Source organism: Mammaliicoccus sp. G-M28 (assembly GCF_022386595.1).
Lineage (GTDB): Bacteria > Bacillota > Bacilli > Staphylococcales > Staphylococcaceae > Mammaliicoccus > Mammaliicoccus fleurettii.
This window is the reverse complement of sequence record NZ_JAJNIF010000004.1, coordinates 1-171161: the sequence shown is the minus strand read 5'-3', so window position 1 is coordinate 171161 and position 171161 is coordinate 1. Positions and strand designations below refer to the sequence as shown.

General features: G+C 31.7%; 189 protein-coding genes. 139 read left to right on the top strand and 50 right to left on the bottom strand.

Translation table 11 applies throughout. From position 1 onward, the window contains the following. Nucleotides 1-134: 134 nt before the first annotated feature. Nucleotides 135-1079, bottom strand: coding sequence for a cation diffusion facilitator family transporter (locus LQ609_RS06360; protein ID WP_078357090.1), 945 nt, complete (start codon nt 1077-1079; stop codon nt 135-137). A 21-nt stretch (nt 1080-1100) separates the two neighbouring features. Beyond that, on the bottom strand, nt 1101-1400 hold the full coding sequence (locus LQ609_RS06355; protein ID WP_078357089.1) for an ArsR/SmtB family transcription factor: 300 nt from the start codon (nt 1398-1400) through the stop codon (nt 1101-1103). 137 nt (nt 1401-1537) lie between these two features. Here LQ609_RS06355 and LQ609_RS06350 point away from each other — a divergent pair, with 137 nt between their 5' ends. The 5 genes from LQ609_RS06350 to LQ609_RS06330 all read left to right on the top strand — a co-directional run bounded on the left by LQ609_RS06350 (nt 1538) and on the right by LQ609_RS06330 (nt 6231). Further along, complete coding sequence (locus LQ609_RS06350; protein ID WP_078357088.1) at nt 1538-1852, top strand: CHY zinc finger protein; 315 nt, start codon at nt 1538-1540, stop codon at nt 1850-1852. 107 nt (nt 1853-1959) lie between these two features. Then, entirely contained in the window at nt 1960-2457 is a 498-nt protein-coding gene (locus tag LQ609_RS06345; RefSeq protein ID WP_078357087.1) for a hypothetical protein, read from the top strand. A gap of 74 nt (nt 2458-2531) precedes the next feature. After that, a complete protein-coding gene (locus tag LQ609_RS06340) occupies nt 2532-3962 on the top strand; it encodes an MDR family MFS transporter (RefSeq protein WP_078357086.1) in 1431 nt (476 codons plus the stop codon). 122 nt (nt 3963-4084) lie between these two features. After that, nucleotides 4085-5149, top strand: coding sequence for a YkvI family membrane protein (locus tag LQ609_RS06335; RefSeq protein ID WP_078357085.1), 1065 nt, complete (start codon nt 4085-4087; stop codon nt 5147-5149). Between the two features lie 47 nt (nt 5150-5196). Beyond that, a complete protein-coding gene (locus tag LQ609_RS06330) occupies nt 5197-6231 on the top strand; it encodes an alpha/beta hydrolase (protein ID WP_078357084.1) in 1035 nt (344 codons plus the stop codon). A gap of 45 nt (nt 6232-6276) precedes the next feature. Here the strand turns inward: LQ609_RS06330 and LQ609_RS06325 are convergent, their stop codons facing one another. Further along, nucleotides 6277-6780, bottom strand: coding sequence for a GNAT family N-acetyltransferase (locus tag LQ609_RS06325; RefSeq protein ID WP_078357083.1), 504 nt, complete (start codon nt 6778-6780; stop codon nt 6277-6279). 118 nt (nt 6781-6898) lie between these two features. Here LQ609_RS06325 and LQ609_RS06320 point away from each other — a divergent pair, with 118 nt between their 5' ends. From LQ609_RS06320 to LQ609_RS06290, 7 genes are all read left to right on the top strand, one after another. Continuing rightward, on the top strand, nt 6899-7822 hold the full coding sequence (locus tag LQ609_RS06320; RefSeq protein WP_239734453.1) for an NAD-dependent epimerase/dehydratase family protein: 924 nt from the start codon (nt 6899-6901) through the stop codon (nt 7820-7822). A 12-nt stretch (nt 7823-7834) separates the two neighbouring features. Further along, the gene (locus LQ609_RS06315; protein WP_107509168.1) at nt 7835-8518 is read left to right on the top strand and encodes a response regulator transcription factor; all 684 of its coding nucleotides are present in this window, start codon (nt 7835-7837) and stop codon (nt 8516-8518) included. 1 nt (nt 8519) lies between these two features. Further along, nucleotides 8520-9581: a sensor histidine kinase gene (locus LQ609_RS06310; RefSeq protein ID WP_115337143.1), complete on the top strand. Its 1062-nt coding sequence runs from the start codon at nt 8520-8522 to the stop codon at nt 9579-9581. A 49-nt stretch (nt 9582-9630) separates the two neighbouring features. Beyond that, the gene (locus tag LQ609_RS06305; protein ID WP_107509170.1) at nt 9631-10392 is read left to right on the top strand and encodes an ABC transporter ATP-binding protein; all 762 of its coding nucleotides are present in this window, start codon (nt 9631-9633) and stop codon (nt 10390-10392) included. Beyond that, nucleotides 10382-12316: an ABC transporter permease gene (locus LQ609_RS06300; protein ID WP_208143585.1), complete on the top strand. Its 1935-nt coding sequence runs from the start codon at nt 10382-10384 to the stop codon at nt 12314-12316. The genes LQ609_RS06305 and LQ609_RS06300 overlap by 11 nt, the downstream gene beginning before the upstream one ends. A 195-nt stretch (nt 12317-12511) precedes the next feature. Next, the gene (locus LQ609_RS06295; RefSeq protein WP_078357077.1) at nt 12512-13129 is read left to right on the top strand and encodes a DUF47 domain-containing protein; all 618 of its coding nucleotides are present in this window, start codon (nt 12512-12514) and stop codon (nt 13127-13129) included. 13 nt (nt 13130-13142) lie between these two features. Then, the gene (locus LQ609_RS06290) at nt 13143-14141 is read left to right on the top strand and encodes an inorganic phosphate transporter (protein ID WP_078357076.1); all 999 of its coding nucleotides are present in this window, start codon (nt 13143-13145) and stop codon (nt 14139-14141) included. A 174-nt stretch (nt 14142-14315) separates the two neighbouring features. Here the strand turns inward: LQ609_RS06290 and LQ609_RS06285 are convergent, their stop codons facing one another. After that, nucleotides 14316-15128: a LysM peptidoglycan-binding domain-containing protein gene (locus LQ609_RS06285; RefSeq protein WP_078357075.1), complete on the bottom strand. Its 813-nt coding sequence runs from the start codon at nt 15126-15128 to the stop codon at nt 14316-14318. 318 nt (nt 15129-15446) lie between these two features. Between LQ609_RS06285 and LQ609_RS06280 the strand changes: the two genes are divergently transcribed. The 3 genes from LQ609_RS06280 to LQ609_RS06270 all read left to right on the top strand — a co-directional run bounded on the left by LQ609_RS06280 (nt 15447) and on the right by LQ609_RS06270 (nt 17439). Next, nucleotides 15447-16094: a Bax inhibitor-1/YccA family protein gene (locus LQ609_RS06280; protein ID WP_239734452.1), complete on the top strand. Its 648-nt coding sequence runs from the start codon at nt 15447-15449 to the stop codon at nt 16092-16094. Between the two features lie 136 nt (nt 16095-16230). Then, nucleotides 16231-16944, top strand: coding sequence for a YebC/PmpR family DNA-binding transcriptional regulator (locus tag LQ609_RS06275; protein WP_078357073.1), 714 nt, complete (start codon nt 16231-16233; stop codon nt 16942-16944). A gap of 12 nt (nt 16945-16956) precedes the next feature. After that, nucleotides 16957-17439: a cupin domain-containing protein gene (locus tag LQ609_RS06270; protein ID WP_078357072.1), complete on the top strand. Its 483-nt coding sequence runs from the start codon at nt 16957-16959 to the stop codon at nt 17437-17439. 64 nt (nt 17440-17503) lie between these two features. Here the strand turns inward: LQ609_RS06270 and LQ609_RS06265 are convergent, their stop codons facing one another. Beyond that, nucleotides 17504-18613 (bottom strand): 5-methyltetrahydropteroyltriglutamate--homocysteine S-methyltransferase, encoded by a 1110-nt coding sequence (locus LQ609_RS06265; protein ID WP_239734451.1) that lies wholly within the window; start codon nt 18611-18613, stop codon nt 17504-17506. A 128-nt stretch (nt 18614-18741) separates the two neighbouring features. Between LQ609_RS06265 and LQ609_RS06260 the strand changes: the two genes are divergently transcribed. Then, the gene (locus LQ609_RS06260; protein WP_239734450.1) at nt 18742-20259 is read left to right on the top strand and encodes a phospholipase D-like domain-containing protein; all 1518 of its coding nucleotides are present in this window, start codon (nt 18742-18744) and stop codon (nt 20257-20259) included. A 153-nt stretch (nt 20260-20412) separates the two neighbouring features. Here LQ609_RS06260 and LQ609_RS06255 read toward each other — a convergent pair whose 3' ends face one another. Next, a complete protein-coding gene (locus LQ609_RS06255) occupies nt 20413-20964 on the bottom strand; it encodes a TetR/AcrR family transcriptional regulator (protein WP_078357069.1) in 552 nt (183 codons plus the stop codon). A 209-nt stretch (nt 20965-21173) separates the two neighbouring features. Here LQ609_RS06255 and LQ609_RS06250 point away from each other — a divergent pair, with 209 nt between their 5' ends. The 3 genes from LQ609_RS06250 to LQ609_RS06240 all read left to right on the top strand — a co-directional run bounded on the left by LQ609_RS06250 (nt 21174) and on the right by LQ609_RS06240 (nt 24460). After that, nucleotides 21174-21821 carry an HlyD family secretion protein gene (locus LQ609_RS06250; RefSeq protein ID WP_078357068.1) on the top strand — a complete coding sequence of 216 codons (648 nt, stop codon included), beginning with the start codon at nt 21174-21176 and terminating at the stop codon, nt 21819-21821. A 12-nt stretch (nt 21822-21833) separates the two neighbouring features. After that, nucleotides 21834-23717 (top strand): DHA2 family efflux MFS transporter permease subunit, encoded by a 1884-nt coding sequence (locus LQ609_RS06245; protein WP_078357067.1) that lies wholly within the window; start codon nt 21834-21836, stop codon nt 23715-23717. 203 nt (nt 23718-23920) lie between these two features. Continuing rightward, entirely contained in the window at nt 23921-24460 is a 540-nt protein-coding gene (locus LQ609_RS06240; protein WP_078357066.1) for a ribonuclease FAU-1 family protein, read from the top strand. Nucleotides 24461-24541: 81 nt separating this feature from the next. Here the strand turns inward: LQ609_RS06240 and LQ609_RS06235 are convergent, their stop codons facing one another. Continuing rightward, nucleotides 24542-25363, bottom strand: a complete 822-nt coding sequence (locus tag LQ609_RS06235; RefSeq protein WP_078357065.1) for an undecaprenyl-diphosphate phosphatase — start codon at nt 25361-25363, stop codon at nt 24542-24544. A gap of 160 nt (nt 25364-25523) precedes the next feature. Here LQ609_RS06235 and LQ609_RS06230 point away from each other — a divergent pair, with 160 nt between their 5' ends. Further along, nucleotides 25524-26399, top strand: a complete 876-nt coding sequence (locus tag LQ609_RS06230; protein ID WP_078357064.1) for a LysR family transcriptional regulator — start codon at nt 25524-25526, stop codon at nt 26397-26399. Nucleotides 26400-26456: 57 nt separating this feature from the next. On the opposite strand, the gene LQ609_RS06225 is transcribed toward LQ609_RS06230, so the two are convergent. Beyond that, nucleotides 26457-27104 carry an MOSC domain-containing protein gene (locus tag LQ609_RS06225; protein WP_239734449.1) on the bottom strand — a complete coding sequence of 216 codons (648 nt, stop codon included), beginning with the start codon at nt 27102-27104 and terminating at the stop codon, nt 26457-26459. Between the two features lie 134 nt (nt 27105-27238). On the opposite strand from LQ609_RS06225, the gene LQ609_RS06220 reads away from it, so the two are divergent. Together LQ609_RS06220 and LQ609_RS06215 are read left to right on the top strand one after the other, a co-directional pair. Continuing rightward, nucleotides 27239-28450 (top strand): sugar efflux transporter, encoded by a 1212-nt coding sequence (locus LQ609_RS06220; RefSeq protein WP_078357062.1) that lies wholly within the window; start codon nt 27239-27241, stop codon nt 28448-28450. 10 nt (nt 28451-28460) lie between these two features. Then, complete coding sequence (locus LQ609_RS06215; protein WP_078357061.1) at nt 28461-28943, top strand: DUF456 domain-containing protein; 483 nt, start codon at nt 28461-28463, stop codon at nt 28941-28943. A gap of 320 nt (nt 28944-29263) precedes the next feature. Here LQ609_RS06215 and LQ609_RS06210 read toward each other — a convergent pair whose 3' ends face one another. Continuing rightward, the gene (locus LQ609_RS06210) at nt 29264-30556 is read right to left on the bottom strand and encodes a PTS sugar transporter subunit IIC (protein WP_107509176.1); all 1293 of its coding nucleotides are present in this window, start codon (nt 30554-30556) and stop codon (nt 29264-29266) included. A 111-nt stretch (nt 30557-30667) separates the two neighbouring features. On the opposite strand from LQ609_RS06210, the gene LQ609_RS06205 reads away from it, so the two are divergent. The 8 genes from LQ609_RS06205 (at nt 30668) to LQ609_RS06170 (ending at nt 36815) form a co-directional block, all read left to right on the top strand. Then, entirely contained in the window at nt 30668-31765 is a 1098-nt protein-coding gene (locus LQ609_RS06205; protein ID WP_239734456.1) for a DUF871 domain-containing protein, read from the top strand. Further along, a complete protein-coding gene (locus LQ609_RS06200; protein WP_078357058.1) occupies nt 31766-32068 on the top strand; it encodes a PTS sugar transporter subunit IIB in 303 nt (100 codons plus the stop codon). A 9-nt stretch (nt 32069-32077) separates the two neighbouring features. After that, on the top strand, nt 32078-32392 hold the full coding sequence (locus LQ609_RS06195; RefSeq protein ID WP_078357057.1) for a PTS sugar transporter subunit IIA: 315 nt from the start codon (nt 32078-32080) through the stop codon (nt 32390-32392). 64 nt (nt 32393-32456) lie between these two features. Further along, complete coding sequence (locus LQ609_RS06190; protein WP_208143589.1) at nt 32457-33320, top strand: SDR family NAD(P)-dependent oxidoreductase; 864 nt, start codon at nt 32457-32459, stop codon at nt 33318-33320. A 117-nt stretch (nt 33321-33437) separates the two neighbouring features. Continuing rightward, nucleotides 33438-34280 (top strand): formyltetrahydrofolate deformylase, encoded by an 843-nt coding sequence (gene purU, locus LQ609_RS06185; RefSeq protein WP_078357055.1) that lies wholly within the window; start codon nt 33438-33440, stop codon nt 34278-34280. 86 nt (nt 34281-34366) lie between these two features. Beyond that, nucleotides 34367-35311, top strand: a complete 945-nt coding sequence (gene corA, locus LQ609_RS06180; protein WP_078357054.1) for a magnesium/cobalt transporter CorA — start codon at nt 34367-34369, stop codon at nt 35309-35311. A 54-nt stretch (nt 35312-35365) separates the two neighbouring features. Beyond that, nucleotides 35366-36235, top strand: a complete 870-nt coding sequence (gene scrK, locus LQ609_RS06175; protein ID WP_078357053.1) for a fructokinase ScrK — start codon at nt 35366-35368, stop codon at nt 36233-36235. Between the two features lie 13 nt (nt 36236-36248). Then, nucleotides 36249-36815, top strand: a complete 567-nt coding sequence (locus LQ609_RS06170; RefSeq protein WP_078357052.1) for a GNAT family N-acetyltransferase — start codon at nt 36249-36251, stop codon at nt 36813-36815. On the opposite strand, the gene LQ609_RS06165 is transcribed toward LQ609_RS06170, so the two are convergent. After that, complete coding sequence (locus LQ609_RS06165) at nt 36812-36994, bottom strand: hypothetical protein (RefSeq protein ID WP_078357051.1); 183 nt, start codon at nt 36992-36994, stop codon at nt 36812-36814. The genes LQ609_RS06170 and LQ609_RS06165 overlap by 4 nt on opposite strands. Before the next feature lie 84 nt (nt 36995-37078). Continuing rightward, complete coding sequence (locus tag LQ609_RS06160; RefSeq protein ID WP_107509180.1) at nt 37079-37681, bottom strand: nitroreductase family protein; 603 nt, start codon at nt 37679-37681, stop codon at nt 37079-37081. A gap of 191 nt (nt 37682-37872) precedes the next feature. Between LQ609_RS06160 and LQ609_RS06155 the strand changes: the two genes are divergently transcribed. Then, on the top strand, nt 37873-38589 hold the full coding sequence (locus LQ609_RS06155) for a tyrosine-protein phosphatase (protein ID WP_239734448.1): 717 nt from the start codon (nt 37873-37875) through the stop codon (nt 38587-38589). A gap of 47 nt (nt 38590-38636) precedes the next feature. Here the strand turns inward: LQ609_RS06155 and LQ609_RS06150 are convergent, their stop codons facing one another. Further along, nucleotides 38637-39830 carry an MFS transporter gene (locus LQ609_RS06150; protein ID WP_078357048.1) on the bottom strand — a complete coding sequence of 398 codons (1194 nt, stop codon included), beginning with the start codon at nt 39828-39830 and terminating at the stop codon, nt 38637-38639. 119 nt (nt 39831-39949) lie between these two features. Between LQ609_RS06150 and LQ609_RS06145 the strand changes: the two genes are divergently transcribed. Together LQ609_RS06145 and LQ609_RS06140 are read left to right on the top strand one after the other, a co-directional pair. After that, complete coding sequence (locus tag LQ609_RS06145; RefSeq protein ID WP_078357047.1) at nt 39950-40315, top strand: winged helix-turn-helix transcriptional regulator; 366 nt, start codon at nt 39950-39952, stop codon at nt 40313-40315. 278 nt (nt 40316-40593) lie between these two features. Continuing rightward, nucleotides 40594-41433: a helix-turn-helix domain-containing protein gene (locus tag LQ609_RS06140; protein WP_078357046.1), complete on the top strand. Its 840-nt coding sequence runs from the start codon at nt 40594-40596 to the stop codon at nt 41431-41433. Between the two features lie 112 nt (nt 41434-41545). On the opposite strand, the gene LQ609_RS06135 is transcribed toward LQ609_RS06140, so the two are convergent. Next, the gene (locus LQ609_RS06135) at nt 41546-42178 is read right to left on the bottom strand and encodes a hypothetical protein (protein ID WP_078357045.1); all 633 of its coding nucleotides are present in this window, start codon (nt 42176-42178) and stop codon (nt 41546-41548) included. A 169-nt stretch (nt 42179-42347) separates the two neighbouring features. On the opposite strand from LQ609_RS06135, the gene LQ609_RS06130 reads away from it, so the two are divergent. Next, nucleotides 42348-43655 (top strand): Na+/H+ antiporter NhaC family protein, encoded by a 1308-nt coding sequence (locus LQ609_RS06130; RefSeq protein ID WP_239734447.1) that lies wholly within the window; start codon nt 42348-42350, stop codon nt 43653-43655. Between the two features lie 67 nt (nt 43656-43722). On the opposite strand, the gene LQ609_RS06125 is transcribed toward LQ609_RS06130, so the two are convergent. Together LQ609_RS06125 and LQ609_RS06120 are read right to left on the bottom strand one after the other, a co-directional pair. Next, nucleotides 43723-44958 carry an ammonium transporter gene (locus LQ609_RS06125; protein WP_078357043.1) on the bottom strand — a complete coding sequence of 412 codons (1236 nt, stop codon included), beginning with the start codon at nt 44956-44958 and terminating at the stop codon, nt 43723-43725. A 115-nt stretch (nt 44959-45073) separates the two neighbouring features. After that, on the bottom strand, nt 45074-46264 hold the full coding sequence (locus LQ609_RS06120; protein WP_078357042.1) for a M20 family metallopeptidase: 1191 nt from the start codon (nt 46262-46264) through the stop codon (nt 45074-45076). 165 nt (nt 46265-46429) lie between these two features. Here LQ609_RS06120 and LQ609_RS06115 point away from each other — a divergent pair, with 165 nt between their 5' ends. Together LQ609_RS06115 and LQ609_RS06110 are read left to right on the top strand one after the other, a co-directional pair. Further along, nucleotides 46430-46867: a MarR family winged helix-turn-helix transcriptional regulator gene (locus LQ609_RS06115; protein WP_078357041.1), complete on the top strand. Its 438-nt coding sequence runs from the start codon at nt 46430-46432 to the stop codon at nt 46865-46867. Next, the gene (locus LQ609_RS06110) at nt 46860-48062 is read left to right on the top strand and encodes an MFS transporter (RefSeq protein ID WP_239734446.1); all 1203 of its coding nucleotides are present in this window, start codon (nt 46860-46862) and stop codon (nt 48060-48062) included. The genes LQ609_RS06115 and LQ609_RS06110 overlap by 8 nt, the downstream gene beginning before the upstream one ends. Nucleotides 48063-48456: 394 nt before the next feature. Here LQ609_RS06110 and LQ609_RS06105 read toward each other — a convergent pair whose 3' ends face one another. The 5 genes from LQ609_RS06105 to LQ609_RS06085 all read right to left on the bottom strand — a co-directional run bounded on the left by LQ609_RS06105 (nt 48457) and on the right by LQ609_RS06085 (nt 54575). Further along, entirely contained in the window at nt 48457-49929 is a 1473-nt protein-coding gene (locus LQ609_RS06105) for a catalase (RefSeq protein ID WP_078357039.1), read from the bottom strand. 334 nt (nt 49930-50263) lie between these two features. Then, nucleotides 50264-50725, bottom strand: coding sequence for an NUDIX domain-containing protein (locus LQ609_RS06100; protein ID WP_078357038.1), 462 nt, complete (start codon nt 50723-50725; stop codon nt 50264-50266). A gap of 24 nt (nt 50726-50749) precedes the next feature. Beyond that, a complete protein-coding gene (locus LQ609_RS06095) occupies nt 50750-51682 on the bottom strand; it encodes a DMT family transporter (protein WP_107509904.1) in 933 nt (310 codons plus the stop codon). A gap of 2 nt (nt 51683-51684) precedes the next feature. Beyond that, nucleotides 51685-52977: a D-serine ammonia-lyase gene (locus tag LQ609_RS06090; RefSeq protein WP_078357036.1), complete on the bottom strand. Its 1293-nt coding sequence runs from the start codon at nt 52975-52977 to the stop codon at nt 51685-51687. A gap of 152 nt (nt 52978-53129) precedes the next feature. Further along, nucleotides 53130-54575: a carbon starvation CstA family protein gene (locus tag LQ609_RS06085; protein WP_119634567.1), complete on the bottom strand. Its 1446-nt coding sequence runs from the start codon at nt 54573-54575 to the stop codon at nt 53130-53132. 204 nt (nt 54576-54779) lie between these two features. Between LQ609_RS06085 and fdhF the strand changes: the two genes are divergently transcribed. From fdhF to LQ609_RS06065, 4 genes are all read left to right on the top strand, one after another. After that, nucleotides 54780-57719, top strand: a complete 2940-nt coding sequence (fdhF, locus tag LQ609_RS06080) for a formate dehydrogenase subunit alpha (protein WP_239734445.1) — start codon at nt 54780-54782, stop codon at nt 57717-57719. Beyond that, the gene (locus LQ609_RS06075) at nt 57719-58189 is read left to right on the top strand and encodes a helical membrane plugin domain-containing protein (protein WP_078357033.1); all 471 of its coding nucleotides are present in this window, start codon (nt 57719-57721) and stop codon (nt 58187-58189) included. Before fdhF ends, LQ609_RS06075 begins: the two co-directional genes overlap by 1 nt. A gap of 139 nt (nt 58190-58328) precedes the next feature. Further along, complete coding sequence (locus LQ609_RS06070) at nt 58329-59096, top strand: N-acetylglucosaminidase (RefSeq protein WP_078357032.1); 768 nt, start codon at nt 58329-58331, stop codon at nt 59094-59096. Between the two features lie 316 nt (nt 59097-59412). Next, nucleotides 59413-60540: an FAD-dependent monooxygenase gene (locus tag LQ609_RS06065; protein ID WP_239734455.1), complete on the top strand. Its 1128-nt coding sequence runs from the start codon at nt 59413-59415 to the stop codon at nt 60538-60540. A gap of 614 nt (nt 60541-61154) precedes the next feature. Here the strand turns inward: LQ609_RS06065 and LQ609_RS06060 are convergent. Then, nucleotides 61155-62702, bottom strand: coding sequence for a solute symporter family protein (locus tag LQ609_RS06060; protein WP_078357030.1), 1548 nt, complete (start codon nt 62700-62702; stop codon nt 61155-61157). Then, nucleotides 62699-63010: a DUF485 domain-containing protein gene (locus LQ609_RS06055; protein ID WP_078357029.1), complete on the bottom strand. Its 312-nt coding sequence runs from the start codon at nt 63008-63010 to the stop codon at nt 62699-62701. Before LQ609_RS06055 ends, LQ609_RS06060 begins: the two co-directional genes overlap by 4 nt. 261 nt (nt 63011-63271) lie before the next feature. Between LQ609_RS06055 and LQ609_RS06050 the strand changes: the two genes are divergently transcribed. Genes LQ609_RS06050 through gmpC form a run of 3 tightly spaced genes read left to right on the top strand, consistent with a single transcriptional unit; the run spans nt 63272 to nt 65830 of the window. Further along, complete coding sequence (locus LQ609_RS06050) at nt 63272-64291, top strand: methionine ABC transporter ATP-binding protein (protein ID WP_078357028.1); 1020 nt, start codon at nt 63272-63274, stop codon at nt 64289-64291. Further along, entirely contained in the window at nt 64291-64950 is a 660-nt protein-coding gene (locus LQ609_RS06045; protein ID WP_078357027.1) for a methionine ABC transporter permease, read from the top strand. Before LQ609_RS06050 ends, LQ609_RS06045 begins: the two co-directional genes overlap by 1 nt. A gap of 37 nt (nt 64951-64987) precedes the next feature. Further along, complete coding sequence (gene gmpC, locus LQ609_RS06040) at nt 64988-65830, top strand: dipeptide ABC transporter glycylmethionine-binding lipoprotein (RefSeq protein ID WP_107509911.1); 843 nt, start codon at nt 64988-64990, stop codon at nt 65828-65830. Between the two features lie 44 nt (nt 65831-65874). Here the strand turns inward: gmpC and LQ609_RS06035 are convergent, their stop codons facing one another. The 3 genes from LQ609_RS06035 to LQ609_RS06025 form a co-directional block, all read right to left on the bottom strand. Next, a complete protein-coding gene (locus tag LQ609_RS06035) occupies nt 65875-67164 on the bottom strand; it encodes a cation:dicarboxylate symporter family transporter (protein WP_078357095.1) in 1290 nt (429 codons plus the stop codon). A 241-nt stretch (nt 67165-67405) separates the two neighbouring features. Next, nucleotides 67406-67804, bottom strand: coding sequence for a DUF4870 domain-containing protein (locus tag LQ609_RS06030; protein ID WP_078357025.1), 399 nt, complete (start codon nt 67802-67804; stop codon nt 67406-67408). 491 nt (nt 67805-68295) lie between these two features. Continuing rightward, nucleotides 68296-68859: a CHAP domain-containing protein gene (locus LQ609_RS06025; RefSeq protein ID WP_078357024.1), complete on the bottom strand. Its 564-nt coding sequence runs from the start codon at nt 68857-68859 to the stop codon at nt 68296-68298. 376 nt (nt 68860-69235) lie between these two features. Between LQ609_RS06025 and nhaC the strand changes: the two genes are divergently transcribed. Continuing rightward, entirely contained in the window at nt 69236-70630 is a 1395-nt protein-coding gene (gene nhaC / locus LQ609_RS06020) for a Na+/H+ antiporter NhaC (RefSeq protein WP_078357023.1), read from the top strand. A gap of 42 nt (nt 70631-70672) precedes the next feature. Here nhaC and LQ609_RS06015 read toward each other — a convergent pair whose 3' ends face one another. After that, entirely contained in the window at nt 70673-71467 is a 795-nt protein-coding gene (locus tag LQ609_RS06015) for a CHAP domain-containing protein (protein WP_107509915.1), read from the bottom strand. A gap of 489 nt (nt 71468-71956) precedes the next feature. On the opposite strand from LQ609_RS06015, the gene LQ609_RS06010 reads away from it, so the two are divergent. The 14 genes from LQ609_RS06010 to LQ609_RS05945 all read left to right on the top strand — a co-directional run bounded on the left by LQ609_RS06010 (nt 71957) and on the right by LQ609_RS05945 (nt 86002). Further along, on the top strand, nt 71957-73975 hold the full coding sequence (locus tag LQ609_RS06010; protein ID WP_208143598.1) for a helix-turn-helix transcriptional regulator: 2019 nt from the start codon (nt 71957-71959) through the stop codon (nt 73973-73975). A gap of 12 nt (nt 73976-73987) precedes the next feature. Next, nucleotides 73988-74734, top strand: coding sequence for a transcriptional regulator, SarA/Rot family (locus LQ609_RS06005; RefSeq protein ID WP_115337160.1), 747 nt, complete (start codon nt 73988-73990; stop codon nt 74732-74734). Nucleotides 74735-74767: 33 nt separating this feature from the next. Next, nucleotides 74768-75316 (top strand): tubby C-terminal domain-like protein, encoded by a 549-nt coding sequence (locus LQ609_RS06000; protein ID WP_239734444.1) that lies wholly within the window; start codon nt 74768-74770, stop codon nt 75314-75316. 25 nt (nt 75317-75341) lie between these two features. Continuing rightward, nucleotides 75342-75707, top strand: a complete 366-nt coding sequence (locus LQ609_RS05995) for a hypothetical protein (RefSeq protein WP_107510004.1) — start codon at nt 75342-75344, stop codon at nt 75705-75707. Nucleotides 75708-75836: 129 nt separating this feature from the next. Beyond that, nucleotides 75837-76889 (top strand): LLM class flavin-dependent oxidoreductase, encoded by a 1053-nt coding sequence (locus LQ609_RS05990; protein ID WP_218703067.1) that lies wholly within the window; start codon nt 75837-75839, stop codon nt 76887-76889. Beyond that, nucleotides 76889-77242, top strand: a complete 354-nt coding sequence (locus LQ609_RS05985; protein ID WP_088368994.1) for a hypothetical protein — start codon at nt 76889-76891, stop codon at nt 77240-77242. The genes LQ609_RS05990 and LQ609_RS05985 overlap by 1 nt, the downstream gene beginning before the upstream one ends. 340 nt (nt 77243-77582) lie before the next feature. Further along, the gene (locus LQ609_RS05980; RefSeq protein ID WP_078357014.1) at nt 77583-77939 is read left to right on the top strand and encodes a transcriptional regulator, SarA/Rot family; all 357 of its coding nucleotides are present in this window, start codon (nt 77583-77585) and stop codon (nt 77937-77939) included. Between the two features lie 82 nt (nt 77940-78021). Next, the gene (locus LQ609_RS05975) at nt 78022-78630 is read left to right on the top strand and encodes a C39 family peptidase (RefSeq protein ID WP_078357013.1); all 609 of its coding nucleotides are present in this window, start codon (nt 78022-78024) and stop codon (nt 78628-78630) included. A gap of 80 nt (nt 78631-78710) precedes the next feature. Next, nucleotides 78711-80210 carry a DUF6583 family protein gene (locus tag LQ609_RS05970; protein ID WP_239734443.1) on the top strand — a complete coding sequence of 500 codons (1500 nt, stop codon included), beginning with the start codon at nt 78711-78713 and terminating at the stop codon, nt 80208-80210. A gap of 19 nt (nt 80211-80229) precedes the next feature. Beyond that, nucleotides 80230-81396 (top strand): ABC transporter permease, encoded by a 1167-nt coding sequence (locus tag LQ609_RS05965; RefSeq protein WP_239734442.1) that lies wholly within the window; start codon nt 80230-80232, stop codon nt 81394-81396. Continuing rightward, complete coding sequence (locus tag LQ609_RS05960) at nt 81393-82313, top strand: ABC transporter permease (protein ID WP_107510007.1); 921 nt, start codon at nt 81393-81395, stop codon at nt 82311-82313. Before LQ609_RS05965 ends, LQ609_RS05960 begins: the two co-directional genes overlap by 4 nt. An 11-nt stretch (nt 82314-82324) precedes the next feature. Then, nucleotides 82325-82993: an ABC transporter ATP-binding protein gene (locus tag LQ609_RS05955; protein ID WP_107510008.1), complete on the top strand. Its 669-nt coding sequence runs from the start codon at nt 82325-82327 to the stop codon at nt 82991-82993. Between the two features lie 258 nt (nt 82994-83251). After that, nucleotides 83252-84643, top strand: coding sequence for an L-cystine transporter (locus LQ609_RS05950; protein ID WP_078357008.1), 1392 nt, complete (start codon nt 83252-83254; stop codon nt 84641-84643). Between the two features lie 189 nt (nt 84644-84832). After that, a complete protein-coding gene (locus LQ609_RS05945) occupies nt 84833-86002 on the top strand; it encodes an acyl-CoA dehydrogenase family protein (protein WP_239734441.1) in 1170 nt (389 codons plus the stop codon). A gap of 49 nt (nt 86003-86051) precedes the next feature. On the opposite strand, the gene LQ609_RS05940 is transcribed toward LQ609_RS05945, so the two are convergent. Continuing rightward, nucleotides 86052-86990, bottom strand: a complete 939-nt coding sequence (locus LQ609_RS05940; RefSeq protein ID WP_078357006.1) for a DMT family transporter — start codon at nt 86988-86990, stop codon at nt 86052-86054. A gap of 145 nt (nt 86991-87135) precedes the next feature. Between LQ609_RS05940 and LQ609_RS05935 the strand changes: the two genes are divergently transcribed. Next, the gene (locus LQ609_RS05935; RefSeq protein WP_078357005.1) at nt 87136-87507 is read left to right on the top strand and encodes a YbaN family protein; all 372 of its coding nucleotides are present in this window, start codon (nt 87136-87138) and stop codon (nt 87505-87507) included. Between the two features lie 172 nt (nt 87508-87679). Then, nucleotides 87680-88615, top strand: coding sequence for an ABC transporter substrate-binding protein (locus LQ609_RS05930; protein ID WP_239734440.1), 936 nt, complete (start codon nt 87680-87682; stop codon nt 88613-88615). 776 nt (nt 88616-89391) lie between these two features. Here LQ609_RS05930 and LQ609_RS05925 read toward each other — a convergent pair. Next, nucleotides 89392-90900: a sodium:solute symporter family protein gene (locus tag LQ609_RS05925; protein ID WP_078357003.1), complete on the bottom strand. Its 1509-nt coding sequence runs from the start codon at nt 90898-90900 to the stop codon at nt 89392-89394. Nucleotides 90901-90930: 30 nt separating this feature from the next. Beyond that, nucleotides 90931-91800, bottom strand: coding sequence for an N-acetylneuraminate lyase (locus tag LQ609_RS05920; protein WP_078357002.1), 870 nt, complete (start codon nt 91798-91800; stop codon nt 90931-90933). A 152-nt stretch (nt 91801-91952) separates the two neighbouring features. Between LQ609_RS05920 and LQ609_RS05915 the strand changes: the two genes are divergently transcribed. From LQ609_RS05915 to LQ609_RS05895, 5 genes are all read left to right on the top strand, one after another. Then, nucleotides 91953-92636: a FadR/GntR family transcriptional regulator gene (locus LQ609_RS05915; RefSeq protein ID WP_218702852.1), complete on the top strand. Its 684-nt coding sequence runs from the start codon at nt 91953-91955 to the stop codon at nt 92634-92636. Beyond that, a complete protein-coding gene (locus tag LQ609_RS05910) occupies nt 92609-93274 on the top strand; it encodes a FadR/GntR family transcriptional regulator (protein ID WP_239710564.1) in 666 nt (221 codons plus the stop codon). The genes LQ609_RS05915 and LQ609_RS05910 overlap by 28 nt, the downstream gene beginning before the upstream one ends. Nucleotides 93275-93283: 9 nt before the next feature. Beyond that, complete coding sequence (locus tag LQ609_RS05905) at nt 93284-94144, top strand: ROK family protein (protein WP_115337166.1); 861 nt, start codon at nt 93284-93286, stop codon at nt 94142-94144. 71 nt (nt 94145-94215) lie between these two features. Then, on the top strand, nt 94216-94767 hold the full coding sequence (locus LQ609_RS05900; RefSeq protein ID WP_078356998.1) for a biotin transporter BioY: 552 nt from the start codon (nt 94216-94218) through the stop codon (nt 94765-94767). A gap of 14 nt (nt 94768-94781) precedes the next feature. Further along, nucleotides 94782-95528, top strand: coding sequence for a GNAT family N-acetyltransferase (locus LQ609_RS05895; protein ID WP_078356997.1), 747 nt, complete (start codon nt 94782-94784; stop codon nt 95526-95528). A gap of 92 nt (nt 95529-95620) precedes the next feature. Here the strand turns inward: LQ609_RS05895 and fdhD are convergent, their stop codons facing one another. Continuing rightward, entirely contained in the window at nt 95621-96421 is an 801-nt protein-coding gene (gene fdhD, locus LQ609_RS05890) for a formate dehydrogenase accessory sulfurtransferase FdhD (protein ID WP_239734439.1), read from the bottom strand. Nucleotides 96422-96684: 263 nt separating this feature from the next. On the opposite strand from fdhD, the gene modA reads away from it, so the two are divergent. The 13 genes from modA to LQ609_RS05825 all read left to right on the top strand — a co-directional run bounded on the left by modA (nt 96685) and on the right by LQ609_RS05825 (nt 111292). Further along, nucleotides 96685-97452 (top strand): molybdate ABC transporter substrate-binding protein, encoded by a 768-nt coding sequence (gene modA / locus LQ609_RS05885; RefSeq protein WP_239734438.1) that lies wholly within the window; start codon nt 96685-96687, stop codon nt 97450-97452. Between the two features lie 11 nt (nt 97453-97463). Continuing rightward, nucleotides 97464-98132, top strand: a complete 669-nt coding sequence (gene modB / locus LQ609_RS05880; RefSeq protein ID WP_078356994.1) for a molybdate ABC transporter permease subunit — start codon at nt 97464-97466, stop codon at nt 98130-98132. Between the two features lie 6 nt (nt 98133-98138). After that, nucleotides 98139-98738 carry an ATP-binding cassette domain-containing protein gene (locus LQ609_RS05875; RefSeq protein WP_078356993.1) on the top strand — a complete coding sequence of 200 codons (600 nt, stop codon included), beginning with the start codon at nt 98139-98141 and terminating at the stop codon, nt 98736-98738. Between the two features lie 824 nt (nt 98739-99562). Then, nucleotides 99563-103234: a nitrate reductase subunit alpha gene (locus LQ609_RS05870; RefSeq protein WP_239734437.1), complete on the top strand. Its 3672-nt coding sequence runs from the start codon at nt 99563-99565 to the stop codon at nt 103232-103234. Next, complete coding sequence (gene narH / locus LQ609_RS05865) at nt 103224-104780, top strand: nitrate reductase subunit beta (RefSeq protein WP_239734436.1); 1557 nt, start codon at nt 103224-103226, stop codon at nt 104778-104780. Before LQ609_RS05870 ends, narH begins: the two co-directional genes overlap by 11 nt. Beyond that, nucleotides 104773-105348 carry a nitrate reductase molybdenum cofactor assembly chaperone gene (gene narJ / locus LQ609_RS05860; protein WP_078356990.1) on the top strand — a complete coding sequence of 192 codons (576 nt, stop codon included), beginning with the start codon at nt 104773-104775 and terminating at the stop codon, nt 105346-105348. The genes narH and narJ overlap by 8 nt, the downstream gene beginning before the upstream one ends. Further along, a complete protein-coding gene (gene narI, locus LQ609_RS05855; protein WP_239734435.1) occupies nt 105341-106021 on the top strand; it encodes a respiratory nitrate reductase subunit gamma in 681 nt (226 codons plus the stop codon). Before narJ ends, narI begins: the two co-directional genes overlap by 8 nt. A 32-nt stretch (nt 106022-106053) precedes the next feature. After that, nucleotides 106054-106497: a nitrate respiration regulation accessory nitrate sensor NreA gene (gene nreA, locus LQ609_RS05850; protein WP_078356988.1), complete on the top strand. Its 444-nt coding sequence runs from the start codon at nt 106054-106056 to the stop codon at nt 106495-106497. Beyond that, nucleotides 106494-107528, top strand: coding sequence for a sensor histidine kinase (locus LQ609_RS05845; RefSeq protein ID WP_239734434.1), 1035 nt, complete (start codon nt 106494-106496; stop codon nt 107526-107528). Before nreA ends, LQ609_RS05845 begins: the two co-directional genes overlap by 4 nt. 16 nt (nt 107529-107544) lie before the next feature. Continuing rightward, a complete protein-coding gene (gene nreC / locus LQ609_RS05840) occupies nt 107545-108195 on the top strand; it encodes a nitrate respiration regulation response regulator NreC (protein WP_239734433.1) in 651 nt (216 codons plus the stop codon). A gap of 317 nt (nt 108196-108512) precedes the next feature. Further along, nucleotides 108513-109673, top strand: coding sequence for a nitrate/nitrite transporter (locus tag LQ609_RS05835; protein WP_078356985.1), 1161 nt, complete (start codon nt 108513-108515; stop codon nt 109671-109673). A 105-nt stretch (nt 109674-109778) separates the two neighbouring features. After that, a complete protein-coding gene (locus tag LQ609_RS05830) occupies nt 109779-110780 on the top strand; it encodes a ThiF family adenylyltransferase (protein WP_239734432.1) in 1002 nt (333 codons plus the stop codon). Between the two features lie 11 nt (nt 110781-110791). Then, nucleotides 110792-111292, top strand: a complete 501-nt coding sequence (locus LQ609_RS05825; RefSeq protein ID WP_078356983.1) for a MogA/MoaB family molybdenum cofactor biosynthesis protein — start codon at nt 110792-110794, stop codon at nt 111290-111292. Here the strand turns inward: LQ609_RS05825 and moaC are convergent, their stop codons facing one another. Beyond that, complete coding sequence (gene moaC / locus LQ609_RS05820) at nt 111293-111772, bottom strand: cyclic pyranopterin monophosphate synthase MoaC (RefSeq protein ID WP_078356982.1); 480 nt, start codon at nt 111770-111772, stop codon at nt 111293-111295. A 69-nt stretch (nt 111773-111841) separates the two neighbouring features. Here moaC and LQ609_RS05815 point away from each other — a divergent pair, with 69 nt between their 5' ends. Genes LQ609_RS05815 through moaA form a run of 6 tightly spaced genes read left to right on the top strand, consistent with a single transcriptional unit; the run spans nt 111842 to nt 115901 of the window. Then, nucleotides 111842-113101, top strand: coding sequence for a molybdopterin molybdotransferase MoeA (locus LQ609_RS05815; RefSeq protein ID WP_239734431.1), 1260 nt, complete (start codon nt 111842-111844; stop codon nt 113099-113101). Further along, nucleotides 113098-113559, top strand: a complete 462-nt coding sequence (gene mobB, locus LQ609_RS05810; protein WP_078356980.1) for a molybdopterin-guanine dinucleotide biosynthesis protein B — start codon at nt 113098-113100, stop codon at nt 113557-113559. Before LQ609_RS05815 ends, mobB begins: the two co-directional genes overlap by 4 nt. Before the next feature lie 8 nt (nt 113560-113567). Continuing rightward, nucleotides 113568-114017: a molybdenum cofactor biosynthesis protein MoaE gene (locus tag LQ609_RS05805; protein ID WP_078356979.1), complete on the top strand. Its 450-nt coding sequence runs from the start codon at nt 113568-113570 to the stop codon at nt 114015-114017. Continuing rightward, nucleotides 114017-114250, top strand: coding sequence for a molybdopterin converting factor subunit 1 (gene moaD / locus LQ609_RS05800; RefSeq protein ID WP_078356978.1), 234 nt, complete (start codon nt 114017-114019; stop codon nt 114248-114250). Before LQ609_RS05805 ends, moaD begins: the two co-directional genes overlap by 1 nt. A 7-nt stretch (nt 114251-114257) precedes the next feature. Next, nucleotides 114258-114851, top strand: a complete 594-nt coding sequence (gene mobA / locus LQ609_RS05795) for a molybdenum cofactor guanylyltransferase MobA (protein ID WP_239734430.1) — start codon at nt 114258-114260, stop codon at nt 114849-114851. A gap of 27 nt (nt 114852-114878) precedes the next feature. Beyond that, on the top strand, nt 114879-115901 hold the full coding sequence (gene moaA / locus LQ609_RS05790; RefSeq protein WP_078356976.1) for a GTP 3',8-cyclase MoaA: 1023 nt from the start codon (nt 114879-114881) through the stop codon (nt 115899-115901). 111 nt (nt 115902-116012) lie between these two features. Here the strand turns inward: moaA and LQ609_RS05785 are convergent, their stop codons facing one another. Next, nucleotides 116013-117053 carry an SDR family oxidoreductase gene (locus LQ609_RS05785; protein ID WP_107509243.1) on the bottom strand — a complete coding sequence of 347 codons (1041 nt, stop codon included), beginning with the start codon at nt 117051-117053 and terminating at the stop codon, nt 116013-116015. A gap of 149 nt (nt 117054-117202) precedes the next feature. Between LQ609_RS05785 and LQ609_RS05780 the strand changes: the two genes are divergently transcribed. Further along, a complete protein-coding gene (locus tag LQ609_RS05780) occupies nt 117203-118402 on the top strand; it encodes a putative multidrug effflux MFS transporter TcaB (protein WP_078356974.1) in 1200 nt (399 codons plus the stop codon). Nucleotides 118403-118453: 51 nt separating this feature from the next. On the opposite strand, the gene LQ609_RS05775 is transcribed toward LQ609_RS05780, so the two are convergent. Then, nucleotides 118454-118711: a hypothetical protein gene (locus tag LQ609_RS05775; RefSeq protein ID WP_107509244.1), complete on the bottom strand. Its 258-nt coding sequence runs from the start codon at nt 118709-118711 to the stop codon at nt 118454-118456. A 128-nt stretch (nt 118712-118839) separates the two neighbouring features. Here LQ609_RS05775 and LQ609_RS05770 point away from each other — a divergent pair, with 128 nt between their 5' ends. The 3 genes from LQ609_RS05770 (at nt 118840) to LQ609_RS05760 (ending at nt 124682) form a co-directional block, all read left to right on the top strand. After that, nucleotides 118840-120090, top strand: a complete 1251-nt coding sequence (locus LQ609_RS05770; protein WP_078357094.1) for a lipid II:glycine glycyltransferase FemX — start codon at nt 118840-118842, stop codon at nt 120088-120090. 114 nt (nt 120091-120204) lie between these two features. After that, on the top strand, nt 120205-123357 hold the full coding sequence (locus tag LQ609_RS05765; protein WP_078356972.1) for an efflux RND transporter permease subunit: 3153 nt from the start codon (nt 120205-120207) through the stop codon (nt 123355-123357). Between the two features lie 164 nt (nt 123358-123521). Then, entirely contained in the window at nt 123522-124682 is a 1161-nt protein-coding gene (locus tag LQ609_RS05760) for an aminotransferase class I/II-fold pyridoxal phosphate-dependent enzyme (RefSeq protein WP_239734429.1), read from the top strand. Between the two features lie 65 nt (nt 124683-124747). On the opposite strand, the gene mspA is transcribed toward LQ609_RS05760, so the two are convergent. Beyond that, complete coding sequence (gene mspA / locus LQ609_RS05755) at nt 124748-125068, bottom strand: membrane stabilizing protein MspA (protein WP_078356970.1); 321 nt, start codon at nt 125066-125068, stop codon at nt 124748-124750. Nucleotides 125069-125083: 15 nt separating this feature from the next. After that, nucleotides 125084-125251, bottom strand: coding sequence for an SE1832 family protein (locus LQ609_RS05750; protein ID WP_016911506.1), 168 nt, complete (start codon nt 125249-125251; stop codon nt 125084-125086). Nucleotides 125252-125299: 48 nt separating this feature from the next. On the opposite strand from LQ609_RS05750, the gene ybaK reads away from it, so the two are divergent. Next, nucleotides 125300-125782, top strand: coding sequence for a Cys-tRNA(Pro) deacylase (gene ybaK, locus LQ609_RS05745; RefSeq protein ID WP_239734428.1), 483 nt, complete (start codon nt 125300-125302; stop codon nt 125780-125782). Nucleotides 125783-125886: 104 nt separating this feature from the next. Continuing rightward, entirely contained in the window at nt 125887-126798 is a 912-nt protein-coding gene (locus tag LQ609_RS05740) for an AEC family transporter (RefSeq protein WP_078356968.1), read from the top strand. Nucleotides 126799-127474: 676 nt separating this feature from the next. Here the strand turns inward: LQ609_RS05740 and LQ609_RS05735 are convergent. From LQ609_RS05735 to LQ609_RS05725, 3 genes are all read right to left on the bottom strand, one after another. Then, a complete protein-coding gene (locus tag LQ609_RS05735) occupies nt 127475-128260 on the bottom strand; it encodes a glucose 1-dehydrogenase (protein WP_078356967.1) in 786 nt (261 codons plus the stop codon). A gap of 29 nt (nt 128261-128289) precedes the next feature. Continuing rightward, complete coding sequence (locus tag LQ609_RS05730; protein WP_107509248.1) at nt 128290-129147, bottom strand: GRP family sugar transporter; 858 nt, start codon at nt 129145-129147, stop codon at nt 128290-128292. A 156-nt stretch (nt 129148-129303) separates the two neighbouring features. After that, nucleotides 129304-130170, bottom strand: a complete 867-nt coding sequence (locus tag LQ609_RS05725) for a GNAT family N-acetyltransferase (protein ID WP_078356965.1) — start codon at nt 130168-130170, stop codon at nt 129304-129306. 142 nt (nt 130171-130312) lie between these two features. Between LQ609_RS05725 and LQ609_RS05720 the strand changes: the two genes are divergently transcribed. After that, nucleotides 130313-132448 (top strand): DNA topoisomerase III, encoded by a 2136-nt coding sequence (locus LQ609_RS05720; protein ID WP_239734427.1) that lies wholly within the window; start codon nt 130313-130315, stop codon nt 132446-132448. A 192-nt stretch (nt 132449-132640) separates the two neighbouring features. After that, nucleotides 132641-133975, top strand: a complete 1335-nt coding sequence (locus LQ609_RS05715) for an NCS2 family permease (protein ID WP_107509251.1) — start codon at nt 132641-132643, stop codon at nt 133973-133975. 526 nt (nt 133976-134501) lie between these two features. Here LQ609_RS05715 and LQ609_RS05710 read toward each other — a convergent pair. Continuing rightward, nucleotides 134502-134870: a hypothetical protein gene (locus tag LQ609_RS05710; RefSeq protein WP_107509252.1), complete on the bottom strand. Its 369-nt coding sequence runs from the start codon at nt 134868-134870 to the stop codon at nt 134502-134504. A gap of 316 nt (nt 134871-135186) precedes the next feature. Between LQ609_RS05710 and rpsJ the strand changes: the two genes are divergently transcribed. The 35 genes from rpsJ to rpsI all read left to right on the top strand — a co-directional run bounded on the left by rpsJ (nt 135187) and on the right by rpsI (nt 153952). Next, nucleotides 135187-135495, top strand: coding sequence for a 30S ribosomal protein S10 (gene rpsJ / locus LQ609_RS05705; protein ID WP_016998799.1), 309 nt, complete (start codon nt 135187-135189; stop codon nt 135493-135495). Nucleotides 135496-135526: 31 nt separating this feature from the next. Further along, complete coding sequence (gene rplC, locus LQ609_RS05700) at nt 135527-136189, top strand: 50S ribosomal protein L3 (protein WP_078356961.1); 663 nt, start codon at nt 135527-135529, stop codon at nt 136187-136189. A 29-nt stretch (nt 136190-136218) separates the two neighbouring features. Continuing rightward, nucleotides 136219-136842 carry a 50S ribosomal protein L4 gene (gene rplD / locus LQ609_RS05695; RefSeq protein WP_078356960.1) on the top strand — a complete coding sequence of 208 codons (624 nt, stop codon included), beginning with the start codon at nt 136219-136221 and terminating at the stop codon, nt 136840-136842. Beyond that, the gene (gene rplW, locus LQ609_RS05690) at nt 136842-137120 is read left to right on the top strand and encodes a 50S ribosomal protein L23 (RefSeq protein WP_025906794.1); all 279 of its coding nucleotides are present in this window, start codon (nt 136842-136844) and stop codon (nt 137118-137120) included. The genes rplD and rplW overlap by 1 nt, the downstream gene beginning before the upstream one ends. A gap of 31 nt (nt 137121-137151) precedes the next feature. Next, nucleotides 137152-137985: a 50S ribosomal protein L2 gene (gene rplB, locus LQ609_RS05685; protein WP_078356959.1), complete on the top strand. Its 834-nt coding sequence runs from the start codon at nt 137152-137154 to the stop codon at nt 137983-137985. A 64-nt stretch (nt 137986-138049) separates the two neighbouring features. Continuing rightward, nucleotides 138050-138328, top strand: coding sequence for a 30S ribosomal protein S19 (gene rpsS, locus LQ609_RS05680; RefSeq protein ID WP_078356958.1), 279 nt, complete (start codon nt 138050-138052; stop codon nt 138326-138328). A 25-nt stretch (nt 138329-138353) separates the two neighbouring features. Further along, nucleotides 138354-138713 carry a 50S ribosomal protein L22 gene (rplV, locus tag LQ609_RS05675; RefSeq protein WP_078356957.1) on the top strand — a complete coding sequence of 120 codons (360 nt, stop codon included), beginning with the start codon at nt 138354-138356 and terminating at the stop codon, nt 138711-138713. A gap of 28 nt (nt 138714-138741) precedes the next feature. Next, nucleotides 138742-139395, top strand: a complete 654-nt coding sequence (gene rpsC, locus LQ609_RS05670) for a 30S ribosomal protein S3 (protein WP_025906790.1) — start codon at nt 138742-138744, stop codon at nt 139393-139395. Nucleotides 139396-139397: 2 nt separating this feature from the next. Next, complete coding sequence (rplP, locus tag LQ609_RS05665; RefSeq protein ID WP_016911099.1) at nt 139398-139832, top strand: 50S ribosomal protein L16; 435 nt, start codon at nt 139398-139400, stop codon at nt 139830-139832. Further along, nucleotides 139822-140037 (top strand): 50S ribosomal protein L29, encoded by a 216-nt coding sequence (gene rpmC, locus LQ609_RS05660; protein ID WP_016998808.1) that lies wholly within the window; start codon nt 139822-139824, stop codon nt 140035-140037. The genes rplP and rpmC overlap by 11 nt, the downstream gene beginning before the upstream one ends. 23 nt (nt 140038-140060) lie before the next feature. Beyond that, nucleotides 140061-140324: a 30S ribosomal protein S17 gene (gene rpsQ / locus LQ609_RS05655; RefSeq protein WP_016911101.1), complete on the top strand. Its 264-nt coding sequence runs from the start codon at nt 140061-140063 to the stop codon at nt 140322-140324. Between the two features lie 33 nt (nt 140325-140357). Continuing rightward, nucleotides 140358-140726: a 50S ribosomal protein L14 gene (gene rplN, locus LQ609_RS05650; protein WP_016911102.1), complete on the top strand. Its 369-nt coding sequence runs from the start codon at nt 140358-140360 to the stop codon at nt 140724-140726. A 43-nt stretch (nt 140727-140769) separates the two neighbouring features. Then, nucleotides 140770-141090 (top strand): 50S ribosomal protein L24, encoded by a 321-nt coding sequence (gene rplX / locus LQ609_RS05645; protein ID WP_078356956.1) that lies wholly within the window; start codon nt 140770-140772, stop codon nt 141088-141090. A gap of 25 nt (nt 141091-141115) precedes the next feature. Next, nucleotides 141116-141655: a 50S ribosomal protein L5 gene (gene rplE, locus LQ609_RS05640; RefSeq protein ID WP_078356955.1), complete on the top strand. Its 540-nt coding sequence runs from the start codon at nt 141116-141118 to the stop codon at nt 141653-141655. 27 nt (nt 141656-141682) lie between these two features. Continuing rightward, nucleotides 141683-141868: a type Z 30S ribosomal protein S14 gene (locus LQ609_RS05635; RefSeq protein WP_016998812.1), complete on the top strand. Its 186-nt coding sequence runs from the start codon at nt 141683-141685 to the stop codon at nt 141866-141868. A gap of 29 nt (nt 141869-141897) precedes the next feature. Then, nucleotides 141898-142296, top strand: coding sequence for a 30S ribosomal protein S8 (gene rpsH / locus LQ609_RS05630; RefSeq protein ID WP_078356954.1), 399 nt, complete (start codon nt 141898-141900; stop codon nt 142294-142296). Nucleotides 142297-142325: 29 nt separating this feature from the next. After that, on the top strand, nt 142326-142862 hold the full coding sequence (rplF, locus tag LQ609_RS05625; RefSeq protein WP_078356953.1) for a 50S ribosomal protein L6: 537 nt from the start codon (nt 142326-142328) through the stop codon (nt 142860-142862). Nucleotides 142863-142890: 28 nt separating this feature from the next. Continuing rightward, the gene (gene rplR, locus LQ609_RS05620; RefSeq protein WP_078356952.1) at nt 142891-143253 is read left to right on the top strand and encodes a 50S ribosomal protein L18; all 363 of its coding nucleotides are present in this window, start codon (nt 142891-142893) and stop codon (nt 143251-143253) included. Nucleotides 143254-143271: 18 nt separating this feature from the next. Further along, nucleotides 143272-143772 (top strand): 30S ribosomal protein S5, encoded by a 501-nt coding sequence (gene rpsE / locus LQ609_RS05615; RefSeq protein WP_078356951.1) that lies wholly within the window; start codon nt 143272-143274, stop codon nt 143770-143772. 16 nt (nt 143773-143788) lie between these two features. Continuing rightward, nucleotides 143789-143968, top strand: coding sequence for a 50S ribosomal protein L30 (gene rpmD / locus LQ609_RS05610; RefSeq protein WP_078356950.1), 180 nt, complete (start codon nt 143789-143791; stop codon nt 143966-143968). 30 nt (nt 143969-143998) lie between these two features. Then, nucleotides 143999-144439, top strand: a complete 441-nt coding sequence (gene rplO, locus LQ609_RS05605; protein WP_107509253.1) for a 50S ribosomal protein L15 — start codon at nt 143999-144001, stop codon at nt 144437-144439. Beyond that, nucleotides 144439-145740 carry a preprotein translocase subunit SecY gene (gene secY, locus LQ609_RS05600; RefSeq protein ID WP_078356948.1) on the top strand — a complete coding sequence of 434 codons (1302 nt, stop codon included), beginning with the start codon at nt 144439-144441 and terminating at the stop codon, nt 145738-145740. Before rplO ends, secY begins: the two co-directional genes overlap by 1 nt. A gap of 18 nt (nt 145741-145758) precedes the next feature. Further along, a complete protein-coding gene (locus LQ609_RS05595) occupies nt 145759-146406 on the top strand; it encodes an adenylate kinase (RefSeq protein ID WP_078356947.1) in 648 nt (215 codons plus the stop codon). Nucleotides 146407-146713: 307 nt separating this feature from the next. Next, the gene (infA, locus tag LQ609_RS05590; RefSeq protein WP_001118443.1) at nt 146714-146932 is read left to right on the top strand and encodes a translation initiation factor IF-1; all 219 of its coding nucleotides are present in this window, start codon (nt 146714-146716) and stop codon (nt 146930-146932) included. Nucleotides 146933-146964: 32 nt separating this feature from the next. Next, nucleotides 146965-147078 carry a 50S ribosomal protein L36 gene (gene rpmJ / locus LQ609_RS05585; RefSeq protein WP_003156543.1) on the top strand — a complete coding sequence of 38 codons (114 nt, stop codon included), beginning with the start codon at nt 146965-146967 and terminating at the stop codon, nt 147076-147078. A 20-nt stretch (nt 147079-147098) separates the two neighbouring features. Next, a complete protein-coding gene (gene rpsM, locus LQ609_RS05580) occupies nt 147099-147464 on the top strand; it encodes a 30S ribosomal protein S13 (RefSeq protein WP_078356946.1) in 366 nt (121 codons plus the stop codon). Between the two features lie 22 nt (nt 147465-147486). Continuing rightward, the gene (rpsK, locus tag LQ609_RS05575; protein WP_078356945.1) at nt 147487-147876 is read left to right on the top strand and encodes a 30S ribosomal protein S11; all 390 of its coding nucleotides are present in this window, start codon (nt 147487-147489) and stop codon (nt 147874-147876) included. An 82-nt stretch (nt 147877-147958) separates the two neighbouring features. Then, nucleotides 147959-148903 carry a DNA-directed RNA polymerase subunit alpha gene (locus tag LQ609_RS05570; RefSeq protein ID WP_078356944.1) on the top strand — a complete coding sequence of 315 codons (945 nt, stop codon included), beginning with the start codon at nt 147959-147961 and terminating at the stop codon, nt 148901-148903. A 16-nt stretch (nt 148904-148919) separates the two neighbouring features. Continuing rightward, on the top strand, nt 148920-149285 hold the full coding sequence (gene rplQ / locus LQ609_RS05565) for a 50S ribosomal protein L17 (RefSeq protein ID WP_078356943.1): 366 nt from the start codon (nt 148920-148922) through the stop codon (nt 149283-149285). Nucleotides 149286-149620: 335 nt separating this feature from the next. Continuing rightward, complete coding sequence (locus tag LQ609_RS05560) at nt 149621-150427, top strand: energy-coupling factor transporter ATPase (RefSeq protein ID WP_078356942.1); 807 nt, start codon at nt 149621-149623, stop codon at nt 150425-150427. Next, on the top strand, nt 150424-151287 hold the full coding sequence (locus LQ609_RS05555) for an energy-coupling factor transporter ATPase (RefSeq protein ID WP_078356941.1): 864 nt from the start codon (nt 150424-150426) through the stop codon (nt 151285-151287). Before LQ609_RS05560 ends, LQ609_RS05555 begins: the two co-directional genes overlap by 4 nt. Beyond that, nucleotides 151280-152077, top strand: a complete 798-nt coding sequence (locus LQ609_RS05550; RefSeq protein WP_239734426.1) for an energy-coupling factor transporter transmembrane component T family protein — start codon at nt 151280-151282, stop codon at nt 152075-152077. Before LQ609_RS05555 ends, LQ609_RS05550 begins: the two co-directional genes overlap by 8 nt. Nucleotides 152078-152087: 10 nt before the next feature. Next, nucleotides 152088-152891, top strand: coding sequence for a tRNA pseudouridine(38-40) synthase TruA (gene truA, locus LQ609_RS05545; protein WP_078356939.1), 804 nt, complete (start codon nt 152088-152090; stop codon nt 152889-152891). 211 nt (nt 152892-153102) lie between these two features. Continuing rightward, on the top strand, nt 153103-153540 hold the full coding sequence (gene rplM, locus LQ609_RS05540; RefSeq protein ID WP_078356938.1) for a 50S ribosomal protein L13: 438 nt from the start codon (nt 153103-153105) through the stop codon (nt 153538-153540). 19 nt (nt 153541-153559) lie between these two features. Next, nucleotides 153560-153952, top strand: a complete 393-nt coding sequence (gene rpsI, locus LQ609_RS05535) for a 30S ribosomal protein S9 (protein WP_078356937.1) — start codon at nt 153560-153562, stop codon at nt 153950-153952. A gap of 161 nt (nt 153953-154113) precedes the next feature. Here the strand turns inward: rpsI and LQ609_RS05530 are convergent, their stop codons facing one another. From LQ609_RS05530 to LQ609_RS05495, 8 genes are all read right to left on the bottom strand, one after another. Beyond that, complete coding sequence (locus LQ609_RS05530) at nt 154114-154527, bottom strand: hypothetical protein (protein ID WP_239734425.1); 414 nt, start codon at nt 154525-154527, stop codon at nt 154114-154116. Nucleotides 154528-154549: 22 nt separating this feature from the next. Continuing rightward, nucleotides 154550-155593: a tyrosine-type recombinase/integrase gene (locus tag LQ609_RS05525; protein ID WP_239734424.1), complete on the bottom strand. Its 1044-nt coding sequence runs from the start codon at nt 155591-155593 to the stop codon at nt 154550-154552. 16 nt (nt 155594-155609) lie between these two features. Next, the gene (locus LQ609_RS05520) at nt 155610-155798 is read right to left on the bottom strand and encodes a helix-turn-helix domain-containing protein (protein ID WP_239734423.1); all 189 of its coding nucleotides are present in this window, start codon (nt 155796-155798) and stop codon (nt 155610-155612) included. Nucleotides 155799-155803: 5 nt separating this feature from the next. Beyond that, the gene (locus LQ609_RS05515) at nt 155804-156568 is read right to left on the bottom strand and encodes a rolling circle replication-associated protein (RefSeq protein ID WP_239734422.1); all 765 of its coding nucleotides are present in this window, start codon (nt 156566-156568) and stop codon (nt 155804-155806) included. Between the two features lie 184 nt (nt 156569-156752). Continuing rightward, a complete protein-coding gene (locus LQ609_RS05510) occupies nt 156753-157079 on the bottom strand; it encodes a hypothetical protein (RefSeq protein WP_239734421.1) in 327 nt (108 codons plus the stop codon). Between the two features lie 137 nt (nt 157080-157216). Continuing rightward, complete coding sequence (locus LQ609_RS05505; protein ID WP_239734454.1) at nt 157217-158152, bottom strand: FtsK/SpoIIIE domain-containing protein; 936 nt, start codon at nt 158150-158152, stop codon at nt 157217-157219. A 916-nt stretch (nt 158153-159068) separates the two neighbouring features. Next, nucleotides 159069-159863 carry an endonuclease/exonuclease/phosphatase family protein gene (locus LQ609_RS05500; protein ID WP_204168983.1) on the bottom strand — a complete coding sequence of 265 codons (795 nt, stop codon included), beginning with the start codon at nt 159861-159863 and terminating at the stop codon, nt 159069-159071. 216 nt (nt 159864-160079) lie between these two features. Then, complete coding sequence (locus LQ609_RS05495; protein WP_239734420.1) at nt 160080-160463, bottom strand: hypothetical protein; 384 nt, start codon at nt 160461-160463, stop codon at nt 160080-160082. A 440-nt stretch (nt 160464-160903) separates the two neighbouring features. Here LQ609_RS05495 and LQ609_RS05490 point away from each other — a divergent pair, with 440 nt between their 5' ends. The 5 genes from LQ609_RS05490 (at nt 160904) to LQ609_RS05470 (ending at nt 163467) form a co-directional block, all read left to right on the top strand. Continuing rightward, on the top strand, nt 160904-161728 hold the full coding sequence (locus tag LQ609_RS05490; RefSeq protein WP_239734419.1) for a PhzF family phenazine biosynthesis protein: 825 nt from the start codon (nt 160904-160906) through the stop codon (nt 161726-161728). Nucleotides 161729-161836: 108 nt separating this feature from the next. After that, nucleotides 161837-162316, top strand: a complete 480-nt coding sequence (locus LQ609_RS05485; RefSeq protein ID WP_239734418.1) for a hypothetical protein — start codon at nt 161837-161839, stop codon at nt 162314-162316. 10 nt (nt 162317-162326) lie between these two features. Beyond that, nucleotides 162327-162536: a helix-turn-helix domain-containing protein gene (locus tag LQ609_RS05480; protein ID WP_078356926.1), complete on the top strand. Its 210-nt coding sequence runs from the start codon at nt 162327-162329 to the stop codon at nt 162534-162536. 81 nt (nt 162537-162617) lie between these two features. Further along, entirely contained in the window at nt 162618-162989 is a 372-nt protein-coding gene (locus tag LQ609_RS05475; protein WP_078357091.1) for a VOC family protein, read from the top strand. A gap of 16 nt (nt 162990-163005) precedes the next feature. Continuing rightward, nucleotides 163006-163467: a DinB family protein gene (locus tag LQ609_RS05470; RefSeq protein ID WP_239734417.1), complete on the top strand. Its 462-nt coding sequence runs from the start codon at nt 163006-163008 to the stop codon at nt 163465-163467. Nucleotides 163468-164063: 596 nt separating this feature from the next. On the opposite strand, the gene LQ609_RS05465 is transcribed toward LQ609_RS05470, so the two are convergent. After that, the gene (locus LQ609_RS05465) at nt 164064-164213 is read right to left on the bottom strand and encodes a hypothetical protein (RefSeq protein ID WP_198644277.1); all 150 of its coding nucleotides are present in this window, start codon (nt 164211-164213) and stop codon (nt 164064-164066) included. Between the two features lie 89 nt (nt 164214-164302). On the opposite strand from LQ609_RS05465, the gene LQ609_RS05460 reads away from it, so the two are divergent. The 3 genes from LQ609_RS05460 to LQ609_RS05450 are packed head-to-tail and all read left to right on the top strand — an operon-like array spanning nt 164303 to nt 165997. Continuing rightward, nucleotides 164303-164506, top strand: coding sequence for a DUF1272 domain-containing protein (locus LQ609_RS05460; RefSeq protein ID WP_115337197.1), 204 nt, complete (start codon nt 164303-164305; stop codon nt 164504-164506). A gap of 20 nt (nt 164507-164526) precedes the next feature. Beyond that, a complete protein-coding gene (locus LQ609_RS05455) occupies nt 164527-164967 on the top strand; it encodes a GNAT family N-acetyltransferase (protein ID WP_239734416.1) in 441 nt (146 codons plus the stop codon). A 25-nt stretch (nt 164968-164992) separates the two neighbouring features. Then, nucleotides 164993-165997, top strand: a complete 1005-nt coding sequence (locus tag LQ609_RS05450) for a zinc-binding alcohol dehydrogenase family protein (RefSeq protein WP_239734415.1) — start codon at nt 164993-164995, stop codon at nt 165995-165997. Nucleotides 165998-166257: 260 nt separating this feature from the next. Here LQ609_RS05450 and LQ609_RS05445 read toward each other — a convergent pair whose 3' ends face one another. Both LQ609_RS05445 and LQ609_RS05440 read right to left on the bottom strand, forming a co-directional pair. Next, complete coding sequence (locus LQ609_RS05445; RefSeq protein WP_203154213.1) at nt 166258-167694, bottom strand: YhgE/Pip domain-containing protein; 1437 nt, start codon at nt 167692-167694, stop codon at nt 166258-166260. Then, entirely contained in the window at nt 167687-168145 is a 459-nt protein-coding gene (locus LQ609_RS05440) for a MarR family winged helix-turn-helix transcriptional regulator (RefSeq protein WP_078356920.1), read from the bottom strand. The genes LQ609_RS05445 and LQ609_RS05440 overlap by 8 nt, the downstream gene beginning before the upstream one ends. A 176-nt stretch (nt 168146-168321) precedes the next feature. Between LQ609_RS05440 and dhaK the strand changes: the two genes are divergently transcribed. The 4 genes from dhaK (at nt 168322) to LQ609_RS05420 (ending at nt 171031) form a co-directional block, all read left to right on the top strand. Next, nucleotides 168322-169287, top strand: a complete 966-nt coding sequence (dhaK, locus tag LQ609_RS05435) for a dihydroxyacetone kinase subunit DhaK (protein WP_239734414.1) — start codon at nt 168322-168324, stop codon at nt 169285-169287. A gap of 12 nt (nt 169288-169299) precedes the next feature. After that, nucleotides 169300-169875 (top strand): dihydroxyacetone kinase subunit DhaL, encoded by a 576-nt coding sequence (gene dhaL / locus LQ609_RS05430; protein ID WP_078356918.1) that lies wholly within the window; start codon nt 169300-169302, stop codon nt 169873-169875. 2 nt (nt 169876-169877) lie between these two features. After that, complete coding sequence (gene dhaM, locus LQ609_RS05425) at nt 169878-170243, top strand: dihydroxyacetone kinase phosphoryl donor subunit DhaM (protein WP_239734413.1); 366 nt, start codon at nt 169878-169880, stop codon at nt 170241-170243. Nucleotides 170244-170326: 83 nt separating this feature from the next. Then, a complete protein-coding gene (locus LQ609_RS05420) occupies nt 170327-171031 on the top strand; it encodes a FadR/GntR family transcriptional regulator (RefSeq protein ID WP_078356916.1) in 705 nt (234 codons plus the stop codon). Nucleotides 171032-171161 lie beyond the last annotated feature (130 nt).

Genomic DNA, 171161 nt, shown 5'->3' with positions numbered 1-171161 from the left:
TATATATTAACACCTTATTAAAAAAAATAAAATCATAAGGTCTATTTTAGTATGCCATTTTTTAATACTAGTACTTGACTAATCGTAGGAATGAGAGGCTGGGACAAATTAAATGTTCCAGCCTTTCTACTTGTTTAATGAACATGTTCTGTTTGATCCATACAACATAATAAAGAATTATCGTGCTGATGGTCTGATGTTTCTAATTGGATAGTAGCATGTTGTATGGATTTATGGTTTAGTTTATGGTTAATTTCTTCTATTATACTGTCGCATTCTAATACTGTTTTTTCTCTATCTACAACTGCATGACAACTTAATGCTGTTAGATCACTTGTGATAGACCAAATGTGCAAATCATGTACATCGATTATTTCTGGATGTGATGTGATTGTTTCTGAAATTTCGTGTATATCGATATTTGATGGTGTTCCTTCCATTAATACGTTTAATGCTGATTTTGTAACACCATATCCGCTTCTTATAATTAGCATAGCAACAATAACACTTGCTATTGGATCGGCTAATTTCCAACCGAAAATTATCATGATTATTGCTGCTACTATTGCACCGACTGACCCTAATAAATCTCCGAGTACATGTATAAAAGCACCACGCATATTTAAATTGTTTTTTGTGTCAGATCCTTTAAACATTAACCAGGCAATAACAAGATTAACGATTAATCCAATTGTACTAATGATGAGCATACCTGTTGAAGCTACTTCAGGTGGATTTATAAATCGTGAGATTGCTTCATAAAAAATGTATAAGCTAATAGCAATTAATAAAATTCCATTTATAAAAGCAGCGAGTATTTCAAAACGGCGATAGCCATAAGTTTTATGTTGATTTGCAACACGTTCACCGAATTTAAAAGCCATGAGTGCAATAAATAAAGAAATTGCATCACTAAGCATATGACCTGCATCTGATAATAAGGCTAAGCTATTTGTAACATATCCTCCAATTACTTCTACAATCATAAATAAAGTAATGATTATGAAAGAAATCAGTAATATTTTTTTATTATTTGTATGAACATGGTTGTGGTCATGTCCGTGATGTTCATGTCCCATATAAACACCTCTCAATTTAAATTAATGTTTAGCGTGTTCGATTGCTTGTTTTAAAAATAGAATAACGTGGTCATCATCAATTGAGTAGAATATGCTCTTTCCTTCTCTTTCAAATTTAACAAGTCGAAGATTCTTTAAAAATCTCAATTGATGGGAAACTGAAGATTGACTAAGTGACAGTGTTTCTGCTATACATCCGACTGAGTGTCTGCCTGTACAAAGTAAATGTAAAATCTTTACTCGAGTTGGATCACTTAATGCTTTAAAGGTTTGTGACACTAGTAACAATGTTTCATCATCTAATATATTATAAGTACTCATTTTATTCTCCTAACATATGAATATATGTTCATATGTTAATTCTATAAAAAATCGTCATCTATGTCAAATGATTATAAATTGACAAAATAGATGCTATTGTGAGATGTTTTGTTTTATTAAAATGTTTGGAGGATATTATGGTAACTATATATGGACTAACAGTAGATGATGAATCTAGATGTGAGCATTATCAAACACCTCTAGATATCATTGCAATTAAATTTAAATGTTGTAACAAATTTTATCCTTGCTATAAATGTCATGAAGAATGTGAAAAACATGAACTTAAAAGATGGGATAAAAGTGAATTTGATGAACATGCTATATTGTGTGGTGTATGTAAACAAACAATTTCAATAAATGATTATATGCTAAAAGAAGTATGCCCACATTGTGCATCAAGGTTTAATCATCGATGTAAATATCATCACCATTTATATTTTAAAATTTAATTTGGTTTAATGTTTTAAAGGTAATTTATTACAAAACGTGTTATAATATTTTTAACTATAAAAATGAGCATACAGTGAATGTTGAAAAGAGAGAAGGAGGACATTAAATGAAAGATTTAATAAAAGGTCATATATTAAGTGGCGAATTTGATACTGCATATAGATTGATGTCCGAAGTGGATTTCTTAGAATTTGAAGAACACTTCATTTCAGCAGCTCACGAAGAAGAAAGTACAATGTTTTATACTTTTATATTAGATTCTATTAAGAAGGAAGAAACAAGTGAACTTCATGACTTAGCATTTTTGTTACATGTCTATCCATATAGTGAGCATGATGGTGCATTCTACTCAGCTTATTATCATGCTGAAAGATCGATGATATTAACAGAATATAAAGAAGTGAAGAGTTTATTGCAAATGCTTTTATTACATGCAATTCCAGAACCTTTGCTATCCGATAAGCAAGCATTTGACATTAGTAAACAAATACTTAAAATAGATCCCGATAATAAAGTTGCTAGAAATATAATGAAAGAAACTGCTAAGAGAATGGATAAAGTTGTAGTAGATTTTTCACAATTATCTAATTCTCAAAATGCATAAACCTAGTCGTTTGACTAGGTTTATTTTTTATGGGATTATAGGAAAGTTACAAAAACAAATATTAGGAGAAACAAATGGATAATCAAGTTAAAAGAAAAATCATCATGATTGTATTTTTGGTTGGTACATTCTTCATGATTTTAAACGAGACGCTTTTAAATATTGCATTAAAAGAATTGATGTCAGTATTTAATGTTGATGCGCCAACTGTTCAATGGATGGCGACTGGTTTTATGTTAGTAATGGGTGTACTGACGCCACTGTCTGCCGTTGTAAATCAATGGTTTACAACGAGAAGGTTATTTTTAGGGTTAGTAACAGTCTTCACAATCGGGACATTAACAGCAGGTTTAGCAATTAATTTCCCTATGTTATTAGTTGGTAGAATGATTCAAGCAGCAGGAACTGGACTTATGATTCCGACAGTTATGAATGCAATGCTTTTGTTATATAATGAGCATGAACGTGGGAAAATAATGGGGCAATTTGGTTTAGTGATTATGTTTGCACCAGCACTAGGACCCACATTATCAGGTGTTATTGTAGACTATATGGGTTGGAGATGGTTATTTTTAATTGTCATTCCATTCATGATGTTCACCTTTATTTTTGCCTATAGATATTTACAAAATGTAGGAGAAATAACGAGACCAAAAATTGATGTTTTCTCAATTATTTTATCTACAATAGGTATATCAACAATCATTTACAGTGTATCTTCAGTTAGTAGTACAGAAGGTGGATTCTCAAATCCATCAATCTTTATAACGTTAATTGTTGGTATAATTATGATGACTTTATTTGTATTTAGACAACTTAAATTAGACGAACCGCTACTGGACCTAAAAGTGTTTAAATACCATAACTATACTAAAGGTGTCATTATATTTGTTGTAGTTATTATGACAATGTTTGCATCTGAAATAGTTATGCCTATGTATTTACAAGGTCCTATGGGATTCAGTGCTAAAATAGCTGGTCTTATTTTATTACCTGGCGCTCTACTTAATGGTTTCTTATCACCATTTATGGGGGCAATATTTGATAAAATTGGACCGAGAAAACTCGTTGTACCAGGTTTGATTGTATTATTATGTGTTTCAATATTTTATTCAACAATTCACCCGGGTATATCCGTTTGGGTATTTGTCGTTGTGTATATTATTTTAATGATCAGTATTTCTGCAGTGTTAATGCCTGCAAATACAAATGCTTTAAATGCTATACCTAAAGAAATGTATCCACATGGAACAGCTGTTTCAAATATGTTACAACCAATTGGTGGTGCATTAGGTATCGCTGTATTTGTGAGTATTATGAATAGTGGTCAAACTACAGCACTTCAAGGTATTAAAAATCCAACAACAGAACAAATTAATAATGCTATGACAGTGGGTATACATCATTCTTATTGGTTTGGTATTGTGTTATTAGTTCTAGCAATAATTGTAGGATTTACAGTTACAAGAGCGAACTATAGCAAATCATTGGAAGAAAAATCGTAACTAAATTTGTGTTTTTACAAAACCACTTACTTTTGTAAGAGGTTTTTTTTAATTACTGGAATAGTTTTTATGATAGTGGGTATATGTCACTATATTGAACAAGTAAATGAGGAGGAAGATTTGTGTCAAATGTTAAAGAAGCAACAAAAATAGGGTTTGCTTATGTCGGAGTCGTAGTGGGAGCTGGATTTTCAACAGGACAAGAAGTAATGAAATTCTTTACACACTATGGTTTGTATGGCTATCTAGGTGTAATCATCTCAGGGATTATGCTAGCGTTCTTTGGCCGACAAGTAGCAAAAATTGGTACTGCGTTAGATGCTGATGATCACAGCTCTACTATCAACTATTTGTTTGGTAAAGCAGGTATTGTTATAGACTATGTATTAATATTCTTCTTATTTGGAATATCTGTCACGATGATAGCTGGTGCAGGTTCTGCATTTCAAGAAAGTTTTGGTGTGCCAACATGGCTAGGAGCTTTAATTATGTGTGTGGTTATTTATATCACACTATTATTAGATTTTGATAAAATTGTTAAAGCTTTAGGTGTAGTAACACCATTCTTAATAATTATTATTCTTATCATTGCAGGTTATTTCTTTATAAATGGACATGTTGGTATTTCTGAAATAAATAGTACAGTAGAAGAGCCAAGTCTATTTTGGGGTATTGCTCAAGGATTCATTTATGGAGGATTAGCTTTCTCTGTAGGATTTAGTACGTTAATTGCAATAGGTGGAGACGCTGATAAACGTCGTATTTCAGGTTTAGGTGGAATTATTGGCGGTGTTATTTATTTAGTATTATTAGCACTGATTAACTCAGGACTATTAGCAGAATATCCTAATATTAAAGATGTAGAAATCCCTACATTAGCATTGGCTAGAACTATATCACCAATAGTTGGTTTAGCACTGTCGGTTATTATGCTAATGGTAATGTACAATACAATTTTAGGGTTAATGTATTCATTTACCGCTAGATTTACGGTACCATTTTCAAAAAAATATGTATTGTTATTAACGATCGCAATGTTATTGGCATATGGATTAAGCTTTGTAGGTTTCTCTGCATTAATAGATAAACTTTATCCAGCAATGGGTGTAATTGGTTTAGTTATATGCGGTGCAATACTCGTTAAATATATATTGAGAAAAAAAGATAATAAAAAACATATCGCATAAAATAAATGAATATGTTAAACTGTCTTCTTACATGAGGAAGTGAACATATGAAAAGGAAAAAACGACGGTTGTTTATTTTGATTGTGGCGATCATCGTTGTTGTAAGTGGTTTTTATATTTTTAATAAATATCAAGAACATAAACAACAAGAAAAACAATTGCAAGCGCAAAGAGCAAATCAATTACTTCTTAATAATAAAAAAGTGAAATTGATTCGGGATGTAAGTTATGGACATTCTGCACCAAAAAGTCAAATGGATATTATTGTGCCTTCAAAAATGAAAAAAGGTGAAAAATTGCCTGTCATATTTTGGACGCATGGTGGTGGATTTATCGCAGGGGATAAAAGACAAAAAAATCCATATTTGGCTCAAATTGCTGAAAAAGGATATGTTATAGTGAATGTTAATTACGCTTTAGCACCAGATTCGCAATATCCTACACCTATACATCAATTAGATCAAGCAACTAAATATACATTGAAATATAAAAATAAATTTAATATTGACCATAAACAAATTCTTTATGGTGGTGATTCAGCGGGAGCTCAAATAGCTAGTCAATATGTCGCTATTCAAACAAATCCAAAGTTACAACAGCAAATGGATATGAAAGCTAGTATCAAACAAGAGTATTTAAGAGGCGCAATTCTATTTGGTGGCCTTTATAATATGCAAACCGTAAGAAGTACTGATTTTCCTAGAATTGATTTATTTATGACAAGTTATACGGGTTCGAAAAAATGGGAAAGAAACTTTGCCCAGATTAATCAATTATCTACTGTAGATCAAGTAACGAAGTATTATCCACCTACATTTTTAACGGTTGGAGATGCTGACCCATTTGATCCACAAAATAGAGAATTTGATAAAGTGTTGAACGAACAAGGTATAGAAACAACAACTTCATTCTTTGATGGTACACATGGTTTGCGTCACCAATATCAATTTCACATGAATTTAAAAGAGTCTAAAACGACTTATAATAGTGTGATGATGTTTCTAGGTGCGAATACGAAACAGTCACCTTATGAGAATAATGCAACTCAAGAATCAGAAACGGTATTAAAGAAAGACAAATAAAAAAGACAAACTAAGCGAGCTTTTGCTTGATTAGTTTGTCTTTTTTTATAATAATTTAGCCATTACAAATTCATCATAAAATTTTTCATTAAAATATAACGTTTCTTCTTTTTTGCCTTCTACTTTGAAACCAAATTTCTCATATAAACGATAAGCAGGTTCATTCTCGGTAACAACGTTTAGTTCTAGTCGATGAAGTTGTCTTCTTACCGCCCATGCTTCTGTTTCTTGTAACAATTTATAGCCGATACCTTTGTTTCTAAAAGATGGAAGTAATCCCATAGCAATTTTAGCAGCGTGACTATTTCTTTTTGTTCTTCCACCTTGAAGTGTCACATAACCAATTAAAGCATCATTTAATTCGGCAACAATTATAGTAGAATTACTTGTTGTAATCATTTCTTCTAGAAATAAAGTTTGATTTTGTATTGAAATTTGATGTTCACCTGGATTAAATAATAGATATTCTGATTGATTAATCACGCTATCTAATAATTTATTAAAGTTTTCAACATCATTTATTCGAATTTCTCGTATGATTTCTTTCATAAAATATCTCCTATTTCTATTTATAAATTACAAACAATGTTATATTTATTGTAAATATGCAATAAGTTATAAATATTATAACACATATATAAAGTCCGAATGCAAAGGAGTGCTTAAAATGAAAGCGAATGTATTAATTTCCGGTGGTTCAGGATACATAGGTAAGCATTTAATAAGTACATTAAAAGATGTTGGTAATCTATATACGATTACAAAGTATGAAGCTGATATGATTGACATGGATATCACTTGGAGAAAATGTGATATTTATGTATTAAAGGATATGATTGATGCTTTGGAAGGTATAGACATTGCAATTTATTATTTAGATCCTAATAAAAAATCTGCAAAATTAACACAAAGTACAGCTCGGAATTTGAATTTACTTGCTAGTGATAATATGGCAAAAGCATGTAAAGAAAACAATGTGAAGAAAATCATCTATATTACCGGTTCTCCATTTGATCAAGAAACGATAGATACATTAAAATCAACAGGAATTGAAGTTCAAGCTACAGAGCAATCTATTAAACGACCAGCTGTTTCTATAGAATTACAAAAGTCTAAATTTGATGATGTAAGAAGTGTAGATAGAATGCCCATACCATATGAATGGGACATGGAACAAGTTGTGAAATATTACTTTGAATGGTTACAAGAAACAAGTGGTACCCTTGTCACTACAGAACTAATCGGTGATACGTATAATGTGTACTTTAAACATAGAAGTAATCCGTTATTAAAATTACAACGAATTACCCCAAGTATTCACGAGGATCTCATTCAGTTTAAAGTTGTTGGAGGCGCACTGGCAGTCAATTTGTATGAAGACAATGGTGTATTGGAATTTAGAAAGCTAAGACTGACGAATGAATTCATCGTACATTTATATAACTATATACCAAGAATACCATGGAGTATTTATTATTTATCTCAAGCACCTATTCATAATGTTACGATGAAAGGCTTTGAAGTGGATTGTAGAATAAAAGACTTTCAGTTACGAACAACGGCTGGAGAAATAAAAAAATATACAAAGTAAGAGGGATAGTATATGAAACTATTAATTATTGAGGATGATGAAACTTTATTTAAAGCTATGAAAAGCCAATTAGAAAAATGGGATTGGTCCGTACATGGTATAAATGATTTTGGCTTAGTGTTTGAAGAATATAAAGCATTACAGCCTGATATGGTTATCATCGATATTCAATTGCCACAATATGATGGATTCTATTGGTGTCGAGCAATTAGAAAACAATCTAACATTCCTATCGTGTTTCTTTCTTCAAGAGATCACCCAATGGATCAAGTGATGAGTATGGAACTGGGTGCAGATGATTTTATTCAAAAACCATTTCATACAGAAGTACTTGTTGCTAAATTACAGGCAATTTATAGAAGAGTTTATCAATATAATAAAGAGGAACCTAGAATTAAATTATGGAATAAAGCACGAGTAGATTATGGCAAACATGTTATAGAGAAAGATGATAATGAAATCTCTCTAACTAAAAATGAAATGTTTATTTTAGAAATATTGCTTAATCATAAGAATGAAGTCGTTAGTAGAGATACAATTATTACAGCATTATGGGATGATGAACAATTTGTTAGTGATAATACTTTAACTGTTAATGTGAATCGTTTAAGGAAAAAACTAACAGACATTGGACTTAATGATTTGATAGAAACGAAAGTAGGCAAAGGTTATATAGCGCATGAGCTGGAGGGATAAAATGATAAAATGGTTTGTTAAGGAAAAATGGACTTGGATATTATTATTTATTCTTATGCAGCTTATTATAATTTTGACAAGTTGGTTAGATGTAGCATTTTCAACAAGAAGTGCATTGTATTTAATAGGTATCAATTTTATTATTTTTATTGTATTTCTATGGTTAATTTATACAAGAGAAACGCGATTTTATATGGCGTTAAAGCATGACATTCCTATAAAAGAAATTGAGCATAAAGCATTAAATCAATCGGCATATGAGAAAATAATTTTCGACTATATTCAAAGTTATGATGAAAGTGTACGACATACTATACATGACCAAAATAAAGAAATTCAGCTTACTAAAAATGACTTACTCGATTGGATACATGAAGTCAAAACGCCTATTACAGCAATGAAGTTATTATTAGATCAAATAGAGGAAACAAAATTAAAACAAGACTTATTATATGAGTGGAGTAGAATAGACTATTTGCTCGATCAACAGCTATATATTAGAAGATTATCTTCAAAGAGTAATGATTTTTATTTTGGACATTATTCATTAAAAGATATGATTATTAAAGAAATTCAACATGCGCGAAATATTAGTATTGCAAAAGGGATAGGCTATGATATTCAAATAGATGACGAAAAAGTTTATACAGATGAAAAATGGTGTCGTACCATTATTAGACAACTGATTAGCAATGCGTTGAAATATACTAAAAATAGTGACATAACTATTTCTACTTATGAACAAAACAATCAATTGCATTTAAAAATCCAAGATAATGGTAGAGGAATAAAAACACGAGATTTGCCAAGAGTATTTGAAAGGGGATTTACTTCAACTACAAATCAAAGAGAGTCCACTGCTACAGGAATGGGACTTTATTTGGTTAGAGAAATTGCTGAAGGTTTAAGTATAAATGTAAATATAAAATCTACATATGGAGAAGGTACGACTGTGTTACTTATTTTCCCACATCCTAACTGTTTTACTGCTCTTGAACAATCAAGTGACAATAATGTCACTTCAAACCTCAAAATGTACGATGATTCAAAGGAGATTAATTAAAAAAGCCTTTAATATTGAATCATAGACAAATTTCAAAGGAGTTTTGAGGATGAGTATTTTAAAAACTGAACAATTAGTAAAAGTGTATGGTTCTAAAAAAAATCAACAAGAAGTATTAAAACAAATAGATATGACTGTAGAGAAAGGTGAATTCATTAGTATAATGGGGCCATCAGGTTCTGGTAAAACGACCCTTTTGAATGTTTTAAGTTCAATTGATTATGCTACGACAGGTCAAATTGAAATAAATGGCCATCTATTACAAAACATGAATAATAGACAAATGTCTAACTTCAGAAAAAAAGAATTAGGCTTTATATTTCAAGAGTATAATTTATTAAATACACTCACTGTACAAGAGAATATTATGTTGCCTTTAACGATTCAAAAAGTATCAAAAAAAGAGGCACAAATAAGATACGAAGAAATCAGTAAAGCGTTAGGTATATTAGATATCAAAGATAAATATCCAAGTGAAATTTCTGGTGGACAAAAACAAAGAACATCTGCAGCAAGAGCATTTATAGGACAACCATCGATTATATTTGCAGATGAGCCGACTGGTGCTTTAGATTCTAAATCTGCATCTGATTTATTGAATAAATTAAATCAAATGAATCAATCAACTCAATCTACAATCATTATGGTTACACATGATTCTGCAGCAGCTAGTTATTCAAATAGAGTTATTTTCTTGAAAGATGGAAAAGTATATTCTGAACTTTATAAAGGAGACGATGATAGAGAGACATTCTATAAAGAAATCATCAAAACACAAAGCGTGTTAGGTGGTGTTGTAAATGAGCTTTAATCAAATCGTTATTAAAAATTTAAGACGTAACATCCGTCATTATGGAATGTATCTCTTTTCAATAACGATGAGTGTAATGTTATTCTTTGGATTTGTTACGTTAAAGTATTCAGAAGATTTGAATGGTGTACAATCAGGTGTTAAGCCAGAAGCGGCTATAAAAGTTGGTATAACAATATTAACGGTGATTATCGTTATATTCCTACTTTATGCAAATAAATTATTTATTAAAAGAAGATCGAGAGAAATAGGCTTATATCAATTAATTGGTATGACAAAGCGTGAAGTTTTTAAAATATTTGCTTTAGAAAATTTTGTACTATATATGTTAACAGTCGTATTTGGTTCGTTTTTAGGTTTCTTCACTTCAAAAATATTATTAATGATTTTATATAAAATCATCGGCATTCAGCAAGAAGCACATTTAAACTTTAGTGGTGAAGCCTTTATCCAAACCATTATATTAATGGTTGTCATTTATTTAATAATTTCTCTTCAAAACATGATATTTATCAAAAGAAAAACAATTCTTAGCTTAATGAATGAATTTAATGCTACAGACACAAAAATTAAAAGAATTAAACTTTATGAATTAATTTTTGGAGCAATTGGTATTTTAATGATTATCGGAGGATATTATTTATCTAGCGTGATGTTTGATCAAATCGGAACAAAAGGTATGATGGGACTTTATGTGAACATGTTGGCGGTATTGTTCTTAACGATAGTAGGTGCTTACCTATTGTTTAGATGTTCAATATCACTCATATTCAATACAATACGCAAATATAAAAAAGGTATGCTCAGTGTTACAGATGTCGTTTCAACGTCATCAATCATGCATAAAATGAAAATAAATGCACTATCACTAACAATTATCGCAACGGTTTCAGCTATGGCGGTCGGACTATTAGCATTGAGCTATATCTCATATTACAATGTTGAAGAAACAGCTAGAACTACAGCACCAGATGATTATATTTTTGTAAATAAAGATGCAAATAATCAATTTAAAAAAGCTCTAAATGAAAATAATATACAATTTAAAGAGAAAAATTATAATGTAACACGATATGTAATTGATGATACTAAAGTGTTTGCAGGTGCTAACGATACGACAGGTAAATCATCTGACTTTCCAGCAACGGTTGCAAAATCTTCAGAATTTAAAGATATAGATTTAAAAAATAATGAAGTAGCTGTAGTAGGTTATAGTGATATTCTCGATAAAGTGATTAAAGTTAATGATGATGAACATATGTCATATAAATTGAATAATAAAACTAAGCAACTTAAAGTGAAGTCCATAAGTAAAGAATCTTATCTAGCCTCTATCATCACATTTAATTCACCAATCTATGTAGTTTCAGATGATACATTTGATCAAATGAAACAAAATGAAGTGAAAAATGATGATTATAATGAGCAATATGGACTTAATTTGAGTAACGATAAAGATATCAAAAAAGCTGAACAAATATTTGATAAACAAACAAATGATAACGATACTGCACTTTCATATCAAAAAATATATAAAGATTCAAAAAGTGGAATTGGCGTGATGCTATTCATTTTAGGGTTCTTAGGTATAGCATTTCTACTTTCAACTGGTTGTATCATTTACATTAAGCAAATCGATGAAACAGAGGATGAAACTTCAAATTATATAATCTTAAGAAAATTAGGTTATACATCTCAAGATATGTCTAAAGGTATCGCGTTGAAAATAGGGTTTAACTTTGCATTACCATTAGTAATTGGCTTAAGTCATGGCTATTTTGCAGCTAAATCAGCATGGTTCTTTATGGGGCAATCATTCTATACACCAGTGCTTATAGTAATGTCTCTATATTCTTTAATTTATATTTTGTTTGCTATCTTAGGTTATGTACATTCTAAACGAGTTATACAACGTGTATTATAAAAAAATCAGACTAATGCTTGCCATTAGTCTTTTTTTATGTTATAAAATACCAGTGTAAATAAACTGTTACAGAATGTTTACATATAAGATAAAAGATTAAAATTAAATTAATAAATAGTGGTCGAATTGATTTTGAAAGAGTACAATGAAAGAGTAATTACGTAAATTAAGATGTAAATTTTGGGAGGATTACTAATGTTTAATAAGAAAAAGGATAAGTTTGGTATTCAGTTAGAAGCTATAGCTGAGAATTTAAGCCGCGCATCAGTTGAATTTGGAGAAATGGATTTTGACTCAGAGTTCGACTTAAAAGCTTATTCAGATAAAATAAAAGCCTATGAGTCTAATGGTGATGATCTTATGCACCAAATGATCACTGATTTGAATCAGACATTCATTACACCGATAGAAAGAGAAGATATTTTAGAATTATGTGATGCATTAGATGATGTATTAGATGAAATGGAAGAAACTTCAGCGATGTTTGAAATGTACTCTATTAGTTATTCAGACGACTACATGGCAGAATTCGTTAAGAACATACAAGCCGCAATCAAAGAAATTGAAATAGCTGTAACTTTAGTAGCTGAAAAGAAATTCTCACATATTCGTGTTCATTCAATCAACATTAAAGAATATGAAACGAATTGTGATGTTATTTTAAGAGAATCTATCAAATACATTTTCAACAGTGAAACAGATCCAGTAACATTAATTAAAATTAAAGATATTTATGAATCATTAGAAGATGTAGCAGATAAATGTCAATTAGTAGCAAACAAATTAGAACAAATTATTATGAAAAATAGCTAAGGAGTTTTAAAAAATGGATAGTTTACTCATTATTACTGTAGCTATTGTTGTATGTGCATTACTTTTTGACTTTATTAATGGTTTTCATGACACAGCCAATGCAATCGCAACAGCAGTATCTACAAAAGCACTAAAGCCAAGACATGCAATTATATTAGCAGCGGTTATGAACTTTATCGGTGCGTTAGTCGCTACTGGTGTTGCTCAAACAATTGCCAAAGATATTGTAGATCCATTTAAATTAGAAAATGGTTCAATTGTGATATTAGCAGCTTTAATTTCGGCAATAGCATGGAATCTTATTACTTGGTACTTCGGGATCCCAAGTTCATCTTCACACGCATTAATAGGTTCAATTGCAGGGGCAGCTATTGCATCTGCAGGATTTGGAGTATTACATTACCAAGGATTTTCTAAAATTATACTAGCTTTAATCGCATCACCACTATTAGCATTTATAGTTGGTTTTACAGTATATTCTATATTCAAAGTAGTGTTTAAAAATAATAATTTGACTAAAACAAATAGAAACTTTAGATTTATACAAATTGGTACTGCAGCTTTACAAGCATTTTCTCATGGTACAAATGATGCTCAAAAAGCAATGGGTATTATTACAATGGCGCTTATTTCAGCAAATATGCAATCAACAACAGACATTGAGCTATGGGTTAAAGTAAGTTGTGCTACTGCAATGGGGCTTGGAACTGCAGTAGGTGGTTGGAAAATAATTAAAACTGTTGGTGGAAATATTATGAAAATACGTCCAGCTAACGGTGTAGCAGCAGATTTATCATCAGCATTTATTATATTTGGTGCTACTTTCATTCACTTACCAGTATCAACTACACATGTTGTATCTTCATCTATATTAGGTGTAGGTTCATCACAGCGCGTAAAAGGTGTGAAATGGACAACAGCACAAAGAATGATTATTACATGGATTATAACGTTACCAGTATCAATCTTACTTGCGTTTGTTATTTATCATATTTGTATGTTATTTGTATAAGAAATAAAATGATAAGAGGCTGGGACAATATATTTGTCTCAGCCTCATTTTGCTATTTTAAATCCGGTAAAAACGCACGAAGACTATTGAGATATCATGCGATTCACCCATATGATACTGTACCTACATACAAACAAAAAAGCCAGTTCACAATGTGAACTGGCTTTTTAAATATTAATGAATATATGAATAGTTATAAACTTGAGAAGCTGGTATTGTTCTATAATCAGTAACACCAGGTGCTGTATTGTAGTTAGTTTCTGAAACTAGTAAACTACCATCTGAATTAATAGATTCAACGTATGACACGTGACCATATTGTCCAGTTGTAGATTGCATAATTGAACCAACTGCAGGTGTGCTATCTACACGGAACCCGTCAGCTTGTGCAGCGCCAGCCCAATATTTTGCATCTCCCCAGTAAGTGCTAATTGCACTACCAGCTTGTGATCTACGGTCAAATACGTAATATGTACATTGTCCCCAGTCATATAAGTTTTGGTCATTGAACGATTGGCTACCACCAGTTTGAGATGGTTGCGTATTGTTAGATGGGGCAGTTGCTGTATCGCTACCACTTCCACCAGCAATTTTTAAGTTTTGACCTGGATAGATAATATAACCTTTTAAATTATTTGATTTCATAAGTTGGTCAACTGAAACACCGTGTTGTTGAGCGATTACATCTAATGAATCACCATTTTTAACTGTGTATGTAGAACCTGAAGTTGCTGTACTTTCTTGAGAGCCACTTCCTCCAGCTGAACTACTTCCGTTTACAGTAATGACTTGTCCTGGGAAAATCATGTTTCCTGAAATATTGTTACTAGATTTCAGTTGATCAACAGACACACCATATTCGTCTGCAATAATCCATAAAGATTCACCATTTTTTACAGTGTGTTGAGTTGATGCTTCTGCATCGTTGTGAGCTGCTATAGCTGCAACACCTGAAACTGCTGTTACTGCGAATGCAAATTTTTTCAAAGGCTTATCCTCCTCGTTATCTAAAAAATATAAAAACAGAATACTAATATATATAAATCCTTCGATAGATTTAATGGTAACAAAAATAACATTACATGTACTGTCTGTAATCACTTTGTAATAAAAACACAATAATTAGAACACGCTTTTATAATAAAAATTTAACTCACTAAAACGTGTTGTGAGCGTATCCAAATGCAATATGGTAAATTATGTATGTGAACTAAATGTTACAATTATGTAGAGACCTCACAATTGATATATAGCGTTATAACATGTAAAATGTTGGTATTACTTATAAAAAAGGAATGATTATGGATGAGTTATGAACATAATTATGGATCATATCAAGCTGATGACACACATGGTTCAGCAATTAGAAAAACTTGGCTATATTTCTTATACTATTGGGTGATTTTTGGTATTGGAACTTATTTAGGTCAATTTGTACCACCGGCATTACATCTTCCAATAACGATAGGATTATTTGTACTTATAATGCTCACACTATTTGTAAAATCATCTAGAAAATTTAGCGGTCTTATATCAAATGTCTTTGCTTTCTTAATAGGTATTATTTCATATACTTCCTTTATGTATTATTTAGGCACATTAGGAACTCAAGCATTTTATGGAAATATTGCATTAGCTATTGGTGCATTCGCAGCATTCGGAATTTTAGGTTATTTTATGATTGATGATGCATCAGGTTTAGGTGAATATTTATTCGTTACATTAATTGCACTTATTTTTGCGAGTCTTTTAGGTTTATTTTTGAATAACCCAATTTTTCATACAGTATTATCAGTAATTGGTATAGGTTTATTCTTACTATATACTGTTTACGACTTTAACCGTATGAAGTTAGGCAATTTTTCTCCAAGGGAAATGGGATTCAATTTATTTATCAATCTTCTTAATATCATTATGCACATATTACGACTCGCAAGTATTATTAAAGATTAAAATAGTTACTAAAGCGGCTGAAACAAATTAAATGTCTCAGTCGCTTATTATTTTTTGACCTGTAAACTTTGCCAGATTAGATCAATATTGTATAATAAGTATGTTAAATAACTCACTTTGAAAGAGAGATGGAATTATGGGACGTAAATGGAATAATATTAAAGATAAAAAAGCCCAAAAAGATAAAAATACAAGTAGAATTTATGCTAAATTTGGCCGTGAAATTTATGTAGCTGCTAAATCAGGTGAACCAGATCCTGAATCAAACCAAAATCTTAAATTTGTATTAGAAAAAGCTAAAACTTATTCTGTTCCAAAACATATTATTGATAAAGCCATTGAAAAAGCTAAAGGTGGATCAGAAGAAAATTATGATGAGCTAAGATATGAAGGATTTGGGCCAAGTGGTTCAATGCTAATTGTTGATGCATTAACTAATAATGTAAACCGTACAGCTAGTGATGTTCGTGCAGCATTCGGTAAAAATGGCGGCAATATGGGTGTGTCTGGATCAGTTGCATACATGTTTAATCATACTGCTGTATTTGCATTTAAAGGAAAATCTGTTGATGAAATTTTTGAACTTTTATTAGAAGAAGATTTAGATGTAAGAGATGTTGTTGAAGAAGAAGAGTTAACAATTGTCTATGCAGAACCTGATCAATTTTCACAAGTTCAAAATGTTCTTAAAGAAAATGGCGTAGAAGATTTTGAAGTTGCTGAACTATCAATGCTTGCTCAATCGGAAGTAACTTTATCAGAAGAAGATCAAGATACTTTTGAAAAGTTAGTAGATGCTATTGAAGATTTAGAAGATGTTCAACAAGTATTTCATAATGTAGATTTATAATAAGGAGTGCTTATGAATAAAGATAAATGGATTAATATGCTTGATTTAATGCCTCATCCTGAAGGTGGATATTATAAAGAAGTCATTAAATCAGAACAAACACTAAGTGATCATAACGCTTTATATACAAGTATTTACTTCTTATTAGAAAAGAACAATATATCTCATTTTCACAGAATACAATCAGATGAAGTGTGGTATTATCATGCAGGTCAAACGTTGACAGTGCATATGATACATCCAGATGGAAAGTATGAACAAGTTAACGTCGGACCTCATGTTGATAAAGGCGATGTATTGCAAGCGTTAGTACCTAAAGGCGTTATATTCGCTTCTACAGTTGAAGGAGACAATGACTATGCACTAGTAGGGTGTATGTGTTCACCAGGCTTTCAGTTTGAGAAATTCGAACTTTTCACACAAGATGAATTGTTAGAACAGTATCCACAACATGAAGAAGCAATTAAAAAATATGCATTTGAATCTATTAAGTAATCTATTATTAATAAAATGAAAAACGTTCAATTCGTATAATACGAATTGGACGTTTTTATGATTATTATAGTTCTCCATACACTTCTTTTGCAGTTTCAATAACGTAAGATAATTTTTTCCATTGATCTTCTTCAGAAAGGATATTACCTTCTTCTGTTGAAGCGAATCCACATTGTGGACTCAAACACAATTGTTCTTTTGAAACATATTTAGTAGCTTCATCTAATCTGTCTAAAATATTTTGCTTATTTTCTAATTCGCCTGTCTTAGAAGTGAAAAGACCTAAAACGATATAAGCATCATCTCTATTGAAATGTCTTAATGGTTCAAAGTCACCAGAGCGGTTATCGTCATATTCTAGGAAGAAACCTTGTAATTTCTCAGTGAATAAATCTTTAGCGATTGGCTCGTAACCACCTGTTATTGCCCACGATGATTGATAGTTACCACGACAAATATGAGTTGTGATAAGTAAATCTTCCGGCAAGTCTGCTAATGCATCATTGACTACTTTTGCTGCTAGTTTAATAGCTTCTTCTTTTTCTTCTGCAGTACGTTCTCTATTCTTAATTAGTTGTGTTGTTGCAGCTAACCCAGCCCAATATACATCGTCAATTTGTAAATAACGGCAGCCTAGGTCATAGAACTTAAGTATAGATTGGCGATAAGCTTCTGATACATCTTTAGCATATTCATAAATATCTGGATAAATTTCCTGATTTAAAATGTTTGGATGGAATAATTGATTAGGACTTGGAATAGAAACTTTGCTTGCAGCTCTACCATTTACTTTTTTGTGTAAATAATCAAAATGTTCAAAGTGTGGGTGTTCTGGATTAAATTTCACTTTACCTACAACTTTTACATCATGCTTTTTAGTTTCTACACCATTAAAAGTTAGCCCGATTTCTGGTTCGTAATCTTCAATACCTGTTAAATTCTCTAAGAAATCAAAATGCCAGTAAGAACGACGAAACTCTCCGTCAGTTATACTTTTTAATCCGACTTCTAATTGTTTTTCGATGATTTTATCAATTTCTTGGTCTTCAACTTTTTTTAATTCAGTTCCCGGAATTTCACCTTCTAAATATTGTTGACGTGCTTTTTTTAATGGTTCTGTTCTTAATAAACTGCCTACATGATCAGCACGGAAAGGTCTTAATGGTTCTGTCAATTTACTTCACTCCTATGTATATACTCTAAAAATTCTGAAAAATTTGATATTAATTAAAATTAACAAAGTAATACATCGGTGTCAATTAAATTTTGGTATAATTAGAATAAAAGGGGTGAATTAAACACTTGGCTAATAAAATAAAAAAAAATCAAAAGAAAAAAAGTAATTCAGTAAAAAGGAAAAAGAAAAATAATAAAAAGAAAAATAAATTTCAAAAAAAGCATTTATTATGGCTTGTATGCTTATTAGTGGTGCTTGTTATTGTCGTAAGTATTTTTCATGTGTTTAAAACTTTACCTCACGGAGTTTCCAAAATAAGTTCTGAAACTAAAACGAATCATGTTGAATTATTAACAGATGTCACTTATAAATCTGATAATAAAATGCATTATGAACATGAAATATTTGATAAAGTTAATGAAACAATAAATGAAGCTAATGACTTTATTATTATGGACATGTTTTTATTTAATAATTACAAAACTGGAGATAAAACATATCCAAATATAACGCATCGATTAACTCAATCACTCATTGCTAAAAAGAAAGAGAATCCAAATATTAGAATTATTGTCATTACGGATCCGATTAATTCATTCTATGGTTCTTATACACCGAGAAATATTAAGGCTTTAAAAGCAAACAACATAGATGTCCATTACACTGATCTAAGTAAATTGAGGGATTCTAATCCAATCTATTCAGGAACTTATAGAACGTTCTTTCAATGGTTTGGAAATAGTGAAAATGGTAAATTAAATAATCCTTTAAGCAGTGAAGGTCCTGATGTTACAGTAAGAGGCTATTTAAAAATACTAAATATGAAAGCAAACCATAGAAAGACACTTGTAACTGAAAAGCACGGTATGGTCTTATCAAGTAATCCACATGATCCGAGTGGATATCATCAAAATGTTGGTGTAAGAGTAACAGGACCCATTCAAAATGCAATCATTAAATCCGAAATAGCCGTAGCAAATATGAGCGGTGCACAATATTCAGCGAGTGACTTTAAGATTAACAATAATAGTTGGCGTGATGATGCAACATACTCAGTGCAACTAGCTACTGAAGGAAAAATTAAAGAACAAATTCTTAAAAATATAAAAAAATCACAATCTAAAGATCGAATTTCGATAGGCATGTTTTATTTATCCGATAGAGATGTAATCAACGAACTTATTAAAGCATCAAAAAGAAATGTGCAAATAAAGCTTATTTTAGATATTAATAAAGAAGCTTTTGGCAAAGAAAAACCAGGCGTACCAAATAAACCTGTAGCAAGTGAATTAGTAAATCGTTCAAAAGGGAATATTAAAGTAAAATGGGCATTAAGTAATGGCGAGCAATTTCATTCAAAATATTCATTGTTTGAACAACATGAAAACAAGAATGCTGCGATGATTTTAGGATCATCTAATCTAACACGTAGAAATATAGAAGATTATAACTTAGAAACAGACATCATAATTAAAGGTAAACAAGATGACGAAGCATTTACGAAACTATCTCAAAACTTTAATAAAGCATGGGATAATAAAAAATACACAATCACAGCACAATATGATGAATTTAAAGATGAATCATTGTGGAAGAGAGTATTGTATAGAATTCAAGAAAAAACTGGATTATCTAGTTTTTAATAGTTGGAAAGATAGAGACATCTATATTTACAAAAGTTGAAAGAAGTGTGAGCAAGGACATCCATATTCACACAAGTGGGAAGAAGTGTAAATGATTTTATAACAAAAAAGAGCAGAAATTCAATTTTAACAATGAATTTCTACTCTTTTTTATTATCTATTGATTTTAATAATATTACGATACATAATATCGGCCATCTTTTCTGGTGTTTCTTCACAACCATTTTTCAACCAGCTATATATAGAAGCTATTTGTCCGCCGACTGTGTAATCAAGAAAGTAGTTTACCTCTTCTAGTGTACCAAGACTATGAATCAACTTAGCAAATCTAGTTTTTAAGAGTGAAATAAAACTAATAATTAGTTCTCGCTCAGGATGTGTAACAAATACACTTGTAAAAAATCTTTGATGTTTAGCAATATAATAAAATACATTTGTAAAATATTGTTTTACGTATTTTCTTCTGTCATCAGGATTGTCTATAATAGAGCGTTCTATATTATCCATTAAAGTTTCATAATTCATCATATGGAATCTTTTTATTTCTTCGTAAGTTTCATATTTATCTTTAAAATGTGCATAAAAAGTAGAACGGTTAATACCACATTCTGCACACAACATTTTTATTGTTATTTCTTCAAAATGATAATGTTCTAATAAGTAAACCATATTACTCGTGATTAATTGCCTTGCATGTTTTTTCATATTTCACCTCGAATAATTACATAACTTATATTTTAACAAAAAGAGACGAAAATATACATTAATATTCCTTTTAAATATGAATATATTATGAATATTTATCTAACTTTTCTGTCATTTTAACCCGACAAATTTTTGGAATTTGTTGGTTTAATTTATTTTCATAGAGACGTATAATAAACAAATCATTGAAATATGGAGGAAATAGAGTAATGAAAAAAATAGTGCTTGTAAATGTTATCACTATAGTAATTTTAGTAGCAATCGGACTAGTAGGATTCCATTATTATAGTGAAGCAACAGATTATGTAAAGACAGAAAATGCAAAAGTAGACGGTGAGCAAATTAAGATTGCTAGCCCAGTTTCAGGTAACTTGGACAGCTTCGATGCTGAAGAAGGTAAAGAGTACGGTAAAGGCGATAAACTAGGAGAAGTTTCTGGTAAAGGTGAAGATGGACAATCTCAAACTATGGACATTAAAGCACCTTCAAAAAGTACTATCGTTAAAACTTCTGCAACAGAAGATAGTTTAGTTCAAGCAGGATCACCAATTGCATATGCATATAATTTTGATGATTTATATGTTACAGCAAATATTGATGATACAGACGTTGAAGATGTTGAAAAAGGACAGGCTGTTGACGTTTATATTGATGGCCAAGAAGCTAGTGTTAAAGGTAAAGTGTCTCAAGTTGGATTAGCAACAGCATCAAGTTTCTCAATGATGCCTTCATCAAATAGTAATGGAAACTATACAAAGGTGACACAAGTTGTTCCAGTGAAAATCACATTTGATTCTAAGCCATCAACAAATGTTGTTCCAGGAATGAATGTTGAAGTTCGAATCCATAAGAATTAAGGAGGGTGTATTATGACATCAACCTTTACGGTGGCTTATATAATTATTGCAATCCTTTTATGGGTTGGAATTAATGCATTTGTAGTAAAACGAAAAAAAAGCAAATCAGTTGCTAAAGATGTTTCAGATAATTCAAAAGTGAATGATGAAACTCAATTGAAATCAAAAGATGAAGACAACATCGATAAAAACAAACACACTCATATTGAAAAGATGGAAGAAGATAATGAACCGGCTAAAACAGAGACGGAGAAAACGACTTCTAACGATATGAAAACTGATGAACAAAATGATTCTAATGAAGAACATGAAGATTTATCAGACCGTGGTATGGAATTAAAAGATGATGAACCAATTAATGAACAAATTAAGAAAAATCATGTTAACTTCGTATACGGTAAAGGCATTTCAAGAAATAAAATTTTAGTTGCGATGATGTTTGGTATGTTTATCGCAATACTAAACCAAACATTATTAAACGTAGCTTTGCCTGTAATTAATAATGAATTTAGTATTTCTGCATCTACTGGTCAATGGTTAATGACAGGGTTCATGCTTGTAAATGGTATTTTAATTCCTATAAGTGCATTCTTAATTAGTAAGTATTCATATAGAAAATTATTCCTTATCGCAATGGTTCTATTTACGATTGGGTCAATAGTATGTGCCATTTCATTTAACTTCCCAATGATGATGACAGGTCGTGTCGTTCAAGCAATTGGTGCTGGTATATTAATGCCATTAGGTTCAAATGTATTTATGACAATTTTCCCACCAGAAAAACGTGGTGCTGCAATGGGTACTTTAGGTATCGCGTTTATTTTAGCACCTGCAATTGGTCCAACGTTATCAGGTTGGATCGTTCAGAACTATCATTGGAACATAATGTTCTATGGTATGTTTGCTATCGGATTAGTATCTATAATCATTAGTTTCTTCTGGTTCAAGATTTATCAACAAACATCTAATCCTAAACCTGATGTGCCAGGTATTGTATTCAGTACACTCGGCTTTGGTTTACTATTATACGGATTTAGTGAAGCGGGTAACGATGGTTGGACTTCATTAACAGTTTCTTTATCATTAGTTATCGGTCTAATCTTTACAATATTATTTGTTGTTCGTGAAGTTAGAATGAAAAATCCAATGCTTGATATGTCTGCACTGAAATATTCAGGGTTTACATTGACAACATTAATCAATGTGATTGTAACGATGAGTTTATTTGGTGGTATGATTTTATTACCTATATACTTACAAAATTTACGTGGCTTTTCTCCTTTAGATTCAGGTCTATTATTATTACCAGGATCACTTATTATGGGATTCATGGGTCCAATTGCTGGTAAAATGTTAGACTCATTTGGTATTAAACCATTAGCTTTAATTGGTTTAACAATAATGACAATCGCAACTTGGGAACTGACACAATTAAATATGGATACACCATATACAACAATATTAGTTATATATATCGTACGTTCATTCGGTATGAGTTTTATAATGATGCCGATTATGACTGCAGGTATGAATTCATTGCCTCAAAGACTTATTCCGCATGGTAATGCAATAAGTAATACTGTTAGACAACTAGCAGGGTCAATTGGTACAGCAATACTTGTAACAGTTATGACTCAAAATACGACTTCTCATTTAGCTAACATGTCAGATAACTTAGACTCAACTAATCCTATGATTCAAGAACAAGTTAAAGCACTTTCTGATTCAGTTGGTGGAGATGATGCTGGTAAATCTGTACTTATCGAATATTTAAATAAATTAGCAACTGTACAAGGTATCAACGATGCTTTCTGGATTGCTACATTATTTAGTGTTATTGCATTAATCTTAAGTTTATTCTTAAAAGATAAATCTCATTATTTATCTAAGGAATAGCAATGATTTCTAGAATTAAAAATATAAATTGGCTTTGTATTTTTAAATTATATATTAAAAATTAATTGTTAAAATACTACAAGTAAACGTCATGTTTCTTGTAGTATTTTTTTATAAATAAAAATTTAATTTAGAAAACCTATCTTGAATGCTTTGAATCGGGGCGAGTTTTTTATATAATGTAAAAAAGGAGTTGGTAACTTGTGAAAGTTAAGTATATTGACAAACGTCATTGGCGACGTCTCCTTAATCGCGAATATAAAGAAGTTGTACTGGATACGAATCACTTTAAAGGACTTGTTGGCTTAGTTACAATGGTACAGGTGAAGGAACCTTTAAAGGTTAATGTTGTAGGGAAAGAAATTACAGCTGCGGATAATGGTTATAAATGGATGCAGATCTTGCCAGAGAAAAAGCCGTATAGTATAACTGTAATGTATGACAAACAAAACAGACCAGTACAATACTATTTTGATGTGAATTTGAGGAATATCACTCAACTCGGTAATGCTAGAACGCTAGATTTATGTTTGGATGTGTTAGTAATACCGAAGACAGGTGAATATGAACTTGTTGATGAAGATGATTTAGAAAGAATGTTAAAAGAGAAAAAAATATCTAAAGCTCAATTTCATAAAGCATATGTAACGGCACATGAGATTATGTTTAAATTAGAAACTGACTTCAAGGGAATTGAAAAGAGAATCAGATATTGTTTTCATGAAATTATGAACGCAAAGTAATGAAACAACTATTTAATTGGATATATCTATAAATAAAAACGAGGATGCCTTTTATTAATGGCAATCCCCGTTTTTTAATTTTTATAAGAATATTAATGCTAATATTATTGCAACTGGTCCGACAACGAAACAATATTTACTAAAGATGCCGAGTTGACCACGTTCCATAATACCTTGTAACCATTTCAATGAGAAATAACTCGCTACAAGTGAAGCTACAAATGCAAATGCATATGAAATCATTAGTGATGTATCTGGAGGTGTTTCAATAATATCTTTAACGCCAAGTAAAGCCGTCCCAAGACTTACAGGTATATAAAGTAAGAATGAGAATTTAAACGCTGTTTTTTGATTCATCCCAACACCTAAAGCACCAACGATAGTGGCACCACTACGACTAATTCCAGGTATTAAAGCAACAGCTTGGAATAAACCTACAATTATGGCATCTTTAAGCGTTAAATCACCTTCTAATTTTTGGCCACGTTTATTTTTAATAAACCATAAGGCAATACCTGTTACGATAAGCATAAATCCTACCATGATTACACTTTTAGTATCACCAATTATATCCTTAAAGATAATGCCTAATACACCAGCTGGTATAGTGGCAATTACTAAATACATAGCAAGTTGAAAATTCTTTTTAACAGTTTCAGTACGATTGCCTTTAATATATTTTAATGTGTCGACAATTAATTCGATAATGTCTTTGCGGAATAATATAAGTACAGCAATCAATGAAGCGGTATTAACTACAATTTCAAATGTTAATCCTTCAGTATGTAATCCTAAAAATTCTTGTGCCATTACTAAGTGTCCGCTTGAAGAAATGGGTATGGGTTCTGTTATTCCTTGAAGTAAGCCAAGGAATATATATTTTATAATTTCTAAAAAGTTCATGATTTTATCCTTCCTATTTTATGTACATTCTCAACTATAACGAATTATAATTAGAGTTTCAATTTTAGAATTAAAAAAATTAATATTTCGGTCTAAAGTTGTAGTCGTGGTGCTTGAATTAAATCATGGTATAATAAAATGAAAGTAAGGAGTGTGTCATTTGAAAGTAGATGATTATAAGTTATTAGTAACATTAGAAGATGTAAAGACTTTGCGAAAAGCTGCAGACATTCTCTACATATCGCAGCCAGCAGTCAGTCAGAGATTGAAATCTATAGAAACCTTTTTTGGTATAGACATTTTTATAAGAACAAAAAAGCAGCTTATTACAACTAATGAAGGATCCTTAGTCATAGAACATGCAAGAAAAATGTTGAAAGAAGAACGTTTACTATTAGATAAAATTAGTTCGAAATTAGGAGAAGTAAACGGAAGCATTTCAATAGGTGTTTCTTCGTTGATTGGGCAAACAATTCTTCCACAAGTTATGGGGGAATATACGCATTTATATCCAAATGTAGATATACAATTACAAATTGGCTCTAGTGAACATATAAAACAATATCAAAATGACTTTCACATCATGGTAGTTAGAGGAAACGAAGTGATGAATGTTCAAAATGACCTTTTACTAAATGAACAACATTATTTTATTTATCCGAAAAGTAAAAAACAGGATTTACATCTATTACCAATGATTGAGTTTCAAGCAGAACCAATTTACTTAAAACAAATTGAAGAGTGGTATTCCGATTATTTACAACAAGAATACCACGCACTAATTAAAGTAGACCAAATAGCTACATGCAAAGAACTCTTATTAAATGGAGTAGGCGTAACAGTATTGCCAGAATTGGTAATAGGTGACATAGATACAGATAAATTTGAAATCAAGAAGTTAAATGTTATGCGTAAACCACTTACACGATCAACTTATATTTGTTATGAACATAATGTCTTACAGTTACCACAAGTTAAATCATTCATTGAAGTACTGAAAAATTATATTAATCAACTTGAAATAGGTAAGAAATAAAAGAAAGGCTGAGACAATTAATTTGTCCCAGCCTATTTATTTCTGAAGCCTTTATGTTTATGAAAGGCGCTTATATAATTTATTGAAAATATCACGTGTTTCTTCATTGATACCTTTGTGATTTAATATATATTCTATGCGCTCACGATTGCTACTATCTTTATAACGTGTTTCATTAAGCTCATAAATGGAAAGTTGTGGTTTACATGTATTTAATAATTTCATGTTATCATTCTGGGATACATAGCCTTCTTTGATTACTCGAAAATAGCATCCTGTTTTTAAATTGTCTGCCATACGTTTGACTAAATCTTTTATTCCATATCTTAAAGCGATTGTAGCACAAGGTTGTCTTGGACAAGAAACTTGAATGATGGCTTCACCAAGTTGATAAGTATCTCCAATATTTAAATCTTTTTCGGTTAAGCCAGACACTGTAATATTTTCACCAAAAATCGCATATTTGGGTAGTCGATCTATAATGTCATTCCAATAGGCATAGTTATCTTTACTGTAAAAACAAATAGCTTTTTCTGGACCACCATGACCTTTATATTGTTGTTGATCTTCAACGAATCCTGTTTTTGAAAGATACATTTTACTTTCGAAGGGTTCTTTAAAAATAGCAGTTTTTTTAGTCTTTTGATTGTTAAAAGTCACATCTTCGACTTTTCCAATTGAAATATAGTTCACTTTGTATTCCACTACAATATCCCCTTTAATTATATTTAGTAATGATTTTACATGTTTGTGATAAATATATCAATTAAGCGTTGACGTAATAGGTGTTTAGCATTAAAGTACAAACATATAATAAAAATATAGGAAGTTGTGAATTCATGTTTTTGAAATTATTTCAAATAAAAAATTATAAGCTCTTTACAGTTAATATGGGCTTATTAGGAATGGCTATTGCTATAACGGTTCCTTTTTTAGTATTGTATGCGACTCAGCAATTAGGGATGTCTAAAGGACAGTACGGTTTATTAATGGCGCTTGCAGCTAGTGCATCATTTACTGTGAACTCTATTGTTGCAAGATTCTCTGATAGTGGAAAAATTAATCGTAAATATCTCATCATCACCGCTTTAATAATGGGGGCGTTATGTTTCTCGATTTATTTCTACATACATACTATATGGCTGTTCATCGCTTTATATGCGATGTTTCAAGGGCTTGCTGCACCTGCAATGCCTCAAATGTATGCCTCAGCACGTGAATCTATAAATGAATCTGCTTATAAAGATAGAAGTATATTTGCCAATACTGTTCTACGTTCTACATTTTCATTAGGGTTTTTATTTGGTCCATTAATCGGAACATTATTACTTAGCATATTTGGGTATGATGGTTTATTTGGTGGAACGATGACATTATTTTTAACAGTTTTAGTTTTATTAATTATTTTTTATAAAGAACCTAAGAAAATTATCAATAATGCAATTGGAAACTTTCCTGAAAAGAAAGCTCCAAACTTAGTAAAAGAACCTACATTATTGATACCATTTTTAGCATTTATTTTATTACATGTTGGACAATGGATGTATACTTTAAATATGCCTTTATATGTAACGGAATATTTGAAAGATGATGAGTCGCATGTAGGGTATTTAGCAAGTCTATGTGCAGGTTTAGAAGTACCTTTCATGATTATATTAGGTATTATAGCAAGTAAATTTAAAACTAAGACACTACTTATGGTCGGAGCAATATTCGGATTCGGTTATTACTTTAGTATAGGTGTGTTTGATAGTTTCCAAGCAATGTTAATTGGTCAATTAGCATTAGCATTTTTCTTAGCAATTTTACTTGGATTAGGAATCAGTTATTTCCAAGACATTTTACCAGAGTTTCCTGGATATGCATCAACATTGTTTGCTAACGCTATGGTAATAGGTCAGCTAGGCGGAAATTTACTCGGTGGTGTGATGAGTGATATAGTAGGTCTAGGAAATGTGTTCTTCGTTTCAAGTTTATCAATAGGATTAGCATTTATATTATTAATTTTTACAGTAGAACATGTAACACATAATAACGTTAAAACAAGTTAGGAGTAAAATAATGACAGCAATAAGTTGGATATTAATTATACTAATGTTTGTAATTGCCTTTGTTGGTTTAATCAAACCAATTATTCCATCAGTACTATTTTTATGGGTAGGCTATTTTATATATCATTTTGCAATTGATTCAAGTAAATTATCGTGGATCTTCTGGACTGTAATGGTAGTACTTACTATATTTATGATACTTTCAGATATCATAATGAATAGCTATTTCGTTAAGAAATTCGGTGGATCTAAACTAGGAGAAACAATGGCAGCAGTCGGTGTAATAATAGGTTGTTTCGTGTTTCCACCATTTGGTATCATCATCGTACCTTTCGTATTAGTATTTGTTACTGAGATGATTCAAAAAAATGATATTTCAGCAGCTACGAATGCAAGTATCGGTTCATTACTTGGTTTCTTAACCAGTTCTATAGCCAAAGCCTTAATCATGCTCGTTATGGTTGTATGGTTCTTTATTGATATAATCTTTTAAAGAGAATCCCCCGATTCGTTGGAATGCCAACAAATCGGGGGATTTTTAATAGTTATATTTAAGTTGAAGGATTATTTTTTAGGGACAAAATTCAGAGAAATGTCCGTAAGAGGTAGTGTTAGGGACATAATTCCGAGAATTGTCCGTAAGAATTAGTCGCTAAGGAGCACAATTCAGAATTATGCCAGTAAGAACAATCTAAGGAGCACAATTCGTAATTCTGCCAGTTAGCGCAATCTAAGGAACACAACCTAAGAATCATACATAAAGAACAGAGCAAACACCAGGATGCCAGGTGTTTGCTCTGTTCTTACTATTTACTATTTTTCCATATCATGTTCTATTTCTTCTTTAGTTTCTCCGCTTTCTTCTAGTACCATTTTGCGATCGTACATTTTAAAGAATGGGAAATAAATTATTACGGATACTGTTATATTAATTAGGACGAGTACGATTGCTCGCCAGTCTCCTCCTGTTGCTAAGTATGCACCGATTGGAGCTGGCAGTGTCCATGGTGCCATTACGCTTGTTGCATTGACGAGTCCGAGTAATGTTGCGAAATAAGTTATGATGGTTAAAACGATAGGGATTATGATAAATGGAATAACCATTATTGGGTTTAGTACTATTGGCAATCCAAATATTACGGGTTCGTTTATATTAAATAAAGATGGTATAGAAACGGCTTTACCAAATTTTTTCAAGAACTGAGATTTCGCAAATAATAATATACATATAACAAGTCCTAATGTTGCTCCTGCTCCTCCAATCCATACAAACCACTGGAAGAATGTTTCTGGTGCTATATGTGGTAATGGTTCTCCTGCTGCATGTGCTTCTGCGTTTTTAGCTAAATATACTTCCCACAACGGACGTTCAATCGTACCTACAATTGACATACCGTGAATACCAAATGCCCAAAAGAATGTTGTTAAGAATACTGGTACTAATACACCAGGTAATGTATCACCTGCAAATACGAGAGGCCCTACAATTTTATCTACAAGTGTATGTAAATCGAGTTGAAATACAACTGTAATCACACTCATTGCACCGAGTACGATGACTACTGGTATTAACGACTCAAAAGAGCGACTAACGGATGGCGGTACTTGAGGTGGCATTTTAATGGTGATGTTTTTATTTTTACACAATCTGTATGTTTCTACTGAAAAAATTGCTACAAACATCGCGACGAATAATCCATGGCCACCTAAGTTGGTCATTGGTAAGACGAATCCTAATTCTTTATCCATTGTTGGCGCAATAGTTAATAAAAATGCTGCTGTAGAAAGCTGTGCTGCTGACAATGGATCTAAATCATAGGACTTTGCGAGATTGTAACCTATCCCAAAGACAATGTATAAACTCATAATGAACATGGTCATTCTATAAGGAATTAAAATTTGTTCTGCATGTTCAGTTGCCCACTGAGTTACTGCCCATGATTCAGGTAACGGTGGAGTTGCAAATATTAAAAAGAATGAACCGAAAATAATGAATGGGAGTGCCGAAATAACCCCGTCACGTATAGCGAGTAAATGACGTTGATTTGAAAGCTTTGTCATTGGACCAGAAAGTTTTCCTTCTATCCAAGTAGCAAAGTTATTCATAAAATTCCCCCTTTGTTTGTAAGCGCTTCGATTTTGTTATAGTATAAACTAAATAGATTAAATATTCAAAATAATATAAAAATAAATATATTACGAATGGAAGTGATTTCTATGAGGCGTTTAGGTATATCTTTGTATCCTGGAAAATCTAAAGAATCTGAGGATTTAAATTATATTGATAAAGCACATGAGCATGGTTTTACACGAATTTTTACGAATTTATTGCAATTAACTGATGATAATAAATCGACTTTATTACCTATCATTGAAAAAACGATTCGTTATGCTAAAAGTTTAGACTTTGAAATATTTATAGATGTAGCACCAAGAACTTTTAAAGTCCTCGGTATTGAACCTAATGACTTATCTTTTTTTAATGATCTAGGTGTTGATGGAATAAGGCTTGATGAAGGTGTAGGCGCAAAATTAACAAGTGATATGACGTATAATCCATATGACATAATGATTGAATTGAACATGAGTGTCATGAATCACTATATAGATAATGTAATGGACTTTGAACCAAATCGAGCTCATTTAGTAGGATGCCATAATTTTTATCCTCATCGATATGCTGGTATATCTGAAGCATTCTTTTTAGAAGGTAGTAAAAAATTCAAAAAATATGGTCTTAGAACAGCAGCATTCGTTTCAAGTGAAGAAGCTGACTTTGGACCATGGCCAGTTACAGAAGGATTGCCAACTTTAGAAGAACATAGAGGAATCCCCGTTTCTACACAAGCACAATACTTATGGGCAACTGATCTCATTGATGATGTGATTATAAGTAATTGTTATCCATCAGAAGAAGAATTAAAAAGACTGAGTTATTTAAAAAATGAAGCAATCACGTTTGATGTAAAGATATTTGATGATATTACGGAATTAGAAAGAAAAATAGTTATCGAAGAACCACATTTTTATAGAGGTGATGTAAGTGACTATATGATTCGTTCAACTCAAAGTCGTGTGAAATATAAAGCAGAATCATTTCCCGTTCATCATACAACCGCTATTAAAAGAGGTGACATCTTAATAGATAACGAAGAATATGGACAATATAAAGGGGAACTACAAATTGCTTTAAAGCCTATGATAAATACAGGTAAAGTAAATGTAATTGGTAGAATTGCACCTCATGACTTACAATTGCTCAATTATTTGAAACCATGGGCGTTCTTTAAATTTAATATTCAGGAGATGAAATAAATGAAAAAAATATTATTAGTTTGTTCAGCAGGTATGTCGACAAGTATGTTAGTGAAAAAGATGCAAGAGGCAGCAGAAAATGAAGGTAAAGATTATGAAGTCGAAGCTTTAGCCTTATCAGAAGCGGAAACAAAGGTTGATGATGTAGATGTTATTCTACTTGGACCACAAGTGAGATTTCAAAAAGCACAAGTTGAAAAAGTAGCTAATGGTAAAGTGCCGGTAGACGTTATAGATATGCAACAATATGGCATGATGGATGGAGAGCGTGTCTTAAAACATGCTGAAAGCTTAATGAAGTAAGGTGATATTATGGAAAAATACGAACAAATTGCTTTTCAAATCATAACTAATGTTGGTATGGCAAAGAGTAGTTATATGCAAGCAATTAATGAAGCTAAATCTGGAAAATTTAAAGAATCCGAAGATTTAATTAGTGAAGGTAATCAATTTTTAATTGATGGTCATAAAGTGCATAAAGATTTAATACAAGCAGAAGCTAGTGGTGAAACAGTACCGATGACGCTCTTATTAATGCATGCTGAAGATCAGCTTATTTCAACTGAAATTATTAAAGAAATGGCAAAAGAATTAATATATGTACATCAAAATTATGTAAAAAAATAAATGTCATAGTTAAAATATATATTTCAGGGTAAAAGAACGGTAATAAAATAAAGGAGTATATACAATGGCGAATAGAATACTAGCAATTACAGGTCCAACATCAGGAATAGGTGAATCAACAGTTAAAGAGTTAGCCAATGACTATGACATTATTATTTTATTGTGTAGAAATATAGACAAAGGTGAACATTTAAAATCACTTTTAATAGCAGAACATAAAAAAATAAATGTAGAAGTAATAAAATGTGACTTATCTAATTTAGCCAATGTAATGAAAGCCGCTACTCAAATACTAGATCAATATCCATACATTGATTGTTTAATTAATAATGCAGGTGTCGTTTCATTAACAAGACAAAAAACTGTAGATGGTTTTGAATTAATGTTTGGTACAAATTATTTAGGTCACTTTTTATTAACACATATTTTATTTGAATCTATAATGAGAAGCCATGATAAACAAATTATAATTGTATCTTCTGGGGCATATAAATATGCTCATATAGGACGTCATAATTTCAAATATCCATTGAGATTTAATCCGATTAAATCTTATAGCAGATCTAAGCTAGCTACATTGTATTTCATGCAAGAATTATACGAGCAGTTTCATCATCGTGGATTGAATGTAACAGCTGTCCATCCAGGCGCTGTCTCCACTAACTTAGGAAAAACTAAATATAATCATAGATTTGGGGATTTAATTTATAAAATGTTTGACTCTATGTTTATTTCACCTAGAGAAGGTGCAATGTCTACAATTAAAGTAACGAAAGATAAATCTTTATTTAATGGAGCATATGTATATGAAGGAAAAGTCACTGAATTAGAAAATCAAGGGCTTAATTATTATGACCGTAAAAGATTGATTAGAGAGACTTTAGAAGCATTGCAATTAGACCAATTTATGTATTTGAGCACAAATTAATAGTGAATGCGTTTACATTGAATATATGCTACTCAATTCATTGTTTTATTGCAAATTAAATTTTATAATAGTTGTTATTGTTAGAATATTTCCAATATTAATAAAGGGATGAGATACATGAGTAAGCATTATATTTTATTAGCGGATTGCAAAGATGAAATTGGTATTACATCACTAATATCAACAATTATAAAAGAAACAAATTCAAATATATTTCATTTAGATCATTATACTGATGTTCAAGAAAATGAGAATCACTTATATCTACGCATTGAATTTGATAAAAATGATGAAGTGAAATCAATTTTAGAAAAAGAACTAACAACAAGAAATATTAATTTTCAAATTTTTGACGCTGAAGAAAAAGTGAAAACGGCGGTATTAGTTTCTAAAGAAGATCACGCGTTAAGTGAAATTATATTACGCGCAAATCGTCAAGAATTCCCAATAGAAATAAGCTGTGTTATTAGTAATCATGAAAATAACCGTAAATTTGTTGAAGATATGGGAATACCTTTCCACCATGTAAAAGTGACTAAAGAAACAAAACGTGAAAGTGAAGATGAAATTTCGAGAATAAGTGATAGTTACGGAGTGGATTTACTCGTACTAGCTAAGTATATGCAGATTTTATCAGAAGTCTTTGTTGAAAGGCATCATCTAAAAATTATTAATATTCACCATTCATTCTTGCCATCATTTATTGGTGCAAATCCTTATAAACAGGCTTATACAAGAGGTGTCAAATTAATAGGAGCTACAAGTCATTATGTTACAGAAGATTTAGATGCTGGTCCAATCATTGAACAAGATGTTGTAAGAGTTAATCATCGATATTCAGCACAAGATATGAAAAATACTGGTAGACATGTGGAGTCTCAAGTATTAGCAAGAGCAGTACAGTGGCATTGTGAACACAAAGTGATTGTAAACGGAAATAAAACAGTCGTATTTACCTAAATACTTGTTAGCAGTGAGTATATTTGCTCACTGCTTTTTAAATTGTATAATATAGATAAAGTAAAATGAAAATTGGTGTGAATATAATGATTAAAACTTATTATTGTAATTCAAATAATGAACTAAAAGAAACGACATCACCAAAAGATATTGCAGAAGACAAAAAATGGTTATGGGTTGATTTAAACGAACCTACAGAAGAAGAGGCAAAAGTATTAGTAGATTATTTTGATTTTCATGAATTATCCATTGAAGATGCGACGCTTGTTCAACAAAGACCCAAATTCAAACAATATGATGATTATCAGTTTGTTGTGTTCCATGCGTTAGATTTAAAAACACTTGAAGCTGAAGAAGTTGATATTTTTATTGGCGATGATTTTATTGTGACTTATCATAAAGAACGCTTTGAAGAAATAGATACTGTTAAAAGAAAGTTGTTTAATCAAACAATCAATTTGGAAGAGCCAAAAGATATTTTGTTAAATTTGCTAGATGATATAGTAGATAATTATTTCCCATTTATTTACGATATTGAAGATAAAGTATTTAATTTTGAGGATCGTCATAATATAGATATTTCAACGAAGTCTTTAATAGATGATACTTTTGATTTAAGGCAAGAGTTGTTAATTATTAAACGAACTGTTCAACCAATGAGAGATTTGGTATATCGAATGAGAGAAGGTAAAGTATTACATCTAAATGAACAGCAATTTCTATATATTACACATATTAATGATCATCTTATCAAGCAAATGGAAATGGTTGATTCTTCGAGAGAAATGACAAGTGACATACGTGATAATTACATTTCTCTAAACTCATTTAAAATGAACAATATTATGAAAATCTTAACGATATATTCAGTAGTGTTTATGCCTTTAACTTTGATTGCAGGGATATACGGAATGAACTTTACAAATATGCCTGAGCTTAGTTGGCACGACGGATATTATATCGTTCTAATTATTATGGTCATCATTGCGTTTATAATGTTAACTGTTTTTAAAAGAAAGAAATGGTTTTAGGTATAGTAGTTATGTTGTATAAAAAAATATAATCATAGAAAGTGAGTGGGATTATTGAAACTTTATGGAGCGATTGAAGCAGGAGGAACAAAATTTGTATGTGCAGTAGGTGATGATAACTTAACTGTTATAGAAAGTGTTTCGATACCAACTACGGAACCAACTGAAACGATGCCAAAAGTTATAGAATTCTTTAAAGAGCATGACATTATAAGTATTGGTATTGGTTCATTTGGTCCAATAGATATTAATAAAGAATCTGATACATATGGTTATATAACTTCCACACCAAAGACAGCATGGAAAAATTTTGATTTCATTGGGGCTATTAAAGAGCATTTTGATATTCCGGTCGCTTTTACAACTGATGTAAACACTTCATTATATGGTGAGTTTAAAAAAGGTATCGCAAAAGATATTAATTCAGCAGTATATTATACAGTTGGTACAGGTATCGGTGGAGGAGCTATGGTCGGTGGTAAATTTGTTCAAGGATATAGTCATCCAGAGATGGGACATATGACAGTAAAGATACATGAAGATGACCAAAGCTTTGAAGGTAAATGTCCATTTCATGGTAACTGTTTAGAAGGGGTTGCATCAGGACCTGCTATTGAAAAAAGAGCTGGTATATCAGCGAAAGAGATTAAAGAAGATTCGAAAGATTGGGATATAGTAGCTTATTATATTGCTCAGGCAGCATTGAATACAACGTTAATGTTATCACCAGAAAAAATCATTTTTGGTGGAGGCGTAATGCATCAAAATCATTTGTTGAGTAAAATTCATAAGCAATTTGAGTTATTAAATAATGACTATATTGCACTTCCACCGGTAGAAGAGTACATCGTTTCTCCAAGTTTGAATGATGAACAAGGAATAATTGGCTGTTTAGCTTTAGCACAAAATGAAAATAAAGCATAAGAAGGTGTGAATTATGGAATTATTAGTAACATTAGGTGAGAATCAAACATTAGAAACAGACAGACTTATATTGAGACCTGTAAGTTTAGATGATACAGAATCACTTTATGAATATTCATCTAATATAGAAAATACTTCTCATGTATTTCCAACACATTTGTCAAAAGAAGAAACAAAAGAAGTCATCGCAAATTACTATTTGAAATCACCATTAGGCAAATATGGAATAGTCTTAAAAGAAGAACATAAATTAATTGGCACAATAGATTTAAGAGTAGATACAGAACATAAAAGAGGCGAGATAGGATATGTGCTCAATTTAAATTATTCTAAAAATGGCTATATGACAGAAGCGGGATTAGAGATATTGTCATTGGCGTTTGATAAGTTAAAATTAAACCAAGTAAATGCAATGCATAGCACTATTAATCCTAAATCTGGACAAGTTATGGAAAGATTAGGAATGAAAAAAATTGGTGTTATGCCAAAAAATAGAATTCATAAAGAAAAAATTGTAGATGATGCTATTTATGTTATAACGAATGATGAATATAAAGAAATGAAAAAAGCAGCTAATTAAGCTGCTTTTTTCATTTTAGTTAGTGCCTTTAGCCCATATGCAAATATACCATAACCAATTAAAGAGCTAGGTAACCATCTCTTTGTTAAAGAGATGTCCTTATTCTTATTGATAAATATATAAGGTACTAACGTTGATATTAAGTAAAGTACTAGAACTTTTTGATAACGTTTGTTCATCTTAAACACCTCACTTCATTACCTATATTATAATCTTTTTTTGAGGTGTAGTATTATCATATTATTACAAAATTAGTACATTCTTTATTCAAATTTTGCAAATGATGAAGCTGGTAAGCGTGATGCTCTATCATTCGTCATTTCACCTTTACCAATTGAAATAAGCATAGCGGGTACTAAGTTATCGTCAATATTAAATGCGTCAATTACAGATTGTTTGTCAAAGCCAATCATAGGGCAAGTTGCATAACCAGCATCCTCACTGACTAACATTAAACTCATCGCAAATAATGATGCGCCACGTACAGCTTCGTCTCTTTTATTGAGATCACTTTCAAAGAATCGATTCACACTTTCGATTAAGCCTTCTCTTTTATTAGCTGGAATATGTTCGTGTTCAATCCAGTCATCAGCTATATCTCCAATTGTTTCATGTGCATTTAAATCACCTAAAATGATAAATGTTGCACTTGCTTCTTTTATTTTAACTTGTTTGTTAGCTGCGTTATATAACTTTTCTTTAGCTTCATCAGTGTCAGCTACTATTACTTTCCACTGTTGTAAATTCCAAGCAGATGGTGATAGTGCTGCTTTGTCTAATAAATCATAAATTGTTTCTCTATCTAAATCATATTGCTCATAAGATTTTACTGAGCGTCTTCTTTCAAGTGCTTTGGTTAATTCCATTATCTTCCCACTCCTTATATTTCGATATTTTTATGTTCATATAAAAAAGGAATAATTACAAACTTTCTGCTTATTTGAAATATAAAATTGAAGGCTTATTAATATAATTTATAAACAGATATTTGTTACAATATAAGTAATAAGAAAACTTATTGATATTTGATAGTTCAATGACTAAAGGAGCGATGCACATGATTGATATTCATAATCATTTATTATATGGATTAGATGATGGTCCAATAGATGCAGAAAGCATGCTTGAATTAGCAAGAGAAGCCGAAAAAATTGGGATTACTGATATTGTAGCAACACCTCATTATATAGAACATCGTTTTAAAAATAGTGCGGACATAGTTAAAGCAAGAACTGAAGAAGTACAATCGTTATTAAAAGAACATCATATTAATATAAAAGTGTATCCTAGCCAAGAAATTCATATGTTTGGAAATGAGTTAGCAGGATTGGAATCAGGAGAATTGTTACCTATAACTGAAGGCTCAAGATATGTATTAATTGAATTTCCATTCTTTACAGTTCCAGACTTTGCGAATAACACGTTTGACCAATTATTCGATGCAGGGTATCGTCCTTTATTAGCTCATCCAGAACGTATCATTCCTATACAAGATAAACCTCAAATTTTATTTGATTTAATTAAAAGGGGTGCTCTTTGTCAAGTAACTGCTGGTTCATTAGTAGGTAAATATGGTGAAGATGCAAAAAGAGTTGCTGATTATTTATTGGATCAAGAAAGTATTCATATCGTTGGAAGTGACGCACATAATACATCTAACAGAAATTTTCATATAAAAGAAGCATATGATTATATTGAAGAAACTAATGGAATTGACACAGTTAATCAAATGAAAGATAATGCTCAAAAAATACTAAATAATGATGAAATATAAAAGAAGAAGGATGGGACAAATTAATTGTCTCATCCTTCTTCTTATTATTAACACGTTGTTTGCAGTGGTTCCGAAGTTTCATTTCTATTAACGGCAAACATTAATAAGCTTGCCATAATAACCATGATAAAACCAAAATATGGTGTGAACGATAATGATATATGATTTAATATAAATCCACCAATAACTGATCCAAGTGTTATACCAATATTAAAAGCAGATATATTTAGACTAGATGCAAAGTTGACTGTTTCTTTACTATTTCTCTCTGCGAATAATACGACGATAAGTTGGAGACCAGGTACATTCATAAATGCAAATAGGCCCATTAATAAAATACTTACTAATCCTACTACATGAAAATGTAACGTAAGTCCTACCAGTAATAAAGTTAAAGCTTGTAGTAAGAAAATGATCGTTAATGATTTTGTAGGAGCGTGATTTGTAAGTTTTCCTCCTAAAGTATTACCAATCGCAACCATTACACCATATAATATCAAAATAGTAACGATACTGTTTGATTCATAGCCTAAAATATGAGTAAGAATCTCAGTTAAATATGTGTAGACTACAAACGTACCTCCATAACCGAGGGCAGTTATTAAATATATTGTCATAAGGGGTTTGTTTTTTAAGACTGCAAGTTGCTTAACAATTGGTGCTTGTTTGTATTCAGTTAAATTTTTAGGAACAAATGCTATATTGGCAATAAGACTAATAATACCTATTATAGCAATTGTGTAAAATGACATTTCATATCCGAAATGTTGACCAACCCATGTACCAAAGGGAACGCCTGTTATAGTAGCAACTGTTAAACCAGTGAACATAAGTGCGATTGCGCTAGAACGTTTATGTGGTGGCACTAAATCTGCAGCAATAGTTGTGGCAATTGACATAAACACACCATGAGAAAAAGCACTGAGCACTCTCATTAATAATAATAAAGTGAATGAAGTAGCCATTCCTGCGAATATGTTAGCAATTATAAAGATGACCATTATAAGAATAAGCACAGTCTTTCTTTTCATGTTATTTGTTAAAGGTGTCAAAATAGGTGCACCTACAGTAACACCAATTGCATACAAAGATACAGTTAATCCTGCGAGAGGAATTGTGATATTAAAAGCATCTTTGATTAATGGTAATAAGCCAACGCTGATGAATTCTGTTGAACCGATGGCGAAAGCAGATATAGCTAGTGAAATAAGTGCAAGTTGATTAGAAAATTTATTTTTCAATTTGATAGTTCCTTCCTTTGTTATAAGATATGTGTTATTTTAAAACGTAACAATACAAATAGGAAGTACGCACTTTAAAGTCATATAGGTACCAAAAAGTACCTTAAGGAGGAAATGTAATGGAAGTAACAGAATATAATATAGGTGTAGAAGCAACAATAGACGTGATTGGTGGTAAATGGAAACCTGTTATCCTTTGTCATTTAAAGCATGGAACAATGAGAACATCAGAACTAAAAAAAGCTATTCCACACATTACACAAAAAATGTTAACTCAACAATTAAGAGAATTAGAGAAAGACGGAATTATTAATCGAATTGTATATCAACAAGTACCTCCGAAAGTAGAATATGAAATATCTGATTACGGTAGTTCATTAAATGAACTATTAGAAAACCTATGTAAGTGGGGAGAATTTCACATTAAAAAAAGACAAGAAGATGGTGAGTTAATACAGCTTGAAACAGCAGAATTTGTTGATTAAGCTTAATACTTCTAAATTTAGACAGCTGTTTAAAGAGAAAATACAGTCTTCGTATAAGGATAAAATAATTGTATTTTCACACAATGAGCCTTAAAATAAAGAAGAGAATTATAACATGACATGAATTATTTCTAATACAAGTTAATATGTGCCCTTAGGTGCTTAAATGATATATTTGGTGGGACAAATATATCATTTAATGACGACACTTGAAGATATAGATGTATTAGATAATATAAATATGTTAATTCGATTAAAGAATTTGGGGAGCGCTATATATGAAATTAGGAGAACGTGTAAAACAAAGGAGAATAGATTTAAAGCTTTCTCAACAAGCATTAGCTAAGGGAATCGCTACACAAAGTCAAATTTCTAAAATTGAAAAGAATGAATTGCAACCGGGATCGCAACTCCTTTTTAATATTTCTAGAAGACTAAATTGTAGTATGGATTTCTTGTATATAGGTGATGAATTAGATACACAACTAGAACAAAAATTAAAAGTCATAGAAAGATTGTTAGAAGATCGTGATTACGATGCTTTAATTCCTATTATTGATGGTAATTATTTATCTAATGGATCTGTTGATGAAATTGCAGCGTCTAAGTGGGTAAGATCAATTATAGGTTACTATAAATATGGCGAGGTAGAACAATCACTTCAGATGATTGAAGAAGCATATCAATTAATAGATAGTAATATGTATGTCAAATTACAAGTGTCTATCTGTAATACAAGAGCAGTCTTTTATTATAGTCAAAATGAAAATGAAAAAGCGAAATCTTCATTAGAACAAGGATTAGAAATTGCTAAACGTTTAAATGTAGATGATAGTTATCAAATTAAACTACTATATACATTATCAAATATTTATGCTAGCGAAAGAGCATATGACAGATGTTTAGCATATGCACAAACTGCCTTAGATATTACAATTAATTCAAGTAGATATAAGTTATATAGTGAGCTAATATATAACATCGTGCATTCAAAAATAGAAATGAAGATCAGTAATGACAGTGATAAAAAACAATTAGAAGTCGCACTATTTTTAAGTGAACAGTCTAAAAAACATAACATTACAATATTAATTAGAGATTTAATGAAATTACTATAATTAATTAAGAGGTTGGGGCAAATTAATTGTCTCAACCTCTTATTATTATATTGTCAGTAATAATACCGATAGATTTGAGCAAATATTGAAAGTATTGTCCATATAGCTCTATTTATGAATATCTTTTTAGTATTTCTGAATGTTCGTTTTCAGTAAATAATTTAATTATAGAGTCAGTTTGTAATTGCTCATTTAGTTTGGTTTCTAAATTTTGAATAGCCTTGTATTTATTATTATTTGTATATGGATATGTATAGTTTAATTTGTTCATGATATGTGAGGTAACTGCCTCTTCTAAAATAGAATTTTCAGATGTTGAATTTAATTGCCTTAAAAGTAACTTTGTAAAATAGTATGCGATTATGTCATATAGATCATCATAATGTTCGCACAATGACTCTATGAAAAAGTATATATGAGGTGTGTCTTCAATTTTAAGAAAACCGTCTTTTCTGTAAGCACCAATTAAAAAATATATATCGGGTCTTAAATAAGTATTAAATTGTTTGAGTATTTGTAGTCTAACTTCAAAAATAATATGAACTAATTTGGTGTTTATTTTCAAAATTTGAGCAGTATCTGTTTCTAACTTGGATAAAGTTGTTGATATGTCATCCTCTAAAAATATTAAATTTTCTTCGGCATGTTGAAATTCAGAGCGATATTTTGCGTAATATGTTTTAAGTGAAGTATCGGTTAAATGAAAGTTATTAAAAAAATCATTTATTGTATTACTAATAATCATAATATTACCCCTTAATTTCTTCTTTTTCTTATTATACGTTATATTACCTAATTTTTATTATTTAATCATTCAAGGATTCATAAATGCTTATTACGAAATTTATATTTGACGAGAACAAAATTGTCCTGTACCCTTTTAAAGTATTCAAGATATAAATAAGGAGATAACAATGGAACAAATAGATAAAAAAGGGTCTTTCATAGCTTTATTACCATTAATCGTGTTTGTGACACTTTTCATTGGTACAGGATTAATTAAGCATGACTTTAATTTCTTACCACTAAATGTAGCTATACTTATTGCGGCAGTGTTTGCATGTGCAATGTATCCAAAGACACCTTTAGCAAAAAAACTAGATATTTTTACAAAAGGTGCTGGACATCCTAATATTTTATTAATGGTGTTTGTATTCTTAATGGCAGGTGCTTTCAGTGAAACTGCTAAAAGTATGGGTGCTGTTAGTTCAACAGTTAATTTAGGATTATCATTAATACCTGGTCAGTTTTTATTAGCAGGATTATTTATAGTAGGTGCTTTTATTTCTGTAGCAATGGGTACTTCAATGGGTACTGTAGCTGCACTAGCCCCTGTGGGAGTTGGCATATCTGAAGCAACTGATATTTCACTAGCTTTAACAATAGCAACTGTAGTAGGTGGGGCAATGTTTGGTGATAACTTGTCTATGATTTCTGACACTACAATAGCTTCTGTAAGAACACAAAAAACAAAAATGAGCGATAAATTTAAGATGAACTTCTTAATTGTATTACCAGGTGCAATTTTGACAGTGGTTATTTTATGGTTTATGACTAAAGATGCAGGGATGGCGGATGCTAGTCAAGGCAGTTACAATTTAGTCAAAGTTATACCATATTTATTTGTACTAATTAGTGCATTGTGTGGAATGAATGTTCTCTTGGTATTAGTGCTAGGTGTAATCGTTGCAAGTTTAATTGGTCTAATTGATGGATCGTTTACTTTAGGCGATAACTTAAAAGCAATATCTGATGGATTAATTGGTATGCAAGATATCTCAATGATCGCACTTCTAATTGGTGGTATGATTGGTTTGATTGAATATCACGGTGGTATAAAATGGTTGTTAAATATTGTTACAAAACGAGTGAATTCTAAACGAGGTGCAGAGTTTGGAATAGCTGGTTTAGTAAGTGTTACAAATTTAGCAACAGCTAATAACACAATATCTATCATTACTACTGGTCCATTAGCAAAAGAAATAGCAGACGATTTTCAAATTGATCGAAGAAAGTCTGCAAGTATTCTAGATATATTTGCAAGTACGATACAAGGTATTATTCCATATGGAGCACAAGTACTAGCTGCTACTAGTGTAGCTGGTATTTCGACAGTATCATTATTACCATATTCATTTTACCCATTTTTACTAGGAATATGTGGTATCGTATCTATATTGATAGGATATCCAAGAAATAAAAAGCTCAAAGCAGATCATTAGAACGCAAGTTGAATATATAAAAACAATACGCCCCTAATCCAAAATAATTGGATTAGGGGCGTATTGTTTAGGCTCTTTTTTCTTTAAGTTCATATCGATAAGCAGTTTCACCATGGAAAGCTACATCTAAGCCTTCTAGTTCTGCTTTTTCATCTGTTCTTAAAGTTGTAAAGATACTTATTGCTTTAGCTATAATATATGTGACAACTCCACTGAATGCAATCGTTACAATTACTGCTACGATTTGCACTATTACTGGCATAAATCCGCCACCGAAGAAAACACCGTCAGAGATACTTGAATTTACATTTGAATTTTGAAATAATCCAGTTCCTATTGCACCGACAATTCCACCAAAACCGTGTAATCCAAATGCATCTAATGCATCATCGTAATTAAGTAATACTTTTAAATGTGTTATAACGTAGTAACATACAAATCCACCTAATATCCCTAGTATCATTGAACTACCATATCCAACAAAGCCAGCTGCTGGTGTGATTGTGACAAGCCCTGCTAACATTCCTGATAAAGTACCAATTAAAGTCACTTTTTTCTTTTGCATATATTCCAAAATAGACCAACCGGCTATACCAGCACAAGAAGCTAAAATCGTATTTACAAAGGCTAACATAGCAACGGAATCAAATGTTAGCGCGGAACCCGTATTAAAACCGAACCACCCAAACCATACTAGTATACCGCCGATTAGCGTGATAACTAAATTATGTGGAGGCTTTTTGTTACTAGGTTTTCTTGAACCAAGTAATAGGGCAAGAACAAGGCCAGATACACCAGATGAAATATGGACGACTGTACCGCCAGCAAAATCTATCGCACCTAATTTATGAATCCAGCCGCCTCCCCAAACCCAGTGTGCTACAGGACTGTAGACTAATAATACCCATAAAGCCATGAATATTAAAAAAGGACCAAATTTCATTCTTTCTGCAACTGATCCTGTAAGAATGGATACCGCAATCGTGCAAAATGTTAATTGGAAAAGCATAAATAAGGCAAATGGTATGGTTTCACTAAAATTACCGTTTGGTTCAAAACCTACACCATTTAGGAATACATGGGAGAAATCACCTATAAATAAGTTGTTTCCTCCGAAACTCATTGAAAATCCAATTAATACCCAAGTGAATGTAACAACTACAATTGCTGAAATACTATGCATCGACGTATTTAATACATTTTTTGATTGAACTAATCCTCCATAGAATAGTGCTAAACCAGGTGTCATTAACCAAACTAATAAAGTACATCCAAATAATAAAAGTGTATCTGTCTGACTCATCTTCCATCATCTCCTTATTTTTTTAAAGTATAAAATATAAAATAAGAAAAAAGAAATATGAGTCAGGTAAATTTACACTATGTGTAATGTTAGTTAACACACTTTTGTAGTTGAACTATTTTACACCTAAATAATCGAATGTAACTGCAGCGACTGACTTAGCTGCAATTAGTAAAGAACCTTCATCAATATCAAATTTAGGATGATGATGTGGGTAAGTTTTTTTGTCTTTAGGACTTGCACCTACATAGAAGAAAGTACTAGGTAATTCTTTAGCATAATATGCAAAGTCTTCTGAAGGTGGTTGTGGTTCACAACGTTCAACACTTTTAACTTCAGAAATATTTGCTTCCTCAATCGCTTTAGCGACTTGCTTCGTTAATTCTGGATCATTATATAGTACAGGATAATCTCTAGTATATTCTAAGTCACATTGAACACCATACGTTGATTCTAAACCTTTAGATAGACGTTTAACTTCATCTTCTATTAGATGTAAAGTTTCTTCGTTCATACCTCTAACGTCGCCTTCAAGCGTAACTTCATTTTTAATAATATTAAATTGTCCTTTTCCGTCGAATGAACCGATTGAAACGACGCCCATATCAAACGGATTAAGTCTTCGTGAAACAATCGTTTGTAGAGACATGACAAAGCTACTCGCTGCAACGATTGGATCGTTTGCTAAATGAGGAGATGATCCGTGTCCACCGCTACCTGTTACTTTTAATTTAAATATATTTCGACCAGATTGAACATTGCCTTCTCTGTAATAAACATGATCACTTTCTAAAGCGCTCATTACATGAACGCCGATTACATTATCGACACCATCAAGAATACCGTCTTTAATTAAATATTGTGAGCCACCAGGAGGTTTTTCTTCAGCAGGTTGGTGGATAATGACAATTTTTCCTTTAAGTTGATCTTTAACTTCTATTAAAGTTTCTGCAAGAACTAATAAATAAGCTGTATGAGCATCGTGACCACATGCGTGCATAACACCTTCATTTTTAGAACTGAATTCCAAACCTGTATCTTCTTTAATTGGTAAAGCATCAAAGTCAGCTCTTAGTGCCAAAGTCTTACCTGGCTTTCCTGAGTCAATTGTTACTTTGATACCATAAATTCCTTCTCCGCCAATATGTGTTTGGAGTGAAACATCTTTATCCTTATAAAAATCTTCAATATATTGTGCTGTTTCTTTTTCTTCAAAAGATAGTTCAGGATGTTCATGTAAATATCTTCTAATCTCAATCATTTTGTCTTCTTTTTTTGATAATTTTTCATAGAAATCATTTAACATATTACGTTCCTCCTTAATAATACTTAACTTAATTATAATAGAAAAAGTCAAAAATATCTTGTTTCAAGAATGAATTTGATATTGACACTACATATAAACGAGAGTAGAATGGTCAAGTATTAGTTAGCAAAGCTAACTTTATTTCATGAGAAAAGGTGACAAAAAATGGAGAGCTTTTTATTTACATATACTAATTTGTATAGACCGTATATTCATCATATTAATGCCATATTAGAGCCCTATGATTTATATGCTGCTCAGTATAAAGTGTTACATGATATTGCAAACAACGAGCCTACAACACTTGTGCAAGTGTCTAAACGTTCTTTTATTGAAAAACCTACTGCTCGTAAAATTATCAAAAAATTGATTGATCTTGAACTTGTTCAAGCTGTTAATAGTAAAGAAGATAAAAGAGAAAAGTTTCTTACATTAACAGAAAAAGGCCAACAGCAATTTAATGAAATACATGAATCCATTGTAATATTTCAAAATAATTGTCTTCAAGCTGTTGAAGCAGATGATGCAGAGCTTGAAAAAGCACAGAAATTATTAGAAAAACTTAGAAATCATTTAATAGAGGAGGTAACAAATAATGGCTGATCAATTAAAAAAGCCAATTTGGACAAAAGACTTTATATTTAACTTTGTCATTAGCTTTTTCATATTTTTATCTATGTACTTATTATTAGTAACAGTAGGTGGATATAGTAAAGAAACATTTGGTGTTTCTGATAGTCTGGCTGGTTTAGCTTCAGGACTTTTCATCGTAGGATCTTTAGTCGGAAGATTTTTAACAGGTAAATATATCAATATAGTAGGGACTAAGAAAGTGTTAATTATTGGTGGAATCTTACTTGTAATTACGAATGGATTATATCTAGTATCAGCATCATCATTTGCATTATTACTTATCGTACGAATTTTAAATGGGGTAGCAAGTGGGGTAGCAAGTACAGCTACAGGAACAATTGCTGCATTTATAACGCCAGCACAACGCCGTAGCGAAGGAATAAGTATGTATAGTTTAAGTATGGTTCTAGGGACTGCTATCGGACCATTTATCGGCTTATTATTATATCAACATATTCCAATGACTGGACTATTTACAATTTGTACGATATTAATCGTTATCGCATTTGTAATGTCACTATTTATGAAAGTTGAAACACCAGTAATGCCAAGTGCACAAACTGAAGAGAAAAAAGGATTTAGATTATCTGACTTTTACTCAGTACAAGCTTTACCAATTGCAATTGTAGTAGTGATTGTAAGTATTGCATATTCATCAGTATTGTCATTTATACAATTCTTTGCTCAAGAAAATCATTTAGTTGATGCAGCAAGTTTCTTCTTTGTTGTATACGCAATTGCAGTATTGCTAACAAGACCATTTACAGGAAGAATCATGGATCAACGTGGAGAAAATATTGTTACAATACCAGCATTTATTTGTTTAGTAATAGGTTTGTTCTTAATTAGTATAGCAAGTAATGGAGTAGTATTACTTATAGCAGGTGCATTTGTAGGACTAGGATTTGGTAACTTACAATCTATCTTCCAAGCACTCGTAGTTAAAGTATCACCAGTAGAAGCCATGGGATTAGCTACATCTACTTATTTCATAGGTTTAGACTTTGGATTAGGATTTGGACCATATGTATTAGGTAATTTCACAAATTCTATCGGCTATTCTGGGTTATACATGGCAATGGCAGTAGTTGCATTATTAGGTTTAGTCGCATTCTACTTCTTGCATATGATTAAAGCTAAAAAAGAAGCAAACTATAATTCATAAAATAAAGTGCTAATAAGTGATAAAGTAAAATGCAAAAAATGAATTAAGTTGTAGATTAACTCAGTAGTTAATCGAAGAGATGTTGTAAGTTGTAGATTAACTCGGTAGTTAATGGAAGAGATGTTGTAAGTTGTAGATTAACTCAGTAGTTAATCGAAGAGATTGGTTAAGTTGTAGATTAACTCGGCAGTTAATCTAAGAGATTGATTAAGTTGTAGATTAACTCGGCAGTTAATCGAAGAGATTGGTTAAGTTGTAGATTAAGTCGAAAGTTAATCTAAGAGATTGGCTAAGTTGTAGATTAACTCGAAAGTTAATCTAAGACAAATTCACAATAAACACCATAAAGAAAAGATCCTAGGACATTTATGTCCTAGGATCTTTTCTTTATATATTATCCTTCTAAATCAACTGAATTAATGTCGATGCCTAATGCGTCTGCTACACCTTTACCATAATCTGGGTCAGCTTTGTAACAGTTACGGATATGACGGTGTTTTACTTCATCAGTAGTTCCTTGCATTTCGTTAGCAGTATTTTGGAATATACGTTGTTGTCCTTCTGGTGATTGTAGACGGAATAATTTACCTGGTTGTTCATAGTAATTATCGTCATCTTCACGGTAGTCGTGTTCGTATAATTCACCTTCTACTGGTAAACCTGGCTTCTTATATTCTGGTTGAGATTCATGTGCTTCGTAACTATTTGGATAATAGTTAATACCTCCACCTAAGTTGCCATCAACTCTCATTTGACCATCTCTAGAGAATGGACAAACTTCTGCAGCACCTTTAGCTGAGTTTACTGGAATTTGCCAATGGTTTACGCCTAAACGATAACGTTGAGCATCTCCATAAGAGAATAAACGTCCTTGTAACATTTTATCTGGTGAGAAGTCTATACCAGGAATGATGTTTGTAGGTGCGAATGCAGCTTGTTCAACATCTTGGAAATAGTTCTCTGGGTTACGGTTTAATTCGAATTCACCAACTGGAATTAATGGATAATCACCTTTGAACCAAACTTTAGTTAAGTCAAATGGGTTATCTTTATGATTTCTTGCTTGTTCTTCAGTCATAACTTGAATGTACATCTTCCATTTAGGGAAGTTGCCTTCTTCAATAGCATTGAATAAGTCTCTTTGACTTGATTCACGGTCTTTAGCTATTACTTGTTCAGCTTCTTCAGCACTAAAGTTCTCAATTCCTTGTTGAGTTCTGAAATGGAATTTCACCCATACACGTTCACCAGCATCATTATACATAGAATAAGTGTGTGAACCGAAACCATGCATGTTACGGAAACCTTTTGGAATACCTCTGTCAGTCATTAATATTGTGACTTGGTGTAATGCTTCAGGTAAAAGTGTCCAGAAGTCCCAGTTAGATTGAGGGTTATGCATATTCGTTTTAGGATCACGTTTAACGACGTGATTTAAACTTGCGAATAATTTAGGATCACGGAAGAAGAATACAGGTGTGTTGTTACCAACTAAGTCCCAGTTACCTTCTTCAGTGTAGAATTTAAGTGCGAAACCACGAATATCACGTTCAGCTTCAGCAGCACCACGTTCACCAGCTACTGTAGAGAAACGAGCAAACATTTCTGTTTGTTTACCAATTTCAGAAAATATTTTAGCATTTGTATATTGTGTAATATCATGCGTTACTGTAAAAGTACCGAATGCACCAGAACCTTTAGCGTGCATACGTCGTTCAGGAATAACTTCTCTATCGAAATGTGCCATTTGTTCTAAGAAATATACGTCTTGCATTGATACAGGACCACGTTTGCCAGCAGTCATTGTATTTTCACGATCAGATACAGGAGCACCAAATAGTCCTGTAAGTTTTGATTTATTACTCATATCATAATCCTCCTCAAGAATTCTTAATTATAATAATTCTAATTTCATACTTATTATAATTTAAAGTGAGCAAAGTGACAAGTAAAAGAACAATCAATCATCAAAGATTATTTTTAATACTTCGCGCTATATTTAAACTAAATATCCGAAAAGTGTAATTTATAAACATATAATAGCTAATTTATTATACTTTAACCATTATACATGCTGAAAAATCTCGAGGATTTATTTTAATTATTTTACTGTAAAATGAGAATTTAAGTGATTAATTGATTATAAGAACTATAATTAACAAAAAAAGAACGCTAAAATATGCGTTCTTTTTTTGTTAATTTTATTTCGGATTATCTCTATTTATAAATAAGGGTTGGACATCAATTTTCTTTAAAATAATTTCTTTTGCTTTTCTAGGATGAAGATTAATTTCTGGAATATTTGAAATCCCGACTGAAACGTAATCTATTTTTGGGTTGTTTGGAATGTTTAAATCATTTAAAGATTCTTTTAATGTGACATGATAAATAAATAAAATTTCATGGTATGACGTACTTTCATATTCAAAAAAGTTTTGTATAGTTGATACAAAATAAATATCATCACATTCTATGCCTAATTCTTCTTTGATTTCACGTTTAATAGCAGAATCTGAGCTTTCATAATATTTCACTCTGCCACCAATTAATGTGTAGTATTCATGTTTTTTATCATAGTGAAAACAGTAACCGTGCTTATCTTTAATAATAGCACCAACGCGTATGTTCAGCATGCCGTCTCCAGATTTTATTGAAAGATCCATTCAGAGTCCTCCTTTATAAATAGATTAGAATAACTTAAGTATTACAATACCTATGAAAACTAATGTCGCACCTATTAGTCTTCTTGCTGTAATTTTAAACTTAGGTGTATTGAATAAACCGAAGTGGTCAATCAATAATCCCATTAACATTTGTCCGAAAATAACAACCATTAGTGTTAAAGCTGCACCAAGCTCAGGCATTAAAAGAATATTAGTTGTAACAAATACTACTCCTAATACGCCTCCTATAAAGTAAAGAGGCTTAATTGTCCCTTGATCAGGGTGATGAAAGCTAAAACGAATTCTTCTAACAAGTAATAATGAAAGTATGAATAAAGCGATAGTCCCTATAGCAAATGAAATTAATGCAGAAAAATAGAATGACTGAACTTCATATCTGAGTGCACTATTGATTGCAGTTTGAATAGGGGGAAGACAACCAGTAAAGATACCTAATACCATCCAATAATTTGTATGTTGTGATTTAGTCGTAATAATTCGGTCAGATGATTTTTTGTAATTCATTAATAATATACCCAGTAACATAATAATTACGCCAGCAATTCTTTCTAAATTTATTGGATGTATATCAGCATTAAATAAGCCGAATTGGTCAATGAATATTCCCATAATAATTTGACCTGATACAGTCATGACAACTGTTAAAGCTGCACCAATTCTAGGTAACAATAGTAAATTACCTGTTAAGAATACAACACCAAGTAATCCTCCAGTAAACCATACATAAGAAAAATCTTGATTCATCATAAATGATGGTGATAACTTTTGTGGATTCATTATTAAATTGACTATTATTAGAACGATGGTTCCAATTAGAAATGAATAAAAAGATGAAAGGATTGGTGATTTAGTATAGCTGCCTAATTTAGTGTTTATCGATGTTTGTAACGGTACACATAATCCAGCTACAACACCTAATATAATAAGTAGTATCAATCTTAATAACTCCTTCTTTCTATATCAATTGCTTGTTGATAGTAAATAGATTGTTCTTTATCTGGAACCATATTTCCTCCTGTAGACCAGACGATATGTGTAGCATGTTGTGAATCATAATTTAAATCATGAATATATTTCAAGCCATGAAATCCGGAAGTAGCTGAAGGTTCGATAAATATATTTTCAGTATCTTTTAAAGCTTTTAAGTAACGGTATAATTGATTATCTTCGACTGTACAAGAGCCAAATAAAAGTGTGGACATTATAGTACCTACTAATTTTGAAGGACGGCTAACTGCTAACCCATCAGCAATAGTTTTACCAGATAATCCGACATCTTGAACGGATATACCGTCATGTAACTTTGTAATCATACCTAATGCCATACAAGGCGCTTCTGTAGGTTCTATAAAGACAGGGTGTACATTATCACCAAAGATTAACTTCAAACCGAATGCAACACCGCCAGGACCTCCGCCGACACCACATGGTAAATATACGAATAGAGGATGGTCTTGATCAACTTTAATATTTGCTTCTTTAAGTTGTTTTTCCAACCTTAAAGCACTCACTGAATAACCTAAAAACAAATCTTTAGAAGCTTCGTCATCAACAAAGTGGCAGTATGGATCATTCATAGCGATTTTTCTGCCTTCTTTTACAGCATAACCATAATCTTGAATGTGTTCTACAACTTCAACACCTTTTGATTTTAAGAGGTCCTTTTTCCATTCTTTTGCGTCTTGTGACATATGTACTGTAACTTTGAAACCTAATTGTGCACTCATAATACCAATACTTAAACCTAAGTTACCTGTAGATCCAACAGCAATACGGTATTTAGAAAATATATCTTGATAGTAATCTGTTGCTAAAAGGCTATAATCACTATTTACAGTGAAATCAGTTTCTTTAATGGCAGTTTCTTCAGCAAATTTCAACACTTCATAAATACCACCACGTGCTTTAATAGAACCTGAAATAGGTAACGCATGGTCACCTTTTAATAAAAGATTGCCCTTTAAATGTGGAAATTGAGTCTTTTTAAAATGGTTTAATTGAAAAATTTGAGATTCAATTTTCCCTTGGTTATTTTGAGTTTCAGGAAAGACTTTTGCAATATATGGTGCAAAACGAGTCAATCTTTGTTCAGCATCAATCACATCGTCCAATGTAAATGGAAAAGACTGTTTGTTTAGATAGTCTGGATTTTTCCAAAACATTTCTTCGCCACGAGCAATATTTGAAATAATAGGGGATATATTTTTTAATGATTGAACATCTATAGTCATAAGTATCTCTCCTTATTTAAAAGTGCTTTACTTTATAATAGTACAATTGTTTTGATTTTATTGATAGATTAATGACTGGAAAGGCTATACTAATAAGCTTTATAACCAGATAAGAGGCTGGGACGAATTAATTGTCTCAGCCTCTTATCTATTTATGATGTATATAAGTCGCTAGTTGGTGAAGGGATTGTACTTGGATTTGTTTGTTTTAAAATAGCTCTAACATATAATGATGCGATGACTAAGAATACAATTGCTCCGCCTATTATTGAAGTTTGGTAAGGAAGTGAAAGTCCTTCTGGAGCATATAATACATATACACTTATGGCACCAGTCATAAATAAGGCGGGTATTCCTGCTACTAAATGATTTTTACTGTATCTCAACAAGTAACTAACACTAACCCAGAGCATCACGGTAGCTACTATTTGATTAGTAAATCCTACATATCTCCATAAGAATGAATAATCAATAGTTGAGAGGAAGAATGCGGGTATACCTACTGCAAAGCTTGCTGAAATCATGAGTACTTTTGGTTTGATAGTTACTTTATCTTTCACAAAATCTTCTATAATCATTCTTGAGCTTCTAAGTGCTGTGTCACCAGTAGTAATTGGGAGTATAATGATACCTAAAAGTGCAAGTATACTACCGAATGGTCCTAATAGTTCTACTGAAATCTGATCGACTACTCCAGCTGGTCCGACTGATTGTAATTTTGCAGCTAATCCTTCTGTGCCACCAAAGAAAGTCATCCCTGCAGCAGCCCAAATCAATGCAATTACACCTTCAGAAATCATAGCACCATAGAAAACTTTTCTACCTTCTGATTCATTTTTAATTGTTCTAGAAATAATTGGACTTTGAGTACAATGGAATCCAGATATAGCACCACATGATATAGTCACCATAAGTAATGGCCATACAGGAATACCACTTGGATGTAAATTATGAACTGTAATTTCTGGTATATGTTTTCCACTGAATATTAAGGCAACAACTACACTTACAGCCATTACTATTAAAATAACTCCAAAAATAGGATAAATTCTACCTATAATTTTATTTATAGGCAAAATTGCAGCAAGTATAAAGTATGTAAATATAATAATTAAAGCTACCAAAAATGATATTGGTGTTTTACTAGCTAAAAGTTGTGCTGGTCCAGCAACGAATGCTGCAGCAACTAATACCATCAATACTACTGAAACGACATCAGTAAATGCTCTTGTAACTTTTCCTAAATAATGTTGCACAAGCATTGGGAATTGTGCACCGCCATGACGTAAACTTAGCATACCTGAGAAGTAATCATGTACACCTCCAGCGACGATACATCCTACTACAATCCATATGAATGCTACAGGTCCATATAAAGCGCCTGCAACAGCTCCAAAGATTGGACCTAGGCCAGCAATATTAAGTAATTGAATCATCCATCCTTTCCAAGCTGGCAATGGAGTGAAGTCCATATTATCTTGCTTACTATATGCAGGTGTTTCTTTTTGAGGATATATTTCGAATACACGTTCTATGTATTTTCCATAAAAAACATAACCTAAAATCAGTATGATGATGCTCGTGATTAAAGTAATCATATGTAAACCTTCTTTCAAGATGAGAATATTGATAGATTATCAAAAAACGGGGAATCAATCAATAAGAATTTAGAAATTTCTGATAATTTAAAAAATGATAACCCTTAGTATTATTTGCAATTGTAAAATTACAAAATTATAATCAAAGATAAGTCGTATGAATATGACTTTTATGGGCAGAATTAAATAAAGGGGGAAATCAATATGCAAGAGCATCAAATAGTAACTATTGATGGTAAAGATTTTCTTAAAGAAGAAGGGATGCGACTTTTAGATTTTATAAAAGCAGAGAAACTATCTTTTGTTCCTTCTATTTGTTATAACGAGTCACTTGGACCAGTAGAAACTTGTGATTCTTGTATTGTTGAAGTGAATGGGCAGCTTCAACGTGCATGTAGTACTATGATTGAAAATGGTATGGTTGTGAATACACAAATTGAGAAAGTGAAATCGGCTCAAAAGCAAGCATTGGACAGAGTGCTTGAAAACCATGAATTATATTGTACAGTTTGTGATTATAATAATGGTGATTGTGAAATTCATAATACTATGGGTGAATTTGGTTTAGAACATCAATCTACGCCTTTTACTTCAAAAGGCTACGAAAAGGACTATGGTGCATTTTATAGATATGATCCTGATCAATGTATTTTATGTGGTAGATGTGTTGAAGTATGCCAAGATGTGCAAGTCAATGAAACTTTAACAATTGATTGGAAGAGAAATGAGCCAAGAGTAATTTGGGATAACGATAAAGCGATTGATGAATCAAGTTGTGTGAATTGTGGTCAATGTGTAACAGTATGTCCTTGTAATGCTTTAATGGAAAATAACATGTTAGGTAAAACTGGTTATATGACCGACCAAAAACCTGGACTGCTAAGATCTATGATTGAACTCACTAAAAAAGCTGAAACGGGTTATGGACCATTGTTTGCTATATCTGATTCTGAAGCGGCAATGAGAGAAGAAACGATTAAGAAAACTAAAACAGTATGTACATATTGTGGTGTAGGATGTTCGTTTGATGTTTGGACGAAAGATAGAGAGATTTTAAGAGTTTTACCTCATGAAGATTCACCTGCAAATCATATTTCAACATGTGTTAAAGGGAAATTTGCATGGGACTATGTGAATTCTGAAGAAAGATTAAAAAAACCACTCGTAAGAAAAGAAGGATATTTCCAAGAAGTTGAATGGGATGAGGCATTAAGCGTAATTAGCAATAGATTTTCTCAAATAAAAAATCAACATGGTAAAGATGCTTTAGCATTTATATCTTCATCTAAATGTACAAATGAAGAATCGTATTTAATGCAAAAGTTATCTAGACAAGTTATAGGTACGCATAATGTAGATAATTGTTCTAGATATTGCCAATCACCTGCAACACAAGGTTTATTCAGAACAGTAGGCTATGGTGGAGATTCTGGATCAATAGAAGATTTAGAAAAAGCAGAGATGGTTATTACAGTAGGTACGAATACTGCAGAGGCACATCCAGTAATAGCAAGTAAAATTAAGCGTGCACATAAACTATTAGGTCAAAAGCTCTATGTATTTGATATTAGAAAGCATGAAATGGCTGAACGTGCAGATAAATTTTACAAGCCTACACCAGGTACAGACTTAATATGGCTTTCAGCAGTGACGAAATATATAATCGACCAAGGTTGGCATAATAAAGCATTTATTTCAAAATGGGTAAATGACTTTGAATCATATTATGAAAGTTTAGATTCATTTACTTTAGAATATGCTGAAAATAAAACGGGTATTAGCCAAGATGAATTAAAACATATTGCCAAACAAATTACTGACGTTAATTCGGTAGCGATATGTTGGGCAATGGGTGTGACTCAACATCGTGTTGGAAGTGATACAAGTACAGCTATTTCTAATCTATTGTTAATTACAGGAAATTACATGAGACCAGGTACAGGTGCGTATCCATTGAGAGGACATAATAATGTTCAAGGATGTAGTGATATGGGAAGTATGCCAAATACATTCCCTGGATATCAAGATGTATCAGATGATGAAATTAGACATAAATTTGAAGAGGCTTGGAATGTTTCCTTAGACTCTGAAAGAGGATTAGATAACCATCAAATGATAGATAGTATTCATGAAGGAAAGCTGCACTCACTGTATATTAAAGGTGAAGATACAGGCGTAGTCGATGCAAATATCAATTACGTAAGATCTGCTTTTGAAAAAATTGATTTCTTAGTCGTTCAAGATTTATTTTTATCAAAAACTGCAGAATTTGCTGATGTTGTATTACCAGCCTCTCCATCATTAGAAAAAGATGGTACTTTTACGAATACAGAACGTCGTATTCAAAGAATTAACAAAGCATTAGAACCGCTTGGGGATTCTAAACCTGACTGGGAGATTATACAATTAATTGCTCAATCACTTGGTGCAGATTGGAATTATAAGCATCCAAGTGAAATATGGAATGAAGCACAAGAATTAATGCCATTAGTTAAAGGTGTAACTTATGATCGATTAGAAGGCTTTGATAGTTTACAATGGCCAATGAATGATGATGGTACAGATACACCATTGTTATATACAGAAAGATTTAATTTCCCAGATGGAAAAGCAAGACTTTATCCATTAGAATTTAATGTTGAATCTAAACAAACAGAAGAAATGTCATTACATGTGAATAATGGACGAGTGCTTGAACACTTCCACGAAGGCAATATGACTTACCAAGTACCAGGATTAAAATATAAATTACCAAGAAACTTCTGTGAAATTTCGAAAGAACTGGCTGAAGAACATGGTATAGAAAATGGTGCAAGAGTAAAAATAACTTCTAAAGTAGGTACTACTGAAGTGAATGTTCAAGTAACGGATAGAGTGACAGGAAATTACATTTATATTCCATTAAATGACCAAAATGAAGGTGCTCCAAACTTTGTAACAGACAGTGATGTAGATAAAGATACGAATACACCAGCATACAAAGATAATTACGCTAAACTAGAAGTCATTACTAAAAAAGGGGAATCACCAATTCCTAAGCATAATTCACGATTTGGTCATAGACAACCACAAATTAGTGTAAGAGTCCAAGATAAATGGGAACAATCAAGATACACTTTCCCAGGTAAAGGTGGCGATAAATAATGGGTGAAAGAGTAAAAGTCATAAAACGTATGAATAAGCGTAAAGAATATATAATAGAAGAAAATATGAATGAACTAAAAGAACGATTAGCTGATCGTAAATTAGCAATCGAAAAAGGGATAGATATCCTTGATGCACTTGAAGAAGCTCAAGCACTAGATGCATTTCATGCCGCAATTGTACAAAGAAAAGTTATAACAGGTAACTTAGTAAGTGAACTAAATAAAGAACAATACGAAGGAATTGTAGGTAATCTCGGGCAAATGTTATTTTTACTAGGAGAATTAGATATAGAAGAGACTTCTACATTCGTAAACAAAATTAATAATGGCATGAAAGTAGCCAACAGAGCAAATCCAAATAAGAAAACATCTATAACTGATTTACTAGGTGCATTAAAAGATCCTGAAATTAATCAAAGTGTAACATTACTACTTAACTTCTTAAGAGGTATGAGTAGAAGTGAATAATTAGTAGGCTGAGACAATTAATTGTTTCAGCCTCTTTTTATCTTAAATATTATTTGATTGAAATTTGAGAAAATATAAGATAAGTTTAAACAGTAACATTGCTTATATAAATAGAAAAGGTGTGAGTATCATTAACTTTTTGAAAGATAGGTTCTCTTTAATATTAGGGCTCATTATTATTATTATATTTATTGTTTTACTATTTATTTTTGAGTCTCCTTTTTTTAAAGATCACCAAACACATACTTATGAAGAAGCGCTTGAAATTCAAGTACAGAGTGACGCGCCTGCTGTAACGCAAGAAGATAATAAATTTGTGTATGCTGATAAAAAAGAGATAGATAAATATATGGATGTTGAAAAAAGTAAAACTGATTTTCAATTCATTGATATTTCAGAGAAAGTCGATATATCTGAAAAACAAGTTAAAGATATTTTGAAAGATAAGGGTGTACTTAAAGGTAAAGAAAAAGCTTTTATGAATGCTCAAGAAAAATATGATGTGAATATAATTTATTTACTTAGCCATGCTTTTATAGAAACTGGTAACGGTAATTCAGAATTAGCAAGTGGCGTTAAAATGTCTAACGGAAAGAAATTTTATAACTTTTATGGTATTGGTGCTTTTGACCAAGATGCAGTTGAAACAGGTAGTAGTTATGCTCGTAAAAAAGGATGGACTTCACCTGAGAAAGCAATACTTGGTGGAGCTGAATTTGTGAAGAAAGACTATATCAGTAATGGTCAGAATACATTATATAAAATGAGATGGAACCCATATAATCCAGGGCAACATCTATATGCAACTGATGTAAGCTGGGCAACTAGTATAGGTAAAATTATGGAAAGTTATTATGATGACCATAATTTAAAAAAATCAAAAGTATATAAAGATTACTACAAATAACATTAGGGTTGGGACAAATTTATGTCTCAGCCTTTATTTTGTATTCAAATCTACTTTTATGACTATTCTTATAAGCAATTTTGCTGAAAATTGCTTATACTGCATTACTTAAAAGCACACTTGGGTAAAGCATGTGCATAACAATTAAAGTGACAGGAAAAAGCTTGATATAATCAAACTTTCAATCCAGTTATCTACTGCTAATATAATGATCAGAGGCTGGGATAAATTTATGTCTTAGCCTCATTTATATACTTGTTCATGTTAAAATGTAGTTATATAATTAATTTTTATTTCAAAGAAAGTAGTGAACAAAATGAAAATTGCTGTAATTGGAGCAGGTATTGGTGGACTGACTGCTGCTGGATTACTTTGCCAAACTGGGCATGATGTTTCAGTATATGAAAAACGAAATAGTTTAGATCAAGTAGGTGCAGGTTTAGGAATTGGAAGCAATGTACTAAAAACACTGAAACAATACAAAATGGCTTATGCTATTGAACAAGAAGGCGCATCTTTAAGAAAAATAGAAATTAGATCTGACTTAGATGTGTTTTTAAATTCATTAATAATGAATCAAGATGAGCATGAAAATATAACGATTCATAGAAATGTACTCCATGAAATTTTAAAAACTTATGTACCATCAGATCGTATATATTTAAATCATGAATTAAAAGAATTTAAACAAACAGCAGACACGGTTCGTCTATATTTTGAGAATGGCGTTGAAGAAAAGTTCGATTTAGTCGTTGCTGCTGATGGTATTCACTCGAAAGTTAGAACGAATATTTATCCGAAAGCAATACCTAAATATGCTGGATACACTTGCTTTAGAGGTGTTGTAAATGAAAATTTAGATATTGAGCAAGAAGTAGCATTAGAATATTGGGGTCATAAAGGGAGATTTGGAATTGTTCCTCTAAAAGATAATGAACTTTATTGGTTCTGTACAATGAATGCTAAAGAAAATGACTTGAAATTTAAATCATTTGAAAAACCACACTTACAAGCTTACTTTAACCAATTCCCTAATGAAGTAAGGAAAGTATTAGATGCTCAAGAAGAATTAGGTATATTGCAACATGATATGTATGATTTAGCACCATTAAAATCATTTATATCAGGAAGAGTTGTTCTAATAGGTGATGCTGCACATGCTACTACACCTAACATGGGACAAGGGGCAGGACAATCTATAGAAGATGCAGTGACATTAACTAATTTAATAAATGATAGAGATATTGAATCAGCACTGAAACGTTACGATAAATTAAGAACGAAGCATACTAAAAAGGTGATTTTAAAATCAAGAAAGATTGGTAAATCAGCACAAACTTCAAGTACATTGAAGATTAAAATAAGAAATAATATGCTAAAAAGATTATCATCAAAATCATTAAGTAAAAAAGTGAAATTTCTGCAGAAAGCTAAATTAGAATAAAATCTGCTCTGAAGCTATTTGTTTAAATATAGTTATAGAGAGAACACTTCGATATAGAATTGTAATTAAAACAGACGATTTTGGGACATAAATTCTAACTCAAAATAAATAAGCATATCACTTAACTGATTTTTTAAAAGTTTATAGTGATATGCTTATTTTTTATAATACTTTACGATTTTGTACGTGCATGCTTGCCTAGGGGTATGGATCGAGCCTGTAGTCTCTCACGCATACGATTCCCTCAGGCGTCCGCACTTACAAAATCGTTACTAATGATCTATTTTTATATGCATTTTTTCTACGATTATACTTATAAGTGATGCGTTAAAAGCAGATTTAGGTAAAATTGCTGATAAGAAGTCCATTAAAAGCAGATTTAGGTAAAATTGCTGATAAGAAGTCCATTAAAAGCAATACTAGGTAAAATAGCTGATAAGGGGTGCGTTAAAAGCAGATTTAGGTAAAATTGCTGATAAGAAGTCCATTAAAAGCAATTCTAGGTAAAATTGCTGATAAGAGATACAGTAAAAGCGGATTTGACTACAAAATGGAGGCTGAGACAATTTAATTGTCCCAGCCTCGTCTGTTTTTTGATAAAAATCATTTCTATCTTAATGTGAAATATCTGAAGTAGATATACCTGTAGCTGCCTTAACTTGTACTTCTCTGAATTTATCATGAGATTCAGTCTTGCCTAAGAAGGTACCTAGGAATGCTCCTAAGAAACCTGCTGGTACTGAAATAATAGCAGGATTAGATAACGGGAAGATAGGTGACATTGTAATAAATGCTGTTCCATCAGGATTCATGACATTAGGGCTTAGTATAACAAGTACTAATGAAACAATTAGACCAACAGCTATACCGACAATTGCACCTTGAGTATTAAATCTCTTCCAGAATATTGTAAATACGATTACTGGTAAGTTTGCACTAGCTGCAACACAGAATGCTAGTGATACTAAAAATGCAACGTTTAAGTTTTGAGCAAATAGTGCTAATACAATTGATATTACTGAAACAGCTAAAGAAGCTAATTTAGCGGCTTTCATTTGTTCACGTTCTGTTATTTTCCCTTTTTTAATAACTTGCCCATAAATATCATGTGCAAATGCAGATGCCCCAGTCAGTACAAGACCTGCAACTACAGCTAAGATAGTGGCAAATGCAACTGCTGAAACAAATGACATTAAGAAATCTCCACCTAATTTAGCAGCTAATAACGGTGCGGCCATATTACCTGCAGGGTTAGCAGCAATGATTTCTTCACGAGTTAATAAAGCTGCAGCACCGAACCCTAAGAATATAGTTAATATATAAAAAATACCGATAATCCAAGTTGCCCACATTACAGAGGATCTAGCTGTTTTTGCATCTTTAACTGTAAAGAAACGCATAAGAATATGTGGTAAGCCTGCTGTACCAAATAATAAAGCTATAATTAGCGATATATTATCTAATGGAGGTTTACCTTGTGAACCTGGATTAATAAAATCTCCTTTAAAGTCGGCGGATTTGATGTTTTGCATCTCTCCGAACATTGTAGATATGTTGAAATTAAAATGAAGTAAAACTAAAAACGTGATAATAACTGTACCAATCATCAATAACACAGCTTTAACCATTTGTACCCAACTTGTTGCAGTCATACCTCCAAAAAGTACATATATAGTCATCATAATTCCAACTAATATGACAGCTAGTATATAAGGAATACCAAACAGTAATTGAATAAGCGCGCCAGCACCAACTAACTGTGCCAACATATAAAAAATAACGATTGTGATTGATGAAACTGCAGCCATTGCTCTAACTTTCTTAAGTTCAAACCTTGCTGCGATCATATCAGCTAATGTATATTTACCTAAGTTTCTTAATGGTTCAGCAACAATATACAATACGATTAGATAAGCTGTTAAATAACCGATACTATAGAAGAAACCATCAAAGCCCCATAATGCAATTGCACCTGCGATACCTAGAAATGATGCTGCTGATAAGTAATCACCAGCAATAGCTAAACCGTTTTGCCATCCTGTAAGGCCTCCACCTGCTGTATAAAAGTCATTAGTCGATTGAGTTCTTTTAGATGCAAAATATGTAATAAATAATGTAATGCTGACAAATATTAAAAACATTATAACTACTATTGGATTCATCTTTGTTGCTCCTCTCTATATGTCTTTAATAATGCTTCAGCATCTTTATCAAAAGATTTAGCTTTACGCATATATAAAGTTACAAGTGTCCAAACCATAATAAAAAGCAATAGTGCATAAATCCATGCCCATGAAATATTCCAAAATGCGATGTTATTTAAGAATGTTGTATAACCGGTTAATACTGGGAAAAGAAGTGTAGCAATAATAAAGAAGATAGAAATAGGAAAAATAAAAGCATTTCTTTTTTTAACAAGTTCTTTAAATTTCGGATCATTCGCTAAACGTTTATAATCATGCTCTGCCATTAAAATAACCCCCTTTTATTTAAATGTAAAAATACATCTTAGGTTTCATTTTATTAATATGTCACAAAATTGTCAATAAAATATTGTTAACGCTTACATTAATTAAAAAGTATATAGTAATTGGATTTCAATAAATTATGAGTAAAAATACTATCTTAAAATAAGAATATTTAGAAAAATTTGAAATTTAGTGTTGACGATAATGATAAACATCAATATAATTCTTATCATATTAATAAGAATTCGAAGGGATAATTGCATATGATAGAGTTTAAAAATGTTAATAAGGTTTTCCAACAAAAGAATTCTAAAATACAAGCATTAGAAGATGTAAGTTTTAAAGTTGAAGAACAAGATATATTTGGTGTTATAGGATATAGTGGCGCCGGTAAAAGTACTTTAGTAAGGCTTGTAAACGTGTTAGAAGAAAAAACATCAGGAGAAGTTATTGTAAATGGGCATGACATCAATCAATATTCAAAAAAAGAATTACAAAGTGTAAAAAAGAATATTGGTATGATATTTCAACATTTTAACTTATTAAATTCTAAAACTGTATTTAATAATGTTGCGATGCCATTAGTTTTACAAGGAACAAATAAAAGCAAAATTAAAGAAAAAGTTGATGAGTTATTAAAATTTGTTGGATTAGAGGATAAAGGAAAGCAGTATCCAAATGAATTATCAGGAGGACAAAAACAAAGAGTAGCAATTGCTAGAGCACTGGTAACGGATCCAAAAATACTATTATGTGATGAGGCAACTAGTGCGCTTGATCCAGCAACTACGGATTCCATTTTGAAATTGTTAAAAAGAGTCAATGAACAATTTGGCGTTACGATACTATTAATCACTCACGAAATGAGTGTTATTCAAAAAATATGTAATAAAGTTGCAGTAATGGAAAATGGGAAAGTGATAGAAATAGGACCGGTATTAGACGTCTTCAGTCATCCTCAGACACTAACTGCAAAGAACTTTGTCTCGACAGTAATTACAACAGATATTTCGCCGAATTTACGTAAATTAATTCCAGAGAATCAGAATGCAACAGATATTAAGTTATATATAGATGGAGAGCAAGTCACACAATCTATAATTAATGATTTAATTACTAAGTATCACGTTCAAATTAATGTCTTATTTGCCTCAATGTCTGATATTCAAGGTATTCCAGTTGGGTATTTAACATTACGCTTAAATGGAGAGCAAAAAGCAATTCAAAATAGTTTTCAATATTTAAATGAATTAAATATTGAGTTTGAGGAGGTTGAAGCATAATGTTTGGCTCATCATTAGATTCATCCCAATTATTAGATTCGATATATCAAACGTTATATATGGTAACAGTATCTTTAGTGATTGGTGCTTTGATAGGTATTCCATTAGGTATATTACTCGTTATAACAAGAAAGAATGGTATTTGGGAGAACAGTATTATCTATTATGTTCTCAATCCAATTATAAATATTTTTAGATCTTTACCTTTTATTATTTTATTAATTGCAATCGTACCATTCACAAAATTAATTGTAGGTACATCCATAGGTACATCGGCTGCGATTGTACCATTAACAATATATGTAGCACCATACATAGCTAGACTAGTGGAGAATTCATTATTAGAAGTAAATGCTGGTGTTATTGAAGCGGCTCATTCTATGGGGGCATCACCAATTCAAATAATTAGATATTTTTTATTACCAGAAGCTTTAGGTTCATTGATTTTAGCATTAACAACATCAATTATAGGATTGATTGGTGCTACAGCAATGGCAGGAGCTGTTGGAGGTGGCGGTATAGGTGATTTAGCACTTGCATACGGCTATCAAAGGTTTGATACGATCGTTATCATAATTACAGTTATCATACTAGTTATTATGGTACAGCTCATCCAATCTTTAGGTAATGTGTTATCTAGACTTGTTAGAAGAAGTTAAGTTATTAATTATTCATAAATTTAAAGGAGTGCTTAGAATGAAAAAGGTTTTAACATTGATAGTGGCATTAGTATTGATATTGGCAGCTTGTGGAGACAAAAAAGACGATAAAAAAGTAACAATTGGTATTGCCTCAAATGATACAGCAGTGTGGGATAAAGTGAAGGAACTTGCTAAAGAAGATGGAATAGATATAGAAATCAAACAATTCTCCGATTACAATGTTCCAAATAAAGCTTTATCTGATGGAGATATTGATTTAAACTCATTCCAGCACTTTGCCTTTTTAGATCAATTTGAAAAAGCAAATAAAGGAACGGATATTACACCGATTAGAACCACAGTCTTTGCGCCATTAGGGATTTATTCTAAAGAAATTAAAGACATCAAGAAGTTGAAGAACGGAGCTAAAGTCGTTATTCCAAATGACGTATCAAACCAAGCTAGAGCTTTAAAGCTACTCGAAAAAGCAGGGTACATTAAACTTGATAAGAATTTTGGTTTAGATGGAGGTCCTAAAGATATTGTTGAAAATAAAAAGAACTTAGATATTAAAGCTGTAGATGCTCAACAAACAGCAAGAGCAATAGACGAAGTAGATATATCTATCATTAATAATGGTGTTGCTTCAAAAGCAGGGCTAGATCCTAAGGAAGATCCAATATACTTAGAAGATCCTGATGCAAATGCAGCTAAACCATACATTAACTTTATTGCAGCAAATACTAAAGATAAAGACAACAAAACTTACAAAAAAATAGCGGACTTATATCATTCTGAAGAAGCTAAAGATGCTTTAAAAGAAGATACTAAGGATGGAGAAATTATTGTAGATTTAAAACAAGATGAAATTAAAAAAATTCAAGATTCATTAAAATAAAACAAAATAAAAAAGATTCGGCTCCCCTTAGCCGAATCTTTTTTTTAAGCTTTTTTAAATGTTTTAAGATATTCTTGTCCTTTTTTAGCGTCATATTTATTTTCCCATTTAGAGATAACGACTGTTGAAAGTGCATTGCCGACAACATTAACACATGTTCTCATCATATCTAATAATCTGTCTATACCTATAATTAATGCTAAACCTTCAGGATTAAGGCCCATAGATCCTAAAGTTGTGATTAAAACAACTATTGAAGTACCAGGAACTGCTGCCATCCCTTTAGAAGTAATCATTAAAGTAAACATTAATATCAATTGTTCTACAAGTGTTAAATGCACACCATACATCTGTGCAACAAACAATGCTGCTATTGATTGGTATAATGCAGAACCATCTAAATTAAACGTGTATCCAGTTGGTACAACAAATGATACAACATCTTTTGGTGCACCGAACTTTTCCATTTTTTCCATAACAGATGGAAGTACTGTCTCTGAACTTGAAGTAGAGAATGCTAATAATAAATCATCTTTTAATATACGAATAATAGAGAATATATTAATTCCACAAATTTTTGCTACTATTCCTAATACGACAATAATAAAGAAAGCCATAGCTCCAACTACAACTGCCATTAATTTTATAAGTGGAATTAACGCAGATAAACCGAATGTCATGATAGTTACACAAATAAAAGCAAAGACACCATAAGGCGCTAATCTTAAAATTCTATGTATCATCCAGAACACTGCTTCTAAAGTACCACTTAAAACATCTTTGACAGGTTGACCTTTTTCTCCTATAGCTGCTATTGCTAATCCAAAGAATACAGCAAAGAAAATAATAGGAAGTAATTCTCCTGCAGTTAACGCTTCGAATATATTTGTAGGGATAATTCCAACAATAGTATCAATCATATGATTCCCATAAGTAGATTTCTCTGCTGCATCAGCAGTTTGTTCATATTTAGAAATATCACCTTTAGGAAGTTTGTTTGCGTCTATTCCTAAACCAGGTTTAAACAGGTTTCCAAACAGGATACCTAATCCAATTGCGATAGTAGTGATAATTTCGAAATACAAAATCGTCTTCCAACCATATCTACCAACTGTATGCATGTCACCAACATTAGATATTGATAATGCTAGTGAACAGAATACGATAGGTATCACAATCATTTTAATAAGATTTAAAAATATATCACCAACAGGTTGTATAAATTTAATTAATTGATCTTGTCCATTTAAAAAATAACCTACAACAACACCTAATATTAAAGCAATTAATATTTGTGTAGGTAAGCTTATATATCTTCTTCTTGGTTTTTTCAATTTTTGATCCAAAAAAACTCCTCCTTTAAAGCACTGTAGTATAAAATGCAAAAAAAAATTATGCCTTCCTTCTATGGAAGTGCACAAAGAACGTTTGAAAAGGGGATTTACAAATTTAGTACTCTCTTTTGAGTATAAGAGTATACGTAATTTTATCATCATTAGTTATTATAGTAATTAATCAGTTTTTCTCTAAAAAAGAAAAAGAACACTTTTATGGATAAAAGTGTTCTTAAGAATATTACTTTATGAATCTAATTGAAAACGGTGGTAAATAAGTTTCACCATTATAAGACTTCATAGCACCTATAATCGTAAATACGAATAGTAAAACAGTTAAAATAGGTATTAAAATAAAGCCAATTAAAATTAAGCATAATAATCCAGCAACAATACTCCAAATAGTATATGAAATAAAGAAGTTTAAGAAATCTTTACCAACTCTATCGACAAAAGGTGAACCATCTCTTTTAATTAACCATATAATAAGTGGTCCAAATAGAGATGTAAAGAAACTTGTAAGATATATCAACATACCGAATAATCTATCATCATCAGTGGTATTTGTATTTTGATGCAATTGAGCATTATCTTCATTTAAAGTTGACTGTTGAAATGGATTTTGTTCATTATTATTCATAACTTTTCCCTCCTTGATTAATTTAAGTATACAATTTTCAAAGCAAATAGCCAATTATAAAAAATGGTGGTAAGAGTGTGTGTAAGAGACATAATTCCGAGAAATGTCCGTAAGAAGTGTTGTTAGGGACAAAATTCCGAGAAAAGTCCGTAAGAGGTGTTGTAAGGGACAAAATTCTGAGAAATGTCCGTAAGAAGGGTGCTTAGGGACAAAATTCTGAGAAATGTCCGTAAGAAGTGCTGTTAGGGACAAAATTCTGAGAAATGTCCGTAAGAAGTAGGATCTAAGGAGCACAATTCGGAATTCTGCCAGTAAGAACAGTCTAAGGAGCATAATTCAGAATTCTGCCAGTAAGCGCAGTCTAAGAAGCATAATCCAGAATTATGCCACTAACCACAACCGAAATCTACATTATAAAAACGCACATAAAAAAACTCTCCCTATCCTAAAGTATATCTAAAGGATTGGGAGAGTTTATAATTCATTATTTCTTAGTGAATGTAGTTGTAAGATCCAGCTTCTGATGCTGAGATTGTACGAGATGATACTACGCCTTCACCTTGGTAGTTCATTTCTGAAACTTCGATACTACCGTCTGAGTTTACATTTTCAACGTAAGCTACGTGACCGAATGCTCCAGCTGATGATTGTAAGATTGAACCTTCTTTAGGTGTATTGTTTACTGTATGGCCGTCAGCTGCTGCATTTGAAGCCCATTGGTTAGCGTTACCCCAAGTTGCACTGATTGGGTCTCCGTCAGCTTGTTTTTTGTCAAATACATAATAAGTACATTGTCCAGCTGTGTATAAGTTAGCTGATGAACCTGATGTTTGAGTTGCAGTTTGAGTTACTGATGAAGAAAATGACTGACTCATGTTTGAAGTGTTGTAATTTTGGCTATAGTTATTAGTATAGTTAGAACTAAAGTTTTGAGTTTGAGTTTGTTGAGAAGCTTGAGTGTTATTATAAGTATCTGCTGAAGCTTCTTCTCCACTTCCTATAACTGTTGTTGCTAATCCCGTAGTTAGTACTGCTAATGTTGTTAATTTTTTCATTTTAAATATTCCTCCGTGAATTTCGTATATGTTTTAATTTATAATTTGAGTTTTAGTTATGTCGTTTTCCGACGACAAATATTACTTTAACAGATGAATTTAGCTTTGTGTTGATTTTCATACAGTTGTTACTTAATCATAATGCTATTCAATCTTTTAGTAATATTCTTGAGAAATTATGACAACTAGTAATATGGGGTTAGCATTATCATTATAGGGTTTTGGTTAAATTGTGAGAAAACGACTGTCATTTTCTTGTAATATTATATTTACGTTATTAATAATTTGATGATGAGTAGTTAGCATAAATTGCAACTGCTTTTTTACTATATAAAATGAAGTTTTTGTCTGTTTTTATAAGTAGAGGGGGAATTATATGAAGAGACTACCTACTTTGTTTGAAGCGATTTCCAGTATTGTAGTAATGGGACTAGTAGTATTGGTTGGTTTTGGTATATTGCATTATCCAATTCAACCATTATTAATTATTGCAGCGGTATACGCGAGTTTTATAGCATTTAGAGTAGGTTTATCATGGGAAGATTTACAAGATGGCATTACAAAAAGACTCGCTACAGCTATGCCAGCTATATACATAATTTTTTCAGTAGGTATTTTAATAGGGACATGGATGTTTTCCGGCACTGTTCCAGCATTAATTTATTATGGATTAGAATTGATTAATCCGACATATTTTTTAGTAACAGCATTTATTATTACAGCAGTTACATCTGTAGCAACAGGAACTGCATGGGGATCGGTTGGAACTGCAGGGATTGCTTTAATTGCAATTGCTAGTGAAATGAATATTCCAACAGGTATGGTTGCAGGTGTTGTAATAGCTGGTGGTGTTTTTGGAGATAAAATGTCACCACTTTCTGATACAACTAATTTAGCAGCCTTAGTAACTAAAGTTAATATATTTAAACATATTCAACATATGATGTGGACAACCATACCTGCATCAATAATTGGATTAATTGTATGGTTTATTGCAGGATTGCAATTTAGCTCTGAAAATATTGAAAATAAACGTATGAATATTTTATTAAATAATATAGGTGAGGCTTTTAATTTAAATTTTTGGGTATGGTTACCAGTAATCGTTATTGTTGCCGGTATTAGTATTGGAAAACCAACAGTACCAATGATGTTGTTATCAAGTTTAGTAGCCATGTTTGTAGGTGTTATAAACAATGGATTTGAAATAGTTGATGCGTTTAATGTGACAATGAACGGATTCGATATAGGTATGACGAGTTTATCAAGTAATGAAGTATCGAATTCAATGCTAGATCTCGTTAAACGTGGTGGCATTATGAGTATGACTGAAATAGTTGTTACTATTTTTTGTGGTTATGCATTTGCAGGGATAGTTGAAGCTTCTGGTAGTTTGAAGGTTATATTAACAACTATATCTAGCAAAGTTTCAAAAGATTCACATCTTATATTAGTGACAATAGCTGGAAGTTTAATACTTGTATTTGCTGCCGGTGTTGCATCAGTTGTGATTATTATGATTGGTGTATTATTGATGGATATGTACAATGAGAGAAAGTTGGATCGTGTAAATCTATCTCGAACATTAGAAGATTGTGGAACGATGGTATTACCATTTATTCCGTGGGGGACATCAGGTATTTATTACCGTGATTTATTACATGTTTCGTTAGGAGATTTTTTCTGGTGGGCAGTGCCATGCTATTTATGTGTATTCTTCGCAGCATTTTATGGTATCACAGGTATAGGTATTAAAAAAATAAAAGCATAAAAAAAGAGCAATCATATGATTGCTCTTTTTTATATATTATTCTTAGTGAATGTAGTTGTAAGAACCAGCTGCTGAAGCTGAGATAGTACGACTTGAAACAACACCAACACCTTGGTAGTTCATTTCAGAAACTTGGATAGAACCGTCAGAGTTTACTTTATCAACGTAAGCTACGTGACCATATCCACCAGCTGTAGATTGTAAAACTGAACCTGAAGCTGGTTTGTTGTTTACAGTGTAACCTGATTGAGCTGCTGCGCTAGCCCAGTTATTTGCGTTACCCCAAGTGCTACCTAAGTCAGGACGTTTGCTGAATGCATAATAAGTACATTGACCTGAAGTGTATAAGTTAGCTCCTCCGCCAGTTGATGGGCGTGAAGTTGATGTAGATGTAGTGCTAACGTTTGAACTTGAGTTTGATGTAGTAGTTGCATTGTTACTTGATGATGGTGCTTGTGTAGTAGTAACATGTACGTTATTTTGGTTTGAAGAAGAATTATTTGAATCTCCTAAACCACCACCATTTGGTGCAGCATTGAATGCTGGTTGTGAATAATTTGTATTTGAAGCTGCTTCGTTATTTGAAGAAGCTGTATTGTTTGATGATGTAGTGTTAGCTACTTGTTGTTGAGCTTGGTTACCATATTGTGATGAAGGATTCCAGTTACCTTCCCAAGTGTAATGGTAGTTACCTTGTTGGTCGATTGTATAATTGTAAGAATAAGAATAAGGATCGTTTGGGTTATATCCTTGGTTGTTTTCTGCTGCGTCTGCGTCATGTGCCATAAATGTTGCGATTCCCGCTGTTGCGATTGCTGCTGTTGCTAATTTTTTCATAATTTGTAAATCCTCCTAGATAATTTAAAAATATTTTTTTCGTATATGTTTTATGTTTTTTTCTAATAAGTTTTTTTCTCTGCTGTTTATCAACAAAATCTACTTTATCAGAAATGAATTACTTTGTGTTGAATGTTAAAGCTTTGTAATTTAATTTAAATATCTAATGATTTCATGTAATAATTCCGAACATTTCGCAATGATTAAGAAATGCTGTAGCAACGGTGTTTCTAGGTGTAAAATCGAAGAAAGTCTATTTCTTTGTTACACGTTTGTAATATTTAAGACATAATAAAATATTTGACTTTGCTAATTAATAATATTATTTATATTTGATTTATATAAAAGTTATAGCTTTTAAGGAAATAAAATAAGTACAAAATTTCATAATAAAAAGTCAAGAATAAAGTATTTTTAATATTATTTGTTGAATTATAATTATCCTTACTTATAAATAAAGATGTTTCAAGTTGAATAGAGGTGTTTAAAATGCTGATTGATTGTAATTTGAAATTTTATCAAACCTTAAATGTTCAATCAGAATTTAATATAGGTTTACTAATACTATATATAATAGAAGGAAGTAGTAATATTTCTATAAATGGTAAAACTAAAAAATATAAATCGAAAGACTTCATTATTATAAATGACTTAGATCATTACCGTATTTTATCGGCTAAGAAAAATGTCATTGCAAGTTTGTGTTTATCAAGAGTAGAACTTGATTATTTCTTTCAATTTAATAAAAGGTACTACATTAACAAAGATAAACTTGATTCGAGTATGCTCAGATTCTATATGAATAAGTTGATTGTAAATTACTTAAATAATAAACGTAAAAAAGAAAAGAGAAATAAAGTATTTGAACATCTTAACCAGTTAGTTATGACACTACGTTTATATAGAGAGTTAGATGAAACAGTTGAATATAGCATGACTAATGACATAAATACAGCTATAGATTATATGTATCATAATTATAAAAATAAGTTGTATATTGGGGAAGTAGCGACAAAATCATTATTATCTGTAAGGTGGTTTTCTGACAGGCTTGTAGAAGTAACGAGTATGCGTTATCGGGATTTAATAAGTGCTATTCGTTTATCTTACAGTACATTTGATTTAATGTATTCTAAAAAATTAATATCTGAAATAGCGAATGATAATGGGTTTACAAATGAATCAGGATTTATTGGCCATTTTAAAAATAAATATGGAATTACCCCAGGGAAATTTAGAAAACAACTTGAAAATGATCAATACTATCCATTTCATAATAAAAACACGACACTATTTCAAAATTTTGAGCAGTTAAATGAACAGATCAAATATTTAACAGATAGTGATATTGACTATGTCAATATGGATATAAATTTTAAAAATAAACTAAGTTCAAAAATTACAACTCCAAACTTACTAATTTATATTAGAAATATAGAATCACTTACTAATAATTTTCAACAATCAAAGTTGTTATCTATGAGAAGGGAAATTGGTTTATATGGATTGTTATTTTCAAATCAGCTATTTTATGAGCTATTTCAGTCGAATTTTGAAAATAATAAACTTGTACATCAAATGTTTTCTTTTTCATTAGAACACCAATTTGATATTTCATTCGAGGTAAAGTTAACAAGAAACGAAAATTTAGAAGAAATTATAATGTTTTTTAAGAGATTATTAAATTATTTAACAGATTGCACATATTTTTATGGACAACGCAGTTTTCAATTCTATATCGATGCATCGTATCACCAATATAATCGTATTTCTAAAATCATAAAAGAATACTTAAAAGAATCTAATGTGATATTGATACTTAACAAACAAAACAACTATTTAGCAAAGCGAATGTCTCATAAAATGGGTGACAAAAACCAAATAGCATGTAAAGTACATCATGAAATAGACTCCGACAAAGATATAACATCTATATTGAAAAATAATCCCTCGTTAAATATCTTCTATCAACCTAAAATCCCTAATCGAATTGAGTCACTAATATCAATATTTAAATGGAGTATCGAATTTAATCAAAATATTTCAATGATTATTGATGATACATGGATAGATAGTATGATTCCTTCACAAAGCAGCCATCTCATGATTAAAGAATTACAATTAAATAAGGAAAGTCAGTATCAACTATTTGAATTGATACTAACTTTAAAACGTTTGCGAGGAGATATTGTTTACTTCAATGGTTTGATACTGATGACACATTATCTTAATGAATATCAAATTATTATTTTCCCAAATATGAAAGTTTTTAATAGATTGCATCAAAGGCTAAATATCAATGGTTTTAAGTTAGGTGAAATTGAATATAGACATCATGACATCTTTATCAAAAATAATCGAATTTTAATTAATCAAAATAGCGAAAGTGAAGGTAACAATAAGGATACCGAAGTAAGTTTTAAAAAAGAAACTGGGAAGTTAATTGTTCAGTTTTATACTTCTCCAGATGTTATTAAGCATATTTATATAAAACAAAAAATAAACTAAGGTGGTATTACAATGGAAAAACAAATTAAAAATTTACTAAACTTACATTATTTAAATATTCAAGCGAAGAAAATTTTAAAAAAAGAATATGCATTAAATATTTACCATTTAAAAGTTTTGAAATATATAGATGATAACAAAAAGAAAACTGAGTTTAACTCATCAGAAATCAAGGAAGTACTTGCTATTAATCAAACAATGTTAACTCATGTTCTTTCATATCTACATAACTTGGACTATTTTAAAAAAGAGAGATCAAAGATCGATGAGAGAAAAGTCCTTATAATAGTAGAAACTCGTCACAAAAACAAAATTAATCAATTAATTCACCATATAGAAATGAGTATGCATAATGATTTAAGGACAATCGATTTTAACATTACAGAAAATAATTTGTTAGATTATATTTTGAGATTAAATGCGTGTATTGCATTAATGCATAATACCATTAGTAATAAATACAAAATAAATATAGATCACTTTATGATTTTGTTATTTATTCAACAAAGAAATCAACGAACATGTACATTAAAAGATATAAAAAATAAATTTGGATGGGACTTAGTTAAAATTAACAAATCTATAAAGACACTTGTTCAATTAAAATATGTCAGTAAAAAAAGAAATGAAAAAGATGAAAGGGTTGTATTAGTGGATATTTATAAAAATGTTGAATTAGAAGTAAACAAAATTATTGAGGAAGTGCTAGCAGAGTATATCAATAATTATGGTGAACAAAATTTAGCTATGGTAAAATGAAGTTATTAAATAAGTGTAATTTTGGAGGCTATTATGACTCATTTTCATTTTAAGGAAAATTTTTGGGGAGCATCAACAAAGCCAATTGAAATTTACGACGAACAAAATAATCCAGCTTTTGTTTTGAGTTTGTACTATACATCTAGTAGACAAGAAACATTTGCATTACTAGGACGAAAAAAGCATAATTTCAAAATCGAATTTGACGGTGGATTGTATAAAGTTTTGCAAGAGCGATCATTAGAAGGTAAGTTTAAGACGCCTTTTAAAAACGTATGGGAAGTTTTTAAAAATGATACTAAGATAGGTACGTTTGAAACGCGATTTGGATTTAAGCCAAAAATCATTTTTAATGGAACAAAAAATGATTCTTTAATATTTGAGTCTGGATTTATCTCTCGCTCAGTTAAAGTTACGGATCAAGATGGTAAAGATGTTATGGAAACAAAGTCTGAAAGGTTTAAAGTGGCTTCTAATCATGGTATTAATGTTATAAGTAACCAATACCATCCTGCAATGTTGATTATGTTGTTCCAAGTATTCTTTGAATATCAAGAATATCAAAGAAGTAAATCAAATTAAATTTCTGTGATAGGGGATATTGGCGATGTTTAAATTTTTTAAAAAAGAACATCATTTAAAAAATATTAATAAAAATGAACCTATTAATATAGATGGTATGACCATTGTAGATGCATATTATATTCAAGATAGCCAAGTAGAAGCATATAAAAGAGATAGAGAACGATATAGTGATGCATTAATTTATATTTTGGGTCAGTTCTTTTCAGATGTAGATAGAATGTTTGAAGGTACAGATGATGGTGAAGCCATAGTTGCTTTTAATAATGATGAACCAGTTAAATATATTTATTTAAATCCTGAAACAATTGATCAGATTAGAATATATGAACAAGAAATGCCATTAAAATCTGCAATCATGAGGTTTTGTGAATTAGAAAATGATATTTAATATGTAGCAGTGATAAAAGCTAAAGACAATAGCTTTTACCACTGCTACTTTTTTAGAATTTAAATGTTGACATTTTTTATTTTAGTACTATAATTATACCTAGTATAATAATTATATCGAGGTGAGAATATGAAATTCGAATTAGGATTATCCTCTTTTGCTGAAATATCACCTATTGATGGTGTGAAAGAACCATTTTCTGCACATGAAAGAATAAATCAAGTAGTTGAAGAAATTAAACTAGCAGATAAAGTTGGTCTTGATATATATGGGTTAGGCGAGCACCATAGAGAAGATTATGCGGTCTCTGATCCAGTTACTGTACTAGCTGCAGCAGCAAGTCAGACAAGTAATATTAGATTATCTTCGGCAGTAACCGTATTATCTTCTGATGATCCTGTAAGAGTATATCAAAGATTTGCTACATTAGATGCTATAAGTAATGGTAGAGCAGAAATAATGGCTGGTAGAGGATCGTTCATAGAATCGTTTCCGTTATTTGGTTACGACTTAAAAGATTACGATTTACTTTATAAAGAAAAACTGGACTTATTACTAGAAATCAATGAAAATGAAACAGTGAACTGGCAAGGTCAAACTAGAGCTGCAATTGATAATTTACAAGTGTTTCCTAGAGCTGTACAAGATAAATTACCAATTTGGTTAGCTACAGGTGGCAATCCAGAATCATCGATGAGAGCAGGAAAATTGGGATTGCCAATTACTTATGCTATTATTGGGGGTGCGCCAAGTCGCTTTAAGCGTAATGTAGCAATGTATAAAGCTGTAGCAGAGTCTAATGGCTTTGATACATCACAATTACCTATCGCGACTCACTCATGGGGTTATGTTTCCGATACTGATGAATTAGCTAAAGAAGAATATTATCCATCTAGTTCATATGTTATTAATCAATTAGGTAAAGAACGTGGATGGCCACCTTATTCAATGGAGAAATTCGAACAAGAAATTGTCCACGGTGCATTGTTTGTAGGTAGTCCTGAAACAGTTGCAGCAAAAATTATTAAACTGCATGAAGATCTTGGTGTTAATCGATTTATGTTACATTTACCAGTAGGTTCAATGTCACATGAAAAAGTATTAAAGTCTATTCAACTATTAGGAGAAAAGGTAAAACCGATAGTAGATGAATATATGAAAAATAAGGAGGAAATTAAGTAATGTTAAGATATTTATTAAATGTATATGTAGGTAAACAAATTTTTGATGCAAGTAAACCAAAAGTAAAAGATGATGACGGTATGGCTCAACAATTTGAAGAAGGATTTGGTCTTTCAAGAAACTCAATGAAAATAGCAGGTGGACTTGAATTAGTAGGATCAATTTTCTTATTCTTAAGTACATGCAGCAAATCATTATCTAGATTAGGTTCAGTTATTGTAGGTTCAGTTATGGGCGTAGCTGCATACAAACATTATGAAGCTGGTCATGGCTTTAAAGGTGCTAAACATGCATTAACACTATTAGGTTTATCAGCATTAAGTTTTGTTGATACACTTGGTAAGAAAAAATAATAGCAATATAAAAAGAGCGTACATTTAGATCTTAAATGTACGCTCTTTTTATATTTGGAAAGTAATAAACTTTTAAAATATAATAAAAACCAATATTGAACATAGGTAATCATTTTAAAGATTGAACGCTTTAACCCTTGATACTAAAGCGTTTATTCTAAAAATATGAATGTTGAAAAGTCAATTATTGAAAATTTATTGAATATTTTTATAACTCATTATAAAATAATAAATATTATTAATTCATTGTGTTGAAAAGGAAAAATATGCTATAGACTCTAAAGATTGCACAATATACCAATTCAACAACTAGCTATTTTAACTTGAGGAGTTGCTTGCAATGGAAACAGTATCAGTATCAATCAGAAATATTGTTGAGTTAGTACTTATTAGTAAAAAGGCGAAAGACCACCTTTCTAAAATTAAGAGTGAGTTTGTATTGTCTTTTGAAGAAATATATATACTTGTGTATATATATAAAGGAGAGAAAGATTGTTATAATGTAAAAGACATTATTAAACAATCTAAATTCAAGCCTTATTATATTTCAAAAGCAGTACAAAATTTAAAAGAAAAAGGTCTTATCTCTAAAAAAAGAAATGATAAAGATGAGCGAACAGTAGCCATCCAAGTATCAAAAATACAACATAAAAAGATAAAGAATTTATTGATGGAAATCGAAGCCGAAATATTATAAATTTATTGTGTAAAGTGCATCATTATGGTGCACTTTAATTTTATTTATACTATATAGTTATTTATAAATAAGGAGTCCTGTTATGAAAGTACTATTAAATGTAAAACCTAAAAGTCAGTTGTTTCCTATTCCGATGATGATGGGATGTGAAGGTACTTCATGTTCAATGTTGTTAAATTACTATAATAAAAAGGTTGATGCGACGACCATTATGAGAGATTGGCCAACTCATCCTTATGATCCAAAGAAAGGATATGTAGGGAATCATTTTTTTATTAAGTTTGGTCACCATCAAACGATATTTCCTAATGTATTAGCCTCATTTTTAAATAGATATGATACTGATATAGTAGATGGCACTGGAACAGAACTTAAAGATTTAGAGAAAATAATTAAAAGTGGTAACCCTGTTGTTATTTATCATACAACTTTAGGACAGACTCCGATAAATAAAACATTCAAGTTAGGAAATAAAGAAAAAGAGTTTGTGACGAATATACATGTTACATTGTTAATAGGCTTTGACGATAATCATTATTACTATATAGATCCATTATGGAAAAGTATCAAAAATAAAATGGTCGTTCCAGCATTGTGGCCATCAAAATTACAAATTATCAAAATAAATAAAAATAAAATGATTGAAAGTTATAATAAACCAGGAAAAATGTGTATTTTCAAAAAAATATAAATATTTAAAAATTATTATGCCATATAGTTGTAATATTTGTTATGATATTATTATAAATATAAAAAAAAAGAGGTGTTTATATGTCTACTAAAATAAAGTTACTCATAGTAGGAATTGTAGTAGCATTTATTGCAATAGTGGGAATTGGTGGAGCAGCAACATATTACTTTTTAACAAATACGCCGAAGAATACATACTTATTAAGTGAACAAGAATCTGCAAAATCATTGAAAGAATATTTCAATGATAGATTTGAAAATGAAGCTGAATTTCAAGAAAAAATGCAAGATGAGTCATATGAAACTTCATTAAAATTTGGAGCGGAACTACCTGAATCGTTAATTTCACAGTTAGGTGTTCCAAAATCAGTAGTTGATTCTACTAATTTAGTGTTAAATGTAGGGCATGATCCTAAAAAAGAAAATTCAAAATTAGGTATTGAACCAACAATTGCAGATAATAAAATTGGAAACTTCCAATGGAGTGCTGATAAAAATAATCAATATGTAGAATCACCATTATTTAACGATGTTTACAAAGTGAAAAATAATGAAATTAAAAAAGGTGTTGAAAAAGCATCAGGTCAACCTTTAGAAACTACTGAAGGACAAAAGATCACAAATGATTCTTTAAATTTAAATACAATCTTATCTGGTTCACAAATATCTCAAGATGATATTGATAAAATATCTAAACGTTATAGCGATTTGTTCGTTGATCAGTTAGATGATGATAACTTTAAAAAAGATAAAGAAAAAGTTAAAATTTTCGATGATGAAAAAGAATTGAAAAAATTAACAATGAAATTAAGTTCTAAAGATACTAAAAAAATCACTGTAGCAATGCTTGAAGAAGCTAAAAAAGATGAAGATATCAAAAATATTGCTGAAAAACAAGGTAACATCAAAGATTACGACAAAGAAATTAATGATTTACTAAAAGACGCTAAGGATGAAAAGGAATCAAAATATCCTAAAGTCAATTCTATTATTTATGTAGATGGTAAAGAAATATTAAAACGTGATTTAACAATTACAAATCAAGATAATAAAAAAGTTAATATCAAAGGTACAAACGTTATTGATGATGGTGTTCAAGTAGATTACAAAATTTCAATGCCAGGAGAAGATGGTGGACTTTCATTAAAAGGTAAATCAACTGATGGTGATGAAATTAAAGATAAATATGATTTAGTAATTGAAGAAAATTCATACAGTAAGACAACTGCAAAATTAGATAACACATCTAAAGTAGATGGAGATAAACGTACTGACAAAGGTAAATTAACGTTCAGTGATGCAACTAGTCAACCGTTTGATCTTAACTACGACCATAATTTGACAACTGACACTAAAAATAATCAGCAAAAGCAAAAATTAAATGTCGATTTCGATGTTAATGGAGAGAATATCAAGTTAATTATGGATGGTAATACTGAACTGAAAAAAGACATTAAATTCAAAAAAGATGGCGCAATTGATTTTAATAGTTTATCAGATTCAGAAGTTGAGGATTTAACAAAAGAAATGCAAGATAAAACTGAAAAAATTGGTGAAGATCTTGCTAAAGAACTTCAATAGTTAAGAGAGGAGTGGTAATATGTCGACAATCAAATTGTTCAACATATACCACTCTTTTTTAATTAAAAAGTGGTATTTAATTGTCTATATTTTATTGTTATTTATAGCTGTGTTAGCGATTATGATTGGTGTTAACCAGATGAATCAAAAAGATGACAACTTTACAATTGGAATAGTTGATAAAGATCAGTCTAAAGAAACAAAATTGATTTTAAATGCTATTGGAGATGGTCAATCATTAGGTAATGATCTTTCAATAAAGCATTATAATGAGAAACGAGCACATAATTTATTAGAAAAAAAGAAAATTGATGGGTATTTTATATTTAAGGACGGAATGACAAAAGCTTTTTATCAAAATGGAGAGTTACCAATTGTAGTTAATACTTTTGATACACAATCAGTGGAAAGTATTATCATATTACAGCTAACAGATTCTGTATACAGTCGGTTAATGTTATCTATGGGTGGGGCAATGTCTTATGCTTCACTTTATCCAAATGCTACAGAGAATGAATTATTAACAATGATGACGGATATGTTATTTACAGGGCTAAATAGAAGTGGTTCTTTTGATGAAGAACCGGTAAAAGTATTTGATACATTAAGTTATTATACGATTTCAATTTATTTTGTATCTATATTTTTATTCTTCTTTTCTATTTTTAGTATTTTAAAAATGAATCAAAAGGATGCATTGAAAGAAAGATTAAGCATGTTCCATTTCTCGTATGAAAAGCTCACAATCGTAAGAGGTATATTTAGTTTAGGTTATACAATTTTATGGAGTGTAGTGGGTTTATGGATAATAATTAAATTCCTTAAACCGGAGTTTGAAATGTATAATTTAAATGCACTTATTATGAGCTTATCATATTATTTATTCTTTTTAACTTGTTCATTTATCTTTATAGATATTGCGTTTAGAAATGCAATCAACTATATATTGAAGATAGGATTAACGTTAGTAATTTTGCTTTTTTCAGGTGCGATCATTCCTATTATTTATTTAAAAGGTTTAAGTGGGGGTTTGATTGAAAGTTTACCTTTTACAATTGTGTATAATCAATTGCTTGAGCTACTTTTAAATAATTACATTATTGATCTGCACCCAATGTTTTATTGGAATATTTTAATTATGATAGGCTTACTGACAACCTCGATATATTGGAGGTATCGCCAATGAAACCAATGTTCAATCTAGTTGTTTTGAAACAATGGAAACAATATGTGGTATTACTGTTAATATTGGTTCTGACAATTTCTGTAGTTTTAATGGCTCAAACAACATCAAACAAATTATTCAAAATGCCTATTGCTGTTCAAGATATGGATCAATCTGCATCTTCCAAAGAGTTGATTCATAATTTAGAACAAACAAAGTATTTAGAAGTGATCCATATTTCGAAAGATGAAGCATATATTGAAGATTTTATTGAAAAGAAAGAAGCAATTGTAAGTTTACAAATTCCAAAAGATTTCAGTGATAGATTAAAAGAAAATCGATTAAAAGATGCCTTATTGCTATATTATAAAGATGATTTTATTGGTGAAATTGCTTTAGAAGTTACTAGTAAATCTTTGTATAAACAACAGATACCCGTTATTATTCAAGATCACTTAAAAAAAGCTGACCATAAAGTAAGCATGGATAAAATTAAACAAGAATATAAAAAAGATACACCTCACTCGAAAATGGAGCACCATGCTGTTAAAAAGAATGCGGATGTTTCTATTAGTGCTGGCGCAATAATTGCACTTTTATTATTAGTGAGTTGTAGCCAAGTGGTATTGCATCAACGTCTTAAGCAAAATGCAGCATTAGACAGATTAATGATGTTTAATGGTACAAAATTAAAGCTATATACTTTTTATGTCATGACACATGTTATTTTGTTATTTTTAATCATTTTGTCTGTAAGTTTAATACTGTCATGGTCACTTAGTATTTTATTTTATGTAACAACACTATGTATCCTTATAGCATATGAGTTTGGCTTAAGTATATTGTTATTTAAAATTAATACACTTAGCCACAAGTTATTTATGGCTATTATGTGGTCAATTGCGATTAGTTGTCTGTATTTATATATCCAAATATAGGAGGTGTCTTGATGATTACAATAGAAAATTTATCAAAAAGCTATAAGGATAAACAAATCTTTCAAAATTTTAATACGACTTTTAAAGACAAGACACTAACTGTATTACTCGGTGAAAATGGTGCTGGTAAATCAACACTTTTAAGAATCGTAACTGCTCTAGAAAAAGCAAATGGTGGTACAGTTAAGTACTTTGGAGAACGATTAAGTAATAGAGAAATTAAAGAAAAAATTGGATATATTCCTCAAGACATAGCTTTGTTTGAGCATCTGACTGTAAATGAAAATATTGAATTTTTTAAAGCGCTTAGTAAACAATCAATTTCTTCTAATCTTATAGAAGACTACTGTGAAAAACTTAATTTATTTGAAAGAAAAGCTAAAATTTCTGCACTATCTGGTGGGACGAAAAGGAAGGTCAATTTATTAATTGGATTATTAAGTAATCCTAGTATATTAATTTTAGATGAACCAACAGTAGGGATAGATTTAAAATCTAGGTATGACATTCACCAATTATTAAATAGTTTAAAAGAATCGAGACTTATTATTTTGACTACGCATCATTTGGATGAAGTTGAAAGTTTAGCAGATGAAATTAAACTAATAGGAAAAGATTCTTTTTATCGAAATATTTTATCTGAAAAAGGATGGGAATTTGAAGATAGTTTGCATAATTGAATATGATATACTCACGTTCTGAAAAGTACTCCTAAGCCGTAATTCATAATTACGAATTGGGAGTATTTTATTTTTTGTATTTTAAAATTGTATGCTTAAATTTGATTTATTATTTCAGTTCAGATTTAAGGATAAGAAATCGTGAGTCTTTAATGAATTATCTAAAAATTTAGAAATATAAAAACGTATTGCAAATAAAATTTTTAACGTGTATTCTTATTTAATGTATCGGAATTAAAAGGATTGGGAGGTCAAGTAATGGAAACGTTTTGGATTGTTATAAATATTATTGTTTTCTTACTATTTATAGGTTTATTAGGTTATTTAACAAAGAAACATGTGAAGTTCTCTAAACGTGTACTTATCGGTTTAGGAATCGGTATTGTATTTGGTTTAGCATTACACTTGATATATGGTGTGGATTCTAAAATTACTGAAACAACAGCGTCTTGGTTTGATATTGTTGGTACTGGTTACGTGAAACTATTACAAATGATTGTAATGCCACTTATATTTATTTCAATAGTATCTGCGTTTACAAAGATAACGATTGGACAAAATTTTGCTAAAGTTGGAGCTTGGATATTTACTTTCTTAATAGGAACAGTAGCTATTGCTGCTTTAGTAGGTATTATATACGCAATGCTATTCAATTTGGATGCTTCACAAATTGATTTAGGCGATGTAGAAAATAGTCGTGGACAAGAAATCGAACAAACATCTAAAGATATGGAAGCAAATAATTTACCAAGCCAAATTATAGAATTATTACCAGCAAATCCATTTTTAGATTTCACTGGAGCTAGAGGCACTTCAACGATAGCTGTAGTGATATTCGCAGGATTTGTAGGATTTAGTTTCTTACGTGTAATGAGAAAAGAACCTGAAAAAGGTAGCTTGCTTAAAAGAGGGATTGATGCGATTTATGCATTAGTTATGGGTATTGTTACTTTTGTATTAAGATTAACGCCTTATGGTATTTTAGCGATTATGACTAAAACTGTAATGACAAGTAACTTTGAAGCAGTATGGACATTAGGTAAGTTCGTTCTTGCTTCTTATGCCGCATTAATTACAATGTATATTATTCATTTAATATTAGTGTCAGTTGTTGGGTTGAACCCTGTGACATACGTTAAAAAGACAAGTGAAGCATTGTTGTTTGCATTTACATCTAGATCAAGTGCAGGAACTTTACCAATAAATGTACAAACTCAAACGACTCGTTTAGGTGTTCCAGAAGGCGTAGCAAACTTTGCCGGCTCATTTGGTTTATCTATAGGGCAAAATGGATGTGCAGGTATTTATCCAGCTATGTTAGCAATGATGATTGCACCAAGTGTTGGTATAGATATAGATTTACCATTTATCCTATCAGTTATAGGTGTAGTTGTAATTAGTTCATTTGGTGTAGCCGGTGTAGGTGGTGGCGCGACATTTGCTGCTATACTTGTCCTATCTACATTGAATTTACCTATTGCATTAGCAGGTGTGTTAATATCTGTTGAACCACTTATAGATATGGGTAGAACAGCATTGAATGTCAATGATTCCATGTTAGCTGGTACAGCAACTGCTAAAATGACAGGTCAATTAGATGAAGATGTATATAATGATCAAGACTTTAATGAATTAGGCGAGTCTTATTAATATTTAATCACTTAAAATAAAGCGCAAAGTCTGATAATCACATGAATCATCAGCTTTGTTTTAAACTGTCGACAAAGTCTCCGATTTAGTTGGCAGTTTTTCTTTTGTTAAAAACTTATCAATATAGTCGGATTAATATTGAAAGCAATTAAGTACAATGATAAAGTGTTATTAAGGAGTGTGGACACAATGAGTAGAGATTTATTTATTAAAAATGAATTCCAGAAAAAATGGATAGATAAAATAGAAGATCATAAAGAATCATTGCAAAAGTATGCAGAGAAAAATGATTTAAATTCAGAATTTCCATATGAAAATATTAATTGGTTAATTGAAGAAGGATATACTAAAACTGTACTTCCAAAATCTTACGGCGGAGAAGGTGCAACTCCAGAAGATGTCGTATTATTTCAAGAAACATTAGGTAAAATAGACGGCGCAACAGCTTTAGCAATTGGATGGCATATGGGAGTAGTTGGCCAAATCTATCAAGAAAAATTATGGACTAAAGAATTATTAGACGAATTTGCAAAAGAAGTTGTGAATGGTGCGATTGTAAATAGAGCCGTAAGTGAAGCGGAGACAGGTAGCCCTACAAGAGGTGCGAGACCAAGTACAAACGCTGAACATAAAGGAGACCATTATATTATAAATGGTGTTAAAACTTTTACTACAATGAGTCAAAGATTAACACACTTTTTAGTAGGAGCATATGTCCCAGAAAAAGAAGCGCTTGGATTTTTCTTGATTCCTAGAGATACAGAAGGCTTATCTATTGCTGAAAATTGGAATATGGTAGGTATGCGTGCTACTGAAAGCCATGATTTAGTGTTAGACGATGTTAAAATTCATGAAAAATATTTAGTAGAAGTTGCTAATGCACCGAGAGGAAATAATATAAATCCGTGGAATCTTCATATTCCTGCAGTTTATTTAGGTATCGGTCAAGCGGCTCGTGATTATGCAATCGATTTTGCAAATGAATATAGCCCTGGAAGTATTGAAGGTGTTATAGCTGATATTCCAGCAGTACAACAAAATATCGGAAATATGGAATTAGAGCTTACTACAGCAAGACATTATATTTATAGTGTGATAGATAAGTATTTAAATCCTTCAATAACTGATGCGCAAATAGATGTTGAACTCGGTGTAGCTAAACATGTTGTCGTAAATCATTCAATCAAAATTATAGATATTGCAATGAGAATCGTTGGTGCGAAAAGCTTACAAATGGAAAGACCATTACAAAGATATTATAGAGATATTCGTGCTGGATTACATAATCCGCCAATGGATGATGTCACTATTACAAAATTAGCTAAGAAAGCACGAGAAGAAAGAAATAACATTCAATAATAAAAAAGACGAAAAATTAACATTAGATAATTTTTCGTCTTTTTTATTATTAAAAGTCACTATTTTGTTGTGCTTTTATCCTTTTTTTACGTCTAGGTTTCATTCCAATTGACATATAAAGAACGACAGCGAGAATTACAATCATACCGGCAAGTTGATATATCCCGAATGGAACCTTTAACCAAAGAACAGAAGAAATAACAGCTGTTACAGGTTCAAGTACACCAAATAATGCAGTAGTTTGAGGGCTTATATACTTTACACTTTCTAAATACATCCAAAATGCAAACATCGTTCCGAAAGTAATTACAAAAGCAAAGTAAATAGCACCTCTCAAATCTAGTAAATGCCATGGAAAAGAAAAATCTAAGTTGATTAAAGATAACGCAATTCCACCTATAAACATTGACCAGCCAATAACAACAAGTGATGGCCAATTTAAAAATAATTTCACTGCGTAAACAGTGTAAAAAGCAGCAGCACAAGCTGTTAACAATCCCCACACAATTGCATTTGGTGGAACAGATAATGTAGAATAATCACCATTCGTTAAAAGTAAGCTAGTACCGAATAAAGAACATACAATTATAATAATATCTGCCCATCTAAATTTACTTTTTCTAGTTATTAGTAAATAAAGTAATATAACAACTGGCGCTAAAAACTGTAATAGTGTGGCAATAGCAACATTTCCCTTATCAATCGTAGCCATGAATGTGTATTGTACCCCTAACATGCCAAATAATGCATATATGATGAGTTGTAATAATGAATGTTTAACTTTAAAAATATGTGTTAAATGCTGTTTTTGAATAAATTTAGCAATTAATAATAAGAAAAAGCCACTCAAAATTAAACGCTCTGCTACAAATAAAGAAATAGGTAAGCCATATTCAGTAAATAGTTTCTCTGTAACAGTGCCACCTAACCCCCAAAATGTAGCACCAAACATAACGAGCATGGTACCTTTTAACTGATTATTTTGCAATTATGGTCCCTCAATTCTGAATGATGTTAATTAACTAATTTTAGCATTTGGGATATTAATAAACAATAAGTTGCGATTTTTTTACTTGCAATTATAGATACCACATTCTTATAATGAAGGTATCAGTTTGAAGAGAGGTTACCACATGAAGTACGTGTTAATATCGGTAGGTACAATTGCAACAGTTTTAGGTTTTATAGGTGCAGTTATGCCTTTATTACCAACAACACCATTCATATTATTGGCAGTATTTTGCTTTGCAAAAAGTTCAGATAGATTCCATAAATGGCTTGTAAGTACGAAAGTATATAAAGAATATGTAGAAGATTTTCAAAAATATAAAGGGTATACATTAAAGAAAAAATTCGAACTACTAATAAGTGTATATATCGTAGTAGGCTTTTCAATTTGGATGATTGATCATTTATATATAAGAATTGGTTTGTGCATTATGCTGTTTTTCCAAACAGTTGTATTATTTACATTTGTTAAAACATTGCCAGCTAAAAATAAATAATTTTTATTATCTGTCGTTGAAGCGGTGTAACTTAACTTTACGATAGATTTTTTTTGAAAATTTTTAGTAAATAAGTTTTATAAAAATTGAAAAATGTTATTGCTATAACATAATAACAGTTATATAATAAACAAAGATGCGAATGATATTCATTATCAATTGGAGGACAATTATGAGAAAACTTTTAACGTTAGTTATGGCTTTAGCATTGATAGTTGCTGCTTGTGGTAACAAATCAGATGATAAAGAAAGCAATAGCAAAACTAAATCAAGTAAAGAAACAGTAAGTTATAAATTAGACGACGGGAAAAAAATAGATATACCGAAAGAACCTAAACGTATTGTAGTTTTGGCACCATCATATGTAGGTGGATTATTACATTTAGGAGTTAAACCAGTAGGCGTACCAGCTTCAACAGATCAAACACCAATTCTTAAAGATAGAATCAAAGGCATTAAGAAAGTTGGTGAAGACAATGTTGAGCAAGTAGCAGAATTGAAACCAGATTTAATCATTACATACAATTCAGATAAGAACTTGAAGAAATACGAAAAAATAGCACCAACAATTCCATACGATTACGTAAAACATAATTACCTAGATATGCAAGTAGAACTTGGTAAATTAGTAGGTAAAGAAGACAAGGCTAAAGAATGGGTAGAAAAATGGAAAAAAGAAACAGCAAAAGATGGAAAAGAAATTAGAGAAAAAATCGGTGAAGATACAACAGTTTCAGTTATAGAAGCATTTGAAAAAGATATATATACTTATGGTGAAAACTGGGGTAGAGGAACTGAAGTATTATACCAAGCATTTGATTTAAAAATGCCTGAAAGTGTAGATAAAGATGTTAAGAAAGACGGATGGAAAAAAATATCTCAAGAAGAAATTGAAAAATATTCAGGAGATTATCTATTCTTACCTTTATCAAAAGGACAACCTAAACCAGAATTCACAAAAACAGAAGCTTGGAAATCTATACCAGCAGTTAAAAATGATAAAGTAATTGAAATAGATGCAGAAACATTCTGGTATAACGATCCATATTCATTAGAAATGCAACGTAAATACTTGAAAGAACAGTTACTTAAAAAAGCTGATAAATAAAAAATATAAGTTAGAATTGAGATGCTTATAAATAAATTAACGCGCATTCATTAGTTAAGCCTAATGAATGCGCGTTTTTGTATTATGTAAGGGACATAATTCCGAGAAATGTCCGTAATACGTAGTGTAAGGGACATAATTCCGAGAAATGTCCGTAAGGGGTAATGTTAGGGACATAATTCCGAGAAATGTCCGTAAGGGGTAATGTTAGGGACATAATTCTGAGAAATGTCCGTAAGAGGTAGTGTTAGGGACATAATTCTGAGAAATGTCCGTAAGAGGTAGTGTCTAAGGAGCAAAATCCAGAATTCTGCTAGTAAGAACTTTCTAAGGAGCACAATTCAGAATTCTGCCAGTAAGAACACTCTAAGGAGCACAATTCAGAATTCTGCTAGTAAGAGCTTTCTAAGGAGCACAATTCAGAATTCTGCCAGTAAGAACAATCTAAGGAGCACAATTCAGAATTCTGCTAGTAAGAACTTTCTAAAGAGCACAATTCAGAATTCTGCCAGTAAGAACAATCTAAAGAGCACAATCCAGAATTCTGCCAGTAAGAACAATCTAAAGAGCACAATTCAGAATTCTGCCAGTAAGAACAATCTAAGGAGCACAATTCAGAATTCTGCCAGTAAGCGCAGTCTAAGGAGCACAATTCGGAATTGTGCTAGTAAGAACTTTCTAAGGAGCACAATTCTTCTTACTCCCAATATTAGAAAAGAACAAAACAGAGAAAACCCTAGGATTTTCTCTGTTTTGTTCTATTTATTAATAAAAATTTATTTAGTGTCTTTTACATACTGATCGTTAATTGTATAGATTGTTAAACCTACGATATTCTTATTGTGTTTTGAGAATGGTAAGCTTGCTAAATATCCTACGATAAATGCTATGAAGAAACCAATAACTGATACTGTAAATGGTGTGATTTCTGTTTTACCGATAAAGTAAGATACGATTGCTGCTACGATTAAGCCGATAATAACGCCATACGAATTTGCTCTTTTAGTAAAGATACCTACTGCAAACACACCGGCTATCGGTACACCGAATAATCCTGTTACAAGCAAGAATAAGTCCCATGTTTCATTTGTTTCTTGATTGATTAAATATAATGAAGCTATTGTACCAAAAATACCTGCAATGATAATAACGATTCTTGCAAATAATACATCATGTTCAGAGTTATTATTTTTAGAAAAACGTTGCTTTAAATCGACAATGACACACGCTGAAATTGAATTCAAACTTGATGAAATTGTTGATTGTGCTGCTGCAAATATTGCTGCTATTAATAATCCACCAACAAATGGAGGGATTTGTGTAAGTATGAAATATGGTACGATTGCTGATGTGTTAAATCCTTCTGGTAATGTTGATACATTATTATAGAAGGAATACAATACTGTTCCCATTCCATAGAAAATAGGAATTGTTATAAATGCTAATATCCCATTTGTCCATAATGATTTATTTGTTGATGATACTGAACCTGTTGTTTGATAACGTTGAACGATATCTTGACTGGCAGTATATTGATGTAAGTTATTAAATATAGAACCAATGAATATAATTGGAATTGCAGCCGCTGCTGTTCCGAATTTCCAGTTGTCTACAGAAATTAATTTTTTGTCTTGCATCGCTTCTTGAGCTACAGTTGCAAAGTTTCCATCGATTTGAAATGCACCAAGGAAGATAACAGCAACTGCACCACCAATTAAAATAATACCTTGTATAACATCGCTCCAGATAACCCCTTCGATACCACCCAAAAATGTATAGACCATACATAATAATCCTACTAATGCAGCGATTAAATATGGGTTAATATCTGAAACAGATGTAATGGCTAGTGTTGGCAAATAAATAACGATTGCAACACGACCAATGTGAAATAAAGTAAATGCTAATGATCCAATGACACGTAATACTATACCAAATCTTGCTTCTAAATATTCATAAGCTGTTGTAACATCAAGCTTTCTGAAAAATGGAATATAGAAATATATAAGCAAAGGTATGATAGCGATAATAGCTATGTTCCCAGCTGCGTAAGACCAATCCGTATTGAATGCTCTTTCAGGTGTTCCCATATATGTTATAGCACTTAAAGTAGTGGCATATATTGAGAAACCTACAGCCCAAGCAGGGATCCTTCCTTTTGCTTTAAAGAATGATTCTGTATCTTGTCCGGCTCTCTTTGTGAAGTATACGCCGACTAATAATGTTGCTAATAAATAAATGATTAATGCTATCCAGTTTCCAGTACCAAAACCTACTTCATTCATAGTATGACATCCCCTTTGTTCATCAATAAATTATAAGTTGTATTTTGAAACGAGTTCTTTAACTTTTTCTAATGAAGCATCATCTAGAGGTGCTAATGGACGTTTAACAGCTCCAGCTTCAATTCCTTTAGTTGAAAGAACAGCTTTTAATGTTGGATAGATACCTAATGCAAGTACTTGTTCTATAATGTCGTTTGTTTCATGTTGAATTTTGTATGCTTCTTGGATTTTGCCTTCTTTTGCCAAATTAAAAATTTGTCTCGCGCGTTGACCGTTAATATTGTATGTAGATCCAATTGCACCATCAACACCTGAAACAGCTGCTTGGATAAGCATTTCATCAAATCCAGAAAGTATCAGTTTATCAGGGAAAGCTTTTCTAATTCTTTCTAATAAGAAGAAATCAGCTGCAGTGTATTTGATTCCAATAACTTTTTCATTTTCGAATAACTCTTCAAATTGTTGAATGGATAAGTTAACACCTGTTAAAGCAGGTATTGAATAAATAATCATATCGTTTCCAGTAGCTTCAATTATTGCATTGTAATAGTATTTAATTTCTTCAAAGCTAAATGGATAATAGAACGGTGTCACTGCAGATAAAGCATCATAACCAAGTTCAGTTGCATATTTACCTAACTCAATTGATTCATTTAAATCTATTGCACCAACTTGAGCAATAAGTGTTATTTCATTGCCAACTTCATCTTTAACGATTTCAAAGACTTTCTTTTTTTGAGTAGTATTCATTAAGAAATTCTCTCCAGAACTACCATTAACGTATAATCCATCAATTTTTTGTTCTTCAATATTTTGACGGATGATTTGTCTTAAACCAGATTCTAAAATATTTCCCTCTTCATCAAACGGTACTAGTAAAGCAGAATATAAACCTTTCATTTTAAAAACTCCTTTTTATTTATATATTGATAATATTGTCAGACCAATTTATAATCATATTGTAAGCGAATACAATTACGTATGTCAATCGTTTTTATTATTTGTAGAGTTAATTATGATAAAATAAATTATTAAAGAGGAGGTAGTAAATCATGATGAATAGAACATCGTTAGTTGATGTAGCAGTTGAAAATTTAAAAGAATATATAACTGAACATCAATTTAAAAATGGAGATAAACTGCCTTCAGAGAAAATGCTAATCGAGCAACTTGGTGTTAGTAGAACTGTAGTGAGAGAAGCAATTAGTCGATTGCAACAAAGTGGGCTTATACAAGTTAAGTCAGGAAGTGGAATGTTCATTACTGACAAAAACAACCATTTATCTATGCTATTTGAATCTCATATGAAAGTACATGGCTTCAAAATAAAAGAATTATTAGAAGTCCGTAAAATATTAGAGTTAGGTGCGATACGATTAATTATCGAGAATAAAATTCCAATCGATGCAACGAAACTAAGAAATATAAACGAAATTTACTATAATGCACTTGAGCAATCTCAAAAATTAGCTCAATATGATTCTGCCTTTCATGAAACGATTATTTTATTTACTGACAACCAGACTTTAATTACGATGAGTAAAGTAATTAAAGAGTACTTCGATAAAAATCAGTTTAATCAAATTGTTGATAAAGAGGATATTGAAAAGTCTTATAAAGAGCATGGTGAAATTATACAAGCGATAGAATCAAGAGATTTATCTTTAGCACATGCAATTATTAATAGGCATCTGTCTCGAGTTATTGAATGGATAGAAGAATTGGAGCAAAAATGATGAGTAAATTAAATAAAATAGAAGTTCAAAGTTTAAAATCTCAAGTCTTACAAGAAATTAAGCAATATATTTTAGATAAAGGTTTAACTGAAGGAGATCGATTGCCAACAGAAAGGGCATTTACAGAAATGTATGGCGTAAGTCGATCAGTTGTGAGAGAAGCTTTGAGTTATCTTGAACATACAGGTGTAACAGAAACAGTACAAGGAAGAGGAACTTTAATTAAAGCACCAGATGTTTCGAGTTTAGTAGAAGGTTTCTTGTTTAGCTTTCAAGTCGCTAATGGTTCAAAACAAGATTTACTTTCCTTAAGAATTATATTTGAATGTGCTGCTATCGAAGAGATTGTTAAATTAGATAAAGATATAAGTCAGATGAAAGCTATCGTTAAAGAAGAAGTAAAAAATCATTATGAAAACGATAAAGCATTCCATCAATCTATCTTGCATTCAACAGGCAATATATTATTTGAACAACTGAGCTCAGTTATACAATCGTATTTCTATCATATTGAAGAAGAAGGGCAAGATATAGACTATATCAAAACGAGTGAAACACATAAACAAATTGTAGACGCCATCTCAAATAAAGATGTTAAATTGGCGAAAGAGTTGATGACACAACATTTGTCAAAATAGGAGGATACTATGAAAATTGCAATAGATATTGGAGGCACTTTTATAAAAGCTGGAGTTATTGATTCAGAACAAAATTTATATAGCTATCAAAAAGTAAAGACCCCAAATAATAAAGATAGAGGCATTGTTAAAGAGGTTATAAGAATTATCGAAACTTATAAACAAGAGTTCAACTTAAATAATCCTGATGTTGGTATATCTACTGCTGGTGTTGTAGATTCAAAAAAAGGGGAAATCACATATGCTGGCCCGACAATTCCGTACTATAATGGTACTAATTTTAAAAAAGCATTAACAGATATCGCTGGAAATGTTGAGATTAACAATGATGTTTCCAGTGCATTATTAGGTGAGTTAATTGATTACAATACTGATGTCAAATCTATATTTTTATTAACGATAGGTACAGGAATTGGTGGAGCGTATTACGAGGATAAATTATTAGAAGGTAAACAATATAGAGCATGTGAGATCGGGTATTTATTATATGATAAAAATACGGGTAAGACATATGAAGATAGAGGATCAACTACAGCATTGAAAACTTCCATTCAAGAACAATATAAGGAAGTTATTACTGTTGAAAAATTATTTAATAAAGCACACGCAAATGATGAAAAAGCTATGAAAATATTAAAAGAATGGGCGAATCACGTTGCGGAAGGTATTGCTCAAATTCAAATCATGTTTGATCCTGAACTAATTTTAATTGGTGGGGGAATATCTAAACAAGAAGAAAGACTAATTGGATTAATTGAACCGTTTATAGACGATTATCTTCCTGAAAATTATGGTCATGCAATTATTGAAACAACATCTAAAGGTAATGATTCAGCATTGTATGGAGCAGTCTCAACATTTTACAACTAATCGTTAACCTATATTTAAATGAAGTTAACAATGTGGTATAATATCGATATCTAATATTAGGAGTGAAGAAATTGAAGACTAAAGATATCGTTATGATAGCAATGTTTACAGCATTTATTTCAGTATTGGCATTTATACCACCAATACCACTACCATTTATGCCAGTTCCTATTGTATTACAAAATATTGGTATTATTTTGGCAGGTTGTTTACTTGGATATAAAAGAGGTACAACAAGTGTTGTTATATTCTTATTACTTGTTGCTACAGGTCTACCATTGTTATCTGGTGGAAGAGGTGGTTTAGGTGTATTCTTCGGACCATCTGCCGGATATTTATTTGGTTACCCAGTTGTTGCATTTTTAATTGGCTTATTTATAGATTTTAAGTGGAAGAAGTTAACATTTGCATATGCATTAACAGTTAATATTATTATCGGGGTAATATTACTAAACTTAATTGGTGGATTTTTCATGGGTGAATTTATGAACATATCAATTTCAAAAAGATACATATTAGCAGCTACATTTCTTCCTGGAGATATTGTTAAAGCAATACTAGCAACTATGTTATTATTTAGTTTAAAGAACATACCGGAAATTAAAAGGTTAAGAAATAATTAACGAGGTGAAATAACATGGTTTCATTTATAGATATAGTAACAGATGGAGATGTATTGAATGAAACAGATCGATATATCCAATATCATACTTTAGATAAGCATATTCAATATGATTCAAATAAAATAGTATACAAACTCATGCCTGATTTGGAAACATTCAAAAAAGATGAACAGATGTTAAAAAAATTACATGATCAACATGAACAACCGTTTCTAAAATTTGTCTTCCCTGAAAATCATAAGATAGATGATTCTTTAGGAGCGTATTTAAAAGAAACAGGTTATGAATATAGTTGGATCGAATTATATATTAATACTGATAAGCAATTTATAAGTAAAAATCATAATGATATTGATGTTGTAACAACTAATGAAGATAATCTTGTTGATTTTTTAAATCTTTCTTATGAGTATGATAAAAAATACGGTACAGATTATGCAAATTTAAAAATTGAAGTCAGTAAAGAACAATTAAATAAAGATAATCCTGTTCAAGTATTAGCATATTATAAAGGTAAACCAGCTGGTACATTACTTATTTGGAATCATGAAACTTATGTAGAGTTAGATAGCTTTGCTGTAAGAGAATCCTATAGAAAGTTAGGTATAGGTACAAAGATGCAAGCTTTTGTTGCAGACTTTGCTAAAGAAAAGCCAATTATATTAGTGGCGGATGGTGAAGATACTGCTAAAGATATGTACGTCAAACAAGGTTATATATATAGTGGTTATCAATATGAAGCGCTTAAAGAATATGAATAAAGATTAGAGGCTCGGACACATGAATTGTCCGAGCCTCTAATCTTTATATTGGGAGTAGATGACAGATTAAAATATGCTTATATCAAGCTTTTTCAATCTTGATTATCTGTAATGATTCTCTCTGAATGACTATAAACATTAAAGCTATCGTCTCTAATAAAACCTACTGCTGTTATATTTAAGTCCTCTGCTAAGTTAATTGCTAAATTAGTAGGAGCTGATTTTGATAAAATAATACCTACACCAATTTTTGCTGCTTTAATTAATATTTCCGAGGAAATACGACCACTAAATATAAGTACTTTATTACGTATAGGAATATCATGTTCTATACAATAACCGAATAACTTATCAAGAGCATTATGTCTACCGATATCAGAACGGTGTTCATAAAAATAATGTCCATCACTTATAGCTGCATTGTGCAATCCACCCGTTTCTTTAAATATCTTGCTTTCTGTATGTAGCTTATCCATCATGTTTATAATTTGTTCAGGACTAATGGTTAAGTTTGATTGAGATACTTTAGCAGTTACGGCATCGTTATTAAAATAAAACGCTCTACTTTTACCACAACAAGAGGAAATCATTCGTTGTGTATACTTTTTATTATCAGGATTGATTTCTTTAGTTAGTTCTACGTGGGCAAAGCCTTTAGAATCATCTATTAAGATCTGTTTAATTTCATCTTTTTTTATGATGACACCTTCTGATGCAATAAATCCAATAACGAGTTCTTTTAAATTATTTGGTGAACAAATAATAGTAGCAAACTCTTCGCCATTAATCATGATTGTGAGAGGGAATTCACTTACGTAACAATCTGTTGTATCTATAAATTTATTGTTTTTAAATTTTAAAATTGGTTGATTATAAGTCATATTATTTTTCATATATATTCCCCATTTATATATTTCTCGATAAGTTAATATTACTTATAAATGGTTGATAGTTAAAGAAAAAGAACTTTTAGCAAATTTTTATAAAATAACAAAGTAAGGGAGTGTCCTTAAAAATCAATGAGAAATGCCTATTTATAAAAATTAAGATAGATTTTAAGGAGTATTTGTGAAAAAATATACACAAGGGTTTCATAAACATATTGAAAGGTGTAAATTAAGTTTATATATTCTTTACTATAGAGAGGAACAAAATAATGAAAAGATTATTAATGTTAGTAATAGCTTTACTATTAGTATTAGCTGGCTGTAACACAGAGTCTAATCAAGATAAAGTTAAAAAGGAATCTGAAAGTAAGACATTAACTGTGTCAGCTGCAGCAAGTTTAACTGATGTAACGAAAGCACTGGAAAAAGAATTTAACAAAAAACATCCTAATACAAATATCAAATTCAACTATGGTGGTTCAGGTAGTTTACGTAAACAAGTAGAAGCTGGAGCAGATGTAGACGTCATGATGTCTGCTAATACTTCAGATATTGATAAACTACAAGATGAAAATAAAGTTTCTAAAGTTTATGATTATGCTAAAAACAAACTCATTATCATAAAATATAAGAATTCTACTGTTAAAGAATTAAGAGACGTTAGCTCACCAGATAAAGTAGCTATCGGAGAAGCGAAAAGCGTACCAGCAGGTCGTTATGCGATAGATTATATGAAAAAAGAAGATTTATATGAAGGTATGACAAGTACTTTTGTATTTGCAAAAGATGTAAAACAAGTATTGAATTACGTCCAAAAAGAAAATGCTGAAGCTGGATTTGTATATGCTACTGATATGTATAAAGGAAAAGATAAAAAAGTAGATAATGTAGTTAAGTTAGCAGATGCACCATTAGATGAACCAATTATATATAGAGCAGGACTTGTTACAGATAAGAAAGAAGCAAAAGCATGGTTTGAATTTTTAAAATCTAAAGAAGCAAAAGAAATATTTAAAGCATATCACTTTGAAGGTTAGGGGATAAGACTATGCCAGATTTAACGCCATTATGGATATCGATAAAAGTAACATTAATAAGTACAATCATCGTATGTATCTTAGGTATAATTCTGGCTAAATTGATGTTCAACTATAAAGGTAAATTAAAGCCAATTATTGAAAGTGTAATTATGCTACCAATTGTCTTACCTCCAACTGTTATGGGATTTGTATTATTAATTGTATTCTCTAAAAATAAGATTTTTGGACAGTTTTTAGATGATGTATTTCATATTAATGTCATTTTTACATGGGTTGGTGCTGTAATTGCAGCAGTGATCGTAAGTTTACCTTTAATGTATCAACATGTTATAAATGGCTTTCAATCAATTAACCCGAAAATGCTCAACTCAGCAAGAACAATGGGAGCGAGTGAAGGTAAAATATTTAGAACAATTATCTTACCTTTATCAAAACGGTCTATCTTCTCAGGAATTGTAATGAGCTTTGCTAGAGGATTAGGAGAATTTGGTGCAACACTTATGGTGGCAGGTTACATACCAGGATTAACCAACACACTTCCTTTAGAAATATATTTCTTAGTACAAGCTGGTGAAGAACATAAAGCTTGGTTATGGGTTATTGTACTCATAGCATTTGCGGTATGCGTAATCAGTTCACTCAATTTATTAAATCAAAAGAGTCATAAGTGGGAGTAGGTATTTATGATTAAAATTTTTATAAAAAAGCTAATTAAAAATAGAACAATCACATTAAATATCCAATCTACAGAACCTAAAATTTATGCCATAGTAGGGAAATCAGGTATAGGTAAATCTACGTTATTAAATATTATTGCTGGTTTAGAAGAAGCGGAAGAATATAATATTGAAATTCAAAAAGAAAAATTAAGCTACCAACAACATCTTATAAAAGTTCAAGATAGAAAAATTGGATATTTATTTCAAGATTATCAACTATTTCCCCATATGACCGTACAAGAAAATATACATTATATGAAGTCGCCAAATAAAGAAACAGAGCAGTTAATCAATCATTTACGTATAGCAAATTGCTTAAACCAATATCCATCAACGTTGTCAGGTGGAGAATCACAAAGAGTTGCATTATGTAGAGTGCTCAGCGTAAAGCCAAACTTACTTTTATTAGACGAGCCATTTTCAAGTTTAGATGATGAAACTAAAGAAGAAGGCATGGAACTTATAAAATATATATTTAAAACATGGCAAATTCCAATTATACTTGTATCTCATTCAAAAAAAGAAGTTCAAACACTAGCAGACGAAGTAATTGAAATAAAATAGTATAGATCAGTATATATCTAATTAAGCAAATCCCCCAATCCGAAACGATATTTCGGGTTGGGGATTTTTATTTTTGAATATAAATAGTGTTCCTAAGACTGCGCTAACTAGCAGAATTCTGAATAGTGTTCCTTAGAAAGATCCAACTGGCAGAATTCTGAATAATGCTCCTTAGGAAGTTCTAACTGGCAGAATTCCGAATAGTGCTCCTTAGAAAGATCTAACTGGCAGAATTCTGAATAATGCTCCTTAGGAAGTTCTAACTGGCAGAATTCCGAATAGTGCTCCTTAGACTGAGCTAACTGGCAAAATTCTGAATAATGCTCCTTAGAAAGTTCTAACTGGCAGAATTCCGAATAGTGCTCCTTAGCGACAGTACCTCTTACGGACAATACTCGTAATTATGTCCTTAACGACACCTCTTACGGACATTACTTAGAATTATGTCCCTAACACTACCTCTTACGGACAATACTCGTAATTATGTCCCTAACACTACCTCTTACGGACATTACTCAGAATTATGTCCCTTACAGCACCTCTTACGCACATTTCTCAGAATTATGTCCCTAACAACACCTCTTACGGACATTACTCGGAATTATGTCTCTAACACTACCTCTTACGGACATTACTCGTAATTATGTCCCTAACGAGACCTCTTACGGACATTACTCAGAATTATGTCCCTCTTTACAAAATGTCATAACTAACACAATAGGGATTTCGTAACAATGTATAGGTAATCCCCTAATATAAAAAGTTTGTGAAAAAAATTACAATTTAAGTAGTTTATAAAGGGCAAATATTAGGAGGTACTATCTATGTCTAAGTTAGGTTTGAAATTCTTTAAGCCAACAGAGAAATTTAATGGTAACTGGTCGATTTTAGAAGAGAAAAGTAGAGAATGGGAAAAGATGTATAGAGAGCGTTGGAGTCATGACAAAGTGGTCAGAACTACTCATGGTGTTAACTGTACGGGTTCGTGTTCATGGAAAGTTTTTGTGAAAAATGGTGTTATAACTTGGGAAAACCAACAGATTGATTATCCATCTTGTGGACCTGATATGCCAGAGTTCGAACCTAGGGGATGTCCTCGTGGTGCTTCTTTTTCATGGTATGAATATAGTCCATTACGTGTGAAATTTCCTTATGTTAGGGGAAAACTATGGAAATTATGGAAAGCTGCTTTAAGTGAATATGGTGATCCTGTCGTTGCTTGGTCATCTATTGTAGAAGATGAAACTAAAGCTGAAATGTATAAAAGTGCTAGAGGTAAAGGTGGACACGTAAGAGTTAATTGGAGAGATGTCACACAACTTATTGCTGCACAACTTATATATACTATTAAAAAGTTTGGGCCAGATAGAATTGCTGGATTTACACCTATACCTGCAATGTCTATGATTAGCTATGCCTCTGGTGCACGTTTCATTTCTTTATTGGGTGGAGAAATGTTGAGCTTTTATGATTGGTATGCAGATTTACCTCCAGCCTCTCCACAAATTTGGGGTGAACAGACAGATGTACCTGAATCAAGTGATTGGTATAACGCTGGATATATTATTATGTGGGGTTCAAATGTTCCTTTAACAAGAACACCTGATGCGCATTTTATGACTGAAGTACGTTATAAAGGTACGAAAGTTGTTTCAGTAGCACCAGATTATGCGGAAAATGTGAAATTTGCTGATAATTGGTTAGCACCAAATCCTGGTACTGATGCAGCATTGGCTCAAGCTATGACGCACGTAATACTTCAAGAATATTACGAAGATAATAAAGAAGAAATGTTTATAAATTATTCTAAACAATATACAGATATGCCATTTGTTATTCAATTAGAAAAACATGGTGATGGTTATAAAGCAGGTAGATTTTTAAGATCAAGTGATATTGGTATGGAAACAGAACATGCTGAATGGAAACCTGTTGTTTATGATGAAAATACAGAGAAACTTGTGATACCTAATGGAACTATGGGTCAACGTTATGAAGAAGGTGCTAAGTGGAATCTAAATTTAGAAAATGAAGATGGCACATTTATTGATCCAGCTCTAACGTTAAAAGATTATAATTCAAAAATTATGACTGTACAATTCCCATATTTTGATAACTCAGGAAATGGTATTTTTGAAAGACCTATTTTAGCTAAAGAAATTGAAAATCAACATGGAGAAAAAGTTTATATAGCGACTATATATGATTTAATGACAAGTCAATATGGTATCAAAAGGTTTGATCATCCACTTGAAGCGTCAAGTTATGAAGATGAAAATTCAATGTATTCTCCTAAATGGCAAGAAAAAATAACAGGAGTTAAATCATCAGTAGTTACACAAGTTGCTAGAGAATTTGCTCAAAATGCAATTGATACTAATGGACGCTCGATGATTATTATGGGTGCTGGAATAAATCATTGGTTTAACTCTGATACAATATACCGTTCGATTTTAAATCTTGTGATGTTATGCGGATGTCAAGGAGTAAACGGCGGCGGATGGGCACACTATGTTGGCCAAGAAAAATGTAGACCTATTGAAGGTTGGTCAACGATTGCTTTTGCAAAAGACTGGCAAGGTCCTCCTAGATTACAGAATGCAACCAGCTGGTTCTATTTTGCTACTGATCAATGGAAATATGAAGAATCAGGTGTAGATAAATTACAATCACCTTTATCTAACGAACTCAAACATCAACATCCTGCTGATTACAATGTATTGGCTGCAAGATTAGGGTGGTTGCCTTCATATCCACAATTTGATTGTAATAGTTTATTGTTTGGTGAAGAAGCAAAAGAATCAGGAGATTATTCAAACGAAACAATCATTAAAAATGCTGTAGATTCAGTGAAAAATAAAAAGACTAAGTTTGCTATAGAAGATCCAGATGCTAAACAAAATCATCCTAAGACATTATTCGTTTGGCGCTCAAATTTAATTTCAAGTTCTGCTAAGGGACAAGAATATTTTATGAAACATTTATTAGGAGCTAAATCAGGTTTGTTAGCAAATCCTAATGAAATAGAAAAGCCAGAAGAAATTATTTGGAGAGAAGAAACAAACGGTAAGTTAGACTTATTAGTCGCTATAGACTTCAGAATGACGTCTACACCTTTATATGCAGATATCGTTTTACCTGCTGCAACATGGTATGAAAAGCATGATATTTCATCAACAGATATGCATCCATTTATTCATCCATTTAATCCAGCAGTAGATCCATTATGGGAATCTAAGACGGATTGGGATATCTTTAAAACATTGTCTAAATCCGTTTCAGAATTATCTAAGACGCATATGAAAGGCACATTTAAAGATGTTGTTACAACACCTTTAGCACACGATTCTAAACAAGAGATTTCAACGCCATACGGTATTGTAAAAGACTGGTCAAAAGGTGAAATAGAATCGATACCAGGCAAAACGATGCCAGGATTTGCAGTAGTAGAAAGAGACTATACAGCAATTTATGATAAGTACGTTTCAGTGGGACCATTATTAGAAAAAGGAAAAATAGGTGCTCATGGCGTAAGCTTTTCAGTTAAAGAACAATATGATGAATTAAAAATTATGTTAGATACGTGGGAAGATGACACAGTTAAGAATGGTTTACCAAGAATGGATACAGCAAGAAAAGTAGCAGATGTTATATTAAACGTTTCATCAGCTTCGAATGGTAAAGTATCGCAAAAATCATATGATGACTTGGAAGAACAAACTGGTATGCCTTTAAAAGATATTTCAGCAGAACGAGCTTCTGAAAAAATCACATTCCAAAATATTACGGCTCAACCAAGAGAAGTTATACCAACAGCAGTCTTTCCGGGGTCTAATAAACTAGGCAGAAGATATTCTCCTTTTACAACTAATATTGAACGATATGTACCATTTAGAACATTAACTGGTAGACAAAGTTACTATATTGATCACGAAGTATTTTTACAGTTTGGTGAGAACTTACCAGTTTATAAACCGACATTACCGCCAATGGTATTCGGAACGAAAGACAAACAAATAAAAGGTGGCGTGGATACACTTGTATTAAGATACTTAACACCTCACGGGAAGTGGAATATACATTCAACTTATCAAGATAACTTGCATATGTTGACATTATTTAGAGGTGGTCCAACAGTTTGGATTTCTAAAGAAGACGCAATAGCAAATGACATTAATGATAATGATTGGCTTGAAGTATATAACAGAAATGGTGTTGTAACAGCAAGAGCAGTTGTATCACATAGAATGCCTAGAGGAACAATGTTTATGTATCATGCACAAGACAAACATATTGAAACACCAGGTTCAGAAATAACTGATACTCGTGGTGGATCACATAATGCACCAACCCGCATACATTTAAAACCAACGCAATTAGTCGGTGGTTACGCTCAAATTAGTTACGGTTTTAATTACTATGGTCCTATCGGTAACCAAAGAGATGTATATGTTGCAGTTAGAAAAATGAAGGAGGTAGATTGGCTTGAAGATTAAAGCTCAAGTAGCTATGGTTATGAATTTAGATAAATGTATAGGGTGTCATACATGTAGTGTAACGTGTAAAAGTACATGGACGAACAGACCTGGTGCTGAATATATTTGGTTTAATAATGTTGAAACGAAACCGGGAATAGGTTATCCAAAAAGATGGGAAGACCAAGAAACATATAAAGGCGGTTGGACGCTTAATAAAAAAGGGAAATTAGAATTAAAATCAGGTAGCAAATTGTCTAAAATGGCACTTGGTAAAATATTTTATAACCCAGATATGCCAGAAATGAAAGATTATTACGAACCTTGGACATACAATTATAATCATTTAACAACAGCTAAAGAAAGTAAACATTCACCAGTTGCAAAAGCAGAATCAGTTATTTCAGGTAAAAAATTAGATATTAAATGGGGTCCTAACTGGGAAGATGATTTAGCAGGTGGACATGTAACTGGCCCTACTGATCCTAACATTCAAAAAATAGAAGAAGAAATTAAATTTAATTTTGATCAAACTTTTATGATGTATTTACCTAGATTATGTGAACACTGTTTAAATCCGAGTTGTGTTGCATCATGTCCTTCAGGCGCAATGTATAAAAGAGATGAAGATGGAATTGTATTGGTAGACCAAGATGCATGTCGAGGTTGGAGACATTGTATGACAGGCTGTCCATATAAAAAAGTGTATTTTAATTGGAAGACAAATAAAGCTGAAAAATGTACATTCTGTTTCCCTAGAGTTGAAGCTGGCTTACCAACTGTATGTTCTGAAACTTGTACTGGACGTATGCGTTATTTAGGTGTGCTACTTTATGATGCAGATAAAGTTCAAGAAGCGGCTTCAGCTGAGAATGAACAAGATTTATATCAAAACCAACTTGATTTATTTTTAGATCCATATGATGAAGATATTATACAACAAGCTGAAAAAGATGGCATATCTCAAGATTGGATTGAAGCGGCTCAAAATTCACCAGTATATAAATTAGCTATTGAATATAAATTAGCGTTTCCTTTACATCCAGAATATAGAACGTTGCCAATGGTTTGGTATTGCCCACCATTAAGTCCTATTATGAATTACTTTGAAGGTAAAGATTCTATTAGAAATCCAGATATGATCTTCCCTGCAATTGAAGAAATGAGATTGCCAGTTCAGTATTTAGCTAATATGTTAACTGCTGGAGATACGAAAACAGTTAAAAATGCATTGCAAAAAATGGCAATGATGCGTAGCTATATGAGAGCTAAATCAAGTGGTAAAGAATTCGATACTTCTAGATTAAGTCGTGTTGGCCTATCAGAAAGACAAACGAATGATATGTATCGATTGCTTGCTATTGCGAAACATGAAGACCGTTTCGTAGTTCCGACTTCTCATAAAGAGGGATACATGGATACGTATAGAGCGCAAGGAAATCAAGGGTATGGAGACGAAATGTTCGGTTCTAATTGTGATGGTTGTGGTGTTCAGAGCTTACCAGAAAATAAATCTGGACAAGAGATTTATAACGAAAACTTCTATGGAGGGATTTTCCGTGATTAATTTAAATGCCTTATATCAATTAAAAGAAAGCTTTGGATTCTTCAGTAATCAATTAACTTATCCAGAAAAATTAGATTTCCATCCTAAAGCATTTGAAAAAGCATTTAATGAACAACATCCAGGATATGAAGAAGTTCAACAATATTGGACAAACATGCACGATATATCGTTAGATGATATTCAAGAAGTGTATACAAGAACTTTTGATTTTGAAAAGAAGACAACTTTATATATGACATATAATAAATTAACTGAACAAAAAGAAAGAGGTCAGATGTTAGCGAGATTGAAAGTTTTGTATGAAATGTTTGGCTTAGAAATGCCTAAAAGTGAACTGTCAGACTTTTTGCCTCTTATGCTGGAGTTTTTATATGCTGCAGAATGGAGAGGTGACAGTAGAGCACAAGAAAGTTTAACACTTGTAGTGATGGTAATAGAGGATGGTACTTTTGAATTATTAAAAGCATTAGGAGAACAAAATAGTCCATATTTCCACCTTATAAAAGCATTACGAGAAACTTTAAAATCATGTGTGGTAGAACAAGAGAAGGTGACAAATTGTGATTAATCAATTTATATGGGTTATATTTCCTTATTTATGTGTTGCGATATTTATTGTAGGTCATATCTTTAGGTTTAAATATGATCAATTTTCTTGGACAGCAAAATCAAGTGAATTTATAGAGAAAAAACATTTAATGTGGGGAAGTATTCTGTTTCATCTAGGTATCATTCCTGTCATTTGTGGTCATATTGTTGGATTGGGTATACCTGCTGAATGGTTAAATGCTATTGGTGTAAGTGACCATATGTATCATATTGGTGCAGTATATATCGGAAGTTTATTCGGAATTGCAACTTTAATTGGAATGTTTCTGTTAACTTCTAGAAGAATAACAAAAGATAATGTAAGAAGGTTAAGCTCAGCATCAGATATTATTGTAAATATATTATTGTTAGTAATCGTAATTATGGGATGTGTTGCAACACTATGGACAAATGCAACAACGCCTGAATTTGATTACAGACAAACGATATCAGTGTGGTTTAGAGGATTATTAATTTTTAATCCTGATGCTTCATTAATGACAAATGTACCGTTGACATTTAAAGCGCATATTATTTTAGGTTTATTAATTACAAGTATTTGGCCATTCACTAGATTGGTACATGTTTGGAGTGTGCCTTTAAACTACTTTAGTAGAAGCTATATCATTTACAGAAAACATAAAACGAATTAAAATATACTTAAAATGGATAGAGGTGTGATAATATGTCTAATGATTTTAATTTTCAGGAACAACTTAATCAAATTCGTAATACATATGATTTTGATTTTGTAGGATTAGCCATGTCTTCAGAACAGTCTGCGCTATGTCACATAAAGTGGCAATATGTGTCTGGAAATCTGAATCATAGATATAAAAACATCGAATTAAGAACGGGCAGAGGCATAGCGGGAATAGTAATGAAAAGTGGGAAACCAATCATTATTAATAATATAGAAGAAAGTCCATATAACGATCAATTGTTCAACTATCCAATAATTCAAAGTGAACAACTAACAGCACTTATAGCCATGCCTTTATGGAAACACAATAGAGTGTGTGGTGTCCTCTTATCTGGGCAACGAGACAACAAACCATTACCTGAAATTGATATTGACCAGTTCACACGTTTTGGACCATTTTATGGAAAGGATATGATTAATTCATGAGTTCACAAGATTCATCCATCTTGACGAATATATTAAAACAGTACTACGAGAAAACGAGCGAGATGATCGTGTTTTTAAATAGTAATGGCCAAATTATAAATATGAATCAAGCTGCTAGAAGAGTGATCTCAGAAGATAATCAACCATCGTTAACGCATGCGATATGTAGTCGTTGTGAAGGTTATTCTAATGAGTATGCGCTTCAATCATGTAAAGATTGTTTTTTAGAATCTTCAAAAATTGGTAACACGAGTTTCCAAGTATTTATGCAAACAAATAGCGGCACAGTTGAACCATTTACAGCAACTTACCAAACAATTAGCCAAGAAGATGATGTTAAAGTTTATACTTTACAAAATGTGTCACCACAAATTGAGAGACAACAAAAACTTCATCAACAAACAATGATGCAAAAAACAATTTCAGCACAAGAAAATGAACGTAAACGTATTTCAAGAGAATTACACGATGGAGTTGTCCAAGAATTATTAAATGTTAGTGTTGAATTAAGATTACTCAAGTATCAAGATGACATTGACCAATTAAAGTTACAGTCACAACAAATTGAAAGTTTAATGTCTAGATTGATTGATGACATTCGAAATTTATCATTAGAATTAAGACCATCGTCTCTAGATGATTTAGGCTTAAATGCAGCATTTAAATCATACTTTAAACAGCTTGAGAAAAATTTTGGATTTTCGGTTCTTTATCATTATGATTCATCAATTAAACGCTTTAATCCAGAAATAGAGACTGTCGTTTATAGAATTGTGCAAGAAGCCGTATTTAATTCATTAAAATATGCTAATGTAGATAGTGTGGATGTCCATATGACATGTGATGGTCAAATGATTGAAGTTGAAATTGCAGATCAAGGCAATGGCTTTGTATTGGGTAGTGAGCCAAAAGGTTCAGGACTTGGCATTTATGGCATGAAAGAACGTGCTGAAATTGTTGGTGGTAAAATTAATATCGAGAGTAAACTGGGAAAAGGCACGAATGTAAAATTAAATGTGCCAATAGGATAACAGTGGGGGAAGAAACATGAAACTCGTAATTGCAGATGATCATGCAGTAGTGAGAACTGGTTTTTCAATGATATTAAATTATCAAGAAGATATGGAAGTAGTAGCTACAGCTGCTGACGGGATAGAAGCATATCAAATGGTGGCAAAACATGAACCAGACGTCCTAATAATGGATTTGAGTATGCCTCCAGGAGAATCAGGTCTAATAGCGACAGGAAAGATTTCGGATGATTTTAAAAATACAAAAATATTAATCTTAACGATGTTTGATGATGAAGAATATTTATTCTATGTTCTAAGAAGTGGTGCAAAAGGCTATATATTAAAAAATGCGCCAGATGAAGAATTAATAAATGCAGTCAGAACAATTCATAGAGGAAACATGTATATAGATTCAAAAGTAACAAGTTCATTAGTAAATGAATTAGTTAATCCTAAACAAGATGGCGTGCATCATTCTGATCCATTTAAAATATTATCTCAAAGAGAATTAGAGATTCTTCCTTTAATTGCAAAAGGATTTGGTAATAAAGAAATTGCTGAAAAACTATTTGTTTCAGTCAAAACGATAGAAGCACACAAAGCACGCATTATGGACAAACTAGATTTAAAATCTCGTCCTGAACTCGTTGAATATGCTATGAAGAAAAAATTATTAGACTTTTAAAAAGTATTGAATAAGCCAGACAACTAACGATTTAATATCGTCATAGTCGTCTGGCTTTTTTTATTAATAAATTATGTAGTTTTATAATTAACAAATCTAGACAAAATTGCAGATAAGCACGCAGGCCATATAATATAAACTCAAAAGAAGTTATGAATTTAACCTTGCTTAAATTACGAAATTTACCTCATTTGTAATATAGGGATTTTACTTATTTTTCTAAGGGTATATCCTTATGTGCATCTTTTCACAAATAGCCTACAATTAGCATGAAATGAACGTTAATAAAGTTCAAATGAAAAAAAGGGTGAAAAGAGATGAGAAACAACATAGGCAAAGTTCAGTTACCGCTTCAAACTTTGAGTTTAATGGCAGGTTTTATGGTTTGGAGTATATTAGCACCTTTAATGCCTTACATTACGCAAGACATTAATGTGCAAGAAGGACAAAAAGCAATTATTTTAGCGATACCAGTTATATTAGGTTCCTTTTTGAGAATACCAATTGGATACTATACAAATTTATTAGGTTCTAGACTAGTCTTTTTAATCAGTTTTGTTATTTTATTATTTCCAGTATTTTATTTGAGTCAAGCGCAATCAACAGCTGGTTTAATGGTGGCTGGTTTCTTCATCGGTCTTGGTGGAGCAGTATTTTCAGTTGGTGTAACTTCTATTCCTAAATATTATCCTAAAGAAAAACATGGTTTTGCGAATGGTATATATGGAATGGGGAATTTAGGAACAGCTGTTTCTTCATTTTTAGCACCACCTATTGCTGGTACGATAGGTTGGCAACATACTGTGCAATTATATTTAATCATTATGGCTCTATTTGCAGTGTTAATGTTTATTTTTGGTGATAAAGATGAACCTAAAGTTAAAATACCAATGGTGTCACAAACTAAACAAGTTATAAATAATTATAAGCTTCATTACTTTAGTTTCTGGTACTTTATCACTTTTGGTTCGTTTGTAGCATTTGGATTATTTTTACCAAACTTTTTAGTTGATCATTTTGAAATAGATAAAGTAGACGCAGGTATTAGAACAGGTGTATTCATAGCTATAGCAACTTTATTAAGACCAATAGGGGGAATGTTAGGCGATAAATTTAACGCTTTAAATGTTCTTAAAATTTTCTTCATTGGAATGATCTCAGGAGCTTTAATACTTTCGATAGCACATAATATTTTACTATTTACGATTGGATGTTTAACTATCAGTATTTGTGCCGGTATTGGAAATGGTTTGATTTTCAAACTTGTACCTACATATTTCAATAAAGAAGCAGGCGTTGTTAATGGTGTCGTATCTATGATGGGAGGGCTTGGTGGATTCTTCCCGCCTTTAATCATTTCGTTCGTTACAAGCTTTATGGGTTCAAATCATTTAGCATTTTTCTTGTTAGCTTTAACTGGAATAATTGCACTTATCTCAATGATGCATATGACAAAAATAGAAAAAAGGATATTATAATAGTATAACCTGCTCTTTTAAGTAAGAGTAGGTTCTCTATTAATTGAGGATAAAGTGCTTTCATTCTATAATAGAGTTAAAGAGATTCGTGAAAGGTTGATAAAAATGAACGAACGTTATTCTCGTCAAATTTTATTCGATAAAATTGGAGAACAAGGACAGGAAAAAATAGAAAAGAGTAATGTCACTATAGTAGGAATGGGTGCTTTAGGCACACATGTTGCGGAACAATTTGCAAGATCAGGCGTAAATAGATTAAACATTATCGATCGAGATTATGTAGAATCATCTAATTTACAAAGACAAACTTTATTTGTCGAAAAAGATATTAAAGAAATGTTACCTAAAGTTGTTGCTGCAGAAAGACATTTAAAAAAGATACGTGAAGACATTCAAATAAAAGCTTATATCGCTCAATGTGATGCAAAGTTATTACAAGAAGTAGCGAGATATTCTGACATCATTATCGATGCAACAGATAATTTTAATACTAGACTGATAATCAATGACTTTGCTTATAAAATGAACATACCTTGGATATACGGTGCATGTTTAGAATCAACATATGTTCAAGCTACATTTATACCAGGCGTTACACCTTGCTTTGATTGTGTACTCCCTCAATTACCTGTTATCAATAGAACATGCGACACAGTGGGCGTAATAAATCCTGCTGTAACGATGGCTACGAGCTTACAAGTCGCAGATGGTTTAAAAATATTATCAGGATTTGAATTTACACCTAAAATCACATACGGAGACGTATGGTATGGAGAGCATCAAACATTTGGTTTTGATCAAATGAGACGGAATGATTGTGAAACTTGTGGTGATCATCCGACATATTCTAAACTTTCTGCATCAGAACAACAAATTACTGAATTATGTGGACGTCATACGGTTCAATATATTAATGAAAAGCTAAACCGTCCAGCAATTGAGAAATTTATAGCAAAGAATGGATTATTGCATAGATCAAATGCATATATGATTCAATATTTATATGATGATCATAGAGTAGTCGCTTTTAATAATGGGAGATTATTAATTCATGATATTGATTCAGTAGAAGAAGGAAGACAATTTGTAGAGAATATGTTTGGTTAGGAGATGTTGGGATGAGTGTCATTGATAGAATAGACGGAAATATAAATGTAGCTATTTTGACTGTGAGTGATACGAGAACGAAAGAGACTGATAAAGGTGGCCAGCTTGTTCAGCAACATTTGAAAAATTTAAACGTTGAGGTTCATAACGATCATTATAAAATTGTTAAAGATGATATCATACAAATTCAAAATCAAATTAATAAGTGGTTGAATACAGATGTTGATGTCATCATAACTACTGGTGGAACTGGTATAAGTCAAAGAGATGTAACGATAGAAGCGGTTAAACCATTATTAGATAAAGAAATTGAAGGTTTTGGAGAAATATTTAGATACTTAAGTTATACAGAAGATGTAGGATCTAGAGCATTGCTTTCGAGAGCAATTGCTGGAACTAAAGGAAGACAAGTCATTATATCCATCCCAGGATCAACAGGTGCTGTCAAGTTGGCAATGGAAAAGCTCATCACTAAAGAAATCAATCATTTAGTACATGAGCTTAATAAGTAATTATTGTCGGTTGAAGTCACCATTAACGCCACCAGATTTATGTGATAGATATGTTTCGCCGATTATCATACCTTTATCAACAGCTTTACACATATCATAAATTGTTAAAGCAGTAACACTAGCAGCAGTTAATGCTTCCATTTCTACACCTGTTTGGCCTTTGGTCTTAACAGTAGCAGAGATGTTTAATGTGTATGTCTTATCATTATCCCAGTCAAATGAAATATCAATGCCGGTTAATTGGAGTGGATGGCACATCGGTATAAGTTGGCTCGTATTTTTAGCAGCCATAATACCTGCAATTTGTGCAGTACCGAGTACATCGCCCTTTTTATTTGTTGCGTTTTGTATTTGGTTATAAATTGTTTGATTAACTTTAATACTAGTGTTTGCAATTGCAATACGCGTGCTTGTTTCTTTATTAGAGACATCAACCATTTTTGCATGGCCTTGCTCATTAAAATGTGTAAAATCAGACACTATAATCATCCTTTCTTAAAAAATATTATAACATGTAAGCAAAGAAAAAATGACAAGGAGTGCTAATAAATGGCTGTTGAAATGCGAACACCAATACCTGTTAAAGAAGCGATAGAACGTGTTATAAAAATAGTGAAACATAAAGAAGTAAGCACGTTACCAATTGAACAAAGTTTAAATTCTATATTAGCTGAAGATGTAAAAGCGACGTATGATATACCTAGATTTGATAAATCACCTTATGACGGCTTTGCTATTAATAGTAAAGATTCACAAGGAGCTAATGGTGATAATAGAATTCAATTTAAAGTTATAGATCATATTGGAGCAGGAACAGCTTCAGATGTCACAATAAAAAATGGCGAAGCAGTTCGAATTATGACTGGAGCACCGATACCAAATGGTGCTGATGCAGTTGTAATGTTCGAGCAAACGACAGAAAATGAAAAAGGATTTACGATACGCAAGTCTTTTAAACAAGGTGAAAACATCGCATTTAAAGGTGAAGAATGTAAAGAAAATGACATTGTATTAAACAAGGGTAAACTTATTAATAGTGGAGTCATTGCTGTCTTAGCTACATTTGGATATCAAAATGTGAAAGTTTATCAAAAACCAACAGTTGCCATTATTGCAACTGGAAGTGAATTAGTAGGTCCAAATGAACCTTTAGAACCTGGAAAGATAAGAAATTCAAACGGTCCAATGATTGAATCATTATGTAGAGGGATTAACATTGAAGCAACTACATATCAAATACAAGAAGATAATCTCAAAGGATGTATAGATATAGTTGAAAAAGCAATGTCAGAGCATGATATCGTGATTACAACTGGTGGTGTATCTGTAGGCGATTTTGATTACTTACCTAAAGTTTATGAAGCTATCGGTGCAAATGTATTATTTAACAAAGTACAAATGAGACCGGGAAGCGTAACAACAGTAGCTTATAAAGACCATAATATATTATTTGGTTTGTCTGGTAATCCATCTGCATGTTATTCAGGGTTTCAATTGTTTACAAAGCCGACTATCCAGAAAATGATGGCAGCTCAAGAAGTTTATCCGGTTATTATTGATGCTATACTTGCTGAAGATTTTAAGAAAGCTAACCCGTTTACGAGATTTATAAGAGGAAAGGCTCATTTCACTAATGAAGGTGTATATGCAGAGCCATCTGGTTTCAATAAATCTAATGCAATTGTCGCTATTGCAAATAGTAACGGTATGATTATTTTACCAAGTGGAACAAGAGGGTATGCTAAAGGTGATACAGTAAAAGTATTACTAACCGATCATCTATCATATGAAAGTGAATTAAATCTATGAAACAATTACAAGTAGTAGGCTATAAAAATAGTGGTAAGACAACTTTAATAAATGAATTAATTAAAGTTTGTCATGAAAATAAAATGACTGTATCTACTATCAAACATCATGGCCATGGTATAGAAGATATTTCAATGAACCATAAAGAAGTTGATAGCTTATCATTCATATCAAGTGGTGCAGAGGAAAGCATTGTATTAGGTAAACAATTAATAGAAAGAGTTACTAAAGTAGATAAATCATTACAACAGATAATAGATGAGGATTTATCTATTGAACCAGATATACTGTTGATTGAGGGATTTAAACATGAGAAATTTCCAAAAGTACTTTTACAAAATGGGGAAAATGGGTTAGAGCATGAACTGCAAAATGTCATTTATATACTAAATGCTTTTGATAAAAAGGAAAACAAATCATTTATTGACTGGTTTCAAAATTGGATAGAAAAAGAGTAGGTGAACAAATGAAGCAGTTTGAAATTGTTAACGATCCTATCAATCCAGAACAATATAGAGAATGGACGTTAAATGAGAAGCAAGGCGCAGTAGTTGTATTCACAGGTCACGTTCGAGAATGGACTAAAGGTATTAAAACAGAATATTTATCATATGAAGCTTATATACCAATGGCAGAGAAAAAATTGTCACAAATTGGTGATGAAATATATGAAAAATGGCCAGGAACGATTGTTGCGATAGCACATAGAATTGGGGAGTTACAAATTTCTGATATTGCTGTTGTCATTAGCGTTTCTTCACCACATAGACAAGATGCGTATGAAGCAAATGAATATGCGATTGAAAGAATTAAAGAAATTGTACCCATTTGGAAGAAAGAAATATGGGAAGATGGAGAAGAATGGCAAGGAAGTCAAAAAAAATACCATTCTTCAATTAAAATGGAGGGTGAATGATGAAAGTATTGTATTTTGCTCATTTAAAAGAAATAGTAAACACAAATGAGGAGCAAATCTCTCTTAACAATGACTACTCTGTGTTAAAATTTAAGCAATATTTAGTTGAAAAGCATCCTGAACTAGAAACTGAAACTTTTCAACTTGCTGTAAATGAGGAATTTGTGCAAGATACTGCTATTGTATCTGATAAAGATATCGTTGCACTTATTCCACCAGTCAGTGGAGGGTAAAAAGAAAATGATAGCAATAATTCTAGCTGGAGGAAAATCCAATAGATTTGGTTCACCAAAAGCATTAGCTACAATAGAAGGAGAAGTCTTTTACGAAAAAATCATTCAAACTTTAAATCAAACTAATTTATTCGAAAAAGTTGTCATAAGTTCTAGTGATGATTTAAAAGATTCTTTTAACAACTATCAAGACATTGTAGTAGATTTGCCTGAGTATGAGAACAATGGACCTTTAGGAGGTATTTACAGCGTGATGAAGAAGTATGATACAGAATGCTACTTTGTTATTGCATGTGATACACCAAAAATAACAGAAAAAGCAATAAGTTATTTGTATCAATTTTTTATTTCGCGCGTAATGGAAGAACAGTTAGATATTGCTGGATATGAAGTTGATGGTAAAAAGATGCCGACATTAGCATTTTACAGTCACCGTGTAGAAGAGGATATTAAAGATGCTCTAGATCAAGAAGAATTTAGAATGAAAAAAATATATCAAAATAAGCCTTCACAGTGGTTAAATGTAGAATTTGTTAATGGTCCAACAAACTGGTATCAAAATATTAATTACATTGAAGACCTAGAAAAAAACGAACTTTAGCTATTGTTTAGGTAAGGAGGCGTTACGATGAATCAACCTATCAAAGATAAATTAGGAAGACCGATTAGGGATTTAAGAATTTCCGTTACTGATCGTTGTAATTTCCGCTGTGATTATTGTATGCCAAAAGAAATTTTTGGTGATGATTTTGTATTTTTACCTAAACAAGAATTGTTAAGTTTTGAAGAAATTGTACGTCTTTCTAAATTGTATAGTTCTTTAGGTGTTCAAAAAATTAGAATTACTGGTGGAGAGCCACTGCTAAGACGTAATTTATATAAATTGATTCAAGAATTAAACAACATAGAGGGCATTGAAGATATTGGGTTAACGACAAACGGCCTTTTGTTAAAAAAACATGGTTTGAATTTGTATAATGCGGGATTAAGAAGGGTCAATGTTAGTATTGATGCATTAGATGATAACTTGTTTAAATCAATAAATAATCGTAATATATCCGCTTCTCAAATACTTGAACAAATAGATTACGCAACAAGTATTGGTCTGAAAGTCAAAGTTAATGTTGTTATTCAAAAAGGTGTTAATGACCAAGAAATATTGCCACTTGTACAATATTTTAAAGATAAAAATATCATTGTGAGATTTATTGAATTTATGGATGTAGGAAACGATAATGGATGGAACTTTGATAAAGTGGTGACGAAAAAAGAAATGCTGAATAAAATTGAATCATCATTTGATATTGAACCAGTTGATTCAAGTTATTTCGGTGAAGTTGCAACTTACTACCGTCATAAAGACAATCATGCCCAATTTGGGCTAATAACAAGTGTGTCAGCATCATTCTGCTCCTCTTGTACGAGAGCAAGAATTTCTTCAGACGGTAAATTTTATGGATGTCTATTCGCTGAGAAAAATGGATATGACATTAAGTCGGAACTACGCAGCGATAAAACAGATGTTGAATTATTGGCTACTTTGAAACATTTGTGGAATATAAGAGCTGATAAATATTCAGATGAACGTACAGAAGCCACTGTTGCAAGACGTAAAAATAATAAAATTAATATGAATTATATAGGTGGATAAAAAAGTATATAATTTACATTATAAATAACTCGCCAATCCGTATACTGTAAATAACGGATTGGCGAGCTTTTTGTTCAATACATATATCATTCTGTCTGATATCTTCAACGACTACTTATTAAAATACTTTCCTATTATCATATCTAATGTATCTTCAGAAAGTTTTAAAGTGCTTTGTCCTGCTTTTTGCATCATTGCTGCTGTATTATCATCATTAAATTCTATTGATTTCGAGAAATATGGCGCAAATACATCAATAAAACTATTAAGCACTCTTTCATCATCTGTGATTGTGTTGATTTCAGAAAGTGGGGCAACTTCTAATTGTTGAAAGTCTAAATGTTTTTTTATTGTTTGGAATATAAATTCATTCGATGGTGGATGATTATTTGTAGCATGATATATTTTATGGTTTTCAGCGTAATCACTAGCTACAGTTAATACGTCAACAACATAATCGACTGGCACAAAATTTGAAGTATGGCTCGCATTTCCAAACAGTCTATAAATTTTGTTGTCATGTTGTCTTTCTATTTTTCTTTTGAAAACTTTTAATGCTTTCATAAAGCCATATAAAGTAAAGTTTGAATCTGCTTCTCCAGTTTTAGAGTCTCCTATAACAATGGCTGGTCTAATAATTGAAGTTGCCATCGTTTCTCGTTGTGCTACGATATGTTCTGCTCTTATTTTTGTAGCTTCGTATGGATTATGTGTAGGTGACTCAAGTGAATGTAATGTTTCTTCGGCTTTGTTTTTCTCTCCGACTGTATAGGCTGTTGATACATAAATAAAATGTTTAGTATGTAATCGTTCAGCTAAATCCAAAGCATGTTTTGTTCCAATGTAGTTGATTTGATAAAGTTCATTTGCTAATTCAAAGTTGAATTTGACTAATGCAGCTAAGTGATAAAACTTATCCATTTGAGGTAAATTACTTATGACTTGATCATTAACTCCACAAAATTCATTTGTAATGTCCCCGTGAATAAAATGGATTCTTGAATGAAATTGAGGGTCTAATTTTTCTAATAGTAATGTTTTTTTCTGTTCAGATCTGTATAAAATGTAAAAATGTTTCTGTGCATCTTTTGAAAGTGATTTTATTAATTCAGCACCTACAAAACCCGTTGCACCAGTTAAAAAGATGTTCATGATTCCACTCCGATTCTAAGTTTCTTATTATATTTTGAATGATGACATAGTGAAAGTAAAGCAATTTAATAATTGATTATATTTACATTGCCTTTTGAATTTTGATAAGCATATAATGAAAGGTAAGAGTGATAAAAGGAGCGTATTTCATGAATGAACAAAAGATGACAAAGCCCTCACTATTTTTAATAGTGATTTTAGGTTTATTAACAGCATTTGGGCCATTTTCGATTGATATGTATTTACCAGCGTTACCTGAAATTAGTCACGACTTTGATACGACAACTTCTAATACTCAGTTAACATTAACATTATTTATGATTGGTCTAGCGATTGGACAAGTCTTTGTCGGACCACTTTCAGACTTTATTGGAAGAAAAAAACCACTAATGGTTGCTTTAATTGTTTATACGATTGCATCAGTTTTATGTGTGTTTGCACCGAATATATACATCATGATGGCACTTAGATTTATTCAAGGATTTACAGGTGGAGCTGGAGCGGTTATTTCCCGGGCAATATCAAGCGACTTATATAAAGGTAAAGCACTGACGAAATTTTTAGCTATATTGATGTTAGTGAATGGTGTAGCGCCGATATTAGCGCCAGTATTAGGAGGCGTTATTTTATCATTTTCAACTTGGAAAATGGTGTTTATTCTTTTGACAGTGTTTGGATTAATTATGTTTAGTTTGTCATCAATCAAATTAACGGAATCTTTACCGGAAGAGAAACGTTCATCAGGCAGAATAAGTGAAGTTTTAAATGATTTTAAAAACTTGTTACAAAGTCCAAAGTTTTTATTACCTTTATTTATTCAAGGTTGTACATATGCATTACTTTTTAGTTACATATCCGCTTCATCATTTATCACACAGTCTGTATATCATATTTCACCACTCGCATTTAGTTGGATGTTTGCTTTTAACGGACTTGGATTAATATTATCAGGACAAGTCATTAATAAACTAGTTGATTATTATGATGAACACTTATTAATGCGTTTATTCGGTATGATACAAATAGTAGGTGTTGTCATTGTGTCAATAACTTTGATAAATGGATGGCCACTATGGCTGTTAATAATTGGATTCTTTATTCTAGTTAGTCCGGTTTCAGCAATTGGGACGACTGGATTTTCGATTGCTATGGCTAACAATAAAGGCGGGGCAGGTAGTGCAGCTAGCTTATTAGGATTATCTCAATTCTTATTTGGTGGCTTAGTATCACCGTTAGTAGGGATTAGAGGAGAACAGGATGTATTTCCTTATGTGTTTACGATTATTATTGTGTCTATTTTATTGATAATATTATATTTCATAAATAGTAGAGTTTTTAGAACAACGTAATAGAGATAAGAAACGCGCATTTTTTAAAAGGCGCGTATTATTTATTTAAACTTAATTTGCATAAACATTAACGTAAACACTTTGAATAATTAGTGATAAATGGATTAATGCTATAATAGTACTGAGAATGGCTATAAATAAAACGGATTTTCGAGCATTTTCAAGTATAAATACGATGCTTAATAAGAATGTAAAAGCTACAACTATAATACGATAACTTAAATAATTAATAGTGACATCAAAGTTAAGGCTAATGATAATCAATATAATATTTAGGATAATAAAAAATGATAGAAATAATTGTCTCATGTATTTCAATCCTAACTGTATGGTTTATGAAACAAGTATAACAAATAATGGGCTTTTGCGTGAAATTGTAGTATGTTTCATTGTATAATTGAGAGACGAATTGATAAAAAGGAGATTTATAAATGACGATAAAGAAAATGAATATCACTCATGAGCAACATGATGAATTTGTAAAGCAACATCCAAATGGTGATATGTTGCAACTTACAAAGTGGGCAGAATCCAAAAAGCTTACAGGTTGGTATTCTCGTCGTATTGCTGTTGGTGACGGCGAAACGTTAACAGGAGTTGCACAACTATTATTTAAAAAAGTACCAAAATTACCATATACTTTATGTTATATATCTAGAGGATTTGTTGTAGATTATAAAGACGAAACTTCTGTTAAAGTACTTTTTGAATTGTCTAAAGAGATGGCAAGACATGAAAAAAGTTATGCAATCAAAATTGATCCAGATATAGAAGTGGACCAATCAGAAGGCGTACTTGAGTATTTAACTTCTTTAGGATTTGAACATAAAGGATTTGAAGATGGATTAAGTAAGACTTATATTCAACCACGTATGACAATGATTACTAAAATTGATCAATCTGAAGAAGATTTAATGCAAAGTTTTGATAAAAGAAATCGCTCACGTGTAAGAAACTCTTTAAAACGAGGAACAGAGTTAATTATCGGGAATCGTGATGATTTAAAAATCTTCGCTCAAATCATGGAAGAAACAGGAGAAAGAGACAACTTCTTAACGAGAGATGTGTCTTATTTTGAGAATATTTATGATCACTTACATCCTGATGGAGACTGTGAACTATTTTTAGTGAAAGTTGTACCTGATAATGTGTTGGAGGATTTATTTAAAGAAAGAGATGCATTATTAGAAGAAAAAGAAAAACTTGAAGGTAGAAGACAAACTAAAAAAGTTGTTAACCAATTGAATGATGCTGATGAAAAATTAGGTAATTACGAAAAGCGTATTCAAGAAATGGAAGAATTAAAAGAGAAAAAGCCAGATGGTGTTTATTTATCTGGTGGAATACTTATCTTCTCCGGTAAGAAATCGTATTACTTATATGGAGCTTCATCTAATGAATATCGTGAGTTTTTACCAAATCACCGTATGATAATCGAAATGATGCGTTTTGCTAAAGAAAAAGGTGCTGATAAATTTGATTTTGGTGGTACAGACAACGACCCAGATCAAGATCACGAACATTATGGTTTATGGGCATTCAAGAGAGTATGGGGAACATACTTAAGTGAGAAGATTGGTGAGTTCGATTATGTACTGAACAGACCATTATATACAGCAATAGAAAAGGTTAAGCCAGCTTTTACAACTTATAAGCGAAAAATAGAAAAGAAAATCAAAAGAAACTAATATAGATTAAAAGCACTAAAACTTTAAATTTTAGTGCTTTCTTTCTGTAAAGGTGTTATTACAATGAAATTTAATATAAAATAATTTACAAAAGTAGAAATAGGAGGAAATTGAGTGGTCCAAAAAATGATTAAGTTTTCGCTGAATAATAAGTTCGCAATTTTGTTAATGACGATTATTATATTGCTTGGTGGAATATATTCAGCTTTTAAAATGAAACTAGAGTTATTACCGGATGTAACGACACCTGTTATTACAGTTACAACACCTTATCCAGGAGCAACGCCTGAAAGTGTTTTGGAGAATGTAACTGAACCAGTTGAGAAAGAAGTACAAAATCTGGAAGGTGTACAAAATGTAACAAGTCAATCTTTAGAAAATGCTTCAGCAATTACGTTAGAATATACATACCAAACAGACATGGATGAAGCAGAAACAGAATTAAGAAAGAAATTAGAGGCACTTGATTTACCAGAAGGTGTACAAGACCCTGACATGAGTAGAATGTCTATGTATTCATTCCCAGTCGTAAGTTACTCTATTTCTGATAAGAACAATAATTTAGAAAAAGCTACAAAACAAATGCAATCAGACTTAATTCCGAAGCTTGAAAAAGTTGATGGTGTACAGAGTGTTTCATTATCTGGTCAAACTTTAGAAGAAGTCAATTTAGAATTTGATCAAAATGAATTAACAAAACGCGGCATGAGTGAAGATGAAGTACTACAATATATTGATGGTGCGACAAAAGAATCACCACTGGGCTTATATACTTTTGGTGATGATTTAAAATCTATTGTAGTTGATGGTAGATTTACTTCAATAAAAGCATTAAATGATTTAGAAATTCCAATGACTGGTGGCGCGTCTAGTGGAGGCCAACAAGCTTCACAAGGTGATGCAGGTCAAGCACAACAAGCTAGTCAATCAGGTGATGAAGAATCAAGCGCATCTCCAAGTATCCCATCTGTTAAATTATCAGACATTGCAGACGTGAAAAAAGAGAAAAAACGTGACTCAATCTCTAAAACAAACGGTAAAGATGCATTAGCATTACAAGTTACAAAGGCAACTGATGCAAACTTAGTAGACGTAGTAGATAACGTAGATAAAGAAGTAGAAGCATATAAAAAAGATCATAAAAATATAGAATCTGTTCAGTTAATGGAAACAGCATCTACGATCAAAGATTCAGTGTCTACCATGGTAGAAAAAGCTTTAATTGGTTCAATCGTGGCAGTTATTATTATCTTATTCTTCTTAAGAGATATTAAGTCTACCATTATAGCAATGGTTTCAATTCCAATGTCATTATTAATGGCATTAATTGGATTAAAGGCAATGGATGTTTCGCTCAATATTTTAACATTAGGAGCATTAACAGTTGCAATTGGACGAGTTATAGATGATTCCATTGTTGTTATAGAAAATATATATCGGAGAATGTCAGATAAAGGTGAAACATTAAGAGGTAGTAAACTCATAACAAGTGCAACAAAAGAAATGTTTATTCCGATCATGTCTTCAACTATCGTTACAATAGTTGTGTTCTTACCATTAGCATTTGTAACAGGTCAAATAGGTGAAATGTTTAGACCATTTGCTTTAGCAGTTGCATTTAGTTTATTAGCTTCACTGCTTATAGCATTAACTATTGTACCTGTGTTATCACACATATTCTTTAGAAATGGTATTAAAAAGGCGAAGAAAGAAAAAGGTCAGTGGTTAGCGAATAAATATAAAGGTATTTTGAAATGGAATTTAAATCATAAATGGTTAGTTATCTTATTGAGTATAGTACTTGTAGTTGCAAGTATTGCACTTGTATTTACACCTTATATAGGTAAATCATTCATTGATACAGGCGAAGACAAAATGTTAGCTCTCACATATAAACCATCTCCAGGTGAGAAAGAAGAACAAGTAGTAAAAAATGGAGAACAAGCTGAGAAATATTTATCAAAAGATAAAAATGTAGAGTTTGTACAATACAGTGTAGGTGGGGAAAATCCATTCAATCCATCTGCTAAAAATGATATGGCTTTAATGGTGAAGTATGATAAAGACACACCTAATTGGGATAAAGTTGGTAAAGATGTAATGGACCATGTAGGCTCATTAAACCATAAAGGTGAATGGAAACAACAAGACTTTTCAACTGGTGGAACAGCTAATGAAGTTTCAGTCAATGTTTCTGGACCATCTACAGAATCAATAGAAGGAACAGTTAAAGACGTTGAAAATGAAATGAAGAAAGTTAAAGGTGTTGAAAATGTTAGTTCAAACCTTTCAGAGTCATACGAGCAATACGATGTAAAAGTGGATCAAAATAAAGCGAGTAAGCTAGGACTATCCGCAGGTCAAATAGCAATGACGCTTAATCAAACAACTCAAGATAAAGTTGTAACTAAATTAAATGATGATGGTAAGTCTATTGATGTAAAACTGACTAAGAAAGAAGAAACAGATTGGTCAGAAGAGAAGTTGAAAGATACAAAAATCACTTCACCATTAGGAAAAGATGTTACATTGAGTGATATCGCAACACTAGAAAAAACAACTTCACCGGATACAATTACTAGAGAAAATGATAAAATCTCAGTATCTGTAGATGCTAAAATTACAGCAGATGATGTTGCAAAAGTAACAACAGATGTAAATCAAAAAGTATCAAATATCGATACACCTTCTGATGTAGATTTAAATGTTGGTGGTACGAATGATGATATTAATGAAGCAATAGAACAGTTAGTATTGGCAATGGCGGCAGCAATTCTTATTGTCTACTTAGTTATTGTATTAACATTCAAAGGTGGATTAGCACCATTTGCTATATTATTCTCATTACCAGTATCTATAATTGGTGTAATCGTTGGACTATTAGTAACTCAAGAAACGATCTCAGTACCAAGTATGATCGGTATGTTGATGTTAATCGGTATCGTTGTAACCAATGCTATTGTATTAATTGATAGAGTAATTAATATGGAACAAGCAGGAATGTCAACAAGGGAAGCATTAATTGAAGCGGCTGGTACCCGTTTAAGACCTATTCTCATGACTGCAATCGCTACAATAGGAGCACTAGTGCCACTATTATTTGGTGGAGGTAGTTCAGTATTAATTTCTAAAGCATTAGCAATTACAGTAATCGGTGGATTAATTTCATCTACAATTTTAACTTTACTTGTAGTACCAATCTCTTATGAAATTATTATGAAATTTAAAAAGAAAATATTTAAAGGTTCTAAAGAACAAATAGACTAAACTTTAACCTCTCAATCCGCTTGCTGGATTGAGAGGTTTTATATTTACTATTATTTATTTCTTAGTACGTTAATAAGAAAAAGCTTGTACGACTTTCATACTTTGATAGAATATATTCATATACAATTTTAGTCAGAAAATTTTAATTTTGAGGAGTCGTTACTGTGCCGATATCAAAACTATTATCAGAAATACCAGACAGTTACTTTGGAAAGACAATGGGGCGTAAGGTTGTACATGGTCCACTACCTCTTATAAATATGGCTGTAGGAATACCTGATGGTGAAACACCTAAAGTTATTGTTGATGAATTTATTAATGCTATTCAAAAAACTGAAAATCAAAAATATGGTGCATTTCATGGTAAAGATGCTTTTAAACAAGCTATCGTTGATTTTTATAAAAGGCATTATGATGTGACGTTAGATAAAGAAGAGGAAGTATGTATTTTGTTTGGTACGAAAAATGGATTAGTTGAATTACCTCTTTGTGTTGTTGAACCTGATGATTATGTATTATTGCCAAATCCAGGATATACAGATTATTTAGCTGGTGTATTACTTGCTAGAGCTAAGCCATATTCTTTAGAATTAACTTCAGAAAATCACTACTTACCTATATGGGATAATGTAGAGGATGAAATAATAGATAAGACAAAACTTATTTATTTAACGTATCCAAACAATCCGACTGGTTCTGTAGCTAGCAAACAATTTTTTGATGATACAATCAACAAATTTAAGAATAGTCAAACGAATATCGTACATGACTTTGCGTATAGTGCATTTGGATTTGATAAGAAAAATCCAAGTATACTTCAATCAGAAGGTGCAAAAGATACTGCAATAGAAGTATATTCGCTGTCTAAAGGTTATAATATGTCAGGTTATAGGGTTGGATTTGCAGTAGGTAATAAAGAAATGATAGCTGCCTTGAAAAAGTATCAAACACATACTCATGCTGGTATGTTTGGTGCTTTACAAGATGCTAGTACGGTCGCTTTAAATGAATGTGATGATTTTCTTATTAAGCAAAATGAAATTTTTAAAAACAGAAGAAATAAATTTGAAGCATCTTTAAGAGAAGCCAATTTACCTTTTGAACCAATGAAAGGTGGTATATTCTTATGGTTACAGACTCCTCCTAATTATGATGGAGAAGCGTTCGTCGAATATCTCTTGAAAGAACAATCCATTTTAGTGGCACCAGGCATTCCGTTTGGTGATAATGGGAAGAACTATGTAAGAATATCATTAGCTTTAAGTGATTCAGCATTGTCAGAAGGTGCTTCAAGGTTACAAGAACTTGCTCATTTATATAAATAAAAAAGGAGTGGAACAGAAATCTAATTTTATAAAAAAGATTTCGTTGTCCCACTCACAATGTCATTCTAAAAAGTAATAAATAATAATATGACATAAATAATAAGTATGAATATTGTCATATAATTCAATAACTTGGTTGCTTTTTTATCTTTAATTCGATATTTGAATGCTGTAATTTCTATGTTAATGACTAAACAAACAAGAACTGCTACAATCCACCAAATTTGTATGGAGAATCCAAACACGATACTTCCAAGAAATACTATAAGCATGAGTCCCATTATGAATCTTAAAGCTTGAGTAAGCATTGTATGTAGTTGATATATACTTAAATAACTTATAATAAGATAAGTAAGGGTAAATAATAAAAGTATGAGAATTAACATAATGTTTTCCTTTCGTTAATCTTGATTTAATTGAGAGCGTACTTTGCTGATTTCTTCTTCTATTTGAACAAGTTGTTTTTCTAATAAATCAGTTGCATGACCAGTAGACTCTCTTTTTTCTAAATCATTTTGTATACGTACGTAATCATATTTTAGTTCAGAAAGTTGTTGGTTTAAATCCATTTTAAACACTCCTTTTAAATTAAAATTATCATTGAAGTAGGTGATAAATTGAAAAAAGTAAAAACTAACGCAATGCGTATTCTTGATCAATATAATATATTTTATCATACTCATGAATTTAAAATAGGAAAAAATCATTTAGATGGTCATCAAGTGGCTAATTTAATTCAGAAGCCAGAAAACCAAGTATTTAAAACACTTATATTTATGAACAACAAAAGTGAATATTTTGTCTTTGTTATACCTGTAGTTGAACATTTAGATATTAAAAAAGCAAGCAAAGCTGTTGGACAGAAGAAAATTGAGCTTCTACCATTAGAACAACTTACAAAAGTAACTGGATATGTAAGAGGTGGATGTTCACCAATAGGCATGAAAAAATCATTTCAAACTGTAATTGATTTAAGTGCTGAATCACTATCCTCGATTATAATAAGTGCAGGTAAGCGAGGATATCAAATAGAACTAAATCCACATGATTTAGACAAAGTTTTGAACGTTAGCTTTGATAATATTGTTAAGGATAACTAAACTAATTTTAGTATAAATTATTAATATTTCAAACAAAAAGTGTGCATAGAATTTAAACAATTGTTAATATATATAAATGTGAGTTTGATGAAAGAAGTGATAAAGTGACAGAAAAATTTATAATGATAATTTTATTAATTGCTTTAGGTTACGTATTAAAGAAAATGAAATTCTTTAAAGCCTCGGATGGCAATGTGCTAGCAACACTTGTATTAAATGTTACTTTACCTTCATTAGTAATAGTAAATTTAAATGGGTCTGATTTAGATTTATCTCTAGGTTGGTTGCCTATATTGATGCTCTTATATGGAGTTATCGCAAAGCTTTTAGTTATATGGATGTTCAAGAAAAAGTATAATAACCAAATTCGAGGTACAGTTGGCATGATGGCAGCATCTGTAAACATAGGATTATTTGCTTATCCACTTGTAGCTCAAATTTGGCCAGAAAACGGGTTGCTATACTTTGGTATGTTAGACATTGGTACAGCAATTATTATGTTCGGTGTAACTTACTTTGTAGGAAGTTACTTTAATGATGGTGGAGATCAATTTGATTTCAAAAAAATGGTGTTGAATTTATTTAAGACAGTTCCACTCATGACATATATGCTTATGTTTATATTAAATATAATGAGTATTAAAATTCCTGGAAAAGCGATAGATTTCTTTGAAGTGATTGCAAATGCGAATATGCCGCTTTCTATGATATTACTTGGTTTATTTTTAAACTTTAAAATAGAAAAAGCATACTTGCCAATCGTTGTTAAGTACTTATTATTCCATTATGGATTTGGATTATTAATGGGCTTACTCGTGCATTTCTTCTTACCAGTTGATGATCCAATGATTAAAACAACGTTATTAATTGGTTGGTTATTACCTATTGGTGTTTCAGTATTATCATATGCTATTACATTTAAATATAAGACATTGCCAATTGTAGGAATGGCAACAAATTTAAGTATCGTTATTTCCATCGTTATATTGTATGTATATCAATTTTTCTTTGTTTAATATTGAAAACAAATATTTGGTAAATTAAAAAATAGTAAACAACTTGGGATATAAATCCTAACTTAAAAATAAATAAGCATATCACTTAACTGAACTTTTCAGTTTTACAGTGATATGCTTATTTTTTATACAATTTTACGATTTTGTACGTACATTTGCCAGAGGGTATGGTTCGAGCCTGTAGTCTCTCACGCATACTATTCCCTCAGGCGTCAGCACTTACAAAATCAGTGTAATTATCTATTTTTATAAATCTTACGATTTTGTACGTACATTTGCCAGAGGGTATGGTTCGAGCCTGTAGTCTCTCACGCATACTATTCCCTCAGGCGTCCGCACTACAAAATCGTTGGAAATATTTATTTTTATATAGAAAACAGGTGTCTCTAAGAGTTAGCTAAATGATTATCATTAAAATACTAGGACATTTATGTTAAAGGCAATTAATCTTAAGTGTCTATGTTCACACAAGTAGAGAGAAGTTTAAGTATGGATATCTGTATTCACACAAGTGAGTAGAAGTTTAAGTATGGATATCTGTATTCACACAAGTGAGTAGAAGTGTAAGTATGGATATCTGTATTCACACAAGTAGAGAGAAGTGTAAGCATGCGCATAAAATAATGCCAACAAAGTCTTAGACTTTGTTGGCATTATAATGTTACGTATTAATGAATTAACCTTTACCGCCCATAAATGCAGGGTAGTTAGTCATACCACCATCAACATAAAGTGTTGTACCATGGATGTAGCTTGCTTGTTCTGAAGCAAGAAATGCATTGATGTTAGCTACTTGATCCGCTTCACCAATTTCATTTAAAGGAATCATTCCTAATGTTTCTTCTCTAGTTGCTGGGTCAGAGAATTTCTCGCGTGTATGTTCTGTAACAATTGCACCTGGAGAAACATTATTAATTCTTATTCCATTTTTACCATATTCCATAGACATTGTTTCCATCATCAATTTTAAACCGCCTTTACTTGCAGCATAATTGACATAGTTTGGCCATGGAATAACGTCATGCACACTAGCAGTATTAATGATTTGACCTTTAATATCATGTTCTAAATAATAATTAATAACTTCTCTACTTCCGATGAATGCACCAGTTAAATTGATATCAATAACTTTAGACCATTCAGCTAAGCTCATTTCGTGTGATGGGATTGGTTTTTCGAAACCGGCGTTATTAATGAGTACATCAATGCGTCCAAATTTTTCATGTGTTTGTTGTATTAAGTTCTTAATATCTTCTTCTACTGAAACGTCTGCTTTAATTGCGATTGCATCAGCACCAGAATCTTTAATTGATTGAACAACTTTTTCAGCTTCTTCAACATGATCTAGATAACCAATCACGACTTTTGAACCTTCTTTACCGAAACGTTCTGAAGTTGCTTTACCAATACCACTGTTACCACCAGTAATAATGACAACTTTATCTTTTAAATCTTCATACATATTAAACACTCCTATATTTTTAATTGAATCTACCCTTTAGCTGCACCAATAATGAATGCTGCTATTATAATTAACACTATACCGATCCAGATAAATGTCATTTGACGTTTTGTTTTTTGTTCTCCTAATAAGAATATTCCACCTAAAGTAGATACAATAACTAACATTTGTGAGAATGAGAAACTTGTACCCACACCAACTTTTGGTTGTGAGATGAATAAGAACATATTACCTAATGCCCAAACAATACCTGGTAATAAATTAAATGCTGTATATTTCACTGTAGGCTTATGTTTGAATGATAAAATAATACCACCAATTACCATACCAATTGATTGAGGGAACAATGCATCCCAACCTTCAACTCCAAATACTTGACCAATTACAACATAGACAACATAACCAACTGTTGAGATAAGTAAAATTGGAATAGCTTTACCGATTTTTTTAGAATTACCACTGTTTCCAGAACCTTTTTTCTGAACAGAAGTAAAGATTACACCGACTATTAATAAGGCTAAGCCTGATAAACCAAGTGCTACTTGTGTTCCTGTAGACCATTCTCCTAAAAATGCTGCGCTGAATAATGTTGTTCCAAGTAATTGTAAACCTGTGGAAATAGGCATTGTAATTGAAACACCAACTAATTCAACACTTCTAAGTTGAAATCCTTGTCCTAATGCCCAGAAAGCACCAGAAACCATACCGATAATAACTGTAGTAGCAGTAAATTGGACATCACCAAATGCAAATAGGCATAATCCAATGATGAACGCCCCGATAGTAGTACCTAATATTTGGTTATAAGGACCTCCACCAACTTTTACGTTGATTAATACTACACTTCCCCAGAACAATGCTGGTAACAGAGCTATAAGATATTCCATACACACGACTCGCTTTCTCTATTTATTTGTATTTTAAACAGTACCCGTGTATTATACGCGCGAAACAAATTAGTTGTAAAACATACAGCTCACTAAATATTAATAAAGGAAAGAAGCTGAGATCATTTTTTATGTCTCAGCTTCTTCATATGTCCTTTAAAAAGGTCTTACATATTTAAAATGATGTGTTTCATTAACAATTTTAAAACCAACTTTTTCATAAAGAAGTTGTATTTGTTCATGTTTTTTACTATCTACATATATTCTTACAGTTTCAACATCATCATGCGTGAAAGCTTTATTTGTCGCAAAATGAATCATTTGAAAGGCAATACCTTGCTTCCTATAATCGTGATGAGATGCCAAATTAGGTATTGTTGCTAATTTTTTAGGTATATCAATAGATAAATATATATAACCTTTAACAAGGCCTTCTGCAATATATAAATATAGAGCATGATTTTCACCAAGAGAGTTAACAATATCTCTTGAACTAATATCACTATGTTTAAAATTATTAGAGTGCAACTTATCAAATGAATAATAATAGGGTTTGCTATAAGGTGTCATTTGATGTTGTTTATCTATTGGAAGAGGTGGTTGTTGAATTTCTAATGTGTACTGCGTTTCTACATATCCAGCATGAAGTCTTTTAAGTTTACTATTGTTAAGAATGTGGTCTTTATGTAGTGATATATGACAATATTTTATATCACGATGATTATTGAGTAACATTTCCCAAATTTCTTTTAACGCATTTAAAGTTTCTTCTGTTGTATCATTAACAATTGGTCCCCAAACATTGACAGTCTCATCATCAATTTTTTCAAATCCTAAAATTCCAATAATATTATTGTTGTCTTCGATATAGTAGAAAGATTGTTCATTAAATTTACTTGTTAAAGCAGACTTAATCTCTTCTATATCTGTAGGTATATACTCAACGTAATAATTATTTTGAAGATTTTTTTCATATAAGTAAGAGGTGATAGGGTCTATTTGCTTAAGTGGCAATATTTGCATGACAGTCACTCCTTTATTATTCAACGATTATTTTATTCTATTATACGATTAAACGAAAAATTATAAAAGTTTTTGATAGCTTTAGAACAGTTTTTATTCATGTTATAATGACACGAATGAAAAAAGAATGGGTGAAATGAATATGAAAGCATTAGTTCTTGCAGAAAAACCTTCAGTTGGTCGTGACATAGCTAAAGCATTAGGTGTGCACGATCAAAAGAAAGGATATTTTGAGAATAAACAATATATCGTAACATGGGCATTAGGGCATCTAGTAACAAATGCAACACCAGAAGAATATGATAAAAAGTTCAAAGAATGGAATTTAAATGTCTTACCTATTATTCCAGACTATATGAAACATGTTGTTATTAAGAAGACAAGAAGTCAGTTTAATACAGTTCAACATCTTATGAAACGTGATGATGTAAATTCAATTATTATTGCGACAGATGCTGGTAGAGAAGGGGAACTTGTTGCTAGATTAATTATTGAGAAAGCTAAAGTGAAAAAGCCATTGAAACGTTTATGGATTAGTTCAGTTACTGAAAAAGCGATTAAGGCAGGTTTTCAAAACTTAAAACCTGGGGCAGCTTACAACAATCTTTACCAAGCTGCACTGTGTAGAAGTGAAGCAGATTGGATAGTTGGAATAAATGCTACGAGAGCATTAACAACTAAATATGACGCACAATTGTCATGTGGGAGAGTTCAAACACCAACATTGAATCTTGTTCAAATGAGACAAAATGAAATACAGTCATTTAAGCCGAAAAAATACTATCAAATGAATGTTGATATAGATGGATATAAATTCAAATGGGTAACTCAAAATGGAGATAAAACATTTGATTCAGAATTAATAGAACAAATAAAACAAAAAGTACAAAATAATACGGGAACAATTGAAAATGTTTATAAGAAAAAGAAAACAAAGTATCCACAAAAATTATATGACTTAACAAGTTTGCAACAAACAGCGTATCAACGATATAAAATGAGTGCAAAAGAAACATTAAATACTATGCAGTCTTTATATGAGCAACATAAAGTATTAACTTATCCAAGAACTGACTCAAATTATCTAACTGATGATATGGTTTCTTCATTAAAAGAGAGGGTCTCTTCTCTAAGTGCAACATCATTAAAGTCTTACGCAGTACCACTACTTAAAAAACAAATAAAAGCTGGAAAACATTTTGTCGATAATAATAAGGTGTCTGATCACCATGCTATTGTACCAACTGAGGTAAGACCTAACATGGATCAATTATCACCTAGAGAAGAAAAAATCTACATGATAGTTGCTGAAAGATTTTTAGAAGTATTATTACCACCATATCAATATGAAGAAACTACAGTAGAATTAACTTGTGAAGGTGAGAAGTTTAAACTTGTTCAAGAAGTAGCAATTGAATTAGGCTATAAAGCAATTCACCAAGAAAAAGCAATTGTTAAAGAATTACCATTTAAAGAACAACAACGAGTTAAAATTCAGAACTTGAACATTACGAGTAAGGATACAGAGCCACCAGCATACTTTAATGAAGGAACATTACTTAAAGCTATGGAATCACCACAACTTTTCTTCAAACTTAAAGATAAAAAGATGGCTCAAACTTTAAATGAAACAGGTGGTATTGGAACTGTAGCAACAAGAGCAGATATTATAGAAAAGTTATATAGCTCTAATGTTATAGAAGCAATTCAAGGAAAAATTAAAATTACGCCTAAAGGTAAACAATTATTAAACTTAGCTCCAGAACAACTGACTTCACCTGAACTTACTGCAAATTGGGAAATGAAATTAAACCAAATTGAAAAGGGTAAGTATTCAAAAGAAACTTTCATGAAAGAAATGCGAGGGTTTACTCGAGAAATTATTGGAGATATTAAAAATAGTGATGATAAATTTAAACATGATAATATTACGACAACAGAGTGTCCAACTTGTGGAAAATTCATGCTTAAAGTAAAAACTAAAAATGGTCAAATGCTCGTATGTCAAGATCCAACTTGTAAAACTAAAAAGAATCAACAACGACAAACAAACGCAAGATGTCCAAATTGTAAAAAGAAATTAACTTTATATGGTACAGGAAAGAAAGCAACTTATCGTTGTGTATGTGGTCATACAGAAACACAAGAACACATGGATGAAAGACTGAAAAATAAAAAGACTGGCAAAATAGGCAAGAGAGAAATGAAACAATACATGAAGAATGAAGAAGTAGAAAACAATCCGTTTAAAGATGCATTAAAGGATTTGAAATTCTAATATAGTTCACCCGTACTTTTAAACATAAGTACGGGTGTTTTTCATATTATGAAATTAGAGCACAAAAGCTTTGTAGGGTACATAACACGAACATAGATAATTTAATTTTAATAAATGTTCGTAAAAAGTATTGATTTTTAATGTACTGAGTAATACAATGTACAGTGTTGAAATTAAAAAAGGAGTCTTACTATGAAACGTTACTTTAAGTTTGATGAATTGGGAACTAATTATAAAAGAGAAATATTAGGTGGTTTAACAACTTTCCTTTCAATGGCATACATATTAGCCATAAATCCATCAATGCTGAGTTTAGCAAGTGTTGAGAACATACCTGATTCAATGAGAATGGATCAAGGTGCTGTATTTGTTGCTACTGCTTTAGCTGCTTTAGTAGGTTGTTTGTTTATGGGTATTATCGCTAAATACCCGATTGCATTGGCACCAGGTATGGGATTGAATGCATTTTTTGCATTTACAGTAGTATTAACTATGGGAATACCTTGGCAAACTGGATTAACAGGAGTACTATTCTCTGGACTTATATTTGCAGTATTAACGATGAGTGGTTTGCGAGAAGTGATTATAAATGCAATTCCATTTGAATTAAAGATGGCTGTATCAGCAGGGATAGGTTTATTTATTACTTTTGTAGGATTACAAGGAGCAGGTATTGTACAAAAAGAAGATTCTACATTAGTTACTCTAGGTTCAATACATAACCCAGAAGTATTACTCGCAGTATTTGGTATTATTATCACTGTTATTTTGATGGCTAAAAAATTACCAGGTGCAATATTTGTAGGTATGGTATTAACTGCTGTAGCAGGTTTAATTACAGGATTAATCGCTATGCCAGATAGTATTATTGGAAAAGTACCAAGTGTAGCACCAACATTCGGAGCATCTTTTGAAGCATTTGGAGATTTATCTACTATATTTAATGTACAATTCTTAATAGTTGTATTAACTTTCTTGTTTATAGATTTCTTTGATACTGCAGGTACATTAGTTGCAGTAGCAAATCAAGCAGGTTTAATGAAAGATAATAAATTACCAAGAGCAGGGAAGGCTTTATTCGCAGATTCATTAGCAACAATTGTAGGTGCAATTTTCGGGACGTCTACAACAACAAGCTATATTGAATCAAGTGCAGGTGTAGCAGTAGGGGCAAGAACTGGATTTGCAAGTGTTGTAACAGGTGCTTGTTTCTTAGCAGCATTATTGTTCTCTCCATTAATGGCAGTTGTTACCAGTGCAGTAACAGCGCCAGCACTTGTGATCGTTGGTGTGTTGATGGTAAGTAACTTAGGTAAGATTGATTGGCAAAAATTTGAGATCGCAGTACCTGCTTTCTTAACAATGATTATGATGCCTTTAACATATTCAATTGCGACAGGTATTGCTTGCGGATTTATTTTCTATCCTATTACAATGATAGTAGCAAAAAGACATAAAGAGATTCATCCTATAATGTATGGTTTATTCTTTGTATTCGTCGCATATTTCGTATTTGTTCATGGTTAAAATATAAAAATCATGTTGGTAGCTCTTAGAACTACCAACAGAGTGTCGGCAAAGTCTTAGAACTTTGTCGGCATTTTTTTATGCGCATGCTTTCCGCGGGCATATAAGAGGTACGTTATCAGCAGATCTAGGCAAAACTGCTGATAAGAGTAGTGTTAAAAGCAGATCTAAGCAAAACTGCTTATAAGAGTAGTGTTAAAAGCAGTTCAAAGTAAAACTGCTGATAAGGTTAGTGTTAAAAGCAGTTCAAAGTAAAACTGCTGATAAGGTTAGTGTTAAAAGCAGTTCAAAGTAAAACTGCTTATAAGAGTAGTGTTAAAAGCAGATCTAAGCAAAACTGCTTATAAGAGTAGTGTTAAAAGCAGATCTAAGTAAAACTGCTGATAAGAGTAACTAGGCAAGCATGCACGTGCAAAATCGTAAGATATTAAAAAAATAAGCATATCACTGTAAACTATAAAAAATCAGTTAAGTGATATGCTTATTTATTTTGAGTTAGAATTTATGTCCAGCCTCGTTTTATATATTAACTTTTATATGTTGTCTTGTAATATTTAGATGGTATATAAACAGGTGCAATTATAATAGTGAATAAGAATATAATCATTAAGACGACCATTACAATATGTAATAACCATCCAATAATTGGGATAACTGCAACGAAACTAGCTATTAACCCTATTAATGGTATAACAAAAATGACCTTCACAGAGTTTTGATTATCTATTAATAAAATAAGAGTAGCAATAAAATAAAGCGTACCGTTAAGTACTAGGGCGTTGTAACCAGTTGATAGTATAATTCCACCGCCGAGAAATGGTATTGCTAATATTAATTCAGATATCACTAATATAATAGAAAGAACAAGTAACACAGACTTAATTCCTCTTTTCATGACTTCACCACCTATTGAAAATTGCTTGTTATATTATAACATTTAGATTACAAATTATCTAATTAAATTTTATCTATTGAAATAGGTGGTAATATCCGTTATAATACTTGGGTATGTGTTAGATGGATTTAGAAAAAATATATGGATATCTATTGCATAATAGGTATAAATCATGTATCATATCTAATGTTGGACTTTAAGAAGCGATGAAGCGAGAGGTTACTGACACACCCGGCCGCTTTGCCATGGCGGTGTGTAAGAGAGTTTTCGTGGAGAAGTCTATCACTATAAAGTAGACGAACAAGGAGGGAAAATTATGGCAAAACAAAAAATTCGTATCCGTTTAAAAGCGTATGATCACCGTATGATCGATCAATCAGCAGAAAAAATTGTTGAAACAGCTAAACGTTCTGGAGCTCAAGTGTCTGGTCCGATTCCATTACCAACTGAGAAATCAGTTTATACTGTAATCCGTGCCGTTCATAAATATAAAGACTCACGTGAACAATTCGAACAACGTACGCATAAACGTTTAATCGACATTCTTAACCCTACACCTAAAACAGTTGATGCTCTTATGGGCTTAAACTTACCATCTGGTGTAGACATCGAAATCAAATTATAATTCATTAAAATAACAGGAGGTGCGACTTTCGATGACCAAAGGAATCTTAGGAAGAAAAATTGGAATGACTCAAGTATTCGCAGAAAACGGTGAATTAATACCAGTTACTGTAGTAGAAGCTAGTCAAAACGTAGTATTACAAACAAAAACTGATGAAGTAGACGGCTACAACGCTGTTCAAATCGGTTTTGAAGACAAACAAGCATATAAAAAAGATCGTAAATCTAACAAATATGCAACTAAAGCTGCTGAAGGACATGCTAAAAAAGCAGGTTCAGCACCTAAGCGCTTCACTCGTGAATTCAGAAACATTGATGTTTCAGCATACGAGGTAGGTCAAGAAGTCACTGTAGATACTTTCCAAGCAGGAGACATTATTGATGCAACAGGCGTTTCTAAAGGTAAAGGTTTCCAAGGCTCAATTAAACGTCACGGTTTCTCTCGTGGACCAATGAGTCACGGTTCTCGTTATCATAGAGGTTCTGGTTCAATGGGTATGGCTTCAGATGCTTCTAAAGTATTTAAAGGTAAAGAATTACCAGGCCGTATGGGTGGAAACACAGTTACTATGCAAAACTTAGAAGTAGTTAAAGTTGATGCAGAAAATAACGTAATTTTAGTTAAAGGTAACGTTCCAGGCCCTAAAAAAGGTTTAGTAAAACTTACAACTTCAATTAAAAAAGGTAATAAATAATTATTTAGGTGAAAGGAGGAAACAACATTATGGCTAATATTGATGTATTAAAAGTAGATGGTTCTAAATCAGGATCTATCGAATTAAATGATAGTGTATTTGGTATCGAACCAAACCAACACGTATTATTCGAAGCAGTCAACTTACAACGTGCTTCATTACGCCAAGGTACTCACGCAGTTAAGAATCGTTCAGCAGTTCGTGGTGGTGGACGTAAACCTTGGAAACAAAAAGGTACAGGTCGTGCTCGTCAAGGTACAATCCGTGCGCCACAATGGCGTGGTGGTGGTATCGTATTCGGTCCTACACCAAGAAGTTATTCTTACAAAATGCCTAAGAAAATGCGTCGTTTAGCATTACGTTCTGCATTATCAGCAAAAGTAAGTGATAACGAATTAACTGTTTTAGAAGCATTCAACTTTGATGCGCCTAAAACTAAAGAATTCAAAAATGTAATGAGCAATTTAGAGCTTTCTAAAAAAGTTTTATTCATCGTTGATACTGTTGAAAGTAACGTTGAATTATCAGCTCGTAACATTCCAGGTGTTAAAGTTATTGACGCTCAAAGCTTAAACGTATTAGATATTTTAGGTTCTAGCAAAGTCGTAATAACTAAAGCAGCAGTGGATAAAGTAGAGGAGGTGCTCGCATAATGGAAGCAAGAGATGTTATTAAGCGCCCCGTAATCACAGAAAAATCTTCATCAGATATGGCTTTAGATAAATACACATTTGATGTTGATACACGTGCTAACAAAACACAAGTTAAAATCGCAATCGAAGAAATTTTCGACGTGAAAGTAGACACAGTAAACATCATGAACGTTAAAGCGAAAGCTAAACGTGTTGGTCGTTACAATGGTTTCACTAACAAACGTCGTAAAGCAATCGTAACTCTAAAAGAAGGTTCTTCAATAGACCTATTTAACTAAAAACAATTACCACTAAGGAGGTAAAACGACAATGGCTCTTAAAAAGTATAAGCCAATTACAAATGGTCGTCGTAATATGACATCTTCAGATTTCGCTGAAATTACATCAACGACTCCTGAAAAGTCACTATTACAACCGCTTCCGAGAAAAGCGGGACGTAACAACCAAGGTAAATTGACAGTTCGTCACAGAGGTGGCGGTCATAAACGTCAATACCGTGTAATTGATTTCAAACGTAATAAAGATGGAATTCCTGCTAAAGTATCAACTATCGAGTATGATCCAAACCGTTCAGCTAATATTGCATTAGTTGTATACGCAGATGGTGAAAAAAGATATATACTTGCGCCTAAAGGCTTAAAAGTAGGACAACAAATTTTCAATGGTTCAGAAGCAGATATCAAAGTTGGTAATGCATTAGCATTAACAGATATCCCAGTTGGTACTACAATTCACAATATCGAATTAAAACCAGGTAAAGGTGGACAATTAGTCCGTTCTGCTGGTACAAGTGCTCAAGTACTTGGTAAAGAAGGTAAATACGTATTAGTTCGTCTTAAATCAGGTGAAGTTCGTATGATCTTATCTACTTGTCGTGCAACAATCGGTCAAGTTGGTAATGAACAACACGAATTAATCACAATTGGTAAAGCAGGTCGTTCTAGATGGATGGGCAAACGTCCAACAGTTCGTGGTTCTGTAATGAACCCTAACGATCACCCACACGGTGGTGGTGAAGGTCGTACACCAATCGGTCTTAAATCACCAATGTCTCCATGGGGCAAACCAACACTTGGTAAGAAAACTCGTAAACAAAGCCAACGTTCATCTAAATTCATCGTTCGTGGTCGTAAGAAAAAATAATAATACCTTATTTACGTGTGCGGCTTAGATGCCGCGCGCAATAAATAAGAAGGGAGGCGCCATAATGGCTCGTAGTCTTAAAAAAGGACCTTTCGTTGATGATCATTTAATGAAAAAAATTGAATCTCAAAACGAAGGTGAAAAAAAATCAGTTATTAAAACATGGTCTCGTCGTTCAACAGTATTTCCTGACTTCATCGGACATACAATAGCAGTATATGATGGTCGTAAACATGTACCAGTATTCATTACTGAAGATATGGTTGGACACAAATTAGGAGAGTTTGCACCTACACGTACTTATAAAGGTCATGCTGCAGACGACAAGAAGACTAAACGCTAATTTCTAAATAGAGGAGGAAGTCACAATGGAAGCAAAAGCGGTTGCTAGAACAATAAGAATCGCACCTCGTAAAGTGAGATTAGTTTTAGATCTTATTAGAGGTAAAGAAGTGGCAGAAGCAATTGCCATCTTAAAATTAACTAACAAAGCAACATCACCTGTAGTTGAAAAATTATTAATGTCAGCATTAGCAAATGCAGAACATAATTATGATTTAAATCCTGACACATTAGTTATAAAAGAAGCTTATGCTAATGAAGGACCTACATTAAAACGTTTCCGTCCACGTGCACAAGGTCGTGCAAGTGCGATCAACAAACGTACTAGTCATATTACAATCGTAGTTGGCGAAAAAGAAGCTAAAGAAGAAGTTAAAGAAGCATAATTAACTAAATCATTAAGGAGGGAATATAGTGGGTCAAAAAATTAATCCAATCGGACTTCGTGTCGGTGTAATTCGTGACTGGGAAGCAAAGTGGTATGCTGGTAAAGACTTCGCAACACTTTTACATGAAGACTTAAAAGTTCGTAAATATATCGCAGAAGCATTAAAAGAAGCTTCAGTTTCAAGTGTTGAAATTGAGCGTGCAGCAAACCGTATCAATATCGCAATCCACACTGGTAAGCCAGGTATGGTTATTGGTAAAGGCGGTTCTGAAATCGAAAAATTACGTAACAAATTAAACGCATTGACTAACAAAAAAGTACACATCAACGTTATTGAAATCAAAAAAGTTGATTTAGATGCAACATTGGTAGCAAATAACATTGCTCGTCAATTAGAAAATCGTGTATCTTTCCGTCGTGCTCAAAAACAAGCTATCCAACGTGCAATGAAATTGGGAGCTAAAGGTATCAAAACACAAGTATCTGGTCGTTTAGGTGGCGCAGATATCGCTCGTGCAGAACAATATTCAGAAGGAACTGTTCCACTTCATACACTACGTGCAGACATTGATTTCGCACATGAAGAAGCCGACACTACTTACGGTAAATTAGGTGTAAAAGTATGGATCTACCGTGGAGAAGTTCTTCCTACAAAGAAGTCTAGTGAAGGAGGAAAATAATAATGTTATTACCAAAACGTGTTAAATTCCGTCGTCAACATCGTCCTAAAACAACTGGTCGTTCAAAAGGCGGAAATGAAGTAACATTTGGTGAATATGGTTTACAAGCTCAAACAGCAGCTTGGATTACATCTCGTCAAATCGAATCAGCTCGTATCGCAATGACACGTTATATGAAACGTGGCGGAAAAGTATGGATCAAAATATTCCCACATACACCATATACTAAAAAACCTTTAGAAGTACGTATGGGTTCAGGTAAAGGTGCAGTTGAAGGTTGGGTAGCAGTAGTTAAACCAGGACGTATCTTGTTCGAAATCGCTGGTGTTCAAGAAGAAGTAGCACGTGAAGCATTACGTCTTGCTGCACACAAACTTCCAGTAAAATCTAAGTTTGTAAAACGTGAAGAATTGGGTGGTGACACAAATGAAAGCTAAGGATATCAGAAATTTAACCACTACTGAAATTGAAAAAGAAATCAAAGAAGCTAAAGAACAATTATTCAACTTACGCTTTCAGTTAGCAACTGGTCAACTTGAAGAGACTGCTAACATTCGAAAAGTTAAAAAAACGATTGCACGTCTTAAAACAATCGTACGTGAAAGAGAAATCGAAGAAGAGAAAGCAGCAGATAATAAATAATCAAGTAGAGGAGGTTCATTACTGTGAGTGAAAGAAATGACCGCAAAGTTTACGTTGGTAAAGTAGTTTCAGATAAAATGGACAAAACTATTACAGTAGTTGTAGAAACTTACAAAACTCATAAATTATATGGTAAACGTGTAAAATATTCAAAAAAATATAAAACACATGATGAAAACAATTCAGCAAAAATGGGCGATATCGTTAAGATTGCAGAAACACGTCCTTTATCATCAACTAAGCGTTTCCGTCTAGTTGAAATCGTTGAAGAATCAGTAATTATTTAATAGAAGTATAAAGATAAGGGAGGTCAAACAAAGATGATCCAACAAGAAACACGTTTAAAAGTAGCAGACAACTCTGGTGCTCGTGAAGTATTAACAATCAAAGTTTTAGGCGGATCTGGTCGTAAGACAGCTAACATTGGTGATGTTATCGTCGTTACTGTTAAAAATGCTACACCAGGTGGCGTTGTTAAAAAAGGTGAAGTTGTTAAAGCTGTTGTTGTACGTACTAAATCAGGTGTACGTCGTGAAGATGGCTCTTACATCAAATTTGACGAAAATGCATGTGTAATCATCCGTGATGACAAAGGTCCACGTGGTACACGTATATTCGGTCCTGTAGCGCGTGAATTACGTGAAGGTAACTTCATGAAGATCGTTTCTCTAGCGCCAGAGGTACTTTAATCTATAATGATAAAAAACAAAATTCCTAAGGAGGTGCCTACACATGCACGTACGTAAAGGTGACAACGTAATCGTTATCTCAGGTAAAGATAAAGGTAAAACTGGTAAAGTTTTAGAAGCATTACCTAAAAAGGAACGCGTAGTGGTAGAAGGTGTTAACGTTATTAAAAAACACCAAAAACCAACTCAGTTAAATCCAGAAGGTGGTATCTTAGAAACAGAAGGTACTATCCACGTATCAAACGTTCAATTACTTGATCCTAAGACAAATGAACCAACTCGTGTTGGATTTAAAGTAGTAGATGGTAAAAAAGTTCGTATCGCTAAAAAATCTGGCGAAGAAATTAAATCATCAAAAGAATAATTATTAAGTGAAAGGAGGATCCACTTTGACACGTTTAAAAGAAAAGTTTAATAATGAAATTTCTGCTGAGTTAGTTAAGAAATTTAACTATGATTCAGTTATGCAAGTACCAAAAATCGAAAAAATAGTTGTAAACATGGGTATCGGTGATGCAGTTCAAAACTCTAAAGTTTTAGATTCTGCTGTTGAAGAACTTCAAACAATCACAGGTCAAAAACCATTAGTAACTAAAGCTAAAAAATCTATTGCGACTTTCCGTCTTCGTGAAGGCATGCCTATCGGTGCGAAAGTTACATTACGTGGAGAAAGAATGTATGAATTCTTTGATAAATTAATCTCAGTTTCATTACCACGTGTACGTGACTTCCGTGGTATCTCTAAAAAAGCATTCGACGGTCGTGGAAATTACACTTTAGGTGTTAAGGAACAATTAATTTTCCCTGAAATCGACTATGATAAAGTAAGTAAAGTACGAGGAATGGATATCGTTATCGTTACAACTGCTAACACTGACGAGGAAGCTCGTGAATTGTTATCACAATTCGGTATGCCATTTCAAAAGTAATCTCTAATTATAAAGGAGGCTAATTAAGTGGCTAAAAAATCAATGATCGCTAAACAACAACGTAAACAAAAATTCGGTGTTCGTGAATACACGCGTTGTGAACGTTGTGGACGTCCACACTCAGTATATCGTAAATTCAAACTTTGCCGTATTTGTTTCCGTGAACTAGCATACAAAGGCCAGATTCCTGGCGTACGTAAAGCTAGCTGGTAAACTCAAAAGAATGAAAGGAGGAAACACAAATGACAATGTCAGATCCAATTGCAGATATGTTAACTCGCGTGCGTAACGCAAACATGGTACGTCACGAAAAATTAGAGTTACCTGCATCAAACATTAAAAAAGAAATCGCTGAAATCCTTAAAAAAGAAGGATTTGTAAAAAGCGTAGAATATATCGAAGATGATAAGCAAGGTGTTATCCGTATGTTCCTTAAATATGGTCAAAACAACGAGCGAGTTATCACAGGTTTAAAACGTATTTCTAAACCAGGTTTACGTGTTTATGCTAAAGCTGACGAACTTCCAAAAGTTCTTAACGGTTTAGGTGTTGCACTTGTTTCTACATCTGAAGGTGTTTTAACTGATAAAGATGCTAGACAACGTGGAATCGGTGGAGAAGTATTAGCTTATATCTGGTAATTATAAAATTATAAGGAGGTGCCCACATAATGAGCCGTGTTGGTAAGAAAATAATTGAGATCCCTGCTGATGTTACTGTTACTATCAAAGATAATACAGTTACAGTTAAAGGATCAAAAGGTGAATTAACTAGTACTTTTAATGAAGAAATGACATATAAACAAGAGGACAACAGCTTAGAAGTTGTACGTCCATCTGACTCTAAAGAGCACAAAACTGTACATGGTACAACTCGTGCATTGATCGCTAACATGATTGAAGGTGTATCTAAAGGTTTCGAGAAAAACTTAGAACTTATTGGTGTTGGTTACCGTGCCCAAATGCAAGGTAAAAATATCATCTTAAATGTTGGTTATTCTCATCCTGTAGAAATCGTTGCTGAAGATGGAATTACATTATCAGTAGACAAAAACACTAAAGTTAAAGTAGAAGGTATTTCAAAAGAACGTGTTGGAGCAACTGCTTCTTACATTCGTTCAATCCGTCCACCAGAACCTTATAAAGGTAAAGGTATTCGTTACGAAGGCGAATATGTTCGTCGTAAAGAAGGTAAAACTGGTAAGTAATCATTAACATTAAGAAAGGAGCACTAACATGATCGCTAAAATCGACAAAAATAAAGTTCGTTTGAAAAGACATGCTCGCGTGCGTTCAAAATTAGCTGGAACAAGCGAAAAACCACGTTTAAATGTATATCGTTCAAACAAACATATTTATGCTCAAATTATTGATGACTTAAATGGCGTAACAATCGCTCAAGCATCAAGTTTAGATAAAGAATTAAACCTAGAGCAATCAGGTAATGTAGAAGCAGCAGCTAAAATAGGCGAAATCGTTGCAAAACGTGCGTCAGAAAAAGGCGTTGAAGCTGTAGTATTTGATCGTGGGGGATATTTATACCACGGACGTATCAAAGCATTAGCTGATTCAGCTCGTGAAAACGGACTTCAATTTTAATTTAAAGGAGGGACACTCATGCGTCGTAAAGAACAAGAAGTTAAAGAATTTGAAGAGCGCGTAGTTACGATTAACCGTGTAGCTAAAGTAGTTAAAGGTGGTCGTCGTTTCCGTTTTACAGCTTTAGTAGTTGTTGGAGATAAAAATGGTCGCGTAGGTTTCGGTACTGGTAAAGCTCAAGAGGTACCTGAAGCAATTAAAAAAGCAGTGGAAGATGCTAAGAAAGATTTAGTAACAGTTCCACGTGTTGAAGGAACTACTCCTCACCAAGTTATTGGACGTTTTGGTGCAGGTCGTGTTTTAATTAAACCAGCAGCACCTGGTACAGGTGTTATTGCAGGTGGACCAGTTCGTGCGGTATTAGAACTTGCTGGTATCACTGATATCTTAAGTAAATCATTAGGTTCTAACACACCTATTAATATGGTTCGTGCTACAATTGAAGGACTTAAAGAACTTAAAAATGCCGAACAAGTAGCTAGTCTACGCGGTAAATCAGTAGAAGAATTATTAAATTAAGGAGGGAACAAAGACTATGGCTAAATTAGAAATTACCCTCACTCGTAGCGTTATTGGTCGTCCTGAAACACAACGCAAGACAGTTCAAGCGCTAGGACTTAAAAAAACAAACTCAACTGTAGTAGTTGAAGATAATCCTGCGATTCGTGGGCAAATCGAAAAAGTAAGTCACTTACTAAAAGTTTCTGAAAAATAAATTCATCTAAAGTATTAAGGAGGTGCCAAAATGAAATTACATGAGTTGAAACCAGTTAAAGGTGCTCGTAAAGAACGTAACCGTGTTGGTCGTGGTATGGCTACAGGTAATGGTAAAACAAGTGGTCGTGGTACTAAAGGACAAAAAGCACGTTCAGGTGGCGGTGTTCGTTTAGGTTTCGAAGGTGGACAATTACCATTATTCCGTCGTTTACCAAAACGTGGGTTCACTAACATTAACCGTAAAGAATATGCAATTGTTAATCTTGATCAATTAAATCGTTTCGAAGATGGAACTGAAATTACTCCAGCTTTATTAGTAGAGTCAGGTGTTGTTAAATCTGAAAAATCAGGTGTTAAAGTTTTAGGAAACGGTTCATTAGAAAAGAAATTAACAATAAAAGCTCATAAATTCTCAGCTTCAGCAATTGAAGCAATCGAAGGTAAGGGCGGAACGCATGAGGTGATCTAATGTTTGAAACGATCGTTAGTTTTTTGAAGACTAAAGATATTCGTAACAAGATATTATTCACACTAGCAATGCTCGTTATATTTAAAGTTGGAACTTATATTCCAGCACCTGGTGTTAATCCAGAAGCTTTTAATCAAAATAAAGGTTCGCAAGGTATTACCGATTTGTTTAATACATTCGGTGGAGGTGCCTTGCAGAACTTCTCTATATTAGCAATGGGTATTATGCCTTATATTACTGCTTCAATCGTAATGCAATTATTACAAATGGATGTTGTACCTAAGTTTACTGAATGGGCTAAACAAGGTGAAGTTGGTCGTAAAAAGATTAATCAATTTACGCGTTACTTTACGATTGTTTTAGCATTCGTTCAAGGCTTAGGTATGTCGTATTCATTTAATAATATGCTGGGTGGTAATTTGATTCAAAATACTTCAGTGTTAAATTATTTGTTAATAGCATTAGTTTTAACTGCAGGAACAGCTTTCTTAATGTGGTTAGGTGAGCAGATAACTCAATTCGGAGTTGGTAATGGTATTTCTATTATTATCTTCGCTGGTATTTTATCTTCTATGCCAAACTCATTAATTCAATTTTACCAACAGAGTTTTGTTGGTGCAGATGATACAACTATGGCTTGGTTAAAAGCGGTTGGCTTATTTGTTGGAATGATCTTACTTACAGTCGGTGCAGTTTATGTACTTCAAGCTATTCGTAAAATTCCTATCCAATATGCTAAGCGTCAACAACAAGGTACTGGTGGTTCATTATCTGCAAATGCAACATATTTACCTTTGAAAGTTAATGCAGCTGGTGTAATTCCTGTAATATTTGCGATGGCATTTTTCATGCTTCCGAAGACATTAACATTGTTCTTCCCTGATCAAGATTGGGCGCAAACAGTTACGACTTACGCAGATCCATCTCATAATATCGGTATGATTGTTTATGTTATTTTAATTATAGCGTTCGCATACTTTTATGCATTTGTTCAGGTTAATCCTGAGAAAATGGCAGAAAACTTACAAAAACAAGGTAGTTATGTACCGGGTATTAGACCTGGAGAACAAACTAAAAAATACATCACTAGAGTGCTCTATCGTTTAACGTTTGTGGGATCAATATTCTTAGCTTTAATTTCTATTATTCCAATATTAGCTATTAAGTTAATGAGTTTGCCTCAAGCAATACAAGTTGGTGGTACAAGCTTACTAATCGTTATCGGTGTTGCAATTGAAACAATGAAGACTTTAGAAGCTCAACTCAATCAACGAGAATATAGAGGCTTTAGAAGACGATAAGCAAGTAGGAGGGTTTTAATGAACATCATTTTAATGGGTTTACCTGGTGCAGGTAAAGGAACTCAAGCGAGTGAAATTGTTAAGAAATACCCTATTCCTCATATCTCAACTGGTGATATGTTCCGTAAAGCTATCAAAGATGAGACTGACCTTGGTAAAGAGGCTAAATCTTACATGGATGGTGGGGAACTTGTTCCAGATGAAGTGACTATAGGTATCGTTAGAGAAAGACTAGCTGAAGAAGATGCAAAAAAAGGATTCTTGCTAGATGGTTTTCCTCGTACAGTAGAACAAGCTGATGCATTAAATGAAATCTTAAGTGAATTAGACCGCAAAGTAGATGCTGTTATTAACATTGAAGTTGCTGAAGAAGAACTTATGAATCGTTTAACTGGCAGACGTATTTGTGAAGTATGTGGCACAACGTATCATTTAGTATTTAATCCACCAAAAGTTGAAGGTGTTTGTGATCTAGACGGAGGTAAATTATACCAACGTGAAGATGATAACCCTGAAACAGTAGCAAATCGTTTAAGTGTTAACGTTAAACAAACAAAACCACTTTTAGATTTCTATGAAAATCAAGGTGTCCTTAAAAACATCGATGGTTCTCGACAAATTGATAATGTTACTGAAGATGTTATTCAAATTCTTGAATCATTATAGTAATGACGCTTTCACCCCGAATTCGCCTAACTTTAGGTGGTTCTTGAACGCGTGAATGCGTTCAATTTTAAGAATCAAGATAGTATTTAGGTTTTTGAAATACAATCGGAGTGATTACGAGAAGCGATAAGTATTTGAAGTGTTGTCGAATGCAAATCTTAAGTATTAAATCATCCCAATTTTATAAACCTGTGCTTATTCTATGTGATTTAATCACCTAAAGTATGTCTCTAATTTTGGACCAGGTTTTATAACATGAAATACATCCGTATTTCACGAGAATGAATAGAAAAAGGGGGAAATGATCATGGCTAAACAAGATGTAATCGAATTAGAAGGTACTGTATTAGATACTTTACCAAACGCTATGTTTAAAGTAGAATTAGAAAATGGACATGAAATTTTAGCACACGTTAGTGGTAAAATCCGTATGAACTATATTAGAATTCTACCTGGCGACAAAGTAACAGTTGAAATGTCTCCGTATGACCTAACACGCGGAAGAATCACTTATCGTTATAAATAATCGTCACTCCAAATACAAGGAGGTATACAAAGATGAAAGTAAGACCATCAGTAAAACCAATTTGCGAAAAATGTAAAGTAATTCGTCGTAAAGGTAAAGTAATGGTGATTTGTGAAAATCCAAAACACAAACAAAAACAAGGCTAATAAAAGAGAGGTGTAAATAAATGGCTCGTATTGCAGGTATTGACGTACCACGTGAGAAACGCGTAGTAATTTCGTTAACTTACGTATATGGTATCGGAAAAACAACAGCACAAAAAATTCTTAAAGAAGCAAATGTATCTGAAAGCACACGTGTTCGTGATTTAACTGATGACGAATTAGGTCGTATCCGTGAAGTTGTAGATGGTTACAAAGTTGAAGGGGACCTTCGTCGTGAAAGAAACTTAAACATCAAACGTTTAATGGAAATCGCTTCATATCGTGGAATTCGCCACCGTCGTGGTTTACCAGTTCGTGGTCAAAACACTAAGAACAATGCGCGTACGCGTAAAGGACCAGTTAAAACAGTAGCGAACAAGAAAAAATAATAAGTAAAGGAGGCACATATAAATGGCACGTAAACAAGTATCTCGTAAACGTAAAGTGAAAAAGAATATTGAAAGTGGAATGGCTCACATTCGCTCAACATTCAACAATACAATCGTAACGATCACTGATGAGTTTGGTAATGCATTATCATGGTCTTCAGCAGGTGCGTTAGGATTCAAAGGTTCAAAAAAATCAACTCCTTTTGCAGCTCAAATGGCTTCAGAAACAGCTTCAAAAGCTGCTATGGAACATGGTTTGAAAACTGTAGAAGTTACAGTTAAAGGTCCTGGCCCAGGTCGTGAATCAGCGATCCGTGCGTTACAATCTGCTGGATTAGAAATTACAGCTATCAGAGACGTAACACCAGTTCCTCATAACGGATGTCGTCCACCAAAACGTCGTCGTGTATAATTTTTGTTAGTTCTAACGTTCAAGAGTCACTGGATAGAAATTAATAAAGTTTAATCGACGTTTATAAGGAGGATATATTTAAATGATTGAAATCGAAAAACCTAGAATTGAAACAATAGAAGTTAGTGATGATTCTACATTCGGTAAGTTCGTTGTTGAACCGCTAGAACGTGGTTATGGTACAACACTAGGCAACTCCTTACGTCGTATCCTATTATCTTCATTACCAGGTGCGGCAGTTAAAAATATCGAAATTGAAGGTGTTCTTCACGAATTCTCAGCAGTTGAAAATGTAGTTGAGGATGTTACAACTATCATTATGAACATCAAGAAATTAGCTCTTAAAATATATTCAGAAGAAGACAAAACACTGGAAATCGATATTAAAGATGAAGGTGAAGTTACTGCGAAAGATATCATGCATGATAGTGATGTTGAAATTTTAAATCCAGATTTAAAAATTGCAACTGTTTCTAAAGGTGGACACCTAAAGATGCGCTTAATTGCTAATAAAGGTCGCGGATATGCTTTAGCTGAAAAAAATAACACAAGTGATTTGCCAATTGGTGTCGTTCCAATTGATTCACTTTATTCTCCAGTAAATCGTGTTAACTACACAGTTGAAAATACGCGTGTAGGGCAAAGTAGTGATTATGATAAATTAACACTTGATGTTTGGACAGATGGATCTTTATCTCCTCAAGAAGCAGTTTCTTTAGGTGCTAAAATCATGACTGAACACTTAAACATTTTTGTTAATTTAACTGATGAAGCACAAAATGCTGAAATCATGATTGAAAAAGAAGAAGATCAAAAAGAAAAAGTACTTGAAATGTCTATTGAAGAATTAGATTTATCAGTACGTTCTTATAATTGTCTAAAACGTGCAGGTATTAACTCTGTACAAGAATTAGCAGACAAATCTGAGGCAGATATGATGAAAGTTAGAAACTTAGGTCGTAAGTCTCTTGAAGAAGTTAAATATAAATTAGAAGATCTTGGTCTTGGTTTAAGAAAAGAAGACTAATAAAGGAGGTTAATTCATGGGTTACAGAAAATTAGGTCGTACTTCTGATCAACGTAAAGCAATGTTACGTGACTTAGCTACTCAACTTATCGTTTCTGAACGCATTGAGACTACAGAAGCTCGTGCAAAAGAACTACGTAAAGTTGTTGATAACTTAATTACTTTAGGTAAAAAAGGTGATTTAGCTTCACGTCGTAGAGCAGCTGAAACTTTACGTGACGTTAAAATCTTAGAAGATGACAAAACAATTACAGTATTACAAAAATTATTCAATGATGTTGCGCCACGCTATGAAGAGCGTCAAGGTGGATATACTCGTATCATGAAAGTTGGTCCACGTCGCGGTGACGGTGCTGAATCAGTAATTATTGAATTAGTATAATTTATTCTTTATTGAAGTGGCGTAAGTCACTTCAATCATTCTTTATAAATACAGTTTATTTAACACACACAAAGCAAATGAGTGCAATGATAATGTTTACCACACATAGATATTGTCTAGCTCAGAGTACTCCACCACATTTGAATGACTTATCGCGTGAACTCGTCTATGGTGGAGTGCGCGCTTTTTTATTTTCAAATCCGTTTATACGGATTTTTTTTATGCATAAATTTATCTGCTATAACTCATCATACTTTTGAGGCAATTAATGATTACATTTTCGTATGTATGCTGTAAAATAAAGAAGTAATTAACTTGTTGAAGGATGAATTTAAATGGTGCAGGAAAAAATTATTAGGTTCGCTAATGTTACATTTAAATATGATGAAAATGAACCAGCTGCACTACGCGATGTTACATTTGATATCGAAAAAGGTAAGTGGACGTCAATTGTGGGGCATAATGGTTCAGGGAAATCTACAATTGCTAAATTATTGATGGGTATTAATCAAAAATATATTGGCAACATTAATGTAGGTGAACTAACACTTTCTGAAGACTCAATAGATGAAGTCAGAAAACATATTGGTATAGTCTTTCAAAATCCAGATAATCAATTTATTGGTTCTACAGTAGAATATGACGTTGCTTTCGGTATGGAAAATCAAAGTGTTGAGTATGACATCATGCATCAAACTGTTGACTTAGTATTAAATGAAGTCGATATGACTGATATGAAGTCCTTTGAGCCGAGTCATTTATCTGGTGGTCAAAAACAACGAGTAGCGATTGCTGGTATTTTGGCAATGTCTCCAGATATTATGATTCTTGATGAGGCTACAGCTATGTTAGATCCTGAAGGAAAAGAAAGTATCATGAATTTAATTAAATCTATTCAAGATCAACATCAGTTAACTGTAATATCTATCACACATGATTTGGAAGAGGCTATCAATGCAGATGAAATTATCGTAATGAATAAAGGTCAAGTATATAAACAAGATGTGCCACAAGAAATATTTAAAGACGGCGCATATTTAAATGAAATTGGATTAGACTTGCCTTTCTCAATGAGAATGAATTATTTGTTGCATAACAACTATAAATTCACGACTTTTGAACAGTTGGTGAATCGTCTATGAAAATAATCTTTGATAATGTAACTTATGATTATAGTATAAAAACACCGTTTCAATATAGAGCTTTAAAAAACATTTCAACAACATTCGATAAATCTAAATTTTATGCAATAGTGGGCCAAACCGGTTCTGGTAAATCAACATTGATTCAACATTTAAATGCTATTTTAAAGCCGACTGAAGGACAACTTATAATTGATGATACGATTATTACTAAAAAGACAAAGTCTAAGAAGTTAGCGCCAGTTCGTAAGAAGGTTGGTATCGTATTTCAATTTGCTGAACACCAATTATTTGAAGATACAGTAGAAAAGGATATTATATTTGGTCCTCTTAACTATGGAATAGAAAAAGAAGCTGCTATAAATAAAGCTGAAGAATTAATAGATTTATTAGGAATGGAAAGAAGTATTTTAAAGAGATCTCCTTTTGAGCTCTCAGGAGGCCAAAAGAGAAGGATTGCAATCGCAGGTGTATTAGCTATGGAACCTGAGATACTTGTCCTTGACGAGCCTACAGTTGGCTTAGATCCAAGAGGACAACATGACATGATGGAATTGTTTAATGAAATTCATCAAACTCTAGGTATTACAATAATACTCATTTCTCATCAAATGGATATTGTACTTAAGTATGCAGATGAGGTTAAAGTTATAAAAGCTGGTGAAATAGTAGCAGAGGATAAACCTGTTAATATATTTATGAATCAAGAACTACTTAATCAAACTCACCTGCAAGCGCCTAAAATTATTCAACTTCAAAGAGCAGTTGAAAATAAATACAATATGAAGTTTGATCAGATAGCAACTTCTGAAGAGATGTTTAAAGATATGTATGAAAAGCAGGTGAAACGTTATGACTGATAAAATGATAATTGGTCGTTATATACCTGGAGATACAATCATTCATCGTTTAGATTCTAGAATGAAAATGATATACGTATTTTTATTTATGGTATTAATTTTCTTTTGTAACACTTGGGCTTCATATGCATTTATGCTCTTGTCTGTATTCGTTATTCTGTATTTATCTAAAATAAGATTTTGGTTTCTTATTAAAGGTTTAACTCCGGTTATGATTTTATTTATTTTTACATTTATTATGCATTTAATTGTAACTAAAGGTGGACCTGTTGTCTTAGATTTAAAGATATTTACAATTGAAGAGAACGGTATTAAGCAAGGTGCGTTTATTGTATTAAGACTTGTATTATTAGTGATGATTTCAACAATTATGACATTAACTACAAGTCCGATAAGCTTAACAGACGCTATAGAATCTATGCTAAGACCACTTAAAAAAATAAAGTTTCCAGTACATGAATTAGCTATGATGATGTCTATATCACTAAGATTTATTCCAACTTTAATGGATGAATTAGATAGAATTATTAAAGCTCAAACTTCAAGAGGATCAGATGTAACAGCAGGAAGTATTTTTAGTAGACTAAAAGCTATTATACCTTTATTGATACCGATGTTTATTTCAGCGTTTAAAAGAGCTGATGATTTAGCAGTGGCCATGGAATCTAGAGGATATAATGCTTCCAATCAACGAACAACATATCGTAAACTAAAATGGAAATTACGAGATAGCCTTGCATTAGCAACTATTCTTCTAATAGCCATATTATTATATTTATTAAGGAATTGAGGTGCAAACTTTGAGGATGTTAGTTAAAATTTCATATCACGGTGGTCAGTTTATGGGATTTCAAGTTCAACATCATGAGCGTACCGTGCAATATGAATTTGAAAGAATTCTAAAGAGAATGCATCAGACATTTGTTAGAATACACCCTTCAAGTAGAACAGATAAAGGTGTTCATGCAATCGAACAATATTTTCATTTTGATACACATTTAAATATCGCGCCAGATAGATGGATGTATGCTTTTAATTCTGCATTGCCTAAAGATATATATGTACAAAGTGTCGAACAAATTAAAGATGATTTTCATTGTAGATATGATTGTGTAGGTAAGAAATATCGGTACAAAGTGTATATAGACGAAGCAAAACATATATTTGAACATGATACAAAAGTTCAACAAAAGAAACCGGTAAATATACAAGAGATGAAAGAAGCAGCAAAACACTTTTTAGGAACACATGATTTCACAAGTTTTTGTTCTCAAAAAACGGAAGTGCAAAATAAAATTCGTACAATCTATCAAAGTGAAATAAACGAAACACAAGATGGGTTTGAATTTGTCGTAACTGGGTCGGGTTTTCTTTATAACATGGTCCGTGTGATGGTTGCCTATCTAATACTTGTAGGTGAAGAAAAGAGAAGCGGCAACGAAATTCATACTTTACTTGAAGAGCGTGATAGAAAAAAAATACCCCATACAGCGCCAGCACATGGACTGTATTTAGAAAAAATATATTTAGACAAAGAAGAACTAATTAATGAATTTGGAAGAAATATCGAAATATATAATAAAAATTCATCAGAAAATGTTTAAAACCAATTGACAAAAAGCTAAATAAATTATATTATAGTTAACGGTATTGTTTTATATCCACCACCACGATAAGCCCCGGAATCTTATTGTGTTTTAAGATATAGAAGCAGGAATCAGATAACGGAATTTAAGATGTATGTTTTTTTCTTTGGTACAGGTTAATTCATACATCTTAACCAAGAACTTTTTTAAATTTTAGGAGGACACTACAATGCGTCAAACATTTATGGCTAATGAAGCAAACATCGATCGCAAATGGTATGTTGTTGATGCTGAAGGACAAACGTTAGGTCGTTTATCATCAGAAATCGCAACAATCTTACGCGGTAAACATAAAGTAACTTATACACCACACGTTGATACAGGAGATAACGTTATTATTATTAACGCTGAAAAAATCTACTTATCAGGTAACAAAGAACAAGATAAAATTTACTACCGTCACTCAAATCACCCAGGTGGAATCAAATCAGTTTCTGCTGGTGAATTAAAAGAGAAAAACCCAATTCGTTTATTAGAAACATCTATTAAAGGTATGTTACCTAAAAATAAACTTGGTGAAAAACAAGGTAAAAAATTATTCGTATATGCTGGTGCAGAGCATCCACATGCTGCACAACAACCTGAAAACTACGAGTTACGTGGTTAATTAAGAGGAGGATACTACATTGGCACAAGTTGAATATCAAGGCACAGGTCGTCGTAAAAATTCAGTAGCACGTGTACGTTTAGTACCTGGTGAAGGTAACGTAACAATTAACAAACGTGACGTACGTGACTACTTACCATTTGAATCATTAATTTTAGATTTAAACCAACCATTTGATGTAACTGAAACTAAAGGAAACTATGATGTTTTAGTTAACGTACAAGGTGGAGGTTTCACAGGACAAGCACAAGCTATCCGTCACGGAATTGCACGTGCATTGTTAGAAGCAGATCCAGAATACCGTGGTTCTTTAAAACGCGCTGGATTACTTACTCGTGACCCACGTATGAAAGAACGTAAGAAACCTGGTCTTAAAGGTGCTCGTCGTTCACCACAATTCTCAAAACGTTAATATTCTTTCAAATATATCAAGGTTTTGGACTATTATATGGTGGTAATTGGTGTAATTATCAATTAAACATCTATATATTAAGAAAAGCATCAGCAAATTTGCTGGTGCTTTTTTATTTATATTCTATATTAAATAATATTCTAAGTTTATACATATAGACATTATCTCGCATTTAAAGCATATATATACGCTATATAATTTGCAAGATCACCTACACACTTTCTATTAATATTTTCTTTTTCATCACCTAAATCAGAATAAATTTTGAATACATTGAACCATTCTACATTTAGATTTTTTGACTCAAACACTCTCCTTATAATGTTTAGTTTTACTAATAAACCATCATGAATAGCACTTCTATTTTTATCACGATCAATTCTTTGTTGTTTGTTTAGTAATAACCAACTGCTTCTCTCTGCTGTATATTTAGAACATGCATTGATAAAATCATTCCAATATTCCATTTCTTCAGAATCATTTAGGTCTATATCTTGAACAATAGTGCTATAAATTTTCTCGCTTTCTTCAAAAGTTAAAACATCTTTATCTTTTGTTAAATAAGTTGGTATCATATTATAGTTCCTCCATTGAAAATTAAAGTGAATTTAATAAATTTAAAGCATCAGCATCTTGTTGGTGTTTCTTTTCTGGCATTAATTCTAAGTAATAATTTTGAGTAGTTAATATTGAGCTATGACCTAGGCGCTTTGAAATATAATCAAGTCTTAAACTATCATTAGAAAATAGAAATGACGCATGTGAATCACGTAGACCATGGAATGTAGTACGTTTAATACCAAGTTCATCAAGTAACTTTGCTAGTATTTCAGATTGCTTAAAACCATCTCTGCCAAATAAATACCCATTATTTTTCTCTTTGACTGTTATTAAGTGATTATATACTTCTTTGTTAATACTAACATCTCGTTTTGAGTGTTTTGTTTTTAATAGTATATCATCACTATGAGGGCTAATGGAACGTTTTATACGTATACCGTACTCATATATATCTTCTTTTTTTATTCCCAATAATTCACCGCCTCTTGCACCAGTTTCTATTGCTAGAAGTACTAATATATGAAAATCATTTTTGGGATTATGCAATAAGTATAATCTTAACTTTTTAAAATCTGTTATTGATAAAGCTTTATTTCTTTTATCCAGTTCTTTACCTCTAGTTTTAACTAGCCCAGCAAAGTCTGATGAAAGCAAACCTCGTCCATAGGCATAACGAAGTGAAGTTCTAATTTTTAGTAAAACTTCAGTTGTAGTTTTTCTTGAATGAGTTTTACCATATTCATCAATCTTCATTTGCACAACAATATCATTTAAATCACTTAATTTTATATCTTTAAACAACCCTTTTACAATAGGGATTGTGCGTTGATAGTTAATAAATGTTGCAGTTCTAACATCATTCTTCTTAACTAAATGTACCCAATTTTCAAAGAAAGAAGAAAATGTTTCATTTCTATTAGCTAGATCTACGCCATTACCTTTGGCAATCTCGTTTTGCATTGCCCAACGTTTTGCATCTGTGAGAGTTTTGAAAGTTTTCGTTATACGATTATTAACTCCATTTTTATAATTAGAAATTTGTACTCTATATGATTTGCCTCTTTTTGTTATTGTTGCCATAATAATACCTCTATGATTAATTTATTGATTGTTCCAAGATAAAATTTGTAAGCTCTTTGACGGTATATCTTTCATGTTTTCCAACCATAAATCTCTTAAGTTTATCAGAACTTCTAATGTATTTATCAAATGATTTAGGGTCTACACCTAAGAAGTTTGATGCTTGCTCCCTTGTTAATAAAAAAGGTAATTTTAAATCTTCCATAAACATCACTCCTTTAATTTGATCTTTTTGTATTTAACTTTATTATTTAATAATCGCCCATCTTTATAAAATTTAGAATTGTAAGTGGATTCATAAACAACTGGTTGGTTTTCAAAAAATTTTTCATCAGACAAAACTTTAAATTCTTCAACTTTTTTTAGGTTTCGTGAAGAATAGTAAGACTTCTTCCCCATACTTTCAAGTAATTCTTGTGCCATTCCTTTTTCCATGTATTTAGAGACATATCTTCCAGCATTAGAGGAGTCGTCTATTTCATGTATCTTATTAATTCTAACAGCACCATGCCTCCATATTTTTAGCAATTTACTGTGAGGAACATAGGGAAAACTAAATAACATCATGTGTACATGCCAGGCACCACGTTTTTGCTTTTCTAATACTGCGATATATTTTATTAGCCGCTTTTTTGTACCTAATACATGATAATTTAAACGCGTTACAAATTTATCAAACAAATTATTAAATAATGATCTATCTGTTATATTTTCTTTAGTAGTAAGCGTCAAGAAGCTTGTTTGATTATTAAAATTGACATCTACCAAACGTATCAGTTTCCATTTTGCTTGTTGACGTGTCTTTGCTAATCTTTTTAATTTTAAATTTTGTTTATCTGTATCTAATTCATCAAAATCTAATTTACTTTTTTTCTTTTTTCGACTAGTAATTTCATAATCTGCAATAATTGGATATTCATATTCATATACTTCAATATATGAACCAGTACGGATTATTTTTTGATTATAAGTCATATGAATAATCCTCCAATTTTTCAAGAATCGTATGTCTATATAATAAATAAACACTGAAGGGAATTTCATTCCCTTCAGTACAACTAAAGCTAAGACCAAGAACAGGCGTTCCACTGACACGCTCCGCTTGCTCAACTACGTTGGCAGTCCCTGTTCTTGTTCCTAGCTAAGTAGTACGAAAGTACTATTTTCTTACAGGGACAGGGAGTACATCAGTACAATTGAACCAGAGGTTCCCATTAAACTGGCCTATTGTTAAATCCTGTAAAACAACAGGGGTAGTTTTATTATTTTTTAAATCACTTACTGATAGAGTAGGGTTTAAATTTTTGACTTTAATATTTATCATCTCCATGAAAAAAGGAGACTCGTCTTCTTGAATGCTTATGTTAAGTTTATAAGCATCTAATTTTCCTGTTTCATGATGTAATACTTCCGTATATCCTTTAACAGCTAGAAAGTCATTACCTAAAGCTTCTGCATTTAAGAAATCGTTTAGTTTTATTGCCATGATATTTTCCTCTTTTCATAATTTAATATTTTTATTTTTCAGCTTGGAAAGCTGACTGCCCTTATCACTCGGCAGCTCCGTGATGATCTACTTTTTTATTCATTCGATAAACCGTTGAATGAATAAAAAGAGTAGATTTAATTGTTTTGTACCTCTGGAATATATTTCTTCAATTCCTCTATAAAATCATATTGGTCTGTATCAATAAGTGGACTTTCGTAATACTGTGCTTGTTCTTTGCCACTGCCTTGTAAGTAAAGGAGTCCAGCACCTTTTACCTCAATCGGAATAGTTACATCTGGGGTAGCTGAACCAAACATCATACGTAGACCTTCTGAACTGTTAAAACCTAGTGAGACTCTTAGAGAAAAGTTATCTCTTAATTCTGTACTTAAGTTATTAGCATTGATTTGTTGGCCAGCTATTAATATAAAACACCCAGCTTGGCGACCTAATAAGATGATTTGCTTAATTCTATCCATTGTTTCATTAATTATCTCTTTAGACTTTTTATCTGTGCCATATGCCTGAAAAGCTCCAATTTCATCAAACAATATCCATACTGGTTTAAATCCATGAGTTTCAAAATTTGATCCATAGATGAAGTTTTCATTCATGTAGTCATATCTAATTTTCATTTCATCTACTGCTAGGCGTATAACACGAGCAATATTATTTGGAGTGGTTGCTACATTTTTTTGACCTAGATAATTGGATAAGGCACCTAGGTCAGAATTCTTAGGATCACATAAGTAGGTGGTAGATTTTTGCTTTAAGAATTCGATTAACAAGAAACTCATAAACATGCTCTTACCACTACCAGTACCACCCGAAATTAAAATATGAGGTGATTTAGCTGGGTTATACGTCACACCATAACCAATATTAATTTCATTAGAATTATTGTATGCTGCCTCTTGAGAAGTAACATTTAACCTTTGTGGCTTATTAATTCTAAAGTGGTATTCAGTAGCATTATGACGTATTATCTTCTCATCCATAGGTAAATCGAATAAACCTTGTAGTTCCACATCTAAATTTTGTATTTTGACATCAAAGTAATTCCCAGTCATCAATGCCAAGATAACTATTTCATCATTAGTGATAGAGTAAGAAAATCGGGATGAGGTGATAATGCCATTTGAATCTTCATTAAATAACTTATTGTCCATGATGAACTCCAGTAAGTCATAGTGCAAAAAATATTTGTCACTATAAAGGTTCTTTAAGTTTTTAAACCATTTAATCTGTTTTACAATCAATATCATACCTATAATCCAGAGTAGAAAAGTAAATATAGCATTGTCTACCATGAATGAAATAATGAATATACCAAGGATGAGATATAGAATTATTAATCTAAAGTATTTAATATATTTTGGTAGTGATAAAAATATGAGATCATTATCGTACATACTGACAATCGGTTTTTCATTCTTTTTAAAAAAATATAATATCTTTTTCATAGACTACCTATTAAAACGCTTTATAAAATTTAGAATCTTAATCTTGAAGAGATAGTATAAGGTAATGAAAATAAAAATTGATGTAACCGTGTAGAAAAATGCATTATCCGTAATAATGGTTATAGAGCTATAGCAAAGTAGAACAGTAATGACTGATGATATAATCAATTTGATTTTTAAACTCAAATTAAGCATCTCCTTTAAATTTTTATAGTTGCAGTGTACAATTACCTACTTTCTTTTTAAAAAAATGGATAACTCAATTAAAATATATATGAAACCTAGTAAAATGCCGGTTATAAAAGTACGTTGTAAATCGTAACCAATATATAGATACCTGTAAGATCCAGTATGTTCTGTTACATTGAAATCTATCTGAGGTTGCAAGTTTACTCCACTAATTACAGTTAGTATTAAAAAAATGTTAATAACTATTAGTTGATACACATTATGCATTTTCATTTTTATTTTTATTTCCTTTCTTTTCAAATTTTAGCGAGAGGCAATAGCTACTGTATTATTTTTATATTTTTATAGTTGCAGTCAAAATTGCGTGATCTGGAAAACCTACTTGTTTCTTATAATCTACTCTATCTGTGAAATCCCAGTCATATTTAACGTTAGTTATTTCTGAATCCGATATTTTCTTTGTCACAATATGATCAAGCTTACACTGATTTTTTGGACTTGATTTCCACGAATACGATTCTACAGGTGTATGTAACCTAAAGCCCTTATTTCTCAATAAATCTTTTATTAAATAATAGTTATAATGTTCTCTTGCCAGTCCTTTGTAAGTCTTATCTACATCAAATTCACTATGCTTACCATTATTCAAATCTCCGAGTAACAGGAATTCATTATCGTTTTCTAACCCAGAAATATAATCAATCATTTTTTCTAATTGCATTCTACGATCTAGGAATTCTTGATTAGCTTCTTCTTGACTGTCGTACCCATCAATCTTTATACGTGCACCCACTATGTTAAATTCATTGATTTTTAAGTGTAATAAGTTCGGCAATGTTTCAATGTTATCAAAGTAATGTATTTCAATATCACTTGTGACTATAGTGTGCTTAACTGCTATCAGGATTTGATTCGTATTTTTACCGTGTTTTGATTTTTCTACTCTGTATCCTGCACACATAAGTTTATTAATAAATTCTTTATGATTCTGTACATCACTATATTCTGTAAGAACTATGACATCTAAATTTCGTTTTAATAACTCTTCGAAAACTAAAATAGGTATTACTGTATTATTTGAACCTGATCTTTGATTGATATTCCAACATCCTATATTTAATGTATTCATTTCTTACCTCCAATTATTTTTGTTGTTTTATTTATTAGTTCTATTTAAATGGAGGGGGACGAGAATAATTCATATAAATAAATCTCCTTTCACTTTTAGATAATAATCGTCTACCCAATTATCTAAATAAAAAGTAGTATCGTCTACTCATTATTTTAACAAAAGAATAATCGTCTACTCAATAGGGTGTAAATTTAAAGATCAAAATCTTGATCTTTAAAAATAAATTTTATGATTATCTTGTTTGAGAACATATGATTTTAATATCATTCTAACTACAAAAGATTTATATACAGTCCTTTGCATTTCTAATTCTTTATTAAATATTGTAATTAAATTAGTAATTAGATCTATACTATCATCATTTAGAGATAATGCAGTAGGGTTTATAGATGTATAATGATTAATAATACCTTCATACTCTGTGTGATTGTAAACTTTTAGCCAATCTATATTTAAATAATCGGTTTTCAATTCTGAACAAATTCTATTAAAGATATCACTAAATGTTAAATTAATTCCTTCACTTTTAAGTGTATTTAGCTTCATTTCTTCTAGTATAATTCTTGCTTCTTGTGACAACCTCATTTGAACTCTCATATTTTGTTTTCCTTTCTTACATGAATAATCGTCTACCCATATATTAGTTTATATATATATAAATGTCAACAGTTTTGGTGTAAAAAGTAGTAATACATATACATATCAATAACTTAAAAAGGAATTAAATACTTATAAATCATATAATTTTATGTACTTACCTGTATTATAAAGTATTGAAATTACATGAAATTGAACAAGGTTATTTCTCAAAACGTTAGGCTGCAGCTGTTGCAAGTTTACTTGCTTACAGATGGAGTCCGCAAATTGCACAAGCAATTTGTGTTCAATTGAAAATACGTTTAAAGCACTTCTCGATTTATTCGAGGAGTGCTTTTTTGTATGTATTTTTATAGCTTTACTCTATGCAGGTATCATTAAAATGTTAAGAACAAATGATGATGTATAATAAGAATAAGAACATACATAGGAGGCTATAAATGAATATTTATCATACAGATGTTTTCTTATACAATAACGAAGGTGGTAATCCCTGTCCTGTCATTTTAGATGCAGATGATATGTCTTTTGATGCAATGATCAATGTCGCTAAAGAGTATAATGTTGAAGTTGGTTTTGTGCTGAAAAGTAGTGATGCATCATGTGATTACCAATTTAAATACTTTGTACCTAAAAGAGAAATGGAGATGTGTGTGCATGCCACGATAGCATGTGTCACGGTTCTAAAAGAAGAAGGACTATTAAATAAAGACCATTTATTAGTCGAAACTTTATCTGGAACGTTGAGTATTGATGTTATCGGAGACGATTCTGATTTTAAAGTACAAGTAAAACAAGGGGAAGCGAAAATAGGTAATAATAATATTGATAAGTCAGCAATAGCAAAAGCATTAAATATTTCAGAAAATGAAGTCTCAAACAATCCAATAAAAAATGTTTCAACATCTAGATTTAAAACGATTATTGAATTAAATGATATTGAAATATTAAATAATTTAAATCCTCAATTTGATTATTTATGGGAAGTATGTGATCAAATTGGTTCAACAGGATTTTATCCATTTGTTCGAGTAGATGAAGGCATATATCATGCAAGGCAATTTCCTAACAATAATGGATATAACGAAGATCCAGCAACAGGTGTTGCAGCGTCGTCATTAGGGATATATATAGAACAAGTACTTAATCATAAATATGATGAAATCACTATTTATCAAGGATTTGCAATGAACAGACCAAGCAAAATATTAGTAGCTCCAAATGGTAATACTAACAGCGTAGTTGGACAAGCGGTTATCAGGTAGGGTAAGTGATGAATAATAATGTATTTATCGAAAAACAATAACTTTTATTGATAAACAATAAATAAGATGTTACAATTTTATTGAATAACGATAAAAGGAGAGGGAAATATGAATACGATCAATAAATATGAAAAAAGAAATTACTGGTTTATACTAGTTACAATGATATTGAGTATTGCAATTTTAGTTGTGAATCTAGTTGCCTTTTTTAAAAAAGTACCTTTAGATACAGTTTTTGATATGAAAAATGGTGTATTTTTCTATTTGATATGCTTTATTATTCAAACATTATTAGTTATTACATTTTTTATTATAGTTTTAAGATTTTTAAAGGTTATAAATAAAAAGGATTTCTTTAATTCAAGGAATTATAATAAGATATTCTTTTCTTCGATATTAATTATTGTATATGCTACTTTGAATTCTATGAAAGGAATTATAGATATTGATGTAACATATAAAGCGTTATTAAATACAGCGCCGTTTACGACTATTTTGTTATTGAATATTGCATCAATGATGCTAAACTTTCTATCTATATACAATGAATCAGAATCCATTAAAAAGGAAAATGATTTAACTATTTGAGGGTGAGAAAATGATAAAAATCAAATTAGATGAAATTTTGAAACAAAGAAATGTATCTTTGACTGAACTCGCCCAATCTGTTGATATTACGATTGCTAACTTATCTATTCTGAAGACTGGTAAAGCAAAGGCTGTGAGATTTAGTACGCTAGAGGCGATTTGTGAATATTTGGATTGCCAACCTGGTGATATTATAATTTATGAGAAAGATTCTGAATGAAATTTTATATTTGTATTTTTTGCACTTCATTTTTATATAGCGTATTCTTAAGGTATTAAATGAATGTAGGTGATATTTATGATAGAAAAGTTACATCAAGTTATGTTATATGTTGATAATCAAGAAAAAGCTATAGAATTTTGGAAAGATGTATTAAACTTTGTAGTTAAGTCTGAAGATGAGTTACCTGATGGGTTTAAATCTGTAGAGATAGCACCTAATGAACATGCTGAGACTTCGTTTGTATTATTTGATAAAGCATTTATTAAAAAGTACAGTCCTGAGGTTAGTATGGAGACACCGTCGTTAATGTTCAAAGCATCAAACTTTGATGAGTTGTACAAGTCGTTAAACGAACAAGGATTAACAGGTCATGATATCATTGAAATGCCTGAGGGTAGAGTATTCAACTTTCATGACAAGCAAGGTAATTACTTTGCTATAACAGAATAAGCTGGAGGGAATTTACATGTTAGAACAACAGTTCCAAATTTCATATAATATGCTATCAAATATTATTAAAGACGTTGATGAGAAACAAGCAGATTTTCAGTTAGAATTGGCTAAAAATAATATTAAATGGCAACTTGGTCATTTAATTATGGCGAATGAGTCATTCGTATTTGGTAGTAAAGAAGAAGGAAATTTACTTGGTGAAAAATTAGGTAAATCATTCTCACCTGGCACTTCACCAGAAAGTTTCACGGGTGTTGAACCAACTTTCCAGGAATTGAAAGGTATTTTAAATCAACAGTTAGAAAGAATATTAAATGCTTTAGATGTTCAAATGGATAAATCAAGAAAAGAACCATTAGCAAATATGACTACATTTGGTGAAACAATTTCATTTGCTATTACGCATACAAATTATCATATCGGTCAAATTAATTTAATGAAAACAATGTTAACTAAATTAGATCAAGGCGTATAAAAAATAGAAAAGAGGCTGTGACATTTATTGTCGCAGCCTCTTGTTATATTATAGGCAGTAGATTTCTGTGTAACTTCTATTATAGGCATGCTTTTTAAAGAAGTTGGTATAAAAAGACGGTGTATTAAAAGCAGTTCCTAGCAAACTTGCTGATAAGAGGTGCATTAAAAGCAGTTCCTAGCAAACTTGCTGATAAGAGGTGCATTAAAAGCAGTTCCCAGCAAAATTGCTGATAAGAGGTGTATTAAAAGCAGTTCCTAGCAAAATTGCTTATAAGAGGTGCATTAAAAGTAGTTCCCAGCAAAATTGCTTATAAGAGGTGCATTAAAAGTAGTTCCCAGCAAAATTGCTTATAAGAGGTGCATTAAAAGCAGTTCCTAGCAAAATTGCTGATAAGAGGTGTATTAAAAGCAGTTCCCAGCAAAATTGCTGATAAGAGGTGGGTAAAAAGCAGTTCCCAGCAAAATTGCTGATAAGAGGTGGGTAAAAAGCAGTTCCCAGCAAAATTGCTTATAAATCAGTCCATATGCACATAACTTGAGTGAATTGTAACTTTTGATATGATTGTTACACTAAAAAAGAAAGAGCCTTAAACACTAATTTGTTTTAGGCTCTTTCTCATTTTTCTTTGAACATTCGAAACATAAGAGTGTTTTATCTTCTTGTACGACGCCTTCAATAAAGCCACTATGACAATAAATATTTGAATTGCATGCTTTACATTTTCCGACAAATTCTTTTTCCATTTAATCACACCTTAAAATTCTATTTTCGTTCTTAAAAATGATATGATAATTATATATAGACTAACATATTTTTTATTGGAGTGATTGAAATGGCTTTAGAAATGAAACCGAATTGCGAAAAATGTGGTTATGAATTTCATAGTAAGAGTAACGCATTTATCTGTGTGAAGGAACATACATTTTGTAGAGAATGTGCGGAAAATTTATTTTACGTATGTCCTGAATGTAATGGTGAACTTGTTGTTCGTCCTAAAGTTCAAGCTGATGAAAATAAAATAATTAGAGATAGATAATATATAGATGAGGTGATGTATTGAATATTTCTATTTTAAATGTAGAGGACGTAAATAAAATAGTTCCAATATTTGATGAATATCGCGTTTATTTTGATCAACAATCTAATGTAGATGCTGCTTATGATTTTTTGTATAATAACTTATCAAATAATGATGCTGTTATTTTTATAGCTGAAGATGAAGAAGCTGTAATTGGATTTTTACAATTATATTCGATGCTGTCTTCGATGAAAATGTCAGAAATGTTGATTATAAATGATTTATATTTAACAGATGCAGCTAGAGGTAAACACATAGGAGAGCAGTTAATGCATCAAGCATTTAAATATGGTAAAGATAGTGGCTATGAGACAATATCTTTAGAAACTGAAAAATCTAACATCGGTGGTAATCGGTTATATACGAAACTTGGTATGCAAGTCGACGATGAACACAATTATTATAGTAAAGAATTATAAAATTAAGGTGAGAGGTGAATTTTAAATGAAAGCAATTGGATTTAAGAGAACTTTTGATTTGAAAGAATCAAATGAATTTGAAGAGCTTGATTTACCTATTCCCAAAGCTAACGGACGAGATATATTAGTAAACGTGAAAGCAGTTAGTATTAATCCAGTAGATACAAAATCAAGAGTTACCAATGAAGGTGAATTTAAAATATTGGGTTATGATGCTGTAGGTGTTGTTGAAGCGGTAGGAGATAATGTTGAATTGTTTCATGTAGGTGATGAAGTATATTATTCAGGTTCAAACATGCGTCAAGGATCTAATGCAGAATATCAATTAGTTGATGAGAGGCTTGTAGGTATTAAACCTGAATATTTATCTTACGCCGAAACAGCAGCATTACCTTTAACAGCAATTACATCATTTGAAGCACTTATTGAAGGATTAAGTATATCGACTAATCCAGAAGATAATAAAGATAAAAAGTTACTCATAATAAATGGTGCTGGAGGAGTAGGGTCAATTGCTACTCAAATTGCTAAAGACCTTGGATTAACTGTTATAACGACAGCATCAAGAAAAGAAACGAGAAGATGGTCTGAAAAAATGGGGGCTGATATTGTATTAAATCATAAACACCATTTACCAGACGAATTAAAAGCACATAAAATCAATGAAGTAGATTATATATTTAATACGCATAGTAGTGATGCTTACTTTAATGTAATGGCAGAAATGATTAAGCCTAGAGGTAGAATCGTTGCGCTTGTTAACTTTATGAACAATGTTAATTTAAACTTATTAAAAGATAAAAGTGTAACATTCTCATTTGAATTTATGTTTACAAGACCAAAATACGAAACAGAAGATATGAAAGCACATCATGAATATTTAAGAAAACTGACATATTTACTTGATAGAGGAACAATCAAAACAACCTTCCATACTAAATTAAAAGGACTAAGCGTAGAAAGTATAACAGAAGCGCATAGATTAATTGAAGAAGGCAAAAGTATTGGAAAAATTGTAATAGAATATTAGAGATATGTACGTTTTATCTGATATCTATATATGTTTAAAAAATAGCCATTTGCAACGATTTTGTAAAGTGCGGACGCCTGAGGGAATAGTATGCGTGAGAGACTACAGGCTCGAGCCATACCCCTAGGCAAGCATGCACGTACAAAATCGTAATATTATATAAAAAATAAGCATATCACTGTAATACTGAAGAAATCAGTTTAGTGATATGCTTATTTATTTTGAGTTAGGATTCATGTCCTAACTTTTTTAAATACATATTAATAGTCGTTTTCGTTTGCTAGACGTCTCAAGTGTGGATACTTAGAACGTACTACATATACTAGAAGTGTAAGAGCTGCGAAAACAATCGCAATAAGTCCTATTATTAGCATTGATTGTCCATACGATACATCACTTGTGAAGTTAAAGATATTTTCTCTTAAAGCTTTAATGACATAACTCATTGGCGAGAATGGATGTAAGTCTTGGAAGATCTTACCTGATAATTGTATTGGGAAAGTTCCTTCACTAGAACCTAATTGTAGTATCAGTAAAATGATTGCTAAGAATTTACCAATATTACCAAGTACTACAGTTAAGAACGTTACAATCATATATGCTGCGATACTCCATAATAGTAAGGTTAAAGTAAAGTAACCCGGATTAGCTATTTCAATTTCAAATCCGTATAAGCACAATATAGTTAATACTAAGGCGGATCCAATAGCTTGCATCATAAATATAGTAAACTTACTTAACCACCATTTAAATCCAGTTGATTCTCCAATTCGTTTGTCGATAGGGTATACTGCTGAGAAAGCAACTGCTCCAACATATAAACTCAATGAAAGGATATATGGTGCGAAACTTTGACCATAGTTGTCTACTTCGGTTAAATCATCTTCGTTTGAAACAACAGGACTGTTTATCGCTTTAACATTTTTCTCGTTAAAGTTTTGGTCTTCTGATTGTTTGATTGCTTTATCAATATTTTGTTTTAATTTATCATTATTTTGTTGTAAATCATTTAAACCTTGAGATACTTGCATACTTCCTTGTAAAAGTTGCTGTCCTTCTGCTCCAGCCATTGGTGCTAACTGTTCTAAGCCAGATTCAACTTGTTTATTTCCATCGATAAGTTGTGACTCTGCATCTGACATTTGGCCAAGCGCTTTAGAAGTATCTTTATAACCATCTGTAAGCTTGTTCATACCTTTAAATGATTCGGAAATATATTTTTCACGAACAGAAGAACTTAAATTGTCTTCAACTGCTGTTACAGCTTTAGAGGCAATTTGAGAGCCTGTGTAACTATATCCTGGATTAGTCTTTACATTAAAGTCGATTTTTTTAGGATTCTTGTCTAACATTGAACCAGCATGTTTAGTAGTATCAGAAGGAATTGAAATAACTGCGAATGAGTTACCTTCTTCTAAATGTTTATCTGCAGTTTCTTGGTTAACAAATTCCCATTTGAATTTATCGTTGTCTTTTAAATTATCTTCTACATCGTTACCTATATTTGTTTTCTTACCATTTACTTCTCCGCCATTATCGTTATTAACGACAGATATTTTTAACTGATCTGTCTTGCCATAAGGATCCCATAAAGAGCCTACGAAAACAGAACTATAAATAAGTGGTATTAACATGATTGCAATTAAGGAAACAAGTAAGAATTTATGTGTCCACAGATTTTTTATGTCATCAAACATGTTTAGCATCGTCCTTTCCTGTTATAAGATTATTAGCTTTCTCAAGTTGTTTAACAAATGTGATGATTTCTTTATCTGAGAAATGAGAAGAAAGTTTACGATTAAATGTTTCATAAATAATATCTTCAGTACGGATAACAAGCTTCATTCCTTTTTCAGTTAACAGAACGGACTTCTCTCTTTTATCTTCACCTTGTTCAATTGAAATAAGTTCGAGGTTTTTTAATTTGTTTATTCTATTTGATATAGCTGTTTTAAAAACACCTTGCTTAGAAGCGATAAAACCATAAGTACATTTAGGAAAATCTTTAATTATTTTTAAAGTTTGATATTGTTCTTTAGAAATAACTTCATCTAATCCAGTATTATTTAAAATTTTACCTACTTCACTATGAATATTAATAATAGATTCTTGAAATAAGTTAAATGCCTTTTTTAATTCGTGTTCCATTTTAGTACACCTCCTGTACTTAATACAAAGAATATAGTACACCCTATGTACTATAAAAGCAAGAGTTTTAATTAAATTGAATTATATTTGAAGTTTTACCCATATTGTTAACGCTTACTTCCATATTCGTTTTATAATAGAAATGTAGAATTGATAACTCAACGGGAGGTTATTTTATGAAAAAGTTAATGAAAGAAAAGACGAATTTTGTTGCTGACATGCTTAAAGGTATAGAAGTAATGGATAACTCAGTTGAAATTATAAGTGATAATGTCGTTGTTCGAAAAAAAGTTAAAGCAAGTGGCGTCGCTTTAGTTTCTGGTGGTGGATCGGGTCATGAACCGGCACATGCTGGTTTTGTTGCTGAAGGAATGTTAGATGCTGCTGTTTGCGGTGAGGTATTTACTTCGCCAACACCAGATAAAATTCTAGATGCAATTAAACATGTTGCTACTGATGATGGCGTCCTACTGATTATTAAAAATTATGCTGGAGATGTCATGAATTTTGAAATGGCTCAAGAAATGGCGGAAATGGAAGGTATTTCATGTCAGTCTGTAATAGTCCGTGATGATATTTCTATAGATAATGAACAAGATAGAAGAGGTGTCGCAGGTACTGTTTTAGTTCACAAATATGCTGGATACTTATCTGATAATGGATATAATTTAACTGAAATTAAAGAAAAAGTAGAAGCGTTTATTGAAAGTATTAGAACGATTGGTATGGCTATATATCCTTGTTTAGTACCAACTACTGGTCAATATGGGTTTGATTTAGATGACAATCAGATGGAAATAGGTATTGGTATTCATGGTGAAAGAGGTATATATCAAGAAAAAATAGAAACGGTTGATGAAATTATAAATAGATTAATGCATGAACTTGAAAAAGAAATTTCTGATAAGTCGTTAATCGTTATGATTAATGGAATGGGTGCGACTCCAGATTCAGAACTTGCGATAATTGCACATTATTTCAACGAATATGCATCAAATAATCAACTTGAAATCAAAAAATACTTTGTTGGAAATTATATGACAGCACTTGATATGCAAGGCTTTTCTATTACACTTGTTCCTTATCAAGACGAACTAGAAGAGGCATTTAATGCACCAACTGAAAGTAAATATTTTAAATAGGAGGCATTTTTAATGAATGCAGAAACACTATTGAAAAATCTTAAGGATTTGAAAAATACATTTGAAGCGGAAGAACAAAATTTAACTAATTTAGATAGAGCAATTGGTGATGGAGACCATGGTGTTAATATGTTAAGAGGTTTTAAAGCGGTAGATGAGAAAGTGACTGGAGAAACAATCAGTGATGTCTTAAAATCTACAGGCATGACACTAATGAGTTCTGTAGGAGGTGCGTCAGGTCCACTCTATGGCTTCAGCTTTGTTAAAATGGCTGGACTCGATCATGATGAAATGACTCAAGACAATTTAATAGAATATATCAATACATTTAAAGAAGCTATTGCTACAAGAGGAAAAGTAACAGGCGGAGAAAAGACAATGTATGATGTAATATTAAAATCTTCAGAACATCTAGACAATGGGAATAAATTAACTGAAGAAAATTTACAACAATTTGCTGAAGATACTAAAGACTTAGAAGCAACTAAAGGTAGAGCTTCTTATTTTAAAAAGGATTCAATTGGTCATATGGATCCAGGTGCACAAAGTATGGTTTATGTATTAAAAGCTTTAAGTAAGGATGTGTAAAAATGGCTACTATAGGAATTGTTAGTCACAGTAAAGATATTGCACAAGGTGTTAAAGATTTATTAGAACAAATGTCTCCGAACGTAACAGTTATTGCAAGAGGTGGTACGAATGAAGGAGAAATTGGGACGAGTATCGACATTGTAAATGAAATTATTAATGAACTAACAGAAGATGCTATGATATTTTATGATATAGGTTCATCTGAAATGAATCTTGAGATGGCATTAGATTTATATGATGGACCTTACAAGTTATATAAAGTTGATGGTCCAATCGTTGAAGGTTCATTTTTAGCAAGTGTATCCTTATCAACAGGTGCGACATTAGAAGAAGCGATTGATAGTATCAAGAGAGAATTTTCGTAAAGCGCTTTAATTATTTACGAATTAATAAATATTAAATGATATAATTGCTCTACTAATGATTTTAACAAGGTGGAGAAATTGGAATGAAGATATCGAACAAGAAATTATATGAAAAAGTTGCAGATGTCATCATATTGGATATTAATGAAGGACGTTTAAATATAGGAGATCGTTTACCATCTATTAAAGCTTTATCTGAGAGCTTTGGAGTAGGTCAAGCAACTATAAGAGAATCCTTAAATGCATTAAGAGCTATGGGTTTTGTAGACATCAAACATGGACAAGGAACATTTATTATAGAAAGAGAAGAACCGCAATTTAACTTTGAAGCAATAAGTGGAAATGCTAAAGACATTGAAAATTTATTAGAAGTAAGAAATATAGTAGAAGTAGGCGTTGCAAGATTAGCTGCTAAAAATAGAACTGATGAAGATTTATTAGCTATAGAATCTGCATTGAAAGATATGCAATTAGCAATAAACGAAAATGAATTAGGTGAAGCATCTGACTTGAAATTTCATCTTGCCATTGCTGATGCAGCAAAAAATGATATCTTAAAGCAATTGTTATTAAACGTTTCCGATATTATGAGACATACGATGAAAGAAACAAGAAAAATTTACTTATATACTAAAAGTAAATCAATAGAAAAATTGTATAACGAACATAAAGAAATCTTTGAAGCAATCAAAAGCAAAAATGCTAAACTAGCACAAAGTAAAATGACATTTCATTTAGAAGAAGTGGAGAAAGTTGTACTAAATAACATTAGACACTCGGATAGTTGACTAATGGTAGGAGAGCTTGGGACATAAATACCCATTCTTAAATAAAAAGAGCTAATCCATATTTTCGGATTAGCTCTTTTTTCTTTATTTATAAAATCTACGATTTTGTACGTGCATGCTTGCCTAGGGT

What these genes read in the sequence shown, in the direction of transcription:
- LQ609_RS05460 (WP_115337197.1), top strand. Translation starts at nt 164,303, where the DNA reads ATGGCTTTAGAAATGAAACCGAATTGCGAAAAATGTGGTTATGAATTT.
- LQ609_RS05920 (WP_078357002.1), bottom strand. Translation starts at nt 91,800, where the DNA reads ATGAAAGGTTTATATTCTGCTTTACTAGTACCGTTTGATGAAGAGGGA.
- LQ609_RS06160 (WP_107509180.1), bottom strand. Translation starts at nt 37,681, where the DNA reads ATGGAATTAACCAAAGCACTTGAAAGAAGACGCTCAGTAAAATCTTAT.
- LQ609_RS06190 (WP_208143589.1), top strand. Translation starts at nt 32,457, where the DNA reads ATGGCGAATAGAATACTAGCAATTACAGGTCCAACATCAGGAATAGGT.
- LQ609_RS05555 (WP_078356941.1), top strand. Translation starts at nt 150,424, where the DNA reads ATGAAAATAATCTTTGATAATGTAACTTATGATTATAGTATAAAAACA.
- dhaL (WP_078356918.1), top strand. Translation starts at nt 169,300, where the DNA reads ATGAATGCAGAAACACTATTGAAAAATCTTAAGGATTTGAAAAATACA.
- fdhD (WP_239734439.1), bottom strand. Translation starts at nt 96,421, where the DNA reads ATGAAAAATAATATGACTTATAATCAACCAATTTTAAAATTTAAAAAC.
- LQ609_RS06110 (WP_239734446.1), top strand. Translation starts at nt 46,860, where the DNA reads ATGGCTGATCAATTAAAAAAGCCAATTTGGACAAAAGACTTTATATTT.
- LQ609_RS06155 (WP_239734448.1), top strand. Translation starts at nt 37,873, where the DNA reads ATGATTGATATTCATAATCATTTATTATATGGATTAGATGATGGTCCA.
- LQ609_RS05975 (WP_078357013.1), top strand. Translation starts at nt 78,022, where the DNA reads ATGAAAGTACTATTAAATGTAAAACCTAAAAGTCAGTTGTTTCCTATT.
- LQ609_RS05495 (WP_239734420.1), bottom strand. Translation starts at nt 160,463, where the DNA reads ATGAGAGTTCAAATGAGGTTGTCACAAGAAGCAAGAATTATACTAGAA.
- LQ609_RS05805 (WP_078356979.1), top strand. Translation starts at nt 113,568, where the DNA reads ATGAAGCAGTTTGAAATTGTTAACGATCCTATCAATCCAGAACAATAT.
- LQ609_RS05520 (WP_239734423.1), bottom strand. Translation starts at nt 155,798, where the DNA reads ATGGAAGATTTAAAATTACCTTTTTTATTAACAAGGGAGCAAGCATCA.
- secY (WP_078356948.1), top strand. Translation starts at nt 144,439, where the DNA reads ATGTTTGAAACGATCGTTAGTTTTTTGAAGACTAAAGATATTCGTAAC.
- LQ609_RS05970 (WP_239734443.1), top strand. Translation starts at nt 78,711, where the DNA reads ATGTCTACTAAAATAAAGTTACTCATAGTAGGAATTGTAGTAGCATTT.
- LQ609_RS06055 (WP_078357029.1), bottom strand. Translation starts at nt 63,010, where the DNA reads ATGGCAGAGCATGATTATAAACGTTTAGCGAATGATCCGAAATTTAAA.
- LQ609_RS05965 (WP_239734442.1), top strand. Translation starts at nt 80,230, where the DNA reads ATGTCGACAATCAAATTGTTCAACATATACCACTCTTTTTTAATTAAA.
- LQ609_RS06010 (WP_208143598.1), top strand. Translation starts at nt 71,957, where the DNA reads ATGCTGATTGATTGTAATTTGAAATTTTATCAAACCTTAAATGTTCAA.
- LQ609_RS05720 (WP_239734427.1), top strand. Translation starts at nt 130,313, where the DNA reads ATGAAAGCATTAGTTCTTGCAGAAAAACCTTCAGTTGGTCGTGACATA.
- LQ609_RS06005 (WP_115337160.1), top strand. Translation starts at nt 73,988, where the DNA reads ATGGAAAAACAAATTAAAAATTTACTAAACTTACATTATTTAAATATT.
- LQ609_RS05925 (WP_078357003.1), bottom strand. Translation starts at nt 90,900, where the DNA reads ATGAATGAAGTAGGTTTTGGTACTGGAAACTGGATAGCATTAATCATT.
- LQ609_RS05750 (WP_016911506.1), bottom strand. Translation starts at nt 125,251, where the DNA reads ATGGATTTAAACCAACAACTTTCTGAACTAAAATATGATTACGTACGT.
- rplD (WP_078356960.1), top strand. Translation starts at nt 136,219, where the DNA reads ATGGCTAATATTGATGTATTAAAAGTAGATGGTTCTAAATCAGGATCT.
- LQ609_RS06105 (WP_078357039.1), bottom strand. Translation starts at nt 49,929, where the DNA reads ATGAGTAATAAATCAAAACTTACAGGACTATTTGGTGCTCCTGTATCT.
- LQ609_RS05825 (WP_078356983.1), top strand. Translation starts at nt 110,792, where the DNA reads ATGAGTGTCATTGATAGAATAGACGGAAATATAAATGTAGCTATTTTG.
- LQ609_RS05505 (WP_239734454.1), bottom strand. Translation starts at nt 158,152, where the DNA reads ATGACTGGGAATTACTTTGATGTCAAAATACAAAATTTAGATGTGGAA.
- LQ609_RS05725 (WP_078356965.1), bottom strand. Translation starts at nt 130,170, where the DNA reads ATGCAAATATTGCCACTTAAGCAAATAGACCCTATCACCTCTTACTTA.
- LQ609_RS05915 (WP_218702852.1), top strand. Translation starts at nt 91,953, where the DNA reads ATGATGAATAGAACATCGTTAGTTGATGTAGCAGTTGAAAATTTAAAA.
- LQ609_RS06050 (WP_078357028.1), top strand. Translation starts at nt 63,272, where the DNA reads ATGATAGAGTTTAAAAATGTTAATAAGGTTTTCCAACAAAAGAATTCT.
- LQ609_RS06255 (WP_078357069.1), bottom strand. Translation starts at nt 20,964, where the DNA reads ATGAAAAAACATGCAAGGCAATTAATCACGAGTAATATGGTTTACTTA.
- LQ609_RS05525 (WP_239734424.1), bottom strand. Translation starts at nt 155,593, where the DNA reads ATGGCAACAATAACAAAAAGAGGCAAATCATATAGAGTACAAATTTCT.
- rpsK (WP_078356945.1), top strand. Translation starts at nt 147,487, where the DNA reads ATGGCACGTAAACAAGTATCTCGTAAACGTAAAGTGAAAAAGAATATT.
- LQ609_RS06125 (WP_078357043.1), bottom strand. Translation starts at nt 44,958, where the DNA reads ATGAGTCAGACAGATACACTTTTATTATTTGGATGTACTTTATTAGTT.
- LQ609_RS06345 (WP_078357087.1), top strand. Translation starts at nt 1,960, where the DNA reads ATGAAAGATTTAATAAAAGGTCATATATTAAGTGGCGAATTTGATACT.
- dhaK (WP_239734414.1), top strand. Translation starts at nt 168,322, where the DNA reads ATGAAAAAGTTAATGAAAGAAAAGACGAATTTTGTTGCTGACATGCTT.
- fdhF (WP_239734445.1), top strand. Translation starts at nt 54,780, where the DNA reads ATGCAAGAGCATCAAATAGTAACTATTGATGGTAAAGATTTTCTTAAA.
- LQ609_RS05480 (WP_078356926.1), top strand. Translation starts at nt 162,327, where the DNA reads ATGATAAAAATCAAATTAGATGAAATTTTGAAACAAAGAAATGTATCT.
- rplF (WP_078356953.1), top strand. Translation starts at nt 142,326, where the DNA reads ATGAGCCGTGTTGGTAAGAAAATAATTGAGATCCCTGCTGATGTTACT.
- LQ609_RS06090 (WP_078357036.1), bottom strand. Translation starts at nt 52,977, where the DNA reads ATGACTATAGATGTTCAATCATTAAAAAATATATCCCCTATTATTTCA.
- LQ609_RS06000 (WP_239734444.1), top strand. Translation starts at nt 74,768, where the DNA reads ATGACTCATTTTCATTTTAAGGAAAATTTTTGGGGAGCATCAACAAAG.
- LQ609_RS05560 (WP_078356942.1), top strand. Translation starts at nt 149,621, where the DNA reads ATGGTGCAGGAAAAAATTATTAGGTTCGCTAATGTTACATTTAAATAT.
- rplM (WP_078356938.1), top strand. Translation starts at nt 153,103, where the DNA reads ATGCGTCAAACATTTATGGCTAATGAAGCAAACATCGATCGCAAATGG.
- rpsJ (WP_016998799.1), top strand. Translation starts at nt 135,187, where the DNA reads ATGGCAAAACAAAAAATTCGTATCCGTTTAAAAGCGTATGATCACCGT.
- LQ609_RS05710 (WP_107509252.1), bottom strand. Translation starts at nt 134,870, where the DNA reads ATGAAAAGAGGAATTAAGTCTGTGTTACTTGTTCTTTCTATTATATTA.
- rplW (WP_025906794.1), top strand. Translation starts at nt 136,842, where the DNA reads ATGGAAGCAAGAGATGTTATTAAGCGCCCCGTAATCACAGAAAAATCT.
- LQ609_RS05895 (WP_078356997.1), top strand. Translation starts at nt 94,782, where the DNA reads ATGGTTTCATTTATAGATATAGTAACAGATGGAGATGTATTGAATGAA.
- LQ609_RS06135 (WP_078357045.1), bottom strand. Translation starts at nt 42,178, where the DNA reads ATGATTATTAGTAATACAATAAATGATTTTTTTAATAACTTTCATTTA.
- dhaM (WP_239734413.1), top strand. Translation starts at nt 169,878, where the DNA reads ATGGCTACTATAGGAATTGTTAGTCACAGTAAAGATATTGCACAAGGT.
- LQ609_RS05930 (WP_239734440.1), top strand. Translation starts at nt 87,680, where the DNA reads ATGAGAAAACTTTTAACGTTAGTTATGGCTTTAGCATTGATAGTTGCT.
- LQ609_RS06340 (WP_078357086.1), top strand. Translation starts at nt 2,532, where the DNA reads ATGGATAATCAAGTTAAAAGAAAAATCATCATGATTGTATTTTTGGTT.
- LQ609_RS06140 (WP_078357046.1), top strand. Translation starts at nt 40,594, where the DNA reads ATGAAATTAGGAGAACGTGTAAAACAAAGGAGAATAGATTTAAAGCTT.
- LQ609_RS06250 (WP_078357068.1), top strand. Translation starts at nt 21,174, where the DNA reads ATGAAAAAAATAGTGCTTGTAAATGTTATCACTATAGTAATTTTAGTA.
- LQ609_RS05530 (WP_239734425.1), bottom strand. Translation starts at nt 154,527, where the DNA reads ATGATACCAACTTATTTAACAAAAGATAAAGATGTTTTAACTTTTGAA.
- LQ609_RS06075 (WP_078357033.1), top strand. Translation starts at nt 57,719, where the DNA reads ATGGGTGAAAGAGTAAAAGTCATAAAACGTATGAATAAGCGTAAAGAA.
- LQ609_RS06275 (WP_078357073.1), top strand. Translation starts at nt 16,231, where the DNA reads ATGGGACGTAAATGGAATAATATTAAAGATAAAAAAGCCCAAAAAGAT.
- LQ609_RS06025 (WP_078357024.1), bottom strand. Translation starts at nt 68,859, where the DNA reads ATGAAAAAATTAACAACATTAGCAGTACTAACTACGGGATTAGCAACA.
- LQ609_RS05780 (WP_078356974.1), top strand. Translation starts at nt 117,203, where the DNA reads ATGAATGAACAAAAGATGACAAAGCCCTCACTATTTTTAATAGTGATT.
- LQ609_RS06290 (WP_078357076.1), top strand. Translation starts at nt 13,143, where the DNA reads ATGGATAGTTTACTCATTATTACTGTAGCTATTGTTGTATGTGCATTA.
- LQ609_RS06170 (WP_078357052.1), top strand. Translation starts at nt 36,249, where the DNA reads ATGGAATTATTAGTAACATTAGGTGAGAATCAAACATTAGAAACAGAC.
- moaD (WP_078356978.1), top strand. Translation starts at nt 114,017, where the DNA reads ATGAAAGTATTGTATTTTGCTCATTTAAAAGAAATAGTAAACACAAAT.
- rpmC (WP_016998808.1), top strand. Translation starts at nt 139,822, where the DNA reads ATGAAAGCTAAGGATATCAGAAATTTAACCACTACTGAAATTGAAAAA.
- rpsE (WP_078356951.1), top strand. Translation starts at nt 143,272, where the DNA reads ATGCGTCGTAAAGAACAAGAAGTTAAAGAATTTGAAGAGCGCGTAGTT.
- LQ609_RS05735 (WP_078356967.1), bottom strand. Translation starts at nt 128,260, where the DNA reads ATGTATGAAGATTTAAAAGATAAAGTTGTCATTATTACTGGTGGTAAC.
- LQ609_RS06195 (WP_078357057.1), top strand. Translation starts at nt 32,078, where the DNA reads ATGGAAAAATACGAACAAATTGCTTTTCAAATCATAACTAATGTTGGT.
- gmpC (WP_107509911.1), top strand. Translation starts at nt 64,988, where the DNA reads ATGAAAAAGGTTTTAACATTGATAGTGGCATTAGTATTGATATTGGCA.
- LQ609_RS06300 (WP_208143585.1), top strand. Translation starts at nt 10,382, where the DNA reads ATGAGCTTTAATCAAATCGTTATTAAAAATTTAAGACGTAACATCCGT.
- modA (WP_239734438.1), top strand. Translation starts at nt 96,685, where the DNA reads ATGAAAAGATTATTAATGTTAGTAATAGCTTTACTATTAGTATTAGCT.
- LQ609_RS06045 (WP_078357027.1), top strand. Translation starts at nt 64,291, where the DNA reads ATGTTTGGCTCATCATTAGATTCATCCCAATTATTAGATTCGATATAT.
- LQ609_RS05550 (WP_239734426.1), top strand. Translation starts at nt 151,280, where the DNA reads ATGACTGATAAAATGATAATTGGTCGTTATATACCTGGAGATACAATC.
- LQ609_RS05570 (WP_078356944.1), top strand. Translation starts at nt 147,959, where the DNA reads ATGATTGAAATCGAAAAACCTAGAATTGAAACAATAGAAGTTAGTGAT.
- LQ609_RS05935 (WP_078357005.1), top strand. Translation starts at nt 87,136, where the DNA reads ATGAAGTACGTGTTAATATCGGTAGGTACAATTGCAACAGTTTTAGGT.
- LQ609_RS05470 (WP_239734417.1), top strand. Translation starts at nt 163,006, where the DNA reads ATGTTAGAACAACAGTTCCAAATTTCATATAATATGCTATCAAATATT.
- LQ609_RS06220 (WP_078357062.1), top strand. Translation starts at nt 27,239, where the DNA reads ATGTTTTTGAAATTATTTCAAATAAAAAATTATAAGCTCTTTACAGTT.
- mobB (WP_078356980.1), top strand. Translation starts at nt 113,098, where the DNA reads ATGAAACAATTACAAGTAGTAGGCTATAAAAATAGTGGTAAGACAACT.
- LQ609_RS06305 (WP_107509170.1), top strand. Translation starts at nt 9,631, where the DNA reads ATGAGTATTTTAAAAACTGAACAATTAGTAAAAGTGTATGGTTCTAAA.
- LQ609_RS05950 (WP_078357008.1), top strand. Translation starts at nt 83,252, where the DNA reads ATGGAAACGTTTTGGATTGTTATAAATATTATTGTTTTCTTACTATTT.
- LQ609_RS06245 (WP_078357067.1), top strand. Translation starts at nt 21,834, where the DNA reads ATGACATCAACCTTTACGGTGGCTTATATAATTATTGCAATCCTTTTA.
- nreA (WP_078356988.1), top strand. Translation starts at nt 106,054, where the DNA reads ATGTCTAATGATTTTAATTTTCAGGAACAACTTAATCAAATTCGTAAT.
- rplX (WP_078356956.1), top strand. Translation starts at nt 140,770, where the DNA reads ATGCACGTACGTAAAGGTGACAACGTAATCGTTATCTCAGGTAAAGAT.
- LQ609_RS06270 (WP_078357072.1), top strand. Translation starts at nt 16,957, where the DNA reads ATGAATAAAGATAAATGGATTAATATGCTTGATTTAATGCCTCATCCT.
- LQ609_RS06320 (WP_239734453.1), top strand. Translation starts at nt 6,899, where the DNA reads ATGAAAGCGAATGTATTAATTTCCGGTGGTTCAGGATACATAGGTAAG.
- rplO (WP_107509253.1), top strand. Translation starts at nt 143,999, where the DNA reads ATGAAATTACATGAGTTGAAACCAGTTAAAGGTGCTCGTAAAGAACGT.
- LQ609_RS06205 (WP_239734456.1), top strand. Translation starts at nt 30,668, where the DNA reads ATGAGGCGTTTAGGTATATCTTTGTATCCTGGAAAATCTAAAGAATCT.
- LQ609_RS05775 (WP_107509244.1), bottom strand. Translation starts at nt 118,711, where the DNA reads ATGAGACAATTATTTCTATCATTTTTTATTATCCTAAATATTATATTG.
- rplR (WP_078356952.1), top strand. Translation starts at nt 142,891, where the DNA reads ATGATCGCTAAAATCGACAAAAATAAAGTTCGTTTGAAAAGACATGCT.
- rplV (WP_078356957.1), top strand. Translation starts at nt 138,354, where the DNA reads ATGGAAGCAAAAGCGGTTGCTAGAACAATAAGAATCGCACCTCGTAAA.
- LQ609_RS06200 (WP_078357058.1), top strand. Translation starts at nt 31,766, where the DNA reads ATGAAAAAAATATTATTAGTTTGTTCAGCAGGTATGTCGACAAGTATG.
- mobA (WP_239734430.1), top strand. Translation starts at nt 114,258, where the DNA reads ATGATAGCAATAATTCTAGCTGGAGGAAAATCCAATAGATTTGGTTCA.
- rplB (WP_078356959.1), top strand. Translation starts at nt 137,152, where the DNA reads ATGGCTCTTAAAAAGTATAAGCCAATTACAAATGGTCGTCGTAATATG.
- rpsH (WP_078356954.1), top strand. Translation starts at nt 141,898, where the DNA reads ATGACAATGTCAGATCCAATTGCAGATATGTTAACTCGCGTGCGTAAC.
- LQ609_RS05830 (WP_239734432.1), top strand. Translation starts at nt 109,779, where the DNA reads ATGAACGAACGTTATTCTCGTCAAATTTTATTCGATAAAATTGGAGAA.
- LQ609_RS06115 (WP_078357041.1), top strand. Translation starts at nt 46,430, where the DNA reads ATGGAGAGCTTTTTATTTACATATACTAATTTGTATAGACCGTATATT.
- LQ609_RS05490 (WP_239734419.1), top strand. Translation starts at nt 160,904, where the DNA reads ATGAATATTTATCATACAGATGTTTTCTTATACAATAACGAAGGTGGT.
- purU (WP_078357055.1), top strand. Translation starts at nt 33,438, where the DNA reads ATGAGTAAGCATTATATTTTATTAGCGGATTGCAAAGATGAAATTGGT.
- LQ609_RS06100 (WP_078357038.1), bottom strand. Translation starts at nt 50,725, where the DNA reads ATGGATCTTTCAATAAAATCTGGAGACGGCATGCTGAACATACGCGTT.
- LQ609_RS06120 (WP_078357042.1), bottom strand. Translation starts at nt 46,264, where the DNA reads ATGTTAAATGATTTCTATGAAAAATTATCAAAAAAAGAAGACAAAATG.
- LQ609_RS06325 (WP_078357083.1), bottom strand. Translation starts at nt 6,780, where the DNA reads ATGAAAGAAATCATACGAGAAATTCGAATAAATGATGTTGAAAACTTT.
- LQ609_RS05450 (WP_239734415.1), top strand. Translation starts at nt 164,993, where the DNA reads ATGAAAGCAATTGGATTTAAGAGAACTTTTGATTTGAAAGAATCAAAT.
- LQ609_RS06350 (WP_078357088.1), top strand. Translation starts at nt 1,538, where the DNA reads ATGGTAACTATATATGGACTAACAGTAGATGATGAATCTAGATGTGAG.
- LQ609_RS06355 (WP_078357089.1), bottom strand. Translation starts at nt 1,400, where the DNA reads ATGAGTACTTATAATATATTAGATGATGAAACATTGTTACTAGTGTCA.
- rpsS (WP_078356958.1), top strand. Translation starts at nt 138,050, where the DNA reads ATGGCTCGTAGTCTTAAAAAAGGACCTTTCGTTGATGATCATTTAATG.
- rpsM (WP_078356946.1), top strand. Translation starts at nt 147,099, where the DNA reads ATGGCTCGTATTGCAGGTATTGACGTACCACGTGAGAAACGCGTAGTA.
- LQ609_RS05955 (WP_107510008.1), top strand. Translation starts at nt 82,325, where the DNA reads ATGATTACAATAGAAAATTTATCAAAAAGCTATAAGGATAAACAAATC.
- LQ609_RS06280 (WP_239734452.1), top strand. Translation starts at nt 15,447, where the DNA reads ATGAGTTATGAACATAATTATGGATCATATCAAGCTGATGACACACAT.
- LQ609_RS06165 (WP_078357051.1), bottom strand. Translation starts at nt 36,994, where the DNA reads ATGAACAAACGTTATCAAAAAGTTCTAGTACTTTACTTAATATCAACG.
- LQ609_RS05990 (WP_218703067.1), top strand. Translation starts at nt 75,837, where the DNA reads ATGAAATTCGAATTAGGATTATCCTCTTTTGCTGAAATATCACCTATT.
- LQ609_RS06085 (WP_119634567.1), bottom strand. Translation starts at nt 54,575, where the DNA reads ATGATTACTTTAATCACGAGCATCATCATACTGATTTTAGGTTATGTT.
- LQ609_RS06360 (WP_078357090.1), bottom strand. Translation starts at nt 1,079, where the DNA reads ATGGGACATGAACATCACGGACATGACCACAACCATGTTCATACAAAT.
- rpmD (WP_078356950.1), top strand. Translation starts at nt 143,789, where the DNA reads ATGGCTAAATTAGAAATTACCCTCACTCGTAGCGTTATTGGTCGTCCT.
- rplN (WP_016911102.1), top strand. Translation starts at nt 140,358, where the DNA reads ATGATCCAACAAGAAACACGTTTAAAAGTAGCAGACAACTCTGGTGCT.
- nhaC (WP_078357023.1), top strand. Translation starts at nt 69,236, where the DNA reads ATGAAGAGACTACCTACTTTGTTTGAAGCGATTTCCAGTATTGTAGTA.
- rpmJ (WP_003156543.1), top strand. Translation starts at nt 146,965, where the DNA reads ATGAAAGTAAGACCATCAGTAAAACCAATTTGCGAAAAATGTAAAGTA.
- infA (WP_001118443.1), top strand. Translation starts at nt 146,714, where the DNA reads ATGGCTAAACAAGATGTAATCGAATTAGAAGGTACTGTATTAGATACT.
- moaA (WP_078356976.1), top strand. Translation starts at nt 114,879, where the DNA reads ATGAATCAACCTATCAAAGATAAATTAGGAAGACCGATTAGGGATTTA.
- LQ609_RS05985 (WP_088368994.1), top strand. Translation starts at nt 76,889, where the DNA reads ATGTTAAGATATTTATTAAATGTATATGTAGGTAAACAAATTTTTGAT.
- LQ609_RS05595 (WP_078356947.1), top strand. Translation starts at nt 145,759, where the DNA reads ATGAACATCATTTTAATGGGTTTACCTGGTGCAGGTAAAGGAACTCAA.
- LQ609_RS06235 (WP_078357065.1), bottom strand. Translation starts at nt 25,363, where the DNA reads ATGAACTTTTTAGAAATTATAAAATATATATTCCTTGGCTTACTTCAA.
- LQ609_RS06130 (WP_239734447.1), top strand. Translation starts at nt 42,348, where the DNA reads ATGGAACAAATAGATAAAAAAGGGTCTTTCATAGCTTTATTACCATTA.
- mspA (WP_078356970.1), bottom strand. Translation starts at nt 125,068, where the DNA reads ATGTTAATTCTCATACTTTTATTATTTACCCTTACTTATCTTATTATA.
- LQ609_RS06060 (WP_078357030.1), bottom strand. Translation starts at nt 62,702, where the DNA reads ATGAATCCAATAGTAGTTATAATGTTTTTAATATTTGTCAGCATTACA.
- LQ609_RS05845 (WP_239734434.1), top strand. Translation starts at nt 106,494, where the DNA reads ATGAGTTCACAAGATTCATCCATCTTGACGAATATATTAAAACAGTAC.
- LQ609_RS05995 (WP_107510004.1), top strand. Translation starts at nt 75,342, where the DNA reads ATGTTTAAATTTTTTAAAAAAGAACATCATTTAAAAAATATTAATAAA.
- LQ609_RS06215 (WP_078357061.1), top strand. Translation starts at nt 28,461, where the DNA reads ATGACAGCAATAAGTTGGATATTAATTATACTAATGTTTGTAATTGCC.
- corA (WP_078357054.1), top strand. Translation starts at nt 34,367, where the DNA reads ATGATTAAAACTTATTATTGTAATTCAAATAATGAACTAAAAGAAACG.
- nreC (WP_239734433.1), top strand. Translation starts at nt 107,545, where the DNA reads ATGAAACTCGTAATTGCAGATGATCATGCAGTAGTGAGAACTGGTTTT.
- LQ609_RS06065 (WP_239734455.1), top strand. Translation starts at nt 59,413, where the DNA reads ATGAAAATTGCTGTAATTGGAGCAGGTATTGGTGGACTGACTGCTGCT.
- modB (WP_078356994.1), top strand. Translation starts at nt 97,464, where the DNA reads ATGCCAGATTTAACGCCATTATGGATATCGATAAAAGTAACATTAATA.
- LQ609_RS06015 (WP_107509915.1), bottom strand. Translation starts at nt 71,467, where the DNA reads ATGAAAAAATTAGCAACAGCAGCAATCGCAACAGCGGGAATCGCAACA.
- LQ609_RS05730 (WP_107509248.1), bottom strand. Translation starts at nt 129,147, where the DNA reads ATGGAATATCTTATAGCTCTGTTACCAGCATTGTTCTGGGGAAGTGTA.
- LQ609_RS06145 (WP_078357047.1), top strand. Translation starts at nt 39,950, where the DNA reads ATGGAAGTAACAGAATATAATATAGGTGTAGAAGCAACAATAGACGTG.
- LQ609_RS05515 (WP_239734422.1), bottom strand. Translation starts at nt 156,568, where the DNA reads ATGACTTATAATCAAAAAATAATCCGTACTGGTTCATATATTGAAGTA.
- LQ609_RS05960 (WP_107510007.1), top strand. Translation starts at nt 81,393, where the DNA reads ATGAAACCAATGTTCAATCTAGTTGTTTTGAAACAATGGAAACAATAT.
- LQ609_RS05500 (WP_204168983.1), bottom strand. Translation starts at nt 159,863, where the DNA reads ATGAATACATTAAATATAGGATGTTGGAATATCAATCAAAGATCAGGT.
- LQ609_RS05785 (WP_107509243.1), bottom strand. Translation starts at nt 117,053, where the DNA reads ATGAACATCTTTTTAACTGGTGCAACGGGTTTTGTAGGTGCTGAATTA.
- rplQ (WP_078356943.1), top strand. Translation starts at nt 148,920, where the DNA reads ATGGGTTACAGAAAATTAGGTCGTACTTCTGATCAACGTAAAGCAATG.
- LQ609_RS06315 (WP_107509168.1), top strand. Translation starts at nt 7,835, where the DNA reads ATGAAACTATTAATTATTGAGGATGATGAAACTTTATTTAAAGCTATG.
- LQ609_RS05945 (WP_239734441.1), top strand. Translation starts at nt 84,833, where the DNA reads ATGAGTAGAGATTTATTTATTAAAAATGAATTCCAGAAAAAATGGATA.
- LQ609_RS05910 (WP_239710564.1), top strand. Translation starts at nt 92,609, where the DNA reads ATGGATAGAAGAATTGGAGCAAAAATGATGAGTAAATTAAATAAAATA.
- LQ609_RS05440 (WP_078356920.1), bottom strand. Translation starts at nt 168,145, where the DNA reads ATGGAACACGAATTAAAAAAGGCATTTAACTTATTTCAAGAATCTATT.
- LQ609_RS06330 (WP_078357084.1), top strand. Translation starts at nt 5,197, where the DNA reads ATGAAAAGGAAAAAACGACGGTTGTTTATTTTGATTGTGGCGATCATC.
- LQ609_RS06030 (WP_078357025.1), bottom strand. Translation starts at nt 67,804, where the DNA reads ATGAATAATAATGAACAAAATCCATTTCAACAGTCAACTTTAAATGAA.
- LQ609_RS06295 (WP_078357077.1), top strand. Translation starts at nt 12,512, where the DNA reads ATGTTTAATAAGAAAAAGGATAAGTTTGGTATTCAGTTAGAAGCTATA.
- LQ609_RS05980 (WP_078357014.1), top strand. Translation starts at nt 77,583, where the DNA reads ATGGAAACAGTATCAGTATCAATCAGAAATATTGTTGAGTTAGTACTT.
- LQ609_RS05905 (WP_115337166.1), top strand. Translation starts at nt 93,284, where the DNA reads ATGAAAATTGCAATAGATATTGGAGGCACTTTTATAAAAGCTGGAGTT.
- LQ609_RS05815 (WP_239734431.1), top strand. Translation starts at nt 111,842, where the DNA reads ATGGCTGTTGAAATGCGAACACCAATACCTGTTAAAGAAGCGATAGAA.
- rplC (WP_078356961.1), top strand. Translation starts at nt 135,527, where the DNA reads ATGACCAAAGGAATCTTAGGAAGAAAAATTGGAATGACTCAAGTATTC.
- LQ609_RS05485 (WP_239734418.1), top strand. Translation starts at nt 161,837, where the DNA reads ATGAATACGATCAATAAATATGAAAAAAGAAATTACTGGTTTATACTA.
- LQ609_RS06210 (WP_107509176.1), bottom strand. Translation starts at nt 30,556, where the DNA reads ATGAATAACTTTGCTACTTGGATAGAAGGAAAACTTTCTGGTCCAATG.
- LQ609_RS05835 (WP_078356985.1), top strand. Translation starts at nt 108,513, where the DNA reads ATGAGAAACAACATAGGCAAAGTTCAGTTACCGCTTCAAACTTTGAGT.
- LQ609_RS06310 (WP_115337143.1), top strand. Translation starts at nt 8,520, where the DNA reads ATGATAAAATGGTTTGTTAAGGAAAAATGGACTTGGATATTATTATTT.
- LQ609_RS05445 (WP_203154213.1), bottom strand. Translation starts at nt 167,694, where the DNA reads ATGTTTGATGACATAAAAAATCTGTGGACACATAAATTCTTACTTGTT.
- LQ609_RS05870 (WP_239734437.1), top strand. Translation starts at nt 99,563, where the DNA reads ATGTCTAAGTTAGGTTTGAAATTCTTTAAGCCAACAGAGAAATTTAAT.
- LQ609_RS05875 (WP_078356993.1), top strand. Translation starts at nt 98,139, where the DNA reads ATGATTAAAATTTTTATAAAAAAGCTAATTAAAAATAGAACAATCACA.
- rplP (WP_016911099.1), top strand. Translation starts at nt 139,398, where the DNA reads ATGTTATTACCAAAACGTGTTAAATTCCGTCGTCAACATCGTCCTAAA.
- LQ609_RS05510 (WP_239734421.1), bottom strand. Translation starts at nt 157,079, where the DNA reads ATGGCAATAAAACTAAACGATTTCTTAAATGCAGAAGCTTTAGGTAAT.
- LQ609_RS05715 (WP_107509251.1), top strand. Translation starts at nt 132,641, where the DNA reads ATGAAACGTTACTTTAAGTTTGATGAATTGGGAACTAATTATAAAAGA.
- LQ609_RS05420 (WP_078356916.1), top strand. Translation starts at nt 170,327, where the DNA reads ATGAAGATATCGAACAAGAAATTATATGAAAAAGTTGCAGATGTCATC.
- LQ609_RS05465 (WP_198644277.1), bottom strand. Translation starts at nt 164,213, where the DNA reads ATGGAAAAAGAATTTGTCGGAAAATGTAAAGCATGCAATTCAAATATT.